The following is a 226,964-nucleotide window of genomic DNA, read 5'->3' as shown; positions in this document are numbered from 1 at the left end:
GATTTGTCGAAGCCCACGACCTCAGCCATGCCGCCGACGCGAATCCGGTCATCGAAGCGCGTGATCGCGATCTTGTAGGTCTCGTCGAGCACGGTCGACACCGGCGCGGCAGCCGCGTCGACGATCGGCGCGGTGATCGAATAGCCCTTCAGCGGATAGACCGGAATCTTCACGATACCGTCGAGGAAGCGCGTCGAGTACGAGCCGAGCGCCACCACGAACGAGTCCGCGCGCACCAGTTCGCCGCCGCACTGCACGCCGGCGATGCGGCCGCCCGCCATCGCGAGCGCGTCGATCGGCGTGTTGTAGCGGAACTTGACGCCCAGTTGCTCGGCTAGTGCCGCGAGTCGCGTCGTGAACATCTGGCAGTCGCCGGTTTCGTCGCCGGGCAGGCGCAGGCCACCGGTGAGCTTGTGCGACACCGCGGCGAGCGCCGGTTCGGCCTTGCCGAGTTGGTCGGCGCTCAGCAGTTCGTACGGCACGTTGGCTTCCTGCAGCACGGCGATGTCTTTCGCGGCGCCGTCGAACTGCTGCTGCGTGCGAAATACCTGCAGCGTGCCACCGGTGCGGCCTTCGTACTGGATGCCAGTGTCGGCGCGCAGCGCCTGCAGGCAGTCGCGGCTGTATTCGGCGAGCCGCACCATGCGGCCCTTGTTCACCGCATAGCGCGGCGCCGTGCAGTTCTGCAGCATCTGCCACATCCATTGCAGCTGGAACGCGGTGCCGTCGAGGCGGATCGCGAGCGGCGCGTGCTTCTGGAACATCCACTTGACGGCCTTCAGCGGCACGCCCGGCGCGGACCACGGCGACGCGTAGCCCGGCGAGATCTGGCCCGCGTTGGCAAAGCTGGTTTCGAGCGCCGGGCCGGCCTCGCGATCGATGACGGTCACTTCGTGACCGGCGCGTGCGAGGTAGTACGCGCTCGTTACACCGACGACGCCACTGCCCAAAACGACGACTCGCATAGCTGCTCCAGATATCCAAAAATTGAGTGAGGGCAAGGCGCGTTTCGCTGGATTCGATCTGCTTCGATTCAACGAGCTGCAACGTGAGGTGAAATGCCGTCTGCCCAGTGTTAACCGCTATACTATTAACAGTGAAGCAGGTTTTGTTATCGTATTTTCATCATTTTCAGCAAAAACACTATGCGTACCCAGCGCCATCCCGTGCGGGCTCTCGATAAGCTCGATCACAAGATCCTGCGGCTCCTGCAGCAGGACGGCCGTATGGCGATGAAGGACCTGGCGGAACGGGTCGGTCTGTCGGTGACACCTTGCATCGAGCGCGTCAAGCGGATGGAGCGCGACGGCGTGATCACCGGCTACTACGCGCGCGTGAATCCGGCAGAACTGGGCGCGGCGCTGCTGGTGTTCGTCGAGATCACGCTCGATCACAAGAGCGGCAACATGTTCGACCAGTTCCGCCGCGAGGTGCAGAAGATCCCCGAGGTGCTCGAGTGCCACCTCGTGTCGGGCGATTTCGACTATCTGATCAAGGCGCGCATCGGCGAAATGGCCGACTACCGCAAGTTGCTCGGCGACATCCTGCTGCAGTTGCCGGGGGCGGTGCAGTCGAAGAGCTATGTGGTGATGGAGGAAATCAAGGAGACGCTGATCATCGCGGTTACCGACTAAGTGCCTGATCGCTGACGGGGCTGGTCGCGCATCTCGCGGCACACGAAGTGCTCGACAAACGGCGTAGATACTGTATATTTATACAGGTGTTTGCGCCGTTTTCTTTTGGCGCTTCGTTTGCGCTTGCTTTGCGTGGCCCGCCGTGGATGACCCCAACACCCCTGACATTCCCGAATTTCCGATCGCGCCGCCGGCGCCTCGCAAGGGGCGCGGTGCGGTCACGAACCTCCAGGGCCGCTACGAAGTCGACCAGCGCGAGGCCGTCGACGACGGCTGGCAGGCGGCCGACGAAGACGGCGAGCCGAAGCTCCTGCGCACGCAGGTGTTCGAGGAGCGCGCGAAAACCATCCTCACACGCAACGCGTCGCCGGACATTCCGTTCAATGTGTCGCTGAATCCGTATCGCGGTTGCGAGCACGGCTGTATCTATTGCTTCGCGCGGCCCACGCACAGCTACCTGGGCTTGTCGCCGGGGCTCGATTTCGAGAGCCGCATTTACGCGAAGATCAACGCGCCCGAACTGCTCGAGCGGGAACTGTCGAAGAAATCCTATGTGCCCGAGCCGATCGCGCTCGGCGTCGCGACCGACGCATGGCAGCCGGCCGAACGCGACTTGCGACTTACGCGTCGGGTGATCGAGGTACTCAGCGAGCGCAATCACCCGTTCGCGGCGATCACCAAATCGTCGCTGATCGAGCGCGATATCGACCTGCTCGCGCCGATGGCGGAGCGCGGGCAATTCATGGCCGCGATCACGATCACCACGCTGGACGCCGACATCGCGCGCACGCTCGAACCGCGCGCGGCCACGCCGTCGCGCCGCCTGCGCACGATCCGTACGCTCAGCGAGGCGGGCATTCCGGTCGGCGTCAGCATCGCGCCAGTGATCCCGTTCGTCACCGAACCGGACATGGAGCGCGTGCTCGAAGCGTGCGCGGAAGCGGGCGCCAGCAACGCGAGCTATATCGTGCTGCGCTTGCCGTGGGAGGTCGCGCCACTGTTCAAGGATTGGCTGAGCGCACACTTCCCGGATCGGGCCGAGCGCGTGATGAACCGTGTGCACGACATGCGGGGCGGCAAGGATTACGACTCGTCGTTCTCGACCCGCATGAAGGGAGAGGGGTTATGGGCGGATCTGCTCAAGCAGCGCTTTCACAAGGCCGCGCGCCGGTTGGGGCTGAGCGGGCGTGACCGCGGCATTCTCGACATGTCGCACTTTCGCCGGATCGAGTCGCCGCGAGCCGAGCAGGCGAGCGCACCGGCGCCTGACAATCCACAATTGAGGCTTTTCTAGCGAGCAGGAATGCCTGCTGGGCCCACGGGTGTTACTGCGAAATCGCTTTGGCCGCTTCGACCTGGCTTTCGAAGTAGGTCTGGAACGCGAGCGCGAGACCGGTCATCAACAGAAACGCACCAATGAGCAGCGAAAAGATCACGACGAAAATGACCGTCCAGCCTGAGCGGCTTTTGCGTTGCGTGTGGGCGTTGAATTGCGCATCCCATTTCTGATCCGGACGCAGCCCGTAGACGAGCGCGGCCAGAAACGCAGCGAACAGTGAAACCGCACCGATCGACGCGAGCACCCAGCCGAGGATCGACGCGCGCTCGGTCGCGATCAGCAGCATCACGCCGGGAATGCCGATCAGCGTGCCGAGCAGATGCGTCCAGCCGAAGATGTCCCGGATGCCATATAGATAGAAGCGGTGGGCGCCGAGGCTGCCGAACAGGAACGCCAGCGCGGCGGTGAGCGTCTTGGATCTGAAGCGCGGGGAGGTCGAGGCAAAGGTGGACATGAACGCGTGGGCAGAGTGACAGGCGGTCGAAAGGAGCGGTGTGCCGCAGGGCGCGGACCGACGCGCATTCTACGCCTGCGGCGGGCGGGTGGTTACGTTGAGGGCGAGCGCCCGCGCTGAAAGCGGGGCGGCGGCATGCGCCGGAACTGGCAGAAGACCAGTGCAGCCGCTCAGCCGGACATACATGCATCCGCGCTCTACGGCGCCGAATACGTGACGCGATAGATCGCGCCGGCGGTATCGTCGCTGATCAGTAGCGAACCGTCCGGCAGCGGCAGCACGTCGGCGGGACGGCCCCACACCGATTCGCCGGGTTGCAGCCAGCCTTCGGCAAAGACTTGCTGGCGTGCGTGGCTGCCGTCAGGGTCGGTGATCACGCGCACCACGCGGTAGCCTACCTTCTTGCTGCGGTTCCACGAGCCGTGCTCGGCGATGAAGATATTGTTGCGGTAGTCGGGCGGAAACATTGGGCCGTCGTAGAAGCGCATGCCAAGCGCCGCCACGTGCGCGCCAAGCTTGACCACGGGCGGCGTGAAGTCGCTGCACGGATGATCCTTGCCGAACTCGGGGTCGGGCGTGTCGCCGCCGTGACAGTACGGAAAGCCGAAGTTCATGCCGACTCGTGACGCACGGCTGAGCTTGTCGCTCGGAATGTCGTCGCCGAGCAGGTCGCGACCGTTGTCGGTGAACCACAGTTCGTGGGTGACCGGATGCCACGCGAAGCCAACCGAATTGCGGACGCCGCGCGCGACGACCTCGTAGTGGCTACCGTCCGGGTCCATGCGGCCAATCAGCGCAAAGCGGTCCGGATCTCTCTGGCAAATGTTGCACGGCGCGCCTTGCGGCACGTACAGCTTGCCATCCGGGCCGAACGCGATGAATTTCCAGCCATGATGCGTGTCCGTCGGCAGCTTGTCGGTGACGACGACCGGTTTCGGCGGATCGTTCAGGTGCGAGTCGATCGCATCGAAGCGCACGATTTTCGACACGGCCGACACGTACAGCGCGCCATCGCTCCACGCGACACCGGCGGGCATCTGCAGCCCGGACGCGATCACGTGGCGGCCCGTCACGCGGCCGTTCCGCAGTTCCAGCGCATAGACGTGCCCATCGTTGCTGCCCACGTACAGAATGCTCTTGGGCGATAACGTCATCGCGCGTGCGCTCGGCACGTCGTCCGACAACACCTCGATGTGAAAGCCCGGCGGCAGTTTAATTTTCTCGATGGGTAGCGCGGCGTTTGCCGTCAACGCCTGCGCGGTGAGCAACGTGGCCGCCGCCGCGCGTAGAATCCGGCTGCGCGGGGTGCGCGAAAGTCCAGCAAAGCGCACGAAAAAGGCAAAAAAGGCGAATGGAAACAGGAGGTTCGGTTGGCGTTGCACGCGCGCTCCTTCAGGTAATTCGGGCGTTTGAGCGGGTTCTCGCACCTCTTGTAGAAGGCCGGTGCGGCCCTGTTCCACAGTTTATCCCGGTAAGTGTTTGTTATGGCGTCGGTTTCCCGCTATAATCGCGTGTTTCAGTCGTTCCGAACCCCGGTTTTCAAGGATTCTAGTATGGTCATCATCCGCTTGGCTCGTGGCGGCTCCAAGAAGCGCCCGTTCTACAATATCGTCGCCACCGACTCGCGTAGCCGTCGTGACGGCCGCTTCATCGAGCGCGTCGGTTTCTACAACCCGGTCGCTACGAAGGGCGAGTCCCTGCGTATCGCTCAGGATCGCCTGACGTACTGGCAAGGTGTTGGCGCGCAGCTGTCGCCGACCGTCGAGCGTCTCGTGAAGGAAGCCCAAAAGGCACAGCCGGCTGCTTGATATGGCAGCCCGCGGGCGTATCGTCGTCGGTTCGGCCGGCGGCTCGCGCAACTCGCGTGAGCAGTCCGATGCGCAATTTGTGTTACTGAAGCAGACGCCAAAGCCGGCTGCGAAGTTGTTGTCGAGGTTATTCGATGTCTGAGCGTGATTCCGGCAGTTCTGGTAGCGCCAAGGCAGCTTCGCGCGCAAAGGCGTCTGGTCAGGCGTCGTTCGGCGCATTCGTCCGCAAGCCGGTCGAACGAACCGACGGCAAGTTGAAAGAGGCGCAGGCCAAGGTAGCGAACGCGGGTTCGGAAGCTGCAGAAATGCGCATCGAAACGGCGGCGAGCTGGCCGGCCGATGCGGTCGAAGTCGGCGCAATCGTCGACGCCTATGGTCTCAAAGGCTGGGTCAAGGTGGCCGCGCATGCGGATGCCGGGCAGGGCGGCGACGCCTTGCTGAGCGCGAAGCGCTGGTGGCTGCTGAAAGGCCAGGAGCGCAAATCGGCGCCGACCTTGCAGGCCAAAACGCATAGCGACAGCGTGGTCGCCCGTCTGGGTGGCATCGCTGACCGCGATGTGGCGCTGGCTTTGCGCGGCTCTCGCGTGTACATCAGCCGTAGCGAATTTCCGGCGCTCGAAGCCGACGAATTCTACTGGGTCGATCTGATCGGCCTGGACGTGGTGAATCTCGCTGGGCTCAGCCTCGGCAAGGTCGCCAGCATGATCGACAACGGCGCGCAGTCGGTGCTGCGCATCGAATACCCGGCTACCGATAGAAGCGGCAAGCCGATCGTAGGCGAGCGTTTGATCCCGTTCGTCGGCGTCTTTGTCAAAACGGTGGACCAGACGGCCAAGCAGATCGTCGTCGACTGGGAAGCTGACTATTGAAATCTATCGTTGAGTGGGGAGAGCGATGCAGTTCGATGTCGTGACGCTCTTTCCAGAAATGTTCCGCGCGCTGACTGACTGGGGTATCACCAGCCGGGCCGCGAAGCAGCAGCGTTATGGGTTGCGTACGTGGAATCCGCGCGATTTCACGACCGACAACTACCGCACCATCGACGATCGCCCATACGGCGGAGGCCCCGGCATGGTCATGCTGGCTCGGCCGCTCGAAGATGCGATCAGTGCCGCGAAAACGGCGCAGTCGGAGCAGGGCATCGGCGCGTCGCGCGTCGTGATGATGTCGCCGCAAGGCGCCACGCTGAATCACGAGCGCGTGATGAAGTTCGCGACCGAACCCGGTCTGATCCTGTTGTGCGGGCGTTACGAAGCGATCGACCAGCGTCTGCTCGACCGTGTCGTCGACGAGGAAGTCAGCCTTGGCGACTTCGTGCTGTCGGGCGGCGAACTGCCCGCGATGGCATTGATGGATGCGGTCGTGCGTCAGTTGCCCGGAGTGCTGAACGACTCGCAGTCGGCGGTGCAGGATAGTTTCGTCGACGTGCTGCTCGATTGTCCGCACTACACACGTCCCGAGGAATACGAGGGCGTGCGGGTGCCCGATGTGCTGCTCGGCGGCCATCATGCGGAAATCGAAGCGTGGCGGCGGCGCGAAGCACTGCGCAACACGTTGAACAAACGGCCCGATCTGATCGTGAAGGCCAGAAAGAAAAGAATGCTGAGCCGTGCCGACGAGGCGTGGCTCGCAAGTCTCGCGAAGGAAGAGCCGAAGGCCTGAGGCTCCGGTCTTTCGAGCGGACAAAAGGCGGTGCCGCACATGCGTGTGCGGTGCCAGATGTGAACCCATCCTCTATCGGGGCCGTAGCCCAACGCAGTAAGCGTGGGCAGGTACGAACGCCGACAAGATGGATCTAGGAGTCAGTGATGAATCTGATTGCAAAACTCGAGCAGGAAGAAATCGCGCGCGTTCTCGGCGAAAAGACCATTCCGGATTTTGGTCCGGGCGATACGGTCATCGTCAGCGTGAACGTGGTTGAAGGCACGCGTAAGCGTGTGCAGGCTTACGAAGGCGTCGTGATCGCCAAGCGTAACCGTGGTCTGAATTCGTCGTTCATCGTCCGCAAGATTTCGTCGGGCGAAGGCGTCGAGCGTACGTTCCAGACGTATTCGCCGCTGCTGGCAAGCATCGTCGTCAAGCGTCGCGGCGATGTGCGTCGTGCGAAGCTGTACTATCTGCGCGAGCGTTCGGGCAAGTCGGCTCGAATCAAGGAAAAGCTGGTCTCGAAGGACCGCGCTCCTTCCGAAGCGTAAATGCTGTAAGAAAAAGCACCCCTCGCGGGTGCTTTTTTGTTGGCCAGGTCAAAATAGCGGCATGTCCCCGCTCATCAGAGAGACCCGTTGATCCGCCCCGTCTTTGAGCCCGAAACTCTGCCTGTCATCGCGACGGGCGCCGATCTGCCAGCGGTCACGGGCGAGCGTCTGACGCCCGATGCACTACGGGCGCGCTTCGATCGGCAACTTGCCTGGACCCCCGAAAAAATTGCCGATGCGCCGTGGCGCAACACCGACCTCGACCCACGCGTGGCCGCGGTGCTGGTGCCGCTCGTCGTGCGTGCGCGAGGCCTTACCGTGTTGCTCACGCAGCGCGCGGACCATCTGAGCGATCACGCCGGCCAAGTGAGTTTTCCCGGCGGCCGCCAGGAACCGTTCGACGCCAATGCGACCGCCACGGCGCTGCGCGAAGCGAGTGAAGAGGTGGGTCTCGACTCGTCGCGCGTCGAAGTCCTCGGCGCGTTGCCCGACTATCTGACTGGCACCGGCTTTCGCGTGTCGCCGATCATCGCTCTCGTGCACCCGCCGTTCTCGCTTGAGATCGATCCGCTCGAAGTCGCCGAGGTTTTCGAAGTGCCGCTCGCGTTCCTGATGGACCCGTCCAACCACGAAGAGCGGCTGTTCCGCTACGAGGGCGGCGAGCGCCGCTTCTTCGCGATGCCGTATCCGCGCGGCGAATTGACGGTGGCTCCGGAAGCCGCCGAGCAGCACGGCGGGCAACACCCGCAGACGGCCACGCCAGCGGCCGTGCAAAGCGGCCATCATTTCATCTGGGGCGCGACGGCCGCGATGCTGCGCAACCTGTATCGGTTCCTCGCCGCGTGAGAGATATGACTCGCATCGACGCGCCGACGATGCGAGTTGCGAGAACGACGCACTTGTTGGCGCTTTGTCAGCGTCCGCGTTCAGACTCATCCGACCCTGTGCTATCGTTATAGAACAATCGTAAAAACTTAAAAAGCACGGCGCATCGCATGACTTTTTTCTCCGTATTGCTGGCTCTGATCATTGAACAGGTACGCGCGCTATCGCCGAACAATCCGGTATCTGCGTTGCTTCAATACCATGCGGAGTCGGCGGCGCACGGATTCGATGCTGGCAAGCAACGTCACGGTCTGCTCGCGTGGCTCGTCGTGGTGCTGCCCTGGACGCTCGCAGTCGCGCTCGTCTATTACGTGCTGTATCACATTCACTTCATGCTCGCGTTCCTGTGGAACGTCGTGGTGCTGTACTTCACGCTCGGCTTCCGGCAGTTCAGCCATTACTTCACCGACATCCATCTCGCGTTGAACAACGACGACGTGCCACGCGCGCGCGAAATCCTCAACGAATGGACCGGGCTCGAGACAGTCGACATGCCGGTCAGCGAGATCGTGCGTCACACGTTGATTCACGCGGTGGTCGCGTCGCATCGCCACGTGTTCGGCGTGTTCTTCTGGTTCCTGATTCCGGTCGGCCCTGCCGGCGCGGTGCTGTACCGTTGCGCGGAATATCTGGCGCGCGCATGGGCGCGGCCGGCTGACGAGCGCACCGTCGCGTTTTCGAGCTTCGCGCAACGCGCGTTCTTCGTGATCGACTGGGTGCCGGCGCGGCTGACGTCGCTGGGCTTTGCGATCGTCGGCAATTTCGAGGATGCGATTTACGCGTGGCGCAATCATGCGCGGCAATGGCCCGATACGAACGACGGCGTGTTGCTCGCCGCGGGCAGCGGGGCGCTCGGCGCGCGCCTGGCCGGGCCGCTCGCGGAGCCGTCGAGCCTAGACGCGCTCGCCACCGGCGACGGCGGTCCGATGCAGGTCGGCGACGACTGCACGCCGCGCACGCTGCAATCGGCAGTGGGGCTCGTGTGGCGCGCGGTCGTGTTGTGGATGATCCTGCTGTTGATGTTGACCATCGCGGTGTGGCTCGCCTGAAGCGGCCACGCACGCGCGCAGCACAAGAGAAAGCCGGGCGTTGCCCGGCTTTTTCAATTCCGACGACGCTTCACCCCTTCAAAGGATCGCGCACAGTCCCGCATTGCCAGCACACGGTGAACTGCGCCTCGAGCATTTCGCCGCACTGCTGACATTGCCATTGCGGCGCGCCCGGTGCCGGTCCTCGCGACGCCGCTTCGATCAGCCGCCGCGCGACCGCCTCATCGCGTTCATCGACGAGCCACAGCTCCGGCGCGCATTGATCGGCCGGAATCTCGCCGAGCGCGCCGTTCAGATAGCGGTTATGCAGCTCGCACGCGATGCCCGCGGTCTCCAGCACGTTGACCCAATGCTGTCCGATGATCAGGTTCGGCGCGCGCATCAGTTTCATGTCAGCGGACGATCTGGCTCGCCTCGTGCACGAGTTGCGCATAAAGCGCATGCCGTTCGCGGCGGATGCGGCCGTCGGCGACCGCTTCGAGGATCGCGCAGCCAGGCTCGTGCAGATGATGGCAGTTATAGAAACGGCAGTTCGGCAGCAGCGGCCGGAACTCGGGGAACGCGCGTTCGAGCCGGCCTTCGGTCAGATGGTGCAGGCCGAATTCCTGGAAGCCCGGCGAGTCGATCAGCGCGCCGGACGCGCCGTTGACGTGATTCAAATCGGCCGTACCCTCCGACTGAGGCAGCGGATAAAGACGCGTGAACGTCGTCGTATGGCGCCCGCTGTTCAACGCGGTCGAGATCTCGCGCGTCGCCACTTCGGCATCGGGAATCAGCAGGTTCACGAGCGTCGATTTGCCCATGCCGGACTGACCGAGCAGCAGCGTCGCATGACCGTGCAGATGTTCGGTCAGCGTCGCGCGTGCCGCCTCGGGCTGCATGCGGATCGACACTTCGAGCACCGGATAGCCGAGCGCGCGATACGGCTCGAGCCGCTTGCGCGCGCCATCCAAAGCAGCGGTGACGTCGATCTTGTTCAGCACGATCAGCGGCTTCAGTTCGTTCGCCTCGGCGGCGACGAGCGCGCGGCCGAGCAGATCCTCGCTGAAATGCGGCTCGGTCGCGAGAACGATCAGCAGTTGGTCGAGGTTCGCGGCGAACAGCTTCGACTTGTACTGGTCCGAGCGATACAGCAGATTGCGCCGCTCGCCGATTTCGACGATCACGCCTTGATCCGCCGAAGTCGGCTCGTAGATCACGCGATCGCCGACCGCGACCTCGCTGCGCTTGCCGCGTGGGAAACACTGTAGCAGCGCGCCGCCGTCTTCAGGGGCGACCAGATAGTGGCGGCCGTGCGCGGCCACCACGAGGCCGCCCGTGCGCGCGCCGTGCATGCCGGACCCGGCGCCGCGCGCCGCTTTCTTGGGAGCGCGGCCGCTCATGCGTGCTGCAACAGTCGGTCGATCCGCTGCGAGGCCGGCGGATGCGAGTAGTAGAACGCGGTGTAGAGCGGATCGGGCGTCAATGTCGACGCGTTGTCCTCGTACAGCTTGACGAGCGCGTTGATCAGATCGTGCGCGTCGGTCTGCGACGCGGCGAACGCGTCGGCTTCGAACTCGTGCTTGCGCGAGCTGAGGCTGCCGAGCGGCGTGACGAAGAACATGAACACCGGCACCGCAAGGAAGAACAGCACGAGCGCGAGTCCGCTGTTGCCGCCAATGAGCGACGGCCGCACGCCGAGCCCTTCGTAGAACCATACGCATTGCGTCAGCCAGCCGAGCAGCGCGAGCATCGCGAGGCTGATCGCGAACGTGACGAGCATGCGCTTCATCACGTGACGGCGCTTGAAGTGGCCGAGCTCGTGCGCGAGCACCGCTTCGATCTCGCGGCCCGACAGCCGCGCAAGCAGTGTGTCGAAAAACACGATGCGCTTGCTCGCGCCGAAGCCGGTGAAGTACGCGTTGCCGTGCGCCGAGCGGCGGCTGCCGTCCATCACGAACAGACCCTTCGCGGCGAAGCCGCAGCGCTTCATCAGCGCCTCGATGCGGGTCACGAGCGCTTCATCCTTCAGCGGCTCGAACTTGTTGAAGAGCGGCGCGATGAAGGTCGGGAAAATCAGCAGGCCGAACATCTGGAACGCGACCCACACGACCCATGCCCACAGCCACCACAGGTTGCCCGCGCGGTTCATCAGCCACAGCACGACGAACAACAGCGGCAGGCCGAACGCGATACCGAGCAGCGCGCCCTTCAGACGGTCGAAGAAGAACAGGCTTTTGCTCATGCGATTGAAGCCGAAGCGTTGCTCGACGACGAACTGCCGGTAGTAGTCGAACGGCAGGTCGATCGCGCTCGTGATCGCGATCACAGCGGCAACCAGCGCAATCTGACCGGCATAGCCGCGGCCGAGCCAGTCGGAGATCGCGAGATCGAGCATCTGCACGCCGCCGAGCAGCGTGAGCCAGATCAGCACGGCCGCGCCGACGACGATCTCGACCATCGCGAGCCGCGTGCGCTCGACGGTGTAGTCGGCTGCGCGCTGATGCGCGGTGAGCGCGATGGTGTTCACGAACTGGCTGGGCACCTGTTCACGATGCGCGACGACGAAGCGGATCTGCCGCGACGCGAGCCAGATTTTGGTGCCGACCATCGCGACGACGGCGACGATGAAGAGGGCGGTGAAGTAAAGGGTAGGCATCCGAGGATTCCGTGGTATCTATGCGAGAATTATATGTTTCTTCCCGCCTCAGGGCGGAGATACGGTTTAACGCGGCGGTTTAACGCATTAGCTTCGGGCAACAGTTCAAGGCGGCGCTTCAGCGCGGCCGGCCCGGCTCGAACCGCGCGAATCCATTTCAAACGAACATATGCCGCGCCGCACGGGCTTGCAGCGAAGCCCGCGGCGCGGCCCTCAGGGTTGCCTTCATGACTGACATCCTCGCATCCACCGAACAGCCGCCGCTCGTGCGCAGCGACATGAATCTGGTCTGGCTGGACATGGAAATGACCGGGCTCGAGCCCGACACCGACCGCATCATCGAGATCGCGGTGGTGGTGACGAATTCGACGCTCGACAGGATGGTCGAAGGTCCGGTGCTCGCGATTCATCAAAGCGATGAAACGCTCGCGAAGATGGACGAGTGGAACCAGAACACGCATGGCCGCTCGGGGCTGATCGATCGGGTGAAGGTCTCGACGGTCAGCGAGGCCGACGCAACCGCGCAGATCCGCGAATTCCTCGGCCAGTACGTGCCGCCCGGCAAGTCGCCGATGTGCGGCAACTCGATCTGCCAGGACCGCCGCTTCATGGCGCGGTGGATGCCGGATCTGGAGAGCTTCTTCCACTACCGCAACCTCGACGTGAGCACGCTGAAGGAGCTGTGCCGGCGCTGGCAGCCGGTCATCTACAAGGGCTTCCAGAAGCGCGCGATGCACACCGCGCTGGCCGATATTCACGAGTCGATCGACGAACTGAAGTACTACCGCGAGCATTTCCTCGTGCCGTCGGTGCCAGACGCCGCCGCGAGCGCCAAATAAAGCGCGGGCCTGCCTGCAGGCCCTAATCCGCCAACCTCAGTCCTGCCGCGGCGCGCGCTGCGCGCTCTTTGGCCGGAACGCCTTCACCACGTCCGCGTTGGTTTCCACGTAAGGCCCGCCGATCAGGTCGATGCAGTAGGGCACCGCAGCGAAAATTCCCGGCACCTTCACCGCGCCGTCATCGCGCAGGCCTTCCAGCGTTTCCCGGATCGATTTCGGCTGGCCGGGCAGGTTGACGATCAGCGCGGCGTGCTGATCGGTTTCCCGGATCACCGCGACCTGGCGCGACAGGATCGCGGTCGGCACGAAATTCAGGCTGATCTGCCGCATCTGCTCGCCGAAGCCGGGCATCTCCTTCGTCGCCACCGCGAGGGTCGCCTCGGGCGTCACGTCGCGGCGCGACGGGCCGGTGCCGCCGGTCGTCAGCACGAGATCGCAGCCCACTTCGTCGACCAGTTCCATCAGCGTCGCCGAGATGGTCGGCGCATCGTCGGCGATCAGCCGCGTGACGACTTGCCACGGCGAGCTCAAGGCCGCGCCGAGCCACTCCTGCAGCGCCGGAATGCCCTTGTCCTCGTACACGCCCGTCGACGCGCGGTCGCTGATCGACACGAGGCCGATCACGATTTCGTCGGGGTGGTTACGTTGCTTGCGTTGATCAGGCGTCGCGGTCGTCATCGTCGTGTTCCGGGGCGAGGTCAGCGTCTTCGGCTTCGTCGCCGGCGCCGGCCGCGTTCTTGATCCACTGGAACAGCTCGCGGAAGTAGCGCGGCGGCTTGCTCTGCTGCGCTTCCTTGCGCGCGTTGCGGATCAGCGTGCGGCCCTGCTGCGGGTCGGCGGCCGGGTGCTGGCGGATGAACTCGGTCAGTGCGGCGTCGTCGGCAAGCAGCTTTTCGCGGGTGCGTTCGATCCAGTGGAGCTTCGCCGTTTCCGTCTTGTTGACGCCGTTGTAGGTGTCGAGCGCGGTGCGCAGCGCGGCGGTTTCGGTGTCGAGCAGCGAGCGCATCACGCGGCCGACGTACTGGATCTGGCGGCGCTTGCCTTCATGATCAGTGATGCGGCGCGCTTCGCGCACGGCTTCGTCGAGCTTTTCGGGCATCGGCATGCGCTTGAGCGCGTCTTTCGGCAGCGCGACGAGCGCCGCGCCCAGATCCTGCAACGCCTGCATTTCGCGTTTGACCTGGGACTTGCTCGGACGATCGTAGCCGTTTTCGTCGACTTCCGTGACGACCGATTCGATCGGTTGAATGCGGGTTTTGCGTGTCATGCCGGTATTGTAACTTGCCGAGCCGGCCCGACCCGCGGCGGCGCGTACCTTGCTATGATCGCGGGATGCATTTATCCCGCACCCGCGCATCTCGCGCCGAACACGGTGCGCATACCCAGGGCCGCGCGGCCCCAACAGGACGGCAACCACAATGGCAGCAGACATGGACGTCAAGCAGCGCTTTTTTCCGCATACCCAGGATGAACTGAAGGAAATCGCCTCGGACATCCTCCGTCACGCGAAGGCGCTCGGCGGCACCGACGCCGCAACCGAAATCTCCGAGGGCGACGGCCTCTCCGTCTCCGTGCGGCGCGGCGAAGTCGAGACGATCGAGCACAACCGCGACAAGATGGTCGGTGTGACGGTGTTCATCGGCAACAAGCGCGGCAACGCGAGCACCTCGGACTTCTCGCCGCAAGCGTTGAAGGACACGGTCGCGGCCGCCTACAACATCGCGCGCTTCACCGCCGAAGACGATTGCGCGGGCCTCGCCGAAGCCGAGCTGCTCGAAACCGCGCCGCGCGACCTCGATCTGTATCACCCGTGGAATCTGTCGGCCGACGAAGCGGTCGAAATCGCGCGCCGCGCCGAAGACGCCGCGTTCGCGACCGATCCGCAGATCAAGAACTCCGAAGGCGCGAGCGTGTCGGCGCAGCATTCGCAGTTCGTGCTGGCGACCTCGCGCGGCTTCCTCGCCGGCTACCCGTACTCGCGCCACTACATCGCGTGCGCGCCGATCGCCGGCAGCGGCCGCAACATGCAGCGCGACGACTGGTACACGTCGACGCGCAGCGCCGACGAGCTCGCCGATCCCGAAGCGGTCGGCCGTTACGCGGCGCAGCGCGCGCTCGCTCGCATCGGCGCGCGCGGCCTCGAAACGCGCAAGGTGCCGGTGCTGTTCGAAGCGCCGCTCGCGGCGGGCCTGCTCGGCGCGTTCGTGCAGGCGACGAGCGGCGGCGCGCTGTATCGCAAGACTTCGTTTCTGGTCGACAGCCTCGGCAAGCCGGTGTTCGCGCCGCACGTGCAGGTGGTCGAAGATCCGCACGTCGCGCGCGCGATGGGCAGCGCGCCGTTCGACGAGGAAGGCGTGCGCACGCGTCAGCGCTCGGTCGTGAAGGACGGCGTCGTCGAGGGCTACTTCCTGTCCACCTACTCGGCGCGCAAGCTCGGCATGAAGACCACCGGCAACGCGGGCGGCTCGCACAACCTGTCGCTGCTCAGTTCGAACACGCGTGCCGAGGACGACTTCGAAGCCATGCTGAAGAAGCTCGGCACGGGTCTCTTGCTGACCGAGCTGATGGGGCAGGGCGTCAACTACGTGACGGGCGACTACTCGCGCGGTGCGTCGGGCTTCTGGGTCGAGAACGGCAAGATCCAGTATCCGGTCGAGGAGATCACGGTCGCGAGCACGCTGCAAGAGATGTTCCGCCATATCGTCGCAATCGGCGCGGATACGATCACGCGCGGCACCAAGCAGACCGGCTCGGTGCTGATCGAGCGGATGACGATCGCGGGGCAGTAAGCCGCGCGGCGGCGCGTTCCGGCGCTGCCCCGTATCAAACGAAAACGCCACGCAGCTCAACGTTGCGTGGCGTTTTTTTATTGCTTGCGTGGCGCGTGCCGTCAGACGTCCTTGCGTTGATACGTGACGAATGCGTAATCGAAGTCGTTCGGCGCATTCGAGTGATGCGCTTCGCGCGCGATTTCTTCCCACACGCGCGGGTCGATCGCGGGGAAGGTCGCATCGCCGTCGAAGTCGGCGGCGATCTCGGTGACGATCAGCTTGTCCGCGTGGCGCAGCCCTTCGTCGTACAACTCCGCGCCGCCGATAAGAAACGCCTGCGGCGCCTGGTCCTGCGCGGCGAGCGCGAGCGCTTCATCGAGATTGGTCGCGGTATCGCAGCCTTGAAAGCGCCGGGAGGCATCACGCGTGACGACGATGTTGCGGCGTCCCGGCAGCGGCCGGCCGATCGATTCATGTGTCTTGCGGCCCATGATGATGGGCGCGCCCATCGTCGTGCGCTTGAAGAACTTGAGGTCTTCGGGCAGTCGCCAGGGCAACTGGTTGTCGCGGCCGATCACGCCGTTGCTGGCGCGAGCGACGATCAGGGTGAGCGTCGTCATCGAATGGAAAGAGAAGGGTAACCGGGCGATTCTACCCGACGCACCGATGCGCACCGATGCCCGCGCGCTGCTCACCCCTGCGCCGCCCCGTCCGTGGCGAGCCCTTTCTTGTCGTCGGCGCCACCCGGTTCGCGCAAACCGTGCACGCCCATCAGCCGATACAGCGTCACGCGAGAAATGTTCAGATCCACCGCCGCCTCGTTCAAGCGGTGCCGATGGCGCAGCAGCGCGGTCTCGATCGCGCGCTTCTCAGCGGCCTCGCGCGCCTGGGTGAGCGTCATGCTCTGCTGCTCGGTGTAGGCCGCGAGGTCGAGATCGTCGGCTGAGATCAGCTTGTTCTCGGCCATCACGATCGCGCGGCGCACGCGGTTGATCAGCTCGCGCACGTTGCCGGGCCAGTTGTAGTTGTAGAGCGCCTCGATCGCCGACGGCGTGAAGCCGCGAATCTTGCGCGCGTTGTCGGTCTTGAACTTGTGCAGGATGTGGTACGCGAGAATCTCGATGTCCCGCCCACGCGCGCGCAGCGGCGGCTCGTCGACGCGCAGCACGCACAGGCGATGAAACAGGTCCGCGCGGAACTGGCCGTCGCGCATCGCGCCGTCGAGATCCACGTGGGTCGCCGAGATGATGCGCACGTCGACCGGGATCGATTCGCGTCCGCCGAGCCGCTCGATCTTGCCTTCCTGCAGAAAGCGCAGCAGGCTCGCCTGGCTTTCGAGCGGGAGGTCGCCGATCTCGTCGAGAAACAGCGTGCCGCCGTCGGCAGCCTCGACTCGGCCGATCTTGCGCTGATTTGCGCCGGTAAAGGCGCCGCGCTCGTAGCCGAACAGTTCGGATTGAAGAAGGTGATGCGGAATCGCGCCGCAGTTGATCGGCATGAACGGCGCCTTGCGGCGCGGCGAGCGCTCATGGATCGCCAGCGCGGTCAACTCCTTGCCGGTGCCCGATTCGCCCGCGATGAACACGCTCGCGTCGGTGTTCGCGACCTTGCGGATCGTGCGAAAGAGCTGCTGCATCGCCTCGCAGGTGCCGACCATTTCCTCGTCGCCTGCTTCGCTGGCGGGCGGCGGGAGCTCCGGGTCGCACAGCGTGACCATGCCGAACGCGTGGCCGGCCAGATAGTCGATCGTCGCGTGCGCGACGGGCAGCTTCACGAAGTCGAAGCAGTAGTGGCGCACGAGACGTCGCACCAGCGGATCGCTGAGCCGCTCGTTGCTCGCGAGCGCGATCCAGCCGATCTGCTGCTGACGCAGGCTCGCCTCGAGTCCGCCGATGTCGCGCGGCGCGAAGCTCGCCAGATCGACGATGCCCGCGCACGTTATGTCCCGCTTCAAAAGCCGCCCGAGTTCGTGCGCCGAGCGCGCGGCCGCGACCTGCCAGCCGCGGCTTTTCAGATGCGCGATCAGCGTTTCGTCGGGGGTGCGCGCGACGTACAGCAGCTGTCGCGCGACGCCCGGCATCGCGGCGCTCGCGGGCGCGCCGGTTTGGTTGCTAGCCGGTGACCCGACGGCCGGCGCCGCGGCGGCCCCGGCGGCCGGCGCCGCGGCGCGCTGCTTCGGCACCGCGAGCGACAGATGCGATCCCGCTGCCGCGACGGAAGCCACACTGCTCAGATGAGGTGATTCACGCACGTTCGACCTCGTATCGTTGACACGTCAGAAGGTGTACGGAAAGCGCACGCCGACCACGAAGTTCGGCGCGTCGGGTGTGAGTCCGATCGATACCGAGCCGTTGATGGTCAGGTGCTTGTTCACGACGTGGTTCAGGCCAAAATTCATCGCCGCGGCCGTGGTTTCGCTGCCCGGCACCTTCTGGTAGCTGCCGCCCGGCGCCTTGGTCTCCGACTCGGGTTCGAGCGCCATCGTGAACGACACGCTGGCCGAATCCTTGTCGGAGAACGCGAGCGCGACGCCGCCGCCGAACTGCACGATGTCGCCGAGCTTGACCGTCGCCGGTTCGGTTTGTCCCTGCACCGACGAAATGTCCGCGAACGAACGCGCGATGTTGTAGGTGTAGGAAACGCTGCCGAACAGCACGACCGGGTCGTAGGTCTTCAGCACCGACAGACCCGCGGTGATGTTCCAGAAACCGGTGCCGGTCGGCAGTCGGGTCGGCGCGACGAGGTTGGTGTTGTCGGCGTCGATCTGCACGACTTTTTCGCCGAACGGCGAGCTGCCGGTCGGCGCCTTCACGCGCAGACTGCCGACCACGTCCGGCAGCGCATTGGTTTCCCTGACGAACTGGTAGTAGATGCCGAAATTCACGTCGCCGATGTCGTGACTCGACACCGTCGCATCCGACAGCGTGCTGGCCGCGCCGCCCGCGCCGCCGACGATGAAGGTGCTGCGCCGGTACACGTACGGCACGTCGACGTCGACGTTGACGCGGTCGGACACGCCGTAGCGCGTGTCGAGGTCCGCCATCACCTGGTGCGACTTGGTCTGGCCGAGGTTGATGTTGCCGAGGAAGATCGCGTCGAGCGCGAGGAAGCCCGACAACTGCAACTGGCGACGGTCGTAGTAGGTGTCGCTGATGCCGAAGTCCATCGTCAGCTTATGGTCGAACAGCGGCGCATGCTCGCGCTGCACGACCGCCTGCTCGGCTTGCGTGCGCACCGGTTCGTTGGCGCGCTGCGTCTGGCCGACCGCGCCGCTGCCGTCGGTGGCGGCGGGCAGGCCGCCGGCGCTGGCGTTGCCCGCGTTGCTGCCGTCCGGCGTCGGCGGATTGACCGGCACGCCGGTGGCGGTGCCGGTGGTGCCCGCCGGCGCGGGCGCGCCAGGCGCGATCTGCGCGAGCGGCGGCAGCGGCACCGGCAGGCCGTCGGCGCCGGGCTGCTCGGCCACCGCGCCGCTGCCCGCGGGAGCGCCGGCGCCCGGCACGCCACGGCCGCGTTGCGCCATCTCGAGTTCGGTGACCTGGCGTTCGAGCGAATGGATCTGCCGCTGCTGCTCGTCGACGACGCGCATCAGCGTGTTCAGACGGTCCTCCACGGATTGGCCGGCGAGCGCCTGCGCGCTCGCTGGCTGAGAAAGAGCCCAAAGCATGACGGCGGCCGGAATGGCCGCGAGAGCCATGCGCGGTGCCCTGGCCGATGACACTTTTTTCATTATTTGCTCCCCCGGTGGTCCGGCCGCGCGGTCCTGACTGCGCGGCCGTCTCTTTTTTGCTTGTGGTGCAACTGGCGGGTGGCGGCCCGCTCCGTTATCTCCTGTTTTGCAGTGCTTGCAGTACGCCCAACTGACGAAGCATCGAAGCCGACATCTGCTGGGTTTGCAGATGCAGTTGCAGGGCGTTGGCGACTTGCTGGTTATTGCCTGCGATCTGCAGCAACTGGGCGATCTGCCCGTTGCTCGGCGCGATGGTCTGGGTGGCGAGCCCAGCGGGTGTCTGCAGAGCGACGTTCACGCCGTTGCTGCCGAACGAAATGCCGGCTTTCACTGAGCCGGTCGAATTGCTGGCCGTCGCCGACGGCGCGTTGGCGGAGCCGGTCAGCGTCGCGGCGCTGTTGTTGAAGTCGATCAGCGCGGAGTTGGTGCCGCTGTTGCGATCGCCCGCGACCTGGGTAACCTGCGACACGCCGTTGACGCCGATGCTCTGGCCGCCGCGCGCCTGCGCATTTGCGTTGGCGCCCGAATCGCCGGCATGGCCGTGCGCGCTGCCGCTCACGCTCGCGAACGTGCTGACGGAACTCGTGAGCTGGCCGCCACCGTTCTGTACCGCGCTCAGCGAGCCTTGAGCGAGCGCGCTCGCGCCGTTGGGCAACTGCCATTGCGAAATGACGTTCAGCACGAAGCCGGAGATCATCGTCGCGCCGGCGTATTTGCCGGTCTGGGTCGCGAGCACGTCGTCGCCGACCAGCTGCACTCGCAACGGCTCCGTGCCTGGCGCGGACCGTATCGAAAGTTCGGGAGCCGGTGGCGAGGCGGCGCCCTCCGAAGCATGGGCAATGCTGCTTGCGCCACAGGCGATGGAGCAGAGCACGAACCCAAGCGGTGTCAGGTGTGACTTCATGGCGGGATCAGAACATGTCTGCCTTGTTCAAGCCGTACTCGAAAAAGGGCGTCGCGGCGGTGCCGGCCGCCAGCGCGGCGGCGCGCAGCTTCAGCGCGAGCGACTCGTTGTCCTGCAACAGCGGTGAATCCTCCCTGAAGGGTTTGCCGAGGACCGCGAACACGAGGCCGTTCCAGGTCTTCGCGAAGTCGTCTTCGAGCACGACGCGATTGCCGAGCGCCGGATCCGCGATGAACACGCGGCCGTCCTGCGCATGCTTGACGATCACGAAATGCTCGTAGCCGTCGATGTTCATCAGGACCATCACGGGGATCTGAAGATGGTGGAGCGCGTCGACGTTGACGCGAAAGCCGCGGCCGCGCAGTCCCATGGTCTCGACGAAGTGCTTCATGTCGAGCATCGAGAAGCCGTTCTTGACGACGACCTCGGGCGTCGAGAAAACCATCATCCGGCGGATCAGTTCGGTTTCCGGAATATCGATGCCGTAGCCATACTTGAGGAGGGTGGCGAGCGCCGCCGCGCCGCAGCTGTAGTCGAACTGCTGATTGACGATGTGGTTGTAGCGCAGGTCCTTCATCGAACGGACCGTCTTCGTCAATGGCACGCCGGCGAACGTGGACGTGTCGATGCTCGACTGTGCGGCGGCGTGATCCGCGCACAGCACACAGCCTGCCAGCGCTACGGCGAGCGGTAGCGCCGGGAACCCCTTGAACCCGGTCATGCTGGTCTCCTGCCCGATCCGCGCCGGCAGCTTCTATGGCTGCCGGCGCGCCCTTCCGACTGCTTTTGCTTCTTCTGCTTGCCCGCGGTCGTCGCGTCGTCGGCTTACTTGCCGCTGTTCAGCGCCGCGATGGCAAGGCCGTTGTGCTGCAGATTGCCCGCGCCGCCGGCGATGTTCACGCCGATGTTGCCGGAGGCGCCTTTCAACGTATCGGCGCCCAGACTCGCGGTGCCCTGGAATTGCCCGTGAACGACCATCGTGGCGGATTGCGAGTTGTCATCCGTCGCATCCATTGCGGTGGTCAGCGCCTTGCCCGGCGAGGTCGTCGTGACTGCGCCGGCAAGCGCGTTGTCCTGCGCGTTGCCGATGCCGGACGCGACGTTCACGCCGACGTTGCCCGTCACGCCCGACAGCGACCCGTTGCCGACCGACGCGTTCAGATTGAAGTTGTGGATCGCCGCGCTGCCGCCCGAGGACTGCACGTTGAAGTCCTGCGCGTTGCCGAACACGTTGCCGACGTCGACCGACGCGAGCGACACGTCGTTGCTCTGTGCATTGTCGATGCCTTCCGCGATGTTGATGCCGAGGTTGCCCGACACGTTGCTGGCCGCGTTGGTGCCGGTGGTCGCGTTCAGCGTGGCGGCCCGTTCGTTGTTGAAGTGCTGCGTGATCGAGCCGCGCGTCGTCACGTCGGTCGTCGCGAGGCCTTCGTCGATGCCCCATACGGCGCCGTACGCGTTGGTCGACGAAGAGCTGCTGCGCGAGTAGCTCGACGATTGCTCGCCGACCCTCGCAAAGCCGGAGCCTTCGCTCGCCTTGAAGCTCCACGAACGGCTTTGCCCGGACGCTTCGCTCGCTTCGAAGGCGCCCGCGACGCCCGACGAGTTCGAGTAGCTCGACTCGCGATAACCGGCGTGCAGGCCGCCGCGGGCGCTGAACGAGCCGCTGCCGTGCGAGGGCGTGTTGTGGTCCTGATAGCTGTAGCTGCCGCCGATCGAGCCGCCCGCCGCGATATGGCCGCCCGAGTTCTGACTCGTGTGCGAGAAGCTGCCCGCGATGCCAGCTGCCTGCTGGCTCGTTTCATAGCCGCCGCTCGTCACGCTCGCAGTCTGGCTGCCGTACGCATAGCCGCCCGAAGCTTCGAAGCCCTGCGCGCTCGAGCTCGACGAGGTATGGCTTTGCGTCGTGAACGCGAATGCCGTGCCGCCGCCTCTGACCGAGGACCTGTTGTTGTTGATGGTCGTGGTCACGGCGCCGGTGGTGTAGGTCTGCGCCTGCGGATCGAGCGTCGCGTTGACGTTGACCATCTGATTGTTGTTGATTACCGCGTTAGCCGTGCTGGAGACATGCACGCAGCCAAACAGTCCGACCATACCCTCGACGCCGACCATCTCGCCGACGACCGTCGTATTGAACAGGTAGGCCTTCTGCGGCGCGGCAAGCACGCTGCCGGATGCGGCAACGAGAACGGCCGTGGCAATAAGAGTGCGCTTCATGATTCGCTCCGATACTTAAGTGTGGTCAGTTAAAAAAAGTGCCCGCCGGGGGACGGAGCACAAAACTGTTTGCCGTGGCATTACCGGCGCCGGCTGCCTGGTTGATCTGCACGATTCCGCTCGCGTTACGGAAGGCATCGCTGGAAATGCTTGCCTCACGCACGCCGTGAATCATGTTCGACCGCCCCGGACTGCCGTTTTTCGGGGCCGTCGCGGATAGCTCCCCATCCGAGACGGTCTCGACTCCGAGCGCCGCAGTCCCGATCTGGGTGCTGTTGCGCTGCAGATTCCCTGCTCCGGCCGACTGGTTCACCAGCACCGCGCCGGATGTGTTCGAAAACGCATTGGCTTCGATCGACGCTTGCGCGCGCGGCACGTTGGCGACCACCGACGCGCTTTGCACGCTCGCGTTCGCGTTGCCGACGGCGGCGCCATTCGTCACCGTGATCTGGTTGATCTGCGCGTTGTCGAGGCCAGCGGTTTCGTTGACCGAGAGCGCGCCCGTCGCGCCCATGCCCGCGCCGCTGCCGATCGTCGCGGTGGCGCCGACGACCGGCGCCGCCGCCGACTGCGCGTGGGCCTCGCCGGCGCCGAGCGCAGCGACGCCCATGCACAGGCACGCGCAGACGCGCAGGGCAGTGCGCGCCGAAGCGACTTGCAGTGATTCGAGCGATGGCAGCGAGGGGCGCAGGCGCGTGCTCATTTCAGACCTCCGGGTGCGCCGCCGAGCACGTTCGATAGCGGCGCGAGCGCGCCCGTCACGGACGAACTGATCGTGCCGCCGACGCCCGTCGCCGGTCCGCCGATGCCGCCCGCGTTCAGCGGGATCGTATTGCCGGTCGCCTTGCCGGAGAGGATATGCGTGACGGCCTGCATGCCGGTGCCGCCGAGCACGCCGCCGGCGACGACGCCGTTCGAGCCGTGCGCGTTGGTCAGATCGGTGTCGCCGACGAGCGTCGCGATCGTCGGGTCGAACGAGTTGGCCGGGAACGTGGTGGCGCGCACCGCGACGGGGTCCTGGTCGCGCGGCACGGGGACGAACGCGTCGCGTGGCGTGACGCTGCGCTCGACGATGATGTCGCCCGGATTGGCGACCTGCTCGGCATACGCATGGCTCGCGAAGCAGGCGCTGACGAGGACGCTGGCGAGGAGGGCGGTGCCGGCCAAAGCGGTGCGCGGCAAGACGGGAGCGTTGCTGAACGACGCCGCCGGCAGCCCGAGGGCGCGCGGCGTCTGGTGGTTCGTGCTCATGTCCCGGTCCCTTCTCTGTTGTTGCTTGTGTCCCGCCGTCGTGGGGCGCGTCAACTTTCGCGCGCCCACCGGTCCCGCATTCCCTGGTTATTTGCTATCGGTTCGTTGCTTCGTCCTGCTCACTTGCGCTGGTATGTCGCGACGTTGCCCTGGGCGGCGCGTGCTGCATCGACGGGCACGGGCAGCGGCGAGGGCGGGGCGATCTCGTCCCACAACGTCACCTGGTTGCCGCCGCCTTGCATCAACTGTGGCGTCGCGGCGACCATCAACATGCCGACCGCGCCGCCGCGTTGCCGCGACAGCATCTGGTCGTCGAGCGAAATATCGTTCATCGATGCAGCATCGCCAGCCCGGTTCGACGCGTTGGCGGCAAGCTGGCTGCCGTCCTCCGCGGCAACCGGCGAAGCGGTTTGCGGGCTGGCGGAGGCGGGGTCGGTGGCATCGTTGAAATCCGCCGGCGTGACGGAAGGCGTCGGGGCGGCTGGCGTTGTCTGGGTGCCGGCACTCGCCGGCATGGCGCTGAACGCCAGGGCTGCGCAAATCGCGAAGAATGGCGCGCGGCGGCTTATCAAATCGATGCGGAATGCGAGTCGCATGATGTGTCTCCCTGGTGTTCGCCAATTAGCGAAACATGTGCCATCGCTCGCAATCCATTGATGCGTCTGGCGCACACCGGCGGAATGGCAACTAATGCGTTCCAAATGAGGAAAAAACGTTGCAGCCCTGAAACGGGTCAGCAGAAAATACCTATAATTCGATAATCTGTAAGGTACGAACTACCGTCGCGGGAACGCCACGAAAAGCGCTTCCACTAATGTTTTTATTTGTCGGCTGAATATATGGCGATCGGCCGCTAAACCATGATGGGCAAGGGGTCCATCGATTAAATTCGCATAATTGTTTTCGAAGCGGCGCACGTATAGTAAGCTCTCGAAAACAGCTTCAGATTTAAAAAAGGCCCATATCAGGCCGTCTCAAACACACACGCCGCTTTCTTGGGGATCAGCTGTCCGCACGGAATGGAATGGCCGTTCGGGTTTTGCGATTCGCGAATCCCGGACGAGTCAGCGTGTCTGAACCTCAGTTTCAGGTGCATGCGTCGTCCTTAACGTTCGTTGACGAGAGGATCTGAATAATGGAACCCGCAGCGCGGCAACTGATTTACGTTTCGCGTGACCCCAGCGCGGAACTGAATACGCGTTTTATGCAGCGTGGCTGGCATGTGGAAGTCGTGGGATCGGCGCGCGATGCGCGCCGGGCAGTGCGCACCGGCTCGGCAGCTGGCGGCCTGCTCGATTTGTCCAGTGATTTCCAGCCGCACGAAATCGCCGCTTTTGAATCCTGTTTGACCATGCCGAACGTCGGCTGGGTCGCTGCCACTGCGCCTGGCCAACTGCAAGACGCCGCGTTGCGCCGGCTCGTGCGCGACTACTGTTTTGATTACGTGACGGTGCCGTCTTCTGGCGACCGTATCGTCGACTCGGTCGGTCATGCGTACGGCATGATCTCGCTGAGCGACGCGACCCCGCACGACGGCTTGCAAGGCGCCGAGGGCGAGATGGTCGGCTCGTGCGACGCGATGCTCGCGCTGTTCCGCTCGATCCGCAAAGTCGCGATGACCGACGCGCCGGTGTTTATCTCCGGCGAATCGGGCACCGGCAAGGAGCTGACGGCGGTCGCGATTCATGAACGCTCGGCGCGGCGCAACGCGCCGTTCGTGCCAATCAATTGCGGCGCGATTCCGCCGCATCTTCTGCAATCGGAACTGTTCGGCTACGAGCGCGGTGCGTTCACCGGCGCGAACCAGCGCAAGATCGGCCGAGTCGAAGCGGCCAACGGCGGCACGCTGTTTCTCGACGAAATCGGCGATCTGCCGCTCGAAAGCCAGGCGAGCCTGTTGCGCTTCCTGCAGGAGCGCAAGGTCGAGCGGCTCGGCGGACATACCGCGATCGATGTCGACGTGCGCATCATTTCGGCGACGCACGTGGACATGACCGCGGCGATGATCGAAGGACGCTTCCGTTCCGACCTGTATCACCGCCTCTGCGTGCTGCAGATCGACGAGCCGCCGCTGCGCGCGCGCGGCAAGGACATCGAGCTGCTCGCGCGGCACATGCTCGAACGTTTCAAGAAGGATGCGAGCCGCCGTCTACGCGGCTTCGCGCCCGACGCGATCGCCGCGCTGCATAACTACGGCTGGCCCGGCAACGTGCGCGAGCTGATCAACCGGGTGCGGCGCGCGATCGTGATGTCGGAAGGACGCGCGATCACCGCGCGCGACCTCGAACTCGCCGAATACGTCGAGATCGTGCCGGTGTCGCTCGCGCAGGCGCGCGAAGCGGCGGAACGTCAGGCGATCGAGCTTGCGTTGCTGCGGCATCGCGGGCGGCTCGGAGACGCGGCACAGGAGCTCGGCATCTCGCGGGTGACGCTGTACCGGCTGCTGTGCTCGCACGGCATGCGCCATATGGAAGGCGAGCCGATGTCGGCGCCGCACGGCGATTTGCCGGCGTCGGTGCAGCATCTGTAAGCGGCGAGGCTGGCGACGCGGCTTGTGAAGGTCTGGCGCGTCGCCTCGAAGCACTTTTGCGTGCACGGTTTTGCCGCTCGTGTATCGCGTGCCGCGTCGTTTTCCTTCCCGCCTGACATTCCCCTCGATATTTCCCATGCGGCGCGCCATGCCCCGGCGTCGTCCGGTCGCGCTTGTTAGAATCGGGCTTTGCTCAATTCCGTGAGCGCGCCTGATCGGGTTCGCGCCGCGTCGAAGGAAACCGCATGAAACAATACCTGGACCTCGTCCGCACGATTCTCGATACCGGCACGTGGCAGGAAAACCGCACCGGCATTCGCACCATCAGCATGCCCGGTGCGATGCTGCGCTTCGATCTGCAGCAAGGCTTCCCCGCGGTCACGACGAAGAAGCTCGCGTTCAAGTCGGCGATCGGCGAGCTGGTCGGGTTTCTGCGTGCCTCGCGCAGCGCCGCGGATTTCCGCGAGCTCGGCTGCAAGGTGTGGGACGGCAACGCGAATCAGAACGCGCAGTGGCTCGCCAATCCGTATCGCGAGGGCCCCGATGATCTCGGTGACGTGTACGGCGTGCAATGGCGCAAGTGGCCGGCCTATAAGGTGCTCGACGCCAGCGCCAGTGCGCAGCTGGCCGACGCGCAGGCGCGCGGTTTTCGCGTGATCACGCAGTTCGACGAAGATGGCCGCTCGAAAGTACTGCTTTACAAGGCGATCGACCAACTGCGCCAGTGTCTCGACACGATCATGCAGAACCCCGCCGATCGACGGATTCTGTTCCATGCCTGGAATCCGGCCGTGCTCGATCAGATCGCGCTGCCGGCTTGCCATCTGCTGTACCAGTTCCTGCCGAACGTGACGCGCCGCGAAATTTCGCTGTGCCTGTATATCCGCAGCAACGACGTCGGGCTCGGCACGCCGTTCAATCTGACCGAGGGTGCGGCGCTGCTGCACCTGGTCGGACGGCTGACGGGCTATACGCCGCGCTGGTTCAGCTATTTCATCGGCGATGCGCACATCTACGAGAATCAGCTGGATATGCTTCATCAGCAACTCAAGCGCGAGCCATACGAGAGTCCGCGGCTCGCGATTTCCGATCGCGTGCCCGACTACGCGAAGACCGGGGTGTACGAGCCGGAATGGCTCGAGAAAATCGAGCCGGCGGATTTCTCGCTGATCGGCTATCAGCATCACGAGCCGCTGACGGCGCCGATGGCGATCTGATGTCGGTGGAAGCGGGGCGATAGCGTTCGCCCCCCCGATATAGAAAAGCCCCGCCATGGCGTGTATCGCGGGGCTTTTTCGTTGCCGGAACGGCAGGTGTCCTGCTCAGCTCCTGTGATGGTCGTCGCGATTGCCGCCGCCCTGGTGCTGCTCGACGTGCTGCGGTTGCGGCTGGGGTTGCGGACGTGGCTGCTGCACCGGCTGGGGCCGCGGTTCGGGGCGTGGCTGCTGCATCTGCATCTGCATCTGTGGACGCGGCTCTGGCCGGGCTTGCGGCACCGGCATCGGCTGTGGACGCGGCTCGAAATGCGGCTGCTGCGCCTGCTGCAACTGCGGCTGGGGCCGAGGGGCTTGCGGCATCGGCTGCGGATGCGGTTCGAAATGCGGCTGTTGCGCCTGCTGCATTTGTGGTTCGGCACGCGGTTGCTGCGGCGGGACGGCGCGCGGCGCCTGTTGCATCGCAGGCGGATGCCAGTTCGACCCACGCGCCTGTTGCTGCGCGGCCGGGTTTTCCGGCGGATGCGGCACACCGGACTGCGGCGCGAAGCTCGGCTGTTGCGGGTGGCCGGGCTGTTCCACGCGCGGCGCCTGCTGCGCCATCGGCGGATGCGGCTGCGTCCATGCGGGCTGAGACCTGCCGACCGCGCCCCATTCCTGCGGCGGGCCGTGCTGCCCTGGGTGCGCTGCCGCGTCGGCTGGATTACCGCCGACTGCTTGCGGTGGCCGCGGCACACCATTCGACGGACGGCCCAGATTGCCCACGAGCCCGCTCTCGCCGGGCTGCGGCGGACGCCCGTTGCCGACCATCTGCGGCGGCATGCCCGCACGCGCTTGCGGAGGCGCCTCGCCACGCGGCACCACGGCGCCAGCTTCGCCGGGCCGCTGACCGGCCTGTTCGACGCCATGCGGCGCGTTGCCGCTCATTGCGCCAGGCGTACCTGGCGCACCTGCCGCCATCCCCGGCGGACGTCCCGGCACATGCGATTGCACGACCCGCACGTTCGCCATCGGCAGCGCGCCAGGTGCACCGGTCATATGCGCGGGTACCGAGGTGCGCACGACCGGCTGGCCGCCGCCGGGCACCCGGCCGCCGCTTTGCGCGAAGCGCTGCGCGAGTTCGTCGTGGAAAGCGGCGGGCATGACGGGATTGCGGGTCGCGACGACCGGCCGGCCGGCGACGCTCGCCGGTGGCCGATAGTTCGCGCGCCGCAGATCCGACCCGAAGCTTTCGCGCACCGGCGCGATCCCCGGTGCGCCCGGATTGATTCGCGCGTTGCGCCACTGCGCCGGGTCGACCTTCTGCGAGAAGCGTCGGACCGGCTGACCGTGCACGAACGCGGTCGCCGGCACGGCCGTCACACAGCCCGGCACGCGATAGTTCACGTACGTGTTCACGTTGCGGTGATAGTCGTTGAAGATCGTCGCGCGGTTCACGCGGTTGTAATACCCGGCGCTCCAGCGATCGTGATCGCCCCAATGCGGATGCCACGGCTCGCCCGGCCCGAGCGGAAACCACGCGACCCCCGCCGCGATGACGCCGCCGACCGCCAGGTTGACACCCCAGTCGGCGCCGCCGTCGTCATTGCCGACGAACGCGACCAGCGCCGGTGCATAGGCCGGCGCCACGTCCGCTTCGAGCGGACCGGGCACCCAGGCCCACGCGCCGTCGATGTCGGCCCAGCGGCCGTAGTGGTACGGCGCGAAGCCCCAAGGCTGGTCGTCGACCCAGGTCCAGCCCCACGGCGCCTGCCAGACCCAGTGGCCGTCGTGATACGGCGCCCAGCCGGCCGGCATCGCATTCGGCACCCACACTGCGCCGTACTGCGGCGTCTCGCGCCATGTGCCGTTGGCATCGAGATCCTCGTAGCCGGGGATGTCGCGCGACACGTAGCGCGCTGACAGCGAGCGGTCTTCGGTGGCGTCGCGGCTGGCGGCCCATTGGTCGAGCTCGTCGGCGGCAGGCGCGCGGTTGTCGGCGAGTTGCTGCAGGTTGGTGCCGGCAAAGCGGATCTGCTGACCCGCCGCAATCGGCACCTGGCCGCCGTCGCCGTAAGCGATCGCGCTGCCGCTGCGCACGGTGACGGTCGTGCTGCTGCCGTCGGGGGCGACGTCGACGCGGTAGTCGCCGGGACCGTTCACGCCGAGCGCAAGATTCGGCGTGTCGATTTCATACGACGACCCCGGCGCGAGTTCGCGCACGCGTGTCGACAGCGTGCCTTGCGCGACTTTCAGTTGCGCGGTCGAGTCGTCGAGGTTGAGCACGTCGAGGCTCGTGTTCTGGCCGAGGCGCACCGCGGTCGAGCCGATGTGCAGCTCGGAGCGGGCGTTCTGGTCGTTCCACAGCTGGTCGCCGGTCGTCAGCGGCCGGTTGATCTGCGCATACGACCAGTCGGTCGCACCGGCGGGCTCGGTGGTCACGGCCCCGGCCGTGTAGTTCAGACGCGCGATCCGCCCAGGCGGATCACCCCCGGACGCTTCGCCGCCCGACCCGACGGCTACCGCGGCTGGTGGCGCAGGTGGCGCTTCCTGCGCGAGAGCGGTTTGCGCGGCGAGCGCGACGACCGCGGCCGCGATCAGCGTATAGCCGCTGGTCCGGCGATGAATCCCCGCTTGCCGCACGGGTTGCTTGGCGTGTGTCATGACTGATCTCCGGCGGACGCGGCAATCGGCCGGGTCCGTTCAGTCACTGTACCTGCCGCCTATGTTTCAAGGCCCGCACATTTGTAAGGTGGATTCGCTCGTCTGTAACAAAAGGTCTCGCGCGGGTCTCGCGCGGGTCTCGCGGCTCCGCGGCAAAGCCGGTTCAGCGGTCTATGCGGCCAGAAACGCATCGAATTGCTGATGGCCGGCCGGCGTGACGCGCAGCACGCGCGGCCGCTCCGTCCGCTCGACCCAGCCTTGCGCCGACCACGCGTCGAGCAACGCCGCGCCGAGCGCGCCGCCCAGATGCGGCCGGCGCATGCTCCAGTCGAGGCAGGTGCACGCGAAGCGCCGCCGCCGGGTCTTCTGCGCGGCGAGGTCGATGCCCCAGTCGGCGAAGCGGGCGGCGCCCTGCGCGGTCGCTTCGAGCGAGGCGCCGTTTTGCGTCAGCAACCCGCGCTCGAGCATGCGCTCGAACATCCGCACCGACAGCTCGCCGGCCATGTGGTCGTAGCAGGTGCGCGCAAAGCGCATTTCCAGCGGCACGGTGCGTGCCGGACGCGGCACGGAGCGCTGCGGCGCGCTGACTTGCGCGACGTTCGCGAGTGCTTCGATCGATGCGGCGATGTCCGCCGACGCGATACGGAAATAGCGATGCCGGCCGCGCACTTCGAGCGCGAGCAGCCCGCCGTCGGTGAGCCGTCCGAGATGGGCGCTCGCCGCCGATGGCGACAGCCCCGCGATCATCGTCAGTTCGCCCGCGGGGCGCGCGCTGCCGTCCATCAGCGCCCACAGCATCGCGGCGCGGCCGGGATCGGCGAGTAGCGCGCCGATGCGGCTCAGGCCGGGGAAGTGGTTCTGCTCGTCTAATAGGGGGGCGGTCATGGCGCGTCTCCTGAATGGGCGGCAAAGGGCGCCGCCACGATTCCACTCTACGCGCAGCAGGTATTCGATGTTTCAGCTTTGCATGAACAATCAATGTGACGGACGGGTCACGCTCGCCCGCGTTCCCGCGCCGTCTCGTGCCGCCAGGCTAGAATCGAAGCCTGTTCTTGCAGGAATTCGATGTGATGAAAACGCTTCTGGCCGTCGCCGCGACGGTTCTGCTGTTTACCGCCTGCGCAGGGGGCGGAGCCGGCTCGGGCTCGGCCGGCAGCGGCAGCATCAGCATGTACGGCACCATCGACCAAGGGATCACCTTTCACAACTAGGCCAACCGCCGGCCCATCGGCGTGCCGCGCGCCGCGTCTTCCATGCGACGCCGCGCCGCGCGCAATATTGCGCTCGTATAATCGCCTCCTTTCAATGCATCCGATTGACCGGAGTCAAGATGAGCACTGTTCCCACCGCACCGCTGGACCGTTCGGAAACCACCTTCCGCTTTCTCGCCGAGCCGACCTCAGTCAACTTCGGCGGCAAGGTGCACGGCGGCGCGCTGATGAAGTGGATCGACGAAACCGCCTATGCATGCGCGGCGGTATGGTCGGGGCGCTATTGCGTGACGGTCAGCGTCGGCAATATCCGTTTTCGTCGGCCGATTCTCGTCGGCAATCTAGTCGAACTGCGCGCGCGCGTCGTTGCCACCGGCCGCACCAGCATGCACATCCACGTGTCGGTGCACGCGGGCGACCCGAAGGGCGGTGAACTGCTGCAGACCACCGACTGTCTCGTCGTGATGGTCGCCGTCAACGAGAACGGCCATCCGGTGCCGGTGCCCGCCTTCTTGCCGGAGACCGAGGAGCAGAAGCGCCTCGCCAAGTACGCGATGGACGTGAAGGAAGCGCTCGACGCGATCGTCGAGCTGAAGCCGGAAGAAGTCGCGCAGGGGAAAATCTGAGCGCAGCGGGGCGGCGCGCGGCGCGCCCGTTTGCGCGCCTTCCGTCACGCCGCCTCGCGGATCATCATGCCGTGCGTCCGACCATATCGTTCGGTCGCACCCACTCGTCGAACTGCTGCTCGGTGACATAGCCGAGCGCCAGTGCCGACGCCTTCAGCGTCGTGCCTTCCTTGTGTGCCTTTTTCGCGATCTGCGCGGCCTTGTCGTAGCCGATGTGCGGATTGAGCGCCGTCACCAGCATCAGCGATTCGTTCAGCAAGGTATCGATGCGCTCGTGATTCGGCTCGATGCCGACCGCGCAGTTGTCGTTGAAGCTCTGCGCGCCGTCGGCGAGCAGGCGCACCGACTGCAGCAGGTTGTGCGCGATCATCGGCCGGAACACGTTCAGCTCGAAGTTGCCGCTCGCGCCGCCGATGTTCACCGCGACGTCATTGCCGAACACCTGCGCGCACAGCATCGTCAGTGCTTCGGACTGGGTCGGATTGACCTTGCCCGGCATGATCGAGCTGCCCGGCTCGTTTTCGGGGATCGACAGCTCGCCGAGACCGCAGCGCGGGCCGCTCGCGAGCCAGCGGATGTCGTTGGCGATCTTGTTCAGGCTCGCCGCTACCGTTTTGAGCGCGCCGTGCGCGAAGACGAGCGCGTCGGCCGCGGCCATTACCTCGAACTTGTTCGGCGCCGACACGAACGGCAAACCGGTCAGCTTGCCGATCGCGGCGGCGACGCTGTCGGCGAACTTCGGATGCGCGTTCAGTCCCGTGCCGACCGCGGTGCCGCCCTGCGCGAGCTCGTACAGGTGCGGCAGCGCCGACTCGACGTGCCGGATGCCATGCTCGAGCTGCGCGACATAGCCGGAGAATTCCTGGCCGAGCGTGAGCGGCGTCGCATCCTGCAGGTGCGTGCGGCCGATCTTGACGATATCGGTAAACGCTTTCGCCTTGCCGTCGAGCGTATCGCGCAACGTTTTCAGCGCGGGCAGCAGATGCTTGACGATCGCGTCTGCGGCGGCCACGTGCATCGCGGTCGGAAACACGTCGTTCGACGACTGCCCGCGATTCACGTCATCGTTCGGATGCACCTTGCGCGCTTCGCCGCGCTCGCCGCCGAGCAGCTCGCTCGCCCGGTTCGCGATCACCTCGTTGAGGTTCATGTTGGTCTGCGTGCCCGAGCCGGTCTGCCAGACCGCGAGCGGAAATTCGCCCGGATGCTTGCCGCAGATGATCTCGTCGGCCGCTTGCATGATCGCGCGCGCCTTCTGCTCGTCGAGCACCCCGAGGCCGAGATTGACTTCGGCGGCCGCGCGCTTGATCACCGCGAGCGCGGTGATCAGTTCGGGCGACTGCTTTTCCGTCGAGATCTTGAAGTTCTGCAGCGAGCGCTGCGTCTGCGCGCCCCACAGGCGAGCGTTCGGCACCGCGATTTCGCCGAAGGTGTCCCGCTCCATCCGTACGTCTTCAGTCATGGTTGACTCCGCTTCTCAAAGTTCCGAGTTGACAGGCAATAACGAGAATAGACCGGTTAGCACATTCCGGTAAAAACCGGCCTGCGGATCGAAAATGTAGGTGCGTGTCTCGCCGTTCTCGACGTCGGTCCAGACGAGCGGCGACAGCGGCGCGCCGATCGAGCGCAGATAGGCGAACTGGGCCGAGTCGGCGAGCGTGACGTGGTAGCTCTGCTCCGGCTGGGTCCCGCGCTCGAAGATTCTCGCGACCTGATTCGCCAGTTCGGGGCTGTGGATCACGAGCGCCAGCTCGGTGTTCAGATTGGCCGAGCGCGGATCGAGGTTCATCGAGCCGATCACGAGAATCTTGTGGTCGATCACGTAGGCTTTCGCATGCAGGCTCGCGCGCGAACGCGAGCCGACCAGCCCGACGTTCGGCGTTTCCTGGCGCGGCCTGAATTCGTACAGCTCGACACCGGCCTTGAGCAGCGGCACGCGAAACGGACTGTAGCCGGCCTGCACGGCGACCGCGTCGGTGGCCGCGAGCGAGTTGGTCAGCACCGCGATACGGATGCCGCGATGCGTGAGCTCGCTGGCCGCCTGCACCCCCGCGGCGTGCGGAACGAAGTAGGGCGACACGATCAGGAAATCGTGCTGCGCGTCGCGCATCAGTTCGCGCAGCCGCGCGAGCGGCGGGCTCACGTAGTCCGGCGACGGATGCTCGATCTTCTCCGGCAGGTCCACCCGGAATTCCGCGTCCGCCCACGTGAGGCCGAGCTGCTCGCTCGTGATCTGCGCGGCGAGCGGCGTCGCGTTCAGCGGTTTCGCGTTGTATGGATCGGCGTTGGTGCGCCAGTGGTGGCGCAGGTCGTCGCGCGTCTGGTCGAGTTCCTTCTGGTCGAACTTCTGCTTGTTCAGCGCACGCAGCGGATAGGCGAGCTCGCTGTTCCAGTAGTCGTCGAAACTCGCGGAGACGTCGGCGACGATCGGGCCCGCCGCGAGCACGTCGAGGTCGCGGAACTGCAGCGTTTCGCTCGCGCTGAAGTACTCGTCGCCCAGGTTGCGTCCGCCGACGATCGCCAACTGGTTGTCCGCGATCATCGCCTTGTTGTGCATGCGGCGCGTGAAGTGGCCGATCTGCGTGAACAGGTTCGCGGTGCGCTCGAACAAGCCTTCCTGCGCGCTGCCGAACGGGTTGAATACGCGGATCTCGATGTTCTCGTGCGTGTCCAGGCCCGCCATGATGCGGTCGATGTCCTTGAAGTTCAGGTCATCGACCAGCATGCGCACCCGCACGCCGTGATCGGCCGCATATAACGCGGCGCCGAGCAGCAGCTTGCCGGTGGTGTCCTCGTTGGCAATGTAGTACTGCATGTCGAGCGTTTTGCTCGCCGCGCGCGCAAGCGCGATGCGCATTTGCAGCGCGTCGGTGCCGTTCGCCAGCACACGGAAACCCGACTGCTCCGGATGCTTCGCCTCGAGCGGCGCGAGCGCTTCGCGCAGCGGCGTATCGGCGGTGGCCGGCAGCGCGTGCGTCACCTGGCGGTCGAACGCGGTGGCGGGCGGCTTCGTCGCGCAGGCGGTCAAAAATGCCGCCGCGCAACAGAGCAGGAAGATTTGCCTCGTTGTGCTGACTATCGAGCGGCGGCGCGCGGCCCGCCGATGTTGTTCGAATTGGCCCTGCACGCTGTTTTCCCCTTGTTGCAAGCTTTTCGCGTGGCGACAGCGAAGGCCTGCGCACGCTGTCGAGAAAACCATTCTAAGGGAATTGGGGCGGGTTCCGCGTACGTCGGCAAACGCAGCGGAGTGCCGCGCGTTGGTCGCGAGGGCGCCGCGGTTCGGTGATCGATCACCTGCTGCAAACCCCGGCGCGTGGAGGCTGTATCAGACGCGCTCGACGTGCAGCGCGCGCTCGCCATCGGGATGCGTCGAGCCTTTCGCCGGTCGGCCCGCCCACACGCCCGCGAGCAGCGAACCCGACAGGTTGTGCCAGACCGAGAACAGCGCGCCTGGCAGCGCGGCGATCGGCGTGAAGTAGAGCTTGCCGAGCGTCGCGGCGAGGCCGGAGTTCTGCATGCCGACTTCGATCGCGAGCGTCCGGCAGACGGCTTCGTCGAACCCGAGCAGACGGCCGCCCCAGTAGCCGCCGAGCAGGCCGATGCCGTTGTGCAGCACGACGCCGACCATCACGAGGAAGCCCACCGACGCGATGCTCTTCTGCGTGCCGCTCACTACCGCGCCGATGATCAGCACGATCGCGATCATCGACACGAGCGGCAGGATCGGTTCGATCTTGCGCACCAGCTTCCCGAACAGATGATTGACGACGAGACCGACGACGATCGGCAGCGCGACGATCTGCAGGATGCTCATCAGCATGCCGTGCACATCGACGGCGATCGACGCGTCGACGTAAAGGCGCGTAAGCAGCGGCGTCGCGAATACGCCGACGAGCGTCGACAGCGCGCTGATCGTCACCGACAACGCGACGTCGCCGCGCGCGAGATAAATCATCACATTCGACGCGGTGCCGCTCGCAACGCTGCCGACCAGCACCATGCCGGCGGTCAGGTCGGGCGGCATGCGCAGCGCCTTCGCGATGACCCATGCGGCGAGCGGCATCACGAGGTAGTGCAGCACGATGCCGGCGATCACGGGCGCGGGGCGCGTGAACACGCGCAGGAAATCGCCGGCCGACAGCGTGACGCCCATCGCCAGCATGATGATCGTGAGGAGCGTGGTGACGTGCGGCGCGACGCCGGAAAACGAGGCCGGCGAGAAGTACGCGGCGACCGAGACGAGCACGGCCCAGAGCGGGAACAGGCGGGTGACGCGGGCAAGCATGGCGGGTGGTCCTTGGTTATGTTGTATCGCGAGAAAGCGGGGGCCGCGGCGCGGCCGGGTGTCGGCTGGCGTTGCGGCGTTCGTCGCGCCGAAGCGGGTGAAGCGGCTACGGCAAGCGCCGTGGCGAAAGCGCGGCAAACACGGGCGGCCAATCGAAGCCGCACGCGTCGCGGGCAATGGTGGGTGCTCCGGCGGCGCCAGTCCGGCTTTTGCCTTGGTGAGGCGCGCCGTCGTGCGGTTCCTGGCGCGTGAGCGCGGGTTAGCGCTCGCGTGCAGCGGCGGGCATTTTACCTTTTACAGTGAGTGCTTCAGGATTGAGACTTGCCGCTGCGCCGCTCAGACCGAGCGCGCGGGCGGTGTGATTGACGCCACCGTCGGCGGTTGCCGGCCGCTCAGCTTGTGAAACCGCAGTGTCATCAGCAGCGCGACGCTCGCGAGACCTGCCGCCAGCCCCCACCACAAGCCGCGCGCGCCGAGGCCGGCGTGAAACGCGAGCAGATAGCCAGTCGGAAAGCCGATCACCCAGTAGCCGAACGCGGCGGCGATCATCGGGATGCGGGTGTCTTTCAGGCCGCGCAGACAGCCGGAGCCCACCGCCTGCATCCCGTCGACGATCTGGAAGATCGCCGCCACGCCGAGCAGCGAACTGGCGAGCGCGATGGTCGGCGCGTTGGCCGGATCGTCGAGATGCAGATACAGGCCGACGATCCAATGCGGCGCGGTGATCAGCACGAGACCCGACATCGACATGAAGCCGACGCCGAGCGCGAGCGCGACGAAGCCCGCGTGGCGCGCGGCGAGCGGCTGACCGGCGCCGGCCCAGTAGCCGACTCGCACATTGGCCGCCTGGCCGATCGACAGCGGCACCATGAACGCGACCGACGCGACGTTCAGCGCGATCTGATGCGCGGCCAGTTGCGATTCGCCGAGCAGGCCGACCATCAGGCCGGTGGCAAGGAACAGCGTCGACTCGACGCCGTAGGTGATCGCGACCGGCCAACCGATGCCGAACAGCTCGCCCATCAGCGGCAGCTTCGGCCGCGTCGCGACGACGAAATGCCGGAAGCGCGGCCGCAGATGCAGCAGCGCCATCAGCACGAGCGCGGTCAGCCACACGGTGATCGTGGTCGCGGCCGCCGAGCCGAGAAAGCCGAGCCGCGGCAGCCCATACGCGCCGTGAATCAGCCCGTAGTTCAGAAAGCCGTTCACGCCGACGCTCACGATCGACACCCACAGCAGCCGCCGCGCCGCGCCGATCGCCGGCAGGAACGAGCGCATCAGGCCGACGCCGATCAGGCTCGCGGGTGCGCCCCAGCGCAGCACCGCCGCGTATTGGCCGACGTTGTGCGCGAGCAGGCCCGGCTCGCCGAACGCGAGCAGGATGTGCGACGCGAACGACAACAGAATGAACGCCGGCACCGCCAGCAGCACCGACAGCAAGAAACCGGTCCAGTAGATATGCGGCACGCGGCCGTCGTCCTGCGCGCCGCGCGCGTGCGCGACGCTGACGCTGACCGACGTCAGCACGCCCTGCAGCAGCGTGACGACGACGAAAAAGAGGTTCGCGCCGAGGCCGCCGGCGGCGAGCGCGTCGGGGCCCAGCGAGCCGAGCAGGATCGTGTCGGTCACGCTCATCGCCATCTGCGACAGTTGCGCGATCGCGAGCGGCGCGGCGAGCCGCGCGGTGTCGGCCGCGTGGCGGGATAGGGTCGGCGGCCGGCTGGCCGCGTGGGCAAAGCTGGGTTGAGTCATCGAATGCCTGGCGGCGAAAGTTGGCAACTGCGGCGGCAACCGCAGTGGCGACAGCGAGAGGCGGGCGCAAGCGGCGCCGCATTGCATCGCGCCGCGCTCCGACGGGCGGGGCAGCGGCGGGGCAGCGGGGCGGCGGGCGGGAAAATCCGCGGCGCGGCGGCGAGCCGGTCAGCCATTCCTCGCCCGTGGCGCGGTGCGTCGTTTACCTGTCGAAACCGACAGCTTATTGCCTCGCCCGGGCGATGTCGATGGACAACGCACAGTTCCGGTGCGCGGCGTCCTGCGAATGTCCGGAGTGGCGTCAGCCTTCGTGGACCGCGATCCGCGTGTCGCCGAGCAACACGACCTGGCCCGCGCGGATCTTGCAGGTCTTGCGGGTCTCGACCCGGCCATCGACCATCACGGCGCCGTCCGCGACCATCATCTTCGCGGAACCGCCGCTATCCGCGAGGCCCGTGATCTTCAGCAGATTGTGAAGTTCGACGTACTCGCCGGTCAGCGTGAAATTGAGATTGGGCATGACGTTTTCACCTTGGGCACGGGTCGCGTTGGGGGTTCGCATCATAAAGCAAGTGCACGGCGGCGCGTCGGCGCGGGGCCGTCTCGCCTGTGTCGGATGCATCCAGCGAGCCATTACGCAAGCAAATGAAAGTAGATGTTATTCAGTTGTGGAGAGTGAAACGTTGCGTAACGCTGGTCGCGCCGGATGGATTCCACTCCTAAAGTGCACCTCAGCAGCAAAGCCCGCTGGTATTCCGGGATCGCTCCGCGGCCACCCATCCAGCGACGCATAGACCGGGCGGGGGCGCGTGGGCCATTCCGTCAGCACGACGCCAGAGAGTCCGCCCGTGTCACAACTAAGTCTAGAGAGGATAGCCATGACCCAGATTCGTACGCTCCTGATCGGTACCGCCCTCACCGTTTTTGCCGCGACGGCCGCCGTCGCGCAGACCGCGCAGCCGGCAACAGGCATCGGTGGTCAGGCGCAGATCCAGAGCCAAGGGGCCGCCGAGATGGCGCCGCCGTCCGCGGCCGGCGCCCAAGGCATGCAGGCCCCGCCGTCGGCGCAAGGCATGCAGCAAGTCCCGGGCGCGCCCGCCGCGCAAGGCGTCGCCGCGCCGCCGCCGGGCCGTTTGACGGCTTCGGGCTCGACCGACCCGCTCGTACAGAAGCGCGACGCCGACGCGAAGGCCAACGCCGAGTATCGCGCGGCGAAGAAGTCCTCGAAGGCGGAATTGAAGGCTGAGCAGAAGGCCGCGAAGGACCAGTACAAGGAGCAGGTGCGCGGCGCGAAGCTGAACCAGAAGGCGGACAAACAGAGCGCCAACAACGAAATGAAGATGGAGATGGAAGGGCAGGCTGCCGCGCAGACCGACGGCGCGGACGTCAAGCATTAAGCCCTGCTGGATGCCGCGGCGCGTGGGTCGGCGAGGCTCGCGCGCCGCGGGCGTCTGTCACTTTGCAAGCTGTGCCTCACGGAGAACCCAGATGAACATCGACCGTTCCAGCCGAACCCGCATTTACGCCGCGCTGATCGCGGCTTGCCTGTCATCGGCCGTGCTCGCGCAGACCGCGGACCCGGCTTCGGCGCCCGCCACGCACGCGGACAAGAAGGCCGCGAAAGAGCAGGCGAAGGCCGACAAGAAAGCCGCGGTCGCACAGGCGAAAGCGGACAAGACCAAAACCGACGCGCAGGCCGATGCCGACAAGGCCGCCGCCGAGGCCAACGTGAAGGACGCGAAGAAGCAGTAGTAGCGCGCGGCGTAAACCGCCAGGCAGGCGCCCCAAAAAAGGGGCGCTTGTCGCATTGGGTTGTATGGATATACAGTATGCGTCGCATCCTGAAAATCCATCCAATCCGCAAAAACCGCTCAGTGTCCACCGTCGCCGAATCCGCTCCGTCGTTCGATACCGCCGCCTGGCTCGCCAAGCTCAACGACGCTCAACGCGAAGCCGTCGAATACGGGACCGACACGCCAGACGCGCTGCCCGGCGCGCTGCTCGTGATCGCGGGCGCGGGCTCCGGCAAGACCAACACGCTCGCGCATCGCGTCGCTAATCTGGTGGTGAAGGGCGCCGATCCGCAGCGCATCCTGCTGTTGACCTTCTCGCGGCGCGCGGCGCTCGAAATGACCCGCCGCGTGACACGCATCACCGGCGCCGCGGCCACCACCGTCGGTGCACGCGCCGCGCTCGCGCAAGGGCTGACGTGGGCGGGCACGTTTCACAGCGTCGGCGCGCGGCTGTTGCGCGAATACGCGGATCTGATCGGCCTCGCGCCCGCGTTCACGATCAACGACCGCGAAGACTCCGCCGACCTGATGAACCTCGTGCGCCACGAACTCGGACTGTCCGCGAAAGAGCGGCGCTTTCCGGCGAAGGGCACCTGCTTCGCGATCTACTCGCGCGTCGTCAACACCGGTGCATCGCTCGGACAGGTATTGGACAGCGCGTTTCCGTGGTGTCGCGAATGGGAGGACGATCTGCGCAGGCTGTTCGCCGCCTACGTCGACGCCAAGCAGAAGCAGAGCGTGCTCGACTACGACGATCTGCTGCTCTACTGGTCGCACATGGCCGCCGAGCCCAGCATCGCGGCCGATCTGTCGGCGCGCTTCGACCATGTGCTGGTCGACGAATACCAGGACACCAACCGCCTGCAGGCGTCGATCCTGCTCGCGCTGAAGCCGGACGGCCGCGGCCTGACCGTGGTCGGCGACGACGCGCAGTCGATCTATTCGTTTCGCGGCACGACCGTGCGCAATATCCTCGATTTCCCCGCGCAGTTCGAGCCGCCCGCGAAGCAGGTCACGCTCGAGCGCAACTATCGCTCCACCGAGCCGATTCTCGCCGCGTCGAACGCGGTGATCGAACTTGCGAGCGAGCGCTACACGAAGAATCTGTGGACCGACAAGGCGTCGGCGCAGCGCCCGCGCCTCGTCACGGTCGCCGACGACGCCGCGCAAGCTCGCTACGTCGTCGAGCAGGTGCTCGAAGCCCGCGAGCAGGGTGTCAAGCTGAAGTCGCAGGCGGTGCTGTTCCGTGCCGCGCATCACAGCGCCGCGCTCGAGATCGAGCTCACGCGCCGCAACATCCCGTTCGTCAAATTCGGCGGGCTCAAATTTCTCGACTCGGTGCACGTGAAGGACGTGCTCGCGGTGCTGCGCTGGGCCGAGAATCCGCGCGACCGCGTCGCCGGCTTTCGCGTCGTGCAGCTGCTGCCGGGCGTCGGTCCGGCCACCGCGGCGAAGGTGCTCGATGACATCGTCGCGCGCGCGGATGGCGGCGATCCGGTCGCGACCGCGGGCGGTGTGCTGGCCGCGTTTGCGGCGCCCGCAAGGGCGCAGGAAGACTGGCATCCGTTCGTCAAGCTGATGTCGAGCGTGTATGGCCGGCAAACGCCGTGGCCCGCCGAGTTCGAGATGGTGCGGCGCTGGTACGAGCCGCATCTGGAGCGCAATCACGAGGACGCCGCGATCCGTCACGCGGACCTGCTGCAGATGGAAAGCATTGCGGGTACCTATCCGTCGCGAGAGCGCTTCCTGACCGAGTTGACGCTCGATCCGCCCGACGCCACCAGCGACGAATCCGGCGTGCCGCTGATCGACGAGGATTACCTGATCCTGTCGACGATCCATTCGGCGAAGGGCCAGGAGTGGCGCAACGTGTTCGTGCTGAATGGCGTCGACGGCTGTATTCCGTCCGATCTGGGCACCGGCAGCGACGAGGAAATCGACGAGGAGCGGCGCCTGCTCTACGTGGCGATGACGCGCGCGAAGGAAGACCTGCATATCGTCGTGCCGCAGCGCTTTTACGTGCACAACCAGACCCATCTGGGCGACCGCCATGTGTGGGCGTCGCGCACGCGCTTCATCGCCACGCCGATGCTGCCGCTGTTCGACGCGTACGCATGGCCGCGCGTGCCGGTGGCGAGCGCGCCGAGCGCGGCGGGGCTCGCGGCGGCCGCGCAGGCCAGGATCGAGATCGCGGCGAAGCTCAGGAAGATGTGGGACTGAGCGGCTGGCGCCGCTCGGGTCAGTCGAAGCTCAACGCGGCTGCCGCTGCTGTTGCTGCGCGACCGGAGGCGGCGGCACGAAGAAATTGCGCAGCCATGCCGCGAGCCGCGAGAACACGTCGTACGGCTCCTCGACGAAAATCTCCGGCTTCAAAAGCCGCAGATACTCCATGATCTGCTGCGCTTCCTGCTTCTGGAACGTGCCGTGCGAAATGCCGAGCCGCAACAGCCCACGCAGTTCGCCGAGCTTCTCGCGCGCGGTGCTGCCGACGCTCGTCTCGCACGCGATCTTCGCCTCGTAGACGCGCTGGCGCAGCGATTCGACCAGCCGCCATGCCGGCGTCTGCATCACTTCCTCGAGCGCCTGGATGTCTTGCACCGTGCTCTTGATCTGCGCGGCGAGCGGATCGACCAGCGTCGCGTCGCCTTCCGCTTCCTTGACGATCGCGGCGGCCCAGTCGCGGCATTGCTTGGTGAGCTCCTCGGGCGTCCATTCCGAGCGCGCCGCGAAACCGAAGCCGAACTCGCTCGCCTGGCGCATCAGGATCGACACGACGTCGGGAAACTCCTTGTCGAGCGTGCGTTTGGCCCACGCGTACTGGCCGCCTTGCAGCATCCGCTGCACCGCGTGCTCGGTGAGCGGCACCATGTTGTCGAGCAGCTTCGCGCGCAAGAAATCTTCGAACGACGGCGTCGCGAACTGCGGATCGAGCTTCAGCGAGACCCGCAAAAAGGCCTCGAAGTCTTTGCGCAGCGAAGCGACGGTCTCGTCCTTCAGTTTCAGGGTGATTTGACCCATGTGTTATCCCGTTTAATGCGGCCGCGCGCGGCGCGCCGTCGCACGATCGCCCGGTCACTCCCGGACCGAGGCGACGCGACGCCGGCTGCCGACGCGCTCGATTTCAAGCTGTTGCCGCGTAACCAACGGGACGACTCCCGATGAGCGGACCTCGACTGCATATCGGCGGGGTGGCGGGAAACTTGAGGGCGGCCCGGCGACGGTTGCGGGCTTTGGAGGGAGGCTTCGGGCGCTTGCGCGCCTCGCTGCCGCTGGGAGAGGGGGGCGCGGTCCGCGATGCGTCGACGGACCGCTGACGAGTCGATGAGCGTGGAGAAAGGGCGCGCTTACTTCAGCACCACGCACTGCCACACGAAGAACACGACGAGACCGACTGCGATCGTCAGCAGCGGCCTGCGCGTCACGGCACTGACGACGATCGCGGCGAGCGCGCCGACCAGCTGCGGATTGCGCCAGGTCAACTCGGCGTTGTTGCCGTGCGGCGACACGGCCATCGGGACGATGATCGCGGTCAGCACGGTGACCGGCACGAAGCTGAGCGCGGTGCGCATCAGCGGCGGGAACACGAGGCGCTCGCCGAGCACGAACACGGCCGCGCGGATCAACCACGTAATCGCGGCCATGCCGACGATCAGAACGACGTAGTTCATCGCGTCGCCTCCACCGGACGGCGCGCGCCACGCAGGTTCAGACGCGACATCGACAGCAGCACGCCGACCGCGACTCCCGCGAACACCGCGCCGAGCAGGCCGAGCTTGTACGGCCACGCTTGCCAGAAAAACGCCAGCGTGCCGGCGGTGACGGCCGCCGCGATATAGCGCAGCGCGACCAGTTGCGGCACGACGATCGCGATGAACGTCGCGACCATCGCGAAGTCGAGGCCGAGCGACTGCAGGCCCGGGAAGGCCGCGCCGAACAGCAGGCCGGCGACGGTCCACAGCTGCCAGTTCAGATACATCGCGACGCCGGCGCCGAAGAAGTAGTACGGACCGACGGTGCCCGGCTCGCGATGCCGGTAGTGCTCCCACGCGACCGCGAAGACTTCGTCGGTGAGCAGCGCGCCGAGCGCCCAGCGCCAGCGCTTCGGCAGATGCGCGACGTGCGGCGCGAGCGTGGCGCTATACAGCACGTGACGCAGATTGACGACGAGCGTGGTCGCCCAGATTACGGCGAAGCTCGCATGTCCGGCGATCAGCCCGAGCGCGATGAACTGCGCGGAACCCGCGAAGACGACGAGCGACATCAACTGGCCGTGCCACAGATGCAGCGGGCCGGACGTCACGAGCGTGCCGAAGATGACGCCGAACGGCGCGGCACCGACCATCATCGGGATGATGTCGCGCGCGCCGGCGGCGAATTCTTTGAGATGGCTGCCGCGGGTGGGCTGGCCTTGGGTGGAATCGGTCAATCTGAGCCTCCTTGATTTCGGAAGCATAGCGACTGACCGACGTTCGGACTTGTACGTTCTTGCGGCGGGGTGCTGATGCGGACAGGCGAATTGCGGCGCGATGCTCACTGCGTGCGGCGCACGCGACGGCGGTGCCGCATCGCGCGTCACGAGCCGCGCTGCGTTCCTTGCCATTGGCCCGGCGGCACGCCGAACATGCGCCGGAAATGCCGCGTGAAATGGCTCTGATCGGTGAAGCCACTTGCGGCGGCGACGTCGGTCACCGGGACGCCGGCGCGCAACGGCGCGAGCGCGCGCTGCAGGCGCACCTGATTGCGCCACGCATGAGGCGGCAGGCCGGTCGATTGCGTGAATAGCCGCGCCGCGTGGAACGGCGACAGACCCGCGGCCTTGGCGACCTCGGCGAGCGTCACCGGTTCGACGAGGTCACCGGTCAGCCGCGCCTGCATCAATGCGACGCGGGTGTCGTCGGTCGCGACGCGCGCGGAGGCGGGGCGCGTCTGCGCATAGCGGACCAGCAAGGTGGACAGTGCGTCGAGCATCGCGGCTTCGGCGGCGAGCGCGTCGTCGCCGGCTTCGAGCAGACGGTGGGCGTGCGCGAGCCGCATCGCGAGATCGGGATCGCGGATCACGCCGGGCGCAAACCACGGCAAGGCCTGCGGCTTGCCGGCAACCTCGTCGGCAAGCGCGCGGAGGAACTCGACCGGCGCATACATCACGCGATACCGCCAGCCCGCCTCGACCGCCTTCGACCCCGTATGCAACTCGCCCGGATTGATGATCGGCACGCTGCCCGCTTCGGCGACATGGTTCTCGCCGCGATACCGATAGCACTCCGCACCCGCGACGATCACCGGGATCGTATAGGCGTCGTGCCAATGCGGCGCGAACTCATGGTCGTGGTATTCGGCGGTGAGCAGATCCGCGCCGGGCAGTAGCGGCGTGCGCCAGTAGCGGGCGGAATCGCGGAAACGAGAGGTGGCGGTCATGACGAAAGTCCAGCTGGACCGGTCAGTTTAACGCGTCGTAGGCGGGGACGGCGGCGGGCGCGCAGGCGCGCTGCGTCGCGCCGCGTGCCGCTCGCGCCGTCAATTGATGGTACTTGCGTTACTTGAGTGGAATCGTCGTGCCGGTCGGCATCGGCACGGCACTCACGCTGTTTTTCGCGCTGCCGCTGACCACACGGTCGCTGTAGGTCAGATAGACCAGCGCGTTGCGCTTCGTGTCGACCACCCGCACCACGTGCAGCGACTTGAAGATCAGCGACATGCTGACTGAGAACACGTCGTCCTTCTGCTTGATGGGGCCGGTGAAATGCAACTCCCCGACCTGGCGACACGCGATCGACGCCTCGGTCGGATCTTCGGCGATGCCGAGCGTGCCTTTGACGCCGCCGGTCCGCGCCCGCGACACGTAGCAGGTGACGCCTTGCACGACGGGATCGTCATAGGCTTCGACGACCACGCGGTCGGAGCCTGTAACGTGAAAATTGGTATTGACGCTGGCGATTTCTTCGCCGTGCGCCGAAGAAAGCAGCAGGGCGCCGATCGCCGTGAGCGCGATGTGTAGCGAGGTGGATTTCATGAGCGTGCCGGTTGAGTGTCTGGAGTGAGCCGGCGCCAGAGGGGTGAAACGTGCGCCGTGAAGCCGCCATCGTATAACGGCGTGCCGCGCGCGTGAGGCGGGCGATCGGGGCGCAAAAACAAAAAGGCCCGCACGGATGCGGGCCTTTCAATCTTTTTGGCTCCTCGACCTGGGCTCGAACCAGGGACCTACGGATTAACAGTCCGGCGCTCTACCGACTGAGCTATCGAGGAACAGCAGTACAACTTGATCTACATAAAAAAACCCGTCTTGGTTAACGGGCTTTTGCGATTCTTGGCTCCTCGACCTGGGCTCGAACCAGGGACCTACGGATTAACAGTCCGGCGCTCTACCGACTGAGCTATCGAGGAACAGAACAACAACAGCAGAGAAGCGAAATTGTAGAGGCGGCTTAAACGCCTGTCAATACCTCTGCGTTCATCTTCATATTAATTCCTGCTCAGCGCGCGAGCAACGCGAGCTTATCCTTCACGTCCTTGAATTCCTCGGCTTCCGGCAGCGGTGCTTTGGTCTTCGTGATGCTGGGCCACGCTTTCGCCAGGTCGGCGTTCAGCGCGATGAAGTCCTGCTGGTCGCCCGGCACGTCTTCTTCGGCATAGATGGCGTTCACCGGGCACTCGGCTACGCACACGGCGCAGTCGATGCATTCATCGGGGTCGATCGCGAGGAAGTTGGGACCTTCGCGAAAGCAGTCCACCGGGCACACATCGACGCAGTCGGTATAGCGGCACTTGATGCAGCTTTCGGTCACAACGTGAGTCATTCAGGCAGCTCCTGCATGCGGAATCAGGGAAGGCGCGGACGCCAAAAGAGTTATTGTAACTTAACGTCAACAGGCAGATGAAACATCGGCCTGTGCGTCTTATACGTTTTTGTGATTAGTTTATGGGGTGCCGCGAACGGCCGCGGACAGCCGGCGCAGGCCGGCGGCACGATGGATGCGGACGCATTCGGGTAACATGCGTCAGGTTGGCGCGCCGCTCGGTTCAGCGCGTCCGTTGCAACGGGGCCGTGAGCCCGTTTCGTTTTTTCAGCGGTCCAGTTCGTACCATCATGATTATTACTTCGCTGCTCGATACCGATCTGTACAAGTTCACGATGATGCAGGTGGTGTTGCATCACTTCCCCGCCGCGAACGTGGAGTACCGCTTCCGCTGCCGCACGCCGAACGTCGATCTGGTGCCCTACATCGGCGAGATTCGCGACGAAGTGCGCAAGCTCTGCGAACTGCGTTTCACCGACGATGAGCTCGACTACCTGCGCCGCATGCGCTTCATCAAGGGCGACTTCATCGAGTTCCTCGCGCTGTTCCATCTGAACGAGAAGTACATTTCGATCACGCCGTCGCCGAAGGGCAATGGCGAAATCGACATCGACATCAAGGGGCCGTGGCTGCATACGATCCTCTTCGAAATCCCGGTGCTCGCGATCGTCAACGAAGTCTATTTCCGCAACACGCAGCAAACGCCCGACTATCACGTAGGCCGCGGCCGTCTGCTCGACAAGATCCAACTGCTCGGCGCGCGTCCCGAATACGCCGACTGCAAGATCGCCGATTACGGCACGCGCCGCCGCTTCTCGAAGCAATGGCACGAGGAGGTGATCCTCACGCTGAAGGACGGCCTCGGCGAGCAGTTCGCCGGCACGAGCAACGTCTTCTACGCGATGAAGCACGGCCTGACGCCGCTCGGCACGATGGCGCACGAGTACCTGCAGGCTTGCCAGGCGCTCGGTCCGCGGCTGCGCGACTCGCAGATCTTCGGCTTCGAGATGTGGGCGAAGGAATATCGCGGCGACCTCGGGATTGCGCTCTCCGACGTGTACGGCATGCAGGCGTTCCTGCGCGACTTCGACATGTACTTCTGCAAGCTGTTCGACGGCGCTCGCCACGATTCCGGAGATCCGTTCGACTGGGGCGAGCGCCTGCTCAAGCACTACGAGGCGAATCGCTGCGACCCGCGCACCAAGATCCTCGTGTTCTCCGACGCACTCGACATCCCGAAGGTGCTGCAGCTCTACGAGCGCTTCCGCGGCCGCTGCAAGCTCGCGTTCGGGGTGGGCACCAATCTGACCAACGACCTCGGCTACAACCCGCTGCAGATCGTGATCAAGATGGTCCGCTGCAACGGTCAGCCGGTCGCGAAATTGTCCGATTCGCCGGGCAAGAACATGTGCGAGGACAAGGCGTATCTCGCGTATCTGCGGCAGGTGTTCGGCATCGCGCAGCCGGAAGAAGAGGCGGCCAAATAGCGCGCTTCGCGGCCAGCTGTTCGGTTCATCGCCTGTTCATGATCTGCTCGCGTTCGGGGTGGTGCGGCGAACAGTGTCGCCGCACTCCCGACGCCCGGCAATATGCCGTTCGGCCAGGGTGTTTGCGTGGAAGGCCACCGGTATAATCCTCGCCATATCGCACGGCTGTCGACACGAGGATTTCGCCCATGGACACATCGATTGCCCGCCGCAACATCCTGGCGCGCATCCGCGCCGCGCAAGGGCGCGAGCCCGAGCCGAGCGCCGCCGAGCGCGAAGCCGCGGCGGACTATCTCGCGCGTCATCCGGCCGGGCCGCGTCCGGACATCCCCGCCGATCTGCGCGCGCAGTTCATCGAAGAAGCGCAGAAGATGGCGACCACCGTCGCCACCGTTCAAACCCTCGCCGATGTGCCCGCCGCCGCGCATCGCTATCTGACCCAACAGGGCTTGCCGTTGCAGGCCATCGCATGGCAAACGCTGCGCGATCTGCCGTGGGCCGAAGCCGGCCTCGCCGTCGAATTTCGCAAACCTCAAGACAACGACGTGGTCGGTCTCACCGGCTGCTTCTGCGCGACCGCGGAGACCGGCACGCTCGTGTTGCTGTCCGGACCCGAGACGTATGCGTCGGCCGGGCTGCTGCCGGAGACGCATATCGCGATCGTACCGGCGTCGCGCATCGTCGCGGGTCATGAGGAGGCGTTCGGTCTGATTCGCAAGGAGCGCGGTGAGCTGCCGCGCGCGGTCAATTTCGTATCGGGGCCGTCGCGCACCGGCGATATCGAGCAGACCATCGTGCTGGGCGCGCACGGCCCTTACCGGGTGCATGCGATCGTCGTGCAGGATGCTTGAACGCGTCGCGCGGCGGCTTGCTGTCGCATATGCGACACACGCGGTATCCGTCGTTCGTGCGTTGGCAAACCGTCGCGCGTCCTGTATCGGCATGAGTTCGCTGTCTGGTCGCGCGGGCCTGTGGCTCGCCGTTGCCTCCATGCTCGCGCTGTGTGCGCCGTCCGTGCAGGCCGCGACGCTCGACGGTGCGCGCTTGTCGGCGCTGTGGGGCTTGCCCTTCGCGGGTGTGCTGCTGTCGATCGCGATCTTTCCGCTGATCGCACCAGCCTTCTGGCATCACCATTTTGGCAAGATCGCCGCGGCGTGGGCGCTCGCGTTCATCGTGCCGTTCGCCGTGAGCTTCGGCACGAGCGCCGCGCTAGGCGCGCTCGCGCATGCCATGCTCGACGAGTACATCCCGTTCATCATTCTGCTGACCGCGCTCTATACCGTCGCGGGCGGCATCTGCGTGCGCGGCAATCTGCACGGCACGCCGCGCCTGAACACCGCGATTCTCGCGCTCGGCACGTTGCTCGCGAGCGTGATGGGGACGACCGGCGCGGCAATGCTGCTGATCCGCCCGCTGCTGCGCGCCAACGACAATCGCCGCCATGTGACCCACGTGGTCGTGTTCTTTATCTTCCTCGTCGCGAACATTGGGGGCGCGCTGTCGCCGCTCGGCGATCCGCCGCTCTTCCTCGGCTTTCTCGAAGGCGTGAATTTTTTCTGGACCACCACGCATCTCGCGGCTCCGATGCTGTTCGTGAGCGGCATGCTGCTCGCCGCTTTCTACGCGCTCGACTCGTACTACTTTCACCAGCGCGAGGAGCAGCGTTCGGCCTTCCTCGATCCGACGCCCGACGGCGCGCCGCTCGGCATCGACGGCAAGATCAATTTCGTGCTGCTCGCCGCGGCGATCGCGCTCGTGCTGATGAGCGGACTGTGGCGCTCGCAAATCACATTCGACGTACTGGGCACCCACGTCGCGTTGCAAAACATCGTGCGCGACGCCGCGCTGATCGTCGTCACGCTGCTGTCGCTCGCGTGGACGCCGCGCGCCGCGCGTGCCGGCAATGACTTCAACTGGGCGCCGATCGAGGAAGTCGCCAAACTGTTCGCCGGTATCTTCGTGACGATCGTGCCGGTCATCATGATCCTGCGCGCGGGAGAAGCCGGCGCGTTCGCGGGCATCGTCCATCTGGTCAACGATCCGTCGGGCGAGCCGCGCGACATCATGTACTTCTGGGCGACCGGCCTGCTATCTTCGTTTCTCGACAACGCGCCGACCTATCTCGTGTTCTTCAATTTGGCCGGCGGCGACGCGCAGACGTTGATGACCACCGGTGCGACCACGCTCGCGGCGATTTCAGCCGGCGCAGTGTTCATGGGCGCGAACACCTATATTGGCAACGCGCCGAACTTCATGGTGAAGGCGATGGCGCAATCGCGCGGCGTGCGCATGCCGAGCTTTTTCGCGTATATGGGCTGGTCGGGCGCGATGTTGCTGCCGTTGTTTGCGCTCACCGGCTGGCTCTTTTTTCGACGCTGACTCTGCAACGCCGGGGCAATCCCTCGACGTGCGATACGGAGACTTGCAATGCAGAAAATCCTCGTTGCCCGTTCGATCTTTCCCGATGTGATCGACCGGCTCAAACAATACTTCGACGTCGACTGGAACGAGGGCGACGTGTTGCCCGCCGACGAGCTGAAGCGCCGTCTCGCGGACAAGGACGGCGCGCTGACGGCCGGCGAGATGATCGACGCAGGCGTGCTTGCCGCGGCACCACGTTTGCGGGTCGTGTCGAACATGGCGGTCGGCTACAACAACTTCGACATGGCCGCGTTCAACGCGGCGAACGTGCTCGGCACCAACACGCCAGACGTGCTGAACGAATCGACCGCCGACTTCGGCTGGGCGCTGATGATGGCCGCCGCGCGCCGCATCGCCGAGTCGGAGCACTGGCTGCGCGCGGGGCTCTGGCAGAAGTGGAGCTACGACGGCTTTCTCGGCAGCGACCTGTACGGCTCGACGCTGGGCGTGATCGGCATGGGCCGCATCGGCCAGGCGCTCGCGCGTCGCGCGCAGGGTTTCAACATGCGAGTCATCTATCACAACCGCTCGCGCGTCGCGCCGCAAATCGAGGCCGAGCTGAACGCGGAATACGTGTCGAAAGAGGATCTGCTGCGGCGGGCCGACCACGTCGTGCTGGTGCTGCCGTACACCAAAAACAACCACCACACGATCGGCGCGGCCGAACTCGCGCTGATGAAGCCGAGCGCGACGCTGACGAACATCGCGCGCGGCGGCATCGTCGACGATGCGGCATTGGCCGAAGCGCTGCGCGACAGGCGCATCGCGGCGGCCGGTCTCGACGTGTTCGAGGGGGAACCGAATCTGCATCCGGCGCTGCTCAGCGTGCCGAACGTGGTGCTGACGCCGCACATCGCGAGCGCGACCGAAACCACGCGCCGCGCGATGGCGAACCTCGCCGCCGACAATCTGATCGCCGGGCTCGGCGCAGGACCGCGCGCCGGTCAGCCGCCGAATCCGATCAACCCCGACGTGATCGGCAAGGCGCGTTCATGACGATGATTCTGGTGGCGGCTGTCGCGGTGCTGGCGGTCGCCCTCGTGATCGCATTGGCCTTGCTGATGCGCGGTCATGACCGCACGGAGCAGCACGAGCAGTTCGAAATGCTGAACGAACGCGTCGATGCCGTCGTCGACGCCCAGGTGCATACCGCCGAGCGGCTCGAGCGGCAACTGCGCAACGACATCGCCGAGACCGCCCGTGTATCGCGCACCGAGCAAAGCGGCGGCTTCGCGCAGTTTCAGCAAACCCTCGCCGCGCAGTTCGGCAGCATGACGACGGTGCAGGGCGGCAAGATCGACGGCTTTGCGCAGCAGCTGGACGCCGTGCGTCACAGCCTGCAGGCGCAGGCGCAGCAGGCGCGCGACGAGCAGGGCCGCTCGCTCAAGCAGTTCGGCGACACGCTGAGCCTGCAGCTCGGGCAACTGACCGAGGCGAACGACCGGCGCTTCGCCGAAGTGCGCGCGACGATCGAGCAGCGTCTGAAGGACATCGAGGCGAACAACGCGACGCGGCTCGAGGAGATGCGCCGCACCGTCGACGAAAAACTGCACGCCACACTGGAACAGCGGCTCGGCGAATCGTTCAAGCTCGTGTCCGACCGGCTCGAACAGGTGCATCGCGGGCTCGGCGAAATGCAGACGCTGGCGGCGGGCGTCGGCGATCTGAAGCGCGTGCTGACCAACGTGAAGACGCGCGGCACGTGGGGCGAAGTGCAGCTCGAAGCCTTGCTCGAACAACTGCTGACCGCCGATCAATACGCGAAGAACGTCGCGACGGTGCCGAAGAGCGCCGATCGCGTGGAGTTCGCGATTCGGCTGCCGGGGCGCCCGGAACCGGGCGGCGCGAACACGCCGGTATGGCTGCCGATCGACGCCAAATTCCCGCGCGAGGACTACGAGCGCCTGATCGAGGCGCAGGAGCGCGCCGATCCGGTCGCGGTCGAGGAAGCATCGCGCGCGCTTGAAGTGCGGATTCGCGCGGAGGCGCGCACCATCGCGGAGAAGTACGTGGCGCCGCCGCATACGACCGACTTCGCGCTGCTGTTTTTGCCGACCGAAGGCCTGTACGCGGAAGTGCTGCGCCGGCCGGGGCTCACGGATCTGCTGCAGCGCGACTATCGCGTGACGATTGCGGGGCCGACCACGCTGACCGCGTTGCTCAATAGTCTGCAGATGGGTTTCCGCACGCTCGCGATCGAAAAGCGCTCGAGCGAGGTGTGGCAGGTGCTCGGCGCGGTGAAAACGGAGTTCGGCAAATTCGGCGACGTGCTCGCGAAGACCAAGGCGCAGCTCGAAACCGTCACACGTTCGATCGAGGCCGCCGAAACCCGCACGCGCATCATGAACCGCAAGCTGCGCGACGTCGAAGCGTTGCCGGGCGAGGAGGCGAGTGGGCTGCTCGGCGATGCGCTGTCGGGTGTGGAACCCGATGAGCAATGAGGGGCGAGGCGCTGGAATTCAGGCTCTTTCAGCTAGCCGCTCCTGCGCATCGCCCGTCACGCTTCTTCCGGTGCGTCGGCCAGATGGATTTCGATACCACCGAAGCGCGACGCGACCCAGTTGTAGGCGTGGCACGCGATCCACAACAGGACGAAGCCGAGGATCGCATTCAACAGCAGCGCGCTGAACACGGTGCTCAGCTCCACCGACCCATAGCGCACGAACGCGACCACCACGCCGAGCAGCACGATCGGCACCGAAAATGTCAGATACACGAGGATCAGCGCTTTGGCCGTCTGTCCTGGTGCGATGAACGAGATCTGTTTTTTCATGTAAGTCAAACCCCAGTGTGTCTTAGTAGTGGTAGTGGGTGGAGTGCGGATCAGGTGCTGATGTAGTGCCGATGTCGTGCGATCGATGCGTCGCCTGGAACGTCAGATGAGACCGTCGAACAGCATGATCGACACGCGATCGCCGACGTCGATTTCGCCTTCGTCGTGGCCGAGCACGATGAAGCAGTTCGCTTCGCTCATCGAGCTCAGCACGCCGGAGCTTTGCGAACCGGTCGGGCTCACGTGCCAGTGTCCGTGCGCGTCCTGTTCGGCGATGCCGCGCTGGAATTCGGTGCGGCCCGCGCGCTTGTCCACCGCCACGCGGCTCGTCGCGTGAATCACCGGCAACGGCCGCGGCGTCGCGCCGGCCATCAGCAGCAGCGCTTCGCGCACGATCTGATAGAACGTCACCATCACGGCGACCGGATTGCCGGGCAGGCCGAAGAATAGCGCAGGTTTGCCGAGCCCCGGCTGTGCACCGGACCACAGGCGGCCGAACGCGAGCGGCCGGCCGGGGCGCATCGCGAGACTCCAGAAGGCGACGTCGCCGAAAGTCTGCAGCAGTTGCTTCGTGAAGTCCGCTTCGCCGACCGACACGCCGCCCGAAGTCAGCACCACGTCGGCATTGGCCGCGGCGCTGCGCAGCGCGGCTTCGAGCGCGGCCGGCTCGTCACGCACGACGCCGAGATCGAGCGCGTCGACGTTCAGACGCCGCAGCATCGCAAACAGCGTGTAGCGGTTGCTGTCGTAGACCGAGCCGGCGTCGAGCGGTTCGCCGAGCGAGCGCAGCTCGTCGCCAGTCGAAAAAAACGCAACCCGCAGACGCCGCCGCACGCTGACTTCGCCGATGCCGAGCGACGCGAGCAGACCGAGGTCCGACGCGCGCACGATGCGCCCGGCATGCAGCGCGACGTGGCCACGCGCGAGATCTTCGCCGGCGCGACGGCGGTTCGCGCCCGCCGAGAGCGCGCTGGCCGCGAAGCGGATCGACGGGGAATCCGCGCTATCGCGCTCGACCCGCTCTTGCGGCACGACGGTGTCGCAGCCGGAGGGCATGCAGGCGCCCGTCATCACGCGCACGCACTGGTTCGCCGCGACGCGGCCCGTGAACGGATGGCCCGCGAGCGCCTTGCCGGCGACCGTCAGCTCGACGCTGTCCGCGCCGCCTCGCGTACCGGCCGCGAGCGCCGCGTGATTGAACGCGTAGCCGTCCATCGCGGAGTTGTCGTGCGCGGGTACGTCGATCGGCGACACGATGTCGGCGGCGAGCACGCGCTCGAGCGCGTCGCGCAATGCCACGCGCTCGACGGCCGCCACGGGCGTCGCCCACTGCCGGACGATCGCCTGAGCGGCCGGGACGGGTAGCGCATGAGGATCGTACTGCTCGACGCAGCGTGAAAAGTCGTTGAGCGTGGTCATGAATGGCTGGGCGTCGCGACCGGAGACGGGCGCGGCTATTGCCGTGCGGCCGGAGCGGATGTCAGCCGGGGCCTCGATTACGTTCGAGGTCGGCGAGTTCTTGTAACGAGTTGGCATTGTAGAACGCGCGCTCGTCGGCAAAGACGACTTCGACCGTCTTGTGGCGCGCGTACCACGCGCGGACCTTGCGTTCCCCGGCGGCCAGAAACGCGGCCAGGTCGTCCGCGACGGCGGTGCGCATCAGCGCGAACACCGGGTGCAGCGTAGTCTCGCCACGGATGTCGATGGTGGTGACGGTCACGATATCGGCGTGGTTTGCGTCGAGCGCATCAGCGAGGCGCGCGGCGAGGTCGGCCGGCAGCCACGGCGAATCGCAGGGCACGCTCAGCAGGTAGGCCGTGCCGGCGGCACGCAGTCCGGCGAGCATGCCGGCGAGCGGGCCGGGAAAGTCGGGGAGGGTGTCAGCGACGACCGTCGCGCGATACGGCGCGCCGAGCGCGGCATAGATGTCGGCATGGCGGTTCGCGCTGATCATCAGCGGGCCGGTCTGCGGCGCGAGACGTCGGAGCACGTGAGCGGCGAGCGCTTCGCCGTGCAGCGGTTGCAGCCCCTTGTCGACGCCGCCCATGCGCGTGCCGCGCCCGCCCGCAAGCACGAGGCCGGTGATCTGTTCGCGGGGGATGGGCATGCGCCGGCCGCTCAGCCGCCGATGTAGGACATTTCGACGCGACGCCCGGCCGGCTCGCTCGAATCGGCCGGCTGGCTGCCGCGCAGCTGCGAGTAGCGGTCACTGCGGCCCTGCCAGATTTCGGCGATGGCGGTGGCGATCTCGGCATCGCTCGCGCCGCCGCGCAACAGCGCGCGCAGGTCATGCCCGCTCGATGCGAACAGGCACAGGTACAGCTTGCCCTCGGTCGACAAACGCGCGCGCGTGCAATTGCCGCAGAACGCGCGGGTCACGCTCGAAATGACGCCGATCTCGCCGCCGCCGTCGACATAGCCCCAGCGTTGCGCGGTTTCGGCGGCGCTGTGCGCTTCGAGCGGAACGAGCGGGAAATGCTCGGCGATGCGCGTGACGACGTCGGCGGAAGGCAGCACTTCGGTCATGTTCCAGCCGTTCGAGGTGCCGACGTCCATGTACTCGATGAAGCGCAGCACCGTGCCCGTGCCTCTGAAATGACGCGCCATCGGGACGATTTCGCCGTCGTTGGTACCGCGTTTGACGACCATGTTCACTTTGATCGGCGCGAGCCCGACCGCCTGAGCGGCGGCGATGCCGTCGAGCACGTCGGCGACCGCGAAGTCGGCGTCGTTCATGTGGCGAAACAGTGCGTCGTCGAGCGCGTCGAGGCTGACGGTCACGCGCGTGAGGCCGGCGTCCTTCAGGCTGCGCGCCTTGCGCGCCAGCAGCGAGCCGTTGGTGGTCAGCGTGAGATCGAGCGGACGGCCGGCGGGAGTGGTCAAGCGGGCGAGCCGGTCGATCAGGAATTCGAGGTTCTTGCGCAGCAGCGGCTCGCCGCCCGTCAGGCGAATCTTCTCGACGCCATGCGCGACGAACAGCTGCGCGAGCCGCTCGATCTCCTCGAAGCTCAACAGCGCGCTGTGCGGCAGGAACGCATAGTCCTTGTCGAACACCGCGCGCGGCATGCAGTAGACGCAACGGAAGTTGCAGCGGTCCGTCACCGAGATGCGCAGATCGTGCAGCGGACGCGCGAGCGCATCGTGCAGCGCGCCGCTAGGCGTCTGCTCTGGGCCGGTGATGACCGGCGCCGCGCTGAGATCGGCAACAGGGATGATGCGTCGTGACATGAAGTGCTTCGTCAGAGGCTTTATCGGACGGCGGATGATTAATTCTATCGGAAATGCCCGTGGTGGCAGGCGGGCGGCGCGCATTGTGGGGGTTTACGGGGAGCGAAGTGGCGCGGCTCGCGACCAGGATGGGTCACCGCCCCAAAAAAAAGCCCGCCGGGAAGGGCGGGCTTTTTCAAGTACAACGACGCGGCTTACTGCGGATGCTTGATCGTTTCGACCTGTTGCATCGGCGTGTTGTCGACCGGCGGCAGCGCCTTGCGCTCACGGACCACACGCGGCGGCTTGACCGTCTGCGCCGCCGCTTCCTGCGCGGCACGCAGTTTGTCGGCGTCGGTGTTCACCCAGATCAGGCCAGCTTGCTCGAGGATCGGCTGCAATGCATCGGCCGATGCGGCGGCGGGCGCTGCGCTGCGCACGGGAGCCGGCTGCGCGGCCGCGGCGACAGGCGCCGGTTCGGACACGCCCGGTTCCGGTGCGACGACCGGTTGCGGCTCGACGATCTCGGCCTGCGGCGCCGGCACGGCTGCCGGTGCCTCGACGATCGTGGCCGGAGCCGCGGTGTCGAGCGCAGCCGGGGCGGCTTGCGGTTCGGTCGGGACGGTCGGCTGCACTTCCAGTGCCGGCTCGACTGCCGGCGATTCGGCATGCGCGGCAGGTTCGACCGGAGCAACCGGCGCGACCGGTTCGCTCGCAGCCGGCGCGGCTTGCTCTGCTTGCGCCGGCGTTTCGATAGCCGGTTGGGCCGCCACCGGAGCTTGCTCGACCGGCACGACCTTTTCGGTCTTAGCGGCATGTTCCGCGGCGAGAGCCGGCGTTTCGGCTGCCGCATGCAGTTCGGTCACGACGGCGCTTTGCGTTGCGACAGCGGCGACCACCACTTCGACCGGGGTCACGTCCTTCGCTTCGCTGGCCGCACGCGTGTGCTCGACAGGCTGCTCGATACGCACCGGCGCTTCGTCGCTGGCGGCAACGTTGTCACCTTCCGCTTCCGCGACGTCCGCCGCGAGGTTGCCATTCACGTCCTCTTCACGCTCGCGACGACCACCACGACGGCCGCGACGGCGACGACGACGCTCTTCACCGTCCCGTGCGACCGCTTCCTGATCGACCGGCACGCCGTTTTCACCGGCTGCGGCGCGGTTGCGGGCGAGTTCGTCGGCGGCTTGCGTGTCGGTTTGCGTCAGCGCCGCGGCGGCTTCCGCCTGCGGCTTGCGACGCTCGCCACGCTCGACGCGTTCAGCGCGTTCGCCACGCTCGCGGCGCTCACCGCGTTCCTGACGTTCGGCGCGTGCCGTGCCTTCGACTGCTTCCGCGCGCTCGGCGCCGCGGGTGTCGCGTTCGCGTGCTTCACGCGGCTCGCGAGCCTCACGCGGTTCGCGGCCTTCACGAGCCTCACGCGGTTCGCGTTGCTCACGCGGCGCGCGCGGCTCACGGCCCTCGCGTGCCTCGCGGCCTTCGCGTTCCTCGCGACGCTGCGACGGCTGCTGAGCTTGCGCCTGACGGCCGCCGGTGACGCCTTCGCCACGCGCTGCCGCGTCGCGGCCGCCTGCGCCGCCACGGCGATTGCGGTTGCGATCGCCGCCGCGCTCGCCGATGCGCTCACCGCGCTCGGCGCGTTCGCCGCGTTGCGGACGGGCCTGCTTGTCGGTCGTGGCCGGTGCGGCAGGTGCCGGAGCGGCCGGCTGCATGCCGAACAGATTCTTCAGCCAGCCGATGAAGCCGCCGCTGGCCGGCGTCACCGCGACCGGAGCGGGGGTAGCCGCCGGGCGGACCGGCGCGCTCGGAGCCGGCTTCTCGGGCGTGATGCCCTTGACCGCCGCTTCCTGCTTCGGCTTCACTTCCTCGGTGCGCTTGCTGTAGCCGGTTTCCGATTCGAGCTCGCGGGCTGCTTCTTCGGCCATCTTCCACGATGCGCGCGGATCGTCGAGGCGCGCGTCGTCGTGACGCAGACGCTCGAGCTTGTAGTGCGGCGTATCGAGGTGCTTGTTGGGGATCAGCACGACGTTGACCTTGAAACGCGACTCGATCTTGTTGATTTCGGCGCGCTTCTCGTTCAACAGGAAGGCGGTCACTTCGACCGGCACCTGGCAGTGGATCGCCGCGGTGTTTTCCTTCATCGCTTCTTCCTGAATGATCCGCAGCACTTGCAGCGCGGACGATTCGGTATCGCGGATGTGACCCGTGCCGTTGCAACGCGGACACGTGACGTGACTGCCTTCCGACAGCGCCGGACGCAGACGCTGGCGCGACAGCTCCATCAGGCCGAAGCGCGAAATCTTGCCCATCTGGACGCGGGCGCGGTCGTGCTTCAGCGCGTCTTTAAGACGCTGCTCGACTTCGCGCTGGCTCTTGGCCGACTCCATGTCGATGAAGTCGATCACGATCAGCCCGCCCAGGTCGCGCAGACGCAGCTGGCGGGCGACTTCGTCGGCGGCTTCGAGGTTCGTGCGCGCGGCCGTTTCCTCGATGTCGGCGCCCTTGGTTGCGCGCGCCGAGTTCACGTCGATCGCGACGAGCGCTTCGGTGTGGTCGATGACGATCGCGCCGCCCGACGGCAGCGGCACGGTGCGCGAGTACGCGGTTTCGATCTGGTGCTCGATCTGGAAACGCGAGAACAGCGGCACGTCGTCGTGATACCGCTTCACCTTGCTGACATTATCCGGCATCACGATGTCCATGAAGGCGCGTGCCTGGTCATGGATTTCGGTCGTGTCGATCAGGATTTCGCCGATATCGGGCTGGAAGTAGTCGCGAATCGCGCGGATTACGAGGCTCGATTCGAGATAGATCAGCATCGGCTGGCCGGCCGTGCCGCTTTGCGACGCGGCTTCGATCGCGCGCCATAGCTGCATCAGGTAATTCAGGTCCCATTGCAGCTCTTCGGCGCTGCGGCCGATGCCGGCCGTGCGCGCGATGATGCTCATGCCTTCCGGCAGTTGCAGCTGCGCCATGGTTTCGCGCAGTTCCTGACGGTCGTCGCCTTCGATCCGGCGCGACACACCGCCGCCACGCGGGTTATTCGGCATCAGGACCAGATAGCGGCCGGCGAGCGAGATGAACGTGGTCAGGGCCGCGCCCTTGTTGCCGCGTTCTTCTTTTTCGACCTGGACGATCAGTTCCTGACCTTCCTTCAGCGCGTCCTGGATGCGTGCAGAACGCATGTCGACGCCATCGCGGAAGTACTGCCGTGCGACTTCCTTGAACGGCAGGAAGCCGTGGCGGTCTTCGCCGTAGTTGACGAAGCAGGCCTCGAGCGACGGCTCGATGCGCGTGATGATGCCCTTGTAAATATTGCCTTTGCGCTGTTCGCGCCCGGCGGTTTCGATGTCAATGTCGATGAGTTTTTGCCCATCGACGATGGCGACGCGCAGTTCTTCCTGCTGCGTCGCATTGAACAACATTCGTTTCATTGAACGGCTCCAGAGCGGCCTCGCCGACCCAGCTGCGCGGTTGTCAGTCGCGAGAGCGTAAAGGGCAGGCGTGCCGCGTCTTATTGTGTTTTCACAAGCACGCTGGAGCGGGAAAGATGGCGGGAGAATTGCCTGAGAGGGCCCGGCCCGATGGAAAGATGGGCACGGTGCCGCAGGGCACATGCGAACACGGCTTCAAATCATGGCCTGACACGCCGCGTTTAGCCAGCAGACCTTCATAAGTCTTCGTCCTGTGAAGCGGGCGCGCCAACTGGGCGCGCGAGCGAAGGGCCGAAGTCCGCGGTCATGCCGCAACGGGAAGTTCGCGCAGGCGGCGCGTCTTTTCCTGCTGGGGGTGTCTCGCCTTTCTTTTGACGTCGCCATGTCTTGTACTTTCTACAAGACGCCTCGGGCGCACGCCGTATTTTCGCGACTTGCAGCTTCGTCCAGCAGGGCGTCATACCACCCGGATCACGAAGCTGGAAGCTAAATTCTTTTTTACCAAAATTCCGTTACCGTCGAAGCCGACCTTGACCGAACGCGCCTGCGGGCGCCGTCCCTGCCGGGTGCTGACTTCGTGCGTGCAACTTGTTGCATCTCATTTTCAGGGTGAGCAACCAGACCCCGGCGCAAGTAAAATAACGGTTTATCGCTTGCGCTCGCGCAATCCACCCGCATTCCGGACGCTGTGCGGACACCGCGCCGGCCGTCGCGGACTGCTGGGCAAATTATATTCAGAATGAAAGAGTTAGGCAAAACATCCCAGAGATCGGTTGCAGGCGCGGTCGAAGGCTCGATTTCGGGCGACCAGGTTTCGATGATCGAAATCGACGACCGATCGGCTGGCCAGCGCATCGATAATTTCCTGCTGCGCGTCTGCAAGGGCGTGCCGAAAAGCCATATTTACCGCATCCTGCGCAGCGGCGAAGTGCGCGTGAACAAGGGCCGGATCGATGCGCAATACCGGCTCGAACTGGGCGATCTCGTGCGTGTGCCGCCGATCCGCGTCGCCCAGCCGAATCAGGCCGCAGCGCACGTGCCCGTGCCCGCGGCGGGCTTTCACATTCTGTTCGAAGACGAGCATTTGCTGGTGATCGACAAGCCAGCCGGCGTCGCGGTCCACGGCGGCAGCGGAGTCGCGTTCGGCGTGATCGAGCAGATGCGCGCGGCGCGGCCCCAGGCGAAATTCCTCGAACTCGTGCACCGGCTGGATCGCGAGACCTCGGGCATCCTGATGCTCGCCAAGAAGCGCGCGGCGCTCGTCGATCTGCACGAGCAGATCCGCGACAACCGGATGGACAAGCGCTATTACGCGTGCGTGCACGGCGAATGGGCAAGCGACTGGGGGCGCCGTCGCGCGGTGAAGGAGCCGCTGCACAAATACCTGACCGCAGACGGCGAGCGTCGCGTGCGCGTGCAGGCCGATGGCCTCGCTTCGCACACGATCTTCAATCTGGTCGACCTCTGGCCCGAATACGCGCTGTTGGAGGCGGAACTGAAGACTGGGCGCACGCACCAGATTCGCGTGCATTTGCAGCATCTGGCGCTACCGATCGTCGGCGATGCCAAATACGGCGATTTCGCGCTTAACAAGGCTCTTGCGCGCGCGAACGCGAAGCCTGGGATCAAGCGTATGTTTCTGCACGCTTACCGGCTAAAGCTCATGCATCCGGCCACCGGCGCGCCGTTGCAACTCGAGGCGCCGCTGCCGGCCGACTGCCGCGGCTTTATAGAACAACTCAACGAACTACGCACTGGGTCCAACCCGGAGACGACCTTGCATGGCTAGAGAGCAATTTGACCTGATCGTGTTCGACTGGGATGGCACGCTGATGGATTCGACCGCGCATATCACGCGCAGCATCCAGGCGGCGTGTCGCGATCTCGGCCTGCCGGTTCCCGCCGACGAAGCCGCGAGCTATGTAATCGGCCTGGGCCTGCGCGACGCACTGCAGATCGCCGCGCCGACGCTCGATCCCGCGGACTATTCGCGGCTTTCCGAGCGTTATCGCTTTCACTTTCTGGTAAAGGACCAGACCACCGAGCTGTTCCCCGGCGTGCGCGAAATGCTTCAGGAGTTGCGCGATGTCGGCTATCTGCTCGCGGTCGCGACCGGCAAGAGCCGCGTCGGGCTCAATCGCGCGCTCGATCAGGCACGTCTGACGAGCCTGTTCGACGGCACGCGCTGCGCTGACGAAACCTTTTCGAAGCCGCATCCGGCAATGCTGCACGAGCTTACTCGCGAACTGGGGCAGGATACGGCGCGCACGGTGATGATCGGCGATACGACGCATGACTTGCAGATGGCGCTCAACGCAGGCGTGGCGGGCATCGGCGTGACTTACGGCGCGCATCCGGCGACTTCGCTGAATGCGATGTCGCCGAAGTTCGTTGCTTCGAGCATCAGCGATTTGTGCCGCTGGCTGCGGGAGAACGCATGAGCGCCGACGGCGTGGATGCCGCGACGGCCGCGGCTGCGCAGGCAGTGCGCATTTGCGCGGCCGAGGAGCTGGTCGACGGTGGCGAAGGCATCCGGCGCGACGCGCGGCTGGGCGGGCAGGATGCCGTGGTGTTTTTCGTCCGTTATGATGGCTGCGCGTACGGCTATCTGAACCGCTGCGCTCACGTGCCGATGGAGCTCGACTGGCAGGAAGGGCAGTTCTTCGAATCGTCCGGCTTATACTTGATGTGCGCGACACATGGCGCGATTTATGCGCCGGATACCGGCAAATGCGTCGGTGGGCCGTGTCGCGGGGGCAGATTGCGGGCCGTGCAGGTCGAGGAGCGCGATACGCCTGAGGGTCGTGCGGTATTCTGGTTGCCTGACGGCGAATTGCTGCCGGTCACGCGGTGATTTCCTCTCCAATTTTTCCACTGTCCGCATGTCCGACAATTTGACCCCCGGAAAGGACCCCTCCTCGGGCGGCCGCTCCGGTGCAGCCGCCGACCAGCCCGGCTGGGAGCGTGCCGCGCTCGAACGCATCGCGCTCGCTGCGATCAATGAGCAACGCGCCGCGCGGCGCTGGCGGATTTTTTTCCGTTTCCTGTTCCTCGGAGTGCTTGCACTAGTAGTGTGGGGCGTGCTGAGTTTTTCGGGCGAGCGGGTCGCCACGACTGGCCGACATACGGCGATGGTGTCGCTTGACGGCGAGATCTCGACGGATACAAGCGCGAACGCACAAGATGTCAACACTGCCCTCGATTCCGCATTCGAAGATTCAAATACCGCCGGCGTGATTCTCTATTGCAACAGCCCGGGCGGCAGTCCGGTCCAAGCAGGCATTATCAACAGCGAAGTTCGGCGATTGCGCGGGAAATATCCGTCTATTCCGCTGTATGTCGTAGTTGGCGACATGTGCGCATCAGGCGGCTACTACGCGGCCGCCGCGGCGGAGAAGATCTATGTAGACAAGGCGAGCATCGTCGGTTCGATCGGCGTGCTGATGGACAGCTTCGGTTTCACCGGTCTGATGGACAAACTGGGGATTCAGCGCCGGCTGCACACCTCGGGTGAGAACAAGGGGTTTTTCGATCCGTTCTCGCCTGAAACGCCCAAGATGGACGAACACGCGCAGGTTATGCTCGATCAGATCCACTCGCAGTTCATCGATGCCGTGCGTCAGGGGCGCGGGAAGCGTCTGCATGAGACACCGGAGATGTTCTCGGGTCTGTTCTGGACGGGGCAGAAGAGCGTCGAATTGGGCCTCGCGGACGGTTTTGGTGATGCGGATTACGTCGCGCGAGAGATCTTCAAGGCGCCGGATATCGTCGATTACACGGTAAAAGAGAGCATTACGGACCGCGTTGCGCGCAAATTCGGCGCTGCGGTCGGCGCCGGCGCGGTTCGGGCGATGGCGCTCGGCGCAAAAATGAATCTGCGTTGAACGTGCAGTAATAAAAGAAGCCCGCGTGGTCGGCTTTGGCCGATTGCGCGGGCTTTGTCTTTGCGGCACGTTTCGGGTATGCCCGGTGTTCGCTGTCTGCCCGGTACTCGCGCTCAGGCCGCCAGAATCAGAAAGATCGCCGGGCGCTTATGCAGGTCGATCTCAGGCTTCTTTTTCCAGTCCGCAACGCTCCGGCTTGCGATGACTTCGCCCGGCAGCGTTAGATCGACCGCCACACAGACGAGCGTCGACGGCGCGCAGGTCGCAAGCAACGTATCGAGCAATGCGCGATTCCGGTACGGCGTTTCGATGAAGATCTGTGTTTGCTTGCTCTTGCGCGACTGTTGCTCGAGATCGCGCAGACGTTTGGCGCGCTCGGCGGCGTCGACGGGCAGGTAGCCGTGAAACGCGAAAGTCTGGCCGTTCAGCCCCGACGCCATAAGCGCGAGCAGAATCGAACTCGGTCCGACCAGCGGTACGACTTTCACGCCGCGCTCGTGAGCGCGTCGCACGAGTAGTGCGCCCGGGTCCGCGACTGCCGGGCAGCCAGCCTCGGAGACGAGGCCTGCGTCGGTGCCCGAGAGTAGCGGCGCGAGCAGCTTGTCGATTTCCCCGCCCGGCGTATTGACGTTCAGTTCGCGAATCTCGATCTCCTGGATCGGCCGTTCGGTGCCGACTTTTTTCAGGAACGCGCGCGTGGTTTTCGCGTTTTCGCCAATGTAATAGTGCAGCGACGCCGCACGGGCGCGCACGGGCGCGGGCAGCACCAGCTCGAGTGCGCTTGCGTCGCCTTCGCCGAGCGTGTTCGGAATCAGATAGAGCGTACCGGTCATCATGCCCCCAGCAGCGGATAGTTGGCTGCGAGCAGCATGTGCGACAACGCGATAAGCGGCAGGCCGACGAGCGCGGTCGGATCGTCGGAATGGATCGCCTCGAGCAGCGCGATGCCGAGTCCTTCGGATTTGGCGCTGCCGGCCACGTCGTACGGCGTTTCGGCGCGCAGATAGGCGTCGAGGTCCGCGTCCGGCAGGTTGCGAAAGCGCACGCGGGTGATCACATCGACGGTCTGCGCGCTGTCCGTCGCGCTGTCGAACAGACACAGTGCGCTATGGAACAGCACCTCGCGACCACGCATCGCCTGCAACTGCGCGAGCGCCCTGTCGTGCGTGCCGGGTTTGCCGATCTGCAGGCCGTCATAGGTGGCGACCTGGTCGGAGCCGATCACGAGCGTGCGTTCGGCGGCGGCGAGGCCTTTGGCGACCGCGCGCGCTTTGGCTTCGGCAAGGCGCAGCGCAGTGGTATCGGGGGTTTCACCGGCGAGTGGGGTTTCGTCGATCGCGGGCACGACGATGTCGAACGGCACGCGCAGGCGTTCGAGCAACTCGCGGCGATACTGCGAACTCGACGCCAGAATCAGGCGTGGCGGGCGTTTGGAGGAATCAGACATGGTTTGCGGGCAACGGAAGAGGCAGGTCGTACGGGGTCGCGCGAGGCTCGTGTGCGTACGGGCTTAAGTGTTTGACTTGAAAAGACAAAACGGATATGATTTTGGGCTTTTCACGGTATGCTTGCGCCTGAAGGGTCTTGGCGCGTTCAGCGGCTTTCGGCAGCCGGGAGGTCGAAGAAAGCTCGGCAGGTTGAATGCAATGGCCACTGGCTCCCACAGGCTGCCTCGCACACCGGATTATCTTCGCGGCGGATCTGATCGTCCTTCGCGAATCACCCCGGCAACTTGCTTGCCGACGCAGGAGCGCACATGACTCAACATCCTGGCAAACCTGCAGGTCCGTCCGACCCGCATGAACTCGATCTGTTCGAATTTGCGCGAAGTGGGCGTCAGGCTGCGGGTGTCGTGCGCGTCTCGCAACTGCCGCGCATGTTAAACGAAGTCCCGGCGGAAGCGCCAGATCGCGACACCGCGTTCACATGGCAGGCCGAAGGGACGACGCAACCGGAATTGCAGGACGACGGCACCGAAGGTCCCCAGCCGTATCTGCGGCTGGCGATTCATGGTGCCACGTGGCTTGAATGCCAGCGGTGCTTGACGCCGTATTCGCAGGCGTTCAACGTCGATGCAACTTACCGGATCGTCAGTACGGAGGCGGAAGCCGAAGAGTTTCCGCTCGACGAGGATGAAGTCGAGGTGATCGTGGGCTCGCGCCAGTTCGATCTCATCGACTTGATCGAAGAAGAGTTGCTGCTTTCCTTGCCGCTCGTGCCGAAACACGAGGTCTGTCCTGAAGTGCACGAGAGCCTTGTCTCGGGTGCGGACGGCAGCGAAGGGGAGGGTGACGAAGCCGCGCAGCACGAAGCTGGCGATGTCGGCGAGGCGGATCAATCCGGCGAGCGGCGCAATCCGTTCGCGGCGCTCGAGAGTCTGAAGCGCGACGAACCGGGCGGCAAGAAGCACTGAATAGTTGCATGGGGCGCGATGCTGGCGCATTGGCTATTCGGCCAGTGGTTAAGTCCGTATCGGGCTGTGTTAGAATTCGGAAAATTTTTTGGAGTTTTAGTCATGGCAGTTCAACAAAACAAGAAGTCGCCGTCGAAGCGCGGCATGCACCGTTCGCACGATTTCCTGACGGCAGCGCCGCTGGCCGTCGAGCCGAGCACGGGCGAAGTGCATCTGCGTCACCACATTAGCCCGAACGGCTACTATCGCGGCAAGAAAGTCGTCAAGACGAAGAACGACTAATCGTCGACTGCGATGCGCCCTGTGGCGTTTCGCGTAGCGATCGGCTCGCTTGACATTTTCCCGGTTCGGCAAAAAGGCGGCATTCAACTGCCGCTTTTTTGTGTCTGAAATTCGTCGCACTCCATGACAGTAAAGCTCACGATAGATTGCATGGGAGGCGACCACGGCCCGTCCGTGACCGTTCCCGCTGCCGTCAACTTCGTTCGTTCGCATCCCGATGCGCAGTTGCTGCTCGTCGGCATTGAAAGTGCGATTCGTGCGCAGCTGAAGAAGCTCAAGGCTCAGGATCTGCCGGCGCTGACCGTCGTGCCTGCTACCGAGGTCGTCGCGATGGACGATCCGGTCGAGGTCGCGCTGCGCAAGAAAAAAGATTCGTCGATGCGCGTGGCGCTGAGCCGCGTCAAGGAAGGCGAGGCGCAAGCCTGCATTTCCGCCGGTAACACCGGCGCACTGATGGCGGTCTCGCGTTATGTGCTGAAAACGCTGTCGGGTATCGAACGCCCGGCCATCGCGTTCGCCCTGCCCAATCCCACCGGCTATACGATGATGCTCGACCTGGGCGCCAACGTCGACTGCGAGCCGCAGCACCTGCTGCAGTTCGCCGAGATGGGGCACGCGCTGGTGTCCGCACTCGAAGGCAAAGAGCGGCCCACCATCGGCCTGCTCAACATCGGCGAAGAAGTCATCAAGGGCAACGACATCATCAAGCGCGCCGGCGAACTGCTGCGTGCGAGTACACTGAACTTTCATGGCAATGTCGAAGGCGACGACATCTACAAGGGCACCGTCGACGTAATCGTCTGCGATGGCTTTGTCGGCAATGTCGCGCTGAAGACGTCGGAAGGTCTCGCGCAGATGCTGTCCAACATCATCAAGGAAGAGTTTGGCCGTTCGTGGCTGACCAAGGTGATGGCGGTGCTCGCGCTGCCGGTATTGATGCGCTTCAAGAAACGCGTCGACCATCGGCAATACAATGGCGCCGCGCTGCTCGGCTTGCGCGGTCTCGTGATCAAAAGCCACGGTTCCGCCGATGCCTACGCGTTTGAGTGGGCTATCAAACGCGGGTATGATGCCGTCAAAAACGGCGTGCTGGAGCGCCTTGCGCGAGCGATGGAAGAGAACGCAGGTTCTCTCGAACAGGCGGCGCGCGACGCAAGCGGTGCGGGTCACGCAAGCCCGATCGCAGGCCAGCCGGCCGAGCCCTACGCTGCGCAATCCTCGAAGGCATAATGGCTCAATCCACAATCTACTCCCGCGTGCTGGGCACCGGCAGCTACCTGCCGTCCAACCGCGTCACCAATCAGGATCTGGCTGAGCGTCTCGCCAAGCAAGGTGTCGAAACGAGCGACGAATGGATCGTCGCGCGCACGGGCATCCATGCCCGCCACTTCGCCGATCCCGACGTCACGACCAGCGACCTCGCGTTGATCGCCTCGCAGCGCGCGATCGAAGCGGCGGACATCGATCCCCAGTCCATCGATCTGATCGTCGTCGCCACTTCCACGCCGGACTTTGTGTTCCCGAGCACCGCCTGCCTGCTGCAGAACAAGCTCGGCATCAAGAATCAGGGCGCCGCGTTCGACGTGCAGGCGGTCTGCTCAGGCTTCGCTTACGCGGTCGCGACAGTGGACAGTCTGATTCGCACCGGTCAGCATCGCACGGCCCTCGTGGTCGGCGCGGAAACCTTCTCGCGCATCCTCGATTTCAACGACCGCACCACCTGCGTGCTGTTCGGCGACGGCGCCGGCGCGGTGATCCTGCAGGCCTCCGACGAACCGGGCGTGCTCTCGAGCGCGCTGCACGCGGACGGCAGCCATTCGAACATTCTGTGCACGCCGGGCAACGTGAACGGCGGCGTGGTCGCTGGCAGCGCGTTCCTGCACATGGACGGTCAGGCGGTGTTCAAGCTTGCCGTCAACGTGCTGGAGAAGGTCGCAATCGAAGCATTGGAAAAAGCCGATCTGAAGCCCGAGCAGATCGACTGGCTGATTCCGCATCAGGCCAATATCCGCATCATGCAAAGCACCTGCCGCAAGCTCGGCCTGCCGCAGGAGCGCATGGTCGTCACGGTGGGCGAGCACGGCAATACGTCGGCGGCGTCCATTCCGCTTGCACTCGACGTCGCGGTGCGCGACGGCCGCATCAAGCGCGGCCAGAACGTGCTGATCGAGGGCGTCGGCGGCGGCTTCACGTGGGGCGCTTCGGTCATTCGCTACTGAGCGCGACGACGCATCGCAGGGCGTGGCTGGCGGCGCCTGCGCGGCCGGAGTAATACCGCGCGCCATCGGGCAGCCGCGGCCGGCATTCACATCCGATTAAACAGATTTTGGGGACGATATGAAATTCGCGTTCGTTTTTCCTGGGCAGGGCTCGCAGGCGGTCGGCATGCTCAATGCATTCGCCGGTCAAGCAGTCGTGCGTGAGACGGTTCAGGAAGCCTCCGACGCACTCAACCAGGACCTCGGCAAGCTGATCGCCGAAGGCCCCGCCGAAGATCTCAATCTCACCACCAACACCCAGCCGGTCATGCTGACCGCGGCCTACGCTACCTATCGCGCGTGGCAGCAGGCGGGCGGCCCGGCGCCGGTGATCGTCGCCGGCCATAGCCTCGGCGAATACACGGCGCTCGTCGCGGCCGGCGCGCTAGCTTTCCGCGACGCGGTGCCGCTCGTGCGTTTTCGCGCGCAGGCGATGCAAACCGCGGTGCCGGTGGGCGAAGGCGGCATGGCCGCGATTCTCGGCCTCGACGACGACACGGTGCGCGCGGTCTGCGCGGAAGCGTCGGTCGCGGGCGTCGTCGAAGCGGTCAATTTCAATGCGCCGGCGCAAGTCGTGATCGCGGGCCACAAGGCCGCGGTCGAGAAAGCCTGCGAATTCGCGAAGGCGAAAGGTGCGAAGCGCGCGCTGCCGCTGCCGGTGTCGGCGCCGTTCCACTCGTCGCTGCTCAAGCCGGCGTCGGATCAATTGCGCGAATACCTCGCGAGCATCGACGTGCAGGTGCCGTCGATTCCCGTCATCAACAACGTCGACGTCGCCGTGGTCAACGAGCCGGCCAAAATCAAGGACGCGCTGGTGCGCCAGGCGGCTGGTGCGGTGCGTTGGGTCGAATGCGTGCAGGCAATGGCCGCGCAGGGCGTCACGCACGTGATCGAATGCGGCCCGGGCAAGGTCCTTGCGGGTTTGACCAAGCGCATCGACGGCAATCTCGGCGGCGCATCGGTGTTCGATCCAGCATCGCTCGAAGAAACGCTGAAGCTCGTGACGGCAGGCTGAGCGCTTTCGCGAGCGGGTATCGGCAGAGCCGTGCAGCGCTGGCGCGGCATCCCTCGACAGACGAATCAACAGGAATCAATGAGCCCTATTTGAAGGGCATCCGGACTGACAGATGGAAAAGACTCTCGACAAGCAGATCGCAATCGTAACGGGCGCATCGCGCGGCATCGGCCGTGCGATCGCGATGGAACTCGCGCGTCAGGGCGCGACGGTCATCGGCACCGCGACCAGCGAAAGCGGCGCGACGGCGATCACCGAGGCGTTCAAGGCGGCCGGGGTGAGCGGCCGCGGCGCGGTGCTCGACGTCAACGACGCGGCCGCGGCCGAAGCGCTGATCGACGGCACGGTCAAGGAATTCGGCGCGCTGAACGTGCTGGTGAACAACGCCGGCATCACGCAGGATCAACTGGCGATGCGCATGAAGGACGACGACTGGGACGCGGTGGTCGACACCAACCTGAAGTCGGTGTTCCGTCTGTCGCGTGCGGTGCTGCGCCCGATGATGAAAGCGAAGGGCGGCCGGATCATCAATATCACGTCGGTGGTCGGCTCGGCCGGCAACCCTGGCCAGATCAACTACGCGGCCGCGAAGGCGGGCGTCGCGGGCATGACGCGCGCGCTCGCACGCGAGATCGGCAGCCGTGGCATCACGGTCAACTGCGTGGCACCTGGCTTCATCGATACCGACATGACCAAGGCGCTGCCCGAAGAGCAGCAGACCGTGCTGAAAACGCAGATTCCGCTCGGCCGTCTCGGCAGCCCGGAAGACATCGCGCACGCGGTCGCTTTCCTCGCGTCGCCGCAAGCGGGCTACATCACCGGCACGACGCTGCACGTGAACGGCGGCATGTACATGCAATAACCAAATTCGGTTACTATCCGCGCCTTGATGCGTTCGCAGAAGCACGAGGCGCATGCGTTGACAGGAACCCGAAGCGCCGCTTTTTTGCCGGGTCAAACCTGATAAAATGCGCGCACCTGTATTTTTGAACTTCTTTTCCCTTGGAGGGGTAATGGACAATATCGAACAGCGCGTCAAGAAGATCGTCGCGGAACAACTGGGCGTTGCGGAAGCGGAAATCAAGAACGAAGCGTCGTTCGTGAACGATCTGGGCGCCGACTCGCTCGACACCGTTGAGCTCGTGATGGCCCTCGAAGACGAATTCGGCATGGAAATTCCGGATGAAGAAGCCGAGAAGATCACCACCGTTCAGCAAGCGATCGACTACGCTCGCGCGAACGTCAAGGCCTAAGGTCATTCGCGCCTGCGTTTCTGCACGGGTCGCGCATGACGCCCTGCCGTGCCGCTTGCCGGCGCCAGCAGGGTCGGCGCTATGGGGTGTGTCCATTGACACGCCATACGCCACGCCGCTCGCCACGCAGGAGCCAGCGATGTTGACAGCGCAACTTTCCGCGCGATTGCCGACTTAAACAGCCACAGGGCACACAGGGCGATTCCTGTGGCCGCTGTGGCTTTTGCTTTTGTCATCTATGAAAAAGGGGTTACCGTGAGCCGCCGTCGTGTTGTTGTTACAGGCCTGGGGCTGATTTCGCCTGTTGGCAATAATGTTGCCGATGGCTGGGCCAATCTGGTCGCCGGCAAGTCTGGGATTGCCAATATCACGAAGTTCGATGCGTCGAACTTCTCGACTCGTTTCGCCGGCGAGGTGAAGGGCTTCAATATCGAGGACTACATCCCCGGTAAGGAAGCGCGCCACATGGATACGTTCATCCACTACGGCGTGGCCGCGGGCATCCAGGCGATGCAGGACAGCGGGCTCGAAGTCACCGACGAGAATTCGGAGCGCATTGGCGTGGTGGTCGGTTCGGGCATCGGCGGTCTGCCGATGATCGAAATCACCCAAACCGAATTGCTCAATCGCGGCCCGCGCCGCATTTCGCCGTTCTTCGTGCCGGCTTCGATCATCAACATGATCTCCGGCCACCTGTCGATCAAGTTCGGCATCAAGGGTCCGAATCTGTCGATCGTCACCGCGTGCACGACCGGTCTGCACTGCATCGGCGAGGCTTCGCGCCTGATCGAATACGGCGACGCCGACGTGATGATTGCCGGCGGCGCGGAATCGACCGTGTCCCCGCTCGGTATCGGCGGCTTTGCGGCGGCGCGCGCGCTGTCGCAACGCAATGACGATCCGGCAACCGCCAGCCGTCCGTGGGACAAGGACCGCGACGGCTTCGTGCTCGGCGAAGGCGCGGGCGTGATGGTGCTGGAAGAATACGAGCACGCGAAGGCGCGTGGCGCGAAAATCTACGCGGAAATCGGCGGCTACGGCATGAGCGGCGATGCGTACCACATGACCGCGCCGCTCGAAGACGGCGACGGCGCACGCCGCTGCATGCTCGCAGCGCTGAAGAACGCGGGCATCAACGGCGATCAGGTGAACTACCTGAACGCGCACGGCACGTCCACGCCGCTCGGCGATCTGGCGGAAACGACCGGCATCAAGCGGGCGTTCGGCGACCACTCGAAGGACATGGTCGTCAATTCGACCAAGTCGATGACGGGTCACCTGCTGGGCGGCGCCGGCGGTCTGGAGTCGGTGTTCACGGTGCTCGCCGTGCATCACCAGGTCTCGCCTCCGACCATCAACATTTTCAACCAGGACCCGGCCTGCGATCTCGATTACTGCGCAAACACCGCGCGGGACATGAAGATCGACGTCGCGCTGAAGAACTCGTTTGGGTTCGGCGGTACGAACGGCACGCTGGTGTTCAAGCGCGCCTGATCACGGGTGACGCATCAGTTCGCGACGCCGGCTTCGCCGGCGCTTTCCCCCGGACCGGCAACGATGAGCAGGACGACGCAGCGGATTGCGTTGCGTCGCTCTCTCGCAATGCGTGCCGCGGCGGGGGCGTTCGTGCTGATTGCGACGTTAGCCGTTTATACCTGCCTCGCGCCGCGCTTTGGCGCGTGGCAGGCCGCTGCGTTGACGCTCGCCGTCGCAGCGGTCCTTGCACTGTGCGCGGCTAGGCATGACGCGGCGCAGCCCGCCGCGCTGCATGTCGCGATGGGCGAGATTTCCGCCTGGAACCGCGCAGGTGAATTGCTCGCGCGAGGTCGCGTCCTCGGTTGCGCGCAGTGGAGCAGCCGTTTGTTGGTGCTCGCGCTCGCGCCCGAGAGTGGTCGAAGGCGTGGCCTCATGCGTGCGTCGCTGGGCTGTACGCGCTCGCTGCTGCTCGCCGCCGACGCGCTGCCGCCCAATGTTTTCCGCGAACTTTCCGTGCTGGGCCGGCGTGCGGCCGGCGCCTGACTGTAACGACTGTAACCGCTGTTACCGTAGTAACGTGCCCTCACGAGGGGGACGCTACAATGGTCCCCCGCCATGCGCCCTATAGTTAACGGATTTATCAGGTGAGCGAAAAAGAAATTGATCAGGTGCTGGTCGAACGCGTCCAGAAGGGCGACAAGGCCGCGTTCGAGCTTCTGGTCTCCAAATACCACCGCAAGATTCTCCGGCTGATCTCGCGTCTCGTGCGGGACCCCGCCGAAGTCGAAGACGTCGCACAGGACGCATTTATCAAGGCGTATCGCGCATTGCCGCAGTTTCGCGGCGAGTCGGCGTTTTATACGTGGTTGTACCGGATTGCGGTAAATACCGCGAAGAACTACCTTGCCACCCAAGGCCGGCGCGCGCCGACCTCGACCGAAGCGGATGCTGAAGAAGCTGAAACTTTCTCCGACGCTGACCAACTAAGGGATATCAACACGCCTGAGTCGATGTTGATGAGCAAGCAGATCGCCGAGACGGTCAATGCTGCGATGGCGGTTTTACCGGAAGAATTGCGCACCGCCATTACCCTTCGAGAAATTGAGGGTTTGAGCTACGAGGAAATCGCTGAGATGATGGGTTGCCCGATTGGCACAGTCAGATCACGAATTTTCCGCGCTCGCGAAGCCATTGCGGCAAAATTGCGACCGTTGCTTGACACACCCGAAGGCAAGCGCTGGTAGAGGTTTTTGAACGTCCAGCGGGCTTGGCGGGGCAGCGGCGCAATATCTGGATTAGTGGTGTCACTACGGGGTATTTGGAAGATGGGGAGCATCATGGGGTCGGTCTCGATGCAATCGCAAGCGGGCTCGCGCGGCGAGCGTCTGTCCGCTTTCGTCGACGGTGAATTGTTTGGCGAAGAGCATCTGAATCTGGACAAGTTTCTTGCGGAACTGGACGGCGATGATCGCGTCGCCTGGTCGAGTTACCACCTGATCGGCGACGCGCTACGTTCCGACGATCTGGCAGTCAGCCCCGCACGGAGCAGCGCCTTTCTCAGCGGTTTTGCCGCGCGCCTCGAAAGCGAGCCGCATGTGCTGGCGCCAGCCGCCGCGTCCGCGTCGGTCACGCGCCGCCTGCTCGGGCTGCGCCGGCGAGTCGTGCCGGCTTTTGCCGTCGCTGCCGCGGCCGCTACCTTGACCTGGATCGTCATGCCGCAGCTGCAGGGCGTGCCGGGTGGCCCGGGTGCCCAGCTTGCTTCGCTCCAATCGCACGCCGACCCGGTGCAGCGTGTCGCCATGGCCTCGGTGCCCGCGCAAGACTCCAACATCATTCGCGACGCGAGCCTCGATCAATACCTCGAAGCTCATCAGCAATTCGCGCAGCAACCGGCGATGGCAGGCTCGATGCCGGTGATTCGTGCTGCCTCAGTCTCCACGCAGGGCCAATAGTTTGATGCAGACTCCGCGGTTCAATAAAACGACTATCTGGGGGCGGTTGCCAGCATTTCTGTTCTGTGCAGCCGTGTTGTTGTCCGCTACACCGCGGGTCTTCGCTCAAGACGATCCGGTCGTCGCCCGTCGCACGGCCGCGGAACTGCTCGACCGTATCCATCAGGCCGCCCAGCAGCAGAACTACGAGGGCGCCTTCGTCTATCAGCGCGGCAATTTCGTGCAGACGTCGCGCATCGCGCATTACTCCACGCATACGGACGGCGAGTTCGAGCAGCTCGAAAGCCTCGACGGCAAGCCGCGCAAAATGCTGCGCCACAACGACGACATGTACACGTTCCTGCCGGAACGGCGTATCGTGGTCTTCGAAAAGCGGCAGAACAAGGATTCATTCCCCGCGCTGCTGTCCGTGAACGGCGAGCAGGTACTGTCCGTCTACGAGCCGAAGATGCTGGGCGATGACCGCGTCGCGGGCGTCGACAGTCTCGTGATGGAACTCGATCCGAAAGACGCGTACCGGTTCGCGTACAAGCTGTGGGCCGACAAAACGACCGGTCTGCTGCTGCGCGCGCAGACGCTCGACCCGAGCGGCCAGGTGCTCGAGCAACTGTCGTTTTCGCAGGTCCGCATCGGCGTGCCGGTCGACAAGGCGGGCATCGTCAACGGCATCCGCAATCTCACGGGCTGGACGGTCGTGCGTCCGCCAGTCGAGCCGGTCGACATGGCCGCGCAGGGTTGGCTAATCAATCCGTCGGTGCGGGGTTTCCATATCATCCGTCAGTTGCGCCGTCCGATGGCCTCGCGCGAGGCGGGGCAGCCGCCGATCCCGGTCGACCAGGCCGTGTTTTCCGACGGCCTCGCGGCGATTTCGGTTTTCGTCGAGCCGGTCGAGAACAACACGCGCAAAGAGGGCACGGGCGATAGCGGCGCGACGCACGTCTTGGTCAAGCGTCAGGGTGACTTCTGGATTACCCTGCTCGGTGAGGTGCCCCAAACCACATTGCAGCAATTCGCGTCTGCCATAGAATACAAAGCTCCGAAGTAACCCTTCCGAATCCTGAAATCCCTCGGCTTGCTACGATATGACGACTTTCTCGGTGCGCAAATTCCTCGCGGCCGTAGTGGTGGCGGCGTGTTTGCCGCTTGTGCCGCATATGGCATCAGCGGCTCCCGCTGCCAATCTGCCCGACTTCACTGACCTCGTCGACAAGGTCGGCCCGGCGGTCGTCAACATTCGCACGACAACGCGCGTGTCGAACGGTAGTTCCCGCGGCGGCCTGCCGCCGGGTATGGACGACGGCGATATGTCGGAGTTCTTCCGGCGCTTCTTCGGGATTCCGTTGCCGCAGTCACCGCAATCACCGCGCGGTGGTGATAACGGCGGTGGCGGTGGAGGGGGGGGCGGCAGCGGCGGCAGCCCGGATTCACAGGACAACACCGACCCCGAACAGAACAGCGGGGTGGGCTCGGGCTTCATCCTGTCGGCGGACGGCTACGTGATGACCAACGCGCACGTCGTCGACGACGCGGACACGATCTACGTGACGCTGACCGACAAGCGCGAATTCAAGGCGAAGCTGATCGGGGTTGACGACCGCACCGACGTCGCGGTCGTGAAGATCAACGCGTCGAACCTGCCGACCATCACGATCGGCGATTCAAACAAGGTGCGCGTCGGCGAATGGGTCGTCGCGATCGGGTCGCCGTTCGGTCTCGAAAACACGGTGACGGCCGGTATCGTCAGCGCGAAGGGACGCGACACCGGCGACTACCTGCCGTTCATCCAGACCGACGTAGCCGTCAATCCGGGCAACTCGGGCGGTCCGCTAATCAACATGCAAGGCGAAGTGATCGGCATCAATTCGCAGATTTACAGCCGCACCGGCGGTTTCATGGGCATTTCGTTCGCGATTCCGATCGACGAAGCGATGCGGGTGGCCGATCAGCTGAAGAGTTCGGGCAAGGTGGTGCGCGGCCGCATCGCGGTGGCGATCGGTGAAGTGACGAAAGACGTCGCCGATTCGCTCGGCTTGCCGAAGGCGCAGGGCGCGCTCGTCAGCAGCGTCGAGCCGGGCGGCCCGGCCGACAAGGCCGGCGTGCAGCCGGGCGACATCATCCTGAAGTTCAACGGTCATCCGGTCGAGACCGCGACGGACCTGCCGCGCATGGTCGGCGATACGAAGCCGGGCACGAAGACGTCGATCTCGATCTGGCGCAAGGGTCAGACGCGCGAACTGCCGATCACGATCGCAGAAATGCAGGCGGACAAGGTCGCCAAAGCGGATCAGAAGAAGCCGCAGGCGCCGAAGCAGCGCGCGACCAACGCGCTTGGCATCGCGGTCAGCGACATTCCCGCCGATCAGCAGAAAGCGCTGAAGATTCAGAACGGCGTGCAGATCGACGCGGTCGACGGTCCGGCAGCCCGTGTCGGGCTCCAAAAGGGCGACATCATCTTGCGGGTTGGCGACACGGATGTAACGAGCGCGAAACAGTTCGACGAACTGACCTCACACCTCGATTCGCAGAAGATGGTCGCATTGCTGGTGCGTCGCGGCGACAACACGCAGTTTGTGCCGGTCCGTCCGCGCAGCGCGCAGAAATGACGAAGACGGCATCGCTCACGCTATATGGGCGCGCGTGGTGCCATCTGTGCGAGGACATGCGCGCCGCGCTCGAGCCGTTGCTGGCCGAGTTCGGTGCGCAACTGGCGGTGATCGACGTCGACAGCGATCCGTTGCTCGAAGCGCGTTACAACGAGCGGGTGCCGGTGCTGGTATGCGATGGCGTCGAGTTGTGCCACTACCATCTCGACGAAGCGCGAGTGCGCGCAGCATTGGCGGCGCATGCGTCGCGTGTGGCGGCGGCGTCCTGATATACATCCGCGCGGCATGGCGATTCGCGCGATCCATGCGCGTGTTTGTCGCGACTCGCTGCGATGCGCACGGTAAATTTCTCGCGTCCTCTACGCCATCTTGAGGCCCGCGCTATGCAAGATGCGCCGGCCGAGGGGCTTTTCGGCTAAAATAGATAGGTTTTTCACCTACTTACAAGGCGTGCTCCGCTATTGTCCGGGCGCGCCTTTTCGCTTGATCGGCACTGAATGGATCATATTCGTAACTTCTCGATCATTGCGCACATCGACCATGGCAAGTCGACGCTCGCCGATCGCATCATCCAGATTTGTGGTGGTCTGTCCGACCGCGAGATGGAAGCTCAGGTGCTCGACTCGATGGATCTCGAGCGCGAGCGCGGCATTACCATCAAGGCGCAAACCGCCGCGTTGTCCTATCGCGCGCGCGACGGCCGAGTCTACAACCTGAACATGATCGACACCCCCGGGCACGTCGACTTCTCGTACGAAGTCAGCCGCTCGCTGTCCGCGTGCGAAGGTGCGCTGCTCGTCGTCGACGCGAGCCAGGGCGTGGAGGCGCAAACCGTCGCCAACTGCTACACGGCCATCGAACTCGGCGTCGAAGTGGTGCCGGTGTTGAACAAGATCGATCTGCCGGCGGCGAACCCCGAAAACGCGATCGCCGAGATCGAGGACGTGATCGGCATCGATGCGACCGACGCCACACATTGCAGCGCGAAGACCGGCCTCGGCGTCGAAGACGTGCTCGAAGCGCTGATCGCGAAAGTACCGCCGCCGAAGGGCGATCCGGAAGCGCCGCTGCAGGCGCTCATCATCGACTCGTGGTTCGACAACTACGTCGGTGTCGTGATGCTTGTGCGCATCGTCAACGGCACGCTGCGTCCGAAGGACAAGATCCGCCTGATGGCAACCGGCGCGCAGTATCCGGTGGAACATATCGGCGTGTTCACGCCGAAGTCGAAGAATCTCGAATCGCTGTCGGCGGGGCAGGTGGGCTTCATCATCGCCGGCATCAAGGAACTCGCGGCGGCGAAGGTCGGCGACACGGTTACGCTGGCGAACCAGCCGGCGGCCGAGCCGCTGCCGGGCTTCAAGGAGGTGAAGCCGCAGGTGTTCGCGGGTCTCTATCCGGTCGAAGCGAACCAGTACGACGCGCTGCGCGACTCGCTCGAAAAGCTGAAGCTGAACGACGCGTCGCTGCAGTACGAGCCGGAAGTGTCGCAAGCGCTCGGTTTCGGGTTCCGCTGCGGCTTCCTCGGTCTGTTGCACATGGAAATCGTGCAGGAACGTCTCGAGCGTGAGTTCGACATGGACCTGATCACGACGGCGCCGACCGTGGTCTACGAAGTTCTGCAGCGCGACGGCACGACCCTGATGGTCGAGAATCCGGCCAAGATGCCGGAGCCATCGAAGATCGAGGAAGTGCGCGAGCCGATCGTCACCGTCAACCTCTACATGCCGCAAGACTACGTCGGCGCGGTGATCACATTGTGTACGCAGAAGCGCGGCAACCAGATCAACATGCAGTATCACGGTCGTCAGGTCCAGCTGACGTACGAAATCCCGATGGGCGAAGTCGTGCTCGATTTCTTCGATCGTCTGAAGTCGATTTCGCGCGGTTACGCGTCGATGGATTACGAGTTCAAGGAATACCGCGCGTCGGACGTCGTGAAGGTCGACATGCTGATCAACGGCGACAAGGTCGATGCGCTGTCGGTGATCGTGCATCGCTCGCAAAGCCAGTATCGCGGCCGCGAAGTGGCAGCGAAAATGCGCGAACTGATTCCGCGTCAGATGTACGACGTAGCGGTTCAAGCCACGATCGGTTCGAACATTATCGCGCGCGAAAACATTAAAGCGTTGCGTAAGAACGTGCTGGCAAAATGCTACGGCGGTGATATCACGCGTAAGAAGAAGCTGCTTGAAAAGCAGAAGGCAGGCAAGAAGCGAATGAAGCAGGTGGGCTCGGTTGAAATCCCGCAAGAGGCTTTCCTCGCTATTCTGCGTGTCGAAGACAAATAAGTTGAATAACGGAACCCTATGAATTTCGCGCTGATTCTTTTTGTGCTCGTCGTTTTGACGGGTGTCGCATGGGTCGCGGACAAACTGGTTTTCCTGCCGAAACGGCGCCGCGAGGCAGAAGCAGCAGTCGCCGAATTCGATCGTCAGCAGGCGCGCATCGGCGAGCGTTTCGCCGATGAAAACGCCGCGCAAACCCGCGCGCGTTTGCGGGACGACAAGCTGCGTCAGCCGTGGTGGCTTGAATATACGGCGAGCTTTTTTCCGGTGATTCTGGTGGTGTTCGTCGTGCGCTCGTTCGTGGTCGAGCCGTTCAAGATCCCATCCGGCTCCATGGTGCCGACACTGCTGGTGGGCGACTTCATCCTCGTCAATAAATTCGAATACGGTCTTCGTTTGCCGATCACCAACACGAGGATCACGCAGGGCCGTCCGGTCCAGCGCGGCGACGTGGTGGTGTTCCGTTATCCGAAAGACGAATCGGTCGACTACATCAAGCGTGTGATTGGCCTGCCGGGCGATGTGGTCGAGTATCAGGACAAGAAGTTGACCGTCAACGGCAAGCCGGTGCCAGAAACGCCGCTGCCCGATTATCTCGACGAAGAGCGGCTCGGCTATGCGAAGCAGTTCCAGGAAGATATCGACGGCCGCAAGAACGCGATTCTGAATAATCCGGCGGTGCCGCCGTTCATCGTTGGTGCGGAAGACTTCCCCTATCGCGACAACTGCCAATACAACGCACGTGGCGTGATCTGCAAAGTGCCGCCGGGCAACTTCTTCATGATGGGCGATAACCGAGACAACAGCGCGGATAGCCGGTACTGGGGTTTTGCGCCTGAACGCAATATCGTCGGCCGCGCATTTTTCATCTGGATGAACTTCAGCGATCTGCGACGCATCGGCTCCTTCCAGTGAGTCGTGTGCATTGATCGCTTCGTGATCACTTCATGAGCGATCACGCGCCGCGCGAATAACCGGCACCGGTTATCTCGGTCGCGGCGTGTTGTCATGCTACTTTAAGAACTCGCGGTAACGTCGCTTCACCACGCTTTTTCCTCTGGCGCCCCGCCTTTCCGCCGGGTCAGGCGCCCGCGTTATACTCTGCCCATGCCTCTATCTCCGTTGGAAAGCCGTTTGCGCTATGAATTTCGCAATGCGGAATTGCTGCGCCAGGCTTTAACACACCGCAGTCACAGTTCCACGCACAACGAACGGCTCGAATTTCTCGGCGACTCCGTTCTGAATTGCGCGGTGGCTGCGCTTTTGTTCCAACGTTTCGGCAAACTCGACGAAGGCGATCTGTCGCGCGTGCGTGCCAATCTGGTCAAACAGCAGTCCCTTTACGAGATTGCTCAGGCACTCAATATCTCCGAGGGCCTGCGCCTCGGCGAGGGTGAACTGCGCAGCGGCGGCTTCCGCCGGCCGTCCATCCTCGCGGATACGCTCGAGGCGGTGCTCGGTGCGATATTTCTCGACGGCGGCTTCGACGCTGCGCAGACGGTCATCAAACGCCTCTACGTGCCAATCCTCGACCATATCGACCCGCGTACGCTCGGCAAGGACGCTAAGACGCTGCTGCAGGAGTATCTGCAGGGCCACAAGATTGCGTTGCCTACCTATACGGTCGTCGCCACCCATGGTGCGGCGCACAATCAGCAATTCGAAGTCGAATGCACGGTGCCAAAGCTCGACGTCAAGGTGTCCGGCTCGGGCGCGAGCCGTCGCGCGGCGGAGCAGGCGGCCGCAAAGAAAGCGCTCGACGAAGTAATGGCCGCGGCGCCTGCCGTAGTTGCGAAGCCGAAACGTTCGAAAAGCGCGCGCGCCGCGAAAAACGCCGAGCAGGACATCGTGCCGGGTGTGACCGGCGTGCAGGCCGCACTGGATTTACGCACACCGGATCGCAAGAGCGCGCGCGGCGAAGGGCGGGCGCCTGCTGCGGTTGAAGCCCACGCCGACAAGTCTGCCGTGGAAAAGTCAGCGGTTGAAAGGCCTGCAGCCGAGCGTGCAGCGCCGGGCGCCGCCGGTGCGCCGTTGGCCGTCATCCGTGCCGCGCATGTGGAGTACAGCGGACATGACAAGCCGGAGCGCGCCGAGAAGTCCGAAAAGGCGGAGAGAGCCGACAAGGTTTCGGTGCACTCAGGCGAGAAACCTGTCGACAAGCCGGCCGAAAAACACTCAGCGGACAAAACCCCCGACGTCAAAGCCGACGCGCCGTCACACGCGCGCAGCGCAGAGCGTCAGCGTAACCGCGAAGCCGCGCCGGGCACTACCTCATCGAGCGTTTCCGCCGCGCCCGCGTCGGTTGTCTCGGCGGCCCCGGCGGCACCTGCCGAACACGAACCCGGCGTCGCCGGCGCGGTGCAAACGCGCGTCGCCGATGCGGGCCATTGATTGCCATCGGCGTGCGCGTCGCGCGCGCCGACCTGAACCTGCCGTAGTCCGAATATGAACGCTCCCACTCCCACTGGTTTTCGCTGCGGCATGGTCGCGATCGTCGGCCGCCCGAACGTCGGCAAGTCCACGCTGATGAACGCGCTGGTCGGCCAGAAAGTCAGCATCACGTCGCGCAAGGCGCAGACCACGCGCCATCGCATCACCGGTATCAACACGCTCGAAGACGCCCAGTACATCTTCGTCGACACGCCCGGTTTCCAGACCAGGCACAGCGGCGCGCTGAACCGCTCGCTGAATCGCGCCGTCACGTCGACGCTGACCTCGGTCGATGCGATCCTGTTCGTCATCGAAGCAGGCCGCTTCGGCCCCGACGACCAGAAGGTACTCGACCTGATCCCTGCGAAGGTGCCGACGTTGCTGATCGCGAACAAGCTCGATCGCGTGTCGGATAAAGACTCGCTGTTCCCGTTCATGCAGCAGATGAGCACGCTGCGCGAGTTCAACGAGATCGTGCCGCTGTCGGCGAAAAATACCGACGACATCAAGCGTCTGATGGCGACCATCAAGCCGTTCCTGCCGGAAGGCGAGCCGATCTACGGCGAGGACGACCTGACCGATCGCAGCGAGCGCTTCCTTGCGGCCGAAATCCTGCGCGAGAAAGTCTTCCGCTGGACCGGCGACGAACTGCCGTACACCAGCACCGTGCTGATCGACAAGTTCGAAACCGAAGGGCGACTGCGCCGTATCTTCGCGACGATTCTCGTCGATCGCGACATGCACAAGGCGATGATCATCGGCCAGAAGGGCGCGAAGCTGAAGCAGATCAGCACCGAGGCGCGCCTCGACATGGCGAAGCTGTTCGACGGGCCGGTGTATCTCGAGACCTTCGTCAAGGTGAAGAGCGGCTGGGCCGACAACGAAGCCGGGCTTCGTGCGTATGGGTACGAATGACGCGTGGATGACGCTCAATTCAGACGAAGCTCCGCACCAACCGGAGCACGAGCCGTCGCGGCCCGCGCGTAGCGCGAGGAAGTCGTCGGCTCAGGCAAAAGGCGCGAAAAGCGCGAATAGCGCGCCCGCCGACGATGGCGAGCCGCGCAAAGCGCAAGCGCGTCGCGCGCCGCGCACCTCCACATCCGAATACCGGATCACCGAGCAGCCCGCGTTCGTGCTGCATAGCTACCCGTATCGCGAGACCAGCCTGATCATCGACGTGCTGTCGCGCGATCACGGTCGTCTCGCGCTCGTCGCGAAGGGCGCAAAGCGCCCGCACTCCGCGTTGCGCGGCGTGCTGCAAACGTTCCAGCCTTTGTCGCTCGCATGGTCGGGCAAATCTGAAATGCGCACGCTGACCGGCGCCGAGTGGGTCGGCGGCATGCTGCCGCTGACCGGCGATGCGCTGCTGTGCGGTTTCTATGTCAACGAACTGCTGGTGCGCTTCTGTGCGCGCGAAGACCCGCATCCGCAGTTGTTCCATCACTACGTCGTCACGCTGACGCGTCTTGCGCACGATGAGCCGCCCGTGCAGGTGCTGCGCTCGTTCGAGCGCGTGCTGCTGCGCGAGACCGGCTACGCGATGGCGCTCGACCGCACGGTCGCGCGCAAGGCCGTGCTCGCCGACGGCCGCTACGTGTTCGATCCCGAGCGCGGCGTGCGCGAGGCATCGGACGAATGGCCCGCGCAGTGGCCGGTGGTATCGGGACAAACCTTGCTCGATATGGAAAAGGACGATTACCATCGAGCGCAGACCGTCGCGCAGAGCAAAACGCTGATGCGCTTCCTGCTCAACACCTATCTCGGCGGCGCGCCGCTTGCTACCCGCCAGATCCTGATCGACCTGCAGAACTTATGAGCTTCTTCCTGACTTCGCCGACCGTGATCGACCTCGGCGTGAATATCGACCACGTTGCCACGCTGCGCAACGCGCGTGGCACGTCCTATCCCGATCCGATCCGCGCCGCGCTGATGGCCGAAGAAGCCGGCGCCGATGCGATCACGCTGCACCTGCGCGAAGATCGCCGGCATATCGTCGACGCCGACGTGCACAAGCTGCGTCCGCTGCTGAAAACGCGTATGAATCTCGAATGCGCGGTCACGGCCGAAATGCTCGACATCGCGTGCGAAGTGCAGCCGCACGACGTGTGCCTCGTGCCGGAAAAGCGCGCGGAGCTGACGACCGAAGGCGGTCTCGACGTCGCCGGCCAATTCGAGGCGGTGCGCGCCGCATGCAAGCAACTGGCGGATGCCAACTCGCGCGTGTCGCTGTTCATCGATCCCGACGAAACGCAGATTCGCGCCGCGCACGAAGCCGGCGCACCGGTGATCGAGCTGCACACCGGGCGTTACGCGGAAGCGCACGTTCCCGCCGAACAGCAGCGCGAATACGAGCGCATCGTGCGCGCGGTCGAATTCGGCACGACGCTCGGCCTCAAGGTGAACGCGGGCCACGGCCTGCACTACACGAACGTGCAGCAGATCGCGGCTATCGACGGCATCGTCGAACTCAACATCGGCCATGCGATCGTCGCGCACGCGATCTTCGCGGGCTGGGATAACGCGGTGCGCGAGATGAAGGCGATCATGGTCGCCGCGCGTCTCGGCGCGCGCGCGTAATCCAACCTCGCGACGGACGCACGCATGGCAATCTACGGAATCGGCACCGACATCGTTCAGGTCAGCCGTGTCGCAGCGGTGATGACTCGCACCAATGGCCGTTTCGCTGAGAAGGTGCTCGGTCCCGACGAACTTCGCGTCTACCACGCGCGTCAGGCCCGTTCGGCGGCGCGCGGTCTCGCGTTTCTCGCGACACGTTTTTCGGCGAAAGAGGCGTTCTCGAAGGCAATCGGCCTCGGCATGCACTGGCCGATGAGCTGGCGCGCGTTGCAGACGCTGAACCGGCCGAGCGGCGAGCCGATGGTGGTCGCCTCCGGCGAGCTGGCCGACTGGCTCGACGCGCGCGGCATCACGGCGCGCGTGACGATCAGCGACGAGCGTGATTACGCGGTGTCGTTCGTGATCGCCGAGACGCAGCGGCCCGACGAGACGGAAGGTTCGTTTGCCGCGCCGGCGTCGCGGGCTTCGTCCGCACACTCCGCCACCGAATAAAAACGTTGAACGCGGCCGCTGACAGTCGCGTTTGTCTTTGCGTCAGACTCTTTTCCAGCGGAATTCGATGAAAACCACACCCGGACCGGTGATGCTCGACGTGGTCGGCAAAACGCTGAACCGCGATGACAAAAGGCGTCTCGCGCACCCGATGACCGGCGGCGTGATCCTGTTCGCGCGCCATTATGAGAGCCGCACGCAACTGGTCGCGCTGACCGATGCGATCCGCGCGATTCGCCCGGATCTGCTGATCGCGGTCGATCACGAAGGCGGCCGCGTGCAGCGCTTTCGTACCGACGGCTTCACGGTGCTGCCGTCGATGGGCAAGCTCGGCGCGTTGTGGGACGAGGACGTGCTGCACGCGACGAAGGTGACGACCGCGGTCGGCTACGTCCTCGCCGCGGAATTGCGCGCATGCGGTGTCGACATGAGCTTCACGCCAGTGCTCGACCTCGACTATGGGCACTCGCAGGTGATCGGCGATCGCGCGTTCCATCGCGATCCGCGCGTGGTCGCGCTGCTCGCGAAGAGCCTCAATCACGGTCTCGCGCTCGCCGGCATGAGCAACTGCGGCAAGCATTTTCCGGGGCACGGATTCGCGCAGGCCGATTCGCACGTCGCGATGCCCGTCGACGAACGCCCGCTCGACGAGATCCTCGGCAACGACGTCGCGCCGTACGACTGGCTCGGTCTGTCGCTTGGCGCGGTGCTGCCCGCGCACGTCGTCTATCCGGCGGTCGATGCGAAACCGGCCGGCTTCTCGCGCATCTGGTTGCAGGACATCCTGCGCGGCAAGCTCGGCTTCGAAGGCGCGATCTTCAGCGACGATCTATCGATGGAAGCCGCGCGCCAGGGCGGCACGCTGACCGAAGGCGCGCAAGCCGCGCTGAAGGCCGGCTGCGACATGGTGCTGATCTGCAACCAGCCGGACGAAGCGGAGAAGGTGCTCGACGCACTGCGTGCCACGCCGTCGAAAGAATCGCTGCGGCGGCTGAAGCGCATGCGGCCGCGCGGCAAGGCGCTCACGTGGAGCAAGCTGATGGCCGAGCCACGGTACGCCGAAGCGCAGAAGCTGGTTCGCAGTACGTTTGCATAAATGGCAATGGCGCCTTGAAGCCATTCAAGGCGCCATTTTTTTATCAGCTCCGACTGGCTCGAACCGCCGTCGAGCATTCGCTCAGTTCAAGCGCATGCGCTGCAGCTTGTTGTAGAGCGTCTTCGGGCTGATTCCCAGCAACGACGCTGCGCGATGCCGCGTGCCGCCGACCGCATCGAGCGTCGCTCGAATCAGCATTTCTTCGACATCCGCGAGCGGCGTGCCGACCGTCACCTGAACGCGGCTGCCGTTCAGCTCGCGGCCGTTGGCCGTGCCGGCTTCGTCGGCGCGCAACGATTCGATCACGTCGCCGGATGCCTGATAGGCGCGCCGCACGCGTTCCTGCAGCTCGCGCACGTTGCCCGGCCAGTCGTACGCAAGGCATTCGCGCAGGAAGTTCGGCCCGGCCTGCTTCGCGACCTCGGGCGTGCCGCGCGCGGTCGCTTCCACATTCAGTTCGTCGACGACTGCCTGCGCGATCAGCACCGGATCTTCGCCGCGCTCGCGCAGCGGCGGCAGGTTGACCGCGGCGGCTTCGAGACGCAGCGCGAGGTCCTGATGCAGCGAGCCGTCCGCGACCGCCGCGCGCGGCGGTTTGCGCGTCGACGCGATCAGTCGGAAGTCGGTCACGATCTGGTTGCTACCGCCCACGCGCATAAAGGTCTGCGAATCGAGCGCGCGCAACAGCGCTTCCTGCTGCGCGCGCGGCAGCTCGGTGATTTCGTTGATGAACAGCGTGCCGCCGCTCGCCTGTTCGAAGAGGCCTGGCTCGCGCTGCTCGGCGCCGCCGAATGCGCCGCGTTCGTGGCCGAACAGCACGCTGTCGAGCGAGCGATTGAGGCCGCCGGCGGCCGCGCCGCGGCAATCGAAGGTGACGAATGGGCCTTTGCGACGGCGGCTCATGTCGTGCAGCGTGTGCGCGGCGATCTCCTTGCCGGTGCCGGCTTCGCCGGAGATCAGCACCGCCGCTTCGGTCGGTGCAAGCCGCTCGATCGTGTCGTACACGTGCTGAATCGTGCTGCTGCGGCCGAGCATCGAACCGAAGCGTCCCAGTTGACGCAGCGATGCGCGCAGCGCCTGGACCTCCTCGGTCAGTTCATAAGGCCGCGGAATGCGCGCGAGCAGGCTGCGCAGACGCGGGATGTTGACCGGCTTCAGCAGATAGTCCCAGATACCGTGCCGCAAGCCCTCGATCGCACTCTCGACGGTCGCATTGCCGGTCATCACGATCACCGGAAGCGCGCCGCCTGGCGGATGCGCGGGCAGATGCTGCAACAGATCGAGTCCGCTGCCATCCGGCAGATTCAGGTCGACGAGCACGACGTCCGGAATGAAGCGCGTCAATGCGCCGCGCGCCTCGGCGAGCGTAGTCGCGGTGTCGACTGAAAAGCCGTCGGCGGCGAGGATTGCCGACAGCCCGGACAGGCTATTGGGATCGTCTTCAACAATCAGGGCGTGTGGCATGGCGAGCGCAATTTTATGAATGGGTTGAATGCCCGGCGCGCCGCCAACGCTGATGGCGCGCACCGCGGGCTCCTGGGGGCTCGATGACAGGGCTAAACGAACGGTCCTTGTACGGTGAAAAAACGACAGCCGCCGGCACTGCGTCTTGAGCGGCGCGGGCCGGCGCCTGTAGTTCCTTCACTGCTCCTGTCAGAAATCCCGGTTGCTATCGAAAAACCGGCGCACTTCGAGTTCCGCCTGTTCACGGGTTTTGCCATAGCGTTCCTGAATCAGACCGGCGAGCTTGTCGGCCCGGCCTTCGGCCTTGGTCAACTCGTCGTCGGTCAGTTCGCCCCATGCGGCCTTCGCCTTGCCGACCATCTGTTTCCATTTACCTTCAGCAATGTCGTTGTTCATGGTGGCTCTCCCAAGGAAGAAATTGAGCGGTACTCGCGTAACTCTCTCCACCTAGCAGGGATCGTGCCAAAAAGCTTGGATGAAATGGATCAAGGGCCTGCCGCGCGCGCGACGCGAATTCAGAATGTCGCGATGGCAATTTTGAGAAATTTGCCGGTAAAGTTTTCCTAAACCATACACGGCGCGACGGAAAAGAAAAAGCGCCCAAAAATTGAGCGCTCTGGGTGCAGGCCGGCAGGGCGCCGGCGCTGGCGGGGTGACGCAGGCCGCCGTTTAGGCGCGGCTGCGGTACTCGTGCGTACGGGTGTCGATTTCGATCTTGTCGCCGATGTTGCAGAAGAGCGGCACTTGCAGCTCGAAGCCGGTGTTCAGCTTGGCGTTCTTCAGGACCTTGCCCGACGACGTGTCGCCCTTGACTGCCGGTTCCGTGTAGATGATTTCGCGAACCAGCGTGGTCGGCAGTTCGACTGAGATGGCCTTCTCGTTGTAGAACACGACTTCGCAAGCCATGCCGTCTTCGAGGTAGTTCATCGCGTCGCCCATCATTTCGGCTTCGACCTCGTACTGGTTGTAGTCGGCGTCCATGAACACGTACATCGGGTCGGCGAAGTACGAGTAGGTCACTTCCTTGCGCTCGAGCACGACGACGTCGAACTTGTCGTCCGCCTTGTACACGGTTTCCATGCCTGCGCCGGTCAGCAGGTTCTTGAACTTCATTTTTACGACGGCGGAGTTACGGCCCGATTTGTTGTATTCGGCCTTTTGCACGACCATTGCGTCTGCGCCGATCATCACGACGTTGCCGGTGCGGAGTTCCTGTGCGGTCTTCATAAAACTGTCCTGTACGAGATAGATAGCTTAACTGTTGCTCAACGGCATAGGTGCCAAGCGGCTTTGGCGTTTCGCCCACCGCCTGCCGCGCGCAGCGACCGCAGCCCGGATGCGTGAAACGGGACCGGCTCACGGCGAAAATCGCGGCGTGATGCCCCGGCGGTTCCACCTGTCCGTTACCTGAGTTTTTACCCTGTTCGGGCGTGTACACGAGTGGCGCCGATCTGCAACACGCCCAAACATACGTCCCTTTTTTGACATTCGCGTGCCCGACCAGGAGATTGGGACACGTGCTGTGTTTTTCGAGGGGACCGGTCAGACGGGCTGACCATGGGGTTGTTGCTCGAATCGGGCCGCGCTTGCGTCGTCGGCCGTTGGATAACCGCTTATTTTAACTGAGTTTTTGCGAACGAGGTCAGATTTCCGGCGAGATCGCCGACTTGCGCGAGTTCGACCGCCCAGGCGGCGGCGCGCCGCTTAAGCGCCGGGTAGTGGCGCTGGAATTCCGCCCAGTCCGGCTGACCCGCGCCGTTCCACGCGTGCCAGAAACGCCCGAGCGCGGCGCGGGCGTCCCTGGACAGCGTGCGCGTGTAGTGCGCGAGCGCGGCGTCGAGCTTTGGCAGATGGGCGTCGTCGGCCTGCGGATAGATGTGCCAGACGAACGGCTTGGCGGCCCACTGCGCGCGCACGAACGAGTCCTCGCCGCGGACGAAATTGATGTCGCTCGCCCATAGCAGTGCGTCGTAGCCCGGCTGTTCGGTGAAGGCGAGTGCGTGCGCGCTGAGGTTGCCGCGCGTCGCATGGGTGCCCGCCGCAAACGACGGTAGGCCGAAAAAACGCGCGAGCGCGCCGGAAATGCGACCTTCGGGCACCAGCAGCACGATCGGGCTTGCGCTGTCGTGCCATTGTTCGAGCAGACTGTCGACGGCCGGGTTTTCGTATGCGAACAGCGAAACGACGGTCGCGTCGGGGGGCGGCGGCGCGAGGCCCGTGACGTTGCGCCACCAGGCGGTGCGCGCGGCCGGCGAGCCTTCGAACGCGGCGCGCGCCGCGTCGAGATCGCGCTCCTTCAAGACGCCACCGGTGCCGGGGCCGAGGCCGGGAAAAAAGAAGATCTTGCTGAGCGCGTAGCGCGGATGCGGCGACGGCCGCAAATGAAAATCGGCGATCCAGTCCTCGGCGCTCAGATATTCGAGGTTGAACCACAGCGGCGCGCGCGCACGCTCGGCCATCGCCGTGATATAGACGGGAGGCAGTTCGCAGCCGAACGCCTCGATCACGACGTCGGCGACTTCGAGCGTGTCGCCCGCATGGGACGGCTCGTGCCAATGCTCGATGACAATGCCGTCGAGCGTTTGCCGCGCACGCTCGAGCACGAGCGACGGGCACAGCTTCTTGAACGCATGCAGATCGTCGACGAACACGCGCACCTGCCAGCCATGCTCGTGCGCGAGTTGGCGCGCGAGGCGCCAGCACACGCCGATGTCGCCGAAATTGTCGATGACCGCGCAGAAGATATCGCAGGCGATCGGGTTGGCAGGGGCGGCGGGTGATCCGGAAGCGGGTGCGACGGAGGACATGGCGGCTCGGCTGGCTCGGTGACTCCGGCGACGCGGAGCGGGTTCGAACGAACGCGGAATGTTCTAAACTGGCGATTCTAAAGCCTCGCTCGCGATCGCGCGCGCCGTTTGTCCGCCACGCGGGCCGCATGGCGCGACGCGCGACACGACCCGCGGTGCATGGTGCCGGGCACCCGCCGGCGCAGTCGGCGCAATCGGTGCAATCGGTGCAATCGGTGCAAGCGGCGAGACAGCGCGAGACAGACCCACCCCCAATCGATCCCGCATGACCGAACCCGAAGCAACCCACGCCCCCGACACCTTCGAGCCGAAAAAAGTGCTCGGCCAACTGCCGCATCTGCCCGGCGTTTACCGCTATTACGACATGAGCGGCGTGGTGCTCTACGTCGGCAAGGCGCGCGATCTGAAGAAGCGCGTATCGAGCTATTTCACGAAGACGCAGCTGTCGCCGCGTATCGCGATGATGGTCACGCGCATCGCGCGCATCGAGACGACGGTTACGCGTTCCGAGGCCGAGGCGCTGCTGCTCGAAAACAACCTGATCAAGGCTCTCACCCCGCGGTACAACATCCTGTTTCGCGACGACAAGTCGTATCCGTATCTGAAGCTGACCGGCCACAAGTTTCCGCGCATGGCCTATTACCGCGGCTCGGTCGATCGCAAGAACCAGTACTTCGGTCCGTTCCCGAGCGCGTGGGCGGTGCGCGAGAGCATCCAGATCCTGCAGCGCGTGTTCCAGTTGCGCACCTGCGAGGACTCGGTGTTCAACAACCGGACGCGGCCGTGTCTGCTGCATCAGATCGGCCGCTGCACGGCGCCGTGCGTTGCGAATATCAGCGAAGAGGACTACGCGCGCGACGTCGCCAACGCGTCGCGCTTTCTGCTCGGCCGCCAGGGCGAGGTGATGAAAGAGCTCGAGCAGAAGATGCACGCGTTCGCGAGCGAGCTGAAGTTCGAACAGGCCGCGGCGGTGCGCAACCAGATGAGCTCGCTGTCGACGGTGCTGCATCAACAGGCGATAGAAGTCGGCAGCGATAGCGACGTCGACATTCTCGCCGTGGTCGCGCTGGGCGGCCGCGTGTGCGTGAATCTCGCGATGGTGCGCGGCGGGCGGCATCTCGGCGACAAGGCGTACTTTCCCGCGCACGTGGAGAGCGCGTTGACGGCGGAAGAAGGCGGGCTCGAAGAAGATGGCGATCAGGACGATGCTTCGGCGGGTGGGCAAGCGGTCGCGCCGTCGGCCGCAGCGGCGAGGGCCACGGCCGATGCGCTCGCGATCGCGCAGGACATGCCATCGGAAGACGACGACACCGATGGTAGTGACGAAGAAGCGCTCGACGAGGCTACCGAAGCGACCGCGGACGCCATCAGCGACGAAGGCACGGACGAAGGCGCCGACGGGAACCCAGAATCCGGCCCGGCGGCGAAGGGGCGCAAAGGCCGCGCGCCCGGCGGCGTCGAATCCGAAGTGCTCGAAGCGTTCATCGCGCAGCATTACCTCGGCAATCGCGTGCCGCCGGTGCTGGTGGTCAGCCACGCGCCGGCGCGCGAACTCGTCGACGTGCTGATCGAGCAGGCGGGCCACAAGGTGAGCGTGCTGCGTCAACCGCAGGGACAGCGGCGCGCGTGGCTCGCGATGGCCGAGCAGAACGCGCGGCTCGCGCTCGCGCGGCTGCTCTCCGAGCAGGGCTCGCAGCAGGCGCGCACGCGCGCGCTGACCGACACGCTCGGCATGGAGTGCGACGACCTCGCGCATCTGCGCATCGAATGCTTCGACATCAGCCACACGATGGGCGAGGCGACGCAGGCGTCGTGCGTCGTCTATCACCACCATAAGATGCAGTCGTCCGAGTATCGCCGCTACAACATCACCGGCATCACGCCCGGCGACGATTACGCGGCGATGCGCCAGGTGCTCACGCGCCGCTACGAGAAGATGGTCGCGCAAGCCGCCGCGAACGCGAGCGACGAAGCCGCCGAATCGCAAAGCGACGCGGCCGCCGATCCGTCGCTCGCCGCCGATGCCGCCGAGCCGGCCGCGGCCGGCGGCGTGCTGCCGACCATCGTGCTGATCGACGGCGGCAAGGGGCAGGTGGAGATCGCGCGGCAGGTGTTCACCGAGTTGGGGCTCGATACCGGCATGCTGGTCGGTGTCGCGAAGGGCGAGGGGCGCAAGGTCGGTCTCGAGACGCTGATTTTCGCCGACGGCCGTGCGCCGCTCGAACTCGGCAAGGAAAGCGCCGCGCTGATGCTGGTCGCGCAGATCCGCGACGAAGCGCACCGCTTCGCGATCACCGGCATGCGCGCCAAACGCGGCAAGACACGCCAGACCTCGCGGCTCGAAGAACTCGAGGGCGTGGGGGCCAAGCGGCGTCAACGCCTGCTCGCCCGGTTTGGCGGCTTGCGCGGTGTGGTGGCGGCGAGCGTCGAGGATCTCGCGAGCGTTGAAGGTATTTCGCAGGCGCTCGCCGAGCAGATCTACCGGCAACTGCATTGAATCGACGAGCCGCGCCGCGCTGTTATCGGCACGATGGCTCGCTGGAGCTGACGCATCGCGCTGCGCAAGCGCCGGGTCCGCACCCGTGCCAGGCGCAGCCCGCTTGCCGCTTCCGCGCGGCCATGCCCGGGCCGCTTGCTTGTGGCAGGCCTTGTGACACGGCACAATTGCAACTCACTTGTCAGACGCTGCGCCTGCCCCCATGCCGTTTAATTTCCCGATATTCCTGACCTGGCTGCGGATCGTGCTGATTCCGCTCGTCGTCGGTGTGTACTATTTACCTGACATGATGATGAGTCCAGTGCACCGCAATCTCGCGGCCGCGACGATCTTCATCCTGGCGGCGCTCACCGACTGGTTCGACGGCTTTCTGGCCCGCAAATGGAATCAGACCTCGGCCTTCGGCGCGTTTCTCGATCCGGTCGCGGATAAGCTGATGGTCACTGCGGCGCTGCTCGTGCTCGTGCAGCTCGCGCGGATCGATTCGGCGATCGCGCTCGTGATCGTCGGACGCGAAATTGCGATCTCGGCGCTGCGCGAATGGATGGCGCAGATCGGCGCATCGAAGAGCGTTGCTGTGAACTCGCTCGGCAAGTTCAAGACCGCTTGCCAGATGGTCGCGATTCCGATGCTGCTGTTCTATGGTCCGCTGCCACTCGGCGGCGGCGTGACGGTCGACACACGGGTGTGGGGCCTGTGGCTGATCTATCTGGCCGCGTTCCTGACGATCTGGTCGATGCTTTACTACATGAAGCTCGCGTGGCCGCAGATTCGCGAGCGCGGTGGTGTCGCGTGATGGCGTGAACAAAAGGAGCGCGCGGACGCAAAAGTGTGTTCGAACGCTTCGCTACTACGAGCGAAACATTTCTTTAAAACAGATGGGCCAAAAGGGGTTGACACGTTTCAGTCGTTTCTCCATAATCTCGTTTCTCCGATGCACGCAACGCGAAACACCGGAGACGCATTTAAAGCAGTAGCAGTAAATGCAGTACGACGCGGGAATAGCTCAGTTGGTAGAGCGCAACCTTGCCAAGGTTGAGGTCGCGAGTTCGAGCCTCGTTTCCCGCTCCAGTTTTCGAAGCATCGCGTTGTTTGGCGAAGTAAAAAACGCAGCGCGGTGTGAAGCAGTTCAATGCGGGAGTAGCTCAGTTGGTAGAGCGCAACCTTGCCAAGGTTGAGGTCGCGAGTTCGAGCCTCGTCTCCCGCTCCATACATCAGGGGAAGCAACGCTTCCCTTTTTGTTTGGAAGGCCGGTCGTTCTGAACTTTCCAGAGCTTCGGTTCTTCTGGTGACCACCAGATAAATCTGCGAACCGGTGTCTAGGTTCCAGTCCGCTTGCGGCGCGATAGCAAAGCGGTTATGCAGCGGCCTGCAAAGCCGTTTAGGCCGGTTCGACTCCGGCTCGCGCCTCCAGTCTTTGATGTAAAACAAAAGCCCCGACTTGTCGGGGCTTTTGTTTTTTCTATTCCTCTTTCGCCAGATTTTGTCGACCGTCATCAGCGATGTGAGCGGACCGGTCGATCCCATCGCGCGCTGTAAACGTTGCTTCGAATCAATCAGAAATGGAGCGCGGATTTGATCGACGGCAGGGCAGCGTTGTTCTGGACGTAACACCACCGCATTTTTCGGTGTATCGCTATTACCGCGTTTGACTCCGGCTCACACATGAGCAGCGCATTCTGATTAATGGCGTGTCCGGCTCGCGGAGAAGGACAAAGCACGTCGGCGCGCCGCATCCGGAACGGACGATAGAATCACGGCACCGTCATCGCCCGCTCTCATTGAAGCCGCATGTATTTCCAGCTCACCGGCACGCAGGTCCGCTTGCTCGGCTCGATGCATCTGTTTCCCGTGACGAGCCGTCGAACGCCGCCATGGATCGCCGAGGCCAATGACTGGGCTGACGCGCTCGTATTCGAGTCCGATCCAGCGACGATCCTGCCGTTTCTCAAAGCCGACGCACACCCCGCTGCCGCACAACTGCGGCCCTTGATGCGCGATGAAGCCTGGACGCAACTGCAGGCGCTATGGCCAACCGATGATCTGCTCGCGCCGCTTGAAACACTGCGCCCGTGGGCCGCGCTGATCGTCGCGCCGACGCTGCTGCAGCAGGTTGTCGAGGGTGTCGAGCCGCGCATGTTGCGCTCGGCGCTCGCACAGGCGAAGCCGTATCGCTATCTCGAGTCCGCACAGGACGTCGCTGTCACGCTCGAATCGATTCCGCTCGAAGCGATTGCCCCCGCGCTCGACATGCTGATGGCCGATCGTGGCGAGCCGCAGCGCACGCTCGAACGGATGCACGCGGCGTGGCTGGACGGCGATCTGCAAGCGATACAGCAAATCGCCGTCGAATCACCGATGTTCAATCTGCCCGGCATCCGTCAGGCGATCCTCGACGTGCGCAATCGCGCATGGGCCGCGCGGCTGAACGAATTGCTGGACGTGCGCGAGCGCACGCTGGTGGTCGTCGGCGCGCTGCATCTGTGCGGTCCCGACAATCTGCTCGACTGTCTCGCGCGACCCCTGCAAGCAGTGTTCTGAGCGCGTGCGCGGATTTCGCGACTGCACACGGCCGTGTCGACCGCCCGGACGACTGGCCGTTTCCTCAATTCCACGCGCCGGAATGCCGCTATACACTAATCCTTACCCCTCAGAACATCCGACACCCGCCGACCTCACTCCATGCTCGTTCCTCCGATCCCCAGCAATGAAAGCGCCCGTCTCGACGGATTGCACGCACTGCATATTCTCGACACGGCGCCGGAAGAGCGCTTTGATCGCCTGACCCGCCTCGCGCGGCGGCTATTCGGTGTGCCGATCGCCGTCGTCAGTCTCGTCGATGCGAACCGGCAGTGGTTCAAATCGTGCATCGGCCTGGAGGAGAGCGAGACCTCGCGCGACGTGTCGTTTTGCGCGCACGCCATTCTCGGCGACGATATTTTCATGGTGCCCGACACGCTCGCCGATCCGCGCTTCAACGACAATCCGTTCGTCACCGACGAACCGCACATCCGCTTCTACGCAGGCTGCCCGCTGCAGGTTGCGAACGGCGGCAAGGTCGGCACGCTGTGCCTGCTCGACACGAAGCCGCGCATGCTCGATGACGAAGATCGCGCGTTGCTGCGCGACCTCGCGCGCATGGCCGAACAGGAACTCGCCGCGATCCAGCTGGCCACGCTCGACGACCTCACGCTGCTGTCGAACCGACGCGGTTTCGAAGTGCTCGCACAACACGCGCTGAACGTTTGTCGGCGCATGGATAAGCCGGCGTCGCTGCTGTTCTTCGATCTGAACGACTTCAAGCAGATCAACGACACGCTCGGACACGCCGAGGGCGACCGCGCGCTGCAAGCCTTCGCCGAGGTGCTACGCGCTGCGCTGCGCGAAAGCGACCTGATCGGGCGGCTCGGCGGCGACGAGTTCGTCGCGCTGCTGACCGGCGCCAGCAACGCGGAGACGCATGAAGTGACGCAGCGTCTCGAGCACCTGCTCGACCAGCGCAATGCCGAGTTGCTGCGCGGCTATCAGATCCACTTCAGCGTCGGCCAGGTGACGTACGAGCCGACGCGCCACGGCACGGTCGCCGAACTGCTCGCCGCGGCCGATGCGGCGATGTATAGCCACAAGCAGGCGTCGAAGGCGCGCTCGGCACAACGGCACTGACGGGCGCCCGACCCGCGGCCAATCTCCAGCCGACTCGCGCGATGGCCCAACACAGGCACGCGCGGCATAATTGCGGATCGTTGCCCGCGCTGTCGCGCATTGACCTGAAAGCTACCGATGACTGATTTGCAGCACACCGCCGCCGCGCGGCTCGCCCAACTCGAATGGCGCTGGAAGCCGTTCGCGGACCTCACGAGCGTCGAAGTCTATGAGATGCTGGCCGCCCGCAGCGCGGTGTTCGTCGTCGAACAGAACTGCGTGTATGGCGATATCGATGGGCTCGATGTCGAAGCCTGGCATCTGCTCGCGTATGGCACCGGCGGCGACGCGGCGCTGCCGCCGTTGGCCGGCTATTTGCGCGTGTTGTTGCCCGATGCGACGGATGCCGACGTACGCATCGGCCGGGTGTTGACCACCGCGTCGTTTCGCGGCATCGGTCTCGGCAATACGATGCTCGAACGCTCGCTCGCGCATATTCGTGCGCAGTGGCCCGATACGCCGATCCGTCTGCACGCGCAGGCGCATCTGCAAGGCTTTTACGGTGCGTTCGGCTTCGAGCCGGTCTCGGAGATTCACGACGAAGACGGCATCCCGCATGTGTGGATGCGCTCGCCCTGAACGCGAGCGGGTCAGCGAGGCCCGTTCGCGGTCGTCGACGCGGCATGCGCGAGCCCGTGCGCCGCTTTCGCACGCCGCTCGGCGCGCAGGCGTCCGCGCGCCGACAGCCGCATCCAGTGACGCAGCGCGATCAGCGCGCCGACCACGCTCATCATCGAACCCGGAATCCATAGCAGGAGCCCGCCGATCTGCTGATCGCGGATCGGGCTCAGCCATGTGAACGCGCGGCCGCAGATCGAATAGATCGGATACAGCTCGTGCGGCGTAAAGAAGATGAACGCGCCGAGGATGATCTGCGGCGGAATCGCCGCAATGACGACGAGCACGCGCTTGCCCGGCGACAGACGCGCGGGCGGCGCCGGACGCGGATCGAGCACGAGCCACCAGAACAGCAGGCCGTCGATCGCCATGCTCCAGTTCATCACGCGATAGATCCGCCAGTCGAGCATCGCGATGAAATGGATCGGCGACAGCAGCCAGAAATAGATCAGCCCGACGAACAGCGTGACCGCCACGACCGGGTGCATGACCACGTCGAGCGCCCCGCGCACGAGCGGAGTTTGCAGCGCGGGCCGCACGAAGCGCTGTCGCCAGCGCAATGGAATGCCCGCGCGCAACGCCGCGCCTGGATACGACAGCGCAATGAAGAACGGCCCGAGATGATGCAGCACCAGATGCTGCAATCGATGCATGAAGAACTCATGCTCAAAGAAATAATCGAGCCGTGTATGCAGCACGACATACAGCGCGACCAGCCCGAACCAGAAAGACAGACGCCGCGCGAACGACAGCCGCGCCTTGCGCGCGCCGCGCACGAACAGGATCGCGGCAATCAGCAACGCGATCACGACGGTCGGCGAAAATTCCCAGGGATCGAGCCAGTAGAGCAGGTTCATGGCGATGGCGTGTGCGGTCGCGGCGGCCCGTGTTGCCGCTTACTTGGTCTCGCCCGGCCCTTTGACCGCGAACGGCGCGCTCAACGTTTCGCCATCGGAAAACTTCAGCGTCAGATGCACGGTGTCGCCCGGCGCGATCTTGTGCTTCGCGTCCTCAAGCATCAGGTGATAGCCGCCCGGCGTGATCGCGACCTGGCCATGCGCGGGCACCGTCAGCTTGTCGACCATCACCATCTTCTGGGTCGAACCGTTCGATACGGTTTGATGCAGCATCGCGTCGCCGTAGTCGTCGCTCGATACGTCAACGAGGTCGATCGGCTTGTCGCTCGCGTTGACGAGCGTCGCATAGCCGGCCGCGGGCAGGTTGTTCGGGAGCCAGCGGACCCACGCGTCCTTGATGCTGATCGCGTGAGCATCAGCCGCGTGCGCGGTGGACGCGACGCCGAAAGACAGCGCGAGCGTGCAGGCGAGGGAAGCGAATGGTTTGAGCTTGATCGTCATGGTGGAATGTAGTGGGATCAAAGAAGAATCAGGATTGGTCATCGATGATGCGGCGCAGGTCCTGCGCAATCGCGTCGGGTGTGTCGTGATCGGTGGCGAGCAGGCGCGCGCGGCCCTGACTGTCGAACACATAGACGGCGGAGCTGTGCGTGACCTCGTAATTGCCGTTCGGGTCGCGCTTTTCCATCTGATACGCAACACGATAGCGCTGCGCCAGCGACTCGATTTGCCAGTCGGTGCCGGTCAGCCCTTCGGCGTGCTGCGCGTCGAACGCGCCGACATAGTCGTGCAAGGCCTGCGGCGTGTCGCGCGCGGGATCGACGGTGATGAACAGGATGCGCACTTTCTGCGCCTCGGGGCCGAGCTTGCCCAGAACCTGCATCAGACGGCCCATCGTTTCGGGGCAGACGTCCGGGCAATGCGTGTAGCCGAAGTAGACCAGTGAGGTGCGGCCCTTGAACGAAGCGGCGCTGACGGGCCGGCCGGTGTCGTCGGTCAACGTAAAGTCCAGATCCGGCAGGTGCCCGGTCACGTTGGTCAACCGCCACGGCTCGGCGCGCTGCGTGCAACCGGTCAGTGTGGCGAGCGCGACCAGCGTGCCCAGCGCCGCTGCCGCCGCAAACCGGCGCGCCCCCCCGTGCGTCAACCGGTGCATGGGCCGCTTGGATCGTGAGCGGGACAGCTTTGGCTGCGGGCGCTGAGGTGGAAAGATCGGGAACAAAGCAGGGTTCAATGACTCGATTGGGGAGCAGGCCACACGAATCGATGGAGCGGGGAGGCGCACCGTCGCCCGATCGTGCCGTGCAAGATTCGCGCGCGGCACGCAATTGAGCGGCAGGTGCAACGATGCGCATTACGCCGACGGTCCGTGTGGCAGCGACTGTAGCGCAAAATTGGCGCCAGCGTCGCGCGGCGCGCCGGGCGTACGATTGGCGAGTCAATATGACGCAGCAGGCTGAAAGTCGGGCGAAGCCCGATGGTTGCGCTTTTGAATGCAATCACCGCGAGCGGGCGGGCAAACGGCCCGCCGGGCTTGAGGCCGGCTTACTTTCTCGAAAAATTGACCGATGCGCGGTAAGATGCGCACACTTTTCCGGCCCCAGATGGCTGAAAGGCGAACCCAGGCAATGCAAGCACTTCCGGCTGTTCTGTCTCCGAGCGAGACGGCATTTTTCTTCGACTTCGATGGCACGCTCGTCGAACTCGCCCCCACGCCGGACGGCGTGCTCGTGCAGCCGCGCGTGATCGACCTGCTGCGCGAACTGCGCAGCCTGACGAATGGCGCGGTCGCGGTGGTGTCCGGGCGCGGCATCGACAGCATCGACAGTTTTCTCGGCATGCCCGATCTGCCGGTCGCTGGTCTGCACGGCGCCGAGCGGCGCGATGCGAACGGCGACACGCAGCGCATCGGCTTTCACGACCAGCGCCTGTTGCGCATGGAGCAGGTGCTCGCGCAAGTCGTCAACGAGCATCCGGGCATGCTGCTCGAGATCAAGGGCGCGGCGCTCGCGCTGCACTACCGCAATGCGCCGGACCGCGAGCCGGTCGCGCGCGAGGCAACCGAGCGGCTCGTCGCCGATTACCCCGCGTCGTACGTGCTGCAGCCCGGCAAGATGGTCTACGAGATCAAGCCGAAGGACGTCGACAAAGGCCGCGCGACGCGCGCGTTCCTGGAGGAGCTACCGTTCACCGGCCGCACGCCCGTGTTCGCCGGCGACGATCTGACCGACGAGAAGGGCTTCGCGGTCGTCAACGAACGTGGCGGTCTGTCGATCAAGGTTGGCGCGGGCGAAACGATGGCGCGCACGCGCGTCGAGTCGGTGTCGTCACTGCTTGACTGGCTCGAAACGATTGTCGCGGCGGCGCGCGGCGCATGACGCCGGCGCGACGTTCAACAAAAACAACATACTGCATCGGGAATCGCGCTTCATGAGCCGACTGATCATTGTTTCGAACCGGGTGGCGCCCATTTCGGAGGGCGGCCCGGCGGCGGGCGGTCTGGCGGTCGGCGTGTACGACGCGCTGAAAGAGACCGGCGGCATGTGGTTCGGCTGGAGCGGCGACGTGCTCAGCTCCGGTCTGCCGCAGATCAAGCTCGAGGAGCGCGGCCCGGTGACCTTCGCGACCGTCCCGTTGATGCGCCGCGACTACGACCAGTACTACCGCGGTTTCTCGAACGCGACGCTGTGGCCCGCGTTCCACTATCGTTCCGACCTGCTGCACTACGACCGGCACGACTTCGACGGCTACTGCCGCGTCAACGCGTGGCTCGCGCAGCAACTCGTGCCGCTCTTGCGCGAAGACGACGTGATCTGGGTGCACGACTATCACCTGATCCCGTTCGCGCAGGCGCTGCGCTCGGCAGGCGTGAAGAACCGCATCGGCTTTTTCCTGCACATTCCGTTTCCGGCCGCGCAGGTGCTGCTGACGGTGCCGCCGCATCGCGAGCTCGTCGAGGCGCTGTGTTCGTTCGACCTGCTCGGCTTCCAGACCGGCCCCGATCTGCGGGCGTTCTGCGACTACGTCATTAACGAGGCGGGCGGCTCGATCGACGCGTCGCCGAAAGGTCCGCTCACCGTGCATGCGTTCGGCCGCACGCTGCGCGCGTCGGCCTATCCGATCGGCGTCTATCCGGACGAGATCGCCGAGCTCGCGAAAGCGGGCGAGCGCGGCAAGCCGGTGCGCACGATGAAGGCGACGCTGCATTCGCGCAAGCTGATCATGAGCGTCGACCGGCTCGATTATTCGAAGGGGCTGGTCGAGCGATTCCGCGCGTTCGAGCGCCTGCTCGAGCATACGGCCGCGCAGCGCAACAAGGTGTCGTTCCTGCAGATCGCGCCGCCGACGCGCGCCGACTTGCACGCGTATCAGGACATCCGGCTGCAGCTCGAAGGCGAGTCGGGACGGATCAACGGACGTTTCGCCGAGCTGGACTGGACGCCGATCCTGTACATCCACAAGCAATACGAGCGCTCGGTGCTGGCGGCGCTGTTCCGCACCGCGCACGTCGGCTATGTGACGCCTTTGCGAGACGGCATGAACCTCGTCGCGAAGGAATACGTGTCGGCGCAGGATCCGGAGAATCCCGGCGTGCTGGTGCTGTCGCGCTTCGCGGGCGCGGCGCAGGAGCTCGACGGCGCGCTGATCGTCAATCCGGTCGATATCGACGGCATGGCGGAGGCGCTGGCGCAGGCGCTCGACATGCCGCTCGCCGAGCGCCAGGCGCGCTATTGCGACATGATGGCGCAGCTGCGCGAGAACAACGTGTCGGTGTGGCGCGATAACTTCATGCGCGATCTGCAGAGCGTCGATGGCGCGAAGCGCGCTAGGAGCGGGAAGGCGAGCGCGGCCACGGGTGCGGGTCACGCCGGGCGGAAGAGGGCGGCGCGCGAGCGCGTGGCCGGCTAAGCTAGCCGCGAAGCCAGACAGCAAAAAGCCGCTCCCTGGAGCGGCTTTTCGCATGCGGCGCGCAGCGCCTGGACCCTGCGTGGCGTCAGGCCACGTGCTGTTCGTCGACTTTCTTGCCGCCGATGTGCAGCGTCTGGCCCTTGCCATACTGCTTGGCGAGCAGGTCGCGATAGAGGCCCGGACGCTGACGCAGTTCTTCCGGCGAGCCGTCGTCGATGACCTTTCCGGCGCTCATCACGATGATCCGGTCGAAGTTGTTCAGCGTCGATAGACGGTGTGCGATCGCGATCACGGTACGACCGACCATCAGGCGGTCGAGCGCCTTCTGGATCGCTTCCTCGGACGCGCTGTCGAGCGCTGACGTGGCTTCGTCGAGCAGCAGGATCGGCGCGTTTTTCAGAATCGCGCGCGCAATCGCGATGCGCTGGCGCTGGCCGCCCGACAGCTTCACGCCGCGGTCGCCGACGATCGTGTCGTAGCCTTCGGGCATCGCTTCGATAAAGTCCGCGCAACGCGCCTCGCGCGCCGCGGCGAGCACTTCCTCGCGGCTCGCTTCCGGGCGGCCGTACGCGATGTTCTCGTACACCGTGCGATGGAACAGGGAAATGTCCTGGGGCACCAGCGCGATCGCGTGACGCAGGCTGTCCTGCGTGATCGACGCGATGTCCTGGCCGTCGATCTTGATAGCGCCGCCCTGGGTGTCATAAAAGCGCTGCAACAGCGCGAGCACCGTCGATTTGCCGGCGCCCGACTTGCCGATCAGGCCGACGCGCTGGCCCGGCTCGATAGTGAGGTCGAAGTGATCGAGGATCGGCCGGCGGCGCGGATAGGCGAACGTGACGCCGTCGAACGTGACGCGGCCGCCCTGGGGCACGAGTTCGGTCGAGTCGTCGCGATCGGGCATGCCGTGCGGTTCGAGCAGCGTGCGCACCGCCTCCGCGAGTCGCGCGACGTGCTGGGTGACGTCGACGAGCGCGACCGCGAGATCGCGCGTGCCGTGCAGGATCGTGAAACCGAGCGAGCTGACGAGCACGATGTCGCCCGAAGTCGCGCGCCCCTGGTCCCACAGCCACAGCGCCCAGCCGAGCAGGCCGGCCGACAGCAGCGCGGTGATCACGGCGTGCAGCAGACGCAGCTTTTCCAGGTACAGCAGGCTTTGCTGGCGCGCGTCCATTTCCGACTTGACCGTTGACGCAAAACGTTGCTGTTCGCGGAACGTCATGCCAAACGCGCGGACGAGGCCCATGTTGCTGATCACGTCGACGAGCTCGCCGTCGACCGATGCCGCCTTGGTCGCAAAATTATGGTGACGCGCGGAGCCGCGGCCCGCGAGCTTGTACAGCACGACCGCCAGAATCGCCGAGCACAGCATCAGGCCGGCGGCCATCAGCGGGTTCACCGAGATGATCATCACGATCGCGCCGAGCACGGCGATACACGGCGGCAGCACGTTCCACGCGGTGGTGTTTTCGGCGGTGTAGACGGCGTTCGAGGTCGCGGTGATCCGGCTTGCCAGCATGCCGGGCTGCTTTTCGGCGTAATAGGTCGGCGAATGGCCGCTCAGGTACTGGAACAGGTCGCGCCGCAAATCGCCCGTCACGGCGACGAACGTGTGCGCGGCAAACCAGCCGCCGAGCCGCCATAACAGGTTATCGGCGGCGATCAGGCCGACGAGGATCGCGAACGCGCCCCACAGCGGCCCCGGATGATGGCGGCCACCGCCGAGCACGTCGATCAGATGTTTGATCGCGTATTGCGAAGCGAGTGCACAGCCCACGGCCGCAAACACGCTGCACAGCACGATCGCGTGCGCGACCGGATGGCGGCGGATAAAGCGGAAGAGAAACGCAAGCGGCCGGTGCGCATAGCTCGCGAGCTTTGCGTTCTGGGCGTTTCGCTGGGCGATGGTCAAGTGTTCCAATTGAGCTGAGATCGATGTGTTGCGGGTTGTGCATGCAATGCGCGGACCACACGGACAAGCATGGCTCTCCGTGAAGCCGATGCTTCGCATTGTAAACATGCAAAGACGATTGCGCCCTGTGTATCCGGGCTTTGACGCGATTGATTTCGCGATAGACCTCCGCGATCTGCGTCGTCTCGACACGCCAGCCGACGGGCCCCTCAGGCAGATTGCGGAATATTTCGAGATATAATTACAGTTTGCATTCAATCGGGCCGTGGCAATTTTGCAATTCCTACCGGCAACGCTTGATGCGCGAGAGTTCACCGCTTGGTACGTCGTGCCTCGCTGAACCTCGTGGATACTCTAGAACTGTCTTTGAAAACAAGGGTTTGCAAAGTGTTTCGCGTTTGTAACAACGTAAAGACTTTGAAATGTTGCGGTGCGGCGGCAATTTGGGCATCGATAATGCGTGCTCGTTAGCCCGGCAAATTTTCTGACAGTTTGTCAACGTAGGTGCCCGATGCGCGTTTACTCGCACATGCGCAGACGCTGATCCACTTGTCTGGGCTCTTGACCCAAGCGATCCATCGCAGGATTTCTCAAAAGAATCAGGCCCGCGCCGGTATCTCCGGCCAGACTGCCCTGGCGAGCAAGCGAGTCGCTTTTTCCAAATGCAGTACCTTTGCCTGATTTTTTACTAGGAGTTCGTCAATATGCGAATCGCTCAAATCGCTCCGCTGCACGAGGCGGTTCCTCCCAAGCTGTACGGTGGTACGGAACGCGTGGTGTCCAATCTGACCGAGGCGCTGGTCGAGCAGGGCCACGACGTCACGCTGTTTGCAAGCGGTGATTCGCAAACCTCGGCGAAGCTCGAAGCATTCTGGCCGCAGGCGCTGCGCCTCGACCCGACGATCCGCGACGTGATGGCGCCGCATATGCTGCTGCTCGAAGAAGTGCGCCGCCGCGCGGACGAATTCGACGTGCTGCACTTCCACATCGACTACTACCCGTTCTCGCTGTTCGCGCGTCAGCCGGTGCCGTTCCTGACCACGATGCACGGCCGTCTCGATCTGCCGGAACTGCAGCCCATCTTCAATACGTTCAAGGACGTGCCGGTCGTGTCGATTTCCGACAACCAGCGCATCCCGCTGCAACAGGCGAACTGGCTGCAAACCGTCTACCACGGTCTGCCGGAAAACGTGCTCACGCCGATCCCCGACGTCGAACCAGGCTACCTCGCATTCCTCGGCCGCGTTTCGCCGGAGAAGGGTCTCGACCGCGCGATCCGCATCGCCGGGCAGGCAGGCATGAAGCTCAAGGTCGCCGCCAAGATCGACAAGGCCGACCGTGCTTATTACGAAGAAGTGATCAAGCCGTTGATGGCGCTCCCGCATGTCGAGTACATCGGCGAAATCGGCGAAGCCGAAAAGCGTGAGTTCCTCGGCAACGCGCATGCGCTGGTGTTCCCGATCGACTGGCCGGAGCCGTTCGGCCTGGTGATGATCGAGGCGATGGCTTGCGGTACGCCGGTGATCGCGTTCAATCGCGGTTCGGTGCCGGAAGTGATCGAAAACGGCGTGTCGGGTTTCGTCGTCGAAGACGAAATCAGCGCGGTCGCTGCGCTCAAGCGTCTGCACACGCTGCCCCGCGCTGGCGTGCGCAAGGCGTTCGAAGCACGGTTCACGTCGAAGGTGATGGCGAAGAACTACGTCGCCGTCTACGAAGACCTGCTGCGCAGCAAGCATCGCAAGGTGCTGCGCGAAGTCAACGCGGGCTGATTGGCGGTTGATTCGCCGCGGTTGTTTCGCGGTAGATGAGACGCCGGCAGCAGGAATCACGCTTCCTTCGCTGCTCTGAACGCCCCGCCGGCATGTTGCCGGCGGGGCGTTGTTGCATGCGCGCCGCGTTTTTCGTCAGTGTACCGATGAAAATACCGGTTTCCGCGCGGCGCGAACGAGCCAGGCTCGGTAATATCCCTATAATTGCCGTGCCGCAAATTGGGCTGCGGCGCCGCCGACGACAGGAGGATGCCTTGGCGAGAACGAAAGAGACGCGAGCGAACGCCGCGCCCGGCGCCGGAACGATTTTTACGTTGCGCGCCATCGGTCTCGTGCTCGCCGCCCGCTGGCTTTTCTCGATGTCCGAGATGAGGCTGACCACCGCGCTGACCGCGATGGCGTCTTCACCGTGGGCATGTATCAACCTCGTCTTTCTGTTCCTGCTGATCTTCCTGCCCGGCGCGCGCGCCGTCGCCGAGCGTCCGTTCCATCCGTTGCCGCAATGGCTGCGTCAGGCGCTGCGCCTGTTCGCGTTCCTCGGGTTTCTGTTTGCGCTGTGGTCGGTCGGCGCGTTCGTCGCGAGCGCGGGCTGGCGCCGCGCGATGCAGGCGGTCGCGGCCACCAACGGTTGGCTCGTCGCGGCGCCGGTGCTGTATGCGATCGTCTTGTGGATCTGCCGGCCGCTGCCGTTGTGGCGCACCAATGTGGCGGCGCGGCGCTTTGCGATCGGCCGCTATGCGGTGTCGCTCGATCCGGTGACGCGCACCGTCGTCGTGTGGGCCGAGCGGCGCAAGGTGGGGCAATACGATGCGCGCGAATTGTCGGTGCGCTGGGCGAGCGGTTCCGATGCGCGCGCGACGCCGGCGCCCGCGCCCGCAGTTGCGTTCGGCGCGGCGGGCGAGGGCGGTGCGTCGGCGGCGCCGATGCCGTCGGTCGCGGCGCCCTCGCTGGCGCGCAGCGCGTTCGGCGTTCGTCCGAAGGTCGAGTTGCTGTGGGATTCGCCGGCCGCCGCGGGGCACAACCGGCAGACCGTTTTCCGCGCCGCGCTGACGACCGAAGGCGATCGCGTCGCCGCCCGCGCGCTCGACACGACGCTGCGCCAGGTCTGACGCTGCACGTTTTGTGCTATCGGTCACATCGCGTGGCCATTGCACGCGTCCCGAAGCGAAGCTTCGTCGATAATGCAATCAAGGCGCCCGGCCTGCTGGCGGGCGAGTAGGACACTCATCGATCGTATCGCGTCTTTCGCAGGAGTCGCTATGCTGGTTCGCTGGTTGCTTGCCGCCCTTCATCTGCTCGCTTATGGCTTTGCGCTCGCGTCGATTCTCAGACGCACGTGGTCGCTGCGTCGCGCATCGGTGCCCGCCGCGCTGCGTTCGGTGTTTCGCGCCGATTCACGCTGGGGCATCGCCGCGCTGGTGCTGATCGTGACCGGCCTGATGCGCGTGTTCGGCGGCTACGAGAAGGGCGCCGACTACTACCTGCACGAGCCGCTCTTTCACGTGAAGATGACGTTGCTGGTGCTGATCCTGATCCTCGAAGTGCCCACGATGCTTGGCCTGATGCGCTGGCGCGCGTCGATCCGCAGCGGCGCGGCGCCGAATCTGAAGAAGGCGCGTTCCTACGCGCATTTCAGCGTAATCCAGACCGTGCTACTGGTTCTGATGGTGTTTGCGGCGACCGGAATGGCGCGCGGCATCGGACTGCCCGCCGGCTCGGTGTAGCGCGGCGGGCCTTCTTTCCATTGCGACGGGCTGGTGGCGCGCGCCCAGCGTGGCGCCTCGCGCACGCCTGTGTCGCGCTAGCCGACAAGCAAGCCAGAATCGTCGACCCGGTCGGCCTTGACCTCTGCCGACTCGCGCACGAGTTCCGGCTCGCCGAGACCCTTGATCAACTCCAGCGCCTGACGCTCGAACAAGCGACGGTACAAGCCGTTGTCGCGTTTGATCAGCGCGTCGTGGCTGCCTTCCTCGATCACCTTGCCCTTGTCCAGCACGAGCAGCCGGTCGAGCGCGCGCACCGTCGACAACCGGTGCGCGACCACCAGCGTGGTGCGCCCCTGCATCAGCCGCTCCATCGCGCGCTGGATCAGTACTTCGCTTTCGCTGTCGAGGCTCGACGTGGCTTCGTCGAGAATCAGGATCGGCGCGTCGGCGAGAAACGCCCGCGCGATCGCGACGCGTTGACGCTCGCCGCCCGATAGCTTGATGCCGCGTTCGCCGACCAGCGTGTCGTAGCCGTTCGGCAGCGCGGCGATGAAGTCATGCGCGCTGGCGAGCCGCGCGGCGCGCTCGATGTCGGCGCGGCTCGCGCCGGGCCGTCCATACGCGATGTTCTCGGCAAGCGAGCGGTGAAACAGCACCGGCTCCTGCTGGACGATCGCGATCTGGCTGCGCAGCGACGCTTGCTGGACCTGCGCTATGTCCTGGTCGTCGATCGTGATCCGCCCGCCCGAAATGTCGTGAAGGCGCTGGATCAGCTTGATGAAGGTCGTCTTGCCCGAGCCTGAATGACCGACCAGGCCGACGCGCTCGCCCGGCGCGATGCGGATGGAGAAGTCGTCGTAGAGCGGCCGGCTGTGCGCGCCATAGTGAAACGACACATGCTCGAAGCGGATTTCGCCGTTGCGGATCGCGATCGGACCGGCACCGGGACGATCCTCGATGCCGAGCGGCTGGCTTTCGAGCGACACCAGTTCCTCCATGTCGTTGACCGAGCGCTGCAGGTTGCGGATGTGCATGCCGATGTCGCGGAGGTAGCCTTGGAGCATGAAGAACATCGTCAACGCGAACGTGATGTCGCCGACGCTCGCTTTGCCGCGTGCCCACAGCAGCAACGCAACGCCGAGAATCGCGGCCTGAATCGCGGCCAGCATGCCGCCCTGCAGGCCGCCGTTGAGCGTGCCGCGCACCCACGTGCGGCGCGTGCGCTGCCGCCATTTACCGATCACGTACCCGAGGCGCGCTTCCTCGCGCGCTTCCGCGCCGAATGCCTTGACGACGCCGTTGCAGCTGACCGCATCGGCGAGCGCGCCGCCCATGCGCGTGTCCCACGCGTTCGCGAGACGCGCGGACGGCGCGACGAAGCCCAGCGACACCGTCACTGTCACGCCGATGTACAGCAGCGAGCCGATGCCGACGACGACGCCCATCATCGGCCAGCGCGAACCGAGCAGCAGCGTCGCGCCGACCAGCATCACCAGCGACGGCAGCAACGCGATCAGCAGCGTGTCGTTCAGCAGGTCGAGCGCCCACATGCCGCGCGTGATCTTGCGCACGGTCGAGCCGGCGAAGCTGTTCGCGTGCCAGTCGGTCGAAAAGCGCTGCACGCGATGAAACGCGCGTGCGGCGATCTCGCTCATCATTTTCAGCGTGAAGCGGATGATGTTGAAGTACACGCCCTGACGCAGCAGCGTCGCGGTCAGGCCGAGCGCGGCGAGCACGCCGAAGGCCTCGAGCGCGTGATGCCAGATGGGCGCCGACGACGCCGAACCGGCCGCGATCGCGTCCACCAGACGTCCGGCGAAAACCGGCGTCAGGATGTCCGCGCCCGCCGTGAACAGCGCGAGCGCTGCAATCACGACGATGCGCCACGGCTGTTGCGCCCAGTGACGGAAGGTGAAGCCGAGGACATCCTTGAAGGCTTGTCCGCGAAAGTCGAGTTTTTTGTTGGCCATTTGCTTTCGACCCGGCGACGCACGAGCGCGCCGAGGTTCCAGTCATAAGCGAAAAAGTGTAGACAGCCAGCGGATGCCGGAATGCGCGCGGGAACACGCGAAAAAGTACGGCGGGAAACAACGGCAACGGAACAACGGACTGTCTGGAGTGAACGCGGCGCGCCTGTCGAGGCGGCTGCGCATCTGCTGCGGCGTTTAAGGTCGCAGCGGTCGTGGCGGACGGGCTGACGGTCGTGGGACCATGCGAGGGAGCGCGCGGTGCACTGCGAACATGTGGCGCCTCCCGGAGATGGTTCAAGATGGAGAAACCGGACAGAGCCGGGCCGGGCGAATGCCCGTCTGCCGAATATAGCAACAGTGCGGGGCGCTCGCCAACCTACGGAACGACGTGGTTCTACACAGCCGACGCTACCTCGTGCGGTGCACGCGACATTTTTGCCGGCAAATAGAAAAAGGGCTTACGCATTGCTGCGTAAGCCCTTTTGTCTTCGGTGATCGACACACCAAGAATCTGGTGGGTAGTACTGGGATCGAACCAGTGACCCCTGCCGTGTGAAGGCAGTGCTCTACCGCTGAGCTAACCACCCGAAGAGATTGAGATTATGTCAGGGAATTTGGGGTTCGTCTAGTCTTTTTTAAGCAGTTTGCTCATCAGTTGCTGGCGCGGGTTCAAGGCGCCATACGCTCGCGCCCTTGATCGCCTTGTCGAGATCGTCGAGCACGGCTTCGTGCGCGGCGCGTTCGTCGTCGCTCGCGGTGATCACGACCAGTTCCAGCGATTCGAGCGCTACACGCGGCGTATCAGTAGCGCCGCCGGTCTGCGCTTCGCCGAGCATGTCGATGACGAGGCTTTCCTGGCCACGCGTCATCGCCAGATAGACCTCGGCGAGCAATTCCGAGTCGAGCAGCGCGCCGTGCAGCGTACGGTGCGCATTGCTGATGCCGAAGCGGTCGCACAGCGCATCGAGCGAATTGCGCTTGCCGGGGAACATCTGCTTGGCTTGCGCGAGCGTGTCGATGATCTCGCCGCAGTGCGTGCTCACCGGCGGCAGACCGAGCAGCGCGAACTCGGCGTCGAGAAAGCCGATGTCGAATGGCGCGTTGTGGATGATCAGGTCAGCACCCTGGATGAAGTCGCGGAACTGGTCGATGATCTCCGCGAACTTCGGCTTGTCGCTCAGAAATTCCGTCGTGAGGCCGTGCACCGCGAGCGCGCCCGGATCGCTGTCGCGCTCCGGATTGATATAGAAGTGCAGGTTGTTGCCGGTCAGCCGGCGGTTCACTAGCTCGACGCAACCGAGTTCGAGAATCCGGTCGCCGCCGCGGGCGTTCAGGCCGGTAGTTTCGGTGTCGAGGATCAGTTGACGCATGTCGGATTAGCCTGCTTCGAAAAAAGTGCAGTAAAAGCGAAGAGGGCGGCGCGCGTCGTTGGCCGATGCGCGCACGCTCCTTACATCTCGGCGAGCGACGCCACGCCGCGATTGGCCAACTGATCGGCGCGCTCGTTCTCCGGGTGGCCGTTGTGGCCGCGCACCCAGCGCCATTCGACTTCGTGCTGCGCGACGAGCGCATCGAGCCGCTTCCATAGATCGGCGTTCTTGACCGGCTGCTTCGCCGCGGTGACCCAGCCTTTCTTCTTCCAGCCGTGAATCCACTCGCTGATGCCTTTCTGCACGTACTGCGAATCGGTGTGCACGATCGCCTTGCAAGGGCGCTTCAACGCCTCGAGCGCGGAAATCACGCCCATCAGTTCCATGCGATTGTTGGTCGTGTTGGCCTCGCCGCCGAACAGTTCTTTTTCCTGGTTGCCGAAGCGGAGCAGCGCGCCCCAGCCGCCAGGGCCGGGATTGCCCTTGCAGGCGCCGTCGGTATAGATGTCGATGTGGTCCGGTGTCATTCGGTGTGGTTACGTGTGTTCGGGGTGGCGGCGGGCGCGAGGCCTGCCGCGAGCACGGGCTTTTTCACTTTGAGCGGCCCGACGAGACGCATGCCGCGCACGCGCTTGATCGCCTTGATCATGTAGGTGGCGCCGAAAATCGGCCACCAGCGGTCGCCAGCGGCTTCCATGAAGCCGTAGCGCGCGAGCCATTGATCACTCGCGAGCGGCGGACGATAGCAGCCGAAGCGCCCGCGTTCAAGATCGAAGCCGAGCAGCTTGATCCAGTCCTTCAGACGCGTGAACGCGATCAGGTCGACGGCCGAAGGCACGAACGGGCGGCCTGTCATCTTGCCGATCGATTGCCGTACGCCCCACAGCGACAACGAGTTGAAGCCGAGGATGATCAGTTGGCCTTCGGGCACCAGCACGCGTTCGGCTTCGCGCAGCAGCCGATGCGGGTCGCTGGTGAATTCGAGCGTGTGCGGCATTACGAGCAGGTCGACGCTTTGCGCTTCGAACGGCAGATCGAGCAGGTCGCACCAGACCGCGCTGCGGCCGGCCGGCGCGTGCAGCCCCGGCGCGCCTGGCGCTGCGTTGACGGGATTGTCGCCGCCGAGGTTGCCCGCGCCGCCGATGCCGCCGGCGCTGCTACGACGTGCCGCCGGCGGATACGTGTACGGCGCGCTCGCGCCGCTCGCCGCGTCGAGCACGAGGCCGCGGCACGGCATCCGGTTTTCGCGCAGCGCGTCGAGCTGCGGCAGGCCGAGTTGCAGCGCATGATAGCCGAACACGTCCGACACCACGCGATCGAGCTGGGTTTGCTCCCAGTCGAGCACGTAGCGGCCTGGCGGCGAATCGGTCCAGGCGGGCCAGTCTATAATCGCTCGGTCAGTCATATTAAAAATGCGTCGCCTATGAATGCGCTCGAGTACGTGCCGGTCCCGGCGTTTGAAGACAATTACATCTGGGTCATTGCCGACGGACACCATGCGGTCGTCGTCGATCCGGGCGAAGCCGCCCCTGTGCGCGCCTATCTGGCCCAACGAGGCTGGCGGCTGAGCGCTATTTTACTCACGCACCATCATCAAGACCACGTCGGCGGGGTGGCCGACCTGCTGAACGGCCATGACGTGCCTGTCTACGGCCCCGCCGGCGAAGCGATCGCGCACCTTACGCATCGTCTCAAAAGCGGTGATCACGTGACGATCGCGGCGCCCGCACTCGAATTCAGCGTGCTCGACGTGCCCGGTCACACCAGCGGACACATTGCCTATTTCCAGGCGGCCGATACGCGCGGCACGCCGCACGTGTTTTGCGGCGACACGCTGTTCGCGTGCGGTTGCGGGCGCCTTTTCGAAGGCACGCCGCAGCAGATGCTGAATTCGCTCGATGCGCTCGCCGCGCTGCCCGGCGCAACCGAAGTGCATTGCGCGCACGAATATACGCTGTCGAACATCCGCTTCGCGCTCGCTTGCGAGCCGCACAACGCGGAACTGCAGGCGTGGCGCGGCAAGGCGAACGAACTGCGCTCCCGCCACCAGCCGACGCTGCCGACCACGATCGCGCACGAGCGCGCGGTCAATCCGTTCCTGCGCGCAGACGAGCCGGCGATCCAGTCGAACCTCGAAGCACAATTGCATGAAACGGTCTCTGACAGGCTGAAGGCCTTCACCTTGATGCGCGAATGGAAGAACCGCTTCCGTTGATCCGGAGCGCATTCGGCAGTTCTTCACGCGATGAATCGGAAAAATTCGCCAAGCCCCAGATTTGGTTGATTTTTTTCTTGATTTTCCAATTGACGGAGACGTTGACGTTTCGTACTATCGGCTGCAAATTCCAGCCCTTGTGGAAACCGAGACGCTCATGCGATTTATCTTAAGCGCGTTATTGGTCCTGACACTCGCCGCGTGCGCGAGTCAGGGACCGACGACGAATACCGCCAATAACCCCGCCAGCCAGCAAGCCGTAGCCGACGCACTTCGCAAGAACGCCACCGCTAAAGAAACCATCAATGTCGACCAGAGCTCGGTCGATCAGTTGACGAGCCAGGACGCCGATCTGTGGGGCCGCATTCGCCGTGGCTTCCAGATGCCCGATCTGCAGAGCGACCTCGTCGACATGCAGCTCAACTGGTATCTGCAACGCCCCGATTACGTGCAGCGCATGACCGAGCGCTCGCAGAAATATCTCTATCACATCGTCGAGGAACTCGAGTCGCGCCATATGCCGACCGAGCTCGCACTGCTGCCATTCATCGAGTCCGCGTATAGCCCGCAGGCTTTGTCGGTCGCCAAGGCGGCGGGCATGTGGCAATTCATGCCGGGCACGGGCCGTACCTACAACCTGAAGCAGAACATGTGGCAGGACGAGCGCCGCGACGTGCTCGCGTCGACCAGTGCCGCGCTCGACTACCTGTCGAAGCTGCACGATATGTTCGGCGACTGGCAGCTCGCGCTCGCCGCGTACAACTGGGGTGAGGGCAACGTGCAGCGCGCGATCGCGCGCAACGAGGCGGCGGGTCTGCCGACCGACTACCTGAGCCTGCGTATGCCGAACGAAACGCGCAACTACGTGCCGAAGCTGCAGGCGGTCAAGAACCTCGTGATGAACCCGCAGGTGTACGGGCTCGCGCTGCCGGCGATTCCGAACCACCCGTACTTCGTGACGGTCACGACCTCGCACGATATCGACGTCGACGTCGCCGCGCGGCTTGCCAACATGTCGACCGACGAGTTCCGCTCGCTGAACCCGTCGTTCAGGAAGCCGGTGATTCTCGGCGCGACGCAGCCGCAGATTCTGTTGCCTTTCGACAACGCGTCCGCGTTCGAGCGCAATCTGAAAACGTACTCGGGCTCGCTGTCGTCCTGGACCACCTACACCGTCGACGCACGGGCGACACCCGCCGCGATCGCACAGAAGATCGGCGTCGACGCAGACACGCTGATGGAAGTGAACAAGATTCCGGTCGGCATGCGCCTGAAGCCAGGCTCGACGATCGTCGTGCCGCGCGGCTCGGACGACGACGAGGACATCAGCGCCGACATCGCCGAAAGCGCGGTGCTCGCGATGGAACCCGACGTGCCCGACACCCGCAAGATGCTGATCCGCGTGCGCCGCAATCAGTCGATGGCCGCCATCGCGCTGCGCTACGGCGTGTCGGTTGGTCAGTTGAAGGCATGGAACAAGACACATCGCGATCAGGTCTCGCGCGGCCAGGTGGTCGTGCTGCACGTGCCGGTCGGCAAGCCGGTACCGAGCGAGCCGGGGCCGGAAAAGATCGCCGCCGATGTGCAAGGCGGCAGTGTGCAGAAGATCGGCGTCCATGCCGCAGACGCACGCGGCGATTCGCGCTACGATAAGAAGAAAGGGCGCGGCCACTCTGCCATCGTCAACGTCTCCCAGCCGGGCGGCAAGGGTGACAGACCGGCGGCGCCCGCCAGCAAGGGCAAGGTCGAGAAGGTGTCGGCCTCGGTGTCCGGCAATGCGTCGAAGGCCGCGGCTGAGAGCCGCCCGAAGACCGTGGCCAACGCGAAGAAGAAGGGTAAATAGACCAATAGCGGCTCTCACGGTAGTGACCACATGCGTTGCGGGGGCAGCGCATGGATTGCGCTCCGATCACGCACCGTGTTCATCCAACGCCGTCACCTCAGGGTGACGGCGTTTTTCATTGCGCGGACGGTTCCTGCGGGTTTGCCGCATTTACTTTATTGTTCGTGCTTCGGCCGCGTTGGCCGCGGGACGCCGTTCTGTCCTGATCCGTCGGGACCTCGGGCAAGGTTCTTGAGGTTCATTTCCAGGTTTTCTTCCTGATATATGTCGTCGACCCAACTGCGCGTCTTTCTGCTTTTTTCCGCCGGCTACTTCGTCTCTTACGTGTTTCGCGGCGTCAATCTTGGTTTCGCGCCGTTCATCACGCGCGATCTCGGTCTGTCAGCCGCCGATCTGGGTGTGCTGACGAGTCTGTATTTCCTCGGCTTCGCGGGCGCGCAGACCCCCGCTGGCGTGCTGCTCGACCACTTCGGCGCGCGTCGCGTGACGGCCGTCACGCTGCTCTTCGCCGCGCTCGGCATCTGGGTGTTCGGCGCGGCGCACAGTCTCGGCATGATGATGGTCGGGCGGCTGCTGATCGGCGTCGGCGTCTCGGTATGCCTCGGCGCCGCGTTCAAGGCGCTCGCGCAGCATTTTCCGGTCTCGCGATTGCCATTGATGAACGGGCTCGTGATGGCGATCGGCGGTTTCGGCGGCGTGATGGTCGGTTCGCCGCTCACGTGGGTGCTCGGCTTCTCCAGTTGGCGCTCGGTCTGCGTCGGGCTCGGGGTGCTGACGGTGGTGGTCGCGCTCGCGCAATGGACGCTCGCGCCGGACGCGCGCGACACGCATCGCCATACGAGCCTCGTTGCGCAGTTCAAGGGCACGTGGCAAATCCTGCGCAGCGCGGCATTCTGGAAAATCGCGTCGTTCGCGGTCGTTACGCAGGGCGTTTTCTACGCGATGCAGTCGTTGTGGGTCGGAGCATGGCTGCGCGACGTACAAGGCTTCGGACCGCACGAGGCGGCGGCGCTCGTGTCGATTCTCGGCTTCGCGATGATGGCGGGGTGCGTCGGTTTCGGCGCGGCGGCGCGTAGTCTCGAGCGGCGCGGTCTCTCGTTGTACGCGTTCTGCGGCATCGGCATGGCGTTATACGTGCTGACGCAGATGCTGATTATGTTCAATGCGCCATTGCCGGCGAGCCTGTTGTGGGCCGCGTACGGAATCTTCGGTGGCACTGGCATTCTCAGCTACGCGGTGATGGCGCGACATTTCCCGCCGCAGATGATCGGCCGGGTCAACACCACGCTGACGCTGATCATTTTTCTGCTGATCTTCGGTTTTCAGATCGGCGTTGGCGCGGTGCTTTCTCACTGGCCGGCGAGCGGCGGGCACTATCCGGCGGTCGCGCATCTGAGCGCGTGGGCAATCCTTGTCGCGCTGCAGGTGCTGAGCGCAATCTGGTACGCATTGCCGGGACGGCAGCTTGCCGGGTCCGGCGAAATGCGCGCGGAGCAGGAAGCCTGAGCGGCCGCGCGGCACGCCGCCCCAAGTCCGCGTCCTATCTCAGATTTGGAAGGAAGGGCGGTTTCAGGCTATAATTTCAAGGTTTGAGCTTATCAACCCGCACCCTAGCGCCTACCTCCCCCATACCGTTCATCCGCCGCGCGCCATTGGCGTAGCAAGAAGGGCCCCGCACTCAGCCGAAGTCGTCCACACAATGGACTCATCGCGCCCCTTGCATCGTTACCGGCAGCTCGCGAGCGAGTCTGCGCGCGCATCCCGAATGTGTTCCGCTGCGGCTCGAAATCGGATAGACAGGTGGCAACAGGGTGTTCCCCCAAGGAGTCTCCCGTGTTGCCGTCATTTTCTCCCGCTCTTCTCGCGCTCGCCGACGGCACGGTCTTTCGTGGTTATTCGATCGGGGCCCCCGGGCACACCATCGGTGAAGTCGTGTTCAACACCGCCATCACCGGCTATCAGGAAATCCTGACTGACCCGAGCTACGCGCGCCAGATCGTGACCCTCACGTACCCGCATATCGGCAACGTCGGCGTGAACGCCGAAGACGTCGAAGCGACGAAAGTCCATGCCGCTGGCCTGATCATCCGTGATCTGCCGGTTCTCGCGTCGAACTTCCGCATGGAGCGTACGCTCCCGCAATATCTTCAGGACGAAGGCGTGGTCGCCATCGCCGGCATCGACACCCGCAAGCTGACCCGCCTGCTGCGCGACAAGGGCGCGCAGAACGGCGCGATCCTCGCTGGGTCCGACGACGAAGCCAAGGCCATCGAACTCGCGCGCTCGTTCCCGGGCCTCGCCGGCATGGACCTCGCGAAGGTCGTGTCGACCGGGCAAACCTACGAGTGGACCAAAACCGAATGGCGCTTGGGCACCGGCTACGGCGACCAGAAGGCGCCGAAGTACCGCGTGGTCGCATTCGATTACGGCGTCAAGCAGAACATCCTGCGTATGCTGGCCGAGCGCGGCTGCCATGTCACCGTGCTGCCGGCGCAAGCGAGCGCCGCCGACGCGCTCGCGCTCAACCCGGACGGCGTGTTCCTGTCGAACGGCCCCGGCGACCCGGAGCCGTGCGACTACGCGATCGCGGCGACGCAGGAGTTCATCGAGCGCGGCATTCCGACCTTCGGCATTTGCCTTGGCCACCAGATCATGGGCCTCGCGGTCGGCGCAAAGACGATGAAGATGAAGACCGGCCACCACGGCGCGAATCACCCAGTCAAGGATCTCGAAGACGGCCGCGTGGTGATCACGTCGCAGAACCACGGCTTCGCGGTCGATGCCGACACGCTGCCCGCCAACGCGCGCGTGACCCACGTATCGTTGTTCGACGGCACGCTGCAGGGCTTTGCGCTGACCGACAAGCCGGCGTTTTGCTTCCAGGGCCACCCGGAAGCGTCGCCCGGTCCGAACGACATCGCGTATCTGTTCGATCGCTTCACCGCGTTGATGGACGCGCAGAAGAGCGGGAAGAGCGCAGCGGCTTGAAGCACTAAAGGCCGGCCGCAAAGTCAGCCCGAGACGGAAACGAAAGCGGCTCGCGGCGGCCGCGGCGCCCCGCGGCATGATGCGGCGGGCGCGCCGCAAACAGCGCGCGCAACGTGAAAACGGCGCGCGCCGACGGAAAGAATTCAGGAATACATTAGCGAGAGCGTTATGCCCAAGCGGACAGACATCAAGAGCATCCTCATCATCGGCGCGGGTCCGATCATCATCGGCCAGGCGTGCGAGTTCGATTACTCGGGCGCGCAGGCATGCAAGGCGCTGCGTGAGGAAGGCTACAAGGTCATTCTCGTCAACAGCAATCCGGCGACGATCATGACCGACCCGAACACGGCCGACGTGACCTACATCGAGCCGATCACGTGGGAAGTGGTCGAGCGCATCATCGCGAAGGAGCGCCCGGACGCGATCCTGCCGACGATGGGCGGCCAGACCGCGCTGAACTGCGCGCTCGATCTGCACGCGCATGGCGTGCTGGCGAAGTACGACGTCGAGCTGATCGGCGCGTCGCCGGAAGCGATCGACAAGGCGGAAGACCGCCAGAAGTTCAAGGACGCGATGACCAAAATCGGCCTCGGTTCGGCCAAGTCGGGCACCGCGCATTCGATGGAAGAGGCACTCGCAGTGCAGGCGAAGATCGCCGCGGAAACCGGCAGCGGCGGCTATCCGGTCGTGATCCGTCCTTCGTTCACGCTGGGCGGTTCGGGCGGCGGTATCGCGTACAACCGCGACGAGTTCGAAGAGATCTGCAAGCGCGGTCTCGACCTGTCGCCGACGCGCGAGCTGCTGATCGAAGAGTCGCTGCTCGGCTGGAAAGAGTACGAGATGGAAGTGGTCCGCGACAAGGCGGACAACTGCATCATCGTCTGCTCGATCGAAAACCTTGACCCGATGGGCATCCATACCGGCGACTCGATCACGGTCGCGCCGGCGCAGACGCTCACCGACAAGGAATACCAGATCCTGCGTAACGCGTCGCTGGCGGTGCTGCGCGAGATCGGCGTCGACACGGGCGGCTCGAACGTGCAGTTCTCGATCAATCCGAAAGACGGTCGGATGATCGTGATCGAAATGAACCCGCGCGTGTCGCGTTCGTCGGCGCTGGCGTCGAAGGCAACCGGCTTCCCGATCGCGAAGGTCGCGGCCAAGCTCGCGGTCGGCTACACGCTCGATGAACTGAAGAACGAAATCACCGGCGGCCAGACCCCGGCGTCGTTCGAACCGACGATCGACTACGTCGTCACGAAGGTCCCGCGTTTCGCGTTCGAAAAATTCCGCGAAGCCGATTCGCGCCTGACCACGCAGATGAAGTCGGTCGGCGAAGTGATGGCGATCGGCCGCACATTCCAGGAGTCGTTCCAGAAAGCGCTGCGCGGCCTCGAAGTCGGCGTCGACGGTCTGGATGAGAAGACCAGTAATCGCGACGAGATCATCCGCGAGATCGGCGAAGCCGGTCCTGATCGCATCTGGTATGTCGGCGACGCGTTCCGCGCCGGCATGAGCGCGCAGGAAATCTTCGAAGAGACCGCGATCGACCCGTGGTTCCTCGCGCAGATCGAACAGATCGTGCTGAAGGAAAAGGCGCTGGCCGGCCGCACGCTCGCGAGCCTGTCGAAGGAAGAGTTGAAGTATCTGAAGCAGAGCGGCTTCTCGGATCGGCGTCTCGCCAAGCTGCTCGGCGCGAAGCCGGCGGACGTGCGCGCGCGCCGTATCGAGTTGAACGTGCGTCCGGTGTATAAGCGCGTCGACACGTGCGCTGCCGAGTTCGCAACGAAAACCGCGTACATGTACTCGACCTACGAGGAAGAGTGCGAAGCGAATCCGACGAACAACAAGAAGATCATGGTGCTGGGCGGCGGCCCGAACCGGATCGGCCAGGGCATCGAGTTCGACTACTGCTGCGTGCATGCCGCGCTCGCGATGCGCGAGGACGGCTATGAAACGATCATGGTCAACTGCAACCCAGAAACTGTGTCGACCGACTACGACACGTCCGACCGTCTGTACTTCGAATCGCTGACGCTCGAAGACGTGCTCGAAATCGTCGACAAGGAAAAGCCGGTCGGCGTGATCGTGCAGTACGGTGGCCAGACGCCGTTGAAGCTCGCGCTCGATCTCGAAGCGAACGGCGTGCCGATCATTGGTACGTCGCCGGACATGATCGACGCGGCCGAAGACCGCGAGCGTTTCCAGAAGCTGCTGCAAGACCTCGGCCTGCGTCAGCCGCCGAACCGTACCGCGCGCACCGAAGACGAAGCGCTGAAGCTCGCTGACGAAATCGGCTATCCGCTCGTGGTGCGTCCGTCGTACGTGCTGGGCGGCCGCGCGATGGAAATCGTCCACGAGCCGCGCGACCTCGAACGCTATATGCGTGAGGCCGTCAAGGTATCGAACGATTCGCCGGTGCTGCTCGACCGCTTCCTGAACGACGCGATCGAATGCGACGTGGATTGCATTTCCGATGGCGACGCCGTGTTTATCGGCGGCGTGATGGAGCACATCGAACAGGCGGGCGTGCACTCGGGCGACTCGGCCTGCTCGCTGCCGCCGTATTCGCTGTCGAAGGAGACGGTTGCCGAACTGAAGCGCCAGACGGCCGCGATGGCGAAGGCGCTGAACGTGGTCGGCCTGATGAACGTGCAGTTCGCGATCCAGCAGGTGCCCTCCAAAACAAATGCGGCTGATGGCGCGAAGGACGACATCATCTACGTGCTCGAAGTGAACCCGCGCGCGTCGCGCACGGTCCCGTACGTGTCGAAGGCGACCAGCCTGCCGCTCGCGAAGATCGCTGCGCGCGCGATGGTCGGCCAGAAGCTCGCCGCGCAAGGCGTGACGAAGGAAGTCGAGCCGCCGTACTTCAGCGTGAAGGAAGCGGTGTTCCCGTTCGTCAAGTTCCCGACGGTCGACCCGGTGCTCGGACCTGAAATGCGTTCGACCGGCGAAGTGATGGGCGTCGGTCAGACGTTCGGCGAGGCGCTGTTCAAGTCGCAACTCGCGGCGGGTTCGCGTCTGCCGGAGTCGGGCACGGTGTTGCTGACCGTGATGGACGCCGACAAGCCGAAGGCGGTCGAAGTCGCGCGCATGCTGCACGAGCTCGGCTACCCGATCGTCGCGACCAAGGGCACGGCTGCCGCGATCGAAGCGGCCGGCGTGCCGGTCAAGGTCGTCAACAAGGTAAAGGACGGCCGTCCGCACATCGTCGATATGATCAAGAACGGCGAGATCGCTCTCGTCTTCACGACCGTCGACGAAACGCGCGCGGCGATCGCCGATTCGCGTTCGATTCGCATGAGCGCGCAGGCGAACAAGGTCACCTACTACACGACGATGTCGGGCGCACGCGCGGCGGTGGAGGGTCTTCGTTATCTGAAGAACCTGGAAGTCTATGATTTACAAGGACTCCACGCTCGCCTAAACTAAGGCTTCATACCTGTCCAAGATGTAAGTGCCGCGGTTAAGCGGCGTTCCGCAGGTGCTGCGGCCCGGGTCTGTCCATGGGCGGCGGCTTTCGCGGAATGCACTTAACCGCGGTGATTTTTTTTATGGCCGTTTTTTGCCTCCAGAGTTGTTTATGAGCACTATTCCATTGACGAAGCGCGGAGCAGACATGCTGCGCGATGAATTGCAGCGCTTGAAATCGGTTGAGCGTCCGGCCGTGATCAACTCGATCGCGGAAGCGCGCGCCCAGGGCGATCTGTCGGAAAACGCGGAATACGACGCTGCGAAGGAAAAGCAGGGCTTCATCGAAGGCCGCATCGCCGAAATCGAGTCGAAGCTCGCGGGCGCGCAGGTGATCGATCCGGCGCAAGTGGAAGCGGACGGCCGCGTGGTGTTCGGCGCGACGCTCGAGCTCGAAGACCTCGAGTCGGGCGCGTCAGTCAAGTATCAGATCGTCGGTGACGACGAAGCGGACATCGACCACGGCCTGATCTCGATCAGCTCGCCGATCGCGCGTGCGCTGATCGGTAAGTCGGAAGGCGACGTCGCGTCGGTGCAGGCACCGGGCGGCATTCGCGAATACGAAATCATCGCGGTCAGCTACATCTGAGGATGGCGCCGGTGTCTCTGATGCCGCATCGTTTATTCCGCCTGGTGACGGTGGTGTGGGTCGGTAGCCTGTTGACTATCGGCTACGCGGTTGCGCCCGTGCTGTTCACGTCGCTCGACCGCATGACGGCGGGTGCCCTTGCCGCGCAGCTGTTTCGGATTCAGGGAGTGATTGGCGTCGTGTGCGGTATTTTGCTGCTCGGTCTTGCCAATCTGCTCGTGCGGCGCGGTAGTGGCGTGTATCGCCGCCTGCGCTGGCTGCTCGCCGGTATGCTCGTATGCGTGCTGGTGGGCTATTTCGCGTTGCAGCCGTTCATGAACGCGATGCGCGTCGCGGCGCTCGAGGCTGGCGGCGACGTCGGACATTCCGTTTATGCGACGCGCTTCGGCATCCTGCATGGCGTGTCGAGTCTGTTCTATCTGATCGAGAGCCTGCTAGGTGCTGCGCTCGTGTGGCTGCTACCGGTGCATGTCGGTACCGCGGCCGACGAAGAGGGCGCGCGCGGAGTCACGGGGAAGGTGGCGGGCTGAGGCTCGCGGGTGGCTGGTGGTGTGACGCGGCGCTATGTCCGCCGGTCTATGCCGAACCGATGCCCGCGATGAACTTCATGTTGCGACGAATCGTCGCTATTCCGGCGGCCATTGGCGCTGTTTCGGGCCTTGCGCCCAAGCCCGCCAACGCGCGGTGCGGACCGGTCCGCACCTTCGCCCCGTGTGCTCTTACTTCGACTGATGCGAACGCTTCGCGCTGGTTTGACGCTTCTTCGCGCGCTTGATGTTGCCGCCCTGCGTCACGCGTTCATTGCCGCGCACCAACACCGCTTTCGCTCGCGGCTTGCGCATCGGCACGTCGGTCGGCTTCACCACTTTGACGATGCGCGGTGCGCGGCCTTTGCTCGGCCGGGCTTCTTCAGCTGCCGCTTCACGGGCGCTCGGCAACGCGCCGCGCTTCGCTTTTGCCGCCGGCTGTGCCGATTCTGGCTTCCAGATCACGAGCAACTTGCCGATATGCTGAATCGGTGCCGCGTTCAGCGTGTCGCAGATCTCTTCGTAGATGGCGATGCGCTCCTCGCGCTCATCACCGAACACGCGGATTTTGATCAGTTGATGCGCTGCGAGGTGCACCCTGATTTCGGCGAGTACAGCGTCGGTCAAGCCTTCGGCCCCGACGAGCACGACCGGTTTGAGCGCATGTGCCTGGGAGCGCAACTCGGCGCGTTGGTCGGAAGAGACTTTGAGGGCTGGCATGGAAAGTGGAAGACTCGACTAAAATGGCGGCTCCTGCGCTTTCGTCCGATCGCCGAGCGATTCGGGCGGGTTGATTCAGCAGGGCGCGTCAGAACAACAGAATCGCGGATGGCCGCCAGTCTGGCGGTGGCCGCGCGAATTAACCGCGTATTATCCCCTAAAGCGCGACTTGACGCAGCAATAGTTCAATCTTTAATGGCAAAAAATAAGTTCAATACCGCGTGGCTGCACGACCACATCAACGATCCCTACGTCAAAATGGCGCAGCGGGAAGGCTATCGCGCCCGCGCGGCCTACAAGCTCAAGGAAATCGACGAACAGGACAAGCTCATCCGCCCCGGACAGGTGATCGTCGATCTCGGTTCCTCGCCGGGCAGCTGGAGCCAGTACGCGCGTAACAAGCTCGCCGGCGGCTCGCAACGCAACGCGGAGCGCGAAGGTGGCATCGACGGCACGATCATCGCTTTGGACATTCTGCCGATGGAGCCGGTAGCCGACGTGCACTTCATCCAGGGGGATTTCCGCGAAGACTCGGTGCTGGTCCAGCTCGAAGAGTTGGTCGGCGCGCGCCAGGTAGACCTTGTAATTTCGGATATGGCACCCAACCTGTCCGGTGTGGCGATCGCGGACGCGGCGCGGATCGAGCATTTATGCGATCTCGCGCTCGAATTCGCACAAAATCACCTGAAGCCCGATGGTGCCCTTTTAGTCAAATGCTTTCACGGCAGCGGATATAGTCAGATTGTCGAAAAGTTCAAGCGCCAATTCAAGGTGGTGGCGGCCCGCAAGCCGAAGGCGTCGCGGGATAAATCGTCAGAAACATTTATTTTGGGTAAGCATTTGAAGCGTCTCGCGTAGGGATGCGGCGAGCCGGTTCCATTTCTGCTAATAACTAGCCCGATGCGTCGGAGACCAGCGTCAAGCTGGCCCGCTACCCTATTTCCGTGGTAGTGAAACGCTATGGCAGGGGTCTGCGGACTGGATTAGAATGCTTTCGTGGTGCCGCAAGGCAAATGTAGGCGCCCGTCTAAGTGAAGGAGTGGTGCTTTGAACAACAATATGTTTTCGAAAGCAGCAGTGTGGCTGGTAATCGCACTGGTGCTGTTTACGGTGTTCAAGCAGTTCGACAAGCCCCGTGTCCAGGAAGGCGTTTCCTATTCGCAGTTCATGGACGACGCGAAGAACGGCAAAGTCAAGAACGTCATTGTCCAGGGGCGGAACCTCACGGTCACTCCAGCAGACGGCCAGAAGTACCAGATCGTGTCGCCCGGCGACATCTGGATGGTCGGCGATCTGATGAAGTATGGCGTACAGGTGAGCGGCAAGGCTGACGACGAACCCAATGCACTGATGTCCGTGTTGTATTACCTCGGGCCGACGATCCTGATCATCGGTTTCTGGTTCTACATGATGCGACAGATGCAGGGGGGCGGCAAAGGCGGGGCCTTCTCGTTTGGCAAGTCGCGCGCGCGGCTGATCGACGAGAACAACAACGCAATCAATTTCACCGACGTTGCCGGTTGCGACGAAGCCAAGGAAGAAGTGTCGGAGCTCGTCGACTTTTTGCGCGATCCGCAGAAATTCCAGAAGCTCGGTGGTCGCATTCCGCGCGGCGTGCTGCTCGTTGGCCCGCCGGGAACCGGTAAGACGCTGCTCGCACGCGCGATCGCCGGCGAGGCGAAGGTGCCGTTCTTCAGCATTTCGGGTTCGGATTTCGTGGAAATGTTCGTCGGCGTCGGCGCGGCTCGCGTGCGCGACATGTTCGAGCAGGCCAAGAAGCACGCGCCGTGTATCGTGTTCATCGACGAAATCGACGCGGTCGGCCGTCATCGCGGCGCCGGCATGGGCGGCGGTAACGACGAGCGCGAACAGACGCTGAACCAGATGCTCGTCGAAATGGACGGCTTCGAGGCGAACTCGGGTGTCATCGTGATCGCCGCGACGAACCGTTCGGACGTACTCGACAAGGCGCTTTTGCGTCCGGGCCGTTTCGACCGCCAGGTGTACGTCGGTCTGCCCGATATCCGTGGCCGCGAGCACATCATGAAGGTGCACCTGCGCAAGGTACCGATTTCGAACGACGTCGATGCGGCAGTGATCGCGCGCGGCACGCCGGGTTTCTCGGGCGCCGATCTCGCGAACCTCGTCAACGAAGCAGCACTGTTCGCGGCGCGCCGCGGCAAGCGCATCGTCGAAATGACCGATTTCGAGGACGCGAAGGACAAGATCTTCATGGGTCCAGAGCGCAAGTCGGCCGTGATCCGCGAAGAATCGAAGCGTGCGACCGCGTATCACGAATCGGGCCACGCGGTGATCGCGAAGCTGTTGCCGAAGGCCGATCCGGTGCATAAGGTCACGATCATTCCGCGCGGCCGTGCGCTGGGCGTCACGTGGCAGTTGCCGGAGCATGATAACGAAACGTACTCGAAGGACTATCTGCTCGACCGTCTTGCCATTCTGTTCGGTGGTCGCGTCGCGGAAGAGCTGTTCCTGAACCTAATCAGCACCGGTGCGTCGGACGACTTCAACAAGGCGACCCAGACGGCTCGCGCGATGGTTGCCCGCTTCGGTATGACGGATGCGCTCGGACCGATGGTCTATGTCGACGACGAAAACGACGCTTCGCCGTTCGGCCGCGGCTTCACGCGAACCATTTCGGAAGCGACGCAGCAGAAGGTCGATGCGGAAATCCGTCGTGTGCTGGACGAGCAGTACAATCTCGCGCGGCGCCTGCTGGAAGAAAACCGCGACAAGGTCGAAGCGATGACCGCCGCATTGATGGAGTGGGAGACGATCGACGCCGATCAGATCAACGACATCATGGCCGGCCGTCCGCCGCGTTCGCCGAAGAGTTCGCCGCCGTCGGCAAGCGACGCCTCCTCGGGCGGCAGCGCGGGCACAGAAGTCAAGCCGGGCAGCGCAACCGCGCCGGCCTGATAGGTAGCCAGTAGAAAGTGCGGGCCGGTGTGCTACACACCGGCCCGTTTTGCATTGATCCGTTCAAAGTGAAGCATTGTTACGTGTCGAAAGTCGATTGTTCTTCCGTACCCCTTCCAGAGCCGCTGCAGTGCGGCCGCTTCAAGCTGACGTTTGAACGCCCGTTGGTCATGGGCATTCTGAACGTCACTCCCGATTCCTTCTCCGATGGCGGCTTGTACGCGATGCGCGGCGATGCGCTGCGCCATGCCGAGCGCATGATGCTCGAGGGCGCGGACATTATCGATATCGGCGGCGAATCGACGCGTCCTGGCGCGCCGCCGGTGCCGCTCGACGAGGAACTCGAGCGCGTGATACCGCTCGTCGAGCAACTTCGTGGCGCGAATGTGCCGTTGTCGGTCGATACGTACAAGCCGGAAGTGATGCGCGATGCGTTGAACGCGGGCGCCGACCTGATCAACGACGTCTGGGGCTTCCGCATGCCCGGCGCGATCGACGCGGTGCGCGACAGCGACTGCGGCCTTTGTGTAATGCATATGTTAGGTGAGCCGCAGACCATGCAGCGCGGCGAGCCGCACTATGCCGACGTTGTCAGCGAAGTGCGCCAGTTCCTCGAGGAGCGTGTCGCGACTTTGCAGCAGGCGGGGATTGCGCGCGAGCGAATCAGCGTCGATCCGGGTTTCGGCTTCGGCAAGATCGTCGTCGAGCACAACTACGCGTTGCTTGCGCATCTGCGCGACACGGCGCCGCGCGCCGCGTCGCCATATCCGATCCTTGCGGGCATGTCGCGCAAATCGATGGTTGGCGCGGTGACAGGGCGGCCGGCGCCGGAGCGCGTGGCCGGCAGCATCGCCGCAGCGGTGTGCGCGGCCGAGCGGGGCGCCGCGATTCTGCGCGTACACGACGTCGCGCAAACAGTCGATGCATTGAAAGTATGGGCAACCCTGCGCGACGCTGCCAAGCAGAGCCGCGCGCACGGTTGAGCCCGCAGCCAGATACAGGGAGAACAAATATGGCACGTCGTTACTTCGGAACGGACGGCATTCGGGGCAAGGTCGGCGAAGGCCCGATCACGCCGGAATTCGTGTTGCGGCTCGGCTACGCGGCTGGCAAGGTGCTCGCGGGCGCCGATCAATGGGCGAAGACAGGCGCTCGCCCGACCGTGCTGATCGGCAAGGACACGCGCGTCTCGGGCTACATGCTCGAAGCCGCGCTCGAATCGGGCTTTTCGGCGGCCGGCGTCGACGTGATGCTGGCCGGCCCGATGCCGACTCCCGGCATCGCCTATCTGACGCGCGCGCTGCGGCTTGCCGCGGGCGTCGTGATCAGCGCGTCGCATAACCCGTACTACGACAACGGTATCAAGTTCTTCTCGGCCGACGGCAACAAGCTGCCGGACGACGTCGAGGCGCAGATCGAAGAACAGCTCGAGCTGCCGCTCGCTTGCGCGGCTTCCGAGCAGTTGGGCAAGGCGCGTCGTCTCGACGACGCGGCCGGCCGCTACATCGAGTTCTGCAAGAGCACCTTCCCGGCCGCGTACGACCTGCGCGGCATGAAGCTCGTCGTCGATTGCGCGCATGGCGCCGCGTACGACGTCGCGCCGCACGTGTTTCATGAGCTCGGCGCGGAAGTGATCCCGATCGGCGTCTCGCCGAACGGCTTCAATATCAACGACGGCGTCGGTGCGACCGCGCCGGACGCGCTGGTGCGCGCGGTGCGCGCGAACCACGCGGACCTCGGGATCGCGCTCGACGGCGACGCCGACCGTTTGCAGGTCGTCGACGAGTCCGGCCGGCTGTTCAACGGCGACGAGCTGCTGTACGTGCTGGTCAAGGACCGTATCGCGACCGCCGGCCACGTGGAAGGCGCGGTCGGCACGCTGATGACCAACATGGCCGTGGAGGTCGCGCTGCAGAGAGCCGGCGTCAAGTTCGTGCGCGCCGCGGTCGGCGACCGCTATGTGCTCGAACAGCTTCGTGAACACGGCTGGCAGCTCGGCGCCGAAGGTTCGGGCCACATTCTGTCGCTCGATCGCCATTCGACCGGCGACGGCATCGTGTCCGCTCTGCTCGTGCTGGCGGCGATGCAGCGCAGCGGCAAATCGCTCGCGGATCTGCTCGACGGCGTCACGCTGTTCCCGCAGAAGCTGATCAACGTGCGCATGAAGCCAGGGGCGGACTGGAAGGGCAGCGATACGATTCGTAGCGCGATCAAAGTGGCCGAAGGCGCGCTCGACGGGCGCGGTCGCGTCCTGATCCGCGCGTCGGGCACCGAGCCCGTACTGCGCGTGATGGTAGAGGCGCAGAACGTCGCGGACGCGCTTGAGCATTCGGAAGCGATTGCGCAAGCCGTGCGGGTAGCAACGGCCTGATCTGTTCCCCAACAGGCGGCGGGCGGTGGCGACCGCTTGCTGCCTGACGGTCGCTCCGAGAGCTTCGGCGACCCGCGTGCCATGACCTTCGTCGCCGGCTTCACCCCCAATAAATCCCCACGCTCCAGCCGCCAAAAGGTCGGTGCATCCCGCACCAAAACCTCTCTCCGCACCGAGCGCAAACGTTCGCGCCCCGTCTTTTTCGTCTAACTTGAAGAATGCAATGCAACGAGCATCGCAATCGCGGCAATTTGCCGGCTCCTGTACCTTTCATCGGGTAAGGTGACTGTCACATCTGATTCACGATCAGTCACGTTTTTGTCATAAAGAGACCCTAAGCTTCGCGGTGTTCGAGTTTCCCGCTCACACCACACGCTCACACTCCATTGGAGGTCTCATGAAATTGATGCAAACCGTGTTCGCTGGCGTCGCTGGCGCGCTTTTCGCAATCGCAGCGCAAGCCGCAGACATCACCGGCGCGGGCAGCACGTTCGCGGCACCGATTTACACGAAGTGGGCCGACGCTTATCAGAAGACCGGCGGCGGCAAGGTTAACTACCAGGGCATCGGGTCGTCGGGCGGCATCAAGCAGATCGAGGCGAAGACCGTCGATTTCGCGGGTTCGGACGCTCCGCTGAAGGACGACGAACTCGCAAAGCAAGGCCTGTTCCAATTCCCGACGGTGGTCGGCGGCGTGGTGCCGGCAGTCAACGTGCCGGGCGTGAAGCCGGGCGAACTGGTGCTGTCGGGTGAAGTGCTCGGCGACATCTATCTCGGCAAGATCAAGAAGTGGAATGACCCGGCAATCGTCGCGCTGAACTCGAAGGTCAAGCTGCCGGATCTGGACATCGCCGTGGTGCGCCGCGCCGACGGTTCGGGCACCAGCTTCATCTGGACGAACTACCTGTCGAAGGTCAACCCGGAATGGAAGACGAAGGTCGGTGAAGGTGCGACGGTCAACTGGCCGACCGGTACGGGCGGCAAGGGTAACGACGGCGTTGCGGCATTCGTGCAGCGTCTGCCGGGTTCGATCGGCTACGTCGAATGGGCGTACGCCAAGCAGAACCACATGAACTACGTCGCGATGAAAAACGAAGCTGGCGCAGTGGTTCAGCCGCAGACGGAAACGTTCAAGGCAGCGGCTGCTGGCGCTGACTGGTCGAAGTCGTTCTACCAGATCCTGACGAACGAGCCGGGCAAGAACGCATGGCCGATCGTCGGCGCGACGTTCGTGCTGCTGCACACGACGCAGGAAAAGGCACCGCAAGGCGCGGAAACGCTGAAGTTCTTCGACTGGGCGTTCAAGAACGGCGGTCAGGCTGCGAACGATCTGGACTACATCTCGCTGCCGGAATCGGTCGTGTCGGAAATCCGCACGCAGTGGAAGCAGAAGGTCAAGGATTCGGCAGGCAAGACGCTCGCCGAGTAACAGGCGTAAGCTGGCGCGGTATGTCTGAATCGCGCCTGGTAGCACCCCGGCCGTCCTCGTACGAGGACGGCCTGCGACTTTCACGCGGCACGCGCCGCATGCATCACCGCCCGCCCGACAAGTGTCGTCCGGCAACTGGAAACAGGTCCCTCAGGCTCTCATGTCCGATATTCATTTAGCGTCCGGCACGAGCCGGGCCACTCCGCCTGGCAGCGCGTCGCAGCAAAAAGCGCCTGGCCGCTCCGGCGATGTGATCTTCGGCGGCCTCGCACGCCTTTCCGCGGTCGTCACGCTGCTGCTGCTCGGCGGCATCATCGTGTCCCTGATCATCTCCTCGATGCCGTCGATTCGCGAGTTCGGTCTCGCGTTCCTGTGGACGGCGGTGTGGGATCCACCCAGCAAGCAATTTGGCGCGCTCGTGCCGATCTACGGCACCCTCGCGACGTCGATCATCGCTCTGATCATCGCGGTGCCCGTCAGCTTCGGCATCGCACTGTTTCTGACCGAACTGTCGCCCGCGTGGCTGCGTCGGCCGCTCGGCATCGCGATCGAACTGCTCGCCGCGATTCCGTCGATCGTGTACGGCATGTGGGGTCTGCTCGTGTTCGCGCCGATTTTCGCGGTGTGGTTCCAGAAGCCTCTCGGCGCGGTGCTCGGCGGCATTCCGATCGTCGGTGCGCTGTTCTCGGGTCCGCCGATCGGCATCGGCATTCTGTGCGCGGGCGTGATCCTTGCGATCATGATCATCCCGTACATCGCTGCGGTCATGCGCGACGTGTTCGAAGTGACGCCGGTGCTGCTGAAGGAATCGGCCTACGGTATCGGCTGCACGACGTGGGAAGTGATGTGGAAGATCGTACTGCCGTACACCAAGACCGGTGTGATCGGCGGCATCATGCTCGGCCTCGGCCGCGCGCTGGGTGAGACGATGGCGGTCACCTTCGTGATCGGCAACACCAATCTGCTCGACAATATTTCGCTGTTTTCGCCGGGCAACAGCATCACGTCGGCGCTCGCCAACGAGTTCGCGGAAGCGGACCCGGGCCTGCACACGTCGGCGCTGATGGAGCTCGGCCTGATCCTGTTCGTAATTACATTCATCGTGCTGGCGATTTCGAAAATCATGCTGCTGCGTCTCGAGAAAGGGGAGGGCGCGAAATGAGCGGGCCGTCCCTGAATATGCCGGGCCTGAAGGACCCCGCGACGCTCGAAGCGATGCGCGTGCGTCTGCAAGGGCGCCGTCGGATGACCAACGCGATCGCGCTGACGCTGTCGCTCGCGGCGATGGCGTTCGGCCTGCTGTGGCTCGTGTGGATTCTCTATACGACGCTGCATCTCGGGATCGGCGGTTTGTCGGTCGAGCTCTTCACGCAGTCGACGCCGCCGCCGAACACCGATGGCGGCGGTCTTGCGAATGCGATCGTCGGCAGCCTGTTGCTGGTCGCGCTCGCGACCTTCGTTGGCACGCCGATCGGCATCATGGCGGGCGTCTATCTCGCCGAATACGGCCAGAAGGGCTGGCTTGCGAACCTCACGCGCTTCATCAACGACATCCTGCTGTCGGCGCCGTCGATCGTCATCGGTCTGTTCGTCTACGCGCTCGTCGTCGCGAAGATGGGCCACTTCAGCGGTTGGGCCGGCGTGCTCGCGCTGGCGCTGCTGCAGATTCCGATCGTGATCCGCACGACCGAAAACATGCTGAAGCTCGTGCCGAATGCGATGCGGGAAGCCGCGTTCGCGCTCGGCACGCCGAAGTGGAAGATGGTGCTTTCGATCACGCTGAAGGCGTCGATCGCGGGCATCGTCACCGGTGTGCTGCTCGCGGTCGCGCGGATTGCCGGCGAAACCGCGCCGCTGCTCTTCACCGCGCTGTCGAACCAGTTCTTCTCGGTCGATATGGGCCAGCCGGTCGCGAACCTGCCGGTCACGATCTACAAGTTTGCGATGAGCCCGTTCGCGCAATGGCAATCGCTCGCGTGGGCCGGCGTCTTCCTGATCACGCTCGCGGTGCTGGGACTGAATATCCTCGCGCGCACGATCTTCTCGAACAAGTAAGGGCGGAGTGAATCCGATGAACATGGCAGAAACCCAACTCAATCCGGCCGGGCACGCAACCGCGCCCGCGGGCTCCGACCCCGAACACAGCGCTCACGCTCAAACGCCGTCGCGTCCGAAGATCGAGGTCAAGGATCTCAACTTCTTCTACGGCAAGTACCACGCGCTGAAGAACATCAATCTGCAGATTCCCGAAGGCAAGGTGACCGCGTTCATCGGCCCGTCGGGCTGCGGCAAGTCCACGCTGCTGCGAACCTTCAACAAGATGTACGCGCTCTATCCGGAGCAGCGCGCGGAAGGCGAGATCGTGATGGACGGTGAAAACCTGCTGACCACGCGCCAGGATATTTCGCTGCTGCGCGCGCGCATCGGCATGGTGTTCCAGAAGCCGACGCCGTTCCCGATGTCGATCTACGACAACATCGCTTTCGGCGTGAAGATGTTCGAGAAGCTGTCGCGCTCGGAAATGGACGACCGCGTCGAATGGGCGCTGACCAAGGCGGCGCTGTGGAACGAAGTGAAGGACAAGCTCGGCCAGAGCGGCTACGGTCTGTCGGGCGGCCAGCAGCAGCGTCTGTGTATCGCGCGCGGTATCGCGATTCGCCCCGAAGTGCTGCTGCTCGACGAGCCGTGCTCGGCGCTCGACCCGATTTCGACGGGCCGTATCGAAGAGCTGATCGCTGAGCTGAAGAGCGACTACACGGTCGTGATCGTCACTCATAACATGCAGCAGGCGGCCCGCTGTTCGGACTACACTGCCTATATGTACCTCGGTGAACTGATCGAATTCGGCGACACAGAAAAGATCTTCATCAAGCCGGTCCGCAAGGAAACCGAGGACTACATCACCGGCCGCTTCGGCTGATCCGCCGGGCAATACAACGGAGTACGACATGTCCGATAAACATCTGTCCAGCCAGTTCGACGCCGACCTGAACCTCGTTTCGTCGAAAGTGCTCGAAATGGGCGGCCTCGTCGAATCGCAGATCGTCAACGCGATGCAGGCGCTCAACGAATTCGACCTCGGTATCGCCGAGCAGGTCATCGCCACCGAAGACCGTCTGAACAAGATGGAAGTCGAGATCGACGAGGAGTGCAGCAACATCATCGCGCGCCGTCAGCCGGCCGCGCGCGATCTGCGCCTGCTGATCGCGATCTCAAAGACCATCACGAACCTCGAGCGCGCGGGCGACGAAGCCGAGAAGATCGCGAAGCGCACCAAGCGTCTGATGGAAGACGGCGCCTCGCGCACCATCAACATCGCCGAGATCAAGCTGTCCGGCGAGATGGCCGTGTCGATCCTGCGCCGAGCGCTCGACGCGTTCGCGCGTCTGGACACGGTCGCCGCCGCGCAGATCGTGCGCGACGACAAGGCGATCGATGAGGAATTCCGCGCGTTCGTGCGCAAGCTGATTTCGTATATGACCGAAGATCCGCGTTCGATCTCGGTGGGCCTCGACTTCCTGTTCATCGCCAAGGCGATCGAGCGGATCGGCGACCACGCGAAGAACATCGCCGAATTCATCATCTACATCGTCAAGGGTACCGACGTGCGGCACCAGTCGCGCGACGCGCTCGAACGCGAAGCGCTCAGCTAATCCAGAGATAAGGAACAGAGGTGCCGATGCCCAGCAGCATTCTCGTCATTGAAGATGAGCCCGCCATTTCCGAATTGATTTCGGTCAATCTTCAACACGCCGGACACTGCCCGATTCGTGCGTACAACGCGGAGCAGGCGCACAACCTGATCAGCGACGTGCTGCCCGATCTCGTGCTGCTCGACTGGATGTTGCCGGGCAAATCGGGCATTTCGTTCGCGCGCGATCTGCGCAACAACGAGCGCACGAAGCATATCCCGATCATCATGCTGACCGCGCGCGGCGACGAGCAGGACAAGGTGCTCGGTCTCGAGATCGGCGCCGACGACTACGTGACGAAGCCGTTCTCGCCGAAGGAACTGATGGCGCGCATCAAGGCGGTGCTGCGCCGCCGCGCGCCGCAGCTGACCGAAGACGTGGTCGCGATCAACGGCCTGAAGCTCGATCCGGCCACGCACCGCGTCGCCGCGCATGCGGAAGGCAGCGAGATCAAGCTCGATCTCGGCCCGACCGAATTCCGTCTGCTGCATTTCTTCATGACTCACCCGGAGCGCGTGCACAGCCGCACGCAACTGCTCGACCAGGTGTGGGGCGATCACGTGTTCGTCGAAGAGCGTACCGTCGACGTGCATATTAAGCGTCTGCGTGCGGCACTCAAGCCGGCCGGGTGCGATGCTATGATTGAAACGGTACGCGGCAGCGGCTACCGGCTGGCGAAGAGCGCCTGATAGCCGTCGTCGGCGGCGCACTGCACTGCGTAGCTGTTGCGCCGCCGCACCTCCTTCCTGCGCTGTATTTTCTCTTCGATCGCTAGACCATGAACATCATCTGGGCGCGCTCCATCGTGTCGGTCGTGCTGCTTGCTGTTCTGTGCGCGGTGGTCGGCGCACTGGTGAACGTCAAGGCGGGGCTCGCTCTCGCCATCGTCATGCTGCTCGCACAGAGCGTCTTCAGTACCTTCCATAAGCAGCGTCTGTGGCGTCTGCTCGATGCACCGGTGTACGGCGAAGTGCCGAGCGCCCCCGGCATCTGGGGCGAAATCTACTACCGTCTGCACAAGCTCGCGAAGCGCTGGCACGCCCAGGTGCGCCAGGTCGAGCAGCAGCATTCGCGTTTCATCCAGGCGATCCAGGCGTCGCCGAACGGCGTCGCGATGCTCGACGATCACGATCAGATCGAGTGGTGCAACGCGATTTCCGAAAGCCACTTCGGGCTCGATGCGAAGCGCGATCTGCGCCAGCACATCACGCATCTGGTGCGCCATCCGGATTTCGTGCGCTATCTGAATTCGCATCGGTACGAGGAAATGCTGATCATGCGCGGCATGGGCGACAAGCGCCAGAACGTGCTGTCGGTGCAGGTGTTTCCGTATGGCGACAATCGCAAACTGGTGCTGTCGCAGGACATCACCGAACTCGAGCGCACCGATGCGATGCGGCGTGACTTCGTCGCCAACGTGTCGCACGAACTGAAAACGCCGCTTACCGTGCTGTCCGGTTTTCTCGAGACGATGCGCGAGCTGCCGTTGGGCGAGGCCGAGCGCGCGCGCTATCTCGACCTGATGGAGCAGCAGGCGTCGCGCATGCGTCATATCGTCAGCGATCTGCTGGTGCTCGCGACGCTCGAAGGTGACAACAAGCCGCCGAGCGATCAGATGATCGACATGCAGGCGGTATTGCGGCATCTGCGCGACGACGCGCAGAGCCTGTCCGGCGATCATCACAAGATCGTCTTCGAAGCCGACGAAGCTTTGACCGTCACCGGCGTCGAAACCGAGATTCTCAGTGCGTTCGGCAACCTGGTGACGAACGCGATCCGCTATACGCCCGACGGCGGCTCGATCAAGGTCAACTGGCGTGCGCAGGGTGGCCATGCGGTGTTCTCGGTCATCGATAGCGGCCTCGGCATTCCGGCCGCCGATATTCCGCGGCTCACCGAGCGCTTCTATCGCGTCGATCGCAGCCGTTCGCGCGACACGGGCGGCACCGGGCTCGGTCTTGCCATCGTCAAGCACGTATTGCAACGGCACGATGCGCAACTTGAAGTGAAGAGCGAAGAAGGGCGCGGCAGCACGTTCACGGTGCGCTTTCCGGTGTATCGGACCGCGCGCTGTCAAACCGCGCAGGTTTGAGCACGGCAGTCGTCCGACTGGTCGATCCAACAAAAAAACCGCCTGAAACAGGCGGTTTTTTTATGCGCGCGGATCATCAGGCGCCCACCGTCGCGGCGAGCGCGCGCGACGCGGGCGACTACGAACAGAACTTGCCGAGCAGGCTCATCTGCGCATTGCGCGACGCCTTGCCCGGCCGGCGCCGGCGATAGTGACCATCGCTTTGCATCAACCAGGCCGACTGGTTGTCGCCGAGAAACGCCGATAGCCCTTCCGCGATCACGCGCCGTTTCAGCCGCCGGTTGTTGACCGGGAATGCGACTTCGACGCGCCGGAACAGATTGCGATCCATCCAGTCGGCGCTCGACAGATAGACCTGCTCCTTGCCGCTGTCGTAGAAGTAGTAGATGCGATGATGTTCGAGAAAGCGCCCGACGATCGAGCGCACCGTGATGTTCTCGGAGAGTCCTTGCACGCCCGGCTGCAGCGAGCACACGCCGCGCACGATCAGATCGATCTTCACGCCGGCCTGCGCTGCTTCATACAGCTCGGCGATCACCGTCGGCTCGAGGAGTGCGTTCATCTTCGCGACGATGCGCGCCTTCCTGCCCGCCCGTGCGTGCTCGGCTTCCTTGCGGATCGCTTCGACGAGCTTCGGGTGCAGCGTGAACGGCGACTGCCACAATTCGTGCAGCTTCAGCTCGCCGCCGATGCCGGTCAGCTGCTGGAATACATGGTGCACGTCCTCGCAGATCTTCTGATCGGCGGTCATCAGACCGAAGTCGGTATAGAGGCGCGCGGTGCGCGGGTGATAGTTGCCGGTGCCGAGGTGCGCGTAGCGCTTCAGGGTCGACTTGCCGCCCGCCAATACGCGTCGCACGATCAGCATCATTTTCGCGTGGCACTTGTGGCCGACCACGCCGTAGACCACGTGCGCGCCGACCGCTTCGAGCTGCGAGGCCCAGTTGATGTTGGTTTCTTCGTCGAAGCGCGCGAGCAGCTCGACGACCACCGTGACTTCCTTGCCGTTGCGCGCGGCCTGCATCAGCGCGTCCATCAGCGGCGAGTCGGTGCCGGTGCGATAGATGGTCTGCTTGATCGCGACCACGTTCGGGTCCTTGGCCGCCTGCAGCAGCAGCTCGAGCACCGGCTGGAAGCTCTCGTACGGATGATGCAGCAGCACGTCGCCCTGATCGATCACGTCGAACATGCTCGCGCTGTTGGCGATCTGCGTCGGCGTCGACGGAATATGCGGCACGAACTTCAGATCCGGCCGGTCGACCATCTCGGGCAGCTGCATCAGCCGCACCAGATTGACGGGGCCGTTCACGTAGTAGCAGTCCTTGTTCGACAGACCGCTTTCGTCGAGCAGGCGCCGCACCACGTGCGCGGGCGTGTCCGCCGACACTTCGAGCCGCACCGCATTGCCGAGATGCCGCGCCGGCAGTTCGCCCTGCAACGCGACGCGCAGATTGGTGATTTCGTCTTCGTCGACGAACAGTTCGCTATTGCGGGTGATGCGAAACTGATTGCAGCTGCGCACGAGGAGGTTCGGAAACAGTTCGCCGACGAAGCGTTGCAACAGCGAGCTCAGCAGCACGAAGCCATGCGGATAGCCCGACAGTTCCTGCGGCATGCGCACGAGCCGCGGCAGCGCGCGCGGCGCCTGCACGATGCCCATCATCGCCTGGCGGCCGAATGCATCCTTGCCTTCGAGTTCGACGACGAAGTTCAGGCTCTTGTTCAGCACGCGCGGAAACGGATGGGCAGGATCGAGACCGATCGGCGTCAACACCGGCAGCAGTTCGTCGAAGAAGTAGTTGCGCGCCCATTCGGTCTGCGCGTCGCTCCATGCTTCGGTGCCGTGGAAATAAATACCTTCCTCCTCGAGCGCGGTGAGCACCGTGTCGTGCAGCATCGTGTACTGGCGATGTACCAGCTTCTGCGCACGCTCGACCACGAGGTCGTACACGTGTTGCAGCGACATGCCGTCCGGCGACAATGCGCCGGGGTTGTCGCGCATCTGTTCCTGAAGCCCGGCCATGCGGACTTCGAAGAATTCGTCGAGATTGCTACTGGTGATGCAGATAAAGCGGAGACGTTCGAGCAGGGGGACGGCGGGATCGGCGGCTTGCGCCAACACGCGCTCGTTGAAACCCAGAATGCCCAGCTCGCGATTCAATAAGGGATAGCGGACGGACATCGGTGGCGAGATTGGAATGTCTGAAATGGCGACGGAAAGACGCTCGGAAATTCTCACGATTTGGTGACGTCCTGATGACATCGGCGGTGTTTTAAACATTTTATGCCGCAATCGTCGGCTGTCGTCAATATGACGCGCTACCTATGCGACGATACCGAACTCCCTGCGCCGCGAGGTGACACCGTGAAGGCTGCTACGCTTAGAATGGCGTCTTTGAACAGTGCGGCCGGCCGCGACGCGCACCATGCGTCGAAGGCGCCGGGCAGGCGCGTGGCGCTGCCAGCGTCCGCCGCCACGCCCGCAGCCGCAGCCGCCGCGCTCGCGCGCATGGAGTACGCTTACCCGATGGTCACTATCCCTCATCTCCTCGCCGCCGTGGATCTCGGTTCGAACAGCTTCCGGCTCATCGTGGGCCGGGTCGAGGAAACCGACGCGGGCAGCCAGATCTATCAGGTCGACGCCTTGCGCGAGCCGGTGCGGCTCGCGGCCGGGCTATCGAGCGACAAAATGCTCGATCGCGCCTCGCAGGTGCGTGGCTGGGATGCGCTGAAGCGCTTCGGCGAGCGTCTGCGCGATTTTCACCCCGACCACGTGCGCGCGGTCGCGACCAATACGCTGCGCATAGCTAAGAATGCGGGCGAGTTTCTCGGCGAAGCACAGGCGGCGCTCGGTTTTCCGATCGAAGTGATCGCGGGGCGCGAGGAAGCGCGCCTGATTTATGCAGGCGCCGCGCACTCGGTGCCGGCGAGCGCGGGCAAGCGGCTCGTCGTCGATATCGGCGGCGGTTCGACGGAATTCATCATCGGCTCGCACTACACGCCGATCAAGATGGAGAGCCTGTATATCGGCTGTGTGAGCCATAGCCGTACGTTTTTTCCGGCCGGCAACGTCGACGAATACACGATGCGTCAGGCCGAGCTCGCCGCGCGCCGCGAAATCCAGATTATTTCCGCCGAATACAAGAAGACCGGCTGGGAGCAGGCGATCGGCTCGTCGGGCACCGCCCGCGCGCTCGCCGAGCTGGTCGAGGCGAACAATTTCAACGACGCCGGCGTCACGCACGGCATTTCGCGCGGCGGCCTGGAGCGGCTCAAGCGCGCGCTGATCAAGGCCGAAAACGTCAACCGGCTGAAACTGATCGCGCTGAAGAGCGACCGCGTGCCGGTGCTCGCGGGCGGCCTGTCGATCATGATCGCGGTGTTCGACGAACTGGGCGTCGACTATGTCGACACCACCGACGGCGCGCTGCGTCTCGGCGTCATGTACGACCTGCTCGGCCGTTCGCAGCACGAGGACATGCGTACGGTGACGGTCGGGGGCTTCATGCGCCGCTATGGCGTCGATCGTGCGCAGGCCGGGCGTATCAGCGATCTGTCGACGAGCCTCTATGACCAGTTCATCGAACCGGACGAAGAACGCCGCGCGGAAAACCGCATGTTCATCGGCTGGGCGGCGTCGCTGCACGAAATCGGGCTGTCGATCTCGCATAGCGCTTATCACAAGCATTCGGCGTATATCGCAAGCAACGCCGACATGCCGGGCTTTTCGCGCACCGATCAGGCGCGCCTCGCCGCGCTCGTGCTCGGCCACGCGGGCAAGCTCGGCAAGCTGTCGCAGACGCGCGACGTCGAATGGCCGCTGCTGTTCTGCCTGCGGCTCGCAGCGTTGCTGTGCCGTCGACGCGCGGACGTCGGCCTGCCGGGTATCACGGTTGCTCAGGCGAACGGCGGTTACGAGGTGCGTTTGCCGAACGAGTGGGTCGCCAACAATCCGTTGACGGACTACAGCCTGATTCAGGAAGCAGCGGAGTGGGAGAAAGTCGGGATTCCGTATCGCGTGGTTTATACGGACGATTGACGCGGCGCCGATCGGCGCACGCTTCGATTCGCGGCGTGCGCGTGCACAAAAAAGCCCTGCAAATGCAGGGCTTTTTCGCTTCCCAGGTGATGCGGCTTAGCGCGGCAACGCATCGCCGAGGAAGTGTCGCGCGTAGCGGGCGTTGATATCGGACAGGCGGAACAGCGTCAGGAAGTCCGCGGTATTGAAGTCGGGGTCCCACGCCGGTGCGCCGCAAATCTTCGCGCCGAGTCGCAAGTAGCCCTTCACGAGCGGCGGCGGCGCGACGGCGGCGCCGGTCTGCAGGTCGTCGACCGGCAGCGGCGTATGCGGGAACGCGCGATATTCGGGCGCGGTCAGCGCGTTGTCGCGCAGCGAGCAATACAGGTTCGCCGCATAGTGGCCGCCGTCGGCCATCGCGACGCTCGCGCAGCCGAGCATCGTCTCGTAGCCGTTGTGCTTCATGTACGCGCCGAGCCCTGCCCACAGCGACATGATCACCGAGCCGCTGCGGTAGTCGGGATGCACGCACGAGCGGCCGACCTCGACCATCTTCGCGCGCAGATGCGTGAGACGCGACACGTCGAACTCGCTTTCCGCATACAGACGGCCGATGCGCGCGGCCTGATGCGGCGGCAATGCGCGATACGTGCCGACTACTTTCAACGTGTCGAGATCGCGTACCAGCAAATGATCGCAGTACGAATCGAAGGCATCGACGTCGAGGCCGGCGGGGCCGCTCAAGCGCGCGCCCATTTCGTCGGCGAAGACGCGATAGCGTAGACGCTGCGCTTCACGCAGCTCTTCGTCGGTACGCGCCCACGACACTTGCAGGCGATGCTGCGCGGTAACCGTTTCCTCGGCGCGCGGCAGACGGCGCGGTTCGAAAAGCGAGGCGAAGGGCAGGGTGGGCGTCGGCAGTTCTCGCATTGGCTGTCCTAGTCGAAAAAGAGGGAGGATTTCTTTTTTCGCCAATGTAGTAACGCGCGGTGACGCTCGCATGGCAAAGCTGTGACGATTGGATGACTGCCCGTAAGCCCTCGCGTGTGTGCCTGTCAAGTCGGACGCGTCGCGCGACGCGTGCGCTCAGATCAGATCGGGACTGATGGCGGCGCGCAACACTGCCTCCTCTTCGCCGTGGCGCTCGCGGCTCTCGATCCACCAGATGCCCGCTTTTTTCAGCGGCCAGCTCGCGCGGCTGTCGCCGAGCAGCTGCGCGGCGACGTGGCCGAGCGTCGGTTGATGGCCGACGATCACCACGGTCTGCGCGATGCCGCCGGGCCAGCCGGCCGCTTCGAGGACATCGTTCGCGCTCGCGTTCGGCGCGAGTTCGCGCACGACGCGATACTGGTCGCTCAACGTCTCGGCGGTCTGGATCGTGCGCACGGCGGGGCTCGCGAGGACGACCGCGTCCTCGGGTAGGCGGGCGCGCAGCCATTTCGCGGCGTTTTGCGCCTGCTTGCGGCCGCGCGTGGTGAGCGCGCGCGAGAGATCGCTCGCGGCGACATCTTCTGCTTCGGCATGACGCCAGAGGATCAGGTCCATGGGAGTCTCCTTTTGAGCGGCTTGGGATGGCGTTGCGGCGGGTCTGCGCGGCTTGGCAACGAGGTGCGTGCGCAAGCACTGTCGCATGCACGGGTGATGGTTTGCAAGGCGAGTGCCTGATGGATCGGCTGTCGGTGACCCGCACGAACAGGACGCCCGGCAAAGCGCCGCCGCCGACGCGAAGCGCGAGGCGGTACCTGAACGAAGGTTCTAAAAGGCACTTTCCAAGACCGAAATGAGCCTGAGCGAACTCGCTCTGTTTCGTCCAACTTGATGATCATCCGGTTATGATCCGTCACCCTCAGGCATTCGCTGTTAAGCGGCGCACGATTCAGATCGTATCGGGTTCGATATCGGGCGGAAACGCGTCCTTCGACACTCCGTTCAGGCTCATGTGCCGGTGGACAACGCTTTTTCTGTCTCATCGAAAGCTGAAGAGATTTTGGGCGGTCGCCCATGTACGGACTGCCTGTCGCACGGTAATTATCTGAATGCTGCCAACCCCGGCAGCGACTTCAGATAGACCAACGACACACCTATGTCCCTGTCCGTATTTGAGATGCACTCCGTGGAGCTGTTCTGCCAGCGGCCACCGGGTGCCTGTTATGTCATCTGCGACGAATGGCGCTATAAGGCGTGCCTCGGCAAGGCCGCAGACCTTCCGAAGGCCAGGGCGGAGACCCGGGAATTTCTTGAGATTGCCGAACTAAATCACAGGAAGTGGGAGCAGGACCGGAAGCTTGTCAGGAATCTCCTTGACAGTCACTGGCTGTTTTTTCATAACGTGCGGGACCGTAACCCCGACACCGATGGCTGGTGGGTCATCCTTGCTCTTTTCGAAGAGGTTCGCCGGGGTAACCTGCTTGCCATTAAAGGTCCGCGCAATGGCCTGTTTCCGTCAGCCCACAGCAGTACGCCGTTAAGGGATCCCATAGCGAGGACCGGCAGTCACCCGGACGGCGAACCCATTCTGTCCGTCCAGTATGATCCGGCCACCTGGCAAGCCCGGCTGAACGCTGCGCGCGCAGCCAGAGCGGGCAATAGAGTCGCATCAACGCTGCTTGGCGATGCGCGGCCGTTCGACTATCAGCCAGAGGCCCTCAGCGACGATACAGAAGAACTCGCGGCGAGCACGAACAATCCGAACTACGCGGCGAAAATGCTGGGATATGACCGCGACACGTTTGGCGACATGATTCATGCGATGAAATATGATCTCAAGCTGCGAGGCGATGACAATGTCATTTGGCACGATAGTGGGGACGTTGAATTTAGAAAAAACATCATCGGCAATATGCACGACTATGCAAACTGATCTTCATACGATGAACGTACATCAACTCGCACATGCATCATTTTCGATAGCCGGGGATGATTTGGATCCCGATGTTTGGACCAGATATTTCGGCGTTTCGCCGGACACGGCGATAGTCAAGGGGAAGCGGTTTTTGACTCCGTCGGGGCGATTGAGTAGCGTGCCGGGGCGTACTGGCGTATGGGGGGTGAGAAGCAAAGCCGCCGTTCATAGCGACTCGCTGGAACCGCACCTCCGCTACCTTATTGATCGCCTGAATTTGCCGCGAGATGACCTGCGCCAGCTACTCGCAGACAAGGGCGCACAGATGCGTTTCTTCTGTTATTGGGACAACGGGAGGGGCGACCGCGTGCCTGATGTGCCCGACGATATTCGCACCATGATGGAAGCCATGGGCGGCACCGTTGAGATTGATGAATATCGATAGAGCCTCGCTAGCAGATTTTAGGCGAGGGATCGCGAGAAGGCCGATTCGCGTTGGTCGAATTTGCCTACACAGCGCCTGGACGGACCCAGAAAGCAAAAAGCCCAGCCGGTTAAGGCTGGGCTAAGTGCTTGATTCCAATGGTCGGAGCGAAAGGATTCGAACCTTCGACCCTCTGATCCCAAATCAGATGCGCTACCAGGCTGCGCTACGCTCCGACGAATCCGAGAGTATAGGGGGTACGGACAGGAGCGTCAATGCCTTGGCTTGCGCTGGCTCGGCGGTGAGCTATATACGCCCCATCAACAGCAGAATGATCACGACGATCAGCACGACGCCGACGAGCCCAGTCGGTCGATAGCCCCAGCCACTGCTATACGGCCAGCTTGGCAATGCGCCGATCAACAGCAGGATGAGCACGATTAGCAGGATGGTTCCGACGGTCATGGCGTTCTCCTTTTCGAAGGGCAGCGAAATCGCTGGCCGCATCGTCACGCTGGTTTGGCGCATGCGCGCCGCGACAATCGACGCGCGTATCGCGCGCCTGTTGTTGGATCGGAACCCGCAAGGCATGTGCCAATCACCGATGAAGATCGATCCGGCGAGGGCCTTGGACGAAGGTGAAAAAAGGAGGGAGCGGCGCGCGTAGCGTCACCGTTCGATGTAGGTATGTCCAAGGAACTGACAAGGGATTGCGCACGTGCAGCGGACGACGACGCGCGCGGCGCATGCGTGCGCCGCAACGCCGGTCATCGCATCACCGAGCGGACGCGCAAATGAGGCACTGCGATATGCCAGTGCCCCGGTTAGGGCGACTCCATCCGGGTTCGAAGATCGCCCGCGTCAATGCCGCGGACGCCTCCAATGCGGCATATGCAGATGCTGATGCGTCCAGTGGTGCAGCATGCCCTCGCCGTCGTGTTCTCGCCGGTAGGCCCGCGATTCGAAAATCGACAACGCCACCAGCACGATCAGGCCTATGGCGAGCCCGACCAGGCCCGCGATCGATTCACCGTCCATGGCAGTCTCCCGGTAGGTTCAGCCATGAACCCATAGTAGCGCAGGTCTGGCGAAATCTCACGAAATGGAACGACCGCGGCAGGAGCCGGCGTGATGGCGTCGCGGAACGCGCTTTACGGGTAGACTCTCGGCGCGACGGCGGACGTCCGCCATCCTATTTGTCCCGGAGAAGATTGCAAAATGACCCGCGTTCTGACTGTTGCCTTGCTGTTGTGCGCCGGCGTCGCCGGCTGTGCGGACAATTCGTCCGCGCATCGCGGCAGCCCGCCACATGATCCCGCCGACTACCACGGCGTGCCCACCGACGATCGGCCGCCCGCGATGGTGCCCGCGCCCGTCGCACAGTGAGCGGTCGTCGAAGTGAAAACGATCGGGAAAGGGCGGGGTGGGAAAAGCGAAGCGCCGGCGCGGGCACGCCGGCACTTCTGACCCGTGCCGACTGTTCGCGCGCAGAGCACGGGCTGAAAACATTCTAGGACGCGCTCGTTATGCGATATGTATGCGCTTGTTTCAAGCCGCAACGGTCCGTCGTCCGCTGAACAGCCAACGAAGAGCGGCGCACCGCGCTACTACGCCGCCGCGATCCCTCGCGACACGCCCGGCAAGTAACGCGCGAGCGTCGCGCCGCGCGTGGCCATGAAGATCAGCAACGCGATCCACAGCCCATGATTGCCGTGCCACGCGAGCAATGCCCATGATGCCGCCACGAACACCACGAGCGACACCACCATCGCCATCATCAGTTCGCGCGTGCGCGTCGCGCCGATGAACACGCCGTCGAGCAGGAAGCCCCACACCGAAATGACCGGCGACAGCGCCGCCCACGGCAGATAGGTTTCGGCCGCGGCGCGCACGGCGGCCTGATCGGTGAGCCGCTCGATGATCCATGCGCCCGCGCCCCAGTACACGAACGAAAAGCCGATCGCGCCGAGCGCCGACCATAGCGCGGTGACCTTGACCGCCTGCGCGAACGCGTGACGATCGCGCGCGCCGATCGCCGCGCCTACCAGCGCCTCGGCCGCATGCGCGAAACCGTCGAGCCCGTACGCCATGAAGGTCTGGAAATTGAGCAGCAATGCGTTCGCGGCGAGCGTCGCGTCGCCTTGCCGCGCGCCGAGATGCGCAAACCAGCCGAACGACGACAGCAAGCACAGCGTGCGCACGAAAATGTCGCGATTCAGCACGACGAGCCGCTTCAGCGCGGCGGCGTCGAACAAGGCGGCGCGATTCAGCGCGGGTAGGCCGCGCGGCCTGCCGTGCCATAGCAGCGCGAGGCCGAGCACGAAGCCGAGCGCGTCGGCAGTCGCGGTAGCCGCGCCGATGCCAGCCACGCCCCAATGAAACGCGTACACGTACAGCAGCACCGCGACGATGTTCACGCTGTTGATGAACACCTGCGACAGCAACGCGAGCCGCACCCGCTGCGTGCCGAGCAGCCAGCCCAGCACCACGTAGTTGCCGAGCGCGAGCGGCGCGGCCCAGATCCGCGCGTGGCAATAAACCTGCGCGTGCCGCTGCACGGCGTCGCTGCCGCCGATCGCTCGCAGCGCGTAGTCGATCAGCGGTTGCTGCACGAGCAGCACCAGCGCGCCGATCGCAGCCGCCATCAGCAGCGCGCGCACGACGCTGTTGCGCAGCTCGTCGCCGTGGCCCGCGCCGTGCGCCTGCGCGACGAGGCCGGTGGTGCCCATGCGCAGGAAGCCGAAGCCCCAGAACACGAAGTTGAAGAAGAGGCCGCCGAGCGCGACGCCGCCGAGATACGAGGCGCTGTCCAGATGACCAGCGACGGCGGTATCGACCGCGCCGAGGATTGGCTGCGTCAGATTCGCGAGGACGATCGGGAACGCGAGCGCGAGCACCCGGCGATGCCAGCGCACCGGCAGCGCAGGCGCGCTGGCCGAGTGCGCGGCGGTTTCGGAAGGCGCGGCGGGGGGCATGCCGGCGTCGGGGCTCCCGGCGTCGGGCGTCCCGGCATCGGACGTCCTCGCGTCGCTCAAGAGCGCTCCTGCACGCACACCCACGGCGACACCACGACCGCCCACAGCTCGGGGTCGCGCGCGGCGAAATCGGCGGCCGTCTCCGACTGCACGCGCTCGACGAGGCCGGAAGACAACCATTGGGCGACCTGAGTGGTGTCGTCGTTGGCGATCGCTTCGGCGACGCTCACGAGATCAAGGTCGCGCGCGACGTGCAGCAGGATGCCGCGCGCAAAGAAACGTTCGAGTTCGCTCCAGCCGATCTTGGCGGTTTCGCCGAGCAGCTTCGCGTACAGGGGGCTTTGGGGGGCGTCGTTGGAAGTCATCGTAGGCGGGGTCGGACGGGGCCGTCACTATAAACTATTGGCGCAGACCGTCGCGCCTCGTGGCGGGCTTCCGCAACGCGCCGAGCGGTCTTTTAATGCATCGCCGGACTGAGTCGGATTCTGAACCTGGATGCCGGCGGATTCAACGTCGACGGCGCACGAGCCTTGCCGCCAATCAGCGTCCGATTAATCGTCCGAATATTCAAACTTGAAACGCGAGCTTGAATGCGTTTTCACGATTGTCGGTGGAATTGTTGATGTTAAATCTTTCGCTATTCGCGAATTTGTTGTGAGGAAACATCGAAGATTATTCGAAAGTGTTGGCGCGACTAATCGATGCGTTACGTTCGTTTCCGCACCAAGTTTATATTCGCAAGTGAAAACGGTTTTTTGGAGAACGAGTTAGTGTTATTCGGACAGATGTCTTTCCTCTGCTGTTTTCCAGGGCTTTTCTTCGATCGGCCAGGAACATTGATTGGTGCGAGCCTCGGGGAATCCAGTCTGAATGACCTGGCGGGTTGCGTATCCCGGCTGCGGCGCATTTAGCCGGTCTCATTCCGTCATTTCCGATTCACGGATTGCGTAATCCGTACGCCGTGTAACATTGACCGCAAAATTATTGGATTGCGCTTGTAAATGCAGATTGTTAGATTTCGTTCTGGCGCATGGTGAACCGGTCCTTTGCCGATATGCGCCGAACCCCCGTTAGCCCGGCTTCGTGCCGGGCTTTTTTTTGAACGGATTTACGCGGGTGTTTAACCACTGCGGCGATCTTCACCGCGAATTCACACACATGGCCGCTGATGGCCGATTATTTTTTCGGCGGGAAGCTCATGACCGGGGTGATCATCTTTGTCGGCGCATGGATGATCGCGCTCACGTTGCTGCTGCGTTTCGCCGCTCGCATCGATCCGTGCTCGGGACGCCGGCGACGCCGCTAAGCGGTGACGCTATCCCGCTGGGCGGCCGCCCACCGCATGGTGTGCCTCCTTTACTGCTTGCAGCGAATGACCATCGAACGGTTTTTCACATTCGCGCCGAAAATCCCGCCGATCGTGCCGCCGGACGTCGCGCCGTTGTCGACGTCTTTCGACACCACGTCGTATCCGTAGTTGCCGCAGGTTTCGCCCGCACGCTTGTAGCACTCGGCCCAGCTCGTGCTTGCGTCGCTGCCGCTGCAGTTGATCGCGAAACCCGTGTCGCCGCTCGGCAGATAGGTCATCGTGGTCGTGGTCGAGCAGCCGCCGAGGCCGCCGAGCGTCAGGAGGCCGAGACTGATCGTTGCGGCCGTCGCGACGCGCGCCAATGGGCTTTTCATTTCAGATTCCTTGCAAATAACGGAAGGGCGTGGCGCGCAGCCACGCCGCTTCGAATTGAGCGTTTATAGCACGGTGGGGTTCCCGCGCCCGCCGCCGCCTAGCGCGGCGGCAGTTCCTTCGACGGATCGATCGAGCGGCCCTGGTAGCGCAGCTCGAAATGCAGCATCACGCGATCGGTATCGGTGTCACCCATTTCGGCGATTTTCTGGCCGCGCTTGACCGATTCGCCTTCCTTCACGAACAGCGCGCGGTTATGCGCGTAAGCGGTCAGATAGTCGGCGTTGTGCTTGAGGATCAAAAGATTGCCGTAGCCGCGCAGACCGTTGCCCGCATAGACCACGGTGCCGGGTGCCGCCGCGACGATCGGTGTGCCGGCCGCCGCGGAAATATCGATCCCCTTCGAGTTGCCGCCGTCGAAACGGCGGAATACGGTGCCGTCGGCCGGCCAGACCAGCGAAATCGGCGCGGGCGCGGTGGCCGGCGCAGTGTCCGCCGGCGCGGGACGCGGCGCGGCCGACGCGCTCGCGCTGCCGCTGCTGCCACCACCACCGCCGCCGCTACGGATTGCGCCGCTCGTCGACGCCGTTCCGCTCGGTGGCGCGACACGCAGCACCTGGCCGACCTCGATGTTGTCCGGGTTGGTCAGGTTGTTCCAGCGCGCGATGTTCTGCACCGACTGCCGGTTGCCGCGCGCGATTTTGGACAGCGTATCGCCCCGTTCGACCCGGTAGTAGCCTGGCGCCACTGGCGCCGACCCGCACGCGGCGAGCAGCGCGAACAACGCCGCGCAACCGAGTCGTTTGATTCTTGTCGTTTCCAGCATTGGACCTCGCAAAGCGCTGCCGCGCGCCGATCCCGATCACGCGGCACAGACAGACAAAGCGTTCGATTCTAACGGTTTTGTGTTGCGCCCCCCGCGAGGGGGGCGAGGGGGCGGACGGCCGCTTCGAGCGGCTCGCCGCCGCCGTCGGCGTATCAGCTGGTCTTCTCGACGCTAATGCGCAGGGCCGCCGTCTCGGTTTGTCCCGGCTCGAGCCAGCGCAAACCGCGGCCGTTATGGATCGCATCCGGCAGCCCGAGCCACGGCTCCACGCAGTAGAAGTCCGACTGCGGCGTTTCAGTCCACGTCGTGATGGAGTACCAGGGCACGGAGCCGGGCCGCTGCAGATCGATCGTAATCACGCGATTGATGCCCGGCGCCTCGACCCGCACCGGTCGATCGGGCGTGCCGCTCAGGCAATGGAAGCGGTCGTAGATGCGGTCTTCGTCGAGCGTGTAGCTCGCTTCGCCAGGCTCGGCGGGGCTGATCGAGCCATCCCCGAGCTGGCGGCAGCGTTCAGTGCGCGGCAGCTGGAGCGTCGTCTGCGCGCGCTGCGTGTGCGGCAGCGTGAAGTAGAAGTGATGGCCGGCGTAATAGGGCAGGCGCGTGTGGCCGGTATTGGTGGTGGTCAGCGTCACGTCGAGCGTGCGCGGATCGATCAGCTCGTAAGCGGCCTCGAAGCGAAAGCCGAACGGATAGACGGCGCGGGTCGCTTTGCTGTCGGTCAGAACCATGCGCAGGCCCGCGCCGTGCACGTCGGCGTGGGGCTCGAACGGCAGGTCGCGCGCGAAACCGTGCATTGGCATCTCGCGCACAGTGCCATGCGCGTCACGCCAATAGCCGATCTTGCCGTCGACGAAGTGACGGCCGAGAAACGGAAACAGCAGCGGATTGCCGCCGCGAATCCGCGCGGGCACGCTCCAGTCGGCGTGCTCGGGCCAGTGGATCACCTCTTCGCCGTCGATCGTCCACGACAGCAGGCGGCCGCCGGCTTGCGGCGAAAAGCGGAGCACGGAGGCGTCCTGGGCGATCTCGAGAATGTCCTGTTCCGGGGAGAGGGGCATGGTCAGTAGGTAGCCAGATAGAAGTTGAGGGTCGTGCAAAGCGGTCGGCTGCGTCGGCCGACGCAATCCGCATTGAAGCGGCGTTTTGCGCCACTCGCCGCGACTGCGTCACGCTCGGTGAAACCGCGATTTTGCGCTGCTTTGCGCTACGGGGAAACCCTTCCCGGGAAATTGCGGGTGTCGGAAAAGGGCGAATCCTATTGATAATCCGTCTGAGCGTCCGGTCTATCCGACTCCCGGGCGAATCGGCTCAGGAGGCACCATGGATCTCGCAATGGCAATGGCCGTTTCTTTGTTCGGCATATTCACGGCTAGCACGTACTACTTCTTCCACTCGCTCAAGCGCTGATCCCGCTGGGTTCATTCCTCGGCGTTCGCAATACGCGCGCGGCGAATCCGCTGCTCGCTTCCTTGCCCTCGCGTAACAACCGTGTCGAGTTGTGACGCAGCGCGTCAATATCTATCCGAATGTGGCCTAACCGCTTGGCGCTGACTGTGCAGCCAGGCATAATCGGTGCGCCTTTTGACGCGCCGGCTTTCCTTTTGTGCGGCGCAGTTCCCCGACATTTTCCTTACAAGGACCGCCGCGTGAACCTGTCGTTTCTGATTTTCCTGAGCGTGCTGCAAGGCGTGACCGAACTGTTTCCCGTGAGCAGCCTTGGCCACACGCTGCTCGTGCCAGCCCTGTTCGACATGCACATCGACAAGCATGCGCCGCAGTTGCTGCCGTTCCTCGTCGCCCTGCATCTGGGCACCGCGTTCGCGCTGCTGTGGTACTTCCGCGCGCGCTGGTACGCGCTGGTGCGCGGTTTCTTCGCGTCGCTCGGCGGCCGCCGCAACGACGACGGTCACATGATGTGGGCGCTGATCATCGGTACGATTCCGGCGGGTCTCGTCGGTCTCGTGCTGGAAAAGCGCCTCGAGGCGCTTTTTCACGATCTGCGAATCGTCGCGTTTGCGTTGATCGTGAACGGCGTGCTGCTGTGGTTCGGCGATCGCCTGCAACGCGCGCGCGCGCATCGGGCGCCGGAAAAGCTGACGTTCCGCCAGGCGTTCTTCGTCGGCCTCGCGCAGATCGGCGCGCTGATTCCGGGCTTCTCGCGCAGCGGCCTGACGATGATCGCCGGCAATGCGGCCGGCCTCACCACCGAGAAAGCCGCCGAGTTTTCGTTTTTGCTCGGCACGCCGATCATTTTCGCGGCTGGCGTACTCGAACTGCCAAAGCTGCTCCACGCGCCGAGCCAGCTTGCCGACGCGGCGCTCGGCGGCGTGCTGACCGCGATCGCCGCGTACCTGAGCGTGCGTTTCCTGATGCGCTACTTCGAGGGCCGCGGGCGTCTCGCGTCGTTCGGTTTGTACTGCGCGATCGCGGGAATCGTGTTCCTCGGCTGGTTCATGCTGCATCCGCAGCCGGTCTGAGGGCGGCGGGCGATCGGTTATAATCCGGGCCCGGTTGCTTGCGGGTCAGTTAAAATTTTAGTTTGTGCGAAATCGGGCGGCTCGCCGCGAGTACCGGTTTCATGCGAATAGCGATCCATACGGCAGTAGCTCAGCTGGATAGAGCATCGGCCTTCTAAGCCGAGGGTCGGGGGTTCGAGCCCCTCCTGCCGTACCAGTAAAATCATGTAATTAGCCCAGTTCGTGTGACTGGGCTTTTTGCTTTCTGCGGGACGTGTAGGCACTGTGTAGGCATTTTCGTGATAGTCACGGCGTTCCCAACTTGCGCGGAGGCCGTCATGCCTGGATTTAGCCTGGCCACCGTTGTCTGGCTCGATGATAGTGACCGCGCCAGGCTCATGGATATTGCTGAGAGCACCAATTCACCCATCGAGCGCGTTGGTGGGAGCTTGCTGGCGAGAGCGCTGCGCGAGCACACACCGGGCGATCTCGCACAGCCGCGTGAGCCGTCCGTCACGTCAACCACCCGCGCCGGAAAGACGGGCAGGCAATACATCGCGCCGCGCTCGCGCAAGGGATAGCTACGCCACCCGCCCGGTGAAGATTGCCTATCGCGCGTTCTGCGAAACGGCATGGGCGATTGGCGTGTCGCCCGGCTTCGCGATAGCCTGATATGTCGAGTAACCTCCGATGAAGAAGGTCGCGAACGATGCAACGGCGAGGATGATGGACGCCCATTGGAAAGTGTTAGCGGTCGCTTTCATGTAACGCCTTTGCGGGTTGCCTTGACATGCCGAGTAGGCCCACTGCGCCAGATATCGCGCGCCAGTGGCCACACCGGCGCAACCGATTCCCGCGACGAACCACATAAGACCCATGCCGATCCTGGACAGTAGAGGGTCGCCTGCCAGCGACTGACCCTTCGTGATGGCGTTTCCGGCGAAAGCGAGCAACGCAGCTGCCGCACCGCCGTTGATGACGATTGCAGACCGAAGGGCGGTCTGTCCGGCCTCAATAACCGATTTGAACATCTCCACCTGGTGGTTGGTGTTTGCGGCTAGCTGCGCTTTCCATACCTCTCTATTGTGCTCGGCCTGGGCGATTTGTTCGGCGCTGGCAACAGACGATTCCTCCGCATGAGCTTTTTGTAAGGCCGTGACCAGGTACGCCTCAAGGTTGGCAACAAGAATCTGTTGTACCCCATTCGCTTTGACGTCCGCGACGTCGGCCTGTATTTGCTGAATCGCTTCCGATGCTTTCATTTAGCCTCTAATTGGTTTGATTGGCGTGAGCGAAAAAACGCCCGCACAAGGCGGGCGGCCCGATACAGCACCCGAAGGCCATCCCTGTGCTCAGGTCCGATCCTAAGCGATTCTGGCAAGCTTGGCGGGCGATAAAATGCGAGCGCGGGGAGGGCAGCCTCGATTGCACGTTGAGATTGGGCCGCCTGTAGGGCCTCTTCTGTCGTACGCCGATTGCCGTCGAGGGTGACACACGCCCGAAAGTTACAACTTGTGATTGATGCGCACGATTACATCCCTTCGCCGCCTCAGCCCCTTATTCTCTGGTCCGAAATATTCCGACACGAGCTTGTACCCGAAGGACATGCCGGTACTGACAGCGGCAGCCGTGGCTGCAACCGCAGGGGAAGAGCCGGTTAGAACATTCGATCCCGTGCCGGTAATCAGCCCGACACCAAAGTCAGAGACGGAAAACTTGGCATACTTTTTCAACTTAGTGTCAGCCTTCAGCTTTGACGCGATGCTCGCGATTTCCTCCTTGATGAGCACCCTCTGATCATCATCATTGCAGTACGCGACCTCGGCAATCGTATCCTTGAGTTGGCTCAACAGCTCAGAATCGTTCTTGATCGCGACGATGTCATCCCAAAGCGCTTCCGACAGATTCGGCACTTGTATCGAACTAACGATCTGATCAGTCTTCGGTTTAAGGATTCCACCTGTCCGAACATAGTCGTAGACAAGCCGGTCGCCCGGCAGCGTTTCCAGAAGACTCGATGAATATTTGGTGGCAACAATGGAATGGATGAGCCCCATCACCAAGATTTGTGCCTTGTCTCCAAACCACATTGGATCGTCCTTCCGAAGCCCGTGTGCAGGCCAGTCTTGGCTGACTGTAAGACCGATCGGACCGAGACGCACCCCAGCTGAATAGTTGTCCTGGTTAAACCGTTGTGTGATCTCCTTGATCACATCGGGCTTTTCCTGCAGGTCAATGACCGACTTCCTGAGCAATTCGACTTCGGGCTCGACCGCTAGCTCCCATGGGTGAAGCACAATGTGTCCATCGTCGATCAGAGGCCGCAGTTTGAGCAGTTGCGCGACTAGCGGCGGCAGCGTCGAGTTGAGGAGCGCGAAGCGCTCAGGTGTGTCCGTTGACCAATAGCTCCGCCACCCGGAGGTTACTTGCGGAAACTTGGAGTAGCTCTTGTTCCCACCTTCGGGCAAGCGCTTCCAGAGCATCGAAGCTCGCGGTGCCAACAGACTGAACAGCGGGTCCGGCAACATGATCTGCTTCGAGAACAAAAGGGGTAGCCCAAGCTCTTCAGCCTGTTTTTTGTTTTCGACAATTTCGGTTGCCGTGTGGAGGCTCTGGTTGAAGCGCCCTACCGATGGTGGCGGGGCTTTCAAATAGCAATTTTGGATGTCATCGGCCATTTGCCCCACGATCTTCCGACTGTAGATGGCGAAATCAAGGTTGGGACGATCAAGATCCCATTTTCTTATAACGCCGAATATGTCCATGCTGCCGCGCCTCATCGCCGAATCGAAACGGGCAATATAACCGAGGAGTTAGTGTGGAACTGAAATTGATCGTGGCCGTTCGTATCCTGCGCGACCGCGCTTAATGCTGTCCAGACGCACCGACACTGCATTTAATTGGCGTATGGAGGCCATCAGCTTTGAGTCACATTGAGCGCAACCGATGCCCGCATTTCCCGAAGGCCCGGTAAGGACCCCGAGAGGCCCCGCACAGGGGAAATTCCGAAAAACGTCGGCGTGTCGCCAGAAGCCTTGTCAGGAAAGACTTTGCGCGACATGAACGCATGTGGGAAAGGCGTTTTTATTTACGTTCAGGACAATATGAGGACAACTCAGGCGGGATTCCAGCGAGGGACGAATAGCGAACCTGTGACGGATTCGGAAAGGCGCGCCCGATCTACCCACCGCTGTTCCGACGACTGTCTTCGTACTGTATGAGCCAGCTATGCACCGTCTGCCACGGGTCGCCTTTCGCCCGAAAGGTCAGGAAATACGGGCGGTGTCGCTGCAACCAACCGTAGAACAGGAACATCGCATGCCCGGACGCTTTGTCGCCGTCCCATATCGACCACGCCCGCTGAATTTCGGCCCGTGCGTTGTCCTTCCTGATTCGCTTCTTCGGCTTGGCCTCATAGCAGTCTTGCCACGCGTCAACAGGGTCGTCCGGCAAGCCTTCGGACATCAGGCCGGGACTCGGGCGTTCAACAAATGTTATCCCGCCTGTCGTCCGCCGGATGGCAGCACTCCACGAACACCACTTCTGACCTTGGAACAAGACGGGTTCCGCGCCATCAGGGCGCGGGCCGTCAGGGCGACCACATGACGCACAGCGCAGAGTCAAGCATGGCATCGTGACTAGACCCTCCCGCCGAGCGCGCGAGCATCGTCGAGCAACTGTTCGGCGGTCAGTGCTTCGATATCCGCGCTGAGCGGCGCATAGTCGTCGCTGCGCCGGGCCAGAGGCACGAGAGCGGTTTGCAGCGCGACGAGCGATAGCCGAAGCCATGCGGTCGAGTCGCGGTGCCTGCCTCCGACATTCCAAGCGAGCGACGCCAGCGCCTGTGCGAACCAGTGCTTTTCCCAATAGCCCAAGGCGTCTCGGCGCTCCGCAATCAGGCTTCCGATGAGGTCAGCGATTGCAAGTCGCAGCGCGTCAACGTCCGGGTCGTAGTCAACGCGCGCGGCCAATGCTTCGATTTCGTCCATTGCAATCCTCCAAGGGTTCGGGACATGTCAGTGTGCACACCGCCTCTCAACCTAACCGACCGGCCCGTTCGCGCCGCATTGACCTACGGGCGTATGCATGTGCCGCGCTTCGTTCCGAGCATGATGTGACAGGCATACCGACCCTGAGCAATCCTCCTTCGCTACGTTTCTCGCTAAAGATTTCCGATAAATCTCCGATAGCACCATCAGGTTCACCGAAATGGTGACAGATGCTATTGGCGAATTGCAACGTTTTTTCGTAGGAGACTTGAGTGCGCCGTGACTTTTTTACGTGGCTGATTTCGACTTGTGTCGTCAGTTACAGCGCGCTCGCGTGGGCCAATGACATCCAGTGTGACATTACCCATCAGTCTGCCGAGCGTGTGATATGCGACCACGCCATCCTGAACTCGCAGTACGACCACATCTACGTTCAGCAAGAGAAACTTCTTGAGGCCGGAACGGTTTCGAAGGATCAAGTCGAAGCCTGGCGACAGGAGCGAGATGCTTGCATCGACGTTCCTTGCGTCGACGGGGTTTTTGCAACGTGGAAGACGATCGCTGCGGTAGCAGAAGGCGGTCAAACACAATCACCGCCCGATGCCGAGGCGGCGCATTCAAACTACGCAAAACCTGAAGCCACCGACCTTACGCAGCAGGCGGCCGGATCCGCAAGCGCCCCGCTGATGGAACGAGATTCAGGCAAATCGCAAAGCGCGGATTCAGTCTTGGAGAGTCGACCAGGTATTCAAGCTGACGCGAACAATTTCAATTACGTTTCGAATCGACTGTCCACCGCGCGAGTGGTCCTCTTCTGGGTTGCCGTGGTGCTAGTCATTTGGCTACTCAACAAGGTTCCCCCGGTCCGGTGGGTGTTTAGGCTGCTAGTTGGGCTGCTAGTTGCCATACTACTCGGCTGGGCCAAAAGCGCAGCCAATAGCGGGGGCAATAGCGCGGGCAATAGCGCGGGCAATAGTGCGGGCAAGGGCGCGCCGGAGAAGGGGAACAGGTCGGGCAGCAATAATAAGAGCAAACAAAGCAACTGCGTCTACTGCGGCTCATCCTCCTACGGTAGTTGCGGCACGAGCCCGTTCAAGAAGCATGAACATAACGATGACGAAAAAAAATGTGTCTTCTGTGGCAGTTCGTCTTATGGCTCATGCGGTAATAGTCCAACGGGTAAGCACAAGCATGGCAGTGGCGGTGGAAAATGTCGCTGGTGTGGATCTCAGTCTTTTGGGTCGTGTGGCAATAGTCCACAAGGCGCACATGAGCATTAGTCACCGCTTCGCACGTGGTGCAGCACAATGTTACCCGCGCCGTTAGTCGTCAAACCGCTAGTGTTCTAACCGCGGACTTAGCCTGTGCCTTGACCTAAATCGTAGGCAGGTCGGCGCTCTTAAAGAAAAAAGCTAATCGGTATCACCGCCGAAAAATATCAACATGAAATACGTTCCCATCAAGACAGTGGCTTTAAAAGGTAGTTCCTCCATTAACGAAAGGTGGGTTCAGGATGTCATCACTGAAAATCCGGCAGTACTCGGCCTGGGTGAATTGACTCTCATTGCAAAGGAGCGTCGTCAGTATTCTGGTGGAAGACTTGATATGCTATTCGAGGATAGCGCCGGGGACGGGGCCATTCGCTACGCCGTCGAATTGCAGCTCGGCGCAACGGACGAAAGTCATATCATTCGAACCATAGAGTATTGGGATATAGAGCGTCGTCGTTATCCTCAATATGAGCATGTTGCGGTGTTAATTGCCGAAAATGTTACGACGCGTTTTTTGAATGTCGTAAGCCTATTTAACGGCCACATTCCGATTGTTGCGTTTCAGCTAACAGCAATTGAGTCTGGAGACGGAGTAGGTTTGCTATTCACAAAAATTGTTGACGCGTTTCGTCTTGGCTCCGCCGAGGAGGATGAAGTCGCATTGGAATTGACGGATCGCTCATATTGGGAGAGTCGAGCCCAAACTGTAAAGCTTGCGGATCGTGTCTTGAATATGTGCAAGAGTTTTGATCCATCGCTTGAGTTAAATTACAATAAGCATTACATAGGCTTCAAAAAATCCGGCATAAGCTTTAATTTTGCAAGCTGTCGCCCGAGAAAGGCAGCAATGAATCTATCCATCAGGATCCAGAAAAATGAATCCGTGGATCGCAAACTCGAAGAGTCAGGGCTCGATTTGCTGGAATATGCTAGGCATGGAGCATACAGGATAAAGCTTCACTCCGAAGATATTGAAAAAAACCAAACGTTCCTACTGGAGCTTTTGAAAAAGGCATACGATGACCGTGCTTAGTCGGAGACCTTCAGTTTGATTCGAGCATGGCCGGTTTCACGTACATTAACGCGTGCGGCGAGCGTCATAGCGGCGGTGTTCGCCAAGGCGGCAAAGGTCGTAAGCACGCAGCATCGCAAGCCTTGCGCTCGCGAGTTCGCGGACGGCCCGGGTATCGGCGCAACACGCCGCGAGCGTCGCGCCACGTGATGCCTTCGCGGTTGATGATCCCTGCCGCCGCGTCGGCGCGGTCGACCCGACTCACAATAGACCGTCAGCCATTGAAGCCGAACCGGGTTTGCGCACTGGTCGCCCGTCGCGTCAAGATAGTCCGCCACGTATAATGCACATCCGTTGCTAGGCCATCAACTTCCATCGTTCGCCCCGCCGCATAGGCGTCCAAGCAGTCCGTATGGCCTGACCCGAACTCGAGTGCATGAGCCTCCGGTATCTAAAGGAACGGTGCGACGAGACGAAACAATAACACTGAGTATTGAGAACCAACATGCGCTTCATTCCCGCAGAGCCAGACATCGCTACCGTGTTCCGCCGGATAAGCGATGGGGATATCGATCTTCAGCCTGACTTTCAACGTGGCGAGGTGTGGCCGACTGCCAAGAAGCAGCGCTTAATCGATTCTATCTTGCGTGGGTGGGTTGTCCCACCCGTCCTGCTGATTTCAGGTGGGCATGGACAACCCCAGCAGGTGCTTGACGGACAGCAAAGACTGGCTTCGATACGAGACTTCATGTTGAACGAGTTTTTCATTGATGGGCGTATCGAGCCGTTTGACCAGTCAATTGAATCACTCCACGGAATCCGATTCAGCTTATTACCGCTCGGAATGCAACGCGAGTTTCTTCGGACGCCGGTTCGTATGTACGAAATTACCGACTATCGGCCAGAAGAGCCTGCCGAGATCTTTTTCCGACTCAACCAGCCAACCGGGCTGACCCCAGCAGAGAAACGCAACGCTTTCTTTGGTCCTGTTCGAGATCAAATACGAGAGGTTGTCGCGCAATTCGAAAATGCGACGACGAATCAGAGGTCGATGCTCGGATTTACAAATGGCCGCATGGCATATGATGATGTCTTTGCTCGTTTTGCGTGTACTTTGGAATTCGGCACGCTGAGGAACAAGGTTACCGCCAGCGCTGTCAATGCGATGTACCGGAGATCTACCCCGCTACGTGACGATGTCATGTTGCGTCTCGAAAGCGCGGTGCGTTGTGCGCTACAGGTGATGGGCCGCATCGGTGACGACACCGAAACTCCTCGTTTAAATAAGGCGACTTTCTACTCTTGGTTACTATTCTTCGCGCGCCTGACAGCAACAGGTGATTTGAACAAGGTTACGCAATTCTTTTTGTTCTTCGAAACGGTGAGGCTTGGAATTGGTCCTGGCGTAAGGACCGAGTCTCCCGAATTCGCTCATATGTACGGTAGTGGGCAGCATTCCACCCTGCCTCTGATGCCGCTTTATTCAGATCGCGCGAGCTCTCGCGTCGCAGATGTTTCCTCGGTGGTCTTGCGTGATTTCGCTCTCTGGGCCTGTTGGTTCGAGTTCACGGGCGGTACAGGCGCAATTTGCAGTGACCCTGCATATCGACATATGGGCGAGTTTTTGCAGCGCGACGAAAATAGGTCGTCAGATCAATACGAACGCTCGACCCTAGAATTTATCGAAAATATCGCTTGGGGTGCGGGGTTCTGATGCGAAAAGCCGATATTGACCACGCATGGGAAGAGTGCCGAAACGAGCAAAGGCAACAGCTTCGTGTCGGCAATATTATGGCGCTTCATGACCATGGAAGCGATGACGTGGTCGTTACTGGAAGGTTGACAGCCTTCATAGGTCCTAATGGGGTTGGTAAAACAAGCTTTTTGAAATCGCTTAGCTCCATTTTCATGGGCGAATTCGATCAACTTGCTCGCCCACCAATACAGAGAATTAGCGGATTTTATCGAGGGCGTGATTTTTCCATTGACTCGCCCGATAATATGGCGACGCCGCAAGGCCTCGCTGCCGAGTACGTCAGCATATCTTTAGACGTGCACGTAATGCAGCAATTCTTTGAGGAGCAGGCGCATCTCGACGAACTGCTTGCGCAATACGAGCCAAACAGCCCAAACCAACTAATATTGGGGTTATATCGCCATATCTGTGCGCGCGATTTTGACTCTATAACCGTCCTCGAGATAGAGGCTCCCGCTGCGCCCCGTGTAAGCGAAGCAGTTACCGAAGATTCGGAAGACCGTGTTTTCCCTTTCTTTAGCGTTGAAGTTGCCGGATTGAAATATGACAATCGCTCGATGGGGTTTGGTGAACTCTGCGCGTGCTACTTGGTTTGGAAGCTATATCGCTCAAAAAGTGGTGCTGTGATCCTGTTGGACGAACCAGATTCGCATCTGTCACCGGCGAGTCGAAGGGCGCTTAGTGATGCTCTGGCATTGCTTGCCAAGGAGCGAGAGCTTTGGATTGCGTTCACAACGCATGCGGTTGAACTTTTAGAGCGAATGCGGGAAACCGAGATATTCCTGGTTCATGCTGATACCGTCCGGGATACGCCTCGCATCGTGCCTTCCGAAACTAGACGTAACGCTATACGCGCGCTTGGACTCGCTTCGCAAAGAAGACTCCTAGTTGTGGTCGAAGATGTCGACGCACGGGCGGCAGTTTGGTATATGGTGAACCGCTGGGCAAGCGATATCGCTGACTCGATCGACGTACAGATCGTATTTGGCGGTGCTACTGAAGTAAACAGATTCATTAGTCTTTTCCCAGCGGATACCCGTGTTTGTAAAGCACTGGCAGTCTTAGACGGGGACAAGCGGCAGGCCTTTGCCGACGCAAGCGACACAATTCTGTTTTTACCGGGACAAAACGATCCGATCGAAGCGGCTGTCGCACTGGTCAACCAAGATTGTGTGATCTTTGCCGATAAACTCGGCGTCGACCCTGTGGAACTGCGCCGCACGCTTTTGGCTATGGCTCACGTCAACCATCACGATTTTTTGACGACGCTACTCGCTCGTCAGAACATTGAAGGGATGACGGTCGAGGATGCACGGAAAGCACTGATCGGGGCTTGGATGAGCGATCCAATTGTTGCTGAACAGGCTCGAGCCTTAGCGACCGGCAGCATAACGGGCGTCGTCAACGCTATCCCATGGCAACAACGGTGAGCAATTAGCGACCGGACGAGGGGACCGCTCACCAGGGCGTAGCGGACATTCAGATGACCTCCGTGTCGACGCCCAGAGATGCCGCAAGGTGCGGACTCACGCGTGCAGGCCAGTTCAGCCACGCGTCGCGCTCCGTTCGGGCAGCTTCGAACATAACGCGTTGCGCCACGTCGAGCTGGATGAGCGCACCGGACTTCTGCTCAAGTTCAAGCGTGCGAAGCGCAGCGAGCGCCTTTTCTTTCTCAAGCGTCGCCGCCGCGAGTTCGGCGTTCGTGGCGTGCAATGGCACACGCTCGCGCGTGCGGGCATTCGGCGAGCGCCAGCGTGCGTTGAGCTGGGCGGCATCGAGCAAGCCGTCCGGGCCGCGATTGAGCCGCCCGCGATTGATCGCGCGGCGCACCTGCTTCTCATCAACGTTCGCCTGCGCCGCGAACTGCGTGACGTTCAGGCGTTCGGCTTCGGCCATCGTCTCAGGCTCCGGCGGACAACTTTTTGTGGTCCATAGTTGCAGGAAAAACGCGCGCGCGCGATGCCCGCGATGTGGATGGGCTCAGGAAGGACCCACGAGGCCCCCAATGTATCGCGCGGTCCATGTTGGGAGTTCCTATGCGTGGCCTGTGCGCTTCGCTGCCGCGATGATCTCACGCGCTTTCTGGCGCGCCTCGTCCTCAGTATGTCCCGAAGGCTTCTGGCCGAGCACTTCGCCGCGTGTCATTGCCTCAAGTGCTTCGCGCGGCGCGCCCAGCAGGTGCGCGTAGGATTTCGACTTCGTGGTGCTCTTCGTCATTGTTGTCTCCTGAGAGTCACTTTTCAATCCGGATCGCACGCGGCGCATCCGCTGCCTGCGCCGAGATGTAGATCGGCGCATCCGGCAAGGGTGGTGGCGCGCGAAGAGCATTGACGGCCTCAGCGTCAGCCGGATTCGAAGGGTCTAACACAAAGCCGAGCCCGCGCAGGCGCTCGACGTCGTGGGCCTCGATCCATACGACTTCGCCGGGATGGTAGGTCCTTGACAGGGTACCGATGACTCGGTGCGGATTGTCCGGGTCGGGTTTGCCGCTGCCGTGGACAGGTCCTCGTAACGTGCGGCCACGTGCAATGACTATCGGCACGAGGCCGAGCACACTGAGTTCGTCGTCGGTAAGCATGGTGCTCCTCCTATTGGTTACTGTGACGCTTGTACTTCATCAACGTGAAGCTGCTCGCGCAATGTGCCGATCTCGCACGCGCCGAAGTTTTCGTCGGTGAGCCATTCGGGCGCAAAGCGAGCCGCGCCCTGATAGCTTTGAGGCGCGAAGCGTGCCGCCACTTCCCTGTGCCGCAACGCGGAATGCGTCCACACCACGCGAAGCGCTGCCACGCTGCGCAGACCTTCGAGCAAACCGTCACGGCCATCGGCGGGGATCGGTTTGCCAGTCACATCACGCCAAACCTTCGCGAGCGCAGTGAGTTCCGCAACGGGACCGGCAAACACATCGAGCGCGCATGCAAACCGCTCTTCTGCCGCATCGAACGCCTGCAGGAGAGCCTGCTGTGCCTCCGCGCGCCACTCCGCAGTCAACTGTTCAAGCAAGTCCTGTTGCGCCTCGATGCGTGCCTGAAGCACGACCGCTGCATCGAGTGCAATCGCAGCGGCCTCGATGGCTTGAGCATGCGCCTGCTCGTGATGATGAATTGCCTCATCGACCTCCGAAGTGCCCGGCGGCCCACCGTCCGCATACGCCTCCGCGAGCACCTGCCGCCGTTGCTCGCGCAGCCGCTCCAATGCTTCGCTGTGCTCCGCACCCACGCTTGCTGCACTGGTGCAGCGTACAAGCTCCGCGCGCAGGCGCATGAGTTCGCCGCGCGCATAGCGGATACGGGCCGCCGCTTCGTCCAGCTCGCTCGTTTCAACTTTGGGTTTTGCCATGATCTGCCTCCGGTGATAAGTCAGAACGCGCCATCAAGTGAGTCGGCAGCGATGGCATCGCTGCCGCCGTGCTGCGGTGATGCGCGTGGCGTGCCGCTCGCACGCTGCGCCTCGGCGCGTACCTCGTGCGAGACCTGTGAATTAGCGATTTCCGAGCGGCGGCGCTTCACGTGATAGGGAGAAAGGATCGCGTGCACGGTGCCTTGCACGTTGGGCCGCGCGTCGCCGCTGTCGGGCGTCCATACACCTATGCTCAGTGAGCACGCGAGCGCCAGCGGATCGCCCCGGTGCATCGCGAGCAGCCCGTCGCGGGCCGTGGCCTCGAACGCCGTCATCAGACAGAAGAGCGCCTCGCTCTCGCCCGTTGGCACGCGCACGCGGCATGTGCAATAGGGATTGCCGGTGCGGGTGGTTTTGGCGACCGGATCGGCAGACAGCACGCCGCTTACCAGAGCATCGATCATCGTTGTAACCTCGTGTTCGGAACCTTCGGGAAGGGAATTTCGATGTCTTCTGCATGCGTCCATCTGGTGGACCACGTCGCCGGGTTTTGCGCTCCATCCTTAGCGCCATTTGCAGCCTCCACATCGGTCGAGCTTCGCGCAGCGAAGTCGACTAGGCTCGCCCGGCCATGAGGGCCGCTCAAAGCACGCTGTCGCTCATGCTGCTCTAGACGCTCATCAGAACGCTCTAAACGCTCGTGCCGCATGGTGCGGTAGCTTGCCTGCCCTTTTGCGGTAACTTCGGTGCCTGCCTGCGGTAACTCGGGTTCCGTCTTGCGGTAACTCTTCTCGCCGCTTGCGGTAACTTCGCTGCCCGCTTGCGGTAACTTCGCATCGCGGCGGGTGATGGAATCCGCACGAGAGTTACCGCCCGGTGCGGTAACTTCGGTGTCTTCGAAGTTGCCGCGTGGTGCGGTAACTGTCGCCTTGCGCTTCGGCTTTTTGCTGCGCTCGCGCCCTCGGAATTCCTTCCACTCGACATTCCTCGGATAGAGCTCATGCAAACGGTGCATGTCCACGCGCCGGGCGATGGTGCCGCCCGTGCGTCGGGTGTAATCATCATCAGGATCGACGGGGCATGCGAAGTCAGCAACACGCACGGCAAGTCCGGTGCGCTCAAAATCAGCGAGCGCGCGTTGAACGGTGTCCTCAGACACACCCGCGCGGTGCGCAAGGCGAAGCGCAGACGGCCAGACCATGCAGCTATCATCCTTGATGAATGCTACGAGCACGCGCGCCACGGCCTGACGGCTATCCGGGAACGGGTAGGTGTCGAGCACCAACTCAGCCGCCCGGCGCGCGCTCGGGTGGTCCTTATCCACCACACGACCGGCGCTCACGGTGCAGCTCCGATTGCTATTTGCAGACAGGTCGGAAAATAGACTGGCGTCATGATTGGCGTCCCTGCTGAAGGGTCCGCTTCCACTCGATCATGAAGTTGTCGATGGACTCGACCTCGGCGCGTTCAATGTGCTTCGAATGCTCCCACGCGTCGCGGTCCAGATGTTTTTCGATCGCCTCGCGCACGCGCTCGCGTAGCGCATTGGAATCCATCGCATCCAGTTCCCAGCACCTCGCGCCGTACCAGGCCGCGAACCATTTGTAGCGCGCGTCCGATTTCTTCGTGTCTGCCGGGAACGACGGCAGGTCGCCCGATTGCACGTCCGCTTCGGTGAGCGCGATACGCTCAAGTGTGTAGCCGTAGCCGTATGTCTGGGCTACGAGTCCATTGTTCCCGCCGTACCGGTCGAGCCGCTCGGGCAGATCGACCACGCTCATGTACAAGCCGGACGGGCCCCAATCGCCGAGATAAAGTAGCACGGTCCTCTTGTTGCGCCCAGTGATCGCCGCCGCGATATCGTTGGCAGTCGTCGCTGATGAAAAGCCGTGAAGCACTCTGAAAGAAGCGCCATATTCGTCGAGTACTTCACCGAGTACGCCGCGGATAGTTCCCTTCTCGCTGACGATCTCGATGTGAAATGGCTGGTCCTGCCATGCGTCGCGCCGATATCGACTCGCAGCGGCATTCATGAGGCTTGTAGGGTCTTTCCACTGCGGCACACGCTCGGATCGCCGCGTTTCGTCAACGATCCATTGCCACGGAATACTTCCGTTCTCGCGTGCCCACGTCAGCAGGCGGGACACCTTCGCTGTCTCGTTCTTGCCCATGTTTGCAATCAGGCCGCACGTGAAAAGCTTGTAGCAGACCGAGCGCTCGGTAGTCGGCTGGACGGACGCGAGGATTTCAGTGGCCGCGTCTATGATCGCGATGGAAAGTGCATGTAGTCCGCGTCCCATCACGCGCCCCGCAGTGCTTGTGCGCGCGCTTGCTGCGGCTTAAGCTGATGCGGCTCCGTCACCGAGGCGGGGCAGAGATACATCGGGAATTCATGGCCGCCTCGCACGCGGCCATTTTTGTTTTCCGGGACGTTCATGGGTCAGCCCTCCACACCTTCGGCCTGCGCGGCGCGCCCAACGGCCTCGCCGTTCATCAAGGCTCGCACGTCTGCGGCTTTCCACGCCAGGCGGCGGCCCACTCGTACGGGACGAATCGGGCCGTTTTCCAGACAGGCCCACTTGTGCAGGGTTTGCACGCGCAACCCCAGGGCAATGGCGGCTTCCGAGGTGGTGAGGGCAGGTTCAAGGCCGCGCGCAGCCAGACCCAGCGCGATTGCCGCGCGCACCTTGCTAGGGGATTGAAGGGTATCCATCGTCGTTTTCCATTCCCGCGCAGGGCGGGCATTGATTGAGACGATGTCTAAGTTATGACGGAATACTCCGTTCTTCGATAGATGCGGGCATTAGCGCGCGTTGGTGAGCGTTGGCGTGCGCTGGCGTGCATTTCTCTGGCGGTAGAAGCGTCCGCGCAGGGCGTTGGGCGTAAAGTACTTCACCTCTTTTTTCTGTTTCATGTATCCAAGCGCGCCATCCCCATCGCGAATCTCGCCCGTAAAGCGACCGTATTCACCGAGCGCGAGTTCCCGCAATTCATGCCATACGGATTGCCAGTCGTGCGGGGCCGCCGCACGTCGCCGGGCTTCGGAAATTTCGGCGGCCAGTGGGGAAACGCGTTGTCGGTGATTCGATACCACGGTGCCCGCTGCGGATGCTGGCTCGGTCTGCTCAGTAGCGCTGGCCGAGGCAGCACCTGCATCGTTCGCAGGTATGAGCGCTGTGCCTCGCTCATCAGTTTTGACATCAGGCGCAGGTGCGTGAAGCCTGTTTTGAACCTTCTTCTGCACGTCCACGTAAGCGCGAAGGAACATGAGCAGGTCAAAGCCCCGCACCGCTAGCCAGTCGCGAGATACTGCCGGTGCGGGATTCGTTCCCGCGTCAAACCGCCCGGTTTTATCCCCATCGAACCTGACACGCGCCTCGTCGAATTCGATGGATGCTCGCATGTGAAGCAAGAGCGCAGTGCCGTGCGTAATGGGTATGAACGGTGTTTCATCAAGCGCTAGCGCCTGCCCCGCAGACGGGCTGTAGACCAGAAAACCGGTTCCGGGTAGAGCAAGCCACAGGGGAAGCGTGGTGTGGATTTCCGAAAGCGGCCCCACGCTCGTGCACAACGTCGCAAGCAGCGAATCTGCTGTCCATTTCAGGCTGACGCTCTGCGTTCTCTCGGATAGCCACTCGGCAGCTTGCGCGAGTGTCAACCACTCGGGCAGTGTGAGATCATAAGAGTCAGCCATTGCCGCGCCCCCTGCAGGCGGGTAGAGGTCAGGCGGCGCGCCACCACGCGAACGGGGCGCGTCGCCGCTTCCGGCGATTATTTCACGGCATGCAGGCCCGGTGCCACCTGCTCGGGCGCGAATTCGATACCGGCCTGCCCAAGCATCCACGCCTCGATCTTGTCGTGCCACATACGCAGCAGATCAAGCGGGCGACGGCGGTAATGCTTCTCCGCCAGTGCGCTTGGTTTGTGTCCCTGGATCTGCGCCACCACGCCCACGGGCACCTCAACCCATTCCGATAACGTCCCGAATGAGCGGCGCAGGCCGTGCAGGGAGAGTCGGGGGAGTGCCGCCGAGTCGAGCGCCTTGTGGTGCGCAATACGTGGTTCGGCCAGCTTGCCATCTGCCGCGGTCTTGCTGGCGAACACCCACGGTGACGGCTGCCACGTTTCGCCCCTGGCTTCAAGGCGGCGCGTTTGGCGCACATTGGGGGGCGTGTCATTGATGCGTTTGAGTCCGAGCAACAGCCATGCAAGATATGGCGTCAGCGGGATAACGCGGCCTGTCTCCGTCTCGACCTTGTCGGCGACGTGAAGGCTGCGCCAGCGAAAATCCACGTCGTCCCATCGGAGCGCGGCCATTTCCTCGCGACGCGCACCGGTAAGCAGCAGGGCTTGCAGGTAGGTGGATATCACCGGATTTTCGATCTTGCGCACGGCGCCGAACCATAGCGGCAACTGCTCGCGTTGCAGACAGTCATCTTTAGCGTTCGTTTTCGGTACTGCTTCGCGTACCGTCCGGGAACTATAGGCGCTCTGCTGAATGATGCCCGCGTACTCTTCCCGGTCCTCACACCAGCGGATGAATGCACGCAGCTTGCGATAAGCCTGTTCGGAGTTCGTCGGGCGCGTCTGCGATTCGGCATTTAGCCAATCGGACACCGTTTGAGCGGTCAGGCCCGACAGCTTCAGCTTCATAAGTGGAGCGAGCGGACCCGGTACGGTCAGTCCCTTGCCCCGTTTTTTCTTTTCGCCGCCAACCTGCGCGAGATTGACGTGATCGGTGTGATGGCGCTTGCTCCATTTGCTGCGCTGCGACTTCAGATACTCATCCCATACCTCCGCCACCGTCGCCTCATGTCGGCGATCTTCGGCCTTGCGCGCTTCATGGGCAGCGCGCTGCTCGGCTTTCTGCTCGCGCGGATCTTTGCCGTCATCTATCAGCACGCGGAGGCGCGCTGCCTCGGTGCGGGCTTTCTTCAGCGGCCACGCGTTGGCGTTGCCGATCGTGATGCGCACGGTCTTGCCGTGCAGGCGACTTTCGAAGATGTACGCTCGCGCGCCGCCCGCAGTGACTCGTAACCCGAGACCCGGGGTGTCTGTGTCCCAATGAATGCTTTGTCGCTTCCCCGGCTCACACTGGAATGCTGCCACTCGTGGGGCTGTGAAACTGATTGTTGCCACTTCTGCTCACCTTCGTCGTCGGCTTACATGAAGCCGAGGGTTGATCATGTACATGCTGTGTAGGCGATGTGTAGGCAGATTTTATGGCAAATCAGCAATTTCAATCAACAAAGGGGAATGCCGTATTTCTTGAAAAATCATTTAAAAACAGCTATTTGATGAATTTCATCAAGGTCGATCAATGTGTGGAAATGATAGATTTTTCGGCCTTCTAAGCCGAGGGTCGGGGGTTCGAGCCCCTCCTGCCGTACCAGAATCATCGAAGGGTTACAGGCCTCGCGCCTGTAACCCTTTTTGTCTTTTTGCTGTCTTTTCGCCCCTCGCGCGGATCATTGAACGCGACGCCGAGCTTGCTTCGGGTGTTTCCCGACTCAGGAAATCGCGCGCGACGCCGTTAGTTCGACAGAACCGTTTGACGCGCCGCGATGGAGGAATCAGCGTGAACCGACTCAGCCTCAACACCAAACTCTGGCTCGCGTTGCTGATCACGTGGCTCGGCCTGCTCGGCCTCGGCGGCTGGGCCGCGTGGCAGTCGCGCGCGACGATGCTCGCCGAGCGCAAGTCGGCGGTGCAGAACGTCGTCGAGAGCGCGTACGGCATCGTCGCCGACTACGCGCAGCGCGCCGACCAACACGAGCTGACGCCCGATGAGGCGCGCCAGCAGGCGCTCGCCCGCCTGTCCACGATGCGCTACCCCGGCAGCGGCTACATGATCGTGACGACCGCGACGCCGGTCGTGATCATGCATCCAGTGCTCGCCGATCTGCGCAACAAGGACGTGTCGCACTACGCGGACACCGACGGCAAGCTGCTGTTCGTCGAGATGGTCAAGGTGGCGCAGGCGCAGGGGCAGGGCTTCGTCGATTACATGGGACGCGTTGCCGGCCACAACGAGCACGTGCCGAAGATCAGCTTCGTCAAGCGCTTTGCCGCGTGGGACTGGTATCTGATTTCGGGCGTCTACGTGAACGACATCGACGCGGCGTTCCGCGCCGACCTGCTGCGCTATCTGCTGACGATCCTCATGATCGGCAGCGTCAGCACCATCGCGCTCGTGCTGATCATCCGCAACGTCAAGCGCAGTCTCGGCGGCGAGCCCGCTTACGCGGCGCGCGTCGCGGAGACGATCGCGGACGGCGATCTGTCGTGCCCCGTCACACTGGCCAGCAGCGATCAGGAAAGCATGCTGTTCGCGATGCAGCGCATGCAAAGCCGCCTCGCCGACGCGATCAGGCGTATTCGCGGCGGCACCGAAACGATCACGGTCGCGGCGGAAGAGATCGCCGCGGGCAATCTCGATCTGTCGGCACGCACGGAACAGCAGGCGTCGTCGCTCGGCGAAACGGCCGCGAGCATGGAGCAGCTGACGGCGACCGTCAAGCAGAACGCCGACAACGCGCTGCAGGCCAACCGCATGGCGCACTCCGCGTCGCAGCTCGCGGGCGAGGGCGGCGAGGCCGTGCAGCACGTCGTCGCGAATATGCAGAGCATCGCGGCGAGTTCGGCGCGCGTCGTCGATATCATCGGCGTGATCGAGAGCATCGCGTTCCAGACCAACATCCTCGCGCTGAACGCGGCCGTCGAAGCCGCGCGCGCCGGTGAGGAGGGTCGCGGCTTCGCGGTCGTCGCGGGCGAGGTGCGCAATCTCGCGCGCCGCAGCGCCGACGCGGCCAAGGAGATCAAGACGCTGATCGAGGATTCGGTCGCGCGCGTCGGCAGCGGCAAGGCGCTCGTCGAGAAAGCGGGCGGCACGATGGATTCGCTCGTCGATGCGGTGAAGCGCGTGACCGACATCATCAGCGAGATTTCCGCCGCGTCGGACGAGCAGAGCCGCGGCATCGAGCAGGTCAACCTCGCGATCGCGCAGATGGACGAGACCACCCAGCAGAACGCGGCGATGGTCGAGCAGGCGGCGGCCGCCGCGCAGTCGATGCAGGAGCAGGCGCAGATGCTGCGCGACGTCGTCAGCACGTTCCGCCTGAAGGCGGCGGCCGCCGCGCGTTGATGGCCGCGTCGATGGCGCGCTGCCTCCAGAAGTGCGCATGCTATGCTTTTGAGGTCAGGATCAAAAGCCCAAAAACCGCGTGCGCCCGTGCGCGCCGTGGGCACTTCAAGGAGAGTCCCACATGTCGACGCGAACCCGTGTGCTGTTCCGCCTTGGTGCCGCAGGCCTGCTGCTCGGCGCGGCGATCGGCGCGCAAGGGGCGAACCTGGCCTTTCTGAACGACACGCCGATCACCTACATGAAGCAGCGCGACAACGACTCGATCAAGCACGCGGTCATGAGCGCGCTCAATGACAGAAAGGACGGCGACAGCTTTACGTGGGTCAACGACGGCACCGGCAATAGCGTGAAGATCGACGCGACCATCACGATGGACAGCACCTCGACCGACGGCGGGCGCACTTGCCGTATCCTCGGCGTCGTACTCAATGCGAAAGGGCAATCGATGAACCTGCGTCCGAACTTCTGCAAGATAGGCGGCGCCTGGCAACTGCAGAAGCGATGAGCCCGCGAATCGTCTCGTGCGGGGTCGTGCTGCTCGATCCCGACGGGCGCGTGCTGCTCGCGCACGCCACCGAAACGACGCACTGGGATATTCCAAAAGGGCAGGGCGAGGACGGCGAGGCGCCGCACGTCACCGCGCTGCGCGAGATGGTCGAGGAGACCGGCATCGCGCTCGAGGCTGGCCGCCTGAAGGATCTCGGCCTCTTCGTCTATCGGCGCGACAAGGACCTGCATCTGTTCGCGGCGCGCGCGAGTGCCGGCGAACTCGATCTGAGCACGTGCACCTGCACGTCGCTATTTCCGCGCCGCTCGGACGGCACGCTGATCCCGGAGATGGACGACTACCGCTGGGCGTCGATCGAAGAGGTCCCGCACTATGCGAGCCGTAGTCTGACGCGGCTCTTCGAGACGACGCTGTCGCTCGCGGAACTGCACCGGTCGCTATAGACGGCGCGCGCCGCGTTCAATCCAGCGCGTGGTCGTTAGGATGCGCGAACAACGCGCGGTTCTGCTCCGACAGCGGGAAATTGACATTGATGCCGCGCGGCGGAATCGGCTGCGTGAACCACTGCCGGTACAGACGCTCCGCGTCGCCGGACGTCTGCGAGCGCGCGATCACGCGATTCACGAGCGCCCGGAACGGCTCGTCGCCCTTGCGGAACATGCACGCATACACCTCGTAGCCGAGCGGCGTACCCGTCACGATGAAATCGTCGGGATGCGGGTCGGTCGCCTTGAAACCGTAGACGATCGGCTCGTCCATCACGAACGCCACCGCGCGGCCGTCCTTCATCGCGTTGAAGGCTTCCTGATGGTCGCGCACGCTCATGATGCGCATGTTCAACTGCTTCCCGGTGTTGAGGCTGCGCAGCAGGCGCTCGTCGGACGTGCCCGCGGTCGTCACGACCGGCTTGCCGGCCAGATCGGGGAAGTCGGTGATGCCGCTGTTCTTGCGCGTGATCATGCGCACCGCGTACTGAAACAGGCTGTCCGAAAACGCGGCGACGTTTTCGCGCTCGACCGTGTGCGTGGTCGAGCCGCATTCGAGATCGATCTGATTGTTCAGCAGCATCGGCGTGCGGTTCGACGAAGTCACCGTGATTTCGTGAACCCGCAACTGCGCCATGCCGAGCGTCTTCCTGATTTCATCGACGATCTGCATCGCGATCGCCTGCGAGTAGCCGACCGTGCGCTTGCCGTCGAAGTACGAGAACGGGATCGATGCCTCGCGCACGCCGAGCACGACGACGCCGTCGTCGTGGATCTTTCTCAGCGTGCCGGTCAGTTCATCCGCGCGTGCGGGGCCGGCGAACGCGACCACGCCGCAGGCGGCCAGCGCAAGCAGCACGCGGTGCATGCCGCGCACGAGATGCGGCATGCCTGAGCCGCGCGGGCCCCGTCCGCCCCGAACCATACCTTCAGACCCTTCCCCGCAGCGGCCTGCAACCTTCATCGGGCCTCCCGGACCGGCGCGCCCAGGCGAGCGCGCTGTGATTATCGATCTAACATCCTGCAACCCGGATGGCCCGTCAGCGCCGGGCCGTCGCTGACGCGAGCTTAGGCCGGCTTGCCCCAACTGTCGCGCAGACTGACGATGCGGTTGAATACGGGCTTACCCGGCTTCGAATCGACGCGATCGGCAACGAAGTAGCCGTGCCGCTCGAACTGGTAGCGCTGCTCCGGCAGCGCGTGGCGCGCGCCGGTTTCGAGGTAGGCCTGGACCACGCGCTTCGAGTCCGGATTCAGCGCTTCGAGGAAATCGCGCCCGCCGGCGTCCGGTTGCGCTTCCTTGAAGAGCCGGTCGTAGATGCGCACTTCGGCCGGGCACGCGGCCGCCGCGCTGACCCAGTGGATGTTGCCCTTGACCTTGTAATTGTTCGCGCCTTCGGTGCCCGATTTGCTGTCCGGGAAGTAGTTGCAGTGCACCGCGACGATGTTGCCGTTCTCGTCCTTGTCCGCGTGCGTGCATTCGATCACGTAGCCGTAGCGCAGGCGCACCTTGTTGCCCGGGAACAGGCGGAAGTAGCCCTTCGGCGGCGTTTCCGTGAAATCCTCGCGCTCGATCCACAGCTCGCGAGAAATCGGAAACTCGCGCACGCCCTGTTCCGGATGATGCGGATGCACCGGTGCGTGGCACGGCTCGGTGAGGCGTTCGGGGAAATTGTCGATGATCAGCTTGACCGGATCGAGCACGGCGGCGATGCGCGGCGCCTTCTCGTCGAGATCGTCGCGCAGCGCGCCTTCAAAGACGCTCATGTCGATCCACGAGTCGACCTTGGTCACGCCGATGCGCTCGCAGAACAGCTGGATCGATTCGGGCGTGAAACCGCGCCGACGCACGCCGACGATGGTCGGCATGCGCGGGTCGTCCCAGCCTTCCACATGGCCTTCGTTGACGAGTTGCAGCAGCTTGCGCTTGCTGGTGATCGCATAGGTCAGGTTCAGGCGCGAAAACTCGATTTGCTGCGGCAACGGACGCTTGAAGATGCCGGCTTCGGCGAGCTCGTTCAGGATCCAGTCGTACAGCGGACGATGATCTTCGAATTCGAGCGTGCACAGCGAATGCGTGATGTTTTCGAGCGCGTCCGAGATGCAGTGCGTGTAGTCGTACATCGGGTACACGCACCAGGTGTCGCCGGTACGGTAGTGATGCGCGAAGCGGATGCGATAGATGACCGGGTCGCGCATGTTGAAGTTCGGCGACGACATGTCGATCTTCGCGCGCAGCACGTGCTCGCCTTCCTTGAACTCGCCCGCCTTCATGCGGCGGAACAGGTCGAGGTTTTCCTCGACCGAACGCTCGCGGAAACGCGACGGCGTGCCGACTTCGGTGGCCGAGCCGCGGTTCGCGCGCATTTCCTCGGCCGACTGACTATCCACGTACGCCTTGCCGCGCTGGATCAGCAGCTCGGCGAACTCGTACAGCTTGTCGTAGTAGTCGCTCGCGTAGTACAGATGCTCGGTGCGGTCCTTTTCCCATTCGAAGCCGAGCCAGCGCACCGAGTCGATGATCGACTCGACGTACTCGACGCTTTCCTTCTCCGGATTGGTGTCGTCGAAGCGCAGATGGCACACGCCGCCGTAGCTGCGCGCGACGCCGAAGTTCAGGCAGATGCTCTTCGCGTGACCGATGTGCAGATAGCCGTTCGGCTCCGGCGGGAAGCGCGTTTCGACGCGCTGGCTCCATTTGCCGGTGCGGTTGTCGTCGTCGATGATGTTGCGGATGAAATTGGATGCCGCGGGCGCGTCGTTGCGGTCAGCGTCTTTGCGTTCGGTATTCATGCGAGAAGATGAGAGTCCGTGGGGGCGCGTGATGCGCCCGCTTAGCCGTCAATTCTACCTGACGAGCCCGCTCGCGGCAGGCGCTTGCGGCGTGCAGCCAACGGCGGGGCGGGTCTGGCGCGGATGCCGTAGTCACCGGGGCAGGCGCGCGGGGCTGTAACAGGAGGTAAAACGGGTTGGCGACGCGCGCCGCGCCGACTTAGGATGCGCTGCTGCGCGCGGCCCGCGCACCCGCGCTGGGCCTTCGCGCGGGGCAGACTGCGTGAGCTGTCCACGCTGTTCTTCATCGCTTGCACGAGGCTCCTTTGCTCGTGCGCCATGCTCGCCTCGTTGCCGGAGTTCTCTCGGATGTCTATCCCGATGCACGGCGCGTTTCGCGCGCCTTTTGCCCGCGCTTTGGCTAGCGCCCGATCTTCTTGCCGTACTCGTCGCGTGCTCGCTTCGGCCTGGTTTGCCGCGCTGGCCGTGAACCTGGCCGCGCCGCTGTCCGCCGCTGCGAAAACACCGCCGAAGCCGGCGCTCGATGGGTCGGCCGTCGCCGCGCCAGACGGCTACAGCGCCGACACCGCGCAGCAGATCTTCGCCGAAGGCGGCAACGCGGTCGATGCCGCGGTCGCGATGGCCTTCACGCTGGCCGTCACGCGGCCCGATGCGGGCAACCTCGGCGGCGGCGGTTTCATGACGCTGCTGGTCGACGGCAAGCCGTATTTTCTCGACTATCGCGAGCGCGCGCCGCAGCAGGCGAACCGCGACATGTACCTCGACGACAAGGGCAACGTGGTGCCTGGCATGAGCACGGTCGGTCATCGCGCGGCGGCCGTGCCGGGCACTGTCGATGGTATGTGGCAAGCGCAGCGGCGCTTTGGCAAGCTCAAATGGAAGCAGGTGCTCGCGCCCGCGATCCATTACGCGACCGACGGCTTCCAGGTCGGCCCGCGCCTGCAGCAGCGACGCGACGCGGCCGCGAAAAGTTTCGCCGGCAAGACCAATTTCGACGCCTATTTCGGCAACCTGAAAGCGGGCGCGACGCTGCGCCAGCCGGAACTCGCGCAGACGCTTGGGCGAATCGCGAGCGATGGCGGTCGCGAGTTCTACGAGGGCCGCACCGCTCAAATGATCGCCGCGCAGATGTACGGCCACGGCCTGATCACGAGCCAGGATCTGAGCCAGTACAAGGCACTCTGGCGCGAGCCGCTCGCGGCCGACTGGCACGGCTACCGCGTGATCACCGCGCCACCGCCGAGCTCGGGGGGCATCGGGCTGATCCAGTTGCTGAAAATGCGGGCCGCTCTGCAGCCGGCGTTCGACGGTCTCGCGTTGAATTCGGCGCCGTACATCCATCTGATCGCGCAGATCGAGGATCGGGTATTCGCCGACCGGCAGCGCTATATCGGCGACCCGGACGCATCGCCGGTACCGGTCGCGAAGCTGATCGACGACGCCTACCTCGCGCAGCGCGCGGCCGAAGTCAAAGCCGGCGAAGCGCCCGGAGCGGCCCCGGAGAAGGCTGGAGTCGACGGCGCCGCGGCGACGGAGAAGGCGCAAACCACGCATTTCTCGGTGGTCGATAAGTGGGGCAACGCGGTGTCGAACAGCTACACGCTGAACGGCGATTTCGGCTCGGGCGTCGTGGTGGACGGCGGCGGGTTCCTGTTGAACGATGCGATGGACGATTTCCTGATCAAGCCGGCCGGCGCCGGGGCGGCGGGCGCGTCGGGCGCGGCCTCGGCATCCGGCGCCGCAGATGCCGATGCCGAGCCGAACATGATCGCGCCGGGCCGCCGCCCGATTTCGTCGATGACGCCCACGCTGCTGCTGAAGGACGGCAAGATCGCGCTGGCGATCGGCACGCCCGGCGGCTCGCGCATCCTGACGACGATCTTCCAGGTGATGACGAATCTATCCGACTTCGAGATGTCGCCGACGGACGCGCTCGCCGCCATGCGTTTCCATCATCAGCTGCTGCCGCAAAAGACGATCTACTTCGAGCCGTACCATCCCGCGCCGGATGAGCTCGCCACGCAATTGAAGGAGCTCGGCTATACGGTCGAGCAGCAGCCGTTCAACGGCGACGTGCAGATGATCCGCGTGAACGGCGCGACGCCCGAGCCAGCGAGCGATCCCCGTGGTGCCGGCGTGGCACGCGTGATACGGTAGACGCCCCGCCGCGCGATCCCGCGAGCGGGCCATAAGCCGAACACGGGGAAGCACGATGACCGAACAAGAACCAACCAAACTAGTACTGCCGGGCTACCTGGACTCCGGCCCAGGCCACTGGCAAACGCGCTGGCAAGCGCTCGATCCCGCGTTCGTCCGCGTGCGGATGCCGGACTGGGACCACCCTTCGCGCGACGCCTGGTGCCGCACGCTGGCCGCCACGCTCGATTCCCTGGACGCGCCGGTCGTGTTCGCCGCTCACAGTCTCGGCTGTCTGACCACGGCGTTCTGGGCCTCGCAGTACGCGAGCGCGGCGCAACTCGCGAAAGTGGCCGGCGCGCTGCTGGTCGCCGTGCCCGATCCGGCCGAAGCGCATTTCCCGCGCGACGCGACCGGCTTTGCGCCGGTGCCGCTCGAGCGCCTGCCGTTTGCGACGATCGTCGTGGCGAGCAGCGACGATCCGTATGGCGGCGTGCCGTTTTCACAAACCTGCGCGAGCGCGTGGGGCAGCCGCTGGATCGGCATCGGCGCGCGCGGCCACATCAACGCCGATAGCGGCCTCGGCGATTGGGCCGAGGGGCGGGGCTGGCTGGCTTCGCTAACGCGTGCGCGCTGAGTCTCGCCGCCTCGTTGGTCAGATCACCGCTTTTCGCTTCAACTCCGCAATCGTCTGCGCGTCGTATCCGAGCAGGTCGCGCAGCACAAGCTCGGTATGCTCGCCGAGCAGCGGCGGATGGCTCAGCGCCTGCGGCGGCGTGCCGGTCATGTTGATCGGATTGCGCACGAGCTTGACCGTGCCGCCCGACGGATGCGGCAGAGCCACCTGAAGACCGCGCGCGACCACCTGCTCGTTGTCGAACACTTCGTCGAGATTATTGATCGGCCCGCACGGCACGCCGGCCGCTTCGAGCGCCGCGATCCATTGCTGCTTGCCCTGCAGACGGACCATGTCCGCGAGCATCGGCACGAGCAGTTCGCGGTTGCGCACGCGCGCGGGGTTGGTCGCGAAACGATCGTCGTCGGCGAGTTCAGGGCGGCCGCCCACCTCGACGAACTTGCGGAACTGTCCGTCATTGCCGACCGCGACGATGATCCAGCCATCGCTCGTCTGGAAGGTCTGGTAGGGCACGATGTTCGGATGCGCGTTGCCCCAGCGCATTGGCGGCTGGCCGCTCGCGAGGTAGTTCGAGTTCATGTTGGCGAGCATCGCGACCTGCACGTCGAGCAGCGCCATGTCGATGTACTGGCCTTCGCCCGTGCGGTCGCGGTGCGTGAGCGCGGTCAGCACGGCGATCGTCGAGTACATGCCGGTCATCAGGTCGGCGATCGCGACGCCGGCCTTTTGCGGGCCGCCGCCCGGCTGGCCGTCGCGCTCACCGGTAATGCTCATGAAGCCGCCGATGCCCTGCACGATGAAGTCATAACCCGCGCGCTGCGCATACGGCCCGGTTTGCCCGAAGCCCGTGACCGAGCAGTAGATCAGGTCGGGCTTCACCGCTTTGAGCGATTCGTAGTCGAGGCCGTATTTCTTCAACTGGCCGACCTTGTAGTTTTCGAGCACGACGTCGCTTTGCGCTGCCAGTTCGCGCACGATCCTCTGGCCCTCGGGCGACGCGATGTCGAGCGTGACCGAGCGCTTGTTGCGGTTCGCCGCGAGATAGTAGGCGGCTTCGCGCGTGTCCGCGCCGTCCGGCGTCCGCAGATACGGCGGCCCCCAGTGGCGCGTGTCGTCGCCGACCTCGGGGCGTTCGATCTTGATGACGTCGGCGCCGAAATCGGCGAGCGTCTGCGCGCACCACGGACCGGCGAGCACGCGGGTGAGATCCAGCACGCGGATGTGACTGAGAGCGCCCATATTCCTGAATGTCTCCTGATGGTTGCGGGCCGCGCGGCGAGCCGCCATGCGCCATTTCGCGCGAAGTTTCGTGGAAGTCATCTTAAGCGATTCCCGCTCGCGGGCGCAGTCAGCCGAACGTCATAGCGCCGTTCGGACGATCGGACACGCGAGCGTCGCAGCGGGCGCATGCCGTGCTGGCCGGATGGCCAGCACGCCGGCGCGCAGTGCCGCGCACGCGTGCCGATCCCGTATAATCAGTCGTTTAAAGAAACAGACAGTTGGCGCATCCCATCGACCGCCAGTCTTCGTCAGGAACCGTCAGGACCGTCCCCCGCACGCTATGAAAGCCGCCGAAATCCGCGAGAAATTCCTCAAGTTCTTCGAATCGAAGGGCCATACGATCGTCCGTTCGTCGAGCCTAGTGCCCGGCAACGACCCGACGCTGCTCTTCACCAATTCGGGGATGGTGCAGTTCAAAGATGTGTTCCTCGGCGCGGAATCGCGTCCGTATTCGCGCGCCACGACCGCGCAGCGCAGCGTGCGCGCCGGCGGCAAGCACAACGATCTCGAGAACGTCGGCTACACCGCGCGTCACCATACGTTCTTCGAGATGCTCGGCAACTTCTCGTTTGGCGACTACTTCAAGCGCGACGCGATCCACTACGCGTGGGAACTGCTGACCGAAGTCTACAAGCTGCCGAAAGACAAGCTGTGGGTCACCGTCTACCAGGAAGACGACGAAGCGCACGACATCTGGGCGAAGGAAGTGGGCGTGCCGGTCGAGCGCATCATCCGCATCGGCGACAACAAGGGCGCGCGCTACGCGTCGGATAACTTCTGGCAGATGGCCGACACCGGCCCGTGCGGCCCGTGTTCGGAAATCTTCTACGACCACGGCCCGGACGTGTGGGGTGGCCCGCCGGGATCGCCCGAGGAAGACGGCGACCGCTACATCGAAATCTGGAACCTCGTGTTCATGCAGTTCAACCGCGACGCGCAGGGCAACATGACACCGCTGCCGAAGCAATGCGTGGACACCGGCATGGGCCTCGAGCGTATCGCCGCAGTGCTGCAGCACGTGCACAGCAACTACGAGATCGACCTGTTCCAGGCGCTCATCCAGGCCGCCGGCCGCGAAACCGGCGTGACCGATCTGACCAACAACTCGCTGAAGGTGATCGCCGATCACATCCGCGCGTGCTCGTTCCTGATCGTCGACGGCGTGATTCCGGGCAACGAAGGCCGCGGCTACGTGCTGCGCCGCATCGTGCGCCGCGCGATCCGCCACGGCTACAAGCTCGGCAAGAAGGGTTCGTTCTTCCATCGCCTCGTGGCCGACCTCGTCGCGCAGATGGGCGAAGCCTATCCGGAACTGGCGCAGGCCGAGAAGCGCGTGACCGAGGTGCTGCGTCAGGAAGAAGAGCGCTTCTTCGAGACGATCGAGCACGGCATGTCGATTCTCGAAGCCGCCTTGGCCGATCTCGACGCCAAGGGTGGCAAGACGCTCGACGGCGAACTCGCGTTCAAGCTGCACGACACCTACGGCTTCCCGCTCGACCTGACCGCGGACGTCTGCCGCGAGCGCGAAGTGACGGTCGACGAAGCCGCATTCGACGATGCGATGGCACGTCAGCGCGAGCAGGCGCGCGCGGCGGGCAAGTTCAAGATGGCCCAGGGCCTCGAATACTCGGGCGCGAAGACCACGTTCCACGGCTACGAAGAAATCGTCTTCGACGACGCGAAGGTCGTCGCGCTGTATGTGGACGGCGCCTCGGTGCAGCAGGTGCAAGCCGGCCAGCCGGCGGTCGTCGTGCTCGATCACACGCCGTTCTACGCGGAGTCGGGCGGCCAGGTCGGCGACCAGGGCGTGCTCGCGAACGCCAGCACGCGCTTTGCCGTTGCGGATACGCTGAAGGTGCAGGCCGACGTGGTCGGCCATCACGGCACGCTCGAGCAGGGCACGCTGAAGGTTGGCGACGTCGTCAAGGCGGAAATCGACGCGGTGCGCCGCGCTCGCACGGCGCGCAACCACTCGGCCACGCACCTGATGCACAAGGCGCTGCGCGAGGTGCTCGGTTCGCACGTGCAGCAAAAGGGCTCGCTCGTCGACGCCGACAAGACCCGCTTCGACTTCGCGCACAACGCGCCGATGACGGACGAACAGATCCGCCGGGTCGAGGAAATCGTCAACGCGGAAGTGCTGGCGAACGCGCCCGGTATCGTGCGTTTGATGTCGTACGACGATGCGGTGAAGGGCGGCGCCATGGCACTGTTCGGCGAAAAGTACGGCGACGAAGTGCGCGTGCTCGACCTCGGCTTCTCGCGTGAGCTGTGCGGCGGTACGCACGTGAATCGCTCGGGCGACATCGGCTTCTTCAAGATCGTGATGGAAGGCGGCGTCGCGGCCGGTATCCGTCGCGTCGAAGCGATCACCGGTGACAACGCGGTGCGCTACGTGCAGGAGCTCGAAGCGCGCGTCAACGCGGCCGCGGCCGTGCTGAAGGCGCAACCGGCGGAACTCACGCAGCGCATCGGCCAGGTGCAGGACCAAGTAAAGGCGCTCGAGAAGGAACTGAGCGCGCTGAAGTCGAAGATGGCGTCGAGCCAGGGCGACGAACTCGCCGGCCAGGCGATCGAAGTGGGCGGCGTGCATGTGCTCGCGGCAACGCTCGAAGGCGCGGACGTGAAGACGCTGCGCGAAACGGTCGACAAGCTCAAGGACAAGCTGAAGAGCGCGGCGATCGTGCTCGCGTCGGTCGAAGGCGGCAAGGTCAGCCTGATCGCCGGTGTGACCGCCGACGCCAGCAAGAAGGTCAAGGCGGGCGAACTGGTCAACTTCGTGGCCCAGCAGGTGGGCGGCAAGGGCGGTGGCCGTCCGGACATGGCGCAGGCTGGCGGTACCGAACCGGCCAACCTGCCGGCGGCGCTCGCGGGCGTCAAGAGCTGGGTCGAAGGACAGCTTTGAATCTGATGGTCGGTTGAGTCCGGCTCGACCGAAGTCGAGCCGGGTTCGACAAAGGGGCCACGCGGCGCGCCAGCAGGATCGGCGCGTTGCGTGGCCCCTTCGTTTTTGTCGAAGCCGTTCGGCTTGCGTCGAACCGGCTTGCCGGCGCGGCGGATTCAACGATCAGACCGCATTCGTATCCACGGACGCCGCCGCATCCGCCTCGGCCGTCCCGTCCTGCGACGCGACCAGCGCGCGCCGCAACGCATTGAGCGCCGACGAAAAATGCCCGCGTCGCCACACCAGCAGCGTGTCGATGATGCCGATATCGGGCAACTCGTGCACCGCGATATTGCTCGTGTCGGGCTGCAGATCGAGCACCGAGCGCGGTGCCACCGCGACGCCCGCGCCGGCCGCCACGCACGCGACGATCGCGTGATACGAGCCGAGCTCCAGCACGCGCGCCGGCCGCACCCCATGCTCCAGATACCACTTCTCGATATACGCGCGATACGCGCAGCCGCGCTCGAACGCGATCAGCGTCGATAGCGCGATGTCGCGCACTTCGCGGATCGGCCGATGGCCGCGCGGCGTCAGCATCACGAGTTCCTCGCGGAAGATCGCCACGGTCTCGAACACATCGCCGAGCGTCGCGGGGTCGAGCGGCGTCGCGACCAGCGCCGCATCGACCTCGAATTCGCGCACGCGCTCGATCAGCCTGCCGGTCGTGCCGGTCTCCAGCTCCAGTTCGACGGCCGGCCATTGCTGGTGATATTGCGCGAGCAGGGCCGGCAGACGCGTCGCCGCGACGCTTTCCATCGTGCCGAGGCGCAGACGCCCGCTCGGGCGATCCTCGCGCACCGCGTGACGCGCCTCGTCGGCGAGCGCGAGCAGCCGTTCGGCGTAGGGCAGCAGGGTCTCGCCGGCCGGCGTCAGCACGAGCCGGCGGCCGTCGCGGATGAACAGCTCGGTGCCGAGCTGCTCCTCGAGTTGCTTGATGCGCGTGGTCACGTTCGATTGCACGCGATTGAGCTTCGCCGCGGCGCGCGTCACGCCGTTTTCGCGTACGACTGCGCGAAAAATTGTCAGAGCGGCCAGATCCATGATTCTCTCCCGGCGATGAATGATATCCTAATTATTCATTTTTCGTGATCGAAAGGTCAAGCTAATATGGATTCACCCCATCGCTGCCTGACCGTCCGATCATGAACGACCTTGCTTCCCACGCGTACTCGCGCTTCCACGAACCGCCCGCGGGCCGGCGCGCGGCGCTCGCCTGCATGGCCGCGCTGGCCGTCGCGCTCGGTATCGGGCGCTTTGCTTTTACGCCGCTGCTGCCGCTGATGCTGCACGGCGCCGCGCTCGGCCAGCCGCACCTCGATATCCAGCATGGCGGCTGGCTCGCGTCGTTCAATTACGCCGGCTATTTCGTCGGCGCAATGACGTGCGCGGCGCTGCGGGCCGAGCCCGCGCGCATGGTGCGCGTCGGACTCGCCGCGACCGTGCTGCTGACGCTCGCGATGGGCGTCACCGGCCAGTTCTGGGTGTGGGCGCTGGTGCGCTTCGTCGCCGGCGCGGTCAGCGCGTGGACCTTCGTGTTCGCGTCGCAGTGGGGCTTGCGGCGGCTCGCCGAACTCGGCGCAAATGCGTGGAGCGGGGTCATCTACACCGGGCCGGGCGTGGGCATCGTCGGGACCGGCCTGCTGGTCAGCGTCGCGGGCGGCTATGGCGCAGTGGTCGGATGGATCGGCTTTGCGTTGATCGGCGCGGTGCTGACCGTGCTGGTGTGGCCGGTGTTCGGGGAGACTCGGGGCGTGGGGGCGGCGAAGCCTGCCGTTGCGAGCTCCTCGACCACAAAATCCGCCACCGGATCACGCGCTGGCGCAAACCCGCAGCCCCGTACGGCCGGCGTTCGGACGAGTCATGCCGTCCACCGCAGCGACGCGTTCTGGCTGGTGCTGCTCTACGGTATCCCGGGCTTCGGCTACATCATCACCGCGACCTTTTTGCCGGTCATCGCGCGCCACGCGTTGCCGGGCTCGGCGTGGCCGGACCTGTTCTGGCCGATGTTCGGTGCCGCGCTGATCGTCGGCGCGTTGCTCGCCGCGCGTTTGCCCTTGCATTGGGACAACCGCACGCTGCTCGCGGGCTCGTATGTGCTGCAGGCAATCGGCATCGCGTTGGGCATCGTGTGGCCGACGGCGGGAGGTTTTTCGCTCGGCAGCATCCTGATCGGCCTACCGTTTACCGCGATCACGCTATTCGCGATGCGCGAGGCGCGGCGGCTGCGCGGCGACGACGCGGCCGGGCTGATGGGTTACGCGACGGCGGCCTACGGCATCGGACAGATCGCGGGTCCGTTGGTGGCCGCGCCGATTGCCGCCCACACCGGATCGTTTGCGCTGGCGCTGTGGCTCGCCGCGGGCGCGTTGCTGACGGGGGCGGCAGGGCTGATCGCGGTGATGCGCGTGCCGCGCCGCCCGCGCCGTGGTCGCATGCCGGATTGCGGTTGCAACTAGCACCGAAAACAAATCTCGCACGAGCGCACTAAAATGACCGCTTTCCGTCATTCCCTCGCGCCTGTCGCCGGGCGCGTCGCTCGACCATGCAACATTTCGCGTCCGACAACTATGCCGGCATCTGTCCCGAAGCGCTCGACGCGCTGATCGCCGCCAACAACAGTGGGCACGAACCGGCCTACGGCGACGACTCCTGGACCAACCAGGTCTGCGACCGTCTGCGCGACCTGTTTCAGACCGATTGCGAAGTGTTCTTCGTGTTCAACGGCACGGCGGCCAATTCGCTCGCGCTCGCGTCGTTGTGCCAGTCGTATCACTCGGTGATCTGCCACGACCTGGCACACATCTAGACCGACGAATGCGGCGGTCCCGAGTTCTTTTCAGGTGGCTCGAAACTGCTGACGGCGCCGGGCATCGGCGGCAAGCTCACGCCCGATGCGATCGAGTCCATCGTCACGCGGCGCGGCGATATCCACTATCCGAAGCCGAAGGTCGTCACGCTGACGCAGTCGACCGAGGTCGGCACCGTCTACAGCGTCGAGGAAGTGCGCGCGATCGCCGCGATCGCGAAGCGCCGTCATCTGAAGGTGCACATGGACGGCGCGCGTTTCGCGAATGCGGTTGCCGTGCTCGACGTGCATCCGTCGGAAATCACGTGGCGCGCGGGTGTCGACGTGCTGTGCTTCGGCGGCACCAAGAACGGTCTGCCAGTCGGCGAGGCGGTGGTGTTCTTCGACCGCGCGCTCGCCGACGATTTCGCTTATCGGCTGAAGCAGGCGGGACAGCTGGCATCGAAAATGCGCTTCATTTCCGCGCCGTGGCTCGGTCTGCTCGACAACGACGTGTGGTTGCGCAATGCGCATCACGCGAACGCGATGGCGCGTTTGCTGGAGACGCGGTTGCAGGAAATCCCGGGCGTGAGCATCATGTTTCCGAGTGAATCGAACGCGGTGTTCGCGCAGTTGCCGCCGCATGCCGCGAAGACGATGCGCGCGCGTGGCTGGAAGTTTTACGAGTTCATCGGCGCGGGCGGTTGCCGGCTGATGTGCGCGTGGGACACGCAGCCCGAAACGGTCGAGCGTTTCGCCGCCGACGTGCGCGAACTTTGCGTCGCGTGATCGAAGACGCGTGAAGCTGCCGGAACCCGGGTAACAAATGGCGCCTCGACGCACCACTCGGCACACACGGAAAGCCGCTCCACTACGACCCGCCAAAAAACACGAAACAACGAGACGTCCCCCGCCATGACCGAGTACCGATTCTGTCCCCGCTGCGCGAAGCCTCTGACCGAACGCACCGACCCCCAGCACGACGGTGGCCGCGTCCGTCAGATCTGTCCCGACACCGAGTGCGGTTACGTTCATTGGAATAATCCGCTGCCGGTCGTCGCCGCGATCGTCGAGTACGAGGGCAAGATTCTGCTTGCGCGCAATGCCGCATGGCCCGAGGGCAGGTTCGCGCTGATCACCGGCTTCCTCGAAAACGGCGAGACGCCGGAGCAGGGCATCGCGCGCGAAGTGATGGAGGAGACCTCGCTGCACACCGAATCGGTCGAGCTGATCGGCGTGTACGAATTCGTCCGCAAGAACGAGCTGATCATCGCGTATCACGTGAAGGCGCATGGGACGATCGCGCTGTCGCCCGAACTGCTCGAATACCGGCTCGTCGAGCCCGCGAAGCTGCGACCTTGGCGCGCGGGCACGGGGCAAGCGCTCGGCGAATGGATGCGGCGGCGCAATTTGCCGTTCGAATTCGTCGAGCGTCCGGGGTTGTGAAGCGCTGCGCCCACCGAGCCGCAACATTGGCCAGCACACAGACAACGCAGAGAACATAGAGACAGCCCACAGCACAGCCATCGACGCATCACCGAATCGTTCATCCACGTCAATCAGCGGTCAACGAGCGCACGCTCAGGGAGAAGCAACGGCATGGCCTACATCTACTACCTGACCCATATTCATCTGGGCTACGACGCACTGTCGCAACTGTCGTCCGAGTGCGCGCGCATCGGCATCGAGCGGCCTCTGGTGATCAGCGACAAGGGCGTCGTCGCGGCCGGCATCGCGCGGCAGGCACTCGATGCGATGAAGCTCGGCGACGTGCCGCTGTTCGACGACACGCCGTCGAATCCGACCGAGGAAAAGGTGCTCGCGGCGGCCCAGGTGTATCGCGACGAGCGCTGCGACGGGCTGATCGCGGTGGGTGGCGGTTCGTCGATCGATCTCGCGAAGGGCGTCGCGATCGCGGCCACGCATCCGGGGCCGCTCACGCAATACGCGACGATCGAAGGCGGCAGCGCGAAGATCACCGACGCCGTGGCGCCGCTGGTCGCGATTCCGACCACGGCCGGCACCGGCAGCGAAGTCGCGCGCGGCGCGATCGTGATCCTGAACGACGGCCGCAAGCTCGGTTTTCATTCGTGGAGTCTGCTGCCGAAATCGGCGCTGTGCGATCCGGGTCTCACGCTCGGCCTGCCGCCGGGGCTCACCGCGGCGACCGGCATGGACGCGATCGCGCATTGCATCGAGACCTTCCTCGCGCCGGCCTTCAATCCGCCCGCCGACGGCATCGCGCTCGACGGCCTCGAACGCGCGTGGCACAGCATCGAGCGCGCGTGCGCGGACGGCAGCGATCGCGAGGCGCGCCTGAACATGATGAGCGCGTCGATGCAGGGCGCGATGGCGTTCCAGAAGGGCCTCGGCTGTGTGCATTCGCTGTCGCATCCGCTGGGCGGTTTGAAGGTGAACGGCCGCACGTCGCTGCATCACGGCACGCTGAACGCGGTCGTGCTGCCCGCGGTGCTGCGCTTCAACGAGCGCGCGCCGAGCGTCGTGGCCGAGCGTCGCTATGCGCGCATGCGTCGCGTGATGGGGGTGCCCGAGCATGCGGATCTCGCGCAGGCGCTGTTCGACATGACCGCGCGACTCGGCCTGCCGACCGGCCTCAGGCAGATGGGCGTCGACGAAAGCATGTTCGACAAGGTCGTGCAGGGCGCGCTGCTCGATCATTGCCATCGCACGAATCCGCGGGAGGCGAGTGCCGACGACTATCGCCGCATGCTGACCGAGTCTTTGTGACCGAGCCCCGCCTTCTCGCATCCACCAACCGCCACGTCCGATGAACAAACCCGCCCCCGCCGGCCGCGCCGCGTATCCGCACTTCCTGTCGATCACCACGCGCTGGATGGACAACGACGTCTACGGCCACGTGAACAACGTCGTCTACTACAGCTATTTCGACACCGTCGTGAACGAGTATCTGATCCGCGCGGGCGTGCTCGATTTCGAGCGCGGCGCGACGATCGGGCTCGTCGTCGAGACGCAGTGCAACTACTTCGCGCCGCTCGTGTTTCCCCATCGCATCGACGCGGGCTTGCGCGTCGCGCGGCTCGGCACGTCGAGCGTGCGCTACGAGGTGGGGCTGTTCCGCGACGGCGACGCCGCGCCCGCCGCGCAGGGGCATTTCGTGCACGTCTACGTGGATCGCGCGACGCGCCGGCCGGTGAACCTGCCCGCCGCACTGCGCGCGGCGCTCGAACCTTTGTGGGTCGCCGGGCCGGCGGACTAGACGCGTGCAGTCGTTCATCATCACTCTGCTCAACGGCCTGAGCTTTGGGCTGTTGCTGTTCATGCTGTCGGCCGGGCTGACGCTGATCTTCAGCATGCTCGGCGTGCTCAACTTCGCGCATGCGAGCTTCTACATGCTCGGCGCGTACGTCGGTTTTTCGGTGGCGGCGCGCGCCGGTTTCTGGAGCGCGCTGGTAGTCGCGCCGCTCGTCGTCGGTCTGCTCGGCGCGGCGCTCGAGCGCTGGCTGCTGCGGCGCGTGCGCGGGCACGGTCATCTGCCCGAGCTGCTGCTGACGTTCGGCGCCGCGTATCTGCTCGGCGAACTCGTCAAGCTCGGCTGGGGACTCAGTCCGTTGTCGGCGAGGCTTCCGGCCGTGCTCGACGGTCCGCTGTTCTCACTGTACGGCGCGGTTTTCACGCGTTATCGCGCGTTCATGATGGCGGTGTCGCTCGCGATGCTCGCCGCGCTCGTCGCAATGCTACGGGTGTCGAAGACGGGCTTGATCGTGCGCGCCGCGCTCACGCATGCGCAGGCCGTCGAAGCGCTCGGCCACAACGTGCCGCGCGTGTTCACCGGCGTGTTCGCCGCCGGCACCGCGCTCGCCGCGCTGGCCGGCGTGATCGGCGCGCCGCTGTTCGTGATCGAGCCGGCGATGGCGGAGTCGCTCGGCTCGATCGTATTCGTCGTGGTCGTGATCGGCGGGCTCGGGTCGCTGAGCGGGGCGCTGGTCGCGTCGCTGCTGGTGGGGTGCGTGCAGACGCTGGCGGTCGCCAGCGATCTGTCGTTGGGCGACATGGTGGCGCTCGCCGGCGCGGTGCTGCCCCCGGAATGGGACGCGCTGACGCTCGCGCAAGTCGCGCCGCTGCTGCCGTACCTGCTGCTCGTCGCGATGCTGGCGATGAGGCCGCGCGGGCTGTTCGGACGGCGTGACGATCATGCATAGGCGGAGCGGGTCGTCAGATGCGGTGAAAGGCAGAGTGCCGCCTTGCAGGCCCGGCCGCGCGCTCGTGCCTTGGCTCGCGCTCGTCGCCTTTCTGGCCGTGCCGCCTTTCATCTGGCCGCACAGCTGGCTGTTCGCCTACCTTGCGCAAAGCGCGACGATGATCGTGTTCGCGCTGTCGTACAACCTGTTGCTCGGCGAGACCGGGCTACTGTCGTTCGGACATGCCGCCTATGCGGGGCTCGGCGCGCTGGTCGCCGCGCGCGTGCTCAACGCGACCGGCGTGCCGCTCGTGCTGCTGCCGTTGGTCGGCGGCATCGGCGGCGCGCTGTGCGGTGTGCTGTTCGGCTTTATCGCGACGCGCCGTGCCGGCACCGCGTTCGCGATGATCACGCTCGGTCTCGGCGAACTCGTCGTCGCGGCCGCGTGGACGCTGCCGGGTTGGTTCGGCGGCGAGGCGGGCGTCGCGATCGATCGCGCGAACGGGCCGCCGCTCGGCGGCTGGAACTTCGGTCCGGCGCGCGCGGCCTATGCGCTGATCGCGCTGTGGTGTGTCGTCGCGAGTGTCGCGATGTTTGCGCTGTCGCGCACGCCGTTCATGCGGCTCGCGAACGCGGTGCGCGACAACCCGGCGCGCGCGGCGGCGATCGGCTGCTATCCACGCCGGGTTCGCTATCGCGTGGTCGTGCTGTCGGCGTTTTTCGCGGGCATCGCGGGGACGCTCGGGCTGATCAATATCGAACTCGTGTCGACCGAGAGCGTCGGGATGATGCGCTCGGGCACGGTGCTGATCGCGACCGTGATCGGCGGCACGGCGGCGTTCTTCGGGCCGGTCGCGGGAGCGATCGTGCTGACGTTTTTCAGCGTGGCGGTCGCGAGTGTCACGCGGGCGTGGTTGTTCTATCTCGGGCTGTTCTTTGTCGTAGTCGTGATGGCCGCGCCGGACGGGCTTGCTGGCTTTGCGTCGCGGCAGGTGGCGCGGATTGCGGCCTATGGCTGGCGAGGTTGCCGGGGCGCCTATCTGTGGAGCGCGGCGGCGGGGCTGCTGTGGCTCGCGGCCATCGTGATCGCGGTGCAGTGGGCCTATGCGGCGCAGTTCGGGGCGGACGAAGGCGCGGCGTTTAGCGCATTGTTCGGCGCCGGTGCGGGTACTGATGTCACCGTCGCACCGACGCTGTCGCCGCTTCCTCTGGCGCTGACAGTCGTTGCGCTCGCTGCTTTGGCTACGTTGTCCACACGCCATGCGCTGCGCGCGCATGCACGCGTCACCGCGCACGCACGCGCGGCACGATCCTCTGGAGCCGCACGATGATCCCCGCACTCGCGCTCTACGGCATCGAAAAGCGTTTCGGCGCGACACCGATCCTGCGCGGCGTCGATCTCGCCATCGAACCCGGCGAGCGGCACGCGCTGATCGGCCCGAACGGCGCGGGCAAATCGACGCTGTTCAACCTGATCGGCGGCGGCGCGCGGCCGAGCGCGGGGCGTATCCATCTGTTCGGCGCGGACATCACGCGGCTCGCGCCGGCCGCGATCGCGCGCCGCGGCCTCGCGCGCAGCTTCCAGAGCACCAGCGTGTTCGCGCGGCTGTCCGTGTTCGATAACCTGCGCTGCGCGGCGCAGCTCGCCGAGCGCGATCGTACGCGCTGGTGGCAGCGTCTGACCGGCGCCGCCGCGATCGATGCGCGCGCTGCCGACGTGCTCGACGCGGTCGGCCTCGGCCCGCGCCGCGACGTCGCGGCCGGCACGCTCAGTTATGCGGAGCAGCGCGCGCTCGACCTCGGCATCGCGCTCGCGGGCGGCGCGCATACGCTGCTGCTCGACGAACCGACGGCGGGCATGAACCGCGCCGAGGCGGCGCGCGCGATCGAGCTGATCCGCGACACCACCGCGGGCCGCACGCTGCTGATGGTCGAGCACGACATGGACGCGGTATTCGCAATCGCCGATCGGATTTCGGTGCTGGTGCAGGGGCGCATCATCGCGAGTGGGTCGCCGCCCGCGATTCGCGCGGACGCGGCGGTCCAGGCCGCGTATCTGGGTGAGCGCTTCGATCCGGGCTCAGGCGCTCGGGCCGGTGACGAGCCGGACCACGGAGCAGGCCGATGAGAGCGCTGCTCGACATTCGCGACCTGAACGCGTGGTACGGCGCGAGCCAGGCGCTGCACGGCGTCACGCTGAGCATCGAGCCCGGCGAAGTGATCGCGCTGGTCGGCCGCAATGGCTCAGGCCGCTCGACGCTCGCACGCGCGATCATGGGCCTCGTGCGCTGCGAGGGCGAACTGCGTTTCGCGGGGCGCTCGCTCGCGGGTCTGCGCACGTTCGAGATCGCGCGGCTCGGGCTCGGCTACGTGGCCGAGCATCGCGATGTGTTCGCCGCGCTGAGTGTCCATGAAAACCTGCTGCTCGGGATTGCGCCAGTTGCCGCATCGCGTGCGCGCGGCCGCGCGCCGCGCTTCACGCTCGACGACGCGTATGCGCTGTTCCCGGTGCTCGCCGAGCGCAAGCGCACGCGTGCCGGCGCGCTGTCGGGCGGCGAGCAACAGATGCTCGCGCTCGCGCGGGCGCTGCTCGGAGACCCCGATCTGCTGCTGATCGACGAGCCCGGCGAAGGGCTCGCGAGTCTCGTGATGCGGCAGGTCGCCGATTGTCTGCGCGCGCTGCGCGAGCGTGGCGTCGCGATGTTGCTGATCGAGCAGAGGCTCGTGATTGCGCAGGACATCGCGAGCCGCGTCGCGGTGATGGGGCACGGCGAGATCGTGTTCGACGGCGCGCTTGCGTCGTTTCTCTCGCGTGACGATGTGATGCGCGAGTGGCTCGGGGTGGGTTGACGCACAGGCTCGCGCGCGCCTGGAGCGAGGCGGGGGCTACGCTTGGACACCCAACGCGTAGCGCGTCCCGGATGGTCAAGCATCCTTATTGATGATCCACTCGTGCGCCGGATCGTTATGGAAGTGCCAGACCCGCTGGCTACCGGCCATCACGTTCAGATAGTACGAGTCGTAGCCGTACGGCACGATGACCGGGTGATAGCCGCGCGGCACCATCACGACGTCGTGATCCTCGACGGCCATCGATTCGTCGATATCGCGCGAGTCGGTGTAGACGCGCTGAAACGCGAAGCCTTGCGGCGGATCGAGCCGGTGGTAATAGGTTTCTTCGAGCGAGCTTTCGTGCGGAATGTTGTCGGTGTCGTGCTTGTGCGGCGGATAGCTCGACGCGTGACCGCCCGGCGTTCTCACTTCGACCACCAGCAACGACTCGGCCGATTCGGTCTGCGGAAGAATGTCGCACACGTAGCGCGTATTCAGCGACTTGCCCCGCGTCGAGCGCTTCATCGACGCCGGCTCGATCAGCCGCGCCGGATATTCGCCCTTGGCCGGCGCGCTCGCGACACCAATTTCCGCGTCGCGGTTCGCGCGCACCGTCGCGCGCACGTTCGGCGGCAGATACACCGCATACGGCGCCGCGTCTTCGAACACGCTGTCGCGCGAACCGAGCGAACTCCACGTCCTATCCGGCGTTTCGATATCGACCGCGCCGCTCAGCACGACGATGCACGTTTCGCGCGCCGGCTCGAACACGTACACGAGTTCTTTCGCGCCGACCCGGTACGCGGCGAATCCTACATAGCGCCAGCAGGCCGACTGCGGCGTGACGCGCGCGATCGTCTGGCCTTCGCGCTCTGCCTTTACCAATAAGCTCATGCTGCCTCCTTGCCGAGCGGCGCATCGACGAGCGCCCGCAAAGTTCCGTACCCCTTCTGCGCATAATCGAACGACGGCGCGACCACTGGGTCCTGCTCCGCCTCGACGACGAGCCAGCCGCAATAACCATGCCGCTTCAGCCGGTCGATCAGCGCCGGAAAATTGACCGCGCCGTCGCCGGGCACCGTGAACGCGCCGGCGATCACCGCATCGAGAAAACTCCAGTTGCGATTGCGCGCGAGCTTCATCACGGCGGGGCGCACGTCCTTGCAGTGCACGTGACAAACGCGCGCGATGTGCTTGTCGAGCACGGCCACCGGATCGCCGCCCGCGAACGTGATGTGCCCGGCGTCGAACAGCAGGCCGACCGCGTCGCTGGTGCGCGCCATCAACTGATCGACGTCGGCTGGCGTTTCTACATACGCGCCCATGTGATGATGATAGGCGAGCCGAACGCCGCGGCTCAGCGTATAGCGCGCGAATTCATCGACGCGTGCCGCGTAATCGGCCCATTGCGCGTCGCTGAAAAAGCGCGGCCGTTGATACAGCGGGCGCGGCGCGCCCTGGATCGAATCGGCGACTTCGCCATACACCATCACCGTCGCGCCGTTTTGCGCGAGCAATTCCAGATGCGGGCGGACCGCGTCGATTTCTTCCGCGACGCTGCGTTTGGCCAATTGTCCCGAGTACCAGCCGGACACGAGCGCGAGGTCGTATTGCGCGAGCAGCGTTTTCAGCGCTTGCGGCTCGCGGGGAAACTTATTGCCGAGCTCGAAGCCCTGATAGCCGATCTGGCGGCCCTCGGTCAGCGCGACTTCGAGCGGCGTCTCGCCGCCGAGCGACGGCAGGTCGTCGTTCATCCACGATAGCGGATTGATGCCGATGCGTACGTCGAAAGCAGTCATGCCGAAGTCCTCATGGTTCTCAGTCTTGATCGGCGCCCTGTGGCGGCGAAGGCGGTGCGGAGGGCGCCGCGCGCGCGGCGAGCTGCGCGTCGTACTTCGCGCGGGCGTCGCGCACTTCGGTGCGCGTCGATACTTCGGGCACCGCGACTTCCCACCACCAGCCGCCGTCTTCGGTCGTGCGAGCCGGGTCGGTGTCGATGCTGATCACGTACGTGCCCTTGGCCGCGCGTGCGCGTTGCAGCGCCACTTCGAGTTCGGCGAGATTGCGCGCATGTTCGGCTTGCGCGCCGAGCGCGCGCGCATGCGCAGCGAAGTCGATGCGCGGCACGCCTTCCGGGCCGTGCGCGCAATCGTCGAGCAGATTGTTGAACGGTGCGCCGCCGCACGCCTGTTGCAGCCGGTTGATGCAGCCGAAGCCGCGATTGTCGAGCACGACGACGATCAGCTTCTTGCCGAGCATCACCGAGCTCGCGATCTCGCTGTTCATCATCAGATAGCTGCCGTCGCCGAGAATCACGATCACCTCGCGCTCGGGCCGCGCCAGCTTCACGCCGAGGCCGCCCGCGATCTCATAGCCCATGCACGAGTAGCCATATTCGACGTGATACGCGCCGGGCCGGCCCGCGCGCCACAGTTTGTGCAGCTCGGCGGGCAGCGTGCCGGCCGCGCAGACGACGATGTCGTCGGCCGGCGAGCGCGCGCTCGAACGCTGCACCGCGCCGATCACGTCGCCCTCGTAGGGCAGCACCGCGTCGCGTTGCGGCGCATGCGTGAGCGTTTGCACGGTGTCGCGCCAACTGGCCGCGAGCTTGTGCGCGCGCGCGGTCCACGCGCGCTCGGCGTGCCAGCCTTGCAGCGGCCCGGCGAGCGCATCGAGCGCGAGCTTCACATCGGCTTCGACGACGAAGCCGCGATGCTTGAGCGCGTCGAAGCCATTCGCGTTGATCGCGATCACGTCGGCTTGCGTGAACAGCGTGTTCGAGCCGGTCGTGAAGTCCTGCAGCCGCGTGCCGAGCGCGAGCACGCAATCGGCGTCATGCGCGAGCGCATTGGCGGCGGGCGACCCGGTCACGCCGAGCGCGCCCGCATTCAGCGGATCGTTCCACGCGAGCGAGCTTTTGCCGGCCTGCGTTTCCGCGACCGGCACGCCATGCGCGCTCGCGAAGCGGTGCAGCGCATCGGCCGCGCGGCTGTACAGCACGCCGCCGCCCGCGACGATCAGCGGCCGCTTCGCGTGCCGCAAGCGCGCGCACGCGGCGTCGAGATCGTCGCTACGCGGCGCGGGTGCATGAGAACGCACGACGCGCGGCGTGAAAAAGTCCTCCGGAAAGTCCCATGCCTGCGCCTGCACGTCCTGCGGCAACGCGAGCGTGACGGGGCCGCACGACGCGGCATCGGTCAGCACGCGGATCGCGCGCGGCAGCGCGCTCAGCAATTGCGCGGGCTGCACGATGCGATCGAAGTAGCGCGATAGCGGCTTGAACGCGTCGTTCGCGGATACGCCGCCGTCGTTGAAATCCTCGAGTTGCTGCAGTACCGGATCGGGCGCACGCGACACGAAGATATCGCCGGGCAGCAGCAGCACCGGCAGACGGTTCACGTGCGCGAGCGCTGCCGCGGTCAGCAGATTGGTCGCACCGGGGCCGATCGACGTCGTCACGGCCATCATGCGGCGGCGAAAGTGCGCCTTCGCATAGGCGATCGCACTATGCGCCATCGCCTGCTCGTTGTGCGCCCGGAACGTGGGCAGCGCGTCGCGATGCTGATACAGCGCCTCGCCGATGCCCGCGACGTTGCCGTGGCCGAAGATCGCGAACACGCCGCCGAACAGCGGTTCGACGCTGGTGCCGTCTTCGCTGGCGACGCGTTGCGCGGCCAGATAGCGCACCAGCGCCTGTGCCATCGTCAGGCGAATGGTGCCGCCGGTGCGGACGGGCGCTTGCGGTGCGCCGCTGGTGGATGGAGTGTCGTTATGCATGATGCCCTCGTTCATGCGGCCTGCTCCTGATGAGCGTGATGAGTTGTGCCATGCGCCGCCGGTTCGCCGCGCGCACTGCGCCACGCGGCGATCAGCGTTTCGAACGTGTGGCGCACGCGCACGATCAGTTCGTCATCGCCGATTTCGCCGGCGAGCCACGCATGGCTCGGTTCGTGAAAGATCGTGCGGCCGACCGTGAAGCCGCGGCACGTCGCCGCTTGTGCGGCCGCACGAAAGCCTTCGCTCAACTGCTCGACCGCGGCCGACAAGCCGAGCAGCACGACGCCGCGGCAATAGGGATCTCGCTCGGCGATCAGCGCGTCGATGGCCTGCCATTGCGCGGCGTCCATCGGTTCGAGCTTCCACCACTCGGGGTAGATGCCGAGGTTGTACAGGCGCTTCAACGCGCGATACACGATGTCCGGCCCCTGCGGCAGCGACGCATGCTTCGGCGGAATCACTTCGAGCAGCAGTTCGTGGCCGCTGGCCTGGGTCGCGTCATACAGCGCGCGCAGTTGCGCCTCCTGTTCGAGCCGCTGCTCGATCGGCTCATCCGGATGAAACTGCACGAGGCATTTGACGATGTGCTCCTGCGGCCACGCGATCAGCGTGGTGCCGATCGAGCGGCCATGATCGAACACCAGCGGCACGGAGTGGGGCAGCTCGACCGGACGGCCGATCCACCAGCCGCGGCCGGTCGCGGCATTCAGCGCGTCCTGACCATAGCGGTCGTCGATCAATACGCCGATGCGTCCCTGCAGGTTCAATGCGCGCTCGGTCTGCGCGACCGCTTCGACGAACAAGCCCTTCAGTCGGGCAATCCGCGCTTCCTCGGCGCCGGTCTGCTGCGCGAGTTCGAAGAACGGGTTGCGATGATCGAATGCGAAGCCGAGCACTTCGCGCCACGCTTTGCGCGCCGGCGACACGCGATGCAGTCTTGCGAGCTTCGCATCGCGATCCGGCCGGCGCATGCGCTGCGGATCGGCCTGCGCTTCACGCAGGAAGTAATCGAGCTCGGCCGGGGTCGGCATCGCGGGGGCGCAGCCGTGGCGTGATACGACCAGCGCGCCGCTCGCATTCGCGGCGCGCGCGCAGGCCTCGAGCGGCTGATCGCGCAGCCAGCCTGAGAGAAAGCCGGAAGCGAATGCGTCGCCTGCGCCGAGCACGTTCAGCACTTCGACTTCGACGCCGCCATGAATCGGCGCAGCGTCGAGCGATGCAGGCACCTCGCCGTCGATGATCTGACAGCCGAGCGGCCCGCGCTTTAGCACCAGCGTGGCCGGCGTCACCGCGCGCACCATCGCGAGCGCATCGCGCAGGTCGGTCTTGCCGCCGGCGATGCGAAACTCTTCCTCGGTGCCGATCACCAGATCGAACAGCGGCAGAATCCGCTGCAAATGCGTGCTGACGCCTTCGCTCGCGACGAAACGCGTCTCGCCGTCGGCCTTGCCCGTGAGCCCCCACAGCACCGGGCGGTAGTCGATGTCGAGCACGGTGCGCACGTCGTTGCGGCGCGCGTATTCGAGCGCGCGGCGGCTCGTGCGATCGACCTGTGCGGTGGAAAAGTGCGTGCCGGTGATCAGCAGCGCTTTCGACGACGCAATGAACGTCTCGTCGAAATCGGCCTCGTCGACCGCCATGTCCGCGCAGTTCTCGCGGTAGAAGATCAGCGGGAACGTGTCGCGGTCCTTCAGGCCGAGCAGTACGAGCGCGGTCAGCCGTTCGTGATCGACGCGCACGTGGCTCACGTCGCAGCCTTCCTTCGCGAGCGTTTCGGTCAGGAAGCGTCCCATGTGATCGTTGCCGACGCGCGCCAGCATGGCTGCGTCAAGCCCGAGCCGAGCGCAGCCGAACGCGATGTTCGCCGACGAGCCGCCGAGATACTTCGCGAAGCTCGACACGTCTTCGAGCCGCGCGCCGACCTGCTGCGCGTACAGATCGACGGCCAGCCGGCCGAGGCACACGATGTCGCGGGCGCGCCCCGGCGCGAACCGGCTGCCCGCTGCGTTAGCGCTGGAGGTGCTGGAGTGAGCCATGAATAGTCCTGAGTAACAGTGCGCGGTGAGTGCGCGGTAGCCGGCCTGGCGAAACCCGTCGAGGCCGGTCGCACCGCGCAAATCGGTCAGATCGTCGCGCCTTCGAGTTCGCCGATCATCTTCTGCATCTCGGCGCCGCCGGCCATCATGTCGAGCACTTCGTCCTTGCTGATCGTCTGTTTGGTGAACGTGCCGAGCGAGCGGCCGCGATTGAGCAGCGTGAACGAATCGCCGATCGGATACGCGTGGTGCACGTTGTGGGTGATGAAGATCACCGAGATGCCTTTGGCACGCGCCTTATGGATCAGCTTCAGCACGTTGAAGCTCTGCTTGACGCCGAGCGCGGCCGTCGGTTCGTCGAGAATCAGCACGCGCGCGCCGAAGTGAATCGCACGCGCGATGGCGAGGCATTGACGCTCGCCGCCCGACATCGTGCCGATCGGCTGATGCGGGTCGCGCACGTTGATGCCCATTTCGGCGAGCTTGTCGCGCGCCGTGGTGGCGCAGGTTTCGAGGTCCATTACGTTCAGAAAGCCGAACAGCTTTTTCTGCGGTTCGCGGCCCATGAAGAAATTGCGCGCGACCGAGAGCAGCGGCACCAGCGCGAGATCCTGATAGACGGTTGCGATGCCGAGATCGAGCGCGTCTTTCGGCGACGTGAAATGCACTGGTTTGCCGTCCACCCGGTAGGTGCCTTTGCTCGGCTGATACACGCCCGCGAGCGTCTTGATCAGCGTCGATTTGCCGGCGCCGTTGTCGCCGAGCAGGCAATGCACTTCACCGCGTTTGAGCCGCAGCGTGATGTCGTTCAGCGCGATGATGTTGCCGAAATAACGGCTGACGTTTTCGAGCGACAGGATGATGTCGTCCGGGTTCTGTTCGGGGGTGCTCATCGTGAACCTCCGTCTAGCGCGATGCCGCGACGCGGCCGCGCACGTAGTGGTTGAACAGCACGGCGAACAGCAGCATCACGCCGAGGAACACGCGGAACCAGTCGGAATCGACGTTGGTGTACGTGATGCCGATCTGCACGACGCCGAAGATCAGCGCGCCGAAGCAGGCGCCGACCACCGAGCCGTAGCCGCCCGTCAGCAGCGTACCGCCGATCACCGCGGCGATGATCGCCTCGAACTCCGCCTGCAAACCACGGTCCGCCGCGGCCGAACCGATATCGCACACCTGCAGCACCGCATACAGCGCCGAGCAGAACGCAGTCAGTACGAACAGCGAGATCTTCACGCGACGCACCGGCACGCCGACGTTCTTGGCCGCGTTGGCATCGCCGCCGACCGCGAAAATCCAGTTGCCGAAGCGCGTCTTCGCGAGCGTGAACGCGCAGACCACGGCGAGCACGAACCACCACAGCAGCACCTTGGGAATGCCCGGCACGAGCGGCGCGCCGTTGTCGAGCATCTTCACGAGACCGAGGTGGCCGAGCCATACGAACAGACCTCGGAACGCGACGCCCTGGAAGAACGTGTGCGCGAACCAGTCCTGACGCGCGACGTCGCCGACACCGGAGATGATCGTGCGATCGGCGAACATCACCGACAGCGCGAGCGTGAGGCCGCGCAGAATGAACAGAAACGCGAGCGTGACGATGAACGACGGCAGGCGCGTGCGCATCACCAGATAGCCGTTGAGCGCGCCGAGCAACATCGAGCCGACGAACGCGAACACGATCGCAAGCCAGATCGGCCAGTGGAAGTACATGGTCGGCAGCGCGACCATCATGCCGGCAAAACCGATCATCGAGCCGATCGACAGATCGAACTCGCCGGCGATCATCAGCAGGCATGCGCCGACCGAGATCAGACCGAGATAGGCGGCGACCTGCGACCAGTTCATCACGCCGTCGAGGTTGAACATCCCCGAGTTGCCGGCGGCCAGGCCGAACACGATGAACACCATCACGGTGCCGGCGAGCGCCGCGAATTCCGGTCGGCCGAGCAGATGGCGGAACCAGGATTCCTCGCGCACGCGTTCGTCGACGGCAGCGGCTTGCGAGGCGCTCGTCGCGGCAGACTGCGCCGGGTCCTGAGGATCGGTCGGCGGTTGCTTGCGGTGATGGGGATGAAACAGGTCGGCGACACCCATTGAAGCTCTCCTTGATACGCCCGCGACCGGCGAGTCGGCGCAATGCCTTGGGCGTTTGCGAATCCGTTGGGCGGCATATCCGCTGGGCGGCATAACCGCTGGGCGGCATATCCGCTGAGCGGGCGAGTGCCGGCAAGACGCAATGCGTCCCGCCGGTCACTGCCTTTTCAACCTTGCCGCTGGCGCGGCGGCTTGATCGCGCGATGCGATGCGATGCCGCCCGTTCAGCGGTACTGACCCGCGTACTTCAGCACCTTGTCGACATTTTCTTTGGTAATGAAGCCCGGACCCGAGCCGATATTGCGCGGCCCATACGACGGTGCGAGCCCATAGGTCGCGAGACGCTCCTTGAACTTCGGATTCGCCTGCAGGACCTCGCGGATCTTCACGGGATCGGTGGTGTTGTTCTTCTTCGCGATCGCCAGCACGGCGACCGGGATATAGCCCTGCAAGTACGGTTGCTGGTCGATCGCGAACTGGATCGTGCCGTCCTGGATGCCCTTCGCGATGTCGCTATCGAAGTCGAAGGTCGCGAACCAGATCTTGCCGGCGACGCCCATCTGCTGCAGCGCCTTCAAGGTCGGGTCGGCCGACAGCGGACCGAGCGTCAGCACCGCCTGGGTATCCGGATGATTGCGCAGGAACGCGCTGACCTTCGACTGCACGCCGGTCGGGTCCTGGCCCACGTCGAGCGTCGAGGTCTTGAAGTTGGCGCCGATCGCTTCGGCGAAACCGCGGCAGCGTTCGAACGAAGCCGGGTTCGTCGCGTAGTGGTTCACGCAGAGGAACGACTTGATGCCGGCGGCCTTGGCCTTTTCGCCGGCGGCTTTGCCGGCCGCGAATTCGGGCTGGCCGACGTGCATGATCGCGCCGAGCTTCGCGCTTTGCTCCTCGGTGCCCGAATTGATGGTGACGAGCGGAATGTGTTTCTCGGTGACCTTCCCGATCGAACTTTTCAGCACGTCGAAATCGGCGATCGATACGATCACGCCGTCATAGTTGCGTGCGGCCGCCTGTTCGACGAGACGCGCCATGTCGGCGATGTCGCCGTTCGGCGGGTTGCGGTAGTCGGTCTGAACGTTGAAGTCTTCGTCGGCCTGCTTGATCGCGTTCTTGATCGTGTTCCACCACGAGTCCGAATCCGGCGCGTGGCTGACCAGCACGAAGTGAGCGTCCGCCGCGCGGGCGGCCGAGGCCGCGCCGAATCCCGTCGCCAACGTCAACGCCGTCACCAGAATCCTGAGCGTTGCCTTGCCTCTGCAAAGTCTCATTGTCTCCACCTTTCTCGGTCTGTCGTTCGTTATTGAGGGAGCGCCTGGCGGGTGGCTTGCAATTCGGATGACCCACACAACGAGGCCGAAGCGCCATCGCTCACGACCAAGAGTAGGTCATCTTCCGAAGCCTTGCAAAGAAAATTTCATGACAAATAAAAATGGAAAATACGTTCCATTTGACGGGGCGGCCGCCTATACTCGGCAACGTCGGATGCATGTTGCGGCGGGCCGCGGGCGCGTCTGTCGCATTGCAGGAAACCCCGAGAGGCAGTCATGGCGGAACAGATCACCGAAGAAGCGTTGCCGAGCGTCGACGAATTGATGCAGCGCATCGCGGATACCTACGAGTCGCTGCCGCGGCAGTTGAAGAGCGTGGCGACGTATATCGAGCAGCATCGCTCGAGCGTGATGATGGATCGCACCAGCGATATCGCCGCGAGTTGCGGCGTGCACCCGTCGGCGGTCGTGCGCTTTGCGCAGCGGTTCGGCTTTTCCGGGTTTTCCGATCTGCAGGCGGTGTTTCGTCAGGCGTATACGGGGCAGGGCGTGTCGTCGTCGAGCTATCAGCAGCGCATCCGCAAGCTGATCGACGAGAAGCCCGGCACGCTGTCGGGCGGCGCGGTCGCGCGCGAGTTCATCGCCGCGTCGCGCGGCGGCCTCGAAGAACTCGAAGCGGGTCTCGACGACAAGCAGTTCGACGCCGCCGTGAAGATGCTGCAGCAGGCCGACAACATCTACGTGATCGGCGTGCGGCGCTCGTTTCCGGTCGCGAGCTACATCGTCTATGCGTTGCAGCACACGCACAAGCGCGTGCATCTGGTGTCCGGCTTCGGCGGCATGTATCGCGAGCAGATTCGCAGCGTCAGGAAGGGCGACGTGGTGATTGCGATCAGCTTTGCGCCGTACGGCAAGGAGACGCAGTACTGTCTGCGCGTCGCGCATCATCATCAGGCGAAGACGCTCGTCATTACGGATAGCCAGCTATCGCCGCTCGCGCGCTACGCGAGCACGCAACTCTACGTGAAAGAGGGCAGCGCGTTCGCGTTTCGCTCGCTGACCAGCACGATCTGCCTGTGCCAGGCGCTCTTCATCGCGCTCGCGTACAAGCTCGAACTGAACGTTGAAGAATCCAACGACCCTGGAGGCTACGATGACTGACGCGGTAAGCACGATCGACGTCGCGGTATTCGGCGCGGGACGCATCGGCAAGATCCATGCGGCGAATCTCGCGCGGCAGCCCGGCGTGCGGCTCAAATACGTGGTCGACGTGAATCGCGAAGCGGCCGCCGCGCTCGCCGCGCAGCATGGCGCGCAGGTCGCGGATATCGACGGCGCGATCGGCGACGCTTCGATTGGCGCGACCGTGATCTGTTCGAGCACCGACACGCATGCGGACCTGATCGTCAAATCGGCCGCGCAGAACAAGCACGTGTTCTGCGAGAAGCCGGTCGATCTCACGCTGGAGCGCGCGCGGATGTGCGCGCAAGCCGTGGCGCGCGCGGGTGTGGTGTGCATGATCGGCTTTCAGCGGCGCTTCGATCCGACGTTTGCCGCATTGAAAGCGCGCCTCGACGCGGGCGAGATCGGCACACCCGAGATGCTCGTCGTCACGAGCCGCGATCCTGGCGCGCCGCCGGTCGACTACATCCGGCGCTCCGGCGGCATCTTCAAAGACATGCTGATTCACGACTTCGACGTCTGCCGCTGGATTCTCGACGACGAAGCCGACACGCTGCACGCGACCGGCAGCTGCCTCACCGACCCCGCGATCGCCGACGCGGGCGACATCGATTCGACCGCGGTGACGATCCGCACGAAGCGCGGCCGCCTGTGCCAGATCAACACCACGCGGCGCGCCGCATACGGCTACGACCAGCGCTTCGAAGTGCTCGGCAGCACCGGCATGCTGCAAGCGGGCAACATCCGGCCGACCGAAGTCACCGCGTACTCGGAAACGAAGGTATCGACCGACGTGCCCGAGGCGTTCTTTCTCGAACGCTATCGCGCGGCGTACGCGCTCGAAATCGCGCATTTCTTCGACGCGGTCACGCACGGCAAGCCGGTGCGCACGACCGTCGCCGATGGCCTCAAAGCGCTCGAACTCGCGGAAGCCGCGACGCGTTCATGGCGCGAGGGCCGCGCGGTCAAACTCGGCGAGGCCGCGTGATGAAGCCCGCCACGAAGCGCTTGCGGATCGGCGTGGTGGGCCTTGGGCGGCTTGGCAAGCGGCATGCGGAGAATCTCGCGTATCGCGTGCCGGGTGCGACGCTCGCGGCCGCGTGCAGTCCGCTCGAAGAGGAACTTGCGTGGGCGCGCGATGCGCTACCCGAGCCGCGTGTTTACGCCGATTACGCGGACCTGCTCGCCGATCCGCAGCTCGACGCGGTATGGCTCGTCACACCGTCGTCGCTGCACGCGCAGCAGATCGTCGACGCATTGCGCGCCGGCAAGCACGTGTTCTGCGAAAAGCCGCTGTCGCTCGATGTCGCCGAATGCGAGCGCGTGCTGGCCGAAGCGGCGCGCTATCCGCATCTGCAAGCGACGCTCGGCTTCATGCGCCGCTTCGATCCGAGCTACCGCGACGCGTTCGATAAAATCGCCGCCGGCCAGATCGGCCGGCCGTTCCTCGTGCGCTCGCAGACCACCGATAAAAACGACAACGACGGTTTCTTCGTGCGCTTCGCGGCCACCTCGGGCGGCATCTTTCTCGACTGCACGGTGCACGACATCGACGTCGCCCGCTGGCTGCTCGGCAAGCCGCGCGCGACGCGCGTGTTCGCGGCGGGCACGATTGCGTTGCACGAGGGCCTGCGCGAATTCGGCGACGTCGACAACGGCGTTGCGATCTGCGAATTCGAGGGCGGCAAGCTCGCGATGTTCTACGCGTCGCGCACGCAGGCGCACGGCAACGATACGCATAGCGAAGTGATCGGCACCGCGGGCGCATTGACGATCGGCCGCAATCCGCGCGCGAACCGCGTCGAGATCTATGACGCGACCGGCATCCGCAACGAATGCACGCCCAACTTTTTCGACCGCTTCGAGGACGCGTTTCTGCACGAGGCACGCGCGTTCGTCGCATCGGTGCAGAAAGGGCCGGGGAACGGTGATGCGGCACGGAGTGGCGCGACGCTCGCCGATGCGCTCGAAGCGACGCGTATCGGCGTCGCGCTGCGCGAGTCGCTGCAAAGCGGCGGGGCGGTGACGCTGTAGCGGTGTGTGCTGCCCGGCGCCGCCGCGCCGCCTGCTGTAGAATTTGACCCTCTGTCCGGCGTCGTCAGCGACGCCTCGTCCCGAAGGTCATCGTCGATGCAAATTCAGATTCACAAGGAAGTCGATGCGCGCGGGCTCATGTGCCCGCTGCCCATCCTGCGCGCCAAAAAAGCGCTCGCCGACATGGAAAGCGGCCAGATTCTCAAGGTGCTCGCCACCGATCCGGGCTCGCAGCGCGATTTCGCCGCATTCGCGAAGCAGACCGGCAACGAGATCGTCGAAAGCTCGGCGCACGACAAGGTATTTACGTTTCTGATGCGGCGCCGTTGAGCAGCATCCGGTAAAACTGTCCGTCCGATGTAAAAAAGAAGGCGCTCTCCCCATTATTCGGGGTACAGCGCCTTCTTCGTTTCAGCCTGACCTTGGCGTCAGCCTTCGAGCACCGGCGAGCGGGTACGCAGATACTCTTCGAAATCGGAGGCCACTTCCGGGTGGCGCAGCGCGAACTCGACGGTCGCCTTCAGGTAGCCGAGCTTGCTGCCGCAGTCGAAACGCGTGCCGTGATACTTGTACGCGAGCACCTGTTCATCGGCGAGCAGAGACTGGATCGCGTCCGTCAGTTGCAACTCACCGCCCGCGCCCGGTTTAATCGAGCGCAGGTGATCGAAGATGCGCGGCTTCAGCACATAGCGGCCGACCACGCCGAGGTTCGACGGCGCCACGCTCGGCTCCGGCTTTTCGACGATGCCCGACATCTTGATGATCGAATCTTCCCATTCCTTGCCATCGACGATGCCGTACGACTTCGTGTCCTGCGGGGGGATCTCTTCCACGCCGATCACCGAGCTGTGATAGTGATCGAACACCTCGATCATCTGCGTCATCACGGGCGGTGTGCCGTACAACAGGTCGTCTGCAAGAATCACGGCAAACGGGTTGTCGCCGACCAGCTTCTCCGCGCACAGCACCGCGTGGCCGAGGCCCAGCGCTTCCGCCTGGCGCACGTAGAAGCAGTCGACGTGGCTCGGCTTGATGCTACGCACGAGTTCGAGCAGCTTGTCCTTGCCGCGTGCTTCGAGTTCGGCCTCGATCTCATAGGACTTGTCGAAATGGTCTTCGATCGCGCGCTTGCTGCGGCCCGTGACGAAGATCATTTCGGTGATGCCGGCCGCCATGGCCTCTTCGACCGCGTACTGAATCAGCGGCTTGTCGACGATCGGCAACATCTCCTTCGGGCTAGCCTTCGTGGCGGGGAGGAAGCGGGTGCCAAGACCTGCTACCGGAAAAACCGCCTTCGTAACTTTTAGCATGTGAATACCCTGAGTCCTCTGGTTAAATCCTTGCCCGCCGTTGAGGACGGCGGGCGCGTCGATCAGGCCGGCAAGCGAGCCAGTTGGGCTTTCAGTTTGCCGACGGTGGCTTCGAAATCGGCCAGCCGCTTCTGCTCCTGTTCCACGACCGCCGCCGGCGCCTTCGCGACGAACGCCTGATTTTGCAGCTTACCGTTGCATTTCACGATTTCGGCGCTCAACCGCGTGATCTCCTTCGACAGGCGTTCGCGTTCGACCGCCGCATCGATTTCGACCTTCAAAACGAGCTTATCCGTTCCTACGATAGCAATTGGCGCGCCATCCGCCTGAGCATCGAGCGCGGCCTCGTCGGCGATGATCTGCACCTCGGACAGACGCGCAAGCGCCTGAGCATAAGGCGCGAAAGTACGAAGACGCTCCGCGTTGCCGGTGGCGAGCAACGGCACCTTCACCGCCGGCGACAAATTCATTTCGCCGCGCAGATTCCGGCATGCATCGATCACCGCTTTGAGGTCGCTCGCCCACTTCTCGGCGTCTTCATCGAGCTTCGAAGGCTCCGCGATGGGGTACTGCTGCACCATGATGGACGCCTCGCCCTCGGCCTTGCCTTCCGGGTAGCGTCCCGCGAGCGGCGCCACTTTCTGCCACAGCGCTTCGGTGATGAACGGGATCACCGGATGCGCGAGGCGCAGCACCGTTTCGAGCACACGCAAAAGCGTGCGACGCGTGGCACGCTGCTGGTTCGGCTGCCCCGTCTGGATCTGCACCTTGGCGAGCTCGACGTACCAGTCACAATATTCGTCCCAGACGAACTTGTATATGGCGTTGGCCACATTATCAAAACGATAGTCCGAAAAGCCCTTGGTGACTTCCGCTTCGACGCGCTGAAGTTGCGACACGATCCAGCGGTCGGCCTGCGAGAAATGCAACTGGCCTTCTGGCCCGCATTCGCCACATTGCGCCGGTTGGCCGAAACCGCAGTCATGGCCTTCGCAGTTCATCAGCACGAAGCGGGTGGCGTTCCACAGCTTGTTGCAGAAGTTGCGATAGCCTTCGCAGCGCGCAAGGTCGAAATTGACGTTGCGGCCGAGCGTGGCCATCGACGCCATCGTGAAGCGCAGCGCGTCGGTGCCGAACGCCGGAATGCCGTCCGGAAACTCCTTGCGGGTCTTCTTCTCGATCGACGCGGCCTGCTTCGGATTCATCAGGCCGGTGGTGCGTTTTGCGACGAGCGCGTCGAGGTCGATGCCATCGACGATATCGATCGGGTCGAGCGTGTTGCCCTTGCTCTTCGACATCTTCTGGCCTTCGGCGTCGCGCACGAGGCCGTGCACGTAGACCGTGTCGAACGGCACTTTGCCCGTGAAGTGCGTGGTCATCATGACCATGCGCGCGACCCAGAAGAAGATGATGTCGAAGCCGGTGACGAGCACCGACGACGGCATGAAGTGCTTCAGTTCTTCCGTTTCGTTCGGCCAGCCGAGCGACGAGAACGGCACCAGAGCCGACGAGAACCACGTGTCGAGCACGTCTTCGTCGCGCTTCAACGCGCCCGAGTAACCGGCAGCGGTGGCCTTCGCGCGCGCATCTTCTTCGGTCTTCGCGACGAACACCTCGCCGTTCTCGCCGTACCACGCCGGAATCTGATGCCCCCACCACAGCTGACGCGAGATGCACCAGTCCTGGATGTTTTCGAGCCACTGGTAGTACGTGGTGGTCCAGTTCTCCGGCACGAATTTGATCTGGCCGCGGCGGACCACGTCCAGCGCGGTTTCGGCGATCGACTTGCCGGGATTGAACGTGCCTTCGGGCGCCGGCTTGCTCATCGCGACGAACCACTGGTCGGTCAGCATCGGCTCGATCACGACGCCGGTGCGGTCGCCGCGCGGCACCATCAACTTGTGCGGCTTGACCGATTCGAGCGCGCCGAGCGCTTCGAGATCGGTGACCACCAGCTTGCGGGCTTCGAAACGGTCGAGGCCGCGGTATTTTTCGGGTGCGTTGTCGTTGATTCTCGCGTCGAGCGTGAGGATTTCGATCTGCGGCAGCTTGTGACGCAGGCCGACCTGGTAGTCGTTGAAATCGTGCGCGGGCGTGACCTTGACGACGCCGGTGCCGAATTCGCGGTCGACGTAATCGTCGGCGATGATCGGCACTTCGCGGTTCGACAGCGGCAGCGTGACGGTCTTGCCGATCAGGTGCGCGTAGCGCTCGTCTTCCGGGTGCACCATCACGGCGGTATCGCCGAGCATGGTTTCCGGACGGGTGGTGGCGACGGTCAGATGGCCCGAGCCGTCGGTCAACGGATAGTGGATGTGCCACAGGTGGCCGTTTTCTTCCTCGCTGACCACTTCGAGGTCGGATACGGCGGTGAGCAGCACGGGGTCCCAGTTCACGAGGCGCTTGCCGCGATAGATCAGGCCCTGTTCATACAGACGCACGAACACGTCGCGCACGGCGGCCGACATCTTGTCGTCCATCGTGAAGTATTCGCGCGACCAGTCGATCGACGCACCGAGACGACGCACCTGATTGGTGATGGTCGAGCCGGACTGCTGCTTCCACTCCCACACGCGTTCGACGAATTTTTCACGGCCGAGGTCGTGGCGCGACACGCCTTGTGCGTCGAGCTGACGTTCGACGACGATCTGCGTGGCGATGCCCGCGTGGTCGGTACCCGGCACCCACAGCGTGTTTTCGCCGAGCATGCGGTGATAGCGGGTGAGACCGTCCATGATGGTCTGGTTGAACGCGTGGCCCATGTGCAGCGTGCCCGTGACGTTCGGCGGCGGCAGCTGGATCGAGAAATCCTTGCGGTTCGCGTCGAAGGAGGGCGCGGCGTAGGCGCGCTTTTCCCATTCAGGGCCCCAGTGGGCTTCGATGGTGTGGGGTTCGAAGCTTTTTGCAAGCGTCGAGGTCGGGTCGCTCGGGGTGTCGCTCATGTTTCTGGTTTAAAGGCTGGATTTTGGAGGCGGAGAATGGTTGATTATAGCTGGCGAGCACTTTTTGCCTGCCGGCGGGTTGGTTTGTCGTTGTTCTGGCTTTTTTGGCCTTTCCTTGCTGGCTTGTCGGTCTATTGGCGTTGCCCCTGTGCGGGGCATTTGCATGCATCGTATAGCTGGTCTATAACAGCGCATATCGTTATAAATCAATGACTTAACCATGTATAGCAACGCGATGCAGCGTAGTTCAGCGTATCGCGTTTTCCCCACGGATTCCCCACGACGACCGTCGTGGGGCGACATCTTGACAGGGGTACACCAGATGAAAAGGACCAACCTCACCCGCGAACTGCTCGACTCGATCCGCAAGGCGGGACCGGGCGGCAGGCACCGCGAGATAGCCGACCTTCAGAAGGGGTTCGGCGTACGGATCACGCCGAACGGCGCAATCAGCTTCTACTACCGCTACACCGGCGCAAACGGCAAGCACCGGCGCTACACGATCGGCGCCTATCCGGGCATGACGGTCTCCGATGCCCGCCGGCGCGCGCTGGAACTGACGCAGGAAGTCGAACATTCAAGCGATTCAGCTACCGAGCTGCTGCGCAAGCGCGAACGCGCGCACCGCACCGAACAGGCCGCGAAGATCGTCCCGACGATCGGCGAATTCATCGACGACCATTATGCCAGGCGACTGCGTGCGACCGTCAGGACCGCAGAGCGGACCATCGTCGAGTTGCGCAAGCTCGGCGAAACCTTTCCCGGCGTGATGAACCGGATCAGCGTCGGGCAGATTCTCGACTGGGTCTATGTGGAACTGGAGCGGGAGGTCGGCGAGGATCGCACCATCCGCCCGGCTACCGTCAGGCGCAGGCTGACCGCTTTGCGCGGCCTGTTCACGCACGCCGTCAGGCTGGAGTTCATCGGGGCGAACCCGGTTGCCCAGGTGATGAACGACCACCCGGCGCTGTTCGATGAAGGCGAAGGCCGCGACCAGTGGCTGCGTGCCGATATGGAAGTCCGCCTGCGCGCGGCGCTCGATGCGCGTGAGGCGCGGATGCGCGCAAGTCACCCACAGATCGACGCGGACCCGCGCTACGACGTGGTGTATGGTCCCGATGCGGTCTATATGGACCACGTCAAGCCTGCGGTGCTGGTCGCGCTCGGCACCGGCCTGCGTCGCGCCGAACAGATGCAGCTTCAGTGGCCCGACATCGACTTCGACAACGAGCGCATCCGGGTCCGCAAGGCGACCAGCAAGGGCGACCGCACGCGCTACGTGCCGATGTGCGATGAGGTCATCGAGGCACTGAAGGCCTGGAAGGCGCAGACCTGCTGCGGGCCCGTGCAGCCGATCCTGGTCTTCGGTAACGCGCTCGGCGAGGTGCGCCGCGAGGTCAGGCCGTACCGGCATGTGCTTGCCGAGGCGAAGATAGACGGTTTCACCTGGCACGATCTGCGGCACAGCTTCGCAACCCGACTCGCGCAGCACGGCGTGCCGATCGAGCGCATCAGCAAATGGCTGGGACACAGGAACATCCAGCAGACGATGCGCTACGCGCACCATTGCCCGGACCAGCAGCGCGACCACATCCGCGCGCTGGATCGCGCGAGTGCTGCGGCGGCGCTCGCCGCGCAGGCTGCCGCGTAAGCAGATAGCACGAATTTTCCTCAAACCGGCCCCTGCAATGCAGGGGCGTTCTTTTCCCCAAGATTCTGATTGACACGGAATGCATCGGGTTGAGTTCGCCTGATGCGTCCATGTTCCAGTGGGATCACGCGACAAACAGGAAGGACGTTCCTGGCGCGCTCAGGCGCGTTGCACGCCTGACGGCTACTCTACGCGCATCGACACGGCCATACGTCGCAGGAGCGCTCTCATGTCCACCTCGATTCGCACCACTGCCCGCCCGCCAGAACTCGATGCAATGTCGATTCCCGAGTTCTGTTCGCGTTACTTGATCAGCGAAACCTTCTATCGTGTCCTGCGCCGCAAGGGCCTGGGGCCGCGCGAACTGCGGCTGTCGCGCCGTCGCGTGCTGATTACCGTCCGGTCGGCCCGCGAGTGGGAAAACTTGTTTGAAGAGCGCAAAGCTGCCGCCGATGCGGCGCAGGCTCACGAGACGAGCGCCTAGCGGGCTTGCGCGAACCTGCCGCCAGGGTAGGTCGCAGCTGATCTGCTCGCCCGCCTCGTCGCGAACCCGGCCTGACTGACGGCGGATGCAGCCTCGAAGTATCATTCCAGATCATCGCGTAACCGCGCTCCTACCGGATTGCGGTCGTGCATGCGAGCGGCCCCGATCAGCCGAATCTGGTCGACCCATGGTCGCCGGGTTTTTCCGTTTCGCTGCGATCTGGCTACGCCGATGCGTACTGATGCGGTATGACAGGTTGCCCTGTCCGTCATGACCGCGAGGCACACAGGGCCATGCCGCGGATCAGCCGATGAACAGGTTCAAGAAATGGTACTCAGTGAGCGAGGCCGCCGCATTGCTGCGTCAGGTCTTCGAAGAAGCGGTCACTGAGCGGGATGTGCTGGAACGGGTCAACACGGGCGAGCTGGGCGCATGGCTTGATGCCACTGGCTGCTATGCGGTGGAGGTCGCCTACGTGTGCTTCTACTATCCGGACCCAACGCGCAATCCGCTCTTTCCGTGTGTGCAAAACCCTCAGGTCGAACAGCTCGAGGCGATGCGATGCGGAGACGAGGGGCTGCTTGAGGTCAACGACACTGTCGAAGTGCTGACCGGCCACTACCGGCTCGCAAAGCTGACAAGGGACGACATTCTGTACTTTCCCGGTCCGGAGAAAGCGTCGATCCATTTTGCTCATGGCTTTCTTGTCCATGCGGACGACGGCGAAACGATCCTCAAGATCGTGCGGCGGCTCCCGGGCGCCAGTCCCGATTCCTGGAACGCTTGCGATTTTTTCGCGGATATTGAGACACCCGCGCCGAGCGCGGATTTGCGGATTGCCGCTGAAGACCTTCACGCGATCATCAGATCGCCTCAACCCGCTGATCAGACAGGGACGCGTGAGCGGGAGACGCTGCTCAGGCAACTCGGCGCGCTCGCCTTGCTCCTGTCGGCAAGAGCCAGTCTCTACAGGCGCGGCGACAGGCCGAACGCCAGACAGGTCGCTGCCGCCGTTGCCGACATGGCCGACGCGCTGCCCGACGCCGACAGACATGGGCTAAGTTCCGCCAATATCCGCAAGAACATCAGCGAGGGCGTGTCGCTGCTCGAACGCGGGGAAACTGGCTAGCTGGCAACGGGGTTGGCTAGCTGGCCATTCACAACGGAATCCAGCAATACTATTTGTATCGCCCAGTGCTTTTTCAAGTAAGTGCGGCGCGATACCTGTCAGGGTCGATCGTATCGCGCCGTTCGGGAGCGATACACCATGCCAGAAGCCACTTTCCGCGACGTGCTGCGAAACTTTGATGCCTTGCCCGATGCCGCCTGGGTCGACGTCAATGTGGTGGCCGCGCTTTACGGCTGTTCGGTCCCGACCGCCTGGCGGCGTTCGAGGCTCGGCGCGATTCCCAGACCCCGCAAGTTCTACGGCTCGACGCGCTGGCACGTCGGGACACTCAGGATTGCCCTGTCGCCTGTGATTGCCTCAGACGCATGTGCCGGAAGTGATCGCCATGCCGCAAGCGCACCCGTTCCGCCGCAGGGAGGCTGATCATGATCCGTCATCCCTGTCAGGAGATGAGCGTGCGAGTCACCGCTGGCCAGTATGCGGGCGCTGTCGGCAAGATCGTTCGCCTGTTGCCCAACTATGGCAAACATGGTTTCGCGGAAGTCGAGATGAAGTTTCACGACTCGCGAAAGACGTTCACGGATCTGCTGCCGTGCCAGTACCTGTCCTATCCCGGCGATCACGGTGTGGACCCGGCAGGAGGCATGGGATGAACGTCGCAAATGAAAGCGCCCGGGTGGCACCGGGCGCGGATACTGCATCGGATGGAAAGCCGAACGCACCGGACGGCGCGTGTCCACAGAATATGTCGCGGGGCGCAAGGCTGCAAGCACTCTCTGCGCTTGAAGCTGAAGCGGTCCGGCTTGACGCTGCAGCCGCTCATTTTCTCGGCAATGGCCGTGTAACACGTGCCATTGACAGGCGTGCGAAGGATGCACGGATCGCGGCGCCGTTCGACTCGATGCCCCCGCATCTGGCTGGCGAAATCGCCGCGTCAGTTGACCTGAACGAGGACGCCCTTGCTGTTGTCTTTGCGAGTGCCTATGAGAACCGCCTGCTCTATGACGTCCGGCACGGGGCATGGTACTCATGGGAGGACACGCACTGGCGGCAGGACGAGGGGGCGCGCGTGACACGGCAGATGATTCGCAGGCAACTGCGCAAACTCTGCCGTAACGCACCGCCGCGCTGGCTGTCTGTGCGCGTGGTGGATGCGATAGAGAAGCTGGCCCGCACTGATCCGCGCCTGTGTCCCACTGGACCATTCGACTGTAATCCGTGGATCATAGGTACGCCTGCGGGGGTGGTCGATCTGCGCGATGGCACGAAGAGGAAGGCACAACCGGGCGACATGATCAGCCGGCTTGTCGCGACGGTTCCGGCATTCGACACAACCCGTCCGCACTGGCTCGCCTTTCTCGATGTCTGCACGCAGGGCGACACGGATATGGTGGCGTTCCTGCAACTGCTCTGTGGATATGCGCTTACCGGCTCGTCGCAGCATGAACTGGTGTTCATGCTGTATGGACCTGGCGCGAACGGCAAGTCAACGTTTCTACGCGTTCTGCGTGAAGTCCTGGGTGATTACTTCATCGCGCTGCCCGTTGAGACCTTTCTGCAGTCGACGAGCGACCAGCATCCGGCCGGACTGGCGCGGCTGGAGGGCGCACGGCTTGCCGCATGCTCTGAACTGCCGGATAACCGCGCGTGGAACTCTCAACGCGTGAAGGACATCGCGTCCGGCGAACGTATCGCCGCGCGGTACATGCATCAGAATTTTTTCGAATTCCGTCCGGTATGCAAGCTGCTGTTTGTGGGCAACCACAAGCCGCGCCTGCGGCAGGTCGATGAAGCCGAGCGGCGGCGGTTCCGGCTTATTCCCTTCGTGCATTGCGTGCCTGAGCACGCGCGCGACGTGGAGCTTGAGGGAAAGCTCCGAGCCGAATATCCGGCGATCTGCGCGTGGATGATCGAAGGCGCAATACGGCTTCATGCGCACGGATTCGGCGTGATGCCGGGCGCGGTCATGGAAGCGAGCAACGATTACTTCGCGGAATCCGACACGGTGGCCGCGTGGGCCGTAGAACGGCTGGTGCCCGATGCGGCGCTGTCGGCACAGTCCAGTGAACTTTACGCGGACTATCGCCGCTGGTTCGAGGACAACGGGCAGGACGGACGCCCTGTGTCACAGAGCGACTTCAAGGCCCGGCTGACCCTCGGATATGGAGCGCGTTACGAGCATACACGGAGCGGACGTTTCTATCGCGGTGTCGGGCTGCGACGTCATGCAGCCAGGATACATGACTGAAGCCGTGACACCGATGCCACCGGTGACGGCTTTTTCCATATATCAGCGCTACGCGCGCGCGTAAGGAAAATATATAGAAAAGGGTGTCACCGGCGGCATGGGTGTCACACGAACAAAGGGATTTTTTGACTGCAAGGTATGCATGCCTTGAACCGTTATCTGACTCATCGAGCGAAGCGCTCTGCCAGTAAGACCGGTCTGAGTATCACTTCGTTATCCCTGGCATCTGCCGTAAACTGGAACTGCGATCCACAAGGAGAGCGCACCATGAGCACTATCACCGATAGCAGCAACATCCCCGCGACGCCGGAGAGCGGCAACCTCGAATCATTCAGCCAGCTGCGTGTCCTGGTGGAGCGCAAGGCGCGCATGGTTGAGGCAATTGATGCGTTGCCGGGGCAGGTCAAGGAAGCGCGCGACGCGGCCGTTGCTGCTCGCCAGGCGGTCACAGTCGCCGACGTGGCATTTATCGGTCGTGCCGACAAACCGTCGCCCGACGAAGAGCAGCAGCACGCGACATCCAGCGCTGAACTGACGCGTCGCGCGCTGGAGTGCGACGAGGAAGCGAGACGTCTCGAAGCGCGGCTTGCTGCGCTCGAACCTTCGATCGGTGAACTGGACGATCAGATTGAAGCGACGATGCAGACGGTTCGCCATGATGCCGACCGTGTTGCAACACTTCTGGCGGATGCGTGCGAGCGGGAGATCGATCAGGCAGTTACCTTGCTGCGACCAGTTCTGGCGCGGATTTCCGCAATCGCGGAAGTCAGCCAGTCTTGCGGGATCGGCTATATCCCCGCCACTGCATACATTGCCACCGCGGGTCACGTTCCCCGATATGTCGGCGCCGGCGAGTATGACCGCGCACCTAACCGGATTCGACTGGACGACGCAACGATGATGGCCGCGCGCGCGGAAGTCGCCCCGACCGTAAAGGGGATACGTGACGCTCTCGCGCTGGCGGCAACACACAAGCGCTACGTGCCGGTCAGCGAGCGGCCCAAGCCCTATGTCCGCAAAGGTGTGGATGTGTATGAAAGCCGGCCGCTGGATGCTTCCGAACGGTACTACCGATAAAGATATGGACACGTCCCGTCCGCACCTGGCGACGCGGCTGTTTAACACGCCGCTCGCGATTACGCCCGACCGGATCGCCGCTATCGCCGCGATGCTTCGCGACGGGCGTTCCGGCAGCGCGGTGCTGGCATATGACAGCACAACCGCGGCAGGTCAGAACGTCGCCGCTAACCGGCCGTATCAGGTCGAGGCGGGCATCGCGATCATTCCTGTGGCTGGCACGCTGATCCAGCGTTCCGGCTCGCTGGTGCCGTTTCTGGACGGCTGCATGGGTGTCGTGAGCGGCTATGACGGCATCCGCGCCAACCTGAGCCTGGCGTTCAGTGATCCGGCCGTGCGCGCCATCGTGCTCGATGTCGACAGTCGCGGCGGTGAAATAGCGGGAATGCTGGACCTCTCGGACGCGATCTACGCGTCGCGAGGTATCAAGCCCCTGTGGGCGATCCTGACTGAATGCGCGTATTCGGCGGCCTACGGGCTCGCCTCGGCCTGTGACCGCGTGATTGTGCCGCGCACAGGCGGGACCGGTAGCGTCGGTGTGATCGTCGCCCACACGGATTTCTCGAAAGCGCTCGACCGGGCCGGCGTTGCAGTGACACTGATCACATCCGGCGCGCGTAAGGCTGACGGCAGTGAATTCAAGCCACTGTCGCGCGAGGCATACCTGCGCATCAAGGCCGACATTGACACGCTTGGCGAACTGTTCATCCGAACCGTTGCCCGCAATCGTGGTCTGGCTGTGTCGAAGGTACGAGCGACGCAAGGTGCAACGTATCTCGGCGGCTCGGGGCTGACGGTCGGCTTTGCTGATGCTGTCATGTCGCCGGATGCAGCGTTTGCGCGTCTGCTCGGCAGGCTCGACAGGCCCATCGATCAACCAGCCCAGCGAGGGACACCAACAGGACGTTCGGCGCGTCGTGCATCCGGGAAGTCGTGGTCACGGACGGCATACCAGGCCGAAATTGCTCGCGCATTCCGTTGAGGCGCCCCGTGTCCCCGCCCATATCCAGTATTTCCTGTCCGGCCTGAAATCGGGCGGAGGTAGTTGATCTGGCGAATGTGAACCGCGTTTTCGGGGGCGAACTTGCTCGGGCCATCGGGAGCAAGTGATGACGCTCTCAGACGGCGGACGAACCTTTGGTGCGCTCTTGCATTGTGGGCGGGTGCAACTTCTCCCACGCATCGTCTGGCATCGTTCCTTCCTGAAACCAGTACGCATTCTGTGAGTCGCGGCACACTACGAAGTGCTCCTTGCAGTGATACCGATGCCGCCGGTTGAAGTCATCGACCAGTTCCATTGGCGTATCTATGTAGCCTGTCCATCCCTGCCAGTTGAGACAGAGGCATTGCTGCGGTGATATTGGCATGGTCACTTCTATCGTCTTGATCCCAAGGCCCGGGCTGCGATAGAAGGGAGGGAGCTTATAGGCCTCGGGGTCAAACCATGTGCAGGGAGCATCAGACGTTATAAACCCGATAGGGTCGTCAGTGCAAAATATCGCTGCGTCCATTTTCTGAAGCACAGGTACCGTGATACGCAATGTGGGACCGATCATGTGTTGTAGCGGCTTGGTGGCAAGTTGTCTCACTTGCTCGTGCGTCAGCGAAGAATAAGGTGCGGAAGGCGGTTCTAGTGCCTGGGCGATTCGCGCTTGTTCTTCCGGGCTCGCTCTCGCCATGCTTTCTGCAAGATCATCGGTGACCTTCAGGACATGTCCCCATTGCGCCGCATGATGGTCACGGGAAGCAGTCGTTCGTATCTGCGCAGCTGCGACAAACATGCACAGGTAGATGTGCTCTTCGGGAGTTAGCTCGCGGCGAAAGTTGAATTTACTGTTGCGCATCCGCACGAAGCGGTCTTCGATGGTCGATAACGTTGCCTCGATACGCAGATCACGATTGCCATCAGCGTCTTCGATTGTGTATAGGTCTGTCTCCGTGAACAACTTATGCGGAGCACGGCGAACACGGCTGGAGCCATCGCGCTCGAATACCCATACGAATGGTTCGTGATTTGGTGGGCGGTCAGGATCGCACCAAGCCTTCATGTACGAGGCAGGCACGTAGTGCTGCTTCTTGTGACTTTTTCCCAACTCAGGCCTCGCTCGCGTAGTTTTCATCGAGTGTCAGTGGACTGCTCGGATTCTGGCACATTTTCAAGGCTGACTTTTCTGTGACGCCATTCAATGGGGTCTGGCCGCAGTCAAAAGGTACTTCTCCCCCCTCGAAAACCGGGGGCAATTGCGCGAGCGCTTTTTTCCTGTAGCTACAGACTTCAAAAAGTCTTTGCACCCCGCTGGAATATCCGGGTTGGGCTCTCCCGGGCGAAACCCGTGCGAACTGCAAAGTCGGCTCTGCAAACCCCTGTTTGCAGCCACCCTGATCCTGGGAGGCGCGCGTGTTCCGGCAAGGGCGCAATATTGAAAGCCATACGGGCACGGTCAAGGTTCCTTCACTCGCGCGCGACAGCGCGCCATCCCAATAACACCACCGTTTGAGTACACGGTTCTAATCGACAGGCCGTCAAAACAGCGACGGCTCAGGCGTGGAAACCTGAAAAATCTGAAGACCGGTACGCCTGCTACTGCAGGTCGTACCCTCGCCTCTGCACGTCCATTCTCAATGGGCGGGCCTTGGCGGGGAGGCGCTCGCGCCTGCCGGTTGCTGGTCTTCAGAGCCGGTTTTCCACCCCTGCCATCGTGCCCGCTCACCCCCTCTGTCACCGGTAGCACCGGGCGGGCCTTCTTCTCGTGATCCAAGACAAAAAGAAGGAAGCATCATGCAGAAAAGTGGTCCCCCGGCAACACCTCCCCAATCCCCCGAATCGGGTATCGGCCTTGTGGAGGAAAATGCCGTGCTACTCAATGCGCTGGAAGCCCTGCTTGAAAAGAGTGCTGAATTCGCGCAGCACCAGACTCACATCCTTGCACGCATTACACAGATGGCACAGACACTCACGCGCAAGGAGGGGCTGGCGAAAGACCGCGCCATGCTCGCGGCCCTGCTCAAGCTCTATGCCGAGGATCGCACAGCCGCAGTCAAGGACTACGCAAGTGAGGTGACAGCCGCCCGGGAGTTGCATCGTTCAATCAGGTACCGTGAGGATCACGGGCTCAATCCCTGGCCACTCAAGATTTCGATAAGCATCCACTAGCGACCGGTAAGCCGGTCGCTTTTTTTTGTGTCTCAAAAAAGAGGATTCCTATGAATGACATTCTTGAATCGGCCTGATAAATAGCCGGGTCGCATTTCGGGAAATGCGGACATGGGACAAATCCGATTTCTGGAATCTGTTGTCATTCCGCATTTCAATTAACACTCCTTGACAATCCCGTGGGGCTTTTCGGCATACCTTCGCAAGCCTGACGTTGATTACAAAGCGTAATGCAAGATGAATAAGAATATCTTCCGGCTGGTATTCAGCCGCTGTCGGGGCATGCTCGTTGCCGTCGCAGAAACAGCCGTCGCCCATGGCCGGACCGGTGACGGCGAAACGCGCGCGCCTTGCACTCCGGTTTCCATCATGCAGTTCGCGATTCGCCACGTGGCCTTTGCCGTGCTGGTGCTCGCCGGATTCGCTCCCGCTCTGTCGGACGCACAGATCGTCCCCTCTGGCGCGAACGCGCCGAACGTGATCAGTACGGCGAACGGGTTACCACAGGTGAACGTGAACCGGCCGTCGGGGAGTGGTGGCGTATCACTGAATACCTATTCGCAATTTGACGTCTCACGTTCAGGCGTGATTCTGAACAATTCACCCGTGATAACGGGCACGCAGCAGGCCGGGCAGATCAACGGCAACCCGAATTTCGGGGCGAACCAGGCTGCGCGCATCATCGTGAACCAGGTCAACAGCAGCGCGGCGAGTCAGATCAACGGCATGCTCGAAGTGGCAGGACAACGCGCAGAGGTGGTGATAGCTAACGGTTCCGGCATTTCGGTGAACGGCGGCGGCTTTCTGAATACCTCGCGCGCCATTCTGACGACAGGCACGCCGAACTTTGCCCCGGATGGTTCGCTCACCGGTTTTAATGTGACTCGCGGCAACATCACCGTGCAGGGAGCGGGACTCGACGGCTCGACTGTGGATCAGGTTGACCTGCTGGCCCGAGCGGTGCAGGCCAATGCGGAGGTGTACGCCGGGAAAAACCTGAACGTCATCACCGGTGCAAACCAGATCGGTCACGACTCACTGGCGTTCACGCCGATTGCGGGCGACGGACCCGCACCGGCCGTCTCGATTGACGTGAGCCAGCTGGGCGGCATGTACAGCGGGCGGATTTTTCTGGCGAGCAATGAGTACGGTGTCGGTGTTTCGAACCAGGGGGTAATCGCCGCGCAGGCGGGCGACCTGACGCTGCAATCGAACGGCCTGTTGTCCCTCACCGGCAGGACCAGCGCGAGCGGCAAGCTTGCCGCTACCGCTGGCGATATCGAGAACAGCGGCACGACCTACGCGCAGCAAAGCGCGACGCTTTCGGCCAGCGGTACGGTCACGAACAGCGGCATGGTGGCCGCGCAGCAGAATACTTCCCTGAACGCTGGCTCGGTGAGCTCGACCGGCACGCTTGCGGCCGGCGTGAACGGCGACGGCTCGCTCGCGCAGACCGGCGACCTGAATGTAAGCGCATCCGGCGCGGTGACGGCAACCGGCCGCAATGTGGCGGGCGGCAATGCGAGCGTGAGCGGCGCGGTGGTCAATCTCGCGAGCGCGACCAGTTCGGCGAATGGCACGCTTTCACTCGCTGCGAACAGCGGTGACCTGAACCTGTCGGGTGCGACCACGACGGCGGGCGGCACGCTCGACGCTCGCGCGACAGGCACCCTCACGAACGACAACGGCGCAATGTCGTCGGGCGGCGCACAGATCATCACGGCTGGCGCACTTTCGAACCGCAACGGCCAGATCGTTTCGGGTGGTCCGCTGACGGCTAACGTGACAGGTGCTGTGTCGAACGCGGGCGGCACGATGCAGGCGGCGGGGGCGCTAACGGCGAACGCAGGCAGCCTCGACAATACGGCAGGACACATCACTTCACTGAATGGCGATGGCCTGAGCGTTGTCACAACCGACCTGCTGAGCAACGGCGCGGGCGGCACCATCGGTGGCAACGGGAGCGTGACCGCGCAGGCCGGGCAGCTTGCCAACGCGGGCTCGATCACGGCAGTGCAGTCGCTGATCGCCCGCGCCGTGCAGACGCTGTTCAACAGCGGCACCCTGGCCGCCAACGGCAACACGACCGTCTCGGCGGGCACAGTGTTGACCAGTTCCGGCACGATCGGAGCCGGCCAGCTGGCGAGCGCAAGCGCCACGACAATCGACAACAGCGCGGGCGCAATCAGCGCGAATCAGATCGCGTTGCACGGAACGAATCTCCTCAACCACGGCGGTACGATCACGCAGACCGGAACCGGCGCGACGACGCTCGACATGACCGGTACGCTCGACAACTCGGCAGGCGGCACACTCCAGACCAACAGCACGGACCTGACTCTTGCACCGGCCGCGCTCGACAACGACGGCGGCACGATTACGCATGCGGGTACCGGCACGCTGACGATTACGCCGGGTAACGGTGCCGGGACAATCTCGAACGTTCACGGAACGATCATCACTGCCGGTCAGATCGCGGCGCAGGCCGGGAGCCTGAACAACGCGACGGGCGTGTTCGCCGCGCAGGGCAAGATCGCGGCGAGCATCGCCGGCAATATCAACAATACGCAGGGCGCGATGCGCTCGCTCACGTCCCTCTCGCTCGCCAGTGGCGGCATGCTGACGAATACGAACGGACAGATCCAGTCGGGCACGGGCTTGGCGGGCGATGCGAGCACGCTCGGCGTTCAGGCTGCGTCGATCGACAATACGAACGGTCTCATCAGCAACCTCGGCACGGGCGATGCGACCGTGCAGGGTGGCAGGCAGATCGTCAACAGTGGCGGTGTCATGACGGGCAACGGTAATGTGGCCGTCGGCACGTCATTGCTCTCCAATATCCGGGGCGGACAACTGAGCGGCGCGAGCCTCGCGGTTCAGGCGGATACCGTCGACAACAGCGGCGGCAGGATCGGCAGTTTTGCGGGCTGGACTGGCGACGTTGCCATCACGACGACCGGCGCGGTGACGAACGCGAACGGCCAGATTGGCGCGACGCATGATCTGTCCGTGAATGCCGCGACGCTCACGGGCGGTGGTGCCTACAGCGCGGCTCATGACGTGGCAGTGAGCGTTCAGGGCGATTTCGCGCCCACGCCCCATGTGCAGTTCAACGCCGGTCATGACCTGTCCTTCACCCTGCCGGGCACGTTCAGCAACGGCGCGCTGGTTGAGGCGGCGAACAACCTGAACGTCCATGCCGCCGATGTCCGGAACAGCGGTGTCATGATGGCGGGCGGCACGCTCGCGACGCATTCGGACACGCTGGAAAATGCGGGCGTGATGGTTGGCGGCAGCGTCTCGCTGAACGCAACGCAATCGATCACGAATTCCGGGCCGACCGCGCTGATCGGTGCGACGGACAGTAACGGAACGCTCGAACTTCTGTCGAACGACATCGAAAACCGCGACGACACGACGACGACCGACACCCTGGCGACGACGGCGATTTACGGTCTTGGCAAGGTGGTACTGGCGGGCGGCAAGAATGCGGACGGCAGTTACACGAACGCGAGCCTGATCCGCAACCAGTCGGGGCTGATCGAGTCGGCTGGCGACATGGAACTGCATGCCGCTCAGGTGACGAACACGCGCACGACGATGACCACGACGGGCCTGAATCAGTCGGTCGATCCGGCCCTGCTCGCGCAGCTCGGCATCAGCCTGTCGGGCTGCACGGCGGTCGACATGGCCGCCTGCTCCGGTCAGGACATAGGCTGGGCCATCTCCCAGCCGGATAACCCGGCATTCCTGACCATGATTGGCGGTGTGTACACGATCCCGCCGCACGGCGGCCAGTGGAATAGCGGCTACCAGTACACGACCTATACGGGCGTGGCGCTCGCGAACCTGATTGCGGGCATCAGTCCGCAGGCGCAGATCATGGCGGGCGGCAATCTGGACGCGTCGAAGGTCGGCCTGTTCCAGAACTACTGGAGCGCGGTCGCAGCAGTGGGCAATATCGCCGCGCCTGTCACGCTCGACCAGAACAGCTGGCAGGGCCAGAGCGCGCCCGAAGTGCAGGTCACGTACTCGGGCTACTACCACTACAACAACTACGACAACACCGAACACAACTGGACGCTACCGTTTGGCGATGCGCCGTTTGTCGGTTCCAATCCGGGCGGCTACCAGGCGGCACCCTCGGATGTCCGCTATTACGCCCTGCCGAGCTACGAATCGACGTTTGTCGCGGGCGGCACGCTTTCCGGCACGGGCGTGAACATCGATAACACGGCGGGTAACGCCGGGATGCCTTCGCCCGGTCTTGTGCCCGGCCAGTCGCTGGGCGGCGTGACTGTTGGCAGAGTCAGCGGCGGCGGTCTGGTCAATCCGGTCATCGCCAATGCGACTGCGCAGAACGTGCTGCAAAACCTCTCGATTCCCCAGGGCGGACTGTTCAGCCCCGCGACTGCACCGGGCGCAACCTACCTGATCGAGACCAACCCGGCGTTCACGAACCAGAAGACGTTCATATCGAGCGACTACTACCTGCAACAGCTTGGCCTGAATCCGCAGACGACGGAGAAGCGTCTGGGCGATGGATTCTACGAACAGCAACTGGTCCGGAACCAGATTACGTCGCTCACCGGCAAGGCGGTACTCGGCCCGTACACCGACCTCCAGTCGATGTATCAGGCGATGCTCGACGCGGGCGCGTCGCTGTCGAAGTCGCTCGATCTGCCGCTCGGCATGAGCCTGTCGGCTGAACAGGTGGCGGCGCTCACGGGCAACGTCATCATCATGCAGACCGAGACCGTCAACGGGCAGCAGGTACTCGTGCCGGTCGTCTATCTCGCGAAGGCCAGCCAGCAGGACATGAACGGACCGCTGATTGCGGCGACCGACATCGATCTGCAGAACACGCAGACGTTCACGAATAGCGGCACGATGCAGGCAGGCAATACGCTGTCGATCCAGGGTCAGCAGATCGACAACGCGTTCGGCAAGCTGCAAAGTGGCGGCCTGATGTCGCTCGCGACCACCGGCAATGTTGACCTGACCTCAGCCACGGTGAACGCGGGCAGCCTCGCGCTGAACGCGGGTGGCGACCTGTTGCTGAACACGGCGGTCAAGACCATTGATCAGGTCAGCGCAACTGGCGCGACACGCACCACGACCACGCTTGGCCCCATCGCGAACCTGAACGTGGCGGGCGATGCCGTGATCGTCACGGGCGGCAACGTCGAGCAGAACGCGGGCAACCTGAACGTGGGCGGCAATCTCGGTATGGCCGTGGGCGGGAACTACGATATTGGTTCGGTACAGACTGGCGAACACAAGATCGTCGAGCGCGCGAACGGTGTATCGGATACCGATATCAACCAGACGACCGGCAGTTCGATTAACGTCGGCGGCGTTTCGCAGATCGGCGTCGGCGGCGATCTGACGGCGACGGGCGCGAACATCAATCTCGCGGGCGGCGGCACACTGGCTGCGAATGGCAATGTGACCTTGCAGGCGGCGAAGTCAACGTCAGCGGTCGACAGCAGCAGTTCCGGTAGCGATAGCCACGGAAGTTACTCGGAGTTGTCGCACCGCTCGGACGATACGCTCACGGCAACGACGCTCAATTCCGGCAATTCGCTGACCGTTGCATCAGGCAGCGACATCAATGTCACGGGCAGCGCGATCAGTCTCGACCGGGGCACCGCGACGCTCGCCGCAGCCGGTAACGTCAACATCGGCGCGGCAACCGAAACGCACGTCGACAACGAACAGGAGCAGCACAGCCACAGCAATATCGTGAGCGGCAAGGAGGTGGCGAGTTCGAGCAACACCACCGCCACGCTCTCGCAGGGCAGCATGGTTTCCGCAGACGCCGTGACGATCGCCAGCGGTAACGACATCAATGTGAAAGGCAGCACGATCGTCGGGACGAACGATGTCGCGCTTAGTGCAGTGCATGACGTGAATATCACCACGTCACAGGACACCATGCAGTCGTCCAGCACCTATGAGGAGACCCGAACGGGTCTGGGGACGAGCGGCCTGAGCGTGACGGTCGGCACCAACAAGCTCGCGACGACCAGTGAGGCATCGGGTGTCACGAACAACGCGAGCACGGTCGGCTCGCTGAACGGCGACCTGTCGATCCAGGCGGGTAACACCCTGCACGTCACCGGCAGCGATCTTGTCGCGGGCGGGAACCTCGCGGGAACGGCGGCCAACGTCATCATTGACGCGGCCACCGATACCTCGCACCAGGCGCAGACGCAGAAGACCAGCAGCAGCGGCCTCACGATTGGTCTGGCGGGTTCGGTCGGCGATGCGATCAACAACGCGTATTCGGAAAGTCAGGCAGCGAAGAATTCGGCCAGCACGGGCAATGACCGCGCGGCTGCTCTGCACAGCATCGCGGCGGCTGGTGACGTAGGTCTGACCGGTATGGCGGCGGCTGACGCGGCAGCAGGTGGCAAGCCGGATATCGGCATCAAGGTCAGCATCGGGTCCAGCAAGAGCGAAAGCCAGTCGTCGGAAGATCAGACAATGCAACGCGGCTCCAGCGTGCAGGCAGGCGGCACGGCGGGATTCGTGGCAACGAACGGCAACCTGACTATCGCCGGGTCGAACATCAGCGCGAACGATGTCATTCTGGCGGCGAAAAACCAGGTGAACGTCATCAACACGACCGACACCGATTCGACGCGCAGCTCGAACAGTTCCAGCAGCGCGAGCGTCGGCGTGCAGTACACGCTGGGCGGCGGCTTTGGCGTCTCGGCGGCGATGTCGAACGCGCATGGCGATGCCAACAGCGACGCGTCGATCCAGAATGCGTCGCATGTGAACGGCGCGAACAGCGTCACGGTGATATCGGGCGGCGACACGAACATCATCGGCTCGCAGATCAACGGCAAGCAGATCGCGGCTGACGTGGGCGGCAACCTGAATATCGTGAGTGTGCAGGACGTGACGAACAGCGCCGCGCACCAGAGCAGCACGGGCGGCGGGTTCACGATCAGTCAGGGCGGCGGCAGCGCCAGCTTCAGCGCGCAGAACGGTCATGCCGATTCGAACTACGCGGGCGTCAACGAACAGGCTGGCATCAATGCGGGCGATGGCGGGTTCAACATCAACGTCAAGGGCAACACGGACCTGACGGGCGGCGTGATCTCAAGCACGGCCGACGCGTCGAACAACAGCCTGACGACCGGCACGCTCACGTTCAGCGATATCCAGAACCAGTCCCACTACAGCGCGAACAGCAACGGCATCAGTGCGGGCGTGGGCTTCGGTGGTAACACCGGCAAGGCGGTTGGCCCCGGCTCTGTGAGTGGCGCGCCGGGCGTATCGCCGATGATCTCGCAGAACGAAAGCGGCGACGAGAGCGCCACCACGCGCAGCGCGATCAGCGCGGGCACGATCAATGTGACGAACGGCGCGGAGCAGACGCAGGACGTGGCGAACCTGTCGCGCGACACGACGAACACGAATGGCACAGTCGCGAAAACGCCGGACGTGAACGCGATCCTGAACCAGCAGGCCGACACGATGCAGGCCGCGCAGGCGGCGGGCCAGACGGTATCGCAAGGCATCGGCGCGTATGCTGAATCGAAGCTGGAGGCGGCGCAGAAGGCCGGTGACGCGGCCGGAGAGGCCGCGTGGGCCGAGGGTGGCGACAACCGCGCGCTGCTGCACGCGGCGGGTGGTGCGCTGATTGGTGGCCTTGGTGGCGGCAGCGCGTTCGGGGCTATCGGTGGTGCTGCCGGGGCGGGCCTGTCGTCGAAGCTGGCGGGGCAGCTTGAGAGCCTTTCGAAGGGTGTAGCATCAGAAACGGGCTCGGAACTGCTCGGCAACCTCGCTGCGAACGTAGCGGCGGGCGTCGGAGGTGTACTCGTCGGCGGCACCGCAGGCGCGGCCACGGCGTCGAACGTCGAGTTGTACAACCAGATGCTTCATCAGAAGAAGGACCTGGTATCGCAGGCGTGCGGAGCGGGTGCGCAGTGCAGTGATGCAATGCTGAATGCTGTGATCCAGGCACAGGGGGAGCTCTCCGGCGCAGCCGCAGATAACGTCGCCCAAACAGGAGCGGCTGTCGGACTGGCGGCGGGTGCTGCTGCCGCAGTCGCTCTCGGTCCCGAGGCGTTCGCCGCATATCAGGCTGCGCAGGCGGCGTATTCTCTTACGAGGGGAGCCTTGACTGGTGCAGCCATTTCCGGCGCGACATATACGGCACCGATTGTGCTGAGGTCGGATTACTCCAGCGTTCAAAATTTCGTTGACAGTTTCAACCAGCAATTCTCCCCGGCTGGTCTGGCCGCAGCAGCGAGTGTGGGAGCGGTAAATGGCATGTTCGCAACATCGATGTTTAGCTGGGCTGGAGTGCCAAATTCCTTCAAGAATGTCACCACGGTTCCCGGCTTTGTGCTTCAGGCCAATAAATTTTTCCTGGGACAAGCAGCAGGTAAAGCGGCTCAAGCCGCAGTTCAATCTTCTCAAGGATCATCAAGCAAATGATGAGGAGCTAACAATGATCGACGGTTTCTGGAGTGGCATTTTTGGCGGCCTGCTTGGACCAGCCATTTCGCGTTGGCTTGGGCGGTACACGTTTTGGAAAGTATTTTTCCTCACCCTAACTGCGATTTACGCGCTGATGTTTTTAATTGCGGGCTTTAAATTCGGCGTCGTACATGCGTTCAAAACGATATCGGCAATAATTTTTACAGTGCCGGGATTTTTTGCGCCAGCCGGGATTGCAGCCGCGCTGGCATTCTGCGCGTTCCTTGGGGCAACGGCAGCAAAGAAAAGGGAATAGCCCCCGAGAGTCAGGTTATCCACCTGATGATTTTTCGAAAGATGAATGAGAGTCGAGAATTACAGGGTCTTTTTGAAAAATGGTGCATAGACCAAGCAGCCGTTCAGCCATCAACTAAAAGCAATTCGCATGAAAATCCGCAAAAGGCTGGCGGCATTGCCGCTCACAGCCCTGATAACGCTCGCCCATGCGCAGCAGATGCCGACGCCCACACCAGCGGACAAAGCAGCAGCGGCACGCGCCAGTGCCGAGCAGAACCAGCAGGTCGAGCAGCAACGCAATGCGCAGGAACGCGAAGCGACGGTTAATGCGCCTTCGGTGCGCTCGGCGGTTGAGCGTGCCTCTGGCTGGCCTGATCTGCCGGCTGAAACGCCGTGCTTCCGTATCGATTCGTTCGTTCTCGATGTACCTGCGACACTGCCCGAGGCAGTACGCAAGCAAGGCGCGTCCGCATTGCCGCTCGACCGCTTCGCGTTCGCCCGCGAATGGCTCGACCACTACACGGGACAATGCGTGGGCAAGGCGGGGCTCGACACGCTCACGAAGGGACTGCAACAGGTCATCCTGAGCCGCGGCTACATCACCACGCGCGTACTGCTGCCCGAACAGGACCTCTCTACCGGCGCGCTGGAGTTCGCGCTGGTGCCGGGTGTCGTGCGTGCGATCCGCTTCGCCGAACCTGCCACGCGCGGCACGTGGAAAACCGCCTTTCCGGCCCGCGAGGGTGACCTGCTGAACCTGCGCAACCTCGAACAGGGACTCGAACAGATGAAGCGCGTCAGCAGCCAGGATGTTTCCATGCAGATTGTTCCGACCGACGTACCCGGCGAAAGTGACGTGGTGCTCGACGTGAAGCGCACCAAACCGTGGACGGTGGTCGCTTCGGTGGACAACTCCGGCACGCGCGCGACCGGCAAGCTCCAGGGCAATCTGAGCCTTGGCATCGACAACCCGCTCGGGCTGAACGACATTTTCAACGTCGGCGTCAGCCAGGATCTCGAATTCGGCGACAAGGGCCTCGGCTCGCACGGCTGGAACGGCTTCTATTCCGTTCCGTGGGGCTACTGGACCGGCACGCTGTCGGCCTATACGAACACGTACTACCAGCAGATCGCGGGCGTCAACACGACCTTCGTGTCGAGCGGCAATTCGCAGACGGTCGATTTGAAACTGGCGCGTGTCCTGATGCGCAGCCAGAACAACGTGCTTGGCGTGCAGTTCCGCCTGACGAAGCGCTTTGGCGAGAGCTTCATCGAAGATACCGATATTCCGCAGCAGCACCGCAACAATACTTTCATCGAAGCCGCGTTGACCGATCGCCATTACTTCGGCGCATCGCAGTTCGACGGCAGTCTCGCCTACCGCCAGGGCATTGGCGGACTCGGTGCAACGCCGGACTACTATTCCAATGGCCCGACCTATCGCTTCCACATGGCCCTGCTCGACGCGAACCTGTCGGTGCCATTCCAGATCGCCGGCCAGCCGCTACGCTACGTGACGAGCGTTCACGGCCAGTTCACCAACAACACGCTCAACTATATCGATGACCTGACCATCGGCAGCCGCTACACGGTGCGCGGTTTCGACGGCGAAACGATGCTGGCCGCCGAGCGCGGTTTCTTCTGGCGCAACGAGCTTCAGTTACCGATCGGCGCGACGGGCCAGTCTGTGTACGCGGGTATCGATTACGGCCGCGTGTTCGGCCCGAACACCCCATTTCTCGCCGGTACCCAACTCGCGGGCGCGGTGATCGGTGTGCGCGGTAGCGCATCGGCAAAGGTCGGTGTGCTTGCCTACGACCTCTTTGCAGGTACGCCGGTCTATAAGCCGTCGGGCTTTCCGACTGCGCGCGTGACGCTTGGATTTCAGGTGACAGGACAGTTCTGACAGACGGTCTGTGCCGTTTCCGCGCAGTCGCCGCAATTTCCCCACCCGCTCCCCACGGAACGGGTTTTAATGGATGCTTCAACCGGCTCAATCGCTGGAAGCCTTATGGGACAAGGCTTGTAGGGAATAAGGGTTTACTCTTATAATGCCCCTGTGCGGGGCGGCACCTACTTTCTTTGCTGCTGCAAAGAAAGTAGGCAAAGAAGACAGCTCAAACCGCTAACTCTTAAGCGGGTCCCTTGGTCCGCGTGAGGTAGTGGTGCATCTGGAATC

Annotated in this window: 206 protein-coding genes, 8 tRNA genes and 1 pseudogene (1 of these 215 running past the window's edge); 122 read left to right on the top strand and 93 right to left on the bottom strand. The window is 64.0% G+C overall.

The window, feature by feature from the left end:
• Positions 1-965 carry the 5' portion of a D-amino acid dehydrogenase gene (locus AB4Y34_RS13750; RefSeq protein WP_368716313.1) on the bottom strand. It extends 322 nt beyond the left edge of the window, so 965 of the gene's 1,287 nt are visible here — the first part of the coding sequence; the start codon lies at positions 963-965; its stop codon lies off the left edge, out of view.
• Positions 966-1,145: 180 nt separating this feature from the next.
• On the opposite strand from AB4Y34_RS13750, the gene AB4Y34_RS13745 reads away from it, so the two are divergent.
• Positions 1,146-1,634, top strand: coding sequence for an Lrp/AsnC ligand binding domain-containing protein (locus AB4Y34_RS13745; RefSeq protein ID WP_368716312.1), 489 nt, complete (start codon positions 1,146-1,148; stop codon positions 1,632-1,634).
• Positions 1,635-1,776: 142 nt separating this feature from the next.
• Entirely contained in the window at positions 1,777-2,928 is a 1,152-nt protein-coding gene (locus AB4Y34_RS13740) for a PA0069 family radical SAM protein (protein ID WP_368716311.1), read from the top strand.
• A gap of 31 nt (positions 2,929-2,959) precedes the next feature.
• Here the strand turns inward: AB4Y34_RS13740 and AB4Y34_RS13735 are convergent, their stop codons facing one another.
• Both AB4Y34_RS13735 and AB4Y34_RS13730 read right to left on the bottom strand, forming a co-directional pair.
• Positions 2,960-3,427, bottom strand: coding sequence for an NINE protein (locus AB4Y34_RS13735; protein ID WP_368716310.1), 468 nt, complete (start codon positions 3,425-3,427; stop codon positions 2,960-2,962).
• 197 nt (positions 3,428-3,624) lie between these two features.
• Positions 3,625-4,809: a sorbosone dehydrogenase family protein gene (locus AB4Y34_RS13730; RefSeq protein ID WP_368716309.1), complete on the bottom strand. Its 1,185-nt coding sequence runs from the start codon at positions 4,807-4,809 to the stop codon at positions 3,625-3,627.
• Between the two features lie 171 nt (positions 4,810-4,980).
• On the opposite strand from AB4Y34_RS13730, the gene rpsP reads away from it, so the two are divergent.
• The 6 genes from rpsP to AB4Y34_RS13700 all read left to right on the top strand — a co-directional run bounded on the left by rpsP (position 4,981) and on the right by AB4Y34_RS13700 (position 9,364).
• Complete coding sequence (rpsP, locus tag AB4Y34_RS13725) at positions 4,981-5,235, top strand: 30S ribosomal protein S16 (RefSeq protein WP_013090118.1); 255 nt, start codon at positions 4,981-4,983, stop codon at positions 5,233-5,235.
• 134 nt (positions 5,236-5,369) lie between these two features.
• Positions 5,370-6,104: a ribosome maturation factor RimM gene (gene rimM, locus AB4Y34_RS13720; RefSeq protein ID WP_368716308.1), complete on the top strand. Its 735-nt coding sequence runs from the start codon at positions 5,370-5,372 to the stop codon at positions 6,102-6,104.
• A gap of 25 nt (positions 6,105-6,129) precedes the next feature.
• Positions 6,130-6,897 carry a tRNA (guanosine(37)-N1)-methyltransferase TrmD gene (trmD, locus tag AB4Y34_RS13715; RefSeq protein WP_176124221.1) on the top strand — a complete coding sequence of 256 codons (768 nt, stop codon included), beginning with the start codon at positions 6,130-6,132 and terminating at the stop codon, positions 6,895-6,897.
• Between the two features lie 146 nt (positions 6,898-7,043).
• Positions 7,044-7,430 carry a 50S ribosomal protein L19 gene (rplS, locus tag AB4Y34_RS13710; protein WP_176105405.1) on the top strand — a complete coding sequence of 129 codons (387 nt, stop codon included), beginning with the start codon at positions 7,044-7,046 and terminating at the stop codon, positions 7,428-7,430.
• Between the two features lie 87 nt (positions 7,431-7,517).
• On the top strand, positions 7,518-8,276 hold the full coding sequence (locus tag AB4Y34_RS13705; protein WP_368716307.1) for a CoA pyrophosphatase: 759 nt from the start codon (positions 7,518-7,520) through the stop codon (positions 8,274-8,276).
• A 149-nt stretch (positions 8,277-8,425) separates the two neighbouring features.
• Entirely contained in the window at positions 8,426-9,364 is a 939-nt protein-coding gene (locus AB4Y34_RS13700) for a CobD/CbiB family protein (RefSeq protein ID WP_176380307.1), read from the top strand.
• 70 nt (positions 9,365-9,434) lie between these two features.
• Here the strand turns inward: AB4Y34_RS13700 and AB4Y34_RS13695 are convergent, their stop codons facing one another.
• Genes AB4Y34_RS13695 through AB4Y34_RS13685 form a run of 3 tightly spaced genes read right to left on the bottom strand, consistent with a single transcriptional unit; the run spans position 9,435 to position 12,002 of the window.
• Positions 9,435-9,755 (bottom strand): DUF2007 domain-containing protein, encoded by a 321-nt coding sequence (locus AB4Y34_RS13695; RefSeq protein ID WP_176380308.1) that lies wholly within the window; start codon positions 9,753-9,755, stop codon positions 9,435-9,437.
• A 1-nt stretch (position 9,756) separates the two neighbouring features.
• A complete protein-coding gene (gene rsgA / locus AB4Y34_RS13690) occupies positions 9,757-10,746 on the bottom strand; it encodes a ribosome small subunit-dependent GTPase A (RefSeq protein WP_368716306.1) in 990 nt (329 codons plus the stop codon).
• A complete protein-coding gene (locus AB4Y34_RS13685; RefSeq protein ID WP_368716305.1) occupies positions 10,743-12,002 on the bottom strand; it encodes a M48 family metallopeptidase in 1,260 nt (419 codons plus the stop codon). Before AB4Y34_RS13685 ends, rsgA begins: the two co-directional genes overlap by 4 nt.
• Positions 12,003-12,229: 227 nt before the next feature.
• Here AB4Y34_RS13685 and orn point away from each other — a divergent pair, with 227 nt between their 5' ends.
• Positions 12,230-12,841 (top strand): oligoribonuclease, encoded by a 612-nt coding sequence (orn, locus tag AB4Y34_RS13680; RefSeq protein ID WP_368716304.1) that lies wholly within the window; start codon positions 12,230-12,232, stop codon positions 12,839-12,841.
• Between the two features lie 36 nt (positions 12,842-12,877).
• Here the strand turns inward: orn and mog are convergent, their stop codons facing one another.
• Both mog and yjgA read right to left on the bottom strand, forming a co-directional pair.
• Complete coding sequence (mog, locus tag AB4Y34_RS13675; protein ID WP_368716303.1) at positions 12,878-13,519, bottom strand: molybdopterin adenylyltransferase; 642 nt, start codon at positions 13,517-13,519, stop codon at positions 12,878-12,880.
• Entirely contained in the window at positions 13,500-14,108 is a 609-nt protein-coding gene (gene yjgA / locus AB4Y34_RS13670) for a ribosome biogenesis factor YjgA (protein WP_152853923.1), read from the bottom strand. The genes mog and yjgA overlap by 20 nt, the downstream gene beginning before the upstream one ends.
• Before the next feature lie 151 nt (positions 14,109-14,259).
• Here yjgA and pmbA point away from each other — a divergent pair, with 151 nt between their 5' ends.
• A complete protein-coding gene (pmbA, locus tag AB4Y34_RS13665; RefSeq protein WP_176380312.1) occupies positions 14,260-15,630 on the top strand; it encodes a metalloprotease PmbA in 1,371 nt (456 codons plus the stop codon).
• A gap of 101 nt (positions 15,631-15,731) precedes the next feature.
• On the opposite strand, the gene AB4Y34_RS13660 is transcribed toward pmbA, so the two are convergent.
• From AB4Y34_RS13660 to AB4Y34_RS13620, 9 genes are all read right to left on the bottom strand, one after another.
• Positions 15,732-16,232, bottom strand: coding sequence for a dihydrofolate reductase (locus tag AB4Y34_RS13660; protein ID WP_176124212.1), 501 nt, complete (start codon positions 16,230-16,232; stop codon positions 15,732-15,734).
• Between the two features lie 71 nt (positions 16,233-16,303).
• Positions 16,304-17,863, bottom strand: a complete 1,560-nt coding sequence (locus AB4Y34_RS13655) for a sigma 54-interacting transcriptional regulator (protein WP_368716302.1) — start codon at positions 17,861-17,863, stop codon at positions 16,304-16,306.
• A gap of 24 nt (positions 17,864-17,887) precedes the next feature.
• Positions 17,888-19,339: a hypothetical protein gene (locus AB4Y34_RS13650; protein ID WP_368716301.1), complete on the bottom strand. Its 1,452-nt coding sequence runs from the start codon at positions 19,337-19,339 to the stop codon at positions 17,888-17,890.
• A 94-nt stretch (positions 19,340-19,433) separates the two neighbouring features.
• Positions 19,434-20,243, bottom strand: coding sequence for a peptidase C39 (locus tag AB4Y34_RS13645; protein ID WP_368716300.1), 810 nt, complete (start codon positions 20,241-20,243; stop codon positions 19,434-19,436).
• A gap of 7 nt (positions 20,244-20,250) precedes the next feature.
• A complete protein-coding gene (locus AB4Y34_RS13640) occupies positions 20,251-20,964 on the bottom strand; it encodes a C39 family peptidase (protein ID WP_368716299.1) in 714 nt (237 codons plus the stop codon).
• A 104-nt stretch (positions 20,965-21,068) separates the two neighbouring features.
• Positions 21,069-22,460 carry a hypothetical protein gene (locus AB4Y34_RS13635; RefSeq protein ID WP_368716298.1) on the bottom strand — a complete coding sequence of 464 codons (1,392 nt, stop codon included), beginning with the start codon at positions 22,458-22,460 and terminating at the stop codon, positions 21,069-21,071.
• Positions 22,461-22,485: 25 nt separating this feature from the next.
• Positions 22,486-23,163, bottom strand: a complete 678-nt coding sequence (locus AB4Y34_RS13630) for a hypothetical protein (RefSeq protein ID WP_176380318.1) — start codon at positions 23,161-23,163, stop codon at positions 22,486-22,488.
• Positions 23,160-23,711: a hypothetical protein gene (locus tag AB4Y34_RS13625; RefSeq protein ID WP_368716297.1), complete on the bottom strand. Its 552-nt coding sequence runs from the start codon at positions 23,709-23,711 to the stop codon at positions 23,160-23,162. Before AB4Y34_RS13625 ends, AB4Y34_RS13630 begins: the two co-directional genes overlap by 4 nt.
• Before the next feature lie 119 nt (positions 23,712-23,830).
• Positions 23,831-24,307 (bottom strand): hypothetical protein, encoded by a 477-nt coding sequence (locus AB4Y34_RS13620; protein ID WP_368716296.1) that lies wholly within the window; start codon positions 24,305-24,307, stop codon positions 23,831-23,833.
• 539 nt (positions 24,308-24,846) lie between these two features.
• On the opposite strand from AB4Y34_RS13620, the gene AB4Y34_RS13615 reads away from it, so the two are divergent.
• Positions 24,847-26,241 (top strand): sigma-54 dependent transcriptional regulator, encoded by a 1,395-nt coding sequence (locus tag AB4Y34_RS13615; RefSeq protein WP_176124203.1) that lies wholly within the window; start codon positions 24,847-24,849, stop codon positions 26,239-26,241.
• Between the two features lie 245 nt (positions 26,242-26,486).
• Positions 26,487-27,458, top strand: coding sequence for a thymidylate synthase (locus AB4Y34_RS13610; protein ID WP_176380321.1), 972 nt, complete (start codon positions 26,487-26,489; stop codon positions 27,456-27,458).
• A gap of 105 nt (positions 27,459-27,563) precedes the next feature.
• Here AB4Y34_RS13610 and AB4Y34_RS13605 read toward each other — a convergent pair whose 3' ends face one another.
• Both AB4Y34_RS13605 and AB4Y34_RS13600 read right to left on the bottom strand, forming a co-directional pair.
• A complete protein-coding gene (locus AB4Y34_RS13605; RefSeq protein ID WP_368716295.1) occupies positions 27,564-30,098 on the bottom strand; it encodes a DUF6600 domain-containing protein in 2,535 nt (844 codons plus the stop codon).
• Between the two features lie 171 nt (positions 30,099-30,269).
• Positions 30,270-30,983: an ArsR/SmtB family transcription factor gene (locus AB4Y34_RS13600; RefSeq protein WP_368716294.1), complete on the bottom strand. Its 714-nt coding sequence runs from the start codon at positions 30,981-30,983 to the stop codon at positions 30,270-30,272.
• A gap of 185 nt (positions 30,984-31,168) precedes the next feature.
• Between AB4Y34_RS13600 and AB4Y34_RS13595 the strand changes: the two genes are divergently transcribed.
• Together AB4Y34_RS13595 and AB4Y34_RS13590 are read left to right on the top strand one after the other, a co-directional pair.
• Positions 31,169-31,309: a hypothetical protein gene (locus AB4Y34_RS13595; RefSeq protein WP_176105427.1), complete on the top strand. Its 141-nt coding sequence runs from the start codon at positions 31,169-31,171 to the stop codon at positions 31,307-31,309.
• Between the two features lie 119 nt (positions 31,310-31,428).
• Positions 31,429-31,935, top strand: a complete 507-nt coding sequence (locus AB4Y34_RS13590) for an acyl-CoA thioesterase (protein ID WP_018433387.1) — start codon at positions 31,429-31,431, stop codon at positions 31,933-31,935.
• 64 nt (positions 31,936-31,999) lie between these two features.
• On the opposite strand, the gene fumC is transcribed toward AB4Y34_RS13590, so the two are convergent.
• The 5 genes from fumC to AB4Y34_RS13565 all read right to left on the bottom strand — a co-directional run bounded on the left by fumC (position 32,000) and on the right by AB4Y34_RS13565 (position 38,492).
• Positions 32,000-33,397 (bottom strand): class II fumarate hydratase, encoded by a 1,398-nt coding sequence (fumC, locus tag AB4Y34_RS13585; protein WP_368716293.1) that lies wholly within the window; start codon positions 33,395-33,397, stop codon positions 32,000-32,002.
• A gap of 15 nt (positions 33,398-33,412) precedes the next feature.
• Positions 33,413-35,134 (bottom strand): phospholipase D family protein, encoded by a 1,722-nt coding sequence (locus AB4Y34_RS13580; protein ID WP_255208844.1) that lies wholly within the window; start codon positions 35,132-35,134, stop codon positions 33,413-33,415.
• Between the two features lie 126 nt (positions 35,135-35,260).
• On the bottom strand, positions 35,261-36,220 hold the full coding sequence (locus AB4Y34_RS13575; RefSeq protein ID WP_368716292.1) for a bile acid:sodium symporter family protein: 960 nt from the start codon (positions 36,218-36,220) through the stop codon (positions 35,261-35,263).
• Positions 36,221-36,556: 336 nt separating this feature from the next.
• Entirely contained in the window at positions 36,557-37,972 is a 1,416-nt protein-coding gene (locus AB4Y34_RS13570) for an MATE family efflux transporter (protein ID WP_176380326.1), read from the bottom strand.
• Positions 37,973-38,273: 301 nt separating this feature from the next.
• Positions 38,274-38,492: an RNA-binding S4 domain-containing protein gene (locus AB4Y34_RS13565; RefSeq protein ID WP_013090085.1), complete on the bottom strand. Its 219-nt coding sequence runs from the start codon at positions 38,490-38,492 to the stop codon at positions 38,274-38,276.
• 358 nt (positions 38,493-38,850) lie between these two features.
• On the opposite strand from AB4Y34_RS13565, the gene AB4Y34_RS13560 reads away from it, so the two are divergent.
• The 3 genes from AB4Y34_RS13560 (at position 38,851) to AB4Y34_RS13550 (ending at position 41,985) form a co-directional block, all read left to right on the top strand.
• Positions 38,851-39,369, top strand: a complete 519-nt coding sequence (locus tag AB4Y34_RS13560) for a hypothetical protein (protein ID WP_176380327.1) — start codon at positions 38,851-38,853, stop codon at positions 39,367-39,369.
• Positions 39,370-39,460: 91 nt separating this feature from the next.
• A complete protein-coding gene (locus AB4Y34_RS13555) occupies positions 39,461-39,724 on the top strand; it encodes a hypothetical protein (RefSeq protein WP_176380328.1) in 264 nt (87 codons plus the stop codon).
• Positions 39,725-39,846: 122 nt separating this feature from the next.
• Positions 39,847-41,985: an ATP-dependent helicase gene (locus AB4Y34_RS13550; protein ID WP_368716341.1), complete on the top strand. Its 2,139-nt coding sequence runs from the start codon at positions 39,847-39,849 to the stop codon at positions 41,983-41,985.
• Positions 41,986-42,015: 30 nt separating this feature from the next.
• Here AB4Y34_RS13550 and AB4Y34_RS13545 read toward each other — a convergent pair whose 3' ends face one another.
• The 8 genes from AB4Y34_RS13545 to fdxA all read right to left on the bottom strand — a co-directional run bounded on the left by AB4Y34_RS13545 (position 42,016) and on the right by fdxA (position 46,559).
• Positions 42,016-42,783, bottom strand: coding sequence for a DUF4088 family protein (locus AB4Y34_RS13545; protein WP_176124194.1), 768 nt, complete (start codon positions 42,781-42,783; stop codon positions 42,016-42,018).
• A gap of 326 nt (positions 42,784-43,109) precedes the next feature.
• Positions 43,110-43,433 (bottom strand): AzlD domain-containing protein, encoded by a 324-nt coding sequence (locus AB4Y34_RS13540; RefSeq protein WP_176105435.1) that lies wholly within the window; start codon positions 43,431-43,433, stop codon positions 43,110-43,112.
• Positions 43,430-44,191, bottom strand: a complete 762-nt coding sequence (locus tag AB4Y34_RS13535) for an AzlC family ABC transporter permease (RefSeq protein WP_176380329.1) — start codon at positions 44,189-44,191, stop codon at positions 43,430-43,432. The genes AB4Y34_RS13540 and AB4Y34_RS13535 overlap by 4 nt, the downstream gene beginning before the upstream one ends.
• A 146-nt stretch (positions 44,192-44,337) precedes the next feature.
• Entirely contained in the window at positions 44,338-45,180 is an 843-nt protein-coding gene (locus tag AB4Y34_RS13530; RefSeq protein WP_176380330.1) for an AraC family transcriptional regulator, read from the bottom strand.
• Between the two features lie 118 nt (positions 45,181-45,298).
• Positions 45,299-45,775, bottom strand: coding sequence for a CreA family protein (locus tag AB4Y34_RS13525; RefSeq protein ID WP_176105438.1), 477 nt, complete (start codon positions 45,773-45,775; stop codon positions 45,299-45,301).
• A gap of 157 nt (positions 45,776-45,932) precedes the next feature.
• Positions 45,933-46,008: transfer RNA gene (locus AB4Y34_RS13520), tRNA-Asn, on the bottom strand.
• Between the two features lie 62 nt (positions 46,009-46,070).
• Positions 46,071-46,146 (bottom strand) — tRNA-Asn (locus AB4Y34_RS13515).
• An 89-nt stretch (positions 46,147-46,235) separates the two neighbouring features.
• Positions 46,236-46,559, bottom strand: a complete 324-nt coding sequence (gene fdxA, locus AB4Y34_RS13510) for a ferredoxin FdxA (protein WP_176124190.1) — start codon at positions 46,557-46,559, stop codon at positions 46,236-46,238.
• Positions 46,560-46,849: 290 nt separating this feature from the next.
• Here fdxA and pncB point away from each other — a divergent pair, with 290 nt between their 5' ends.
• From pncB to AB4Y34_RS13485, 5 genes are all read left to right on the top strand, one after another.
• Complete coding sequence (pncB, locus tag AB4Y34_RS13505) at positions 46,850-48,046, top strand: nicotinate phosphoribosyltransferase (protein ID WP_368716291.1); 1,197 nt, start codon at positions 46,850-46,852, stop codon at positions 48,044-48,046.
• Between the two features lie 188 nt (positions 48,047-48,234).
• The gene (locus AB4Y34_RS13500) at positions 48,235-48,897 is read left to right on the top strand and encodes a lactate utilization protein C (RefSeq protein ID WP_176380332.1); all 663 of its coding nucleotides are present in this window, start codon (positions 48,235-48,237) and stop codon (positions 48,895-48,897) included.
• A 139-nt stretch (positions 48,898-49,036) separates the two neighbouring features.
• The gene (locus AB4Y34_RS13495) at positions 49,037-50,425 is read left to right on the top strand and encodes a sodium:proton antiporter (protein WP_368716340.1); all 1,389 of its coding nucleotides are present in this window, start codon (positions 49,037-49,039) and stop codon (positions 50,423-50,425) included.
• A 48-nt stretch (positions 50,426-50,473) separates the two neighbouring features.
• Positions 50,474-51,463: a D-glycerate dehydrogenase gene (locus AB4Y34_RS13490; protein WP_176380334.1), complete on the top strand. Its 990-nt coding sequence runs from the start codon at positions 50,474-50,476 to the stop codon at positions 51,461-51,463.
• On the top strand, positions 51,460-52,908 hold the full coding sequence (locus AB4Y34_RS13485; protein WP_176380335.1) for a DNA recombination protein RmuC: 1,449 nt from the start codon (positions 51,460-51,462) through the stop codon (positions 52,906-52,908). Before AB4Y34_RS13490 ends, AB4Y34_RS13485 begins: the two co-directional genes overlap by 4 nt.
• A 56-nt stretch (positions 52,909-52,964) precedes the next feature.
• Here the strand turns inward: AB4Y34_RS13485 and AB4Y34_RS13480 are convergent, their stop codons facing one another.
• From AB4Y34_RS13480 to AB4Y34_RS13460, 5 genes are all read right to left on the bottom strand, one after another.
• Positions 52,965-53,240: a hypothetical protein gene (locus tag AB4Y34_RS13480; RefSeq protein ID WP_008923126.1), complete on the bottom strand. Its 276-nt coding sequence runs from the start codon at positions 53,238-53,240 to the stop codon at positions 52,965-52,967.
• Positions 53,241-53,342: 102 nt separating this feature from the next.
• Complete coding sequence (gene glp / locus AB4Y34_RS13475) at positions 53,343-54,659, bottom strand: gephyrin-like molybdotransferase Glp (RefSeq protein ID WP_368716290.1); 1,317 nt, start codon at positions 54,657-54,659, stop codon at positions 53,343-53,345.
• A 61-nt stretch (positions 54,660-54,720) separates the two neighbouring features.
• The gene (mobA, locus tag AB4Y34_RS13470; protein WP_368716289.1) at positions 54,721-55,347 is read right to left on the bottom strand and encodes a molybdenum cofactor guanylyltransferase MobA; all 627 of its coding nucleotides are present in this window, start codon (positions 55,345-55,347) and stop codon (positions 54,721-54,723) included.
• An 11-nt stretch (positions 55,348-55,358) separates the two neighbouring features.
• Complete coding sequence (gene moaA / locus AB4Y34_RS13465) at positions 55,359-56,468, bottom strand: GTP 3',8-cyclase MoaA (RefSeq protein ID WP_368716288.1); 1,110 nt, start codon at positions 56,466-56,468, stop codon at positions 55,359-55,361.
• A 194-nt stretch (positions 56,469-56,662) separates the two neighbouring features.
• Entirely contained in the window at positions 56,663-59,881 is a 3,219-nt protein-coding gene (locus tag AB4Y34_RS13460; protein ID WP_368716287.1) for a ribonuclease E/G, read from the bottom strand.
• A gap of 739 nt (positions 59,882-60,620) precedes the next feature.
• Here AB4Y34_RS13460 and AB4Y34_RS13455 point away from each other — a divergent pair.
• Genes AB4Y34_RS13455 through AB4Y34_RS13440 form a run of 4 tightly spaced genes read left to right on the top strand, consistent with a single transcriptional unit; the run spans position 60,621 to position 63,765 of the window.
• Positions 60,621-61,670: an RluA family pseudouridine synthase gene (locus AB4Y34_RS13455; RefSeq protein ID WP_368716286.1), complete on the top strand. Its 1,050-nt coding sequence runs from the start codon at positions 60,621-60,623 to the stop codon at positions 61,668-61,670.
• Positions 61,663-62,322, top strand: a complete 660-nt coding sequence (locus AB4Y34_RS13450; protein ID WP_368716285.1) for an HAD-IA family hydrolase — start codon at positions 61,663-61,665, stop codon at positions 62,320-62,322. The genes AB4Y34_RS13455 and AB4Y34_RS13450 overlap by 8 nt, the downstream gene beginning before the upstream one ends.
• Entirely contained in the window at positions 62,319-62,735 is a 417-nt protein-coding gene (locus AB4Y34_RS13445; protein ID WP_368716284.1) for a Rieske (2Fe-2S) protein, read from the top strand. The genes AB4Y34_RS13450 and AB4Y34_RS13445 overlap by 4 nt, the downstream gene beginning before the upstream one ends.
• 28 nt (positions 62,736-62,763) lie before the next feature.
• On the top strand, positions 62,764-63,765 hold the full coding sequence (locus AB4Y34_RS13440) for a S49 family peptidase (protein WP_368716339.1): 1,002 nt from the start codon (positions 62,764-62,766) through the stop codon (positions 63,763-63,765).
• 113 nt (positions 63,766-63,878) lie between these two features.
• Here the strand turns inward: AB4Y34_RS13440 and AB4Y34_RS13435 are convergent, their stop codons facing one another.
• Positions 63,879-64,598: an SAM-dependent methyltransferase gene (locus AB4Y34_RS13435; protein WP_368716338.1), complete on the bottom strand. Its 720-nt coding sequence runs from the start codon at positions 64,596-64,598 to the stop codon at positions 63,879-63,881.
• Positions 64,598-65,212 (bottom strand): Maf-like protein, encoded by a 615-nt coding sequence (locus tag AB4Y34_RS13430; protein WP_368716283.1) that lies wholly within the window; start codon positions 65,210-65,212, stop codon positions 64,598-64,600. The genes AB4Y34_RS13435 and AB4Y34_RS13430 overlap by 1 nt, the downstream gene beginning before the upstream one ends.
• Before the next feature lie 309 nt (positions 65,213-65,521).
• Between AB4Y34_RS13430 and AB4Y34_RS13425 the strand changes: the two genes are divergently transcribed.
• From AB4Y34_RS13425 to nagZ, 22 genes are all read left to right on the top strand, one after another.
• Positions 65,522-66,178, top strand: a complete 657-nt coding sequence (locus AB4Y34_RS13425; RefSeq protein WP_176380345.1) for a DUF177 domain-containing protein — start codon at positions 65,522-65,524, stop codon at positions 66,176-66,178.
• Positions 66,179-66,280: 102 nt separating this feature from the next.
• Complete coding sequence (gene rpmF / locus AB4Y34_RS13420; protein ID WP_006401275.1) at positions 66,281-66,460, top strand: 50S ribosomal protein L32; 180 nt, start codon at positions 66,281-66,283, stop codon at positions 66,458-66,460.
• 123 nt (positions 66,461-66,583) lie between these two features.
• Positions 66,584-67,690: a phosphate acyltransferase PlsX gene (gene plsX, locus AB4Y34_RS13415; RefSeq protein ID WP_176380346.1), complete on the top strand. Its 1,107-nt coding sequence runs from the start codon at positions 66,584-66,586 to the stop codon at positions 67,688-67,690.
• Positions 67,690-68,679: a beta-ketoacyl-ACP synthase III gene (locus AB4Y34_RS13410; RefSeq protein ID WP_176124174.1), complete on the top strand. Its 990-nt coding sequence runs from the start codon at positions 67,690-67,692 to the stop codon at positions 68,677-68,679. The genes plsX and AB4Y34_RS13410 overlap by 1 nt, the downstream gene beginning before the upstream one ends.
• A gap of 118 nt (positions 68,680-68,797) precedes the next feature.
• A complete protein-coding gene (gene fabD / locus AB4Y34_RS13405) occupies positions 68,798-69,733 on the top strand; it encodes an ACP S-malonyltransferase (protein WP_176380347.1) in 936 nt (311 codons plus the stop codon).
• Between the two features lie 112 nt (positions 69,734-69,845).
• Positions 69,846-70,595, top strand: a complete 750-nt coding sequence (gene fabG, locus AB4Y34_RS13400) for a 3-oxoacyl-ACP reductase FabG (RefSeq protein ID WP_176105456.1) — start codon at positions 69,846-69,848, stop codon at positions 70,593-70,595.
• A 151-nt stretch (positions 70,596-70,746) separates the two neighbouring features.
• The gene (gene acpP, locus AB4Y34_RS13395; RefSeq protein ID WP_004197638.1) at positions 70,747-70,986 is read left to right on the top strand and encodes an acyl carrier protein; all 240 of its coding nucleotides are present in this window, start codon (positions 70,747-70,749) and stop codon (positions 70,984-70,986) included.
• Positions 70,987-71,241: 255 nt separating this feature from the next.
• Positions 71,242-72,480, top strand: coding sequence for a beta-ketoacyl-ACP synthase II (gene fabF / locus AB4Y34_RS13390; RefSeq protein WP_176105457.1), 1,239 nt, complete (start codon positions 71,242-71,244; stop codon positions 72,478-72,480).
• 63 nt (positions 72,481-72,543) lie between these two features.
• Positions 72,544-73,005, top strand: a complete 462-nt coding sequence (locus AB4Y34_RS13385) for a hypothetical protein (protein WP_368716282.1) — start codon at positions 72,544-72,546, stop codon at positions 73,003-73,005.
• A 101-nt stretch (positions 73,006-73,106) separates the two neighbouring features.
• Entirely contained in the window at positions 73,107-73,706 is a 600-nt protein-coding gene (gene rpoE / locus AB4Y34_RS13380; RefSeq protein WP_006051939.1) for an RNA polymerase sigma factor RpoE, read from the top strand.
• Positions 73,707-73,799: 93 nt separating this feature from the next.
• Positions 73,800-74,414 carry a sigma-E factor negative regulatory protein gene (locus AB4Y34_RS13375; protein WP_176380348.1) on the top strand — a complete coding sequence of 205 codons (615 nt, stop codon included), beginning with the start codon at positions 73,800-73,802 and terminating at the stop codon, positions 74,412-74,414.
• Positions 74,415-74,418: 4 nt separating this feature from the next.
• Positions 74,419-75,459 (top strand): MucB/RseB C-terminal domain-containing protein, encoded by a 1,041-nt coding sequence (locus AB4Y34_RS13370; protein WP_176380349.1) that lies wholly within the window; start codon positions 74,419-74,421, stop codon positions 75,457-75,459.
• Positions 75,460-75,496: 37 nt separating this feature from the next.
• Positions 75,497-77,017, top strand: a complete 1,521-nt coding sequence (locus AB4Y34_RS13365) for a DegQ family serine endoprotease (protein WP_176380350.1) — start codon at positions 75,497-75,499, stop codon at positions 77,015-77,017.
• On the top strand, positions 77,014-77,286 hold the full coding sequence (locus tag AB4Y34_RS13360; RefSeq protein WP_368716281.1) for a glutaredoxin family protein: 273 nt from the start codon (positions 77,014-77,016) through the stop codon (positions 77,284-77,286). The genes AB4Y34_RS13365 and AB4Y34_RS13360 overlap by 4 nt, the downstream gene beginning before the upstream one ends.
• A 228-nt stretch (positions 77,287-77,514) precedes the next feature.
• Positions 77,515-79,308 (top strand): translation elongation factor 4, encoded by a 1,794-nt coding sequence (gene lepA, locus AB4Y34_RS13355; RefSeq protein ID WP_368716280.1) that lies wholly within the window; start codon positions 77,515-77,517, stop codon positions 79,306-79,308.
• Positions 79,309-79,326: 18 nt separating this feature from the next.
• A complete protein-coding gene (lepB, locus tag AB4Y34_RS13350) occupies positions 79,327-80,220 on the top strand; it encodes a signal peptidase I (protein WP_013090047.1) in 894 nt (297 codons plus the stop codon).
• Positions 80,221-80,412: 192 nt separating this feature from the next.
• Positions 80,413-81,696, top strand: a complete 1,284-nt coding sequence (rnc, locus tag AB4Y34_RS13345) for a ribonuclease III (RefSeq protein WP_368716279.1) — start codon at positions 80,413-80,415, stop codon at positions 81,694-81,696.
• 54 nt (positions 81,697-81,750) lie between these two features.
• Positions 81,751-82,650, top strand: a complete 900-nt coding sequence (gene era / locus AB4Y34_RS13340; protein WP_176380353.1) for a GTPase Era — start codon at positions 81,751-81,753, stop codon at positions 82,648-82,650.
• Positions 82,637-83,551, top strand: a complete 915-nt coding sequence (gene recO, locus AB4Y34_RS13335) for a DNA repair protein RecO (protein ID WP_368716278.1) — start codon at positions 82,637-82,639, stop codon at positions 83,549-83,551. The genes era and recO overlap by 14 nt, the downstream gene beginning before the upstream one ends.
• The gene (pdxJ, locus tag AB4Y34_RS13330) at positions 83,548-84,312 is read left to right on the top strand and encodes a pyridoxine 5'-phosphate synthase (RefSeq protein WP_176380355.1); all 765 of its coding nucleotides are present in this window, start codon (positions 83,548-83,550) and stop codon (positions 84,310-84,312) included. The genes recO and pdxJ overlap by 4 nt, the downstream gene beginning before the upstream one ends.
• Before the next feature lie 24 nt (positions 84,313-84,336).
• A complete protein-coding gene (gene acpS / locus AB4Y34_RS13325; RefSeq protein ID WP_176124164.1) occupies positions 84,337-84,804 on the top strand; it encodes a holo-ACP synthase in 468 nt (155 codons plus the stop codon).
• Between the two features lie 67 nt (positions 84,805-84,871).
• Positions 84,872-85,900 (top strand): beta-N-acetylhexosaminidase, encoded by a 1,029-nt coding sequence (gene nagZ, locus AB4Y34_RS13320; protein ID WP_368716277.1) that lies wholly within the window; start codon positions 84,872-84,874, stop codon positions 85,898-85,900.
• A gap of 81 nt (positions 85,901-85,981) precedes the next feature.
• On the opposite strand, the gene AB4Y34_RS13315 is transcribed toward nagZ, so the two are convergent.
• The 4 genes from AB4Y34_RS13315 to earP form a co-directional block, all read right to left on the bottom strand.
• Positions 85,982-87,364 carry a sigma-54-dependent transcriptional regulator gene (locus tag AB4Y34_RS13315; protein WP_368716276.1) on the bottom strand — a complete coding sequence of 461 codons (1,383 nt, stop codon included), beginning with the start codon at positions 87,362-87,364 and terminating at the stop codon, positions 85,982-85,984.
• Between the two features lie 189 nt (positions 87,365-87,553).
• Positions 87,554-87,760, bottom strand: a complete 207-nt coding sequence (locus tag AB4Y34_RS13310; protein WP_176105468.1) for a CsbD family protein — start codon at positions 87,758-87,760, stop codon at positions 87,554-87,556.
• Positions 87,761-88,033: 273 nt separating this feature from the next.
• Positions 88,034-88,591: an elongation factor P gene (efp, locus tag AB4Y34_RS13305; RefSeq protein WP_176105469.1), complete on the bottom strand. Its 558-nt coding sequence runs from the start codon at positions 88,589-88,591 to the stop codon at positions 88,034-88,036.
• A 386-nt stretch (positions 88,592-88,977) separates the two neighbouring features.
• Positions 88,978-90,171, bottom strand: a complete 1,194-nt coding sequence (gene earP, locus AB4Y34_RS13300; RefSeq protein ID WP_368716275.1) for an elongation factor P maturation arginine rhamnosyltransferase EarP — start codon at positions 90,169-90,171, stop codon at positions 88,978-88,980.
• A 265-nt stretch (positions 90,172-90,436) separates the two neighbouring features.
• On the opposite strand from earP, the gene uvrC reads away from it, so the two are divergent.
• From uvrC to AB4Y34_RS13260, 8 genes are all read left to right on the top strand, one after another.
• Entirely contained in the window at positions 90,437-92,668 is a 2,232-nt protein-coding gene (gene uvrC / locus AB4Y34_RS13295) for an excinuclease ABC subunit UvrC (protein ID WP_368716274.1), read from the top strand.
• Between the two features lie 202 nt (positions 92,669-92,870).
• The gene (gene pgsA, locus AB4Y34_RS13290; RefSeq protein ID WP_176380360.1) at positions 92,871-93,464 is read left to right on the top strand and encodes a CDP-diacylglycerol--glycerol-3-phosphate 3-phosphatidyltransferase; all 594 of its coding nucleotides are present in this window, start codon (positions 92,871-92,873) and stop codon (positions 93,462-93,464) included.
• A 199-nt stretch (positions 93,465-93,663) separates the two neighbouring features.
• Positions 93,664-93,739, top strand: a tRNA-Gly gene (locus tag AB4Y34_RS13285).
• A gap of 63 nt (positions 93,740-93,802) precedes the next feature.
• Positions 93,803-93,878, top strand: a tRNA-Gly gene (locus AB4Y34_RS13280).
• A 129-nt stretch (positions 93,879-94,007) separates the two neighbouring features.
• Positions 94,008-94,081, top strand: a tRNA-Cys gene (locus tag AB4Y34_RS13275).
• 378 nt (positions 94,082-94,459) lie between these two features.
• Positions 94,460-95,209 (top strand): TraB/GumN family protein, encoded by a 750-nt coding sequence (locus tag AB4Y34_RS13270; protein WP_368716273.1) that lies wholly within the window; start codon positions 94,460-94,462, stop codon positions 95,207-95,209.
• Between the two features lie 141 nt (positions 95,210-95,350).
• Positions 95,351-96,331, top strand: a complete 981-nt coding sequence (locus tag AB4Y34_RS13265; protein ID WP_368716272.1) for a sensor domain-containing diguanylate cyclase — start codon at positions 95,351-95,353, stop codon at positions 96,329-96,331.
• Between the two features lie 117 nt (positions 96,332-96,448).
• Positions 96,449-96,949 carry a GNAT family N-acetyltransferase gene (locus AB4Y34_RS13260; RefSeq protein ID WP_176105475.1) on the top strand — a complete coding sequence of 167 codons (501 nt, stop codon included), beginning with the start codon at positions 96,449-96,451 and terminating at the stop codon, positions 96,947-96,949.
• A gap of 11 nt (positions 96,950-96,960) precedes the next feature.
• On the opposite strand, the gene AB4Y34_RS13255 is transcribed toward AB4Y34_RS13260, so the two are convergent.
• Genes AB4Y34_RS13255 through AB4Y34_RS13245 form a run of 3 tightly spaced genes read right to left on the bottom strand, consistent with a single transcriptional unit; the run spans position 96,961 to position 99,001 of the window.
• Positions 96,961-97,845 (bottom strand): cytochrome c oxidase assembly protein, encoded by an 885-nt coding sequence (locus AB4Y34_RS13255; protein WP_368716271.1) that lies wholly within the window; start codon positions 97,843-97,845, stop codon positions 96,961-96,963.
• Between the two features lie 39 nt (positions 97,846-97,884).
• Entirely contained in the window at positions 97,885-98,346 is a 462-nt protein-coding gene (locus AB4Y34_RS13250) for a copper chaperone PCu(A)C (protein WP_176380363.1), read from the bottom strand.
• Between the two features lie 28 nt (positions 98,347-98,374).
• A complete protein-coding gene (locus AB4Y34_RS13245) occupies positions 98,375-99,001 on the bottom strand; it encodes an SCO family protein (protein WP_368716270.1) in 627 nt (208 codons plus the stop codon).
• A 472-nt stretch (positions 99,002-99,473) separates the two neighbouring features.
• Between AB4Y34_RS13245 and otsB the strand changes: the two genes are divergently transcribed.
• A complete protein-coding gene (gene otsB / locus AB4Y34_RS13240) occupies positions 99,474-100,223 on the top strand; it encodes a trehalose-phosphatase (protein WP_176124153.1) in 750 nt (249 codons plus the stop codon).
• A 52-nt stretch (positions 100,224-100,275) separates the two neighbouring features.
• Entirely contained in the window at positions 100,276-101,754 is a 1,479-nt protein-coding gene (gene otsA, locus AB4Y34_RS13235; protein ID WP_368716269.1) for an alpha,alpha-trehalose-phosphate synthase (UDP-forming), read from the top strand.
• Between the two features lie 85 nt (positions 101,755-101,839).
• Here the strand turns inward: otsA and AB4Y34_RS13230 are convergent, their stop codons facing one another.
• Positions 101,840-103,675: an ABC transporter ATP-binding protein gene (locus AB4Y34_RS13230; RefSeq protein ID WP_176380366.1), complete on the bottom strand. Its 1,836-nt coding sequence runs from the start codon at positions 103,673-103,675 to the stop codon at positions 101,840-101,842.
• 695 nt (positions 103,676-104,370) lie between these two features.
• Between AB4Y34_RS13230 and AB4Y34_RS13225 the strand changes: the two genes are divergently transcribed.
• The 3 genes from AB4Y34_RS13225 (at position 104,371) to AB4Y34_RS13215 (ending at position 107,159) form a co-directional block, all read left to right on the top strand.
• A complete protein-coding gene (locus AB4Y34_RS13225) occupies positions 104,371-105,435 on the top strand; it encodes a glycosyltransferase family 4 protein (protein WP_176380367.1) in 1,065 nt (354 codons plus the stop codon).
• A 254-nt stretch (positions 105,436-105,689) separates the two neighbouring features.
• Positions 105,690-106,544, top strand: coding sequence for a hypothetical protein (locus AB4Y34_RS13220; RefSeq protein ID WP_176380368.1), 855 nt, complete (start codon positions 105,690-105,692; stop codon positions 106,542-106,544).
• Between the two features lie 150 nt (positions 106,545-106,694).
• Entirely contained in the window at positions 106,695-107,159 is a 465-nt protein-coding gene (locus tag AB4Y34_RS13215) for a DUF2214 family protein (RefSeq protein ID WP_176380369.1), read from the top strand.
• 77 nt (positions 107,160-107,236) lie between these two features.
• On the opposite strand, the gene AB4Y34_RS13210 is transcribed toward AB4Y34_RS13215, so the two are convergent.
• From AB4Y34_RS13210 to AB4Y34_RS13190, 5 genes are all read right to left on the bottom strand, one after another.
• The gene (locus tag AB4Y34_RS13210) at positions 107,237-109,111 is read right to left on the bottom strand and encodes an ABC transporter ATP-binding protein (protein ID WP_368716268.1); all 1,875 of its coding nucleotides are present in this window, start codon (positions 109,109-109,111) and stop codon (positions 107,237-107,239) included.
• 512 nt (positions 109,112-109,623) lie between these two features.
• Positions 109,624-109,698: transfer RNA gene (locus tag AB4Y34_RS13205), tRNA-Val, on the bottom strand.
• A gap of 48 nt (positions 109,699-109,746) precedes the next feature.
• Positions 109,747-110,481 carry a DNA polymerase III subunit epsilon gene (gene dnaQ / locus AB4Y34_RS13200; RefSeq protein WP_176366081.1) on the bottom strand — a complete coding sequence of 245 codons (735 nt, stop codon included), beginning with the start codon at positions 110,479-110,481 and terminating at the stop codon, positions 109,747-109,749.
• Between the two features lie 80 nt (positions 110,482-110,561).
• Positions 110,562-111,008 carry a ribonuclease HI gene (rnhA, locus tag AB4Y34_RS13195; RefSeq protein ID WP_176105530.1) on the bottom strand — a complete coding sequence of 149 codons (447 nt, stop codon included), beginning with the start codon at positions 111,006-111,008 and terminating at the stop codon, positions 110,562-110,564.
• Entirely contained in the window at positions 111,005-111,886 is an 882-nt protein-coding gene (locus AB4Y34_RS13190) for a class I SAM-dependent methyltransferase (RefSeq protein WP_368716267.1), read from the bottom strand. The genes rnhA and AB4Y34_RS13190 overlap by 4 nt, the downstream gene beginning before the upstream one ends.
• 18 nt (positions 111,887-111,904) lie before the next feature.
• Between AB4Y34_RS13190 and gloB the strand changes: the two genes are divergently transcribed.
• The 7 genes from gloB (at position 111,905) to AB4Y34_RS13155 (ending at position 122,120) form a co-directional block, all read left to right on the top strand.
• Complete coding sequence (gloB, locus tag AB4Y34_RS13185) at positions 111,905-112,696, top strand: hydroxyacylglutathione hydrolase (RefSeq protein WP_368716266.1); 792 nt, start codon at positions 111,905-111,907, stop codon at positions 112,694-112,696.
• Positions 112,697-112,853: 157 nt separating this feature from the next.
• Positions 112,854-114,539 (top strand): transglycosylase SLT domain-containing protein, encoded by a 1,686-nt coding sequence (locus AB4Y34_RS13180; protein ID WP_368716265.1) that lies wholly within the window; start codon positions 112,854-112,856, stop codon positions 114,537-114,539.
• Between the two features lie 264 nt (positions 114,540-114,803).
• Positions 114,804-116,045: a nitrate/nitrite transporter gene (locus AB4Y34_RS13175; protein ID WP_368716264.1), complete on the top strand. Its 1,242-nt coding sequence runs from the start codon at positions 114,804-114,806 to the stop codon at positions 116,043-116,045.
• A gap of 327 nt (positions 116,046-116,372) precedes the next feature.
• Entirely contained in the window at positions 116,373-117,527 is a 1,155-nt protein-coding gene (gene carA / locus AB4Y34_RS13170; protein ID WP_368716263.1) for a glutamine-hydrolyzing carbamoyl-phosphate synthase small subunit, read from the top strand.
• 168 nt (positions 117,528-117,695) lie between these two features.
• Entirely contained in the window at positions 117,696-120,962 is a 3,267-nt protein-coding gene (gene carB / locus AB4Y34_RS13165; RefSeq protein WP_176380375.1) for a carbamoyl-phosphate synthase large subunit, read from the top strand.
• 151 nt (positions 120,963-121,113) lie between these two features.
• Entirely contained in the window at positions 121,114-121,590 is a 477-nt protein-coding gene (gene greA / locus AB4Y34_RS13160) for a transcription elongation factor GreA (protein WP_176105537.1), read from the top strand.
• A 20-nt stretch (positions 121,591-121,610) separates the two neighbouring features.
• Positions 121,611-122,120: a DUF4149 domain-containing protein gene (locus AB4Y34_RS13155; protein ID WP_368716262.1), complete on the top strand. Its 510-nt coding sequence runs from the start codon at positions 121,611-121,613 to the stop codon at positions 122,118-122,120.
• A gap of 189 nt (positions 122,121-122,309) precedes the next feature.
• On the opposite strand, the gene AB4Y34_RS13150 is transcribed toward AB4Y34_RS13155, so the two are convergent.
• Entirely contained in the window at positions 122,310-122,837 is a 528-nt protein-coding gene (locus tag AB4Y34_RS13150; protein ID WP_176380377.1) for a YhbY family RNA-binding protein, read from the bottom strand.
• Between the two features lie 195 nt (positions 122,838-123,032).
• Between AB4Y34_RS13150 and AB4Y34_RS13145 the strand changes: the two genes are divergently transcribed.
• The 11 genes from AB4Y34_RS13145 to phoR all read left to right on the top strand — a co-directional run bounded on the left by AB4Y34_RS13145 (position 123,033) and on the right by phoR (position 135,358).
• Positions 123,033-123,695, top strand: coding sequence for an RlmE family RNA methyltransferase (locus AB4Y34_RS13145; protein WP_176124230.1), 663 nt, complete (start codon positions 123,033-123,035; stop codon positions 123,693-123,695).
• Between the two features lie 189 nt (positions 123,696-123,884).
• On the top strand, positions 123,885-125,774 hold the full coding sequence (gene ftsH / locus AB4Y34_RS13140; protein ID WP_013090008.1) for an ATP-dependent zinc metalloprotease FtsH: 1,890 nt from the start codon (positions 123,885-123,887) through the stop codon (positions 125,772-125,774).
• 83 nt (positions 125,775-125,857) lie between these two features.
• The gene (gene folP, locus AB4Y34_RS13135; RefSeq protein WP_309235006.1) at positions 125,858-126,757 is read left to right on the top strand and encodes a dihydropteroate synthase; all 900 of its coding nucleotides are present in this window, start codon (positions 125,858-125,860) and stop codon (positions 126,755-126,757) included.
• A gap of 29 nt (positions 126,758-126,786) precedes the next feature.
• On the top strand, positions 126,787-128,145 hold the full coding sequence (glmM, locus tag AB4Y34_RS13130; protein WP_176105540.1) for a phosphoglucosamine mutase: 1,359 nt from the start codon (positions 126,787-126,789) through the stop codon (positions 128,143-128,145).
• A gap of 397 nt (positions 128,146-128,542) precedes the next feature.
• Positions 128,543-129,574, top strand: a complete 1,032-nt coding sequence (pstS, locus tag AB4Y34_RS13125) for a phosphate ABC transporter substrate-binding protein PstS (RefSeq protein ID WP_176380380.1) — start codon at positions 128,543-128,545, stop codon at positions 129,572-129,574.
• Between the two features lie 160 nt (positions 129,575-129,734).
• A complete protein-coding gene (gene pstC, locus AB4Y34_RS13120; RefSeq protein WP_176380381.1) occupies positions 129,735-130,736 on the top strand; it encodes a phosphate ABC transporter permease PstC in 1,002 nt (333 codons plus the stop codon).
• A complete protein-coding gene (pstA, locus tag AB4Y34_RS13115) occupies positions 130,733-131,629 on the top strand; it encodes a phosphate ABC transporter permease PstA (protein WP_013090003.1) in 897 nt (298 codons plus the stop codon). The genes pstC and pstA overlap by 4 nt, the downstream gene beginning before the upstream one ends.
• 16 nt (positions 131,630-131,645) lie before the next feature.
• Positions 131,646-132,494 (top strand): phosphate ABC transporter ATP-binding protein PstB, encoded by an 849-nt coding sequence (gene pstB / locus AB4Y34_RS13110; protein ID WP_176124137.1) that lies wholly within the window; start codon positions 131,646-131,648, stop codon positions 132,492-132,494.
• A gap of 28 nt (positions 132,495-132,522) precedes the next feature.
• Positions 132,523-133,227, top strand: coding sequence for a phosphate signaling complex protein PhoU (phoU, locus tag AB4Y34_RS13105; RefSeq protein ID WP_176380382.1), 705 nt, complete (start codon positions 132,523-132,525; stop codon positions 133,225-133,227).
• Between the two features lie 26 nt (positions 133,228-133,253).
• Entirely contained in the window at positions 133,254-133,955 is a 702-nt protein-coding gene (gene phoB / locus AB4Y34_RS13100; RefSeq protein ID WP_008922879.1) for a phosphate regulon transcriptional regulator PhoB, read from the top strand.
• 89 nt (positions 133,956-134,044) lie between these two features.
• Positions 134,045-135,358, top strand: coding sequence for a phosphate regulon sensor histidine kinase PhoR (gene phoR / locus AB4Y34_RS13095; protein WP_176380383.1), 1,314 nt, complete (start codon positions 134,045-134,047; stop codon positions 135,356-135,358).
• Between the two features lie 118 nt (positions 135,359-135,476).
• Here the strand turns inward: phoR and ppk1 are convergent, their stop codons facing one another.
• Positions 135,477-137,540 carry a polyphosphate kinase 1 gene (gene ppk1, locus AB4Y34_RS13090; protein WP_176380431.1) on the bottom strand — a complete coding sequence of 688 codons (2,064 nt, stop codon included), beginning with the start codon at positions 137,538-137,540 and terminating at the stop codon, positions 135,477-135,479.
• A 204-nt stretch (positions 137,541-137,744) separates the two neighbouring features.
• Between ppk1 and ppx the strand changes: the two genes are divergently transcribed.
• Positions 137,745-139,397 (top strand): exopolyphosphatase, encoded by a 1,653-nt coding sequence (gene ppx / locus AB4Y34_RS13085; RefSeq protein ID WP_176380384.1) that lies wholly within the window; start codon positions 137,745-137,747, stop codon positions 139,395-139,397.
• Between the two features lie 96 nt (positions 139,398-139,493).
• On the opposite strand, the gene AB4Y34_RS13080 is transcribed toward ppx, so the two are convergent.
• Both AB4Y34_RS13080 and AB4Y34_RS13075 read right to left on the bottom strand, forming a co-directional pair.
• On the bottom strand, positions 139,494-140,306 hold the full coding sequence (locus tag AB4Y34_RS13080; protein ID WP_013089997.1) for a GNAT family N-acetyltransferase: 813 nt from the start codon (positions 140,304-140,306) through the stop codon (positions 139,494-139,496).
• A 156-nt stretch (positions 140,307-140,462) separates the two neighbouring features.
• Positions 140,463-140,921 (bottom strand): histidine phosphatase family protein, encoded by a 459-nt coding sequence (locus AB4Y34_RS13075; RefSeq protein WP_176124133.1) that lies wholly within the window; start codon positions 140,919-140,921, stop codon positions 140,463-140,465.
• Positions 140,922-141,459: 538 nt separating this feature from the next.
• Here AB4Y34_RS13075 and AB4Y34_RS13070 point away from each other — a divergent pair.
• Positions 141,460-142,236: a hypothetical protein gene (locus AB4Y34_RS13070; RefSeq protein WP_368716261.1), complete on the top strand. Its 777-nt coding sequence runs from the start codon at positions 141,460-141,462 to the stop codon at positions 142,234-142,236.
• A gap of 10 nt (positions 142,237-142,246) precedes the next feature.
• Positions 142,247-142,663, top strand: coding sequence for a DUF4279 domain-containing protein (locus AB4Y34_RS13065; protein ID WP_368716260.1), 417 nt, complete (start codon positions 142,247-142,249; stop codon positions 142,661-142,663).
• 138 nt (positions 142,664-142,801) lie between these two features.
• Here AB4Y34_RS13065 and AB4Y34_RS13060 read toward each other — a convergent pair.
• Both AB4Y34_RS13060 and AB4Y34_RS13055 read right to left on the bottom strand, forming a co-directional pair.
• Positions 142,802-142,878 (bottom strand) — tRNA-Pro (locus tag AB4Y34_RS13060).
• Positions 142,879-142,948: 70 nt separating this feature from the next.
• Positions 142,949-143,107, bottom strand: a complete 159-nt coding sequence (locus AB4Y34_RS13055; RefSeq protein WP_176105549.1) for a DUF3309 family protein — start codon at positions 143,105-143,107, stop codon at positions 142,949-142,951.
• Between AB4Y34_RS13055 and AB4Y34_RS13050 the strand changes: the two genes are divergently transcribed.
• On the top strand, positions 143,106-143,309 hold the full coding sequence (locus AB4Y34_RS13050; RefSeq protein ID WP_368716259.1) for a hypothetical protein: 204 nt from the start codon (positions 143,106-143,108) through the stop codon (positions 143,307-143,309). The genes AB4Y34_RS13055 and AB4Y34_RS13050 overlap by 2 nt on opposite strands.
• 194 nt (positions 143,310-143,503) lie before the next feature.
• On the opposite strand, the gene AB4Y34_RS13045 is transcribed toward AB4Y34_RS13050, so the two are convergent.
• Positions 143,504-143,680 (bottom strand): hypothetical protein, encoded by a 177-nt coding sequence (locus AB4Y34_RS13045; RefSeq protein WP_176105550.1) that lies wholly within the window; start codon positions 143,678-143,680, stop codon positions 143,504-143,506.
• A 180-nt stretch (positions 143,681-143,860) separates the two neighbouring features.
• Between AB4Y34_RS13045 and AB4Y34_RS13040 the strand changes: the two genes are divergently transcribed.
• Positions 143,861-144,028 (top strand): hypothetical protein, encoded by a 168-nt coding sequence (locus AB4Y34_RS13040; protein ID WP_176380387.1) that lies wholly within the window; start codon positions 143,861-143,863, stop codon positions 144,026-144,028.
• A 221-nt stretch (positions 144,029-144,249) separates the two neighbouring features.
• Here the strand turns inward: AB4Y34_RS13040 and AB4Y34_RS13035 are convergent, their stop codons facing one another.
• Both AB4Y34_RS13035 and AB4Y34_RS13030 read right to left on the bottom strand, forming a co-directional pair.
• Entirely contained in the window at positions 144,250-145,617 is a 1,368-nt protein-coding gene (locus tag AB4Y34_RS13035) for an MATE family efflux transporter (RefSeq protein WP_176380432.1), read from the bottom strand.
• A 56-nt stretch (positions 145,618-145,673) separates the two neighbouring features.
• On the bottom strand, positions 145,674-145,982 hold the full coding sequence (locus AB4Y34_RS13030; protein ID WP_013089991.1) for a DUF2288 domain-containing protein: 309 nt from the start codon (positions 145,980-145,982) through the stop codon (positions 145,674-145,676).
• 803 nt (positions 145,983-146,785) lie between these two features.
• Between AB4Y34_RS13030 and AB4Y34_RS13025 the strand changes: the two genes are divergently transcribed.
• A complete protein-coding gene (locus tag AB4Y34_RS13025; protein ID WP_368716258.1) occupies positions 146,786-146,923 on the top strand; it encodes a hypothetical protein in 138 nt (45 codons plus the stop codon).
• Between the two features lie 50 nt (positions 146,924-146,973).
• Here AB4Y34_RS13025 and AB4Y34_RS13020 read toward each other — a convergent pair whose 3' ends face one another.
• The 3 genes from AB4Y34_RS13020 to AB4Y34_RS13010 form a co-directional block, all read right to left on the bottom strand.
• On the bottom strand, positions 146,974-147,300 hold the full coding sequence (locus tag AB4Y34_RS13020; RefSeq protein ID WP_018433468.1) for a hypothetical protein: 327 nt from the start codon (positions 147,298-147,300) through the stop codon (positions 146,974-146,976).
• Between the two features lie 98 nt (positions 147,301-147,398).
• Positions 147,399-148,124, bottom strand: a complete 726-nt coding sequence (locus AB4Y34_RS13015) for a peptidoglycan DD-metalloendopeptidase family protein (RefSeq protein ID WP_368716257.1) — start codon at positions 148,122-148,124, stop codon at positions 147,399-147,401.
• A gap of 152 nt (positions 148,125-148,276) precedes the next feature.
• Positions 148,277-149,185: an aldose epimerase gene (locus AB4Y34_RS13010; RefSeq protein ID WP_176380388.1), complete on the bottom strand. Its 909-nt coding sequence runs from the start codon at positions 149,183-149,185 to the stop codon at positions 148,277-148,279.
• Positions 149,186-149,773: 588 nt separating this feature from the next.
• Here AB4Y34_RS13010 and AB4Y34_RS13005 point away from each other — a divergent pair.
• Positions 149,774-150,604 carry an undecaprenyl-diphosphate phosphatase gene (locus tag AB4Y34_RS13005; protein WP_368716256.1) on the top strand — a complete coding sequence of 277 codons (831 nt, stop codon included), beginning with the start codon at positions 149,774-149,776 and terminating at the stop codon, positions 150,602-150,604.
• A 119-nt stretch (positions 150,605-150,723) separates the two neighbouring features.
• Positions 150,724-150,800, top strand: a tRNA-Arg gene (locus tag AB4Y34_RS13000).
• A 391-nt stretch (positions 150,801-151,191) separates the two neighbouring features.
• Here AB4Y34_RS13000 and AB4Y34_RS12995 read toward each other — a convergent pair.
• The 4 genes from AB4Y34_RS12995 to AB4Y34_RS12980 all read right to left on the bottom strand — a co-directional run bounded on the left by AB4Y34_RS12995 (position 151,192) and on the right by AB4Y34_RS12980 (position 154,572).
• Complete coding sequence (locus AB4Y34_RS12995) at positions 151,192-151,845, bottom strand: hypothetical protein (RefSeq protein WP_368716255.1); 654 nt, start codon at positions 151,843-151,845, stop codon at positions 151,192-151,194.
• Positions 151,846-152,088: 243 nt separating this feature from the next.
• Entirely contained in the window at positions 152,089-153,348 is a 1,260-nt protein-coding gene (locus AB4Y34_RS12990) for a hypothetical protein (RefSeq protein WP_368716254.1), read from the bottom strand.
• 415 nt (positions 153,349-153,763) lie between these two features.
• Positions 153,764-154,048, bottom strand: a complete 285-nt coding sequence (locus AB4Y34_RS12985; RefSeq protein WP_368716253.1) for a hypothetical protein — start codon at positions 154,046-154,048, stop codon at positions 153,764-153,766.
• A 173-nt stretch (positions 154,049-154,221) separates the two neighbouring features.
• Positions 154,222-154,572 carry a hypothetical protein gene (locus AB4Y34_RS12980; protein WP_368716252.1) on the bottom strand — a complete coding sequence of 117 codons (351 nt, stop codon included), beginning with the start codon at positions 154,570-154,572 and terminating at the stop codon, positions 154,222-154,224.
• Positions 154,573-154,844: 272 nt separating this feature from the next.
• Between AB4Y34_RS12980 and AB4Y34_RS12975 the strand changes: the two genes are divergently transcribed.
• The 4 genes from AB4Y34_RS12975 (at position 154,845) to AB4Y34_RS12960 (ending at position 160,041) form a co-directional block, all read left to right on the top strand.
• The gene (locus AB4Y34_RS12975; RefSeq protein ID WP_368716251.1) at positions 154,845-155,852 is read left to right on the top strand and encodes a hypothetical protein; all 1,008 of its coding nucleotides are present in this window, start codon (positions 154,845-154,847) and stop codon (positions 155,850-155,852) included.
• A gap of 163 nt (positions 155,853-156,015) precedes the next feature.
• Entirely contained in the window at positions 156,016-156,876 is an 861-nt protein-coding gene (locus tag AB4Y34_RS12970) for a DUF5655 domain-containing protein (protein WP_368716250.1), read from the top strand.
• Between the two features lie 484 nt (positions 156,877-157,360).
• On the top strand, positions 157,361-158,569 hold the full coding sequence (locus AB4Y34_RS12965) for a DUF262 domain-containing protein (protein ID WP_368716249.1): 1,209 nt from the start codon (positions 157,361-157,363) through the stop codon (positions 158,567-158,569).
• Complete coding sequence (locus AB4Y34_RS12960) at positions 158,569-160,041, top strand: AAA family ATPase (RefSeq protein WP_368716248.1); 1,473 nt, start codon at positions 158,569-158,571, stop codon at positions 160,039-160,041. Before AB4Y34_RS12965 ends, AB4Y34_RS12960 begins: the two co-directional genes overlap by 1 nt.
• 49 nt (positions 160,042-160,090) lie before the next feature.
• Here AB4Y34_RS12960 and AB4Y34_RS12955 read toward each other — a convergent pair whose 3' ends face one another.
• The 11 genes from AB4Y34_RS12955 to AB4Y34_RS12905 form a co-directional block, all read right to left on the bottom strand.
• Positions 160,091-160,507, bottom strand: coding sequence for a hypothetical protein (locus tag AB4Y34_RS12955; protein WP_368716247.1), 417 nt, complete (start codon positions 160,505-160,507; stop codon positions 160,091-160,093).
• Between the two features lie 138 nt (positions 160,508-160,645).
• Entirely contained in the window at positions 160,646-160,828 is a 183-nt protein-coding gene (locus AB4Y34_RS12950) for a hypothetical protein (RefSeq protein WP_368716246.1), read from the bottom strand.
• A gap of 16 nt (positions 160,829-160,844) precedes the next feature.
• On the bottom strand, positions 160,845-161,189 hold the full coding sequence (locus AB4Y34_RS12945) for a hypothetical protein (RefSeq protein ID WP_368716245.1): 345 nt from the start codon (positions 161,187-161,189) through the stop codon (positions 160,845-160,847).
• A 17-nt stretch (positions 161,190-161,206) separates the two neighbouring features.
• Entirely contained in the window at positions 161,207-161,950 is a 744-nt protein-coding gene (locus AB4Y34_RS12940; protein ID WP_368716244.1) for a hypothetical protein, read from the bottom strand.
• A gap of 20 nt (positions 161,951-161,970) precedes the next feature.
• Complete coding sequence (locus AB4Y34_RS12935; protein ID WP_368716243.1) at positions 161,971-162,414, bottom strand: hypothetical protein; 444 nt, start codon at positions 162,412-162,414, stop codon at positions 161,971-161,973.
• Positions 162,411-163,292 (bottom strand): hypothetical protein, encoded by an 882-nt coding sequence (locus AB4Y34_RS12930; protein ID WP_368716242.1) that lies wholly within the window; start codon positions 163,290-163,292, stop codon positions 162,411-162,413. Before AB4Y34_RS12930 ends, AB4Y34_RS12935 begins: the two co-directional genes overlap by 4 nt.
• Positions 163,293-163,341: 49 nt before the next feature.
• Positions 163,342-164,250: a hypothetical protein gene (locus AB4Y34_RS12925; protein WP_368716241.1), complete on the bottom strand. Its 909-nt coding sequence runs from the start codon at positions 164,248-164,250 to the stop codon at positions 163,342-163,344.
• Complete coding sequence (locus tag AB4Y34_RS12920) at positions 164,250-164,387, bottom strand: hypothetical protein (RefSeq protein ID WP_368716240.1); 138 nt, start codon at positions 164,385-164,387, stop codon at positions 164,250-164,252. Before AB4Y34_RS12920 ends, AB4Y34_RS12925 begins: the two co-directional genes overlap by 1 nt.
• A 3-nt stretch (positions 164,388-164,390) precedes the next feature.
• Complete coding sequence (locus AB4Y34_RS12915; protein WP_368716239.1) at positions 164,391-164,663, bottom strand: helix-turn-helix domain-containing protein; 273 nt, start codon at positions 164,661-164,663, stop codon at positions 164,391-164,393.
• Positions 164,664-164,753: 90 nt separating this feature from the next.
• Positions 164,754-165,644 carry a hypothetical protein gene (locus tag AB4Y34_RS12910; protein ID WP_368716238.1) on the bottom strand — a complete coding sequence of 297 codons (891 nt, stop codon included), beginning with the start codon at positions 165,642-165,644 and terminating at the stop codon, positions 164,754-164,756.
• A 77-nt stretch (positions 165,645-165,721) separates the two neighbouring features.
• Positions 165,722-167,089, bottom strand: coding sequence for a tyrosine-type recombinase/integrase (locus AB4Y34_RS12905; protein ID WP_368716237.1), 1,368 nt, complete (start codon positions 167,087-167,089; stop codon positions 165,722-165,724).
• Positions 167,090-167,528: 439 nt separating this feature from the next.
• Here AB4Y34_RS12905 and AB4Y34_RS12900 point away from each other — a divergent pair, with 439 nt between their 5' ends.
• The 3 genes from AB4Y34_RS12900 to AB4Y34_RS12890 all read left to right on the top strand — a co-directional run bounded on the left by AB4Y34_RS12900 (position 167,529) and on the right by AB4Y34_RS12890 (position 170,045).
• A complete protein-coding gene (locus AB4Y34_RS12900; RefSeq protein ID WP_368716236.1) occupies positions 167,529-169,094 on the top strand; it encodes a methyl-accepting chemotaxis protein in 1,566 nt (521 codons plus the stop codon).
• Between the two features lie 121 nt (positions 169,095-169,215).
• Positions 169,216-169,599, top strand: a complete 384-nt coding sequence (locus tag AB4Y34_RS12895; RefSeq protein WP_368716235.1) for a hypothetical protein — start codon at positions 169,216-169,218, stop codon at positions 169,597-169,599.
• Entirely contained in the window at positions 169,596-170,045 is a 450-nt protein-coding gene (locus tag AB4Y34_RS12890; RefSeq protein WP_176380390.1) for an NUDIX hydrolase, read from the top strand. Before AB4Y34_RS12895 ends, AB4Y34_RS12890 begins: the two co-directional genes overlap by 4 nt.
• 16 nt (positions 170,046-170,061) lie before the next feature.
• On the opposite strand, the gene AB4Y34_RS12885 is transcribed toward AB4Y34_RS12890, so the two are convergent.
• Both AB4Y34_RS12885 and AB4Y34_RS12880 read right to left on the bottom strand, forming a co-directional pair.
• Positions 170,062-170,976, bottom strand: a complete 915-nt coding sequence (locus tag AB4Y34_RS12885; protein ID WP_368716234.1) for a transporter substrate-binding domain-containing protein — start codon at positions 170,974-170,976, stop codon at positions 170,062-170,064.
• 179 nt (positions 170,977-171,155) lie between these two features.
• The gene (locus tag AB4Y34_RS12880) at positions 171,156-172,880 is read right to left on the bottom strand and encodes a glutamine--tRNA ligase/YqeY domain fusion protein (RefSeq protein WP_176366067.1); all 1,725 of its coding nucleotides are present in this window, start codon (positions 172,878-172,880) and stop codon (positions 171,156-171,158) included.
• Positions 172,881-173,228: 348 nt separating this feature from the next.
• Between AB4Y34_RS12880 and ggt the strand changes: the two genes are divergently transcribed.
• Positions 173,229-175,037, top strand: a complete 1,809-nt coding sequence (gene ggt / locus AB4Y34_RS12875) for a gamma-glutamyltransferase (RefSeq protein ID WP_368716233.1) — start codon at positions 173,229-173,231, stop codon at positions 175,035-175,037.
• A 55-nt stretch (positions 175,038-175,092) separates the two neighbouring features.
• Positions 175,093-175,653 carry an alpha/beta hydrolase gene (locus AB4Y34_RS12870; RefSeq protein ID WP_176380393.1) on the top strand — a complete coding sequence of 187 codons (561 nt, stop codon included), beginning with the start codon at positions 175,093-175,095 and terminating at the stop codon, positions 175,651-175,653.
• Between the two features lie 18 nt (positions 175,654-175,671).
• On the opposite strand, the gene AB4Y34_RS12865 is transcribed toward AB4Y34_RS12870, so the two are convergent.
• Entirely contained in the window at positions 175,672-176,892 is a 1,221-nt protein-coding gene (locus tag AB4Y34_RS12865) for a CaiB/BaiF CoA-transferase family protein (RefSeq protein ID WP_176380433.1), read from the bottom strand.
• A 322-nt stretch (positions 176,893-177,214) separates the two neighbouring features.
• Between AB4Y34_RS12865 and alaS the strand changes: the two genes are divergently transcribed.
• The gene (gene alaS / locus AB4Y34_RS12860; protein WP_368716232.1) at positions 177,215-179,839 is read left to right on the top strand and encodes an alanine--tRNA ligase; all 2,625 of its coding nucleotides are present in this window, start codon (positions 177,215-177,217) and stop codon (positions 179,837-179,839) included.
• Between the two features lie 162 nt (positions 179,840-180,001).
• Here alaS and AB4Y34_RS12855 read toward each other — a convergent pair whose 3' ends face one another.
• Positions 180,002-180,922: a LysR family transcriptional regulator gene (locus tag AB4Y34_RS12855; protein ID WP_176380395.1), complete on the bottom strand. Its 921-nt coding sequence runs from the start codon at positions 180,920-180,922 to the stop codon at positions 180,002-180,004.
• 101 nt (positions 180,923-181,023) lie between these two features.
• Between AB4Y34_RS12855 and AB4Y34_RS12850 the strand changes: the two genes are divergently transcribed.
• From AB4Y34_RS12850 to AB4Y34_RS12810, 9 genes and pseudogenes are all read left to right on the top strand, one after another.
• Positions 181,024-182,337: a YbfB/YjiJ family MFS transporter gene (locus AB4Y34_RS12850; protein ID WP_368716231.1), complete on the top strand. Its 1,314-nt coding sequence runs from the start codon at positions 181,024-181,026 to the stop codon at positions 182,335-182,337.
• Between the two features lie 86 nt (positions 182,338-182,423).
• Positions 182,424-183,455, top strand: a pseudogene (locus tag AB4Y34_RS12845) (low specificity L-threonine aldolase).
• A 126-nt stretch (positions 183,456-183,581) separates the two neighbouring features.
• On the top strand, positions 183,582-184,112 hold the full coding sequence (locus AB4Y34_RS12840) for an NUDIX domain-containing protein (RefSeq protein WP_368716230.1): 531 nt from the start codon (positions 183,582-183,584) through the stop codon (positions 184,110-184,112).
• Positions 184,113-184,265: 153 nt separating this feature from the next.
• Entirely contained in the window at positions 184,266-185,414 is a 1,149-nt protein-coding gene (locus AB4Y34_RS12835) for an iron-containing alcohol dehydrogenase (RefSeq protein ID WP_368716229.1), read from the top strand.
• A 40-nt stretch (positions 185,415-185,454) separates the two neighbouring features.
• The gene (locus tag AB4Y34_RS12830) at positions 185,455-185,904 is read left to right on the top strand and encodes an acyl-CoA thioesterase (RefSeq protein WP_368716228.1); all 450 of its coding nucleotides are present in this window, start codon (positions 185,455-185,457) and stop codon (positions 185,902-185,904) included.
• Between the two features lie 4 nt (positions 185,905-185,908).
• Positions 185,909-186,847, top strand: coding sequence for a branched-chain amino acid ABC transporter permease (locus AB4Y34_RS12825; RefSeq protein WP_368716227.1), 939 nt, complete (start codon positions 185,909-185,911; stop codon positions 186,845-186,847).
• Between the two features lie 22 nt (positions 186,848-186,869).
• The gene (locus AB4Y34_RS12820; protein ID WP_368716226.1) at positions 186,870-188,156 is read left to right on the top strand and encodes a branched-chain amino acid ABC transporter permease; all 1,287 of its coding nucleotides are present in this window, start codon (positions 186,870-186,872) and stop codon (positions 188,154-188,156) included.
• The gene (locus AB4Y34_RS12815; protein WP_368716225.1) at positions 188,153-188,953 is read left to right on the top strand and encodes an ABC transporter ATP-binding protein; all 801 of its coding nucleotides are present in this window, start codon (positions 188,153-188,155) and stop codon (positions 188,951-188,953) included. The genes AB4Y34_RS12820 and AB4Y34_RS12815 overlap by 4 nt, the downstream gene beginning before the upstream one ends.
• On the top strand, positions 188,950-189,675 hold the full coding sequence (locus AB4Y34_RS12810; protein ID WP_368716224.1) for an ABC transporter ATP-binding protein: 726 nt from the start codon (positions 188,950-188,952) through the stop codon (positions 189,673-189,675). Before AB4Y34_RS12815 ends, AB4Y34_RS12810 begins: the two co-directional genes overlap by 4 nt.
• Positions 189,676-189,750: 75 nt before the next feature.
• Here AB4Y34_RS12810 and iolB read toward each other — a convergent pair whose 3' ends face one another.
• From iolB to AB4Y34_RS12775, 7 genes are all read right to left on the bottom strand, one after another.
• The gene (gene iolB / locus AB4Y34_RS12805) at positions 189,751-190,551 is read right to left on the bottom strand and encodes a 5-deoxy-glucuronate isomerase (RefSeq protein WP_368716223.1); all 801 of its coding nucleotides are present in this window, start codon (positions 190,549-190,551) and stop codon (positions 189,751-189,753) included.
• A complete protein-coding gene (iolE, locus tag AB4Y34_RS12800) occupies positions 190,548-191,456 on the bottom strand; it encodes a myo-inosose-2 dehydratase (protein WP_176380405.1) in 909 nt (302 codons plus the stop codon). Before iolE ends, iolB begins: the two co-directional genes overlap by 4 nt.
• 19 nt (positions 191,457-191,475) lie before the next feature.
• Positions 191,476-193,449 carry a 3D-(3,5/4)-trihydroxycyclohexane-1,2-dione acylhydrolase (decyclizing) gene (iolD, locus tag AB4Y34_RS12795; RefSeq protein WP_368716222.1) on the bottom strand — a complete coding sequence of 658 codons (1,974 nt, stop codon included), beginning with the start codon at positions 193,447-193,449 and terminating at the stop codon, positions 191,476-191,478.
• Positions 193,446-195,470 (bottom strand): 5-dehydro-2-deoxygluconokinase, encoded by a 2,025-nt coding sequence (gene iolC, locus AB4Y34_RS12790; RefSeq protein WP_368716221.1) that lies wholly within the window; start codon positions 195,468-195,470, stop codon positions 193,446-193,448. Before iolC ends, iolD begins: the two co-directional genes overlap by 4 nt.
• An 86-nt stretch (positions 195,471-195,556) precedes the next feature.
• Entirely contained in the window at positions 195,557-196,363 is an 807-nt protein-coding gene (locus AB4Y34_RS12785; RefSeq protein ID WP_176108003.1) for an ATP-binding cassette domain-containing protein, read from the bottom strand.
• Positions 196,364-196,376: 13 nt separating this feature from the next.
• Positions 196,377-197,567, bottom strand: a complete 1,191-nt coding sequence (locus AB4Y34_RS12780; protein WP_176380408.1) for an ABC transporter permease — start codon at positions 197,565-197,567, stop codon at positions 196,377-196,379.
• A 224-nt stretch (positions 197,568-197,791) separates the two neighbouring features.
• The gene (locus AB4Y34_RS12775; RefSeq protein ID WP_176123999.1) at positions 197,792-198,838 is read right to left on the bottom strand and encodes a sugar ABC transporter substrate-binding protein; all 1,047 of its coding nucleotides are present in this window, start codon (positions 198,836-198,838) and stop codon (positions 197,792-197,794) included.
• Positions 198,839-199,114: 276 nt separating this feature from the next.
• Between AB4Y34_RS12775 and AB4Y34_RS12770 the strand changes: the two genes are divergently transcribed.
• The 4 genes from AB4Y34_RS12770 to AB4Y34_RS12755 all read left to right on the top strand — a co-directional run bounded on the left by AB4Y34_RS12770 (position 199,115) and on the right by AB4Y34_RS12755 (position 202,384).
• Positions 199,115-199,999, top strand: a complete 885-nt coding sequence (locus tag AB4Y34_RS12770; RefSeq protein ID WP_176124000.1) for a MurR/RpiR family transcriptional regulator — start codon at positions 199,115-199,117, stop codon at positions 199,997-199,999.
• A complete protein-coding gene (gene iolG, locus AB4Y34_RS12765; protein WP_176380409.1) occupies positions 199,992-201,008 on the top strand; it encodes an inositol 2-dehydrogenase in 1,017 nt (338 codons plus the stop codon). Before AB4Y34_RS12770 ends, iolG begins: the two co-directional genes overlap by 8 nt.
• Complete coding sequence (locus AB4Y34_RS12760; protein WP_368716220.1) at positions 201,008-202,054, top strand: Gfo/Idh/MocA family oxidoreductase; 1,047 nt, start codon at positions 201,008-201,010, stop codon at positions 202,052-202,054. Before iolG ends, AB4Y34_RS12760 begins: the two co-directional genes overlap by 1 nt.
• 102 nt (positions 202,055-202,156) lie before the next feature.
• The gene (locus AB4Y34_RS12755; protein WP_026225937.1) at positions 202,157-202,384 is read left to right on the top strand and encodes a sulfurtransferase TusA family protein; all 228 of its coding nucleotides are present in this window, start codon (positions 202,157-202,159) and stop codon (positions 202,382-202,384) included.
• A gap of 98 nt (positions 202,385-202,482) precedes the next feature.
• Here the strand turns inward: AB4Y34_RS12755 and galU are convergent, their stop codons facing one another.
• Entirely contained in the window at positions 202,483-203,364 is an 882-nt protein-coding gene (gene galU, locus AB4Y34_RS12750) for a UTP--glucose-1-phosphate uridylyltransferase GalU (protein ID WP_013089956.1), read from the bottom strand.
• A 62-nt stretch (positions 203,365-203,426) separates the two neighbouring features.
• Positions 203,427-206,306, bottom strand: a complete 2,880-nt coding sequence (locus AB4Y34_RS12745) for a valine--tRNA ligase (RefSeq protein ID WP_368716219.1) — start codon at positions 206,304-206,306, stop codon at positions 203,427-203,429.
• A gap of 322 nt (positions 206,307-206,628) precedes the next feature.
• Here AB4Y34_RS12745 and AB4Y34_RS12740 point away from each other — a divergent pair, with 322 nt between their 5' ends.
• From AB4Y34_RS12740 to AB4Y34_RS12705, 8 genes are all read left to right on the top strand, one after another.
• Positions 206,629-207,957, top strand: a complete 1,329-nt coding sequence (locus AB4Y34_RS12740; RefSeq protein ID WP_368716218.1) for a tyrosine-type recombinase/integrase — start codon at positions 206,629-206,631, stop codon at positions 207,955-207,957.
• A gap of 229 nt (positions 207,958-208,186) precedes the next feature.
• Entirely contained in the window at positions 208,187-208,441 is a 255-nt protein-coding gene (locus tag AB4Y34_RS12735; protein WP_368716217.1) for a hypothetical protein, read from the top strand.
• A 310-nt stretch (positions 208,442-208,751) separates the two neighbouring features.
• Positions 208,752-209,570 (top strand): hypothetical protein, encoded by an 819-nt coding sequence (locus AB4Y34_RS12730; protein WP_368716216.1) that lies wholly within the window; start codon positions 208,752-208,754, stop codon positions 209,568-209,570.
• Between the two features lie 138 nt (positions 209,571-209,708).
• Positions 209,709-209,993 carry a helix-turn-helix transcriptional regulator gene (locus AB4Y34_RS12725; protein WP_368716215.1) on the top strand — a complete coding sequence of 95 codons (285 nt, stop codon included), beginning with the start codon at positions 209,709-209,711 and terminating at the stop codon, positions 209,991-209,993.
• A gap of 2 nt (positions 209,994-209,995) precedes the next feature.
• Positions 209,996-210,223 carry a hypothetical protein gene (locus tag AB4Y34_RS12720; RefSeq protein ID WP_368716214.1) on the top strand — a complete coding sequence of 76 codons (228 nt, stop codon included), beginning with the start codon at positions 209,996-209,998 and terminating at the stop codon, positions 210,221-210,223.
• Complete coding sequence (locus tag AB4Y34_RS12715) at positions 210,220-211,818, top strand: phage/plasmid primase, P4 family (protein WP_368716213.1); 1,599 nt, start codon at positions 210,220-210,222, stop codon at positions 211,816-211,818. Before AB4Y34_RS12720 ends, AB4Y34_RS12715 begins: the two co-directional genes overlap by 4 nt.
• A gap of 267 nt (positions 211,819-212,085) precedes the next feature.
• The gene (locus AB4Y34_RS12710) at positions 212,086-212,895 is read left to right on the top strand and encodes a hypothetical protein (RefSeq protein ID WP_368716212.1); all 810 of its coding nucleotides are present in this window, start codon (positions 212,086-212,088) and stop codon (positions 212,893-212,895) included.
• Positions 212,852-213,877 (top strand): S49 family peptidase, encoded by a 1,026-nt coding sequence (locus AB4Y34_RS12705; protein ID WP_368716211.1) that lies wholly within the window; start codon positions 212,852-212,854, stop codon positions 213,875-213,877. The genes AB4Y34_RS12710 and AB4Y34_RS12705 overlap by 44 nt, the downstream gene beginning before the upstream one ends.
• A gap of 136 nt (positions 213,878-214,013) precedes the next feature.
• Here AB4Y34_RS12705 and AB4Y34_RS12700 read toward each other — a convergent pair whose 3' ends face one another.
• The gene (locus AB4Y34_RS12700; RefSeq protein ID WP_368716210.1) at positions 214,014-214,958 is read right to left on the bottom strand and encodes a DUF4238 domain-containing protein; all 945 of its coding nucleotides are present in this window, start codon (positions 214,956-214,958) and stop codon (positions 214,014-214,016) included.
• A 716-nt stretch (positions 214,959-215,674) separates the two neighbouring features.
• Here AB4Y34_RS12700 and AB4Y34_RS12695 point away from each other — a divergent pair.
• The 4 genes from AB4Y34_RS12695 (at position 215,675) to AB4Y34_RS12680 (ending at position 226,691) form a co-directional block, all read left to right on the top strand.
• Positions 215,675-216,049, top strand: a complete 375-nt coding sequence (locus AB4Y34_RS12695) for a hypothetical protein (RefSeq protein WP_368716209.1) — start codon at positions 215,675-215,677, stop codon at positions 216,047-216,049.
• Between the two features lie 237 nt (positions 216,050-216,286).
• On the top strand, positions 216,287-224,506 hold the full coding sequence (locus AB4Y34_RS12690) for a hemagglutinin repeat-containing protein (protein ID WP_368716208.1): 8,220 nt from the start codon (positions 216,287-216,289) through the stop codon (positions 224,504-224,506).
• A gap of 13 nt (positions 224,507-224,519) precedes the next feature.
• Positions 224,520-224,804 carry a hypothetical protein gene (locus AB4Y34_RS12685; RefSeq protein ID WP_368716207.1) on the top strand — a complete coding sequence of 95 codons (285 nt, stop codon included), beginning with the start codon at positions 224,520-224,522 and terminating at the stop codon, positions 224,802-224,804.
• 129 nt (positions 224,805-224,933) lie between these two features.
• Positions 224,934-226,691, top strand: coding sequence for a ShlB/FhaC/HecB family hemolysin secretion/activation protein (locus tag AB4Y34_RS12680; RefSeq protein ID WP_368716206.1), 1,758 nt, complete (start codon positions 224,934-224,936; stop codon positions 226,689-226,691).
• Positions 226,692-226,964: the final 273 nt, after the last annotated feature.

The organism is Paraburkholderia sp. BR10954 (assembly GCF_040965775.1).
Classification (GTDB): domain Bacteria; phylum Pseudomonadota; class Gammaproteobacteria; order Burkholderiales; family Burkholderiaceae; genus Paraburkholderia; species Paraburkholderia youngii.
This window is presented reverse-complemented; position numbering and strand designations above follow the sequence as displayed.

Bases quoted from the DNA above. Each gene is read 5' to 3' on its own strand.
- AB4Y34_RS13745 (WP_368716312.1), top strand. From the start codon at position 1,146: ATGCGTACCCAGCGCCATCCCGTGCGGGCTCTCGATAAGCTCGATCAC.
- AB4Y34_RS13735 (WP_368716310.1), bottom strand. From the start codon at position 3,427: ATGTCCACCTTTGCCTCGACCTCCCCGCGCTTCAGATCCAAGACGCTC.
- rpsP (WP_013090118.1), top strand. From the start codon at position 4,981: ATGGTCATCATCCGCTTGGCTCGTGGCGGCTCCAAGAAGCGCCCGTTC.
- rimM (WP_368716308.1), top strand. From the start codon at position 5,370: ATGTCTGAGCGTGATTCCGGCAGTTCTGGTAGCGCCAAGGCAGCTTCG.
- trmD (WP_176124221.1), top strand. From the start codon at position 6,130: ATGCAGTTCGATGTCGTGACGCTCTTTCCAGAAATGTTCCGCGCGCTG.
- rplS (WP_176105405.1), top strand. From the start codon at position 7,044: ATGAATCTGATTGCAAAACTCGAGCAGGAAGAAATCGCGCGCGTTCTC.
- AB4Y34_RS13700 (WP_176380307.1), top strand. From the start codon at position 8,426: ATGACTTTTTTCTCCGTATTGCTGGCTCTGATCATTGAACAGGTACGC.
- AB4Y34_RS13695 (WP_176380308.1), bottom strand. From the start codon at position 9,755: ATGAAACTGATGCGCGCGCCGAACCTGATCATCGGACAGCATTGGGTC.
- rsgA (WP_368716306.1), bottom strand. From the start codon at position 10,746: ATGAGCGGCCGCGCTCCCAAGAAAGCGGCGCGCGGCGCCGGGTCCGGC.
- AB4Y34_RS13685 (WP_368716305.1), bottom strand. From the start codon at position 12,002: ATGCCTACCCTTTACTTCACCGCCCTCTTCATCGTCGCCGTCGTCGCG.
- orn (WP_368716304.1), top strand. From the start codon at position 12,230: ATGACTGACATCCTCGCATCCACCGAACAGCCGCCGCTCGTGCGCAGC.
- mog (WP_368716303.1), bottom strand. From the start codon at position 13,519: ATGACGACCGCGACGCCTGATCAACGCAAGCAACGTAACCACCCCGAC.
- yjgA (WP_152853923.1), bottom strand. From the start codon at position 14,108: ATGACACGCAAAACCCGCATTCAACCGATCGAATCGGTCGTCACGGAA.
- pmbA (WP_176380312.1), top strand. From the start codon at position 14,260: ATGGCAGCAGACATGGACGTCAAGCAGCGCTTTTTTCCGCATACCCAG.
- AB4Y34_RS13660 (WP_176124212.1), bottom strand. From the start codon at position 16,232: ATGACGACGCTCACCCTGATCGTCGCTCGCGCCAGCAACGGCGTGATC.
- AB4Y34_RS13650 (WP_368716301.1), bottom strand. From the start codon at position 19,339: ATGAAAAAAGTGTCATCGGCCAGGGCACCGCGCATGGCTCTCGCGGCC.
- AB4Y34_RS13645 (WP_368716300.1), bottom strand. From the start codon at position 20,243: ATGAAGTCACACCTGACACCGCTTGGGTTCGTGCTCTGCTCCATCGCC.
- AB4Y34_RS13640 (WP_368716299.1), bottom strand. From the start codon at position 20,964: ATGACCGGGTTCAAGGGGTTCCCGGCGCTACCGCTCGCCGTAGCGCTG.
- AB4Y34_RS13635 (WP_368716298.1), bottom strand. From the start codon at position 22,460: ATGAAGCGCACTCTTATTGCCACGGCCGTTCTCGTTGCCGCATCCGGC.
- AB4Y34_RS13630 (WP_176380318.1), bottom strand. From the start codon at position 23,163: ATGAGCACGCGCCTGCGCCCCTCGCTGCCATCGCTCGAATCACTGCAA.
- AB4Y34_RS13625 (WP_368716297.1), bottom strand. From the start codon at position 23,711: ATGAGCACGAACCACCAGACGCCGCGCGCCCTCGGGCTGCCGGCGGCG.
- AB4Y34_RS13620 (WP_368716296.1), bottom strand. From the start codon at position 24,307: ATGCGACTCGCATTCCGCATCGATTTGATAAGCCGCCGCGCGCCATTC.
- AB4Y34_RS13615 (WP_176124203.1), top strand. From the start codon at position 24,847: ATGGAACCCGCAGCGCGGCAACTGATTTACGTTTCGCGTGACCCCAGC.
- AB4Y34_RS13610 (WP_176380321.1), top strand. From the start codon at position 26,487: ATGAAACAATACCTGGACCTCGTCCGCACGATTCTCGATACCGGCACG.
- AB4Y34_RS13605 (WP_368716295.1), bottom strand. From the start codon at position 30,098: ATGACACACGCCAAGCAACCCGTGCGGCAAGCGGGGATTCATCGCCGG.
- AB4Y34_RS13600 (WP_368716294.1), bottom strand. From the start codon at position 30,983: ATGACCGCCCCCCTATTAGACGAGCAGAACCACTTCCCCGGCCTGAGC.
- AB4Y34_RS13595 (WP_176105427.1), top strand. From the start codon at position 31,169: ATGAAAACGCTTCTGGCCGTCGCCGCGACGGTTCTGCTGTTTACCGCC.
- AB4Y34_RS13590 (WP_018433387.1), top strand. From the start codon at position 31,429: ATGAGCACTGTTCCCACCGCACCGCTGGACCGTTCGGAAACCACCTTC.
- fumC (WP_368716293.1), bottom strand. From the start codon at position 33,397: ATGACTGAAGACGTACGGATGGAGCGGGACACCTTCGGCGAAATCGCG.
- AB4Y34_RS13580 (WP_255208844.1), bottom strand. From the start codon at position 35,134: ATGGTTTTCTCGACAGCGTGCGCAGGCCTTCGCTGTCGCCACGCGAAA.
- AB4Y34_RS13575 (WP_368716292.1), bottom strand. From the start codon at position 36,220: ATGCTTGCCCGCGTCACCCGCCTGTTCCCGCTCTGGGCCGTGCTCGTC.
- AB4Y34_RS13570 (WP_176380326.1), bottom strand. From the start codon at position 37,972: ATGACTCAACCCAGCTTTGCCCACGCGGCCAGCCGGCCGCCGACCCTA.
- AB4Y34_RS13565 (WP_013090085.1), bottom strand. From the start codon at position 38,492: ATGCCCAATCTCAATTTCACGCTGACCGGCGAGTACGTCGAACTTCAC.
- AB4Y34_RS13560 (WP_176380327.1), top strand. From the start codon at position 38,851: ATGACCCAGATTCGTACGCTCCTGATCGGTACCGCCCTCACCGTTTTT.
- AB4Y34_RS13555 (WP_176380328.1), top strand. From the start codon at position 39,461: ATGAACATCGACCGTTCCAGCCGAACCCGCATTTACGCCGCGCTGATC.
- AB4Y34_RS13545 (WP_176124194.1), bottom strand. From the start codon at position 42,783: ATGGGTCAAATCACCCTGAAACTGAAGGACGAGACCGTCGCTTCGCTG.
- AB4Y34_RS13540 (WP_176105435.1), bottom strand. From the start codon at position 43,433: ATGAACTACGTCGTTCTGATCGTCGGCATGGCCGCGATTACGTGGTTG.
- AB4Y34_RS13530 (WP_176380330.1), bottom strand. From the start codon at position 45,180: ATGACCGCCACCTCTCGTTTCCGCGATTCCGCCCGCTACTGGCGCACG.
- AB4Y34_RS13525 (WP_176105438.1), bottom strand. From the start codon at position 45,775: ATGAAATCCACCTCGCTACACATCGCGCTCACGGCGATCGGCGCCCTG.
- fdxA (WP_176124190.1), bottom strand. From the start codon at position 46,559: ATGACTCACGTTGTGACCGAAAGCTGCATCAAGTGCCGCTATACCGAC.
- pncB (WP_368716291.1), top strand. From the start codon at position 46,850: ATGATTATTACTTCGCTGCTCGATACCGATCTGTACAAGTTCACGATG.
- AB4Y34_RS13500 (WP_176380332.1), top strand. From the start codon at position 48,235: ATGGACACATCGATTGCCCGCCGCAACATCCTGGCGCGCATCCGCGCC.
- AB4Y34_RS13495 (WP_368716340.1), top strand. From the start codon at position 49,037: ATGCTCGCGCTGTGTGCGCCGTCCGTGCAGGCCGCGACGCTCGACGGT.
- AB4Y34_RS13490 (WP_176380334.1), top strand. From the start codon at position 50,474: ATGCAGAAAATCCTCGTTGCCCGTTCGATCTTTCCCGATGTGATCGAC.
- AB4Y34_RS13485 (WP_176380335.1), top strand. From the start codon at position 51,460: ATGACGATGATTCTGGTGGCGGCTGTCGCGGTGCTGGCGGTCGCCCTC.
- AB4Y34_RS13480 (WP_008923126.1), bottom strand. From the start codon at position 53,240: ATGAAAAAACAGATCTCGTTCATCGCACCAGGACAGACGGCCAAAGCG.
- glp (WP_368716290.1), bottom strand. From the start codon at position 54,659: ATGACCACGCTCAACGACTTTTCACGCTGCGTCGAGCAGTACGATCCT.
- mobA (WP_368716289.1), bottom strand. From the start codon at position 55,347: ATGCCCATCCCCCGCGAACAGATCACCGGCCTCGTGCTTGCGGGCGGG.
- moaA (WP_368716288.1), bottom strand. From the start codon at position 56,468: ATGTCACGACGCATCATCCCTGTTGCCGATCTCAGCGCGGCGCCGGTC.
- AB4Y34_RS13460 (WP_368716287.1), bottom strand. From the start codon at position 59,881: ATGAAACGAATGTTGTTCAATGCGACGCAGCAGGAAGAACTGCGCGTC.
- AB4Y34_RS13455 (WP_368716286.1), top strand. From the start codon at position 60,621: ATGAAAGAGTTAGGCAAAACATCCCAGAGATCGGTTGCAGGCGCGGTC.
- AB4Y34_RS13450 (WP_368716285.1), top strand. From the start codon at position 61,663: ATGGCTAGAGAGCAATTTGACCTGATCGTGTTCGACTGGGATGGCACG.
- AB4Y34_RS13445 (WP_368716284.1), top strand. From the start codon at position 62,319: ATGAGCGCCGACGGCGTGGATGCCGCGACGGCCGCGGCTGCGCAGGCA.
- AB4Y34_RS13440 (WP_368716339.1), top strand. From the start codon at position 62,764: ATGTCCGACAATTTGACCCCCGGAAAGGACCCCTCCTCGGGCGGCCGC.
- AB4Y34_RS13435 (WP_368716338.1), bottom strand. From the start codon at position 64,598: ATGACCGGTACGCTCTATCTGATTCCGAACACGCTCGGCGAAGGCGAC.
- AB4Y34_RS13430 (WP_368716283.1), bottom strand. From the start codon at position 65,212: ATGTCTGATTCCTCCAAACGCCCGCCACGCCTGATTCTGGCGTCGAGT.
- AB4Y34_RS13425 (WP_176380345.1), top strand. From the start codon at position 65,522: ATGACTCAACATCCTGGCAAACCTGCAGGTCCGTCCGACCCGCATGAA.
- rpmF (WP_006401275.1), top strand. From the start codon at position 66,281: ATGGCAGTTCAACAAAACAAGAAGTCGCCGTCGAAGCGCGGCATGCAC.
- plsX (WP_176380346.1), top strand. From the start codon at position 66,584: ATGACAGTAAAGCTCACGATAGATTGCATGGGAGGCGACCACGGCCCG.
- AB4Y34_RS13410 (WP_176124174.1), top strand. From the start codon at position 67,690: ATGGCTCAATCCACAATCTACTCCCGCGTGCTGGGCACCGGCAGCTAC.
- fabD (WP_176380347.1), top strand. From the start codon at position 68,798: ATGAAATTCGCGTTCGTTTTTCCTGGGCAGGGCTCGCAGGCGGTCGGC.
- fabG (WP_176105456.1), top strand. From the start codon at position 69,846: ATGGAAAAGACTCTCGACAAGCAGATCGCAATCGTAACGGGCGCATCG.
- acpP (WP_004197638.1), top strand. From the start codon at position 70,747: ATGGACAATATCGAACAGCGCGTCAAGAAGATCGTCGCGGAACAACTG.
- AB4Y34_RS13385 (WP_368716282.1), top strand. From the start codon at position 72,544: ATGAGCAGGACGACGCAGCGGATTGCGTTGCGTCGCTCTCTCGCAATG.
- AB4Y34_RS13375 (WP_176380348.1), top strand. From the start codon at position 73,800: ATGGGGTCGGTCTCGATGCAATCGCAAGCGGGCTCGCGCGGCGAGCGT.
- AB4Y34_RS13370 (WP_176380349.1), top strand. From the start codon at position 74,419: ATGCAGACTCCGCGGTTCAATAAAACGACTATCTGGGGGCGGTTGCCA.
- AB4Y34_RS13365 (WP_176380350.1), top strand. From the start codon at position 75,497: ATGACGACTTTCTCGGTGCGCAAATTCCTCGCGGCCGTAGTGGTGGCG.
- AB4Y34_RS13360 (WP_368716281.1), top strand. From the start codon at position 77,014: ATGACGAAGACGGCATCGCTCACGCTATATGGGCGCGCGTGGTGCCAT.
- lepA (WP_368716280.1), top strand. From the start codon at position 77,515: ATGGATCATATTCGTAACTTCTCGATCATTGCGCACATCGACCATGGC.
- lepB (WP_013090047.1), top strand. From the start codon at position 79,327: ATGAATTTCGCGCTGATTCTTTTTGTGCTCGTCGTTTTGACGGGTGTC.
- rnc (WP_368716279.1), top strand. From the start codon at position 80,413: ATGCCTCTATCTCCGTTGGAAAGCCGTTTGCGCTATGAATTTCGCAAT.
- era (WP_176380353.1), top strand. From the start codon at position 81,751: ATGAACGCTCCCACTCCCACTGGTTTTCGCTGCGGCATGGTCGCGATC.
- recO (WP_368716278.1), top strand. From the start codon at position 82,637: ATGGGTACGAATGACGCGTGGATGACGCTCAATTCAGACGAAGCTCCG.
- pdxJ (WP_176380355.1), top strand. From the start codon at position 83,548: ATGAGCTTCTTCCTGACTTCGCCGACCGTGATCGACCTCGGCGTGAAT.
- acpS (WP_176124164.1), top strand. From the start codon at position 84,337: ATGGCAATCTACGGAATCGGCACCGACATCGTTCAGGTCAGCCGTGTC.
- nagZ (WP_368716277.1), top strand. From the start codon at position 84,872: ATGAAAACCACACCCGGACCGGTGATGCTCGACGTGGTCGGCAAAACG.
- AB4Y34_RS13315 (WP_368716276.1), bottom strand. From the start codon at position 87,364: ATGCCACACGCCCTGATTGTTGAAGACGATCCCAATAGCCTGTCCGGG.
- AB4Y34_RS13310 (WP_176105468.1), bottom strand. From the start codon at position 87,760: ATGAACAACGACATTGCTGAAGGTAAATGGAAACAGATGGTCGGCAAG.
- efp (WP_176105469.1), bottom strand. From the start codon at position 88,591: ATGAAGACCGCACAGGAACTCCGCACCGGCAACGTCGTGATGATCGGC.
- earP (WP_368716275.1), bottom strand. From the start codon at position 90,171: ATGTCCTCCGTCGCACCCGCTTCCGGATCACCCGCCGCCCCTGCCAAC.
- uvrC (WP_368716274.1), top strand. From the start codon at position 90,437: ATGACCGAACCCGAAGCAACCCACGCCCCCGACACCTTCGAGCCGAAA.
- pgsA (WP_176380360.1), top strand. From the start codon at position 92,871: ATGCCGTTTAATTTCCCGATATTCCTGACCTGGCTGCGGATCGTGCTG.
- AB4Y34_RS13270 (WP_368716273.1), top strand. From the start codon at position 94,460: ATGTATTTCCAGCTCACCGGCACGCAGGTCCGCTTGCTCGGCTCGATG.
- AB4Y34_RS13265 (WP_368716272.1), top strand. From the start codon at position 95,351: ATGCTCGTTCCTCCGATCCCCAGCAATGAAAGCGCCCGTCTCGACGGA.
- AB4Y34_RS13260 (WP_176105475.1), top strand. From the start codon at position 96,449: ATGACTGATTTGCAGCACACCGCCGCCGCGCGGCTCGCCCAACTCGAA.
- AB4Y34_RS13255 (WP_368716271.1), bottom strand. From the start codon at position 97,845: ATGAACCTGCTCTACTGGCTCGATCCCTGGGAATTTTCGCCGACCGTC.
- AB4Y34_RS13250 (WP_176380363.1), bottom strand. From the start codon at position 98,346: ATGACGATCAAGCTCAAACCATTCGCTTCCCTCGCCTGCACGCTCGCG.
- AB4Y34_RS13245 (WP_368716270.1), bottom strand. From the start codon at position 99,001: ATGCACCGGTTGACGCACGGGGGGGCGCGCCGGTTTGCGGCGGCAGCG.
- otsB (WP_176124153.1), top strand. From the start codon at position 99,474: ATGCAAGCACTTCCGGCTGTTCTGTCTCCGAGCGAGACGGCATTTTTC.
- otsA (WP_368716269.1), top strand. From the start codon at position 100,276: ATGAGCCGACTGATCATTGTTTCGAACCGGGTGGCGCCCATTTCGGAG.
- AB4Y34_RS13225 (WP_176380367.1), top strand. From the start codon at position 104,371: ATGCGAATCGCTCAAATCGCTCCGCTGCACGAGGCGGTTCCTCCCAAG.
- AB4Y34_RS13215 (WP_176380369.1), top strand. From the start codon at position 106,695: ATGCTGGTTCGCTGGTTGCTTGCCGCCCTTCATCTGCTCGCTTATGGC.
- AB4Y34_RS13210 (WP_368716268.1), bottom strand. From the start codon at position 109,111: ATGGCCAACAAAAAACTCGACTTTCGCGGACAAGCCTTCAAGGATGTC.
- dnaQ (WP_176366081.1), bottom strand. From the start codon at position 110,481: ATGCGTCAACTGATCCTCGACACCGAAACTACCGGCCTGAACGCCCGC.
- rnhA (WP_176105530.1), bottom strand. From the start codon at position 111,008: ATGACACCGGACCACATCGACATCTATACCGACGGCGCCTGCAAGGGC.
- AB4Y34_RS13190 (WP_368716267.1), bottom strand. From the start codon at position 111,886: ATGACTGACCGAGCGATTATAGACTGGCCCGCCTGGACCGATTCGCCG.
- gloB (WP_368716266.1), top strand. From the start codon at position 111,905: ATGAATGCGCTCGAGTACGTGCCGGTCCCGGCGTTTGAAGACAATTAC.
- AB4Y34_RS13180 (WP_368716265.1), top strand. From the start codon at position 112,854: ATGCGATTTATCTTAAGCGCGTTATTGGTCCTGACACTCGCCGCGTGC.
- AB4Y34_RS13175 (WP_368716264.1), top strand. From the start codon at position 114,804: ATGTCGTCGACCCAACTGCGCGTCTTTCTGCTTTTTTCCGCCGGCTAC.
- carB (WP_176380375.1), top strand. From the start codon at position 117,696: ATGCCCAAGCGGACAGACATCAAGAGCATCCTCATCATCGGCGCGGGT.
- greA (WP_176105537.1), top strand. From the start codon at position 121,114: ATGAGCACTATTCCATTGACGAAGCGCGGAGCAGACATGCTGCGCGAT.
- AB4Y34_RS13155 (WP_368716262.1), top strand. From the start codon at position 121,611: ATGCCGCATCGTTTATTCCGCCTGGTGACGGTGGTGTGGGTCGGTAGC.
- AB4Y34_RS13150 (WP_176380377.1), bottom strand. From the start codon at position 122,837: ATGCCAGCCCTCAAAGTCTCTTCCGACCAACGCGCCGAGTTGCGCTCC.
- AB4Y34_RS13145 (WP_176124230.1), top strand. From the start codon at position 123,033: ATGGCAAAAAATAAGTTCAATACCGCGTGGCTGCACGACCACATCAAC.
- glmM (WP_176105540.1), top strand. From the start codon at position 126,787: ATGGCACGTCGTTACTTCGGAACGGACGGCATTCGGGGCAAGGTCGGC.
- pstS (WP_176380380.1), top strand. From the start codon at position 128,543: ATGAAATTGATGCAAACCGTGTTCGCTGGCGTCGCTGGCGCGCTTTTC.
- pstC (WP_176380381.1), top strand. From the start codon at position 129,735: ATGTCCGATATTCATTTAGCGTCCGGCACGAGCCGGGCCACTCCGCCT.
- pstA (WP_013090003.1), top strand. From the start codon at position 130,733: ATGAGCGGGCCGTCCCTGAATATGCCGGGCCTGAAGGACCCCGCGACG.
- pstB (WP_176124137.1), top strand. From the start codon at position 131,646: ATGAACATGGCAGAAACCCAACTCAATCCGGCCGGGCACGCAACCGCG.
- phoU (WP_176380382.1), top strand. From the start codon at position 132,523: ATGTCCGATAAACATCTGTCCAGCCAGTTCGACGCCGACCTGAACCTC.
- phoB (WP_008922879.1), top strand. From the start codon at position 133,254: ATGCCCAGCAGCATTCTCGTCATTGAAGATGAGCCCGCCATTTCCGAA.
- phoR (WP_176380383.1), top strand. From the start codon at position 134,045: ATGAACATCATCTGGGCGCGCTCCATCGTGTCGGTCGTGCTGCTTGCT.
- ppk1 (WP_176380431.1), bottom strand. From the start codon at position 137,540: ATGTCCGTCCGCTATCCCTTATTGAATCGCGAGCTGGGCATTCTGGGT.
- ppx (WP_176380384.1), top strand. From the start codon at position 137,745: ATGGCGTCTTTGAACAGTGCGGCCGGCCGCGACGCGCACCATGCGTCG.
- AB4Y34_RS13080 (WP_013089997.1), bottom strand. From the start codon at position 140,306: ATGCGAGAACTGCCGACGCCCACCCTGCCCTTCGCCTCGCTTTTCGAA.
- AB4Y34_RS13075 (WP_176124133.1), bottom strand. From the start codon at position 140,921: ATGGACCTGATCCTCTGGCGTCATGCCGAAGCAGAAGATGTCGCCGCG.
- AB4Y34_RS13070 (WP_368716261.1), top strand. From the start codon at position 141,460: ATGTCCCTGTCCGTATTTGAGATGCACTCCGTGGAGCTGTTCTGCCAG.
- AB4Y34_RS13065 (WP_368716260.1), top strand. From the start codon at position 142,247: ATGAACGTACATCAACTCGCACATGCATCATTTTCGATAGCCGGGGAT.
- AB4Y34_RS13050 (WP_368716259.1), top strand. From the start codon at position 143,106: ATGGCGTTCTCCTTTTCGAAGGGCAGCGAAATCGCTGGCCGCATCGTC.
- AB4Y34_RS13055 (WP_176105549.1), bottom strand. From the start codon at position 143,107: ATGACCGTCGGAACCATCCTGCTAATCGTGCTCATCCTGCTGTTGATC.
- AB4Y34_RS13045 (WP_176105550.1), bottom strand. From the start codon at position 143,680: ATGGACGGTGAATCGATCGCGGGCCTGGTCGGGCTCGCCATAGGCCTG.
- AB4Y34_RS13040 (WP_176380387.1), top strand. From the start codon at position 143,861: ATGACCCGCGTTCTGACTGTTGCCTTGCTGTTGTGCGCCGGCGTCGCC.
- AB4Y34_RS13035 (WP_176380432.1), bottom strand. From the start codon at position 145,617: ATGCCCCCCGCCGCGCCTTCCGAAACCGCCGCGCACTCGGCCAGCGCG.
- AB4Y34_RS13030 (WP_013089991.1), bottom strand. From the start codon at position 145,982: ATGACTTCCAACGACGCCCCCCAAAGCCCCCTGTACGCGAAGCTGCTC.
- AB4Y34_RS13025 (WP_368716258.1), top strand. From the start codon at position 146,786: ATGGCCGATTATTTTTTCGGCGGGAAGCTCATGACCGGGGTGATCATC.
- AB4Y34_RS13020 (WP_018433468.1), bottom strand. From the start codon at position 147,300: ATGAAAAGCCCATTGGCGCGCGTCGCGACGGCCGCAACGATCAGTCTC.
- AB4Y34_RS13015 (WP_368716257.1), bottom strand. From the start codon at position 148,124: ATGCTGGAAACGACAAGAATCAAACGACTCGGTTGCGCGGCGTTGTTC.
- AB4Y34_RS13010 (WP_176380388.1), bottom strand. From the start codon at position 149,185: ATGCCCCTCTCCCCGGAACAGGACATTCTCGAGATCGCCCAGGACGCC.
- AB4Y34_RS12995 (WP_368716255.1), bottom strand. From the start codon at position 151,845: ATGAAAGCATCGGAAGCGATTCAGCAAATACAGGCCGACGTCGCGGAC.
- AB4Y34_RS12990 (WP_368716254.1), bottom strand. From the start codon at position 153,348: ATGGACATATTCGGCGTTATAAGAAAATGGGATCTTGATCGTCCCAAC.
- AB4Y34_RS12985 (WP_368716253.1), bottom strand. From the start codon at position 154,048: ATGTCCGAAGGCTTGCCGGACGACCCTGTTGACGCGTGGCAAGACTGC.
- AB4Y34_RS12980 (WP_368716252.1), bottom strand. From the start codon at position 154,572: ATGGACGAAATCGAAGCATTGGCCGCGCGCGTTGACTACGACCCGGAC.
- AB4Y34_RS12970 (WP_368716250.1), top strand. From the start codon at position 156,016: ATGAAATACGTTCCCATCAAGACAGTGGCTTTAAAAGGTAGTTCCTCC.
- AB4Y34_RS12965 (WP_368716249.1), top strand. From the start codon at position 157,361: ATGCGCTTCATTCCCGCAGAGCCAGACATCGCTACCGTGTTCCGCCGG.
- AB4Y34_RS12960 (WP_368716248.1), top strand. From the start codon at position 158,569: ATGCGAAAAGCCGATATTGACCACGCATGGGAAGAGTGCCGAAACGAG.
- AB4Y34_RS12955 (WP_368716247.1), bottom strand. From the start codon at position 160,507: ATGGCCGAAGCCGAACGCCTGAACGTCACGCAGTTCGCGGCGCAGGCG.
- AB4Y34_RS12950 (WP_368716246.1), bottom strand. From the start codon at position 160,828: ATGACGAAGAGCACCACGAAGTCGAAATCCTACGCGCACCTGCTGGGC.
- AB4Y34_RS12945 (WP_368716245.1), bottom strand. From the start codon at position 161,189: ATGCTTACCGACGACGAACTCAGTGTGCTCGGCCTCGTGCCGATAGTC.
- AB4Y34_RS12940 (WP_368716244.1), bottom strand. From the start codon at position 161,950: ATGGCAAAACCCAAAGTTGAAACGAGCGAGCTGGACGAAGCGGCGGCC.
- AB4Y34_RS12935 (WP_368716243.1), bottom strand. From the start codon at position 162,414: ATGATCGATGCTCTGGTAAGCGGCGTGCTGTCTGCCGATCCGGTCGCC.
- AB4Y34_RS12925 (WP_368716241.1), bottom strand. From the start codon at position 164,250: ATGGGACGCGGACTACATGCACTTTCCATCGCGATCATAGACGCGGCC.
- AB4Y34_RS12920 (WP_368716240.1), bottom strand. From the start codon at position 164,387: ATGAACGTCCCGGAAAACAAAAATGGCCGCGTGCGAGGCGGCCATGAA.
- AB4Y34_RS12915 (WP_368716239.1), bottom strand. From the start codon at position 164,663: ATGGATACCCTTCAATCCCCTAGCAAGGTGCGCGCGGCAATCGCGCTG.
- AB4Y34_RS12910 (WP_368716238.1), bottom strand. From the start codon at position 165,644: ATGGCTGACTCTTATGATCTCACACTGCCCGAGTGGTTGACACTCGCG.
- AB4Y34_RS12895 (WP_368716235.1), top strand. From the start codon at position 169,216: ATGTCGACGCGAACCCGTGTGCTGTTCCGCCTTGGTGCCGCAGGCCTG.
- AB4Y34_RS12890 (WP_176380390.1), top strand. From the start codon at position 169,596: ATGAGCCCGCGAATCGTCTCGTGCGGGGTCGTGCTGCTCGATCCCGAC.
- AB4Y34_RS12885 (WP_368716234.1), bottom strand. From the start codon at position 170,976: ATGCCGCATCTCGTGCGCGGCATGCACCGCGTGCTGCTTGCGCTGGCC.
- AB4Y34_RS12880 (WP_176366067.1), bottom strand. From the start codon at position 172,880: ATGAATACCGAACGCAAAGACGCTGACCGCAACGACGCGCCCGCGGCA.
- ggt (WP_368716233.1), top strand. From the start codon at position 173,229: ATGTCTATCCCGATGCACGGCGCGTTTCGCGCGCCTTTTGCCCGCGCT.
- AB4Y34_RS12870 (WP_176380393.1), top strand. From the start codon at position 175,093: ATGACCGAACAAGAACCAACCAAACTAGTACTGCCGGGCTACCTGGAC.
- AB4Y34_RS12865 (WP_176380433.1), bottom strand. From the start codon at position 176,892: ATGGGCGCTCTCAGTCACATCCGCGTGCTGGATCTCACCCGCGTGCTC.
- alaS (WP_368716232.1), top strand. From the start codon at position 177,215: ATGAAAGCCGCCGAAATCCGCGAGAAATTCCTCAAGTTCTTCGAATCG.
- AB4Y34_RS12855 (WP_176380395.1), bottom strand. From the start codon at position 180,922: ATGGATCTGGCCGCTCTGACAATTTTTCGCGCAGTCGTACGCGAAAAC.
- AB4Y34_RS12850 (WP_368716231.1), top strand. From the start codon at position 181,024: ATGAACGACCTTGCTTCCCACGCGTACTCGCGCTTCCACGAACCGCCC.
- AB4Y34_RS12840 (WP_368716230.1), top strand. From the start codon at position 183,582: ATGACCGAGTACCGATTCTGTCCCCGCTGCGCGAAGCCTCTGACCGAA.
- AB4Y34_RS12835 (WP_368716229.1), top strand. From the start codon at position 184,266: ATGGCCTACATCTACTACCTGACCCATATTCATCTGGGCTACGACGCA.
- AB4Y34_RS12830 (WP_368716228.1), top strand. From the start codon at position 185,455: ATGAACAAACCCGCCCCCGCCGGCCGCGCCGCGTATCCGCACTTCCTG.
- AB4Y34_RS12815 (WP_368716225.1), top strand. From the start codon at position 188,153: ATGATCCCCGCACTCGCGCTCTACGGCATCGAAAAGCGTTTCGGCGCG.
- AB4Y34_RS12810 (WP_368716224.1), top strand. From the start codon at position 188,950: ATGAGAGCGCTGCTCGACATTCGCGACCTGAACGCGTGGTACGGCGCG.
- iolB (WP_368716223.1), bottom strand. From the start codon at position 190,551: ATGAGCTTATTGGTAAAGGCAGAGCGCGAAGGCCAGACGATCGCGCGC.
- iolE (WP_176380405.1), bottom strand. From the start codon at position 191,456: ATGACTGCTTTCGACGTACGCATCGGCATCAATCCGCTATCGTGGATG.
- iolD (WP_368716222.1), bottom strand. From the start codon at position 193,449: ATGAACGAGGGCATCATGCATAACGACACTCCATCCACCAGCGGCGCA.
- iolC (WP_368716221.1), bottom strand. From the start codon at position 195,470: ATGGCTCACTCCAGCACCTCCAGCGCTAACGCAGCGGGCAGCCGGTTC.
- AB4Y34_RS12785 (WP_176108003.1), bottom strand. From the start codon at position 196,363: ATGAGCACCCCCGAACAGAACCCGGACGACATCATCCTGTCGCTCGAA.
- AB4Y34_RS12780 (WP_176380408.1), bottom strand. From the start codon at position 197,567: ATGGGTGTCGCCGACCTGTTTCATCCCCATCACCGCAAGCAACCGCCG.
- AB4Y34_RS12775 (WP_176123999.1), bottom strand. From the start codon at position 198,838: ATGAGACTTTGCAGAGGCAAGGCAACGCTCAGGATTCTGGTGACGGCG.
- AB4Y34_RS12770 (WP_176124000.1), top strand. From the start codon at position 199,115: ATGGCGGAACAGATCACCGAAGAAGCGTTGCCGAGCGTCGACGAATTG.
- iolG (WP_176380409.1), top strand. From the start codon at position 199,992: ATGACTGACGCGGTAAGCACGATCGACGTCGCGGTATTCGGCGCGGGA.
- AB4Y34_RS12760 (WP_368716220.1), top strand. From the start codon at position 201,008: ATGAAGCCCGCCACGAAGCGCTTGCGGATCGGCGTGGTGGGCCTTGGG.
- galU (WP_013089956.1), bottom strand. From the start codon at position 203,364: ATGCTAAAAGTTACGAAGGCGGTTTTTCCGGTAGCAGGTCTTGGCACC.
- AB4Y34_RS12745 (WP_368716219.1), bottom strand. From the start codon at position 206,306: ATGAGCGACACCCCGAGCGACCCGACCTCGACGCTTGCAAAAAGCTTC.
- AB4Y34_RS12740 (WP_368716218.1), top strand. From the start codon at position 206,629: ATGAAAAGGACCAACCTCACCCGCGAACTGCTCGACTCGATCCGCAAG.
- AB4Y34_RS12735 (WP_368716217.1), top strand. From the start codon at position 208,187: ATGTCCACCTCGATTCGCACCACTGCCCGCCCGCCAGAACTCGATGCA.
- AB4Y34_RS12730 (WP_368716216.1), top strand. From the start codon at position 208,752: ATGAACAGGTTCAAGAAATGGTACTCAGTGAGCGAGGCCGCCGCATTG.
- AB4Y34_RS12725 (WP_368716215.1), top strand. From the start codon at position 209,709: ATGCCAGAAGCCACTTTCCGCGACGTGCTGCGAAACTTTGATGCCTTG.
- AB4Y34_RS12720 (WP_368716214.1), top strand. From the start codon at position 209,996: ATGATCCGTCATCCCTGTCAGGAGATGAGCGTGCGAGTCACCGCTGGC.
- AB4Y34_RS12715 (WP_368716213.1), top strand. From the start codon at position 210,220: ATGAACGTCGCAAATGAAAGCGCCCGGGTGGCACCGGGCGCGGATACT.
- AB4Y34_RS12710 (WP_368716212.1), top strand. From the start codon at position 212,086: ATGAGCACTATCACCGATAGCAGCAACATCCCCGCGACGCCGGAGAGC.
- AB4Y34_RS12705 (WP_368716211.1), top strand. From the start codon at position 212,852: ATGAAAGCCGGCCGCTGGATGCTTCCGAACGGTACTACCGATAAAGAT.
- AB4Y34_RS12695 (WP_368716209.1), top strand. From the start codon at position 215,675: ATGCAGAAAAGTGGTCCCCCGGCAACACCTCCCCAATCCCCCGAATCG.
- AB4Y34_RS12690 (WP_368716208.1), top strand. From the start codon at position 216,287: ATGAATAAGAATATCTTCCGGCTGGTATTCAGCCGCTGTCGGGGCATG.
- AB4Y34_RS12685 (WP_368716207.1), top strand. From the start codon at position 224,520: ATGATCGACGGTTTCTGGAGTGGCATTTTTGGCGGCCTGCTTGGACCA.
- AB4Y34_RS12680 (WP_368716206.1), top strand. From the start codon at position 224,934: ATGAAAATCCGCAAAAGGCTGGCGGCATTGCCGCTCACAGCCCTGATA.